213 protein-coding genes and 1 pseudogene (1 of these 214 cut by a window edge) are annotated in these 230,686 nt (G+C 31.5%); 93 read left to right on the top strand and 121 right to left on the bottom strand.

Translation table 11 applies throughout. From position 1 onward, the window contains the following. Positions 1–1,326: a chromosomal replication initiator protein DnaA gene (gene dnaA / locus ACY3JM_RS00005; protein WP_463082742.1), complete on the top strand. Its 1,326-nt coding sequence runs from the start codon at positions 1–3 to the stop codon at positions 1,324–1,326. 1 nt (position 1,327) lies between these two features. Here dnaA and hflC read toward each other — a convergent pair whose 3' ends face one another. The 5 genes from hflC to ACY3JM_RS00030 all read right to left on the bottom strand — a co-directional run bounded on the left by hflC (position 1,328) and on the right by ACY3JM_RS00030 (position 7,563). After that, positions 1,328–2,176 (bottom strand): protease modulator HflC, encoded by an 849-nt coding sequence (hflC, locus tag ACY3JM_RS00010; protein ID WP_463082743.1) that lies wholly within the window; start codon positions 2,174–2,176, stop codon positions 1,328–1,330. Further along, positions 2,173–3,165 carry an FtsH protease activity modulator HflK gene (hflK, locus tag ACY3JM_RS00015; RefSeq protein ID WP_463082744.1) on the bottom strand — a complete coding sequence of 331 codons (993 nt, stop codon included), beginning with the start codon at positions 3,163–3,165 and terminating at the stop codon, positions 2,173–2,175. The genes hflC and hflK overlap by 4 nt, the downstream gene beginning before the upstream one ends. 14 nt (positions 3,166–3,179) lie before the next feature. Continuing rightward, positions 3,180–3,707 (bottom strand): TFIIB-type zinc ribbon-containing protein, encoded by a 528-nt coding sequence (locus ACY3JM_RS00020; protein WP_463082745.1) that lies wholly within the window; start codon positions 3,705–3,707, stop codon positions 3,180–3,182. Between the two features lie 44 nt (positions 3,708–3,751). Beyond that, positions 3,752–5,812, bottom strand: a complete 2,061-nt coding sequence (locus ACY3JM_RS00025) for a PEGA domain-containing protein (RefSeq protein ID WP_463111369.1) — start codon at positions 5,810–5,812, stop codon at positions 3,752–3,754. A gap of 83 nt (positions 5,813–5,895) precedes the next feature. Beyond that, positions 5,896–7,563, bottom strand: a complete 1,668-nt coding sequence (locus ACY3JM_RS00030; protein WP_463082747.1) for a sensor domain-containing diguanylate cyclase — start codon at positions 7,561–7,563, stop codon at positions 5,896–5,898. 144 nt (positions 7,564–7,707) lie between these two features. Here ACY3JM_RS00030 and ACY3JM_RS00035 point away from each other — a divergent pair, with 144 nt between their 5' ends. Both ACY3JM_RS00035 and ACY3JM_RS00040 read left to right on the top strand, forming a co-directional pair. Beyond that, positions 7,708–8,967: an alkaline phosphatase family protein gene (locus ACY3JM_RS00035; RefSeq protein WP_463082748.1), complete on the top strand. Its 1,260-nt coding sequence runs from the start codon at positions 7,708–7,710 to the stop codon at positions 8,965–8,967. Positions 8,968–9,035: 68 nt separating this feature from the next. Continuing rightward, positions 9,036–9,452, top strand: coding sequence for a ferritin-like domain-containing protein (locus ACY3JM_RS00040; protein ID WP_463082749.1), 417 nt, complete (start codon positions 9,036–9,038; stop codon positions 9,450–9,452). Here the strand turns inward: ACY3JM_RS00040 and ACY3JM_RS00045 are convergent. From ACY3JM_RS00045 to recF, 4 genes are read right to left on the bottom strand one after another with little or no spacing between them, the layout of a single operon-like run. Continuing rightward, the gene (locus ACY3JM_RS00045; protein ID WP_463082750.1) at positions 9,441–10,211 is read right to left on the bottom strand and encodes a type 1 glutamine amidotransferase; all 771 of its coding nucleotides are present in this window, start codon (positions 10,209–10,211) and stop codon (positions 9,441–9,443) included. The two genes, ACY3JM_RS00040 and ACY3JM_RS00045, sit on opposite strands and share 12 nt — an antisense overlap. Further along, the gene (locus tag ACY3JM_RS00050) at positions 10,201–11,544 is read right to left on the bottom strand and encodes a MurT ligase domain-containing protein (protein ID WP_463111370.1); all 1,344 of its coding nucleotides are present in this window, start codon (positions 11,542–11,544) and stop codon (positions 10,201–10,203) included. Before ACY3JM_RS00050 ends, ACY3JM_RS00045 begins: the two co-directional genes overlap by 11 nt. Then, a complete protein-coding gene (gene rgy, locus ACY3JM_RS00055) occupies positions 11,525–14,908 on the bottom strand; it encodes a reverse gyrase (protein WP_463111371.1) in 3,384 nt (1,127 codons plus the stop codon). The genes ACY3JM_RS00050 and rgy overlap by 20 nt, the downstream gene beginning before the upstream one ends. After that, positions 14,905–15,930 carry a DNA replication/repair protein RecF gene (gene recF / locus ACY3JM_RS00060; protein WP_463082753.1) on the bottom strand — a complete coding sequence of 342 codons (1,026 nt, stop codon included), beginning with the start codon at positions 15,928–15,930 and terminating at the stop codon, positions 14,905–14,907. Before recF ends, rgy begins: the two co-directional genes overlap by 4 nt. A 172-nt stretch (positions 15,931–16,102) precedes the next feature. Between recF and ACY3JM_RS00065 the strand changes: the two genes are divergently transcribed. Genes ACY3JM_RS00065 through dnaJ form a run of 3 tightly spaced genes read left to right on the top strand, consistent with a single transcriptional unit; the run spans position 16,103 to position 19,588 of the window. Then, positions 16,103–16,603: a nucleotide exchange factor GrpE gene (locus ACY3JM_RS00065; protein ID WP_463111372.1), complete on the top strand. Its 501-nt coding sequence runs from the start codon at positions 16,103–16,105 to the stop codon at positions 16,601–16,603. Then, entirely contained in the window at positions 16,603–18,423 is a 1,821-nt protein-coding gene (gene dnaK, locus ACY3JM_RS00070) for a molecular chaperone DnaK (protein WP_463111373.1), read from the top strand. The genes ACY3JM_RS00065 and dnaK overlap by 1 nt, the downstream gene beginning before the upstream one ends. A 1-nt stretch (position 18,424) precedes the next feature. Next, positions 18,425–19,588 carry a molecular chaperone DnaJ gene (dnaJ, locus tag ACY3JM_RS00075; RefSeq protein WP_463111374.1) on the top strand — a complete coding sequence of 388 codons (1,164 nt, stop codon included), beginning with the start codon at positions 18,425–18,427 and terminating at the stop codon, positions 19,586–19,588. A 46-nt stretch (positions 19,589–19,634) separates the two neighbouring features. Here the strand turns inward: dnaJ and ACY3JM_RS00080 are convergent, their stop codons facing one another. After that, positions 19,635–20,750 (bottom strand): hypothetical protein, encoded by a 1,116-nt coding sequence (locus tag ACY3JM_RS00080; protein ID WP_463111375.1) that lies wholly within the window; start codon positions 20,748–20,750, stop codon positions 19,635–19,637. Between the two features lie 245 nt (positions 20,751–20,995). Here ACY3JM_RS00080 and lexA point away from each other — a divergent pair, with 245 nt between their 5' ends. The 4 genes from lexA (at position 20,996) to ACY3JM_RS00100 (ending at position 24,805) form a co-directional block, all read left to right on the top strand. Continuing rightward, entirely contained in the window at positions 20,996–21,598 is a 603-nt protein-coding gene (gene lexA, locus ACY3JM_RS00085; protein ID WP_463082757.1) for a transcriptional repressor LexA, read from the top strand. Positions 21,599–21,725: 127 nt separating this feature from the next. Then, positions 21,726–23,180, top strand: a complete 1,455-nt coding sequence (locus tag ACY3JM_RS00090) for an FAD-dependent oxidoreductase (protein ID WP_463111376.1) — start codon at positions 21,726–21,728, stop codon at positions 23,178–23,180. Further along, positions 23,164–24,408: an NAD(P)/FAD-dependent oxidoreductase gene (locus ACY3JM_RS00095; RefSeq protein WP_463082759.1), complete on the top strand. Its 1,245-nt coding sequence runs from the start codon at positions 23,164–23,166 to the stop codon at positions 24,406–24,408. The genes ACY3JM_RS00090 and ACY3JM_RS00095 overlap by 17 nt, the downstream gene beginning before the upstream one ends. A gap of 1 nt (position 24,409) precedes the next feature. Then, positions 24,410–24,805 carry a DUF1667 domain-containing protein gene (locus ACY3JM_RS00100; RefSeq protein ID WP_463111377.1) on the top strand — a complete coding sequence of 132 codons (396 nt, stop codon included), beginning with the start codon at positions 24,410–24,412 and terminating at the stop codon, positions 24,803–24,805. On the opposite strand, the gene ACY3JM_RS00105 is transcribed toward ACY3JM_RS00100, so the two are convergent. Further along, positions 24,718–25,941, bottom strand: a complete 1,224-nt coding sequence (locus tag ACY3JM_RS00105; RefSeq protein WP_463111378.1) for a hypothetical protein — start codon at positions 25,939–25,941, stop codon at positions 24,718–24,720. The two genes, ACY3JM_RS00100 and ACY3JM_RS00105, sit on opposite strands and share 88 nt — an antisense overlap. 110 nt (positions 25,942–26,051) lie before the next feature. On the opposite strand from ACY3JM_RS00105, the gene cysK reads away from it, so the two are divergent. After that, a complete protein-coding gene (gene cysK / locus ACY3JM_RS00110) occupies positions 26,052–26,987 on the top strand; it encodes a cysteine synthase A (protein ID WP_463082762.1) in 936 nt (311 codons plus the stop codon). On the opposite strand, the gene ACY3JM_RS00115 is transcribed toward cysK, so the two are convergent. Beyond that, complete coding sequence (locus ACY3JM_RS00115) at positions 26,984–28,651, bottom strand: uridine kinase family protein (protein ID WP_463111379.1); 1,668 nt, start codon at positions 28,649–28,651, stop codon at positions 26,984–26,986. The two genes, cysK and ACY3JM_RS00115, sit on opposite strands and share 4 nt — an antisense overlap. A gap of 101 nt (positions 28,652–28,752) precedes the next feature. Between ACY3JM_RS00115 and ACY3JM_RS00120 the strand changes: the two genes are divergently transcribed. Beyond that, entirely contained in the window at positions 28,753–29,601 is an 849-nt protein-coding gene (locus tag ACY3JM_RS00120; RefSeq protein ID WP_463111380.1) for a DUF6941 family protein, read from the top strand. Between the two features lie 28 nt (positions 29,602–29,629). Here the strand turns inward: ACY3JM_RS00120 and ACY3JM_RS00125 are convergent, their stop codons facing one another. Together ACY3JM_RS00125 and ACY3JM_RS00130 are read right to left on the bottom strand one after the other, a co-directional pair. Further along, positions 29,630–29,899 (bottom strand): co-chaperone GroES, encoded by a 270-nt coding sequence (locus tag ACY3JM_RS00125; protein ID WP_463082765.1) that lies wholly within the window; start codon positions 29,897–29,899, stop codon positions 29,630–29,632. Between the two features lie 22 nt (positions 29,900–29,921). After that, positions 29,922–30,164 carry a glutaredoxin family protein gene (locus tag ACY3JM_RS00130; RefSeq protein WP_463111381.1) on the bottom strand — a complete coding sequence of 81 codons (243 nt, stop codon included), beginning with the start codon at positions 30,162–30,164 and terminating at the stop codon, positions 29,922–29,924. A 146-nt stretch (positions 30,165–30,310) separates the two neighbouring features. On the opposite strand from ACY3JM_RS00130, the gene fba reads away from it, so the two are divergent. Beyond that, the gene (gene fba / locus ACY3JM_RS00135) at positions 30,311–31,240 is read left to right on the top strand and encodes a class II fructose-1,6-bisphosphate aldolase (protein WP_463082767.1); all 930 of its coding nucleotides are present in this window, start codon (positions 30,311–30,313) and stop codon (positions 31,238–31,240) included. 23 nt (positions 31,241–31,263) lie between these two features. On the opposite strand, the gene ACY3JM_RS00140 is transcribed toward fba, so the two are convergent. Then, a complete protein-coding gene (locus ACY3JM_RS00140) occupies positions 31,264–32,058 on the bottom strand; it encodes a sugar phosphate isomerase/epimerase family protein (RefSeq protein WP_463082768.1) in 795 nt (264 codons plus the stop codon). 42 nt (positions 32,059–32,100) lie between these two features. Between ACY3JM_RS00140 and ACY3JM_RS00145 the strand changes: the two genes are divergently transcribed. Next, positions 32,101–32,931, top strand: a complete 831-nt coding sequence (locus tag ACY3JM_RS00145; protein WP_463111382.1) for a hypothetical protein — start codon at positions 32,101–32,103, stop codon at positions 32,929–32,931. Here the strand turns inward: ACY3JM_RS00145 and ACY3JM_RS00150 are convergent. The 6 genes from ACY3JM_RS00150 to ACY3JM_RS00175 all read right to left on the bottom strand — a co-directional run bounded on the left by ACY3JM_RS00150 (position 32,928) and on the right by ACY3JM_RS00175 (position 38,210). Beyond that, positions 32,928–33,515: a cob(I)yrinic acid a,c-diamide adenosyltransferase gene (locus ACY3JM_RS00150; RefSeq protein WP_463111383.1), complete on the bottom strand. Its 588-nt coding sequence runs from the start codon at positions 33,513–33,515 to the stop codon at positions 32,928–32,930. The genes ACY3JM_RS00145 and ACY3JM_RS00150 overlap by 4 nt on opposite strands. Next, positions 33,502–35,079 carry a phosphoglycerate dehydrogenase gene (gene serA / locus ACY3JM_RS00155; RefSeq protein ID WP_463082771.1) on the bottom strand — a complete coding sequence of 526 codons (1,578 nt, stop codon included), beginning with the start codon at positions 35,077–35,079 and terminating at the stop codon, positions 33,502–33,504. The genes ACY3JM_RS00150 and serA overlap by 14 nt, the downstream gene beginning before the upstream one ends. A gap of 11 nt (positions 35,080–35,090) precedes the next feature. Then, complete coding sequence (locus ACY3JM_RS00160; RefSeq protein ID WP_463111384.1) at positions 35,091–36,245, bottom strand: pyridoxal-phosphate-dependent aminotransferase family protein; 1,155 nt, start codon at positions 36,243–36,245, stop codon at positions 35,091–35,093. A 6-nt stretch (positions 36,246–36,251) separates the two neighbouring features. Then, positions 36,252–36,755 (bottom strand): gamma carbonic anhydrase family protein, encoded by a 504-nt coding sequence (locus ACY3JM_RS00165; RefSeq protein WP_463082773.1) that lies wholly within the window; start codon positions 36,753–36,755, stop codon positions 36,252–36,254. A gap of 130 nt (positions 36,756–36,885) precedes the next feature. Continuing rightward, positions 36,886–37,272 carry a bactofilin family protein gene (locus ACY3JM_RS00170; RefSeq protein WP_463082774.1) on the bottom strand — a complete coding sequence of 129 codons (387 nt, stop codon included), beginning with the start codon at positions 37,270–37,272 and terminating at the stop codon, positions 36,886–36,888. 20 nt (positions 37,273–37,292) lie between these two features. Beyond that, positions 37,293–38,210 carry a peptidoglycan DD-metalloendopeptidase family protein gene (locus tag ACY3JM_RS00175; protein WP_463082775.1) on the bottom strand — a complete coding sequence of 306 codons (918 nt, stop codon included), beginning with the start codon at positions 38,208–38,210 and terminating at the stop codon, positions 37,293–37,295. A 185-nt stretch (positions 38,211–38,395) separates the two neighbouring features. Between ACY3JM_RS00175 and ACY3JM_RS00180 the strand changes: the two genes are divergently transcribed. Genes ACY3JM_RS00180 through ACY3JM_RS00190 form a run of 3 tightly spaced genes read left to right on the top strand, consistent with a single transcriptional unit; the run spans position 38,396 to position 39,937 of the window. Further along, positions 38,396–38,929 (top strand): CDP-alcohol phosphatidyltransferase family protein, encoded by a 534-nt coding sequence (locus tag ACY3JM_RS00180; RefSeq protein WP_463082776.1) that lies wholly within the window; start codon positions 38,396–38,398, stop codon positions 38,927–38,929. Continuing rightward, a complete protein-coding gene (locus ACY3JM_RS00185) occupies positions 38,916–39,521 on the top strand; it encodes a DUF6062 family protein (protein WP_463111385.1) in 606 nt (201 codons plus the stop codon). Before ACY3JM_RS00180 ends, ACY3JM_RS00185 begins: the two co-directional genes overlap by 14 nt. Further along, complete coding sequence (locus ACY3JM_RS00190; protein ID WP_463111386.1) at positions 39,518–39,937, top strand: hypothetical protein; 420 nt, start codon at positions 39,518–39,520, stop codon at positions 39,935–39,937. The genes ACY3JM_RS00185 and ACY3JM_RS00190 overlap by 4 nt, the downstream gene beginning before the upstream one ends. On the opposite strand, the gene ACY3JM_RS00195 is transcribed toward ACY3JM_RS00190, so the two are convergent. The 5 genes from ACY3JM_RS00195 to ACY3JM_RS00215 all read right to left on the bottom strand — a co-directional run bounded on the left by ACY3JM_RS00195 (position 39,899) and on the right by ACY3JM_RS00215 (position 44,721). Beyond that, the gene (locus ACY3JM_RS00195; protein ID WP_463111387.1) at positions 39,899–41,938 is read right to left on the bottom strand and encodes a transglutaminase TgpA family protein; all 2,040 of its coding nucleotides are present in this window, start codon (positions 41,936–41,938) and stop codon (positions 39,899–39,901) included. The genes ACY3JM_RS00190 and ACY3JM_RS00195 overlap by 39 nt on opposite strands. 36 nt (positions 41,939–41,974) lie before the next feature. Continuing rightward, entirely contained in the window at positions 41,975–43,009 is a 1,035-nt protein-coding gene (locus ACY3JM_RS00200; RefSeq protein ID WP_463111388.1) for a DUF58 domain-containing protein, read from the bottom strand. Between the two features lie 62 nt (positions 43,010–43,071). Then, on the bottom strand, positions 43,072–44,034 hold the full coding sequence (locus tag ACY3JM_RS00205; protein WP_463082781.1) for an AAA family ATPase: 963 nt from the start codon (positions 44,032–44,034) through the stop codon (positions 43,072–43,074). An 8-nt stretch (positions 44,035–44,042) separates the two neighbouring features. Next, positions 44,043–44,234: a hypothetical protein gene (locus tag ACY3JM_RS00210; RefSeq protein ID WP_463082782.1), complete on the bottom strand. Its 192-nt coding sequence runs from the start codon at positions 44,232–44,234 to the stop codon at positions 44,043–44,045. Positions 44,235–44,262: 28 nt separating this feature from the next. Then, positions 44,263–44,721, bottom strand: coding sequence for a sigma-70 family RNA polymerase sigma factor (locus tag ACY3JM_RS00215; RefSeq protein WP_463082783.1), 459 nt, complete (start codon positions 44,719–44,721; stop codon positions 44,263–44,265). A gap of 165 nt (positions 44,722–44,886) precedes the next feature. Here ACY3JM_RS00215 and dcd point away from each other — a divergent pair, with 165 nt between their 5' ends. From dcd to ACY3JM_RS00240, 5 genes and pseudogenes are all read left to right on the top strand, one after another. Further along, positions 44,887–45,471: a dCTP deaminase gene (gene dcd, locus ACY3JM_RS00220; protein WP_463111389.1), complete on the top strand. Its 585-nt coding sequence runs from the start codon at positions 44,887–44,889 to the stop codon at positions 45,469–45,471. 1 nt (position 45,472) lies between these two features. Then, entirely contained in the window at positions 45,473–46,342 is an 870-nt protein-coding gene (locus ACY3JM_RS00225) for a hypothetical protein (RefSeq protein ID WP_463082785.1), read from the top strand. A gap of 5 nt (positions 46,343–46,347) precedes the next feature. Continuing rightward, positions 46,348–47,730: a glucose-6-phosphate dehydrogenase gene (gene zwf, locus ACY3JM_RS00230; protein ID WP_463111390.1), complete on the top strand. Its 1,383-nt coding sequence runs from the start codon at positions 46,348–46,350 to the stop codon at positions 47,728–47,730. Positions 47,731–47,733: 3 nt separating this feature from the next. After that, a pseudogene (locus ACY3JM_RS00235) lies at positions 47,734–48,766 on the top strand (L-Ala-D/L-Glu epimerase). Between the two features lie 67 nt (positions 48,767–48,833). Beyond that, positions 48,834–50,234 carry a mannose-1-phosphate guanylyltransferase/mannose-6-phosphate isomerase gene (locus ACY3JM_RS00240; protein WP_463082787.1) on the top strand — a complete coding sequence of 467 codons (1,401 nt, stop codon included), beginning with the start codon at positions 48,834–48,836 and terminating at the stop codon, positions 50,232–50,234. A gap of 31 nt (positions 50,235–50,265) precedes the next feature. On the opposite strand, the gene ACY3JM_RS00245 is transcribed toward ACY3JM_RS00240, so the two are convergent. The 3 genes from ACY3JM_RS00245 to ACY3JM_RS00255 form a co-directional block, all read right to left on the bottom strand. Beyond that, positions 50,266–51,915, bottom strand: a complete 1,650-nt coding sequence (locus ACY3JM_RS00245) for a Na/Pi cotransporter family protein (RefSeq protein WP_463082788.1) — start codon at positions 51,913–51,915, stop codon at positions 50,266–50,268. Between the two features lie 117 nt (positions 51,916–52,032). After that, positions 52,033–53,037, bottom strand: coding sequence for an NAD-dependent epimerase/dehydratase family protein (locus tag ACY3JM_RS00250; RefSeq protein ID WP_463111391.1), 1,005 nt, complete (start codon positions 53,035–53,037; stop codon positions 52,033–52,035). Beyond that, the gene (locus tag ACY3JM_RS00255) at positions 53,034–53,618 is read right to left on the bottom strand and encodes a TetR/AcrR family transcriptional regulator (RefSeq protein ID WP_463082790.1); all 585 of its coding nucleotides are present in this window, start codon (positions 53,616–53,618) and stop codon (positions 53,034–53,036) included. Before ACY3JM_RS00255 ends, ACY3JM_RS00250 begins: the two co-directional genes overlap by 4 nt. A 160-nt stretch (positions 53,619–53,778) precedes the next feature. Between ACY3JM_RS00255 and ACY3JM_RS00260 the strand changes: the two genes are divergently transcribed. The 3 genes from ACY3JM_RS00260 to ACY3JM_RS00270 are packed head-to-tail and all read left to right on the top strand — an operon-like array spanning position 53,779 to position 55,820. Next, positions 53,779–54,033 carry an AbrB/MazE/SpoVT family DNA-binding domain-containing protein gene (locus ACY3JM_RS00260; RefSeq protein WP_463082791.1) on the top strand — a complete coding sequence of 85 codons (255 nt, stop codon included), beginning with the start codon at positions 53,779–53,781 and terminating at the stop codon, positions 54,031–54,033. Further along, positions 54,020–55,036 carry an ATP-binding cassette domain-containing protein gene (locus tag ACY3JM_RS00265; RefSeq protein ID WP_463082792.1) on the top strand — a complete coding sequence of 339 codons (1,017 nt, stop codon included), beginning with the start codon at positions 54,020–54,022 and terminating at the stop codon, positions 55,034–55,036. The genes ACY3JM_RS00260 and ACY3JM_RS00265 overlap by 14 nt, the downstream gene beginning before the upstream one ends. Before the next feature lies 1 nt (position 55,037). Beyond that, the gene (locus tag ACY3JM_RS00270; protein ID WP_463082793.1) at positions 55,038–55,820 is read left to right on the top strand and encodes an ABC transporter permease; all 783 of its coding nucleotides are present in this window, start codon (positions 55,038–55,040) and stop codon (positions 55,818–55,820) included. A 46-nt stretch (positions 55,821–55,866) separates the two neighbouring features. Here ACY3JM_RS00270 and ACY3JM_RS00275 read toward each other — a convergent pair whose 3' ends face one another. Genes ACY3JM_RS00275 through ACY3JM_RS00285 form a run of 3 tightly spaced genes read right to left on the bottom strand, consistent with a single transcriptional unit; the run spans position 55,867 to position 58,614 of the window. Beyond that, entirely contained in the window at positions 55,867–56,871 is a 1,005-nt protein-coding gene (locus ACY3JM_RS00275) for a helix-turn-helix transcriptional regulator (RefSeq protein WP_463111392.1), read from the bottom strand. Positions 56,872–56,892: 21 nt separating this feature from the next. Further along, on the bottom strand, positions 56,893–57,351 hold the full coding sequence (locus ACY3JM_RS00280) for a TspO/MBR family protein (protein ID WP_463082795.1): 459 nt from the start codon (positions 57,349–57,351) through the stop codon (positions 56,893–56,895). Between the two features lie 27 nt (positions 57,352–57,378). After that, a complete protein-coding gene (locus ACY3JM_RS00285) occupies positions 57,379–58,614 on the bottom strand; it encodes a competence/damage-inducible protein A (protein ID WP_463111393.1) in 1,236 nt (411 codons plus the stop codon). A 72-nt stretch (positions 58,615–58,686) separates the two neighbouring features. Here ACY3JM_RS00285 and ACY3JM_RS00290 point away from each other — a divergent pair, with 72 nt between their 5' ends. Genes ACY3JM_RS00290 through ACY3JM_RS00300 form a run of 3 tightly spaced genes read left to right on the top strand, consistent with a single transcriptional unit; the run spans position 58,687 to position 62,714 of the window. Further along, positions 58,687–60,075: an HD domain-containing phosphohydrolase gene (locus ACY3JM_RS00290; RefSeq protein WP_463111394.1), complete on the top strand. Its 1,389-nt coding sequence runs from the start codon at positions 58,687–58,689 to the stop codon at positions 60,073–60,075. Beyond that, a complete protein-coding gene (locus tag ACY3JM_RS00295; protein ID WP_463111395.1) occupies positions 60,072–61,244 on the top strand; it encodes a M20 metallopeptidase family protein in 1,173 nt (390 codons plus the stop codon). Before ACY3JM_RS00290 ends, ACY3JM_RS00295 begins: the two co-directional genes overlap by 4 nt. A 42-nt stretch (positions 61,245–61,286) precedes the next feature. Further along, on the top strand, positions 61,287–62,714 hold the full coding sequence (locus ACY3JM_RS00300) for a phosphomannomutase/phosphoglucomutase (protein WP_463082799.1): 1,428 nt from the start codon (positions 61,287–61,289) through the stop codon (positions 62,712–62,714). 28 nt (positions 62,715–62,742) lie between these two features. Here ACY3JM_RS00300 and ACY3JM_RS00305 read toward each other — a convergent pair whose 3' ends face one another. The 3 genes from ACY3JM_RS00305 to ACY3JM_RS00315 are packed head-to-tail and all read right to left on the bottom strand — an operon-like array spanning position 62,743 to position 64,104. Then, the gene (locus ACY3JM_RS00305; protein ID WP_463082800.1) at positions 62,743–63,207 is read right to left on the bottom strand and encodes a hypothetical protein; all 465 of its coding nucleotides are present in this window, start codon (positions 63,205–63,207) and stop codon (positions 62,743–62,745) included. Beyond that, positions 63,204–63,653 (bottom strand): hypothetical protein, encoded by a 450-nt coding sequence (locus tag ACY3JM_RS00310; RefSeq protein ID WP_463111396.1) that lies wholly within the window; start codon positions 63,651–63,653, stop codon positions 63,204–63,206. The genes ACY3JM_RS00305 and ACY3JM_RS00310 overlap by 4 nt, the downstream gene beginning before the upstream one ends. Further along, a complete protein-coding gene (locus tag ACY3JM_RS00315; RefSeq protein ID WP_463111397.1) occupies positions 63,643–64,104 on the bottom strand; it encodes an RNA polymerase sigma factor in 462 nt (153 codons plus the stop codon). The genes ACY3JM_RS00310 and ACY3JM_RS00315 overlap by 11 nt, the downstream gene beginning before the upstream one ends. Positions 64,105–64,206: 102 nt before the next feature. On the opposite strand from ACY3JM_RS00315, the gene ACY3JM_RS00320 reads away from it, so the two are divergent. Continuing rightward, positions 64,207–64,920, top strand: a complete 714-nt coding sequence (locus ACY3JM_RS00320; protein WP_463082803.1) for a glycosyltransferase family 2 protein — start codon at positions 64,207–64,209, stop codon at positions 64,918–64,920. On the opposite strand, the gene ACY3JM_RS00325 is transcribed toward ACY3JM_RS00320, so the two are convergent. After that, positions 64,917–66,140, bottom strand: coding sequence for a glycerol-3-phosphate acyltransferase (locus ACY3JM_RS00325; RefSeq protein ID WP_463111398.1), 1,224 nt, complete (start codon positions 66,138–66,140; stop codon positions 64,917–64,919). The genes ACY3JM_RS00320 and ACY3JM_RS00325 overlap by 4 nt on opposite strands. Positions 66,141–66,210: 70 nt before the next feature. Between ACY3JM_RS00325 and ACY3JM_RS00330 the strand changes: the two genes are divergently transcribed. The 9 genes from ACY3JM_RS00330 (at position 66,211) to ACY3JM_RS00370 (ending at position 78,228) form a co-directional block, all read left to right on the top strand. Beyond that, a complete protein-coding gene (locus ACY3JM_RS00330; protein ID WP_463082805.1) occupies positions 66,211–67,077 on the top strand; it encodes a homocysteine S-methyltransferase family protein in 867 nt (288 codons plus the stop codon). Positions 67,078–67,181: 104 nt separating this feature from the next. After that, positions 67,182–67,580 (top strand): hydrogenase nickel incorporation protein HypA, encoded by a 399-nt coding sequence (gene hypA / locus ACY3JM_RS00335; protein WP_463082806.1) that lies wholly within the window; start codon positions 67,182–67,184, stop codon positions 67,578–67,580. Continuing rightward, positions 67,577–68,308: a P-loop NTPase gene (locus tag ACY3JM_RS00340; protein ID WP_463111399.1), complete on the top strand. Its 732-nt coding sequence runs from the start codon at positions 67,577–67,579 to the stop codon at positions 68,306–68,308. The genes hypA and ACY3JM_RS00340 overlap by 4 nt, the downstream gene beginning before the upstream one ends. A 28-nt stretch (positions 68,309–68,336) precedes the next feature. Next, positions 68,337–70,016 (top strand): 2Fe-2S iron-sulfur cluster-binding protein, encoded by a 1,680-nt coding sequence (locus ACY3JM_RS00345; protein WP_463111400.1) that lies wholly within the window; start codon positions 68,337–68,339, stop codon positions 70,014–70,016. Between the two features lie 15 nt (positions 70,017–70,031). Continuing rightward, positions 70,032–70,574, top strand: coding sequence for an NADH-quinone oxidoreductase subunit B family protein (locus tag ACY3JM_RS00350; RefSeq protein ID WP_463111401.1), 543 nt, complete (start codon positions 70,032–70,034; stop codon positions 70,572–70,574). Positions 70,575–70,587: 13 nt separating this feature from the next. Next, positions 70,588–72,012, top strand: coding sequence for a Ni/Fe hydrogenase subunit alpha (locus ACY3JM_RS00355; RefSeq protein WP_463082810.1), 1,425 nt, complete (start codon positions 70,588–70,590; stop codon positions 72,010–72,012). Beyond that, entirely contained in the window at positions 72,009–72,431 is a 423-nt protein-coding gene (locus ACY3JM_RS00360) for a hydrogenase maturation protease (protein ID WP_463111402.1), read from the top strand. The genes ACY3JM_RS00355 and ACY3JM_RS00360 overlap by 4 nt, the downstream gene beginning before the upstream one ends. Further along, positions 72,431–74,668 (top strand): carbamoyltransferase HypF, encoded by a 2,238-nt coding sequence (hypF, locus tag ACY3JM_RS00365; protein ID WP_463082812.1) that lies wholly within the window; start codon positions 72,431–72,433, stop codon positions 74,666–74,668. The genes ACY3JM_RS00360 and hypF overlap by 1 nt, the downstream gene beginning before the upstream one ends. Positions 74,669–74,895: 227 nt before the next feature. Continuing rightward, on the top strand, positions 74,896–78,228 hold the full coding sequence (locus ACY3JM_RS00370; protein ID WP_463111403.1) for an IPT/TIG domain-containing protein: 3,333 nt from the start codon (positions 74,896–74,898) through the stop codon (positions 78,226–78,228). 94 nt (positions 78,229–78,322) lie between these two features. Here the strand turns inward: ACY3JM_RS00370 and ACY3JM_RS00375 are convergent, their stop codons facing one another. Next, positions 78,323–81,223 carry a beta/gamma crystallin-related protein gene (locus tag ACY3JM_RS00375; RefSeq protein WP_463111404.1) on the bottom strand — a complete coding sequence of 967 codons (2,901 nt, stop codon included), beginning with the start codon at positions 81,221–81,223 and terminating at the stop codon, positions 78,323–78,325. A 505-nt stretch (positions 81,224–81,728) separates the two neighbouring features. Between ACY3JM_RS00375 and ACY3JM_RS00380 the strand changes: the two genes are divergently transcribed. From ACY3JM_RS00380 to ACY3JM_RS00415, 8 genes are all read left to right on the top strand, one after another. Continuing rightward, on the top strand, positions 81,729–82,244 hold the full coding sequence (locus ACY3JM_RS00380; protein WP_463082815.1) for a hypothetical protein: 516 nt from the start codon (positions 81,729–81,731) through the stop codon (positions 82,242–82,244). Positions 82,245–82,350: 106 nt separating this feature from the next. Continuing rightward, positions 82,351–84,744, top strand: a complete 2,394-nt coding sequence (locus ACY3JM_RS00385) for a phosphoadenosine phosphosulfate reductase domain-containing protein (RefSeq protein WP_463082823.1) — start codon at positions 82,351–82,353, stop codon at positions 84,742–84,744. After that, the gene (locus ACY3JM_RS00390; RefSeq protein WP_463111405.1) at positions 84,741–85,532 is read left to right on the top strand and encodes a hypothetical protein; all 792 of its coding nucleotides are present in this window, start codon (positions 84,741–84,743) and stop codon (positions 85,530–85,532) included. Before ACY3JM_RS00385 ends, ACY3JM_RS00390 begins: the two co-directional genes overlap by 4 nt. After that, entirely contained in the window at positions 85,522–89,700 is a 4,179-nt protein-coding gene (locus ACY3JM_RS00395) for a hypothetical protein (RefSeq protein ID WP_463111406.1), read from the top strand. The genes ACY3JM_RS00390 and ACY3JM_RS00395 overlap by 11 nt, the downstream gene beginning before the upstream one ends. Then, positions 89,701–91,650: a BREX-4 system phosphatase PglZ gene (gene pglZ / locus ACY3JM_RS00400; protein ID WP_463111407.1), complete on the top strand. Its 1,950-nt coding sequence runs from the start codon at positions 89,701–89,703 to the stop codon at positions 91,648–91,650. A gap of 89 nt (positions 91,651–91,739) precedes the next feature. Beyond that, positions 91,740–92,039, top strand: coding sequence for a hypothetical protein (locus ACY3JM_RS00405; RefSeq protein WP_463111408.1), 300 nt, complete (start codon positions 91,740–91,742; stop codon positions 92,037–92,039). Then, positions 92,036–93,469 carry a BREX system Lon protease-like protein BrxL gene (gene brxL / locus ACY3JM_RS00410; protein ID WP_463082827.1) on the top strand — a complete coding sequence of 478 codons (1,434 nt, stop codon included), beginning with the start codon at positions 92,036–92,038 and terminating at the stop codon, positions 93,467–93,469. Before ACY3JM_RS00405 ends, brxL begins: the two co-directional genes overlap by 4 nt. A 1-nt stretch (position 93,470) precedes the next feature. Beyond that, positions 93,471–95,021: a sigma-70 family RNA polymerase sigma factor gene (locus tag ACY3JM_RS00415; protein ID WP_463111409.1), complete on the top strand. Its 1,551-nt coding sequence runs from the start codon at positions 93,471–93,473 to the stop codon at positions 95,019–95,021. Positions 95,022–95,060: 39 nt separating this feature from the next. On the opposite strand, the gene ACY3JM_RS00420 is transcribed toward ACY3JM_RS00415, so the two are convergent. Both ACY3JM_RS00420 and ACY3JM_RS00425 read right to left on the bottom strand, forming a co-directional pair. Further along, the gene (locus ACY3JM_RS00420) at positions 95,061–95,714 is read right to left on the bottom strand and encodes a DUF7424 family protein (protein ID WP_463082830.1); all 654 of its coding nucleotides are present in this window, start codon (positions 95,712–95,714) and stop codon (positions 95,061–95,063) included. Positions 95,715–95,750: 36 nt separating this feature from the next. Next, entirely contained in the window at positions 95,751–96,299 is a 549-nt protein-coding gene (locus ACY3JM_RS00425; RefSeq protein WP_463082831.1) for a hypothetical protein, read from the bottom strand. 228 nt (positions 96,300–96,527) lie between these two features. On the opposite strand from ACY3JM_RS00425, the gene ACY3JM_RS00430 reads away from it, so the two are divergent. Together ACY3JM_RS00430 and ACY3JM_RS00435 are read left to right on the top strand one after the other, a co-directional pair. Then, positions 96,528–97,433 (top strand): choice-of-anchor Q domain-containing protein, encoded by a 906-nt coding sequence (locus ACY3JM_RS00430; RefSeq protein ID WP_463111811.1) that lies wholly within the window; start codon positions 96,528–96,530, stop codon positions 97,431–97,433. Between the two features lie 87 nt (positions 97,434–97,520). Further along, on the top strand, positions 97,521–98,924 hold the full coding sequence (locus ACY3JM_RS00435; RefSeq protein ID WP_463111410.1) for a peptidase associated/transthyretin-like domain-containing protein: 1,404 nt from the start codon (positions 97,521–97,523) through the stop codon (positions 98,922–98,924). Here ACY3JM_RS00435 and ACY3JM_RS00440 read toward each other — a convergent pair whose 3' ends face one another. From ACY3JM_RS00440 to ACY3JM_RS00450, 3 genes are all read right to left on the bottom strand, one after another. Then, positions 98,925–99,296 (bottom strand): ribonuclease toxin HepT-like protein, encoded by a 372-nt coding sequence (locus tag ACY3JM_RS00440; RefSeq protein WP_463111411.1) that lies wholly within the window; start codon positions 99,294–99,296, stop codon positions 98,925–98,927. It abuts the gene before it with no gap. A gap of 38 nt (positions 99,297–99,334) precedes the next feature. Next, entirely contained in the window at positions 99,335–99,670 is a 336-nt protein-coding gene (locus ACY3JM_RS00445) for a nucleotidyltransferase family protein (RefSeq protein WP_463111412.1), read from the bottom strand. Between the two features lie 99 nt (positions 99,671–99,769). Beyond that, complete coding sequence (locus ACY3JM_RS00450; RefSeq protein ID WP_463111413.1) at positions 99,770–100,819, bottom strand: fibronectin type III domain-containing protein; 1,050 nt, start codon at positions 100,817–100,819, stop codon at positions 99,770–99,772. 232 nt (positions 100,820–101,051) lie between these two features. Here ACY3JM_RS00450 and ACY3JM_RS00455 point away from each other — a divergent pair, with 232 nt between their 5' ends. Continuing rightward, positions 101,052–102,482 carry an ABC transporter ATP-binding protein gene (locus ACY3JM_RS00455; RefSeq protein ID WP_463111414.1) on the top strand — a complete coding sequence of 477 codons (1,431 nt, stop codon included), beginning with the start codon at positions 101,052–101,054 and terminating at the stop codon, positions 102,480–102,482. Then, positions 102,442–102,816, top strand: a complete 375-nt coding sequence (locus tag ACY3JM_RS00460; protein ID WP_463111415.1) for a hypothetical protein — start codon at positions 102,442–102,444, stop codon at positions 102,814–102,816. Before ACY3JM_RS00455 ends, ACY3JM_RS00460 begins: the two co-directional genes overlap by 41 nt. Positions 102,817–102,818: 2 nt before the next feature. Here the strand turns inward: ACY3JM_RS00460 and ACY3JM_RS00465 are convergent, their stop codons facing one another. Both ACY3JM_RS00465 and ACY3JM_RS00470 read right to left on the bottom strand, forming a co-directional pair. Continuing rightward, positions 102,819–106,073: a hypothetical protein gene (locus ACY3JM_RS00465; protein ID WP_463111416.1), complete on the bottom strand. Its 3,255-nt coding sequence runs from the start codon at positions 106,071–106,073 to the stop codon at positions 102,819–102,821. Between the two features lie 156 nt (positions 106,074–106,229). Then, the gene (locus ACY3JM_RS00470; RefSeq protein WP_463111417.1) at positions 106,230–107,030 is read right to left on the bottom strand and encodes a DUF2207 family protein; all 801 of its coding nucleotides are present in this window, start codon (positions 107,028–107,030) and stop codon (positions 106,230–106,232) included. 139 nt (positions 107,031–107,169) lie between these two features. Between ACY3JM_RS00470 and rbsK the strand changes: the two genes are divergently transcribed. Together rbsK and ACY3JM_RS00480 are read left to right on the top strand one after the other, a co-directional pair. Next, on the top strand, positions 107,170–108,102 hold the full coding sequence (gene rbsK, locus ACY3JM_RS00475; RefSeq protein WP_463111418.1) for a ribokinase: 933 nt from the start codon (positions 107,170–107,172) through the stop codon (positions 108,100–108,102). Positions 108,103–108,120: 18 nt separating this feature from the next. Beyond that, positions 108,121–109,485, top strand: a complete 1,365-nt coding sequence (locus ACY3JM_RS00480; protein WP_463111419.1) for an ADP-ribosylglycohydrolase family protein — start codon at positions 108,121–108,123, stop codon at positions 109,483–109,485. Here the strand turns inward: ACY3JM_RS00480 and ACY3JM_RS00485 are convergent. After that, entirely contained in the window at positions 109,482–111,278 is a 1,797-nt protein-coding gene (locus tag ACY3JM_RS00485) for a GmrSD restriction endonuclease domain-containing protein (protein ID WP_463111420.1), read from the bottom strand. The two genes, ACY3JM_RS00480 and ACY3JM_RS00485, sit on opposite strands and share 4 nt — an antisense overlap. Positions 111,279–111,447: 169 nt before the next feature. Between ACY3JM_RS00485 and ACY3JM_RS00490 the strand changes: the two genes are divergently transcribed. Then, positions 111,448–112,647: a serpin family protein gene (locus tag ACY3JM_RS00490; RefSeq protein WP_463111421.1), complete on the top strand. Its 1,200-nt coding sequence runs from the start codon at positions 111,448–111,450 to the stop codon at positions 112,645–112,647. Positions 112,648–112,687: 40 nt separating this feature from the next. Here ACY3JM_RS00490 and ACY3JM_RS00495 read toward each other — a convergent pair whose 3' ends face one another. The 3 genes from ACY3JM_RS00495 to ACY3JM_RS00505 form a co-directional block, all read right to left on the bottom strand. Continuing rightward, positions 112,688–113,353 (bottom strand): hypothetical protein, encoded by a 666-nt coding sequence (locus ACY3JM_RS00495; RefSeq protein ID WP_463111422.1) that lies wholly within the window; start codon positions 113,351–113,353, stop codon positions 112,688–112,690. A 72-nt stretch (positions 113,354–113,425) separates the two neighbouring features. Further along, positions 113,426–113,548, bottom strand: coding sequence for a hypothetical protein (locus tag ACY3JM_RS00500; RefSeq protein WP_463082845.1), 123 nt, complete (start codon positions 113,546–113,548; stop codon positions 113,426–113,428). A 32-nt stretch (positions 113,549–113,580) separates the two neighbouring features. Then, the gene (locus ACY3JM_RS00505; RefSeq protein WP_463111423.1) at positions 113,581–114,339 is read right to left on the bottom strand and encodes a DeoR/GlpR family DNA-binding transcription regulator; all 759 of its coding nucleotides are present in this window, start codon (positions 114,337–114,339) and stop codon (positions 113,581–113,583) included. A gap of 288 nt (positions 114,340–114,627) precedes the next feature. Here ACY3JM_RS00505 and ACY3JM_RS00510 point away from each other — a divergent pair, with 288 nt between their 5' ends. Genes ACY3JM_RS00510 through ACY3JM_RS00535 form a run of 6 tightly spaced genes read left to right on the top strand, consistent with a single transcriptional unit; the run spans position 114,628 to position 120,137 of the window. Beyond that, positions 114,628–115,353, top strand: coding sequence for an ABC transporter substrate-binding protein (locus tag ACY3JM_RS00510; RefSeq protein WP_463111424.1), 726 nt, complete (start codon positions 114,628–114,630; stop codon positions 115,351–115,353). A 30-nt stretch (positions 115,354–115,383) separates the two neighbouring features. Continuing rightward, positions 115,384–115,803 (top strand): hypothetical protein, encoded by a 420-nt coding sequence (locus ACY3JM_RS00515; RefSeq protein ID WP_463111425.1) that lies wholly within the window; start codon positions 115,384–115,386, stop codon positions 115,801–115,803. A gap of 60 nt (positions 115,804–115,863) precedes the next feature. Continuing rightward, the gene (locus tag ACY3JM_RS00520; protein ID WP_463111426.1) at positions 115,864–116,754 is read left to right on the top strand and encodes a carbohydrate ABC transporter permease; all 891 of its coding nucleotides are present in this window, start codon (positions 115,864–115,866) and stop codon (positions 116,752–116,754) included. Next, positions 116,747–117,553 carry a carbohydrate ABC transporter permease gene (locus ACY3JM_RS00525; protein WP_463111427.1) on the top strand — a complete coding sequence of 269 codons (807 nt, stop codon included), beginning with the start codon at positions 116,747–116,749 and terminating at the stop codon, positions 117,551–117,553. The genes ACY3JM_RS00520 and ACY3JM_RS00525 overlap by 8 nt, the downstream gene beginning before the upstream one ends. A 19-nt stretch (positions 117,554–117,572) precedes the next feature. After that, complete coding sequence (melA, locus tag ACY3JM_RS00530) at positions 117,573–118,901, top strand: alpha-galactosidase (RefSeq protein WP_463111428.1); 1,329 nt, start codon at positions 117,573–117,575, stop codon at positions 118,899–118,901. A gap of 12 nt (positions 118,902–118,913) precedes the next feature. After that, positions 118,914–120,137 (top strand): class II D-tagatose-bisphosphate aldolase non-catalytic subunit, encoded by a 1,224-nt coding sequence (locus ACY3JM_RS00535; RefSeq protein ID WP_463082851.1) that lies wholly within the window; start codon positions 118,914–118,916, stop codon positions 120,135–120,137. Here the strand turns inward: ACY3JM_RS00535 and ACY3JM_RS00540 are convergent. After that, positions 120,128–121,060, bottom strand: a complete 933-nt coding sequence (locus tag ACY3JM_RS00540; RefSeq protein ID WP_463111429.1) for a sugar kinase — start codon at positions 121,058–121,060, stop codon at positions 120,128–120,130. The two genes, ACY3JM_RS00535 and ACY3JM_RS00540, sit on opposite strands and share 10 nt — an antisense overlap. A 113-nt stretch (positions 121,061–121,173) precedes the next feature. Between ACY3JM_RS00540 and ACY3JM_RS00545 the strand changes: the two genes are divergently transcribed. From ACY3JM_RS00545 to ACY3JM_RS00560, 4 genes are read left to right on the top strand one after another with little or no spacing between them, the layout of a single operon-like run. Continuing rightward, on the top strand, positions 121,174–121,389 hold the full coding sequence (locus ACY3JM_RS00545) for a HypC/HybG/HupF family hydrogenase formation chaperone (protein WP_463111430.1): 216 nt from the start codon (positions 121,174–121,176) through the stop codon (positions 121,387–121,389). Continuing rightward, entirely contained in the window at positions 121,379–122,449 is a 1,071-nt protein-coding gene (gene hypD, locus ACY3JM_RS00550; RefSeq protein ID WP_463111431.1) for a hydrogenase formation protein HypD, read from the top strand. Before ACY3JM_RS00545 ends, hypD begins: the two co-directional genes overlap by 11 nt. Further along, positions 122,450–123,448, top strand: a complete 999-nt coding sequence (gene hypE, locus ACY3JM_RS00555; protein ID WP_463082856.1) for a hydrogenase expression/formation protein HypE — start codon at positions 122,450–122,452, stop codon at positions 123,446–123,448. It abuts the gene before it with no gap. Positions 123,449–123,478: 30 nt separating this feature from the next. After that, complete coding sequence (locus tag ACY3JM_RS00560) at positions 123,479–124,615, top strand: DUF362 domain-containing protein (RefSeq protein WP_463082857.1); 1,137 nt, start codon at positions 123,479–123,481, stop codon at positions 124,613–124,615. A 4-nt stretch (positions 124,616–124,619) separates the two neighbouring features. Here the strand turns inward: ACY3JM_RS00560 and ACY3JM_RS00565 are convergent, their stop codons facing one another. The 3 genes from ACY3JM_RS00565 to ACY3JM_RS00575 are packed head-to-tail and all read right to left on the bottom strand — an operon-like array spanning position 124,620 to position 127,782. Beyond that, on the bottom strand, positions 124,620–125,690 hold the full coding sequence (locus ACY3JM_RS00565; protein WP_463082858.1) for an ABC transporter permease: 1,071 nt from the start codon (positions 125,688–125,690) through the stop codon (positions 124,620–124,622). Next, on the bottom strand, positions 125,687–126,853 hold the full coding sequence (locus ACY3JM_RS00570; protein WP_463111432.1) for an ABC transporter permease: 1,167 nt from the start codon (positions 126,851–126,853) through the stop codon (positions 125,687–125,689). The genes ACY3JM_RS00565 and ACY3JM_RS00570 overlap by 4 nt, the downstream gene beginning before the upstream one ends. Next, entirely contained in the window at positions 126,850–127,782 is a 933-nt protein-coding gene (locus ACY3JM_RS00575; RefSeq protein ID WP_463111433.1) for an ABC transporter ATP-binding protein, read from the bottom strand. Before ACY3JM_RS00575 ends, ACY3JM_RS00570 begins: the two co-directional genes overlap by 4 nt. Before the next feature lie 202 nt (positions 127,783–127,984). On the opposite strand from ACY3JM_RS00575, the gene ACY3JM_RS00580 reads away from it, so the two are divergent. From ACY3JM_RS00580 to ACY3JM_RS00590, 3 genes are read left to right on the top strand one after another with little or no spacing between them, the layout of a single operon-like run. Beyond that, complete coding sequence (locus tag ACY3JM_RS00580; RefSeq protein ID WP_463111434.1) at positions 127,985–129,496, top strand: glycoside hydrolase family 43 protein; 1,512 nt, start codon at positions 127,985–127,987, stop codon at positions 129,494–129,496. A gap of 35 nt (positions 129,497–129,531) precedes the next feature. Continuing rightward, positions 129,532–131,037, top strand: a complete 1,506-nt coding sequence (locus tag ACY3JM_RS00585; protein ID WP_463111435.1) for a GH39 family glycosyl hydrolase — start codon at positions 129,532–129,534, stop codon at positions 131,035–131,037. A gap of 44 nt (positions 131,038–131,081) precedes the next feature. Beyond that, positions 131,082–131,879 carry an alpha/beta hydrolase gene (locus tag ACY3JM_RS00590; RefSeq protein ID WP_463082863.1) on the top strand — a complete coding sequence of 266 codons (798 nt, stop codon included), beginning with the start codon at positions 131,082–131,084 and terminating at the stop codon, positions 131,877–131,879. 8 nt (positions 131,880–131,887) lie between these two features. Here the strand turns inward: ACY3JM_RS00590 and ACY3JM_RS00595 are convergent, their stop codons facing one another. From ACY3JM_RS00595 to ACY3JM_RS00635, 9 genes are all read right to left on the bottom strand, one after another. Next, positions 131,888–132,616 (bottom strand): pseudouridine synthase, encoded by a 729-nt coding sequence (locus ACY3JM_RS00595; RefSeq protein ID WP_463111812.1) that lies wholly within the window; start codon positions 132,614–132,616, stop codon positions 131,888–131,890. 52 nt (positions 132,617–132,668) lie between these two features. Further along, positions 132,669–134,330: a glycoside hydrolase family 44 protein gene (locus ACY3JM_RS00600; protein ID WP_463111436.1), complete on the bottom strand. Its 1,662-nt coding sequence runs from the start codon at positions 134,328–134,330 to the stop codon at positions 132,669–132,671. A 19-nt stretch (positions 134,331–134,349) separates the two neighbouring features. Beyond that, positions 134,350–134,790 carry a hypothetical protein gene (locus ACY3JM_RS00605; protein WP_463082866.1) on the bottom strand — a complete coding sequence of 147 codons (441 nt, stop codon included), beginning with the start codon at positions 134,788–134,790 and terminating at the stop codon, positions 134,350–134,352. Between the two features lie 78 nt (positions 134,791–134,868). Continuing rightward, a complete protein-coding gene (locus ACY3JM_RS00610; RefSeq protein WP_463111437.1) occupies positions 134,869–137,085 on the bottom strand; it encodes an ABC transporter permease in 2,217 nt (738 codons plus the stop codon). Next, positions 137,085–137,783 (bottom strand): ABC transporter ATP-binding protein, encoded by a 699-nt coding sequence (locus ACY3JM_RS00615; RefSeq protein WP_463082868.1) that lies wholly within the window; start codon positions 137,781–137,783, stop codon positions 137,085–137,087. Before ACY3JM_RS00615 ends, ACY3JM_RS00610 begins: the two co-directional genes overlap by 1 nt. A gap of 77 nt (positions 137,784–137,860) precedes the next feature. Next, positions 137,861–138,496: a TetR/AcrR family transcriptional regulator gene (locus ACY3JM_RS00620; RefSeq protein ID WP_463082869.1), complete on the bottom strand. Its 636-nt coding sequence runs from the start codon at positions 138,494–138,496 to the stop codon at positions 137,861–137,863. A gap of 44 nt (positions 138,497–138,540) precedes the next feature. Continuing rightward, positions 138,541–139,146 carry a hypothetical protein gene (locus ACY3JM_RS00625; RefSeq protein WP_463111438.1) on the bottom strand — a complete coding sequence of 202 codons (606 nt, stop codon included), beginning with the start codon at positions 139,144–139,146 and terminating at the stop codon, positions 138,541–138,543. A 17-nt stretch (positions 139,147–139,163) separates the two neighbouring features. After that, entirely contained in the window at positions 139,164–141,527 is a 2,364-nt protein-coding gene (locus ACY3JM_RS00630) for a phosphoketolase family protein (protein WP_463082871.1), read from the bottom strand. A gap of 24 nt (positions 141,528–141,551) precedes the next feature. After that, positions 141,552–143,357 (bottom strand): DUF2207 family protein, encoded by a 1,806-nt coding sequence (locus ACY3JM_RS00635; protein ID WP_463111439.1) that lies wholly within the window; start codon positions 143,355–143,357, stop codon positions 141,552–141,554. 161 nt (positions 143,358–143,518) lie between these two features. On the opposite strand from ACY3JM_RS00635, the gene ACY3JM_RS00640 reads away from it, so the two are divergent. From ACY3JM_RS00640 to ACY3JM_RS00650, 3 genes are read left to right on the top strand one after another with little or no spacing between them, the layout of a single operon-like run. Continuing rightward, positions 143,519–144,832: a hypothetical protein gene (locus ACY3JM_RS00640; protein WP_463082873.1), complete on the top strand. Its 1,314-nt coding sequence runs from the start codon at positions 143,519–143,521 to the stop codon at positions 144,830–144,832. Next, complete coding sequence (locus ACY3JM_RS00645; protein ID WP_463111440.1) at positions 144,798–145,961, top strand: C45 family autoproteolytic acyltransferase/hydolase; 1,164 nt, start codon at positions 144,798–144,800, stop codon at positions 145,959–145,961. The genes ACY3JM_RS00640 and ACY3JM_RS00645 overlap by 35 nt, the downstream gene beginning before the upstream one ends. Beyond that, on the top strand, positions 145,958–146,413 hold the full coding sequence (locus ACY3JM_RS00650) for a COG2426 family protein (RefSeq protein ID WP_463082875.1): 456 nt from the start codon (positions 145,958–145,960) through the stop codon (positions 146,411–146,413). Before ACY3JM_RS00645 ends, ACY3JM_RS00650 begins: the two co-directional genes overlap by 4 nt. Position 146,414: 1 nt before the next feature. On the opposite strand, the gene ACY3JM_RS00655 is transcribed toward ACY3JM_RS00650, so the two are convergent. The 13 genes from ACY3JM_RS00655 to ACY3JM_RS00715 form a co-directional block, all read right to left on the bottom strand. Next, complete coding sequence (locus tag ACY3JM_RS00655; RefSeq protein WP_463111441.1) at positions 146,415–147,761, bottom strand: hypothetical protein; 1,347 nt, start codon at positions 147,759–147,761, stop codon at positions 146,415–146,417. Continuing rightward, positions 147,758–149,812, bottom strand: a complete 2,055-nt coding sequence (locus tag ACY3JM_RS00660) for an efflux RND transporter permease subunit (RefSeq protein ID WP_463111442.1) — start codon at positions 149,810–149,812, stop codon at positions 147,758–147,760. The genes ACY3JM_RS00655 and ACY3JM_RS00660 overlap by 4 nt, the downstream gene beginning before the upstream one ends. Continuing rightward, positions 149,809–150,399 carry a TetR/AcrR family transcriptional regulator gene (locus ACY3JM_RS00665; protein WP_463111443.1) on the bottom strand — a complete coding sequence of 197 codons (591 nt, stop codon included), beginning with the start codon at positions 150,397–150,399 and terminating at the stop codon, positions 149,809–149,811. Before ACY3JM_RS00665 ends, ACY3JM_RS00660 begins: the two co-directional genes overlap by 4 nt. Before the next feature lie 91 nt (positions 150,400–150,490). Beyond that, positions 150,491–151,372: an undecaprenyl-diphosphate phosphatase gene (locus ACY3JM_RS00670; RefSeq protein ID WP_463111444.1), complete on the bottom strand. Its 882-nt coding sequence runs from the start codon at positions 151,370–151,372 to the stop codon at positions 150,491–150,493. A gap of 9 nt (positions 151,373–151,381) precedes the next feature. Next, entirely contained in the window at positions 151,382–152,743 is a 1,362-nt protein-coding gene (gene mnmE, locus ACY3JM_RS00675; protein ID WP_463111445.1) for a tRNA uridine-5-carboxymethylaminomethyl(34) synthesis GTPase MnmE, read from the bottom strand. Continuing rightward, positions 152,740–153,357 carry an RNA-binding cell elongation regulator Jag/EloR gene (gene jag, locus ACY3JM_RS00680; RefSeq protein WP_463111446.1) on the bottom strand — a complete coding sequence of 206 codons (618 nt, stop codon included), beginning with the start codon at positions 153,355–153,357 and terminating at the stop codon, positions 152,740–152,742. The genes mnmE and jag overlap by 4 nt, the downstream gene beginning before the upstream one ends. Before the next feature lie 7 nt (positions 153,358–153,364). Further along, complete coding sequence (locus ACY3JM_RS00685; RefSeq protein ID WP_463082882.1) at positions 153,365–153,994, bottom strand: YidC/Oxa1 family membrane protein insertase; 630 nt, start codon at positions 153,992–153,994, stop codon at positions 153,365–153,367. Next, a complete protein-coding gene (gene yidD, locus ACY3JM_RS00690) occupies positions 153,995–154,252 on the bottom strand; it encodes a membrane protein insertion efficiency factor YidD (RefSeq protein ID WP_463082883.1) in 258 nt (85 codons plus the stop codon). It lies immediately after the preceding gene. After that, entirely contained in the window at positions 154,245–154,604 is a 360-nt protein-coding gene (rnpA, locus tag ACY3JM_RS00695) for a ribonuclease P protein component (protein WP_463082884.1), read from the bottom strand. The genes yidD and rnpA overlap by 8 nt, the downstream gene beginning before the upstream one ends. Further along, positions 154,605–154,739 carry a 50S ribosomal protein L34 gene (gene rpmH / locus ACY3JM_RS00700; protein WP_012547104.1) on the bottom strand — a complete coding sequence of 45 codons (135 nt, stop codon included), beginning with the start codon at positions 154,737–154,739 and terminating at the stop codon, positions 154,605–154,607. It lies immediately after the preceding gene. A gap of 79 nt (positions 154,740–154,818) precedes the next feature. Further along, positions 154,819–156,003, bottom strand: a complete 1,185-nt coding sequence (locus tag ACY3JM_RS00705; RefSeq protein ID WP_463082885.1) for a nicotinate phosphoribosyltransferase — start codon at positions 156,001–156,003, stop codon at positions 154,819–154,821. Next, entirely contained in the window at positions 156,000–156,551 is a 552-nt protein-coding gene (locus tag ACY3JM_RS00710) for a cysteine hydrolase family protein (RefSeq protein WP_463111447.1), read from the bottom strand. Before ACY3JM_RS00710 ends, ACY3JM_RS00705 begins: the two co-directional genes overlap by 4 nt. Before the next feature lie 243 nt (positions 156,552–156,794). Next, entirely contained in the window at positions 156,795–157,199 is a 405-nt protein-coding gene (locus ACY3JM_RS00715; protein WP_463111448.1) for a secondary thiamine-phosphate synthase enzyme YjbQ, read from the bottom strand. A gap of 101 nt (positions 157,200–157,300) precedes the next feature. On the opposite strand from ACY3JM_RS00715, the gene ACY3JM_RS00720 reads away from it, so the two are divergent. Continuing rightward, positions 157,301–158,761, top strand: coding sequence for an RtcB family protein (locus tag ACY3JM_RS00720; protein ID WP_463082888.1), 1,461 nt, complete (start codon positions 157,301–157,303; stop codon positions 158,759–158,761). A 47-nt stretch (positions 158,762–158,808) separates the two neighbouring features. Here ACY3JM_RS00720 and ACY3JM_RS00725 read toward each other — a convergent pair whose 3' ends face one another. Both ACY3JM_RS00725 and ACY3JM_RS00730 read right to left on the bottom strand, forming a co-directional pair. Further along, on the bottom strand, positions 158,809–159,684 hold the full coding sequence (locus tag ACY3JM_RS00725) for a PorV/PorQ family protein (protein WP_463111449.1): 876 nt from the start codon (positions 159,682–159,684) through the stop codon (positions 158,809–158,811). A gap of 23 nt (positions 159,685–159,707) precedes the next feature. After that, positions 159,708–162,818: a FlgD immunoglobulin-like domain containing protein gene (locus tag ACY3JM_RS00730; protein ID WP_463111450.1), complete on the bottom strand. Its 3,111-nt coding sequence runs from the start codon at positions 162,816–162,818 to the stop codon at positions 159,708–159,710. A 172-nt stretch (positions 162,819–162,990) separates the two neighbouring features. Here ACY3JM_RS00730 and ACY3JM_RS00735 point away from each other — a divergent pair, with 172 nt between their 5' ends. Beyond that, complete coding sequence (locus ACY3JM_RS00735; RefSeq protein ID WP_463082891.1) at positions 162,991–163,578, top strand: glycerol-3-phosphate responsive antiterminator; 588 nt, start codon at positions 162,991–162,993, stop codon at positions 163,576–163,578. Here ACY3JM_RS00735 and atpC read toward each other — a convergent pair. The 25 genes from atpC to ACY3JM_RS00860 form a co-directional block, all read right to left on the bottom strand. Beyond that, positions 163,559–163,999 (bottom strand): ATP synthase F1 subunit epsilon, encoded by a 441-nt coding sequence (atpC, locus tag ACY3JM_RS00740; RefSeq protein WP_463111451.1) that lies wholly within the window; start codon positions 163,997–163,999, stop codon positions 163,559–163,561. The two genes, ACY3JM_RS00735 and atpC, sit on opposite strands and share 20 nt — an antisense overlap. A gap of 2 nt (positions 164,000–164,001) precedes the next feature. Next, positions 164,002–165,399, bottom strand: a complete 1,398-nt coding sequence (atpD, locus tag ACY3JM_RS00745; RefSeq protein WP_463082893.1) for a F0F1 ATP synthase subunit beta — start codon at positions 165,397–165,399, stop codon at positions 164,002–164,004. Between the two features lies 1 nt (position 165,400). Then, a complete protein-coding gene (gene atpG, locus ACY3JM_RS00750; protein ID WP_463111452.1) occupies positions 165,401–166,273 on the bottom strand; it encodes an ATP synthase F1 subunit gamma in 873 nt (290 codons plus the stop codon). Then, complete coding sequence (locus tag ACY3JM_RS00755) at positions 166,245–167,774, bottom strand: F0F1 ATP synthase subunit alpha (protein ID WP_463111453.1); 1,530 nt, start codon at positions 167,772–167,774, stop codon at positions 166,245–166,247. The genes atpG and ACY3JM_RS00755 overlap by 29 nt, the downstream gene beginning before the upstream one ends. Beyond that, entirely contained in the window at positions 167,771–168,508 is a 738-nt protein-coding gene (gene atpF / locus ACY3JM_RS00760; RefSeq protein WP_463111454.1) for a F0F1 ATP synthase subunit B, read from the bottom strand. Before atpF ends, ACY3JM_RS00755 begins: the two co-directional genes overlap by 4 nt. A gap of 17 nt (positions 168,509–168,525) precedes the next feature. Beyond that, positions 168,526–168,783, bottom strand: a complete 258-nt coding sequence (locus ACY3JM_RS00765) for an ATP synthase subunit c family protein (protein ID WP_463082897.1) — start codon at positions 168,781–168,783, stop codon at positions 168,526–168,528. A gap of 14 nt (positions 168,784–168,797) precedes the next feature. Then, positions 168,798–169,460, bottom strand: a complete 663-nt coding sequence (gene atpB / locus ACY3JM_RS00770) for a F0F1 ATP synthase subunit A (protein ID WP_463082898.1) — start codon at positions 169,458–169,460, stop codon at positions 168,798–168,800. Beyond that, positions 169,444–169,785, bottom strand: a complete 342-nt coding sequence (locus ACY3JM_RS00775) for a hypothetical protein (RefSeq protein ID WP_463111455.1) — start codon at positions 169,783–169,785, stop codon at positions 169,444–169,446. The genes atpB and ACY3JM_RS00775 overlap by 17 nt, the downstream gene beginning before the upstream one ends. Continuing rightward, positions 169,760–169,966: an AtpZ/AtpI family protein gene (locus ACY3JM_RS00780; protein WP_463082900.1), complete on the bottom strand. Its 207-nt coding sequence runs from the start codon at positions 169,964–169,966 to the stop codon at positions 169,760–169,762. The genes ACY3JM_RS00775 and ACY3JM_RS00780 overlap by 26 nt, the downstream gene beginning before the upstream one ends. Positions 169,967–169,976: 10 nt before the next feature. Then, positions 169,977–170,438: a tRNA (cytidine(34)-2'-O)-methyltransferase gene (locus ACY3JM_RS00785; protein WP_463082901.1), complete on the bottom strand. Its 462-nt coding sequence runs from the start codon at positions 170,436–170,438 to the stop codon at positions 169,977–169,979. Continuing rightward, positions 170,438–170,890 carry a GatB/YqeY domain-containing protein gene (locus ACY3JM_RS00790; RefSeq protein WP_463082902.1) on the bottom strand — a complete coding sequence of 151 codons (453 nt, stop codon included), beginning with the start codon at positions 170,888–170,890 and terminating at the stop codon, positions 170,438–170,440. Before ACY3JM_RS00790 ends, ACY3JM_RS00785 begins: the two co-directional genes overlap by 1 nt. A gap of 4 nt (positions 170,891–170,894) precedes the next feature. Next, positions 170,895–171,842, bottom strand: a complete 948-nt coding sequence (locus tag ACY3JM_RS00795) for an acetoin utilization protein AcuC (protein ID WP_463082903.1) — start codon at positions 171,840–171,842, stop codon at positions 170,895–170,897. Then, entirely contained in the window at positions 171,823–172,419 is a 597-nt protein-coding gene (locus ACY3JM_RS00800; RefSeq protein WP_463082904.1) for an IMPACT family protein, read from the bottom strand. Before ACY3JM_RS00800 ends, ACY3JM_RS00795 begins: the two co-directional genes overlap by 20 nt. Next, positions 172,416–173,372, bottom strand: coding sequence for a S1C family serine protease (locus ACY3JM_RS00805; protein WP_463082905.1), 957 nt, complete (start codon positions 173,370–173,372; stop codon positions 172,416–172,418). The genes ACY3JM_RS00800 and ACY3JM_RS00805 overlap by 4 nt, the downstream gene beginning before the upstream one ends. After that, positions 173,359–174,279, bottom strand: coding sequence for an alpha/beta hydrolase (locus tag ACY3JM_RS00810; RefSeq protein ID WP_463111456.1), 921 nt, complete (start codon positions 174,277–174,279; stop codon positions 173,359–173,361). Before ACY3JM_RS00810 ends, ACY3JM_RS00805 begins: the two co-directional genes overlap by 14 nt. Then, complete coding sequence (locus ACY3JM_RS00815) at positions 174,269–175,453, bottom strand: NAD(P)/FAD-dependent oxidoreductase (protein WP_463111457.1); 1,185 nt, start codon at positions 175,451–175,453, stop codon at positions 174,269–174,271. Before ACY3JM_RS00815 ends, ACY3JM_RS00810 begins: the two co-directional genes overlap by 11 nt. A gap of 10 nt (positions 175,454–175,463) precedes the next feature. Then, the gene (rd, locus tag ACY3JM_RS00820) at positions 175,464–175,622 is read right to left on the bottom strand and encodes a rubredoxin (RefSeq protein WP_463082908.1); all 159 of its coding nucleotides are present in this window, start codon (positions 175,620–175,622) and stop codon (positions 175,464–175,466) included. Between the two features lie 68 nt (positions 175,623–175,690). Beyond that, the gene (locus ACY3JM_RS00825) at positions 175,691–177,814 is read right to left on the bottom strand and encodes an LPS-assembly protein LptD (protein ID WP_463111458.1); all 2,124 of its coding nucleotides are present in this window, start codon (positions 177,812–177,814) and stop codon (positions 175,691–175,693) included. Beyond that, the gene (locus ACY3JM_RS00830; RefSeq protein ID WP_463111459.1) at positions 177,793–178,884 is read right to left on the bottom strand and encodes an LptF/LptG family permease; all 1,092 of its coding nucleotides are present in this window, start codon (positions 178,882–178,884) and stop codon (positions 177,793–177,795) included. The genes ACY3JM_RS00825 and ACY3JM_RS00830 overlap by 22 nt, the downstream gene beginning before the upstream one ends. After that, on the bottom strand, positions 178,881–179,528 hold the full coding sequence (gene lptC / locus ACY3JM_RS00835) for an LPS export ABC transporter periplasmic protein LptC (RefSeq protein WP_463111460.1): 648 nt from the start codon (positions 179,526–179,528) through the stop codon (positions 178,881–178,883). The genes ACY3JM_RS00830 and lptC (ACY3JM_RS00835) overlap by 4 nt, the downstream gene beginning before the upstream one ends. A gap of 15 nt (positions 179,529–179,543) precedes the next feature. Beyond that, positions 179,544–180,089 (bottom strand): LPS export ABC transporter periplasmic protein LptC, encoded by a 546-nt coding sequence (lptC, locus tag ACY3JM_RS00840; RefSeq protein WP_463111461.1) that lies wholly within the window; start codon positions 180,087–180,089, stop codon positions 179,544–179,546. Further along, complete coding sequence (gene lnt, locus ACY3JM_RS00845) at positions 180,086–181,528, bottom strand: apolipoprotein N-acyltransferase (protein ID WP_463111462.1); 1,443 nt, start codon at positions 181,526–181,528, stop codon at positions 180,086–180,088. Before lnt ends, lptC (ACY3JM_RS00840) begins: the two co-directional genes overlap by 4 nt. Beyond that, complete coding sequence (locus ACY3JM_RS00850) at positions 181,516–182,112, bottom strand: hypothetical protein (RefSeq protein WP_463111463.1); 597 nt, start codon at positions 182,110–182,112, stop codon at positions 181,516–181,518. The genes lnt and ACY3JM_RS00850 overlap by 13 nt, the downstream gene beginning before the upstream one ends. Positions 182,113–182,117: 5 nt before the next feature. Further along, complete coding sequence (locus ACY3JM_RS00855; RefSeq protein ID WP_463082915.1) at positions 182,118–183,353, bottom strand: sensor histidine kinase; 1,236 nt, start codon at positions 183,351–183,353, stop codon at positions 182,118–182,120. A gap of 2 nt (positions 183,354–183,355) precedes the next feature. Beyond that, on the bottom strand, positions 183,356–184,018 hold the full coding sequence (locus tag ACY3JM_RS00860; protein WP_463111464.1) for a response regulator transcription factor: 663 nt from the start codon (positions 184,016–184,018) through the stop codon (positions 183,356–183,358). Positions 184,019–184,058: 40 nt separating this feature from the next. On the opposite strand from ACY3JM_RS00860, the gene ACY3JM_RS00865 reads away from it, so the two are divergent. Beyond that, a complete protein-coding gene (locus ACY3JM_RS00865; RefSeq protein WP_463082917.1) occupies positions 184,059–184,955 on the top strand; it encodes a glycosyltransferase family 2 protein in 897 nt (298 codons plus the stop codon). Here the strand turns inward: ACY3JM_RS00865 and ACY3JM_RS00870 are convergent. From ACY3JM_RS00870 to ACY3JM_RS00910, 9 genes are all read right to left on the bottom strand, one after another. After that, positions 184,922–185,995 carry a glycosyltransferase family 4 protein gene (locus ACY3JM_RS00870; RefSeq protein WP_463111465.1) on the bottom strand — a complete coding sequence of 358 codons (1,074 nt, stop codon included), beginning with the start codon at positions 185,993–185,995 and terminating at the stop codon, positions 184,922–184,924. The two genes, ACY3JM_RS00865 and ACY3JM_RS00870, sit on opposite strands and share 34 nt — an antisense overlap. Next, positions 185,961–187,091 carry an O-antigen ligase family protein gene (locus ACY3JM_RS00875; RefSeq protein WP_463082919.1) on the bottom strand — a complete coding sequence of 377 codons (1,131 nt, stop codon included), beginning with the start codon at positions 187,089–187,091 and terminating at the stop codon, positions 185,961–185,963. Before ACY3JM_RS00875 ends, ACY3JM_RS00870 begins: the two co-directional genes overlap by 35 nt. A 65-nt stretch (positions 187,092–187,156) precedes the next feature. Continuing rightward, a complete protein-coding gene (locus ACY3JM_RS00880; RefSeq protein WP_463082920.1) occupies positions 187,157–188,515 on the bottom strand; it encodes an alpha-glucosidase/alpha-galactosidase in 1,359 nt (452 codons plus the stop codon). Between the two features lie 26 nt (positions 188,516–188,541). Next, on the bottom strand, positions 188,542–189,522 hold the full coding sequence (locus ACY3JM_RS00885; RefSeq protein ID WP_463082921.1) for an ABC transporter ATP-binding protein: 981 nt from the start codon (positions 189,520–189,522) through the stop codon (positions 188,542–188,544). Beyond that, entirely contained in the window at positions 189,519–190,511 is a 993-nt protein-coding gene (locus tag ACY3JM_RS00890) for an ABC transporter ATP-binding protein (RefSeq protein ID WP_463082922.1), read from the bottom strand. Before ACY3JM_RS00890 ends, ACY3JM_RS00885 begins: the two co-directional genes overlap by 4 nt. Continuing rightward, the gene (locus ACY3JM_RS00895) at positions 190,511–191,389 is read right to left on the bottom strand and encodes an ABC transporter permease (RefSeq protein ID WP_463082923.1); all 879 of its coding nucleotides are present in this window, start codon (positions 191,387–191,389) and stop codon (positions 190,511–190,513) included. The genes ACY3JM_RS00890 and ACY3JM_RS00895 overlap by 1 nt, the downstream gene beginning before the upstream one ends. A 17-nt stretch (positions 191,390–191,406) precedes the next feature. Continuing rightward, complete coding sequence (locus ACY3JM_RS00900) at positions 191,407–192,417, bottom strand: ABC transporter permease (protein ID WP_463082924.1); 1,011 nt, start codon at positions 192,415–192,417, stop codon at positions 191,407–191,409. Between the two features lie 73 nt (positions 192,418–192,490). Then, on the bottom strand, positions 192,491–194,353 hold the full coding sequence (locus ACY3JM_RS00905; protein ID WP_463111466.1) for an ABC transporter substrate-binding protein: 1,863 nt from the start codon (positions 194,351–194,353) through the stop codon (positions 192,491–192,493). A 207-nt stretch (positions 194,354–194,560) separates the two neighbouring features. Then, positions 194,561–195,553: a LacI family DNA-binding transcriptional regulator gene (locus ACY3JM_RS00910; protein ID WP_463111467.1), complete on the bottom strand. Its 993-nt coding sequence runs from the start codon at positions 195,551–195,553 to the stop codon at positions 194,561–194,563. 140 nt (positions 195,554–195,693) lie between these two features. Here ACY3JM_RS00910 and ACY3JM_RS00915 point away from each other — a divergent pair, with 140 nt between their 5' ends. Both ACY3JM_RS00915 and ACY3JM_RS00920 read left to right on the top strand, forming a co-directional pair. Continuing rightward, positions 195,694–196,914, top strand: a complete 1,221-nt coding sequence (locus ACY3JM_RS00915; RefSeq protein WP_463082927.1) for a lipid-A-disaccharide synthase-related protein — start codon at positions 195,694–195,696, stop codon at positions 196,912–196,914. Between the two features lie 12 nt (positions 196,915–196,926). Continuing rightward, positions 196,927–199,953, top strand: coding sequence for a glycosyl hydrolase (locus ACY3JM_RS00920; protein ID WP_463111468.1), 3,027 nt, complete (start codon positions 196,927–196,929; stop codon positions 199,951–199,953). On the opposite strand, the gene ACY3JM_RS00925 is transcribed toward ACY3JM_RS00920, so the two are convergent. Next, a complete protein-coding gene (locus ACY3JM_RS00925; protein WP_463082929.1) occupies positions 199,950–200,699 on the bottom strand; it encodes a DUF4272 domain-containing protein in 750 nt (249 codons plus the stop codon). The genes ACY3JM_RS00920 and ACY3JM_RS00925 overlap by 4 nt on opposite strands. Positions 200,700–200,888: 189 nt before the next feature. On the opposite strand from ACY3JM_RS00925, the gene ACY3JM_RS00930 reads away from it, so the two are divergent. From ACY3JM_RS00930 to hpt, 3 genes are read left to right on the top strand one after another with little or no spacing between them, the layout of a single operon-like run. Then, entirely contained in the window at positions 200,889–201,998 is a 1,110-nt protein-coding gene (locus tag ACY3JM_RS00930; protein ID WP_463082930.1) for an iron-containing alcohol dehydrogenase family protein, read from the top strand. Between the two features lie 2 nt (positions 201,999–202,000). Continuing rightward, on the top strand, positions 202,001–202,930 hold the full coding sequence (locus ACY3JM_RS00935; RefSeq protein WP_463082931.1) for a cytidylate kinase family protein: 930 nt from the start codon (positions 202,001–202,003) through the stop codon (positions 202,928–202,930). A gap of 4 nt (positions 202,931–202,934) precedes the next feature. Next, positions 202,935–203,459, top strand: a complete 525-nt coding sequence (gene hpt / locus ACY3JM_RS00940; protein WP_463082932.1) for a hypoxanthine phosphoribosyltransferase — start codon at positions 202,935–202,937, stop codon at positions 203,457–203,459. Here the strand turns inward: hpt and ACY3JM_RS00945 are convergent, their stop codons facing one another. Further along, on the bottom strand, positions 203,460–203,822 hold the full coding sequence (locus ACY3JM_RS00945; RefSeq protein ID WP_463111469.1) for a PadR family transcriptional regulator: 363 nt from the start codon (positions 203,820–203,822) through the stop codon (positions 203,460–203,462). 161 nt (positions 203,823–203,983) lie between these two features. Here ACY3JM_RS00945 and ACY3JM_RS00950 point away from each other — a divergent pair, with 161 nt between their 5' ends. Genes ACY3JM_RS00950 through ACY3JM_RS00960 form a run of 3 tightly spaced genes read left to right on the top strand, consistent with a single transcriptional unit; the run spans position 203,984 to position 208,756 of the window. Further along, entirely contained in the window at positions 203,984–205,243 is a 1,260-nt protein-coding gene (locus ACY3JM_RS00950) for a M48 family metallopeptidase (RefSeq protein ID WP_463111470.1), read from the top strand. Beyond that, a complete protein-coding gene (locus ACY3JM_RS00955; protein WP_463082935.1) occupies positions 205,218–206,795 on the top strand; it encodes an NAD+ synthase in 1,578 nt (525 codons plus the stop codon). Before ACY3JM_RS00950 ends, ACY3JM_RS00955 begins: the two co-directional genes overlap by 26 nt. Before the next feature lie 41 nt (positions 206,796–206,836). Continuing rightward, a complete protein-coding gene (locus ACY3JM_RS00960) occupies positions 206,837–208,756 on the top strand; it encodes a transketolase (protein ID WP_463111471.1) in 1,920 nt (639 codons plus the stop codon). A 52-nt stretch (positions 208,757–208,808) separates the two neighbouring features. Here ACY3JM_RS00960 and ACY3JM_RS00965 read toward each other — a convergent pair whose 3' ends face one another. Beyond that, positions 208,809–209,735, bottom strand: a complete 927-nt coding sequence (locus ACY3JM_RS00965) for a hypothetical protein (protein ID WP_463082937.1) — start codon at positions 209,733–209,735, stop codon at positions 208,809–208,811. A gap of 114 nt (positions 209,736–209,849) precedes the next feature. Here ACY3JM_RS00965 and ACY3JM_RS00970 point away from each other — a divergent pair, with 114 nt between their 5' ends. Genes ACY3JM_RS00970 through ACY3JM_RS00980 form a run of 3 tightly spaced genes read left to right on the top strand, consistent with a single transcriptional unit; the run spans position 209,850 to position 213,429 of the window. Then, positions 209,850–210,659, top strand: coding sequence for a histidinol-phosphatase (locus ACY3JM_RS00970; RefSeq protein ID WP_463082938.1), 810 nt, complete (start codon positions 209,850–209,852; stop codon positions 210,657–210,659). A 17-nt stretch (positions 210,660–210,676) separates the two neighbouring features. Then, positions 210,677–212,110 (top strand): TldD/PmbA family protein, encoded by a 1,434-nt coding sequence (locus tag ACY3JM_RS00975; protein ID WP_463083654.1) that lies wholly within the window; start codon positions 210,677–210,679, stop codon positions 212,108–212,110. Continuing rightward, positions 212,110–213,429 carry a TldD/PmbA family protein gene (locus tag ACY3JM_RS00980; protein ID WP_463082939.1) on the top strand — a complete coding sequence of 440 codons (1,320 nt, stop codon included), beginning with the start codon at positions 212,110–212,112 and terminating at the stop codon, positions 213,427–213,429. Before ACY3JM_RS00975 ends, ACY3JM_RS00980 begins: the two co-directional genes overlap by 1 nt. Before the next feature lie 51 nt (positions 213,430–213,480). Here ACY3JM_RS00980 and ACY3JM_RS00985 read toward each other — a convergent pair whose 3' ends face one another. From ACY3JM_RS00985 to ACY3JM_RS00995, 3 genes are all read right to left on the bottom strand, one after another. Further along, positions 213,481–213,933: an Hsp20/alpha crystallin family protein gene (locus tag ACY3JM_RS00985; protein ID WP_463082940.1), complete on the bottom strand. Its 453-nt coding sequence runs from the start codon at positions 213,931–213,933 to the stop codon at positions 213,481–213,483. 310 nt (positions 213,934–214,243) lie between these two features. After that, positions 214,244–214,504: a hypothetical protein gene (locus tag ACY3JM_RS00990; RefSeq protein WP_463111472.1), complete on the bottom strand. Its 261-nt coding sequence runs from the start codon at positions 214,502–214,504 to the stop codon at positions 214,244–214,246. 307 nt (positions 214,505–214,811) lie between these two features. Next, entirely contained in the window at positions 214,812–215,192 is a 381-nt protein-coding gene (locus tag ACY3JM_RS00995) for a hypothetical protein (protein ID WP_463111473.1), read from the bottom strand. Positions 215,193–215,425: 233 nt separating this feature from the next. On the opposite strand from ACY3JM_RS00995, the gene ACY3JM_RS01000 reads away from it, so the two are divergent. After that, positions 215,426–216,766, top strand: a complete 1,341-nt coding sequence (locus ACY3JM_RS01000) for a glutamine synthetase family protein (protein ID WP_463082943.1) — start codon at positions 215,426–215,428, stop codon at positions 216,764–216,766. A 41-nt stretch (positions 216,767–216,807) separates the two neighbouring features. Here ACY3JM_RS01000 and ACY3JM_RS01005 read toward each other — a convergent pair whose 3' ends face one another. Then, the gene (locus ACY3JM_RS01005; RefSeq protein ID WP_463082944.1) at positions 216,808–217,569 is read right to left on the bottom strand and encodes a hypothetical protein; all 762 of its coding nucleotides are present in this window, start codon (positions 217,567–217,569) and stop codon (positions 216,808–216,810) included. 1 nt (position 217,570) lies between these two features. Next, the gene (locus ACY3JM_RS01010) at positions 217,571–218,593 is read right to left on the bottom strand and encodes a hypothetical protein (protein WP_463082945.1); all 1,023 of its coding nucleotides are present in this window, start codon (positions 218,591–218,593) and stop codon (positions 217,571–217,573) included. A 91-nt stretch (positions 218,594–218,684) separates the two neighbouring features. On the opposite strand from ACY3JM_RS01010, the gene ACY3JM_RS01015 reads away from it, so the two are divergent. The 7 genes from ACY3JM_RS01015 to ACY3JM_RS01045 all read left to right on the top strand — a co-directional run bounded on the left by ACY3JM_RS01015 (position 218,685) and on the right by ACY3JM_RS01045 (position 226,029). Continuing rightward, on the top strand, positions 218,685–219,215 hold the full coding sequence (locus ACY3JM_RS01015) for a chromate transporter (RefSeq protein ID WP_463082946.1): 531 nt from the start codon (positions 218,685–218,687) through the stop codon (positions 219,213–219,215). Continuing rightward, complete coding sequence (locus tag ACY3JM_RS01020) at positions 219,194–219,724, top strand: chromate transporter (protein ID WP_463082947.1); 531 nt, start codon at positions 219,194–219,196, stop codon at positions 219,722–219,724. The genes ACY3JM_RS01015 and ACY3JM_RS01020 overlap by 22 nt, the downstream gene beginning before the upstream one ends. Before the next feature lie 91 nt (positions 219,725–219,815). Then, complete coding sequence (locus ACY3JM_RS01025) at positions 219,816–221,285, top strand: tagaturonate epimerase family protein (RefSeq protein ID WP_463111474.1); 1,470 nt, start codon at positions 219,816–219,818, stop codon at positions 221,283–221,285. Further along, positions 221,278–222,285 carry a D-isomer specific 2-hydroxyacid dehydrogenase family protein gene (locus tag ACY3JM_RS01030; RefSeq protein WP_463111475.1) on the top strand — a complete coding sequence of 336 codons (1,008 nt, stop codon included), beginning with the start codon at positions 221,278–221,280 and terminating at the stop codon, positions 222,283–222,285. Before ACY3JM_RS01025 ends, ACY3JM_RS01030 begins: the two co-directional genes overlap by 8 nt. Continuing rightward, the gene (locus tag ACY3JM_RS01035; protein ID WP_463082950.1) at positions 222,270–223,772 is read left to right on the top strand and encodes a gluconokinase; all 1,503 of its coding nucleotides are present in this window, start codon (positions 222,270–222,272) and stop codon (positions 223,770–223,772) included. Before ACY3JM_RS01030 ends, ACY3JM_RS01035 begins: the two co-directional genes overlap by 16 nt. 1 nt (position 223,773) lies before the next feature. Then, on the top strand, positions 223,774–225,186 hold the full coding sequence (gene gndA, locus ACY3JM_RS01040; RefSeq protein ID WP_463082951.1) for an NADP-dependent phosphogluconate dehydrogenase: 1,413 nt from the start codon (positions 223,774–223,776) through the stop codon (positions 225,184–225,186). A 12-nt stretch (positions 225,187–225,198) separates the two neighbouring features. After that, a complete protein-coding gene (locus ACY3JM_RS01045; protein ID WP_463082952.1) occupies positions 225,199–226,029 on the top strand; it encodes an SDR family oxidoreductase in 831 nt (276 codons plus the stop codon). Positions 226,030–226,058: 29 nt separating this feature from the next. Here ACY3JM_RS01045 and ACY3JM_RS01050 read toward each other — a convergent pair whose 3' ends face one another. Then, positions 226,059–227,495 (bottom strand): CehA/McbA family metallohydrolase, encoded by a 1,437-nt coding sequence (locus tag ACY3JM_RS01050; protein ID WP_463111476.1) that lies wholly within the window; start codon positions 227,493–227,495, stop codon positions 226,059–226,061. A gap of 88 nt (positions 227,496–227,583) precedes the next feature. Here ACY3JM_RS01050 and ACY3JM_RS01055 point away from each other — a divergent pair, with 88 nt between their 5' ends. Both ACY3JM_RS01055 and ACY3JM_RS01060 read left to right on the top strand, forming a co-directional pair. After that, complete coding sequence (locus ACY3JM_RS01055) at positions 227,584–228,840, top strand: MFS transporter (RefSeq protein ID WP_463111477.1); 1,257 nt, start codon at positions 227,584–227,586, stop codon at positions 228,838–228,840. Beyond that, the gene (locus ACY3JM_RS01060) at positions 228,821–229,789 is read left to right on the top strand and encodes a glycerophosphodiester phosphodiesterase (RefSeq protein WP_463111478.1); all 969 of its coding nucleotides are present in this window, start codon (positions 228,821–228,823) and stop codon (positions 229,787–229,789) included. Before ACY3JM_RS01055 ends, ACY3JM_RS01060 begins: the two co-directional genes overlap by 20 nt. Position 229,790: 1 nt before the next feature. Here ACY3JM_RS01060 and ACY3JM_RS01065 read toward each other — a convergent pair whose 3' ends face one another. Together ACY3JM_RS01065 and ACY3JM_RS01070 are read right to left on the bottom strand one after the other, a co-directional pair. Continuing rightward, positions 229,791–230,426 (bottom strand): N-glycosylase/DNA lyase, encoded by a 636-nt coding sequence (locus tag ACY3JM_RS01065; RefSeq protein WP_463082956.1) that lies wholly within the window; start codon positions 230,424–230,426, stop codon positions 229,791–229,793. Then, on the bottom strand, positions 230,413–230,686 hold the final stretch of the coding sequence (locus ACY3JM_RS01070) for a DNA/RNA nuclease SfsA (RefSeq protein ID WP_463082957.1). Its footprint extends 383 nt past the window's final position; the window shows 274 of its 657 coding nt (coding positions 384–657); its start codon lies beyond the right edge, outside the window — the gene reads right to left on this strand; its stop codon occupies positions 230,413–230,415. Before ACY3JM_RS01070 ends, ACY3JM_RS01065 begins: the two co-directional genes overlap by 14 nt.

Consider the following 230,686-nt stretch of genomic DNA (forward strand, 5'->3'; position numbering starts at 1 on the left):
ATGAAAGATATTAATAATATCTGGGAAGAGGCACTATCATATTTGTCCTTGGAGATAAGTAGACCTGGCTTTGAAACTTGGATTAAAACCTTAAAACCTCTTTATATAGAGGGAGAAAAAGTCATACTCCAAACACCCAACAAATTTTCAAAAGAATGGTTAGAAGAATACTACTTACCTCTTATCGAAGAGGTAATTAGGAAAGTAACCCAGAAAGATCTAAAAGTTGAAATATTAGCTGATGAAAAGGAAGAAACCATCCCAGAAGAAAAGAGAAACGAATATTTTTCTACATCATATAATAACTTAAATCCTAAGTATACTTTTGACACCTTTGTAGTAGGTGATAGCAATCGCTTTGCCCATGCAGCTGCGTTAGCTGTAAGTCAAAATCCAGGTAAAGCTTATAATCCCCTTCTTATCTATGGAGGCGTAGGTTTAGGAAAAACTCACTTAATCCATGCTATTGGTCACTTTATCCAAGAGAAGTTCCCTAAAACTCGAGTAGTTTATGCCTCTATGGAAAAATTTACAGTAGAGTTAATTGATGCCATCAAAGAAGACGGAATGACAAAATTTAGAAGTAGATATAGAAATATAGATGTCTTACTCATTGATGATATCCAATTCTTGGCTGGTAAGGAAAGAACTCAAGAAGAGTTCTTCTATACTTTTAACGCATTATATGAGGCTGGAAAACAAATTGTACTAACCAGCGATAGAGTCCCCAAAGAGATTCCTACTTTAGAGGATAGATTAAGATCAAGATTTGAATGGGGACTTATAGCAGATATTCAACCTCCTGATTTAGAAACCCGTATTGCTATATTGAAAAAGAAAGCAGAAGCCGAAAAAGCTAAGGTACCTGACGAGGTTATAGAATTTATTGCCTCTCAAATACAATCTAACATACGTGAATTGGAAGGAGCTTTAATAAGAACTATAGCCTTTGCCTCTCTAAATAATATGCCTATAAATTTAGAGTTAGCTAAAACTGTACTAAGAGACATTATTCAACCCCAAATAAAGAATATTACTATAGATAATATATTACAAACCGTAGCTGAATATTTTCACATAAGTATAGAACAATTAAAAGGAAAGGGAAGATCTCAAGAGATCGCTATACCAAGACAAATTGCTATGTATTTAGCAAGAACATTAACAGATCTCTCCCTGCCCAAAATTGGAGAAGAACTGGGAGGAAGAGACCATACCACAGTACTACATGCCTATGAAAAAATCCAAGAGCTCTATCAATCAGACCTCTCTATAAAAAAGGCTATACAAGATATTCAAAATAAACTTAGAAATTCCAATTCATAAATCATTTACTTCTTAAATATTTAAAAATCTCAGAATCTGGCGTGATAATAAGTACATTACCGGGAAGAGTCTTTTTATATATCTCAAGACTCTTTAAAAATTGATAAAATTCAGGATTAGAAGATAATGCTGATTGTAAAATTCTACTTGCCTCCGATTCTCCACTACCTTTTAACTCTTGAGCCTTTCTATAAGCTTCAGAAAGTATAACTACTTTTTTCTTTTCAGCCTCCGATTTTATTCTTTGTGCCTCTCTTTGACCTTCTGCTCTATAAAGAGCGGCCTGTCTTTCCCTTTCAGCAATCATGGAATCATATATCTTTCTTAAATTCTCCTCTGGAACAGACACCCTTTTCATTCTAACAGTACTTATCTCTATCCCCAACTCCTTTGCCTTTTCTTGAGATGACTTTGTTACTTCCTCAAATACCTCTTCTCTCTTTATAGAAACAATATCATCAAAATCGTATTGTCCTACTATTCTTCTCATTTCACTGTAGATAATATCATCAAGTCTAGCTTGAGCTCCAATCTCATTTCTTACAGTTTTTAAGAACAATACAGGATCAGCTATCCTAAATAAAGCAAAAGAATCAAGAATCATAGACTTCTTGTCTTTAGTTACCACTAAGGTAGGCTCTGAATCATATTCAAGAATTCTTTTCTCAAAAAATACTATTTGTTGGATAAATGGTTTTCTGAAATATAAACCAGGTTCCCTTATAACTCTTACTGGTTTACCAAATTCTAATATTACAGCTTGCTTAGTTATATCTACAGTAAAAGCAGAAAATAAAAAAATAACAAAAAATATTATCATTATTATAAAAAAAGTAATTCCCCACTTCATTTATTATCACCTTCCTGTCTAATAGTCATGGTTTGGGTGAATAAATCTCCAGGAAGATTAAATATCTTCATTCCACCCTTAGGATCATCTATGACTATAATCTTAACTTGAGGGAGTATCATCTCCATTGCTTCCATAAAAAGTTTTGTCTTTATAAGAGAAGGCGTTTTATTATATCTTTCAAGTAAAGCTTTAAATCTCTGAGCATCTCCTTTAGCTTTTTCTATTTGTTCTGTTCTATAAGCTTCTGCTTCTGCAATAATCTTTGCTGCTTGTCCTTCAGCCTCTGGAACAAGCTTATTATAATAAGCTTGAGCCTCTAATATTAATTTATCCTTCTCAGATTTAGCATTTATTACATCTTGAAAAGCAGGTTGTACTGGATCTGGAGGGATCACATCTTGTAATTGTACATTGAGAATCTTAATTCCAAAATTATTACTGTTAAGGATATTTTGTAATAAAATCTTTACATCATTTTGAATTTCTTCTTTTGAAACAGTCAAAATTTCATCAAAAAGATAACCCCCCACTACTTGTCTCATAGATGCTTGTGCCAAATCCCTCAAAAGTTTTTCTCCTTCTTTCACATAACTAATATATTTAACAGGCTCAGATATTTGATATTGAACTACGAAATCTAAATCCACAATTTTTCCATCTTTAGTTAGCAAAAGAGATTCTTCCTGAACATTTCTATATTGAGGGGGATTTAAAGTTATAGTTCTAAATCCTATCTCTAACCTTCTAATGGCCATTACATCCACTTTTATTGCCTGATCTATAAAGGGTAATTTCCAATGTAAACCAGGATCATGTACCGCTACAATCTTTCCAAATCTTTTGACTATTCCCACCTCTGCGGGTCCCACAAAGTAAAAACTTAATGATAAAGATACCAATATCAAAACAAATAAAATAATCCATACTATACTTTTTAAAGGCACTTTTTTCTTAAAAAAAGGAGGATAATCTTTAAAATTTTCCATATTTTAGACCCCCTTTATTTTCTTATAAAAAATGAAAGGATTCTCAAAATTAAAATCACTATTGAAATAAACTTAGATATTTCCATCTCCATATTTTCAATTTTATTGTTTTCAACATTCTTTGATAATATTTCCTCTATTTTTAAATCTAAATCCTTTGGTAAACTCGTTTCTTTTTGCTTCTTTCTTGTTTCTATACGCTCTTTTTGATATTCTTTATATCTCCTTAAAGATTGTATAGGTACCCACATTCCAAAACAGTTAACACAATAATAAATTAAAACATCCTTAGGAATTATAGGATCTCTCAAAAGTTTTAAAGATGTACCATCATTAGGACATTTAAGAGAATTACAATTTATATTATCCTTAAAATCTATATCTAAAGAATAAACATCATCAGGCTTCATAGATACCAATTCATATTTATCAAACCATATCCCCCCACAATGTTCACATTGATCTATCTCTAAATAAACACCATAGTGGGATGAAACTTTTTTAGGAATAAGAACATTTGAACAACATGGACAATTTTTCATTGAATTTTATTTATGTAGGGAGGACTAATGTCCTCCCCATAATTTTATCTCACCTCTACCACAATTTCTTTTATCCTAACATTAATCCCTGAATTTTCCAATAGCTGAATTGATATTAAATTCTCCTGATTTACATTAAACAAGTCTTTTATATTATACTTTAAGAGAATAAAATCTTTATCCTCAATAGATAATGGTAATGTTACCGTCTTTCCATTAACATAAATCACTAAGAATGGATCAATTTCTTCTTTTTTACTATTCTTTTCATCAAACATGAAATTTATTTTTAAAATCACATCTCTAAAAATAGATAATAGGGGTACTTTAACCTCAAATTTTCCTGTAGGACGAATAGCCAAAACATAATCTTTACCTTCCTTATCCATAAACACATTTTCCGCTTTTACCACAATAAGATTTCCATCATATCCACCTTTAGTAAAATTAATGTAATATCTTTTTACAGTCACTATTGGTGTAAGAGTGAAGAGATAACTGCTTTTTTCACCCCTTCTTACTAATATATCAGTATTCAAGTCCACATAGCCATCAAGGGATAATGTAAGTTTATATCTACCTTCTATAAGGGTTAAATTTAGAGGAGTTGTTCCCTTATATACACCATCAATAAATATCTTTGCCCCTTTAGGATTTGAATCCATATACACTTCTCCTAAATTCATGGGTTTTAATGTAACATTTATCCGTTTAAGATCTCCTGGAGCAAGATAGACTGTCTCATTATATTCTTCATATCCACTTAAAGAAATCTTCACATTATAGGTACCCGAAGAAAGATCAGTGAGGGATAAGGGTGTCTTCCCTTTATATACACCATTAATATAAACATCTGCTGAGGAAGGATTAGAGAATATATTTAATGTGGCGGGTAAAGGAACAAGAGTAAAGTTGTAAGTAGATACCTGACCTGCATATACGTCAACAAAACTCACATAGTCCTTATAACCACTTAGTCTCAGTTGTACCTGATATCTTCCAGGTGATACATTATTGATAACAATTGGCGTCTTTCCTCTATAAACTCCATTAAGATAAAGATCTGCCCCCTGTGGATAGGAATTGATATTTAGTGATCCATAATGAGGTACAAGACTATAAAATACATAGTTTGTTTGATTAGGTAATACTTTGACATTCTCTACTTTTTCTTGATAACCAGGATAGATTACCTTTAATTGATAAGTCTTATTGGCAGGTAAATTATATAATGTCAATGGAGTATACCCTTTAAAGGAACCATCTAAGTAGACACTTGCCCCTTTAGGCTCAGTGTCCACCCTCAAATTTCCATACACAAGTTTAAGATTAAAAGTATAATCTCTATCTCTACCCTCTTGAACTACTATATTTGTTGAATAATCTTCATAACCTTCCTTTTTTAGAGTTATCCTATAGTTCCCAGGATATAGCATTAAGGTAACAGGAGTATTTCCTTGTAATTGACCATCGAGATATACACGAGCTCCCGAAGGATTAGAATAGATATTTATCTTAGATTTAGATTGTACCTCTTGTTGTACATAAAAATATGTGACCTTTTGAGCCCATGTTTTTCCTTCTTCCTTCTTTAGAGACTTTTGAAGAGTTTCTAATGCTTTCTCTATACTTTTTTCTATAACACTTCCAGGAGCCATAGTTTCAAACTTCTTACCAGGAAAAAACTCAATAGGTTTTTTAGTTATAACTCCTACAATATATTCCTTACCAAACGGAGGAGTTACCTTAAATCTATAAGTCGGCTTATCAGGAAAAGTATATGTTCTATCTTTTTTTATAAAATTATCTTTTGAATAAGAATTAGGAAATATCAAAGTAAATTGACCATCTGGTGTTATATCAAAAATATAAAGATAAGCATCATCATTAGCCTTTGCATATATTATTAAATTTTCCCCAACCTTATATATGCTTCCTTCTGGTTTATTTAACCACAAATCAAGACTTAAAGATGTTTCAGGATTTGGTACTATTATAATTTTTTCCCATTCTTTTTCAGGTTGGATTTGTATTTTTTCCTGAGAATAAGAAATACCTATAGAAAGGATTAACAATAAAAGAAAAACAAACACACCTTTCCTCATACACTCTAACCTCCCTTTGAAGTTCTTTTTAGATGAGTATACAATAAGTTAGAAGTCTCTTTAAGTGATATAGCTCACTTTTATCAACCGTTAGTTAATGCTTTTTTCTTCTTTTTATTTTCATACATTAAAATATCCGCTTTATTAAGAAGCTCTTCAATAGATTTTTGTTCATCTGGGCTAAAGATGATACTTCCATAGCTCAAAGAAAGTCTATACATTCTATTTTCCATACTATTCTTCTCCTCAATCTTCTTGTTTAATCTTGTAATTAGTTCATCCTTATCCTCATCCTTTTCTATAATTCCTAGTACTACAAACTCATCTCCACCAACTCTTGCCAAAATATCATTTTCTCTAAATGTGCTTCTTAGAATTTCAGCAGTTTCTTTAAGAACCATATCTCCCACATTATGCCCCAAATTATCATTTATTACCTTCAAATTATCAAGATCAATAAATATGAGTACAAGCTTTTTCTTCAATCTCTTTGTCAAACTTATGGTATGTTCAGCCAATGTAATAAATCCCCTACGATTATATAGGGATGTTAGGGGATCGGTATTAGAGATCTGTTTTAACTCTTCTTCTAAGGCTTTTCTATAAGTAATATCCAAAAATGTATATAATACAGCCGGTTTACCCTTATATGTGGTATTTACAGCACAGACCTCAATGTGAACAGGCTTTCTATCTATGCTTCTTATGCACTTGAATTCATCAATAATATAACCAAGCTTTCTTTCAGTCAATTCCTTATACCTTAATAAGAATCTCTGCCTATTCTCAGAAACCACCGACTTTGCCAAATCATTAATATTGTTAAATTCTAAAGGATAACCCAAAATTTCTATAAGTTGAGGATTGACGTATACAATCTTCTCATCTTGAACAATACAGACCCCAATTAGGGATTGCTCCGAAAGAAGTCTAAACCTATCTTCTAACTCTTTATGAGTTTCCCATAGAAGATTTTCAAAAATCACATCTGCAAGTAAATTTGACCATATCAATAGATAGGATGTAAGTTTATCATCCAATGGATCTATCTTTTTAAACTCTAAAATGAGTATTCCCAAAATAGAATTATTCTTCCTTAAAGGAATTCCAATAGTGGATAACGATTTTAGTGTCATTGTCTTTATTTGGCTTTTTCTCACATCTGGAAAATACATTACTTTATCTTTATTTATTACATGATAATATGCATATCTATCAACATCTTTTTTAAATTCTCCTTCTAAGGATTCAGTAAAATGCCTAAATTTTAAATCTCCATTGTCCAAAAGTATTACACAACCAAATTTTGCTTCAAACATATGGATAATCTTATCAAATATGATTTTCTCATTATCCAAGTTGTTTTTTCTTCCTAATCCCTGAAAAACCTCTACCAAATTATTAAAATTTATTTCATCAATCTTATCCTCTATGGTTGTAACCGTTCCCATTATTTTCCCATCATTAGCCAATGGATAAATAGAAAACTCTTTATAACTCTCATATAAGTCAATTTTCTCACCATTCATAGCTCTCATGTAGTAAAGGGATTTATCCTTAAATTGAGGGACTACATCAAAAAGGTTTTTCCCTATAACCTTCTCATTACTTTTTAGAAAAGTTTGTTCAAAAGCCTTATTATAGAAGATTAATTTTAAATTTTCATCTGTAAAAAATACAGGATAATTTATATGGTTATATATGAATGTAGGTAAGAGATCTTTTAATTTCAGCCATTGCATTATAACCATATTTTTATACCTTCCCCCTCTTTAATCATTCGAATAATTTCTTTTAATTTATCACAAATTTTAAAAAAAATGCAATACCATTCAAATAATCTTCATGATAAAATTTTACTATGTTAAATCAAATCTTTAGAAAGGAGGAGAAAAATGAAAAAAATACTCTACATAGTTTTAGATGGACTGGGAGGCACTCCTGATCCAAAACTAAATGGAAAGACCGAATTAGAAGTAGCCAAAACTCCCAATATGGATGCATTAGCCAAAAAGGCAAAACTTGGGCTTATGGATCCTATTGGGCCTGGCATAGCTCCTGAATCAGATGCAGCAGTACTTAGTATCTTAAGTTATGATGTAGATAAATACTATACTGGAAGAGGTCCATTAGAGGCTCATGGTGCTGATATTGAAGTAAGAGATGGAGATTTGGCATGGAGAGCCAATTTTGCAACAGTAAATGAAGAAACTCTTGAAATATTAGACAGAAGAGCTGGAAGAAATTTATCAACTGAAGAAGCAAAAGCCTTAGCAGAAGAAGTAAATCAAAAGGTTAAATTAGATGGTGCTGATTTTATTTTTAAAGCGACAGTAGGGCACAGAGGAGTTCTGGTTATAAGAAAGAAGGATGGCAAACTTTCAGCTAATGTAGAAAATATAGATCCAGGGTATAAGAGACATGGACCTTATAGCATTGCTATTGCAAATCCATCTAAGGAAGTTCAAAAATGTGTGCCTCTTGATGATTCAGAAGAAGCAAAAGAATCTGCAAGACTTACTAATGAGTTTGTAATGAAAGCTTTTGAGGTATTAAAAAATTCTGAGATAAATAAAAAGAGAAAGGAAGAAGGTAAAAAACCAGCAAATATAATTCTCTTGAGAGATGCTGGTGATTCTCTACCGAAGGTTCCTACACTACAAAGTTTATATGGACTTAACTTTGGAAGTATTGTAGAAATGCCTGTAGAAAGAGGAATAGCTCTTCTTACAGGTATGAAAGAAGTACCCATAGAAGATTCCACTGATTATAAACTTTGGGCAGACAAAGTGTTATATGCATTAGAACATTATGATGGAGTTTATGCTCACCTAAAAGGACCAGATGTACCAGGACACGATGGACTATATGATAAAAAAATCGAAAGTATAGAGAAGATAGATTCTGTTTTCTTTGAAAATTTAATACCTAAATTGGATCTATCTAACGTAGTAATTGCTGTAACTGCTGACCATGCAACTCCTTGCTCCTTAAAATCCCATTCTGAAGATCCTGTACCATTAATGGTCATAACTTCGGGAATTACACCTGATGGCTTAGATTATTTTGGGGAGAGTGCTTGTGCAAAAGGAAGCATTGGAAGAATTAAAGGAACCGAATTAATGCCTCTACTTGTAAAAATTGCAAAGGAATAGGAAGTTGCTTTTAAAAAGAAATAAATTTATAATAAATATAAAAATATTTTAAGAGGGGAGTGAACAACATGGCATCAAAAGAACTGTTAGATCTTTTAAATGACGCTATAGCAAGAGAGCTTCAAGTATCCATTCAATATATTTGGCAGCATGTACAATGGAGAGGTCCTGAACATTTTGCTGTAAAAGATGAACTAAGAAAAATAGCAATTCAAGAAATGAAACATGCAGAAATTATAGCAGAAAGATTATTTTATCTTGGAGGAATTCCTACCACTAAACCATCTCCTATCTTCGTAGGAGAAAATTTGAAAGAGATGTTAGAACAAGATGTTAAAGATGAAGAAAATGCTATAAATCTTTATAAAAAGATTATTGAGAAGGCAAGATCGGAAGGAGATATCACTACAGCAAAGATCTTTGAAGAAATATTAAAAGATGAGGAAGAGCATCACGATACCTTTAGTTCTTTATTAGAGAAATAGCCTCTTGGGGAGGGGGATTTTATATCCCCCCTCCTTCTTTAGTATCCTTTCCATAATCCTATAATGAGCCCAAAACTCTTCTTTATCATTCAATTTAGGAAGATCAATTTCCATATTATACTTTCTTTCTAATGCTCTTTTTATAATATAATCCGCAAGATGAGGATTTTTTGAAAGAAGAGGTCCATGGAGATAAGTACCTATAAGATTTTTATAGATAATACCTTCAGTAAAATCCTTTCCATTATTCCCATATCCTTTAATAACTTTACCTAAGGACTTATAATTGTGATATGTTCTTCCACCATGGTTTTCAAATCCAACAAGAGTCTTTGGATATATAGGAAGATCTACTTCTATAAGTATATTTCCTATAAGTCTTCCTTTTTCAGCCTTTGTATAAAAATTTAATATAGACAATCCATCAATCTTATTCCCATAAGCATTCAAGTAATATTCGCCAAGAAGCTGATATCCTCCACATATAGCAAGAAATACTATGTTCTCCTCAATCAAATCCTTTAGTATATCCCTGAACTTAATTATATGAGAAAATAGAAGCTCTTGTTCCCTATCAGAGCCTCCACCTAAAAAAATAATATCTGCCTTCTCTATATCTTCTTCTCTATCTCTTGTAAAATTTAAAACCTCTACTTTTATCCCTCTCCATCTTGCCCTTCTCTCAAGGACTATAATATTTCCTCTATCCCCATAAAGATTTAAAAGATCAGGATACATGTGAAGAATCTTAAGTTCCATTCCTCAACCTCTTCATTATCAATTTTCTACTTTTAAAGAGAGCAGTATAGGTAGGAAGAATATATGTTTTAGCCTTAAAAGTTAATATTTTAAGAATAGCAGTATTAAGATTATTCTCTAAAATAATCTTATTAAGGGGTATTTCTGCATATTTTAATCTAACCAAAAGATCTTCAGCCCTTGTTCCCGAGCATATTACGGTAGAAATGTTATCATCTTTTATCTTCTCAAAATCTACATCCCATATCCAGGATACATCTCTACCATCTGCCACATTATCATTTAGTATTAAAAGAAGTACTTTTTCATTAGGATCATCTTTAATAGTATCTAATACTTGATTATAACCAGCAGGATTTTTTACAAGTACAAGAATCCTCTCATATCCCTCTAAGTTAAATTTTTCCAGCCTTCCTAATCTAAAAGAAAAGTTGGAAATTATATTTTTTAAAATTTCTTTATCAATACCTAAAACCCTACCAACAGAGTAAGCAGAGATTACATTATACAAATTATAGACACCAGGATATCTAAAGTTTAAAAAAACATCTTCATCCCCATCTTTTATATGAATAAGCCAATAATTTTCTTTATATTCTGCTGATAATATATAGTAATCATAATCGGGATTTTTAAAACCACATTCACAAAAGTATCTACCAAGTTGAGCATAATTAAAAAATTCATACTTAAGTATTTTTCCACACTTCGGACAATATATACTCTCTTTTATTTCTTCTGTATCCTTCTTCCTTACCTTATTTCCTATGCCATAATAAATTTTTCTATTAGGAAGGTCAGAAAACCTGGAAACAAAAGGATCATCAGCATTAAGTATTAATATATGTTCCTTACTATCTTTTATAGCCCCTTTAATTTTTTCAACAGTAGTATCTATCTCCCCATATCTATCCAATTGATCTCTAAAAAAATTAGTAATAACAACATAATGGGGTTTAAGATCTTTATAAACAAAAGGGAATATCCCTTCATCCACTTCAAAAACCCCAAAATCATAATAGGATGGATTTCTAATAAAAGCAGTAGCAATACCAGTTCTTAAATTTGCACCCTCCAGATTTCCTAAAGCCTTATAACCTGATTTTGTAATTATCTGAAAAATAAGATTATTAGTAGTAGTCTTACCATTCGTACCTGTAACAAGAATAATCTTCTTAAACCTATTTTTTATCTTTATTAAAAATTGGGGATCTATTTTCAAAACTACTTTACCAGGAAAGGTTGTTGCATCCAACCCTAAGATTTTCATAAACAAATATACAAGTCTTCCTACAAATAATGCTAAAGAAAATTTAATTTTTTCTAAGTTCATTTCTTAAACTTTCTAATATCTTCTGATAATCTACCTCACCATTTTCTACTTTATCCATTAAACCTTCTAACTCACGTGTAAAATCTTCCTTGACAAACCTAAAACGATCTTCATTAGAAATAAGATAGTTATAAACCTTCTCACCCAGTGGTGTAGGGATCAAATATCCATTCTTCTCTATGACATATCCTCTCTCAAGAAGCCTACTTACAATGGTAGCATAAGTAGATGGTCTACCAAGACCTCTCTTTTTCATTTCTTCCACTAAGGATCCTTGAGTAAAAAGAGGTACCTTAGGTATGGTATAGAAGAATTTGTTATTTATCACGTCTACCTTACCTTCTGGAACTCTCACAACTTTTATAGGAACAATCTTATTAAAACCATCTTGTATTATCTCTTCAAATAATTCCATACTTTGTACCTTATCAAGTACCTTTATTGTGATATCATAGCCTTTAAGTACAATATTTCTCATCTGAGATGCAATAAACCTCTTAAAGATAAGATCATAAATAGCTAAATGATCCTTAGTAAAACCTTCCAGTTCTCCCGAATATATCATAGATTTAATATCTTCCACATCAAGGACTCTTGTAGGCCTTATACATTCATGAGCTCCTCCCTCTCCCCATGTTCTACCTCTAAAATATTCTTCTCCAAATTGTTCAGTTATATATTCTTTAGCTATATTTATTCCTGTATCGGATACCCTAGTAGAATCAGTTCTATGATAGGTGATAAATCCCCTTTCAAAAAGATCCTGTAAAACTTCCATAGTCCGAGAAACTGATAATTTATATCTATCAGAAGCATCTTTCAAGATTACATCCGTTGTATATGGAGGTAAAGGGGCCTTTTCTTCAATCTTTTCTCTCTCCTTTAATACCTCTACCTTAGTTAAAGAATTAAAGAACTTTTGGGCTTCTTCCTTATTTTCAAATTCAAATCTCAATTCCAACCCTTCTTTTCTAATAATTACCAAATATATCTTTTTGTTATGTTCCTTAGCCCTTTCTATTACCCAACCAAGAACTGGAGTCTGTACTCTTCCAGCAGATAAATAATTTCGAGAAAATACCTTTTGAATAAGCTGAGAAAGCTCAAATCCTACCCATCTGTCCGATATTCTCCTCACTACTTGAGCCTTAACCAAATTTTCATTTACATCTCTAAACTCTTTTAAAGAATTTAATATGGCTCTCTTTGTAACTTCATGAAATTCCATTCTCTTAATATCCTTAGCAAAAATAGCACAAAGATTTTTAAGATCCCACGATATTTTTTCTCCTTCGGTATCAGGATCGGTAGCTACAAGAATCTGATCAAATTCCTTACTGGCTTCCCTTAAGGCATTTACAATATTTTCCTTTCCCTCTATTGTTTCATAGACTGGAATAAATTTTCCATTTTCTAACACCCCAAAATATCCCACTTCCTTATTTAAATCGAAAATATGCCCAAAGGATGATGTAATAACCAAGTATTTATCTTCCGTAATAACCTCATAGAGCTCCTGACCATCTATATTTCTAGAAATAGGTTTCCCAAAAAAATTTGCTATAGTCCTTGCTTTATGAGGAGATTCCACAATTACCATTACAGGTTTTAGGAAGTCATCTCTTCTTCCCTCTCTTCTTCTAACTCTTACTCTATCCTCATCTATCTCTTGTAGTATCTTATCTATGTCTACTGTATTTGCATTCTTAAAAACTATATCTGAACTAAACCACCAGCGTGCTTTTCTTATCAGGTTATTAAATACCTTTCTATCGTCCACAAGTATATAACTCAAACCTTTAGATATTCCCCCCACATATAATCTTGAAGTTCTACCTGATGCCTGCAAATATCCCGTAATATCAGCTACCACAAGAGACCACTTTCCATTTTCTTCTCTAATTGATATATCATCAGATGTATTTATCTTATGATATATCTCTCTCGATAGAATAAATCTTTTTATATTGTCTCTTAATTCATCAACTTTATCCTTTGGCGGATTTATCACATTGGAGAACCTATTTAAAGTTTTTAACCACCTATCAACTGTAGCTATGTATTTTTCAAGGTTTTTGTCTCTTGCTATAAGTGGTCTTAAAGAGGATAAAGCTAAAAGTAAATGCCTTACATTGCCTTCCAGATCAAGATTTACTGAAATTTTAGGTACACCATAAAAAATCGCATATCTAATAACTTCAGGAAGATCAAGTCCTCTTGCTAAAGGATTTCTATAAGAGGATATACCAATAAGAACTTGTATCTTCCCTTGTCTGTAATCCTCTAAGACCTCTTCCGTAAGATTATCATAAGATTCACAAGAAATACTATTTTGATTTAAAAGATTCTTTATTCTATCAATATGCTCCCTTCCATAATCCGATGATAAGAATACTAATCCACCCTTTCCAAATCTCTTTACTCTCTCAATAAGAATTTTATCTAAATCCTCTACCTCTTCATAAACATCTTCCACATTTCTCAAGTAAAATACAGGCCTACCCACATCAAAAGATAAAAGCTCTTTAAATAATCTAATTCTTTCAGATCTTGGATTACTAGTAGCAGAAGATACTACCATTACACCTTTTGCTTTTTTGCTTATCTTTCGTATCTCTTCTTGAAGAGTTTTTATATCTTCTTGATTTTCTTCACTATAATTTCTTCTTAGTTTAATATACTTTAAAGTTTTCTCTATATCCTCCTCGGTAAAACCTAAAAGATATAAAGCCTTATCAATATTTTTTGCAGTTTTTAGAAAAGAGTCCACATCATCTACGAATATAAAAGAAAAATCTCGAGGAATTATATCCACATTTTTATAAAGAAACATGGAGGTTGTAATAAGAATTTTAAAATCCCCATTGATAAGCCTTTCCCTTTTTTCTTCCTTTTCCTTCTTAGTTTCATCAAGACCAAAAACCAAAAGGTCCTTTTCTCTCACTTTATCCTTCAATTTTTCATAACTTTGAAGTATTAAAAGTCTTGTAGGAAGAATAATATAAGACTTTTTGTTCTTCTTAGCAAAGTATATAGAAGATGCAAGCCCTAAGGATGTTTTACCTATACCTGTTGGAGCAAGAAGAGCAAAAGACCTACCAAGAAGGAGTTTTCTTGCCCAGAATTTCTGTAATTCCCATGGATAAAAACCGACAAAATTTCTAAATATTTCTTCCCACTTTTCATACTCATCCTTTAGCTTACAATAATCCCTAAGACCTTTAAGAGATATCAAACTACAAAGGGCTTCCCCGACCTTTTTATCAGGCATACAGTTTTCACAGGGAAGCCCTTCAAGAAGCCTTTCTGAAGATATATCTCCCCCACAGTTCGGGCAAAGATTTCTAAATATCGCTTCCATCATTCCTCCTCTAAGGTTAGGCCTATATTATGAGCTCCAAGAAGTGGTGATAAAGTAGCAATAATAACTTGTCCTGAAAGATTAGAAATAAATCTTTCCAATAAATGTGCATCTAAAACATTTACAGGCTCATCAAAAAGGAATACTGGCTCGTAATGCTTTGTCTTTTCTATTAAACTCTTAAAAGCAAGGACAATAGATAGATAGAATAATCTTTTTTGTCCTTCTGAAGCATAATGTTTAGCTTGGTTTCCTTTGTAATACAGAATATAATCATCCTGAGTGTGAGGACCCACAGTAGTAACACCTCTTGCTATATCTTCCTCAATATAATCTGCTATATTTTTACCTTTGAACTCACTCTTATATTCTATCCTAAATATGGGATCAAGATATTGAGATAATTCCTCTATCATCTTTTCCCTCTTCTCCACAATCTTTTCTGCCAATGGTTGCATCTCTTTTGCTAAGTATAACACATAATTTCTATCTATTTCATCCATTTTAAGATTTTCATTTCTCTCTTCTAAAAGTTTTTCATAATTTCTTAGTGTCTCATAATAATCTAAATCAATCAGAGAGAATATATCATCAAAGAAATCTCTCCTTTGAGTTGCATATCCATCAATCATAGAATAGTTTCTGAAGCTAAAAGGTATGGCGATAAAAATCTCTTGAATATCTCTGAACCTTTTAACTTTAAATCCATCAAGATAAGCTATCTTTTCTTTTTTACTTTCATCTTGCCAGTAGGTTATCTTTATTACATGTCTCTCATCTCCACTTAATACTTTACCTTCTACCTCAAAATAATTCTCTCCAATTTTTAAAATTTGAAAATCTCTCGCTCCTCTAAAAGATCTGGGATTCGAAAGATAGGAAATAGCCTCCAATATGGAGGTTTTTCCAGAACCGTTTGGACCATAAATTACGTTTACTCCATCTTTAAAATTTACAGAAAAATCAGAAAAATTTCTAAAATTTTTTAATTTTAATTCTTCAATGACCATTCTCTTCTTCTCCATAATATCCCCCCTTCATATATATTAATTTTTACTATATATATTTTAGCTATTTATATAATTGAAATCAATAGGCTTTATATTCTCTTGACATTATTAATATAAATTATAAACTTATATATGGTTTAGCAGTCACCGTTAAAGAGTGCTAAAATTTAAAATAGAGGTGAAAGACATGGAGGAAAAAGAAATAGAAGTTAAAAAAGATGAGGTAGTCTCAGAGGCCCCCCAAGAGGTAGATTGGGAAATTAAATATGTAAGACTTCAAGCAGAATTTGAAAATTTCCGTCAAAGACTTAGGAGAGAAAAGGAAGAATGGCAAGAAATTGCCAATGCAAGACTTTTAAAAGAAATCGTAGATATAATGGATAATTTTCATTTGGCTTTAGAAAGTATGAAGCATACAAGAAAAAAAGATGCTATTATAGAGGGAGTTCAAATGATATATAAACAATTTGAAAATCTCCTTCAAAAAGAAGGAGTTACAAAAATTGATACTTTAGGAAAACCTTTTGACCCATCTCTTCATGAAGCAGTTGGTATAGAAGAGATTGAGGATGGAGAGGATAATTTAATAGTTAAAGAGATAGCACCTGGATATTTATTTAAAAATAAATTACTGAGACCTGCAAAAGTTATAGTATCAAAAAAAATAGAAAAAGGAGGTAGAGAATAATGGCTAAAATTGTAGGAATTGATTTAGGAACTACAAACTCTCTTATCGCCTATTTAGAAGGTGGTAGACCAGTTATTATTCCAAACGCAGAAGGGAGCAGACTTACCCCATCTGTTGTTGCTTTTACCAAAGATGGACAACTTTTAGTAGGAGAACCTGCAAAGAGACAGGCCATAGTAAATGCAGAAAGAACTATAAAATCAATCAAGAGACACATGGGAACCAATTATAAAGTAAAGATAGATGACAAAGAATATACTCCTCAAGAAATTTCTGCCATGATATTAAGAAAACTCAAAAAAGACGCAGAAGCCTACTTAGGTGAGCCTATAGAAAAGGCAGTAATAACATGTCCCGCTTATTTCTCTGACGCCCAAAGACAAGCCACAAAAGATGCAGGTGCCATTGCAGGATTAGAAGTAGTAAGAATTATAAATGAACCTACAGCAGCAGCTCTTGCCTATGGACTTGACAAAGAAGGACACCAAAAGATTCTTGTTTTCGATCTTGGCGGTGGTACTTTTGATGTATCCATTTTAGAGATTGGTGATGGAGTATTTGAAGTAATCGCAACAGCTGGGAACAATAGATTAGGAGGAGACGATTTTGACGAAAGAATTGTAAATTGGCTTATAGATAACTTCATGGAAGAACATGGAATTAATTTAAGAGAAGATAGAACCGCCCTTCAAAGATTATACGAAGCTGCAGAAAAAGCAAAAATAGAACTTTCTTCAAAATTATCTACAGAGATCAACCTTCCATTCATAGCCATGAAAGGAAATACTCCACTTCATCTTTCCTATACCCTTACAAGGGCAAAATTTGAAGAATTGACATATGATTTAGTAGAAAAAACCCAAGAACCTACAGAAAGGGCATTAAAAGACGCAGGACTCTCACCATCCCAGATTGATAAAATAATCCTTGTAGGTGGTTCTACAAGAATGCCAAGTATCCAAGAATGGATTAAGAAACATTTTGGTAAGGAACCTCAAAGAAATGTAAACCCAGACGAGGCTGTTGCGCTTGGTGCAGCTATACAAGCAGGAGTCATAGGAGGAGAGATAAGAGACATTGTTCTTGTAGATGTAACTCCTCTTTCCCTTGGGATTGAAACTCTTGGTGGCGTATTTACAAAAATTATTGAGAGAAACACTCCTATTCCTGTATCCAAAAGTCAAATCTTTACAACAGCTGCTGATTATCAGACAAGTGTAGAGATTCATGTCCTACAAGGAGAAAGAGCCCTTGCCAAGGATAACATTACTCTTGGAAGATTTATATTAGATGGAATTCCACCTGCCCCTCGTGGTGTACCTCAAATAGAGGTAACCTTTGATATTGATGTAAATGGAATTGTCCATGTATCTGCAAGGGACAAGGCTACAGGAAAAGAACAAAGAATAACCATATCAAATGCTATTAGACTCTCAGAAGCAGAAATTAAAAGAATGACCGAAGAGGCAAAGAAATTTGAAGAAGAAGATAGAAAAAGAAGAGAAGAAATTGAAACCAAAAACCAAGCAGAACACCTTATTTATACTGCAAGAAAGACTATAAAAGATTATGGAGATAAAGTAAGTAAAGACTTGGTCCAAAAAGTAGAAGATAGAATTAGAAATCTAGAAGAATTAATAAAACCAGACAGAATAAATGTGGAACAAGTAAGAAAAGGAATAGAAGAATTAACTCAAGCTCTTGGTGAAATAGGTCAATTCATGTATCAGTCTACAGGAGCAACTGGAAATTTTCAAGGTCAAAATCCCAATGATAATCCAGGAGGAAAAACTATAGATGGAGAATACAAGGTGAACTAATATGCCCACCAAAAAAGATTATTATGAAATCCTGGGTGTGCCACGAAATGCCACCCAGGATGAAATAAAACAAGCTTACAGAAGGCTTGTTAGACAATACCATCCTGATCTAAATAAGGATCCTTCAGCTCAAGAAAAATTTAAAGAAATAAATGAAGCTTATCAAGTGCTCTCTGATCCACAAAAAAGGGCCCAGTATGATCAATTTGGAAGTGTAGGAGATTTTGCAGGATATGGAGATTTCCAACAAGGGTGGAACCCAGGTGATTTTGATTTTGGAAACTTTGGTAGAACTTTTGAAGACATATTCGAAAACTTCTTTGGAGACAGTATATTTGGGGATCTCTTTGGAAGAAGAGAAAGACAAAGAACTTCAAGAAAAGGAGCAGATTTAAGATATGATATTAACATTACATTAGAAGAGGCAGCATTTGGAGGAAAAAAGGAATTTTTTGTAACAAGATTGGAAACTTGCCCTACATGTAAAGGGTCAAGAGCAGAACCAGGCTCACAACCTATAACCTGTGATATGTGTAATGGTACAGGGCAGGTAAGAACTACAAGACGAACACCTTTTGGACAATTTGTTCAAATAACCACATGCCCAAAATGCCATGGGGAAGGAAAAATAATCACAAATCCATGTCATGAATGCCACGGTACAGGAAAAGTAAGAAAAAAGAGAAAGATTGAATTTAAAATACCAGCAGGTGTAGATGAAGGCTACGTAATAAGATTAGCAGGAGAAGGTGAACCAGGAGATAACGGTGGGCCAAATGGAGATCTTTATATCTATATACATATAGAACCTCATAAAATATTCAAGAGAGACAGAGAAGACATATGGATGGATCTTCCCGTAGATTTTATTACAGCTATTTTAGGGGGAGAAATAGAGATTCCTACCTTAGAAGGAAAGGAAAAGATAAAAATAAAACCAGGAACTCAAAGTAATGAGATAATAACTTTAAAAGGCAAAGGAATACCCAATTTAAATAACCCTGGAAAAAGAGGAGATCAAAAAATAAGAGTTTATATCACAGTACCTACCAATCTATCCCAGGAAGAAAAAGAACTCCTTCTTGAGCTTGCAAAAATAAGAGGAATAAAGATAGAAGAAAATAAAAACTTCTTTGAACAAATTAGGGATGCATTTAAGAAGTAAATAAAAAAGCCCCCGAGAGAACTCGGGGGCTTTATGTTTTGAGTGGTTAGAATCCTATCATTAACTTGCTTTCTGCGTAAAGTTTGCCTTTTACATTGAAGCCCCAGAGATCATCTGCTCCTGTTAAATTACCTCTATTGAAACCATTACTGCTATAATCATCCCAATCAAATCCATAACCTACTAAGAGGTCATAAGATACACCACCACCGAGGGATACTGACCATTTACCAAATCCACCAAAGAGTGTATCTGGACCATTCGCTAAGGCTGCCCCAAGGGATAAGGATCCTACTGGTACTGGTAAGGAAGCAGAAACATAACCAAATAGTGTATATGTTTGTGCAGTATCGTATTCAACATATACCTTAGATACATTGGGAACTAAATTATCTCCGCTTACAGAGACTTTTACTTTTTGAGCTTGAACCTTGTAGTTTGCATCAACAGTTACTTTCTCACCAAGAGCTTTAACTGTTGCACCTACAAGTTGCTCTGGAGTATTTGCAGCCTCTCCATAAACAGTTAGGCTTACAGGTGTTGTAACAGGAGTCACAGAACCACCAACTGCCCAACCTGTTACGGTCATTGTTCCAGTTGCTTTATTTATTAACCCATATACTGAAAGTGCTATTGGTGCACTAACAGATACATCTGCCCTTGCTGTTACTGCAGCATTTAATGTGAAGTCGTCTAACATTCCACCAGTAGAAGGTACCCACCAATCATCATCTGGTGATACACCAACTGTAACTTTCACTGGAGCTACATCTGCTACAACACTTATACCAGTACTACCTACTACACTACCTACAAGATTTGTTCCAGAAACACCTAATGTTCCCTTATGGAAGGACACAGATAATGGTGTATTAAACACTTTAGAGAATGTAATTGTTCCAGATACCCAATTATCAGTGAGTGATCCATTTGCTATATCGATTTTCACATTAGCATCTACACTGCCAAGATTTGAGCTTCCAGATAGTGAGTAGTTGATATTTCCAGAAGCCCAAGTTCCCCAAATTACATAGTATTGATTATTATATGGAACTAATCTAGTATGGAAACCTACACCAATCCAATTAGAAGTACTTAAATTAGCTGCAAATGCAGGAACTACAAGAAGAGCTAAAACCATCAACCATACTAATTTCTTCATCTTTCATTGACCCCCTTAGGATTTAAATTTTTTTATATTTTTTATGACTACCTGGTAAGTGTCGTTAACTTACCTTACCAGTTTGCTTCTCAAGAGTGGCAACCTAAAGGTCCCTTCTTCACCTCCTTTCTTGCCACTCAGAAAAGCTTTAACTGATTGTTATTTTACTAAAAATCTTTTTTATGTCAAGTACCTTGAAAAAAACTTATTTTATACAAAAAAGTTATGTTATAATATCATAAATTATGAGAGTTTACAAAACATATTTAAGCAAAAAACAAAAAGAAGTTTTAGAATTTGTAATAAGTTATTGGAAAAAAGAGAAAAGAATGCCTACTGTAAGAGAAGTAGCAAGAGCTCTTGGTTTAAAATCCTCAGGATCTTCCTATTTTCATTTAAAAGCTCTTGTAGATAAAGGCTATCTCGTACAAGATAAAAATGGAAGATTTCATTTAAGAAGTAATGATGGAGAAGAATATTGTATCTTACCCCTTGTAGGTACTATAAGAGCAGGAGTTCCTGTTGATTCTCCCGAAAATACTGAAGAGTATATACCAGTACCAAGGAGATTGGTTAAAAATCCTGATTTAAGCTTCCTATTAAGAGTAAAAGGAGATAGTATGATTGAAGCCCATATAATAGAAGGAGATCTTATTATTGTACAAAGACAACCTATAGCAGAAAAGGGAGACATCGTAGTAGCATTAAAAGATGGAGAATCCACCGTAAAATATCTATCGGAAGAGTATGGAATACCGTGCTTAAGGCCTGCAAATAAAAGATATTCTGTAATCTATCCTCCCTTTACCATTATAGGGAAGGTTATTGGGCTTCTCAGGGTATTTTAAATAATTAATCTTTTATGCTATAATTATAAAAAATTAAATATAAAAAAAGGGCGAGGAGATAAGGAGAACCGCCCCACTTTGTAAGAAGTGTGGGCGGTTTTTGCTTTTTATAAAAGGAGGGTAAAAAATGGAAGATGTAATCATAATTGGGGGAGGAATAATAGGAAGCTTAATTGCAAGAGAACTATCCTTTTATGAGATTTCTGTCCTCCTCTTAGATAAAGAGGAGGATATACCTATGGGCTCAACAAAGGCAAATAGTGCTATTGTTCATGCTGGATATGATCCGCTACCTGGTACTTTAAAGGCTAAAACTAATGTGGAAGGAAACAGATTATACAAAGATCTATGTAATGAATTAAAAGTACCCTTTAAAAGAATAGGAGCCTATGTGCTCGCCTTTAATGATGAGGAACTAAAAATTCTTCTTGAGCTAAAAGAAAGAGGAAAAATTAATGGAGTATCAGAGATACAACTTTTAAAAAGAGAAGAGATTTTAAAAAGAGAACCTAACATAAATAGAGAAGTAAAATATGCCTTATTTTTTCCTACTTCTGGTATAACTAATCCTTTTCTTCTTACCATTCACGCCTTAGAAAATGCTATTGAAAATGGGGTACAAGTAAAACTTGGAGAAGAAGTAATTAGGATAGAAAATAATAATATAGGATATAAAGTAACAACAAATAAATCAAAGTATTATTGTAAATACATAATAAACTGTGCAGGAATATACGCTGATAAAATAATCCATTTATTAGATCCTGATTATCCTTTTGCAATTACCCCAAGAAAGGGAGAATATCTTGTTCTTGATAAAAAGGCTCAAAACTTTGTAAAAAGTACCATCTTCCATGTACCCACTCAAAAAGGGAAAGGAGTCCTTGTAACTCCAACAGTAGACGGTAACATCTTATTAGGCCCTACTGCAGAAAATATAGCGAACAAAGAAGATAAAAGCATTTCCATGGAAGGACTTTCTGAAATAAAGGAGAAAGTAAAAAAATTAACCCCTAATGTGCCCTTTACCCTTGTAATAAATATTTTTTCAGGAATAAGAGCATCAAGTACATACAAAGATTTCTTTGTACAAGAGATTCCAGAATTTAAAAATATTTTACATTTTGCAGGCATAGATTCACCAGGGCTTACCTCTGCTCCATCTCTTGCCAAAATGGCGGTAGAATGGCTCATGGAAAAAGAAAATATAAAAAGAAAGAGAAATATAAAAAATTTTGAAAAAATAGTAGCCTTTAAAGAATTAACTGAGGAAGAAAAGGAAAATCTTATAAAGGAAGATCCAAGATGGGGACATATAATTTGTAGGTGTGAATATGTTAGTGAGATGGAAGTAAGAAATGCAATTAATTCACCTCTTCCCGCTCGTAACTTAGAAGCTATTAAAAAAAGAACAAGGGCAGGTATGGGAAGATGCCAAGGTGCCTTCTGTAGTTATCACATTATGAAAATCCTCTCCGATGAATTAGAGATACCCATGAACATGATTACCTTAAGGGGTGGAAAATCTTTCTTACTTAATGGAGAAAATAAAGTGAGGTGGAAATATGCAAAAAGAAGTTGATATAGCAATAATAGGGGGAGGACCAGCAGGACTTTCAGCCAGTATTTCTTCAGCAGAAAGGGGAAAAAGCATATTAATCTTAGAAAGGAATGAAGAACTGGGAGGGGTTTTAAATCAATGCATACATCCCGGATTTGGCCTCATATATTTCAAAGAAGAACTCACAGGTCCAGAATATGCATATCGCTTTATAAAAGAAATTAAAAAATACCCTAATATAGAAGTGTGGCTCGAAACAATGGTGGTAGATATAACTGAAGAGAAAAAAATTACAGCTATAAATAGAGATGGCATCTGGGAAATTAAAACAAAAGCCATAATTTTTTCCACAGGATGTAGGGAAAGAACGAGAGGAAATTTGCAAATTCCTGGCGCAAGACCAGCAGGTATATATACAGCTGGTACTGCTCAAAGATTAGTAAATATAGAAGGATACCTTCCAGGAGAAAAAATACTTATTTTAGGATCTGGAGATATAGGACTTATTATGGCAAGAAGGTTAAAATGGGAAGGAGCAGAAGTTATAGGTGTGGTTGAAAAACTCCCTTATCCTGGAGGACTCACAAGGAATTTAGTACAGTGCTTAGAAGATTATAATATACCTCTTTATCTAAAACACACAGTAGTCGAGATTTTAGGAAAAGATAGAGTGGAAGGTGTATATATAGCTCCTGTAGATGATAATGGAAATCCTATTATAGAGGATAAAAAATTTATAGAATGTGATACCCTGCTCCTTTCTGCAGGTTTAATTCCAGAAAATGATTTATTAGAAAACATTAATATACCCTTAGATCCAAGGACCCAAGGACCTTATGTAGACCAATATCTCTCTACTTTAAAAGAAGGTATTTTCTCATGTGGAAACTCTTTGCTTGTGAATGACTTAGTAGACTATGTAACTTTACAAGGAATTTTAGCAGGAAAATCTGCAGCAAAATACATAAATAATGAAACAAATATAGAAAAAAGAGTACATATTGAGATTGACGGAAACTTAAGACTTGTAGCACCTCAATATTTAAGTTTTCCTATTTTAGAAGATATCACCTTTTACTTCAGAGTAAAAGAGCCTCAAAAATCAGCCATTTTAACACTAAAAGATAAAGATAAAAGAATAAAAGAATGGAGATTTCCAGTAGTAAAACCAGCAGAAATGATAGTTATAAAAGTAAAACCTGAATTTTTAAGAGATATTGAAAGTCCTAAATTCTACATGGAGGGATAACATGAAAAAAGAAATAACTTGTATAGTATGCCCCTTAGGTTGCAGTTTAGAGTTAGAAATAGGAGAAGATATTATGGTTAAAGGAAATAAATGTGAAAAGGGAAAAAATTACGCTATAGAGGAGTTTAAAAATCCTAAAAGAACTTTAACTACTACAGTAAAAATAAAAAATGGCAAATATAAAGTTGTACCAGTAAAAACCACATTTCCTATTCCTAAAGAATACATTTTCCCTCTACTTGAAAAATTATTGGAAATAGAGATTACTGCACCAGTTCCTATGGGCTATAAAGTATTAGAAAATATATTTCAGTTATCGGTAGATGTAATAACCACTCGCCCTATGGAAACAAAGGAAAATACAAGAAAGATAAAGGAGACAAAAAAGAGTACATAAAAACCCAAATATTTTATTATAGCCCCATTAAAAAGATGCATTAAAGAAGAAAAAGCCATCACTATAGTATTATTTACCGCCAAATATACAGGAAGATCTTCCTTAGGAGATACCCCTGTTATTATAAACCCAGAGGTAAGAATATTAGAGACAAAAGTTAAATTAACAAGAATACTACCCAAAATTGTACCAATTAAATTTCTAAATACAAAAACTACAATAAATCCAACTAAACCAAGAGCCATACCTAAGGATAATACTTTTTTGTATCCTAAATTTTTTGTTAACTCACCCAAAATAAAACTTCCCAAAACGCTGGAAAGAATATACCCAAAATTAAAGACTGTAACTATATTATTTAAAGCCCCAAAATTTTTATCAGCATAAACAATAAAATAGGGTAAAGTGGTAAGAGAAAGTCCTAAAAATAGAAGAGATACTACAACTTTCCTAAAGACAGGGTTAATTTTTAAAATAGAAAAAGCCCTCTTCATAAATTGGGAAAAGGATAAACTATCTTCAAAAATATCTCCCTCTTTTTCCTCCATAAAATAAAAAAACAGGGCATCTAAAAGGAGAATAAAGGTACCGGTAAGAAATATAAGAAAGAAATTATAAGGAAAAGAAATTCTACTTATATAAAAATTTAAAAGAAGGGTCATAAAAATAGCAATCAAATTTCCTAACGCACTACCTCTACCTACTACACGTCCCCTCTCTTCAAAGGGCAGTATTTTATCCAAAATGCTAAAATAAAAGGGTCCATAAGTTCCCACAAATAAGTTAAAGGCTCCGTAAAAAAGTAAGAATAAATAAATAGTAGCTGTTTTTCCAAAATATTTAAGAATAAAAGGAAATAAAAAGACAAAAATTAAGAAGCTAAATCTTTGAATAAGAAGAATTTTAGCAAAAACTTTGTTTTTTATCCTTAACCTCTGAACGTATCTTGCTATAAAAATAGAAGGCAAAAAACTACCAAGAACAGCCAAAAAATTGGCCAAGCTTATATGAAAAGTAGTACCCGAAAGAGCAATAATAAAATAAGGAATCACCGTATTAACATTCAAAAAGATCATCCCATTTATAAAAAAGACTGGATCCCAAAATGCCAAAATATAATTTCTCTTATTTCTCAAAAGTAAACCTCCTAAACTTTTTTAGATAATTATACCAAAGGCTGAAAAAATACTAAATAAGTATGATATAATTACTCTAAGTTAGATAAAAGCTAATATGGAGGGAAAAAATGAAAATAGCAAATAATATATTAGAACTCATAGGAAACACTCCCTTAGTTAAATTAAATAAAATCACACAAGGATGCTTTGCGAATGTATTTGCAAAATTAGAATCTTTTAATCCAGGGGGAAGCATAAAAGATAGAATAGCTTTATCCATGATTGAAAAGGCAGAAAAGGAAAGCTTAATATCCAAGGAAAAAGTAATTATTGAACCCACTTCAGGAAATACAGGAATAGGTCTTGCCATGGTTTGCGCTATAAAGGGTTACAAATTAATACTTGTTATGCCAGAGAGTATGAGTCTTGAAAGAAGAGCTTTATTAAGAGCTTTTGGTGCAGAACTTATTCTTACTCCCAAAGAGAAGGGTATGAAAGGTGCCATTGAAAAAGTAGAAGAAATAGTAAGAGAAAAACCTGAAAAGTACTTTATACCTATGCAATTTGAAAATCCTGCAAATCCAGAGATTCACAGAAAAACCACTGCAGAAGAGATTTGGAGAGATACTGACGGAATGGTAGATATAATAGTTGGTGGAGTAGGTACAGGAGGAACTATAACAGGCATAGGAGAGGCTCTTAAAAGTAGAAAAAATAGTATAAAAATCATTGCAGTGGAGCCATCAAAATCTCCAGTACTATCTGGAGGCAATCCTTCTCCTCATAAAATTCAAGGTATAGGTGCTGGTTTCATACCAAAGGTGCTTAATTTAAATATCATAGATGAAATAATACAAGTTTCAGACGAAGATGCTATAGAAACAGCAAAAAAATTAATTAGAGAAGAAGGAATATTATGTGGTATTTCATCAGGAGCTGCCACTTATGCTGCACTGATAGTTGCAAAAAGAGAAGAGAATAAGGACAAAAATATAGTAGTAATACTACCTGATACTGGAGAAAGATATATTTCTACAGATCTCTTTGAAGAATATAGATTTTAGTATGTAAAAGAACTCCCTCCTATAAACTCTCTCAAAATAGAAGTCATAGGAACCTCTGTAGGAGACAAGGGCAGAAAATGAGAGAGAATATCAAGAAGCCTTTTTGCCTCAGGATATTCTGGATAATATGGAGGAATAGCTTTAAGCATTGGCTCAGCAAAAGTTTTGAGAATTGGAAACTCATAAACCAATGCAGAATTAAACATCACATCAGCCCTTTCCTGGGTTGGAAAAATATATAAATCTTCTGCCTTTCTTACAGAAGGCCATTGTCTTATAGAATCAATCACACCATATCCCCTAAAAATACTATCCCTTACAATTCTTCTTATCAAGCGAGAATCAGTTGTAGGTACCCTATTTTGATTATCTATATTAAGATGGGTCAAAGCACTTACAAAAATATGATACTTCATATGGCCAGGGATAAGATTTGTCATTTCTGGGTTTAAAGCATGAATTCCTTCCATCACTATAATACTTCTCTTATCTAATTTTACTATTTTTCCTGATTTTTCCCTTCTCTTCTTCTGGAAATTATACTTGGGAAGTTCCACTTCTCCCCCATTCATAATTATATTTAAATGCTCATTAAGAAGTTCTATATCTACAGCCTTAGGATTATCAAAATCATAATTTCCATATTCATCCCTTGATATATACTGGGGTGGTAAGAAATAGTCATCCATCTCTATGACGATAGGTCTTATACCATTCACCTTTAACTGAATTTGCAATCTCTTGCTAAAAGTAGTCTTACCTGCGGAAGAAGGTCCTGCTATCAACACCAGTCTTAAATCTGGAAGTTTTGAACAGATTTCATCAGCTATCTGAGCAATCTTTTTTTCATGTAAAGCCTCTGCCACTTTTATTACTTCCGAAACCTCTCCTCTTTCAATTGAATCATTTAAAGAAGAGGCATCTACAAGTCCCAATATCTCAAGCCAATTTTTATATTCATAAAAAGCTTGGAATAACTTAACTATCTCCTTAAATTCACTGAGCTTTTCCATATCCTTATCATCTGGAAGAATCAATATAAAACCAGGTTGATAAAGCTTTAAATCAAAAGTTTTTAAATAAGAAGTAGAAGGTACTAAAGGTAAAAAAGAATATTCATAATGGTCATCTACATGATATATGGGAATCTTTGAAAAAGGAATATATTTAATAAGTCTAACTTTATCCTCTTCGTTCCTTTCCTTAAAAACTGTTAGAGCTTCTTCTTTATCCATATACTTTTTTTGTATAGTTATATCTTTTTCTGACAGCTCTCTCATTTTCTCTTTTATTTTCTCTATATCATCCCATTTGGGTATATAATTTTTGAATCTTCCATAAAGGCTCTTATGGTAAGAATGCTCTACTAAAACCTTTTGATCAGGAAAAACCTTGGACACTGCTAAGTTTAAAAGAAATATAAAACTTCTTTCTAATATTCTCCTACCCAAATTAGATCTACTACCAATAACATCCAGCCTAACATCATCAGTAACCATAAAATTAAGATCTTCTATTTCTCCATTTACCCTCACTCCAATAGGGATCTCCCCTTCGTTTAAAAGCTTAGAAGCTATCTCTTTATTGTTATTCAAAATTTCTATAACTCTTTGAGGATTTTCTATCTCTGCTCTTATTGCCCCTCTAAATTCCACATTTATCATGATAAGAACCTCCCAGATATTTAAGTTCTTATTTAAAAAATTTTTAATTTAGTTTATAATATTTCCAAGAAGATTTAAAGGAAGGAGTTGAAATTTTTCTTATGAAGAAGCTTATTATTTCCCTCCTAATCTCCATTTTTTTTGTTTTTAGTTTATCCTATGCACAAGAAAATCCCAATAGTATAAAACTAATAGGTGTAGCAATAGCTTCAAGTATAGAAGAAGACGAATATGGTCTTACTTTAATTGACGGAATATTTAGTATAATTAATTTTGATAGTCTCCCTCAAACAGATACTTTTTCACTATATTCTCGGTGGATGGGGAATGGAAAATACGACATAGAAATAAATCTATTAAACCCAAGTAAAGAGAAAATATTAGGCACTATCGATGATAGTTTTGATTTGACAAGAGAAAATGAAGTATTTTATTTTTGGGGAAACTTTGAAGATATAGCCTTTGATGAACCAGGAGTTTATTGGATACAAGTGAAAGCAGACGGGAAACTTCTCAAGGAAATACCATTATTCGTTTTAGAAAATGATGAAGATATAGATATTCCAGAAAATTTAACACAAAAACCTATTTTAGCCTTTACTCTTCCTGCTCTTGAGATTTACGAAAATGATTATGGTCTTACATCCTTAAAAGGAATTTACGAATATTACGCCACTGATGAACTACCATTCACAGATTCATTTATTATTGCAAATGGTTGGATGTCTGGTGAAAGTGAATACAACCAACATATAGAAATTTTCTCACCTGACAAAAAATTATTATATAAATCAGAACCTCAAAGCTTTGAAACAAATGCTGGATCTATTATTACTTTATTTGATGAGATATCCAATTTTTCATTTGAGAAAGAGGGAGATTACTTAGTTAAAGTTTTCCTTGACGATGAAGAAGTTAATTCCTTTGTACTAAAAGTGATCAAAGAATAAGGAATAAGGGGAGGGGCAGAAATGCCCCTTATTCTTCTATTTTTGCAAGAATATCTCCTTTACTCAATATAAGATAATCTTCATCATCAACCTTTATTTCTGTTCCGGAGTATTTTGCAAAGATAATTTTATCTCCTTTTTTCACCTTTATAGTTTCGTCATCTCCTACCTCAATCACTTCAGCAATTTGAGGCTTCTCTTTTGCTACATCAGGAAGAATTATACCTGTAGGCGTCTTTTCTTCTTCCTTTATAACCTTAACAAGTACCCTATCCTCTAATGGGATTACTCTTTTCACGTCTTTCACCTCCTTATATTTTTCACTTAAGACCTAATAACCTATCTATTTTAGCTCTATCAAATCCTACAATAATATGTCCATTTATATCTATAACAGGAACCCCCACTTGCCCTGATTTTCTTACCATCTCCTCTGCTGCTTTTTTATCCTTAGAGACATCTACATCATAGAATCTAATACCCCTCTCCCGTAAATATCTTTTAGCTGCATTACACCAAGGACAAGAGGAAGTTGAGTATACTATTACTCTTGGCATATTCATTATTACTTCACCTCCTAATATATACTATATGGGGTATATTATAAAAACATATACCTATTAAGTCAATTTAAAATTTTTTTAAAGTTTTCTTATAAAAGATCATGCTATACTACTTAAAATTCCTAAAATTTTAAGGAGGTATAAAAATGCCTTTAGTAAACCCTAAAGAATTATTCCAAAAATGCTATGGTAAATATGCAATAGGAGCCTTTAACGTAAATAATATGGAAATTTTGCAAGGAGTAATTGAAGCAGCAAAAGAAGAAAGATCACCATTAATTCTTCAAATATCAAAAGGTGCAAGAAATTATGCAAAACTTGTATACCTGATGAAGTTAATTGAAGCAGCAGTACAAGATGCTCCTGATATACCAATAGCAGTGCATTTAGATCATGGTGATAGTGTAGAACTCTGTAAAGAAGTTATTGATGCTGGTTTCACATCTGTAATGATTGATGGATCTCATCTTCCCTTTGAGGAGAATGTGAGAATCACAAAAGAAGTTGTTGATTATGCACACCCAAGAGGAGTAGCAGTAGAAGGAGAACTTGGAAGATTGGTTGGTGTTGAAGAACATGTAGTAGTTTCTGAAAGAGAAGCATCCTATACTGATCCGGATAAAGCAGTAGAATTTGTTGAGAGAACTGGAGTAGATTCCCTTGCTATAGCTATTGGTACAAGCCATGGTGCCTATAAGTTTAAAGGTGAACCTAAATTAGACTTTGACAGATTAAGAGAAATTGCTAAAAGACTTCCAGGATTTCCATTAGTCTTACATGGAGCATCTTCCGTACTCCCTGAATATGTAGAAAAGGCAAATAAATATGGAGCCAAATTAGGGGGAGCAAAAGGTGTACCAGAAGAAATGATAAGAGAAGCTACTAAAATGGGAATTTGTAAGGTAAATATAGATACTGATTTAAGACTTGCTGTTACTGCTACTATTAGAGAAATTTTTTCATTACATCCAGAGGAATTTGACCCAAGAAAATATCTTGGGCCAGCAAGAGACGAAGTCAAAAAATTAGTAAAACATAAATTAAGAAACGTACTTGGCTCAAGCGGACAGATATAATATAAAATAAAAAGGGAGAGAGATTATCTCTCTCCCTTTAAATATTGTATACTTCTTTTTAAATTCTCATGTTTTTCCTTTAAAGAGTTAATTTCTAAAATAATAGACCCCTTAAAATTTCTGATAAAATCTAAATATTCTTCAAACTGAATTTTCCCTTTTCCTAAGGAAAGATGCTCATCTTTTGTTCCATCATTATCATGTATATGAATATGGGTAATATATGGCCTTAATATTTCAAAAGATTTATTAACTCCTTGAGATGAAATATTTGCATGCCCAAAATCAAAGCAAACCTTTAATCTTTCTCTAAATGTATCAATAAATTTTTTAAACTCTTCTACATTTTCAAACAAATCATTATCATCAAAGTATGTATTTTCAAAGGTAATCTCTATACCATATTTATCCGCTTTATCCATTATTATTTCTAAAGATTTTTTCAGCCTTTTCTTTGCGAGATATTTTAGAAGGAAAATTCTTAAAGGGACTTGCCCAGGATGTATCACTGCCCTTTTAACACCTATCTTATATGCATAATCCAAAGCTTTCAAGACACTGTCTATACTACTCTTCCATATAAGGTCATTAAAGGAGCCTAAATTAATATCTATATAAGGAAGATGCATAGTAAGAAAGAAATTTTTATTTTCTGCATATTCTCTTATTCTTTCTGGTTTCTCTAACAGTCTTCCATTAAAAAATAAGACAAGATCTCCAAAAAGCTCTAAAGTATTACCTCCTAAATTTTGAGTAATGTCAATAGCTCTTCTTACTGAATAAGTTTTTAAAGATAAAAAAGAAAATCCTATTTTCATATTAGAAATATTATACTATAATTTATTAGGAGATATAACATTATGAAGAAAATACTTTTACTATTTATAGCTTTATATCTTTCTATATTTAGTTCCTCTTTTGCACAAGAGGATCTTACACTTTTTGATGCTAAATCAGCAGGTTTAGGATTTACTTTTGTAACCCTTAATAGTGAGGGAGAGACATACTTTTTTAGTCCCGCCACTTTATCTCTAAAAAAATTCTCCTATCTTTCCTTTTCTATAGATTCTACAAATAACCAAACTATAAAAATATCATACTTTTATCCATCTACTACTTTTTACGCCTTAAGTGTTGACTTATCCTTTGATCCCAATACCCAACAATATACTTTTAAAAATATAAGAGGAGCTATATCCTTTCCTCTCACCAATTACCTTTATTTTGGAACATCAGCAAATTATGTGGAAGAACAAAAATTGATAAAAGGTAATTTAGGTATACTTTTAAAAGTTGGGAACATAAAAACAGGTGTAGTAGGAGAAGGAATTACCATAGAAAAATTATCTGAAAATGAATATAAAGTAACTACATTCTTAAAATATAGCTTAGGTTTAAATCTTTCTCTATTTAATGATACAACTAACCTTTATTTAGATGTGGTAGATGTGGAAAAATTTTCAAATACAAAAGATTTGAATCTTTTAAGATTTGGTCTTGAACAAAATCTAGGAAATATATTAGTAATAAGATTGGGAAGCTCTGGAAATATTACAAATATACAAAACTATACCTTAGGCATAGGTTTAAATCTAAATCTATTAACTCTTAATTTTAGCACTTTTCTTGATAAGGAAGACTCATCAAATTCAAAATTAAAATACAAGCTCACAGGAACATTAAGATTTTAATAATCAATACCCCATCTTGCTTTAATTCCTTTTTGGTATGGATGTTTTATCTCTTTCATTTCTGTAACTAAATCCGCTTTTTCTTTTATACTTTCAGGCATATACCTTCCAGTTAATATTACTTCAAGATATTCGGGTTTTTTATTTAGAAAATCTATTACTTCCTCTTCCTTTATTAACCCATAATATATGGCAAGACTGATTTCATCTAACACCAATAGATCATACTTGTTGAAATTATTTAACACCTTTTGCCATCCCCCTCTCACCACTTCTAAATCCTTATCTGTAGGCCCATCCTTTCCTATAAAGCATTCCCCACAACCATAACATTCAATAATATTCTCTCTTATGCCCGAAGAATAAATACAATCTCTTCCAAACTGCCAAAAATCTAAATTTTCTACTTTCTGTGCAAAAAGGAACTCTCCAGTAAAACTATTACCCTTTACAAACTGCACAAAAAGTACCTTTAATCCATGTCCTAAAGCCCTTACAGCTTGCCCTAAAGCAGCAGTCGTTTTTCCTTTCCCATCACCCGTATATACCTGTATTAATCCATGTATCCTATTAGATGCAGACATAATATACGTCAATGATATTTTCTAATCTTTTTATTTTATTTAATACTTCTTCGCTTACAGGATTATCAATTACAAGTACCATTACTGCATCTTTACCTATCTCTTTTCTTCCTACTTGCATTGCAGCAATATTGATTTGATTTTCACCTAAAATAGTACCTACTTGACCAATAATACCTGGTTTGTCAATATGAAATGCGATTAAAAGATAAGGGGCAAGAGCAAGATCTAAATAATAGTCTTGTATCTTCAAAAGTCTCTCTTGACCTCTACTTACAGTTCCAGAAAGTTCTATAAACCCCTTCTCCGTTTTCAATCTCAATTTTAATGAAGTTCTGTATGTATCTGTTTCTTCTGTCCTTACTTCCTTAATCTTTAATTTTCTATCTTTTGCCATAGGAAGAGCATTTATTAGATTTACCTCTTCACCTAATATAGGTTCCAAAAATCCCTTAACTACTGCAGACGCAAGAGAAGTCTCTATTTTATTAGCCAATTCTCCACATATTTGTATCTCTAATTCTTCTGGATTGGCATTAACAACTTGAGCCAATAATTTTCCAAGTTTTTCTCCAAGCCTTATAAAGGGTAAAATCTCTGGAGAAACTTGAATTGGTAAGTTAACAGCATGGGTAACAACTTCTCCTTTAAAGAATCTTATTATATCTTCAGCCACAATAAGAGCAACCTTTTCTTGAGCCTCCTGAGTAGAAGCACCTAAATGGGGCGTAAGCACTACATTATCTAAGGTTAGGAGAGGATTATCAGGCTCTATAGGTTCACTCTTGAATACATCTAAGGCTGCACCAGCTATTTTTTTATCCTTCAATACCTCATAAAGAGCTGATTCATCTACAAGTCCACCTCTTGCACAATTAATAAGATAAGCAGTAGGTTTCATGCTTTCCAATTCTTTTTTTCCAATAAGGTTTTTCGTCTCTTGGGTCAATGGTAAATGTAATGAGACATAATCCGCTTCTCTTAGAAGATAATAAAGATCATCGGTAAGCTCAACTTCAAGTTCTTTTGCCTTCTCTAAGGAAATAAAAGGATCATAAGCAATAATTCTCATTCTAAAGGATTTTGCTCTCTTTGCTACCTCAGATCCAATTCTTCCAAGTCCAACCAAACCTAATGTTTTCCCATAAAGTTCATTACCTATAAAACTTTTTCTTTCCCATTTTCCTTGTTTTAAAAGCCAAAATGCGTGAGGAATTTTACGAGAAATAGCTAACATTAATCCAATAGTATGTTCACAAGCAGCTATAGTATTACCTTCAGGTGCATTTATTACAAGAATTCCCTTTCTTGTTGCTTCTTCTACATCAATATTATCAACTCCTACCCCTGCTCTACCAATAACTTTTAAGTTTTTAGCTCTTTCTATAACCTCTTTTGTGACTTTTGTCTCGGATCTAACCACTAAAGCAACATAATCCCCAATTATATTGAGAAGCTCCTCTTTAGGAAGCCCCGGCTTATAATCTACATCAAAATATTCTCTTAATTTATTTAAGCCAGCTTCAGCTAATGGATCAGAAACTAATACTTTATACCTTTCCATTCTTCCCCCTCCTAATTAGTATTTTGGGCAAAAATTTCTTCCGCTACTTGTACTCCTTTACCTTTTATTCCCTTATATCCTACATTTTCTAAGGATATTTCTATTGCAGATAATGCTACTAATATATCTGTAGGTTCCACATAGCCTACATGTCCTATTCTAAATATTTTACCCTTTAGGTTGCCTTGTCCTCCTGCCAAAACAATCCCAAACTTACTTCTTATATATTTTCTCAAATCATCGGGATTTACACCCTCAGGAGGAATTACAGGTGTAACTGCATCAGAAGCCCATCTTTCATCTGCAAGAAGTTTAGTTACACCAATAGCTTTTATAGCTTCTCTTACAGCCTTACCTAATAAACTATGTCTCTTAAAGTTATTTTCAAGACCTCTATTTAAAATATTTTCAAGTGATTTTTTTAAGGCAAAGAAAATAGAAACAGCTGGAGTAAAAGGAGTAGCTCCTTCTTCTAAAAATTTCTTTGCTTGTCTTAAATCAAAATAAAATCTTGGTAAATTTGCCTTCTCGTTAAACTTCCAAGCCAATTCACTTACCGATACCATAGCAAGACCAGGAGGGGTCTCTAAAGCTTTTTGAGAAGCAGTAACCACCACATCTATCTTGAGCTCATCTGTGGGTAAATCTATAGCTCCTAAAGAACTCACTGCATCTACAATTAAAAGTCTTTCAGGATTTTCTTTTACAATAGGTGCGAGCTCTTTTAAATTATTTGTAACTCCAGTGGAAGTTTCATTATGGGTCAAAAATACAGCTTTAACATTAGGATTTTCCTTTAAAGCTTTTTCAAGTACATCTGGTTCTATCCCTTTTCCAGGTTCGGTAACTATAGTTTTAACATTTAATCCATAAGCCTTACATATCTTTGCAAATCTCTCACCAAAAACTCCACAAATTCCTACTAAAACCTCATCTCCCTGAGAAAAGAAATTGGCAACTGCAGCCTCCATACCACCAGTACCAGAAGCTGTTAATATCAGTACATCATTCTCTGTTTTAAATACTTTCTTTAAAAGATCTGTGTTAGTTTTTAAAATGTTGGCAAACTCTGAGCCACGATGATTAATCATTTCTCTTGCCATCTCTAAGAGTACATCTTGTGGTACCGGAGTTGGACCTGGAATCAGTAGAAAGTTTTTAGGCATGAATCCTCACCTCCAATATTTTTTACTTAAATCATAATATAACTCCGCATTCTTCCTAATACTTTTAACTTCCTCCTCTGTGACACTACGTACAACTTTACCAGGTACTCCCAAAACAACAGAATAAGGAGGAATTTCTTTGCCTTGAGGTACTAATGATCCTGCGCCTATAATGGAATTTTCACCTATAATAGCTCCATCAAGAATAATTGCTCCCATACCAACAAGAGTATTATCACCAATTTTACATCCATGTAAAACTGCAGAGTGCCCTACAGTAACATATTTACCTATATATACAGGTTTTTCTTCATCCACATGAATAATAACATTCTCCTGTATATTTGAAAACTCATCAATAAAAATAGAGTCAAGATCACCCCTAATTACAGCAAAATCCCAGATATTAACCCCCTTCTTAAGTGTGACTTTACCAATAACGACAGCCCTATCAGAAATAAAAACCTCATCCCCTATTACGGGATAAAAACCATCAAAAGACTTTAACATAACTTAATACTCCTCAACAAAAAAGGGGAACCTCCTACGAGAATTCCCCTTTTCATCATTGAAAAGTTCTTGGTTTATATTCTAATATAAACTAATTTAAGGTGACAATAGAGTAAAGATTAAAATTTAATTAAGATGATAAATTTATATCAAAAAACTCAGATATTTTATCCTCTTCCAAAATTTCAGTTTTACCAAGCAACACTCCACCCTCTTCTACCGATATTTTCCCTCCCAGTTTCAAGTCCCCCTTAAATTTTCCTGTAGAAAGAATTTCTAAAGAACCTCTACAGATTATATTGCCAACCACTTCACCTATAATTATCACCTTATTAGCCTTTATATTACCATCAACAAATCCTGTCTTTCCTACAATGACTGCTTCCTTAGCCTCTATATCTCCTTTAAATCTACCATCAATTCTTAAAGAAGCTTTAGAAACAAGTTTACCTTCAAACTCTGACTGTCCCCCTATAACTGTATCCATAACTTCAGGCTTTTCTTTTCTTCCTAACATTATCTTCCTCCTTCCCTAAACTAATATAATTTACCAATTTTAATAATATCCACCGAAAGGTATGCGGATGGATTTACCGGATTACCCCCTCTTCTTACCTCATAATGCAAATGAGGTCCTATACTAGTTCCAGTACTTCCAACTCTACCTATAAATTGTCCTTTCTTCACATATTGGCCAACTCTTACAGCATAAGATGAGAGGTGAGCATAGTAAGTAGTAATACCTCTTCCATGGTTTATTTTTATAACTTTTCCATATCCACTTTCCCATCCCACATACGAAACTATCCCATCTGCAGTAGCATATACAGGAGCCCCCCAAAAAGTCACAATATCTATACCCGTATGAAATCTAGTCCTCCTAAATATGGGATGAAATCTCCAACCAAATCCTGAAGATATAAATCCAAAGGTAGGCCAACGGGAAGGTGTTACAGCAAGAAGACTCTTTCGGCGTTGTATCTCGTTTTCTACTCGTGCCAATTCTCTCTGTTTTTCATCAATTAATGTTTTTACTTCTATTATCTTTCTTTGAAAATCATATGTATCAATATCAGGTGCATAATCAATACCTAAGGAAACCACTTTTTTATCCTTGGGAGGAGGAAGACTTCCTTTTATACCAAGAATACTCTTAAGTTTTTTCTCTGTTTCCTCCAGTTCTTTTAATTTCTCTCTTAATATTTCTATCTCTTTAATTTGAGCCTTTTGTTTTTCCGTAACTTCTTCTAATATTTCCAAATGCTTAACTCTACTGAATTTGTTTGATGCAATCCTATATAGAGTTAAAGATGTACTAATTATACCAACAATGGCAAATATGACTAAGAGAATTATACTGAGATGAACCCTTCGTGTTTTTGCAGTAGAAGCATCATGGGGAATTATCATTATAGTAAAAAATTTTCTTTTCCACCACTTACTTTTTTTAGCCATATTTACCTCATATAGTTAAAAATTAAAGTTAACAAAGCAAATATTAAAATTTTGTAAAAAATTATACCAAAGAATACAAGATGTGTCAAGAAATAAGATTTTATCTTATTTACCTCATATTTACTTATGAAACAAAAAGAGTATAATTTATTAAAATAAGGTATCTATTACAGGAGGAACAAAAAATGACTTTGTTAAAGAACCTTGCAAACACGTTAACAATAACCAGATTTTTTATAGGATTTATCATATCGTATTTAGGGGTTTTAAAAAAGAAAGCTGGTTTAAAATATGCTGTAACTTGGCTAATAATTGCCTGGATAACAGATGTTCTTGATGGTTTCTTAGCAAGAAAGTCAAAAGCCCCAAAGGATTGGATTGGAGAACATGATCTCTATGCAGATATGACAGTATCGGCAGGAGTTCTTTTTTACCTTACTTCCTCAGGCTTTATATCCATAACCTTTTCTTTATCCTTTCTTATCATCTCTATAATTCTACTTACTTGGCTTAAGGCAAAAGCAATAGCAGATGGTATCCAAGCGGTACCATACGGATTGATGATTTATACTTCTATTAAAAATGATTTAACTTTAGGAATCTCTATTGTAATATATTTAATTCTACTTATAATTATTACATGGCCTCGGTTTCCAAAAGAAAAGGTACCAGAGTTTATTGAAGGAATAAAGAAAATATTCAAAAATGAAAAAAAATAGTAAAAGCCTCTTACATCTATCTTGGGAAACAGCTTTCTTTTGGGAAGGCTGTCCTTTATGCTTTTTAGTACAAAAATCTTTAAGAAGTTATATAGAAAATATATTATATGAAAGCGTTAATGATCCATCTCTGAGAGGAAAGATAAGAGAAAAAGGTGGATTTTGTGAGGAGCATTCTTTGCAACTAATTACCTTTAATGACCTCTTAGGTATAAGTATCATCTACGAAGATATAATAAAAAATTACACCTTACCAAATCTAAAAAAGAAAATAATAGCTAATAATATCTCTTGTATATTTTGCGAAAAGGAAAAGGAATATGAAAGACTATATATTCTTGCTTTAGAAGATGTACTTAGAAATAAGGATAGTTTTGAATTATGGAAAGAGAATGCCTATGACTTTTGCCAACCTCATAAAGAGATTATTAAAAATATAGCTCCAAATTTATATGCAAAGATAGAACCTTTCTCAAACACAAAAAGAAAAAAATACCCAGAACATATTTATAAAGCTTTCACATGGGATAGAGATTATGCAGAGCTTTTCTTAAAAAAACTTCAAATGATAAGGTATAACAAAGCAAAATGAAAGAATGCCCCATATGTAAAAAAATAAAAGAGGAAAAAGAAAAATTCTATAAATCTTTAAATAAACCCATTTATCTATGTAAAGAACATTTAAAAGAAGCCCTATTATTAAATCCCAGATTGTACCAAGACAAAGAAATTCAAAAAGAGGATATATGCCCAATATGCGAATTAGAAAAAAAGATTATTTCATACTATAATGGTGATTTCTCAGATCTTTGCCTTTACCATCTAAAAATTTTTGAAGATAAAATTCCAGAAAATACCTGGAAGATACTAATAAAAGAATGGGAAGATTATTTAAAACATATACATAATGTCATTGAAAGCTATAGTTATAACCAAACTCCATTAAAAGAAAATTATGTAATGGAAATATTAGATCTTCTTTTGGGAACGGCCAGAAAGATTAGATAATATTTTCTTAGCATAATCTTTCATCTCATTTAAATAATTTCTTTTCTCTTCTTCAGAAAGAGGAGCAAATTTCAAAGCATAATACAGACCAGCAAATTTTATACCATCTTCTCCCAAAGGGCGCATCATCTCATATAAACTTATATTATCCTTTATTAAACCTTTCTTTTTAAGCTTCTTTATAACTCTTCTAAAAATCCTATCCTCTTGAATAAGCCTAATCCTATCCATTAAATATTGGAAAAACCATATAATGAACAGAATAGATAAAGCAAATACAACATATCTATACTCTAAGGTTATCTTATATAAGAGGACAAATAAACCCTCAATTACCTTACCCATAGACGCAAAAAGTACACTTAATAGATTGACAGAGAGGGACTTATCTCTTTCTTCTATTAAGGGAGTGAAAGGTGTAGGATCAATAGGAATCCAACCTACTGGCTCTAAATAAACCTCTACCCAAGCATGTGCATTTTTTACCTTCACCTCAAACATTCCAGTCCAAGGATTCAAATCTCCAGGACCATAACCAGTAATAAATCTTGATGGAATCCCAATAATTCTTGCCATAACAGCAAAAGCGGAAGCAAATTGTTCACAATATCCCTTCTTTGTAACAAAAAGAAAATCATCCACTGCATCCATATCATCTGGAAGGGGAGGTATATCAAGAGAATACTCATATCTTTCTAAATACTTTTTTATTGCCATCAATTTATCCCATGGCTTTTCGTAACTCTTTGTAATTTCAAAGGTTAAATCATATATTCTTCTGGGAAGATTTGGTAACTGAAGATATCTTCTAAACTTATACTTGTCTGGAATTTTAGCATTTAGTAGATCCTTAGCTAACGGATAGATATCCTTATAAAAACTTGTATATATAAGACCCTTCGGTAAATCAAAAGGCGCTCTATATCCCTCTTCACCATCTATAAATATCAGGGGAGACGGGAAATAAAGTCTTTGACTATTATGGGGTAAAAATACTATATTACTTGGTATATCCTTTTCAATAAAATATGTAGCTCTATTTAACATACTTTCAGGGGGAGGATTATTCTTTAAAAGAAATGGCTGAGACATAGTAGTCACATCTTTTATTTCCTCTTCACTCTGATACCATCCAAAGCCATTGTATGTATCAAAAGCAATTCCTCGATGATATACCTCCCAGGAAGTTAGTACTCTAAATACTAATGTGGAGGATAACATTCCTCTTTGTCTTAAATCTACAAAAGGTGCAAACCCATAATATTCTTCTTTATCAAAAGGTAAAGGAGGGATTTTTCTTCCCTCAGGCAATTTATAGAGATTTGTATTTTGCATACTATAAGGTGAAGATAATTCTCCTTGAATATTTGTAATTCGTGTAATTAATTGAGACATTATATCTTGTCTAAAACCTATATGAATATTCTTAGGCAAGATGGGAAAAAGTAGAAAACCTATAAGTAATACGATAAAAAATGAGATTGCTACTCTTGAAAATGATGGTTTGTAATTATTTAATAAAAATAAGGTAATTACAAAACCCAAGAGATAAAATAATATAAAGACTATAAAAAGGCTTTCACGGGCAAAAATTCCTGAAATAACCATCAAAATTAAACTTATAAAGAAGGAAAAAGACAAATCAAGTCTTGTTGGTAAATCGAGGCTATGGAGAGTATTAAGATTTATAAGAAAAACTCCTAATGGTAACCTGGGATCAAAAGGATTTTTAATGAGTTCCACAAAAAACTGCCTTAAAAGATAAAGCATACCAATAGTCATAAATATTTTTAGAATTACATTATTCTTTCTCCTTCGAAGATAACTAAAAATATAACCAAAAGCTGTAAATAAAAGAATACCCCCAATATATACTGCAGAAAGATTTAAGAAATACCAAACCGAAAGGATAGACATAAAAACAAGGTAAAAGATCGCCAGTCTTATTGCAATAGAGTCTTCAATTCTATTATCTCTAACATCTATTCTCTTCCTTTCCATAACCTTAATGATTTTACTTCACTCCAATAAGTTTTTTCAAGCTTGTGTAATAAACAAAAACCTATTTAAAAATTCCTGAGGATCTTCTTTTAATGTATAGATCATAAAATTCTTGCTAAAAATATTCTCTTCATGAAATTCAACCCCTATAAAGTTTTTATGGCTAATTTTCCCATCCCAGAATAAGTAATCCAGTGAGAAAACCAAATCTACCTTATTATGATCATATGAACAATCTTCTTTTGAATTCTCCTTAAGATCCATTTCTGCCAGATAAATCCTTAGATCTTCTATATTTTTTAGATTAATATATTCTTTATCTGTCAAAGCCCTTATGAATAGTTTGGTATTTAAGAAAAAAGATAATAATGCAATAGAATGTACAAATCTTAAAAGCTCATCAAATTCTTTTTCTGCCACTTTATCCTTCTTACCTATTTTATTATCTATTAAAATATAAATTTCTTTTCTCGTTAACTTTTCAAAACTTTTAGAAAGAAGCTTTCCCTTTTTAGCAGAAGCCTTCCAAGCTATTACTTTTAGAGGATCTTGAGGTTGATAATCTCTCAAAGAATGGAATTCTTCTCCTTGTACAGAAGGGATAGAAAAAGAAGTTTTTGTACCCCCTTCACCAATAAGATAGAGATCCTTAGACAATGGATAATATAAAGGATAAACATATGAAATACCATTTACTCCATATTTCTTGTAAAGATATAAAAGTCCTAAGGATCCTGTAAATTTGACTCTCAATTTATTAAAGGATGTAACTCCCCTTTTCTCAAAATTGTACATCAAAGAAATTTCCTTTTTCTCTTTTCTACTTAATCCTCCCACAAAAACCTTATCTTTCCCTAAAAGAATATAAATCTGACTTTTAGGAATATTACCTTTATTCTCGATAAATACGCATATGTTTTCTGAAGTTCCTTCCATTACAAGTTTTGGAGTTTTAATCTCCAACGTCAAAAAAAGAGGTTGTAATATCAATTCTAAAAGATTCCATAGGAAAAGGCTAAAAATGAAAGAAGACATTAGAATTACTGGTACAGAATAAACATTAATACTCACCAATAGAATGATTACATCTAAAAAAAAGAGTAAAAATCCTAATGGTGTGAAATTAATATAAATCACAATACCCTTACCTTTGGTATCTTTACCTTCTTTAAAATATCTTTCACAAGCTCTTCTCTACGAGATCTGGTTGTATTATCTCCTTCCGCTGGCACTATTCTATGCACAAGTACAGGAATAACCATTTTAATTACATCCTCTGGTATCACATATTCCCTTCCATCAAGTAGAGCAAAAGCTTGAGATCCCCTCATCAAAGCAATAGAGGCCCTTGGCCCTGCCCCAAGGGAAAAATTAGAATCTTTCCTTGTAGCATCAGTTATATTTACAATATATTTAAGAATATCCCTATCAATATAAACCTCTTTCACTATATCTTGAGCCTTTAAGAGATCTTCCTTCTTCCATACCGGTTCTATTTTTTCAAGAGGATGGTAAAGTTTTTGATTTTCCAACATTTCCACTTCCTTTTCCAAAGGTAAATATCCTATAGAAAGGGAAATAAAAAATCTATCTAACTGGGATTCGGGCAAAGGATAAGTTCCAAAATGCTCTCTTGGGTTCTGCGTAGCAATAACCATAAAGGGTTTAGGTAAGAAATATAAAACACCGTCAATAGTTACTTTTCCTTCATCCATAGCCTCTAAGAGACCTGCTTGAGTCCTCGGAGATGTTCTATTAATTTCATCAGCCAAAAGTATATTAGTAAAAATAGGTCCTGGCTTAAATTCAAATTCTAAGGTTTTAGGATTAAAAACATTTACTCCTATAATGTCAGAAGGCATAGTATCAGGTGTGAACTGAATCCTCTTAAAATCTAATTCAATACTTTCTGCCAAAGCCTTAGCAAGTACAGTTTTACCAACTCCCGGCACATCTTCCAAAAGTACATTTCCCTTACTAATCAACGCTACAATCATATAATCAATTATTTCATCTTTTCCTATAATAACCCTCTTAACATTCTCTCTTAAAACCTTTATTTTTTCTATTATCTCATTTAAAATAGTACTCTTCATAATAACTATTATCCTCTCCTTAACCTATTAATCATGTGTCTTATAACTGCTATGATACCACCAACAGTCATGACAAAATTAAAAATGTTTAGATAAAATTCAAATGGGAAAAACCATTTAGAGATATAATGAATAAAAACCACTATCTCTAAAATAAGCCCCATAAAGAGGATAACTAATATTCCTCTATAAAATTCCATTCCATAACCTCCTTAAATATTTTCACAATTAAATTTTACACCAAAATCTTAACTTATTTACAGCCCTCTTTTTATAAACCTTTACACTACTCGGAGAAAGCCCTAAAATCTTTGCAGTCTTTCTTATGCTTAATTTATTGAAATAAACTAACATTACTATCTCCTTTTCTCTTTTCGATAAACAAGAAAAATCAATTATCTTTTCCTCTTGTACTTCTTCTTTGTAAACCTCAATTTCCCCTAATTCCTCCACATATTCTTCCTCATATCTTAATCTTGTCCTTATTCTTAAAAGAGCATAATACAGAGACTTTTTTAAGTAAGAAGATAACTCTCCCTTTTGAGGGTCATACCTTTTTAGGAGCTCTAATAATGCTAATTCACCTTCCTGTTTAAAATCCTCAAAATCTATATCCTTTGTAAAAAGAAGCCCTAAATATTTGTAAAGCAATGGTTTATAAGCCAAGAATAATATTTCTACATTCATTTTTCCCTTCCTCCCATAAAATTTTCTATATTATATTTACTATTTGTAAAATTATCAAGTTCTTTTTTATCTAATAGTAAATTTCAAAAATTGAAACTAAACAATAGTTGATCTAATAAAAAGTGATATAATAATTAGTTAAAAGAGAAGAAGGGAGGGCAAATCTTGATATTAAGCGATAGAGATATAAAAAAATATCTAAGAGAAGGAAAACTAAACATACATCCCTTAGATGACCCAGAAAAACAGATTCAACCATCTTCTGTAGATTTAAGATTGGGAAATATCTTCCTCCACTTTAAAGTTGAAGGTAGAGCATATATAGATCCTTCTCAAGATAAACCCCAAGATTTAATGGAAAAAATAGAGGTAGAAAATGGAAAACCCTTTTTCTTAAGACCTGGTGAATTTGTTCTTGGTACTACTATTGAGACAGTTAAACTGCCTGATGATTTAGTGGCAAGGGTAGATGGTAGATCAAGCCTGGGAAGACTTGGAATTATCGTACATGCAACGGCAGGATATGTGGATCCAGGTTTCTGTGGACAAATCACCTTAGAGCTTTCAAATATAAATCGGGTACCTGTTGCACTATATCCAGGCATGAGAATATGCCAAATATCTTTTTATACCCTCACATCACCCTCCGAGACTCCATATTATAAAAAAGAGGGAAGTAAATACCAAAATCAAAAAGGGCCAACTGCCAGTAGGCTTGATATAGATTTTTGCAAAAAGGAGGAAAAATAAAATGGAGTGGAGAAAAGTATCTTTTGGAAAAAGAGAGGTTTGTTATGAAATTACATTAAATAACTTAAAAATGATTGTTACTGCAGATGTAGGACCAAGGATACTCTTTTTTGGTTTTAAGGATGGCGAAAACGTTCTATTTCATGATGTAGAAGAAAAACTATCCATTGGCGAAATGAAACTTTACGGAGGACATCGTTTTTGGATATCCCCAGAATCTAAGGATACCTATAATCCTGATAATAGCCCTTGTAAAGTAGTAGAAGAAGAGGATAAAATAAGCTTCATTTCCTTTGACCCTATCACCCAAATGGAAAAGAAATTAAGCATTTTAGAGAAAAATGGTAATTTTATTGTAAGACATATCCTAACAAACAAAAGTAAAACTCTATATCCTGGAGCCATATGGGCTTTAACCTGTATTCCCCCTAAAAAGGGCATTATCTTTTTCCCATGGGGCACAAGAGGAGATTGGCAGCTTAAAAAGATTATTTATTGGCAAAAATGGGGTGAATCAAGTAGTACAAATATAAAAAGTAGTCAATTTGTACCAGAAGAAGATCTCTTTCTCATTTATCCTTCAGGAGAAGAAGGAAAAGTAGGTACCGCTGGTTACGAGGGTTTCGTTGGAGTTACAACAGATAATTATACTTTTATAAAGAAGTTTAATTATATAGAAGGAGCTCTTTATCCAGATGATAACTGTGCTATAGAAGTTTATACATCATCCAATTTTTGTGAATTGGAGACTTTAAGTCCCATGTATACTCTAATTCCAAATGCTGAGGTCATGCATGATGAAGAATGGATTCTACTTCCTTATAAAGTAGATCCCCAAAATGGGTATGAGGTGAGAAAAATCTTGAGGTGACCTAAATGGAAAAGAAATTTATAATAGTTATCTTTGGCGGATTAGGAGATCTAGCAAGGAATAAAATATATCCTGTACTTTATAGTCTTTATAAGAAGTATAGGCTTATAAATTGCACAAAAATTATAAGTACAGGAAGAAGACCTAATATAAATAAGGAAGAATTTTATAAGATATTAAAGGAATCTATAAAATCAGAAGATAATAATTTTTCAGCCCTTTTCGATTTTGTTAAATTAGATCTAGAAAAACCAGAAGATTATATTAACCTCAAAACCGTCATATCTAATTATAAAGATGATGAATATATCTTTTATCTTGCTACTCCTCCTTTTACCTTTGAAAATATAATTAAAAATTTAGGTGAGTTTCTAAAAGATTATCCAAATAAGAAAAAAATTGTTATTGAAAAACCTTTTGGATACGATCTTGAATCAGCAATAAAACTAAATAAACTTTTAAAGAATTATTTCAAAGAGGATGAGATATATAGAATAGATCATTTTCTCGGTAAGGAAACAGTACAGAACATCTTTGGCTTAAGATTCTCCAACATAATATTTGAAGGTATATGGAACAGAAACTTTATAGATCATATTCAAATCTCCGCCTTAGAAGACATAGGAGTTGAAGGAAGGCTCGGATATTATGATAAAGTAGGAGCTTTAAGAGATATGATACAAAATCATTTAATACAAATTTTATCTCTCATAGCTATGGAACCTCCATGCTGTATAGATGAAAAGGCAATAAGAGATGAAAAAGTAAAAGTTTTAAAAAGTATTAGAGAGATAAAATATGAAGAAGTACCAAACTTTGCAGTAAGAGGCCAATACAAAGGATATCTAATAGATGAAAATCTTAATAAATCAAACACGGAAACATATGCGGTAGTAAAATTTTATATTGAGAATATAAGATGGGATGGCATACCTTTTTATTTAAGAACAGGTAAAAAATTAAAGAAAAAAGAAACCTCTGTAATCATAGTATTTAGAAAAATCCCAGGCTTATTTTCTAAAATTTTAGATTGCATTCCCCAAGAAAATATTATTGGTTTTAAAATAGCACCTGAAAATAAAATAGTTTTAAATTTCCAACTTCGTCCCTTAGGAGGGAGTATACTCTCTTGCCCTATGCCTACATCTATGGAATGGAGCGGACCTAACACTGAAGCATATGAAACCCTATTTTTAGATATCATAGAAGGAGATCAAACTCTCTTTATAAGAGAAGATGAGATAGAAAAATCTTGGGAGATTGTACAACCAATATTGGATTTCTGGAAAAATGATCCCAATATCCCTATGTATGAACCATACACTTACGGACCTAAAGAGGCGGAAGAGTTTATAAGAAAAGATGGCAGGGAATGGAGGTATCTTTAATATTTGGGAATAATAAAATCTATTAAATTTAAGAAAAATAGTTTTGAATATATCAAACCCTTTAGCATATCAGTAGGAACATCTGTCAGTACTCATAATATAGAAGTAATTTTAGAAACAGAAGAAGGATACACGGGATTTGGTGAAGCGTCTCCATCTTTTAGAGTCACTGGAGAAAGGGTAGAGTCATTATTAAGCTTAGAAAAGGCAATAAATGACGCTTTAAAAGGAGAAAATACCAGGAAATATAAAAGAATCTTTGCAAAAACAGACAAATTCTTTTCCCATCCAAGTTTAAAAACAAGCATACAATATGCTGTCCTTGATGCTCTATGCGAAGAACTTGGAATACATGTTTGCGAATTTCTTGGAGGAATGAAAGATATTATTGAAACAGATAAAACTATAGGTATAGCATCCATAGAAGAAAGAATTACAGAAGCAGAAAAAGCCTATAAAGAAGGCTTTAGAATACTAAAGATAAAAAATTGGAAAGAACCTTCATGAAGATTTAGAAGTTATGGAAGAGATATACAAAAGAACAAAAGGTGCTACATATATTTTAGACGCTAATACTTCCTATACCCCTAAGTTAGCCATTCTATATACCCAAAAACTTTTCCAAAAAGGAATTGACATAGCTTTATTAGAACAGCCTGTTCCTATCCACGATAAGGAAGGTTTAAGGTTAGTAAGATTTAATTCTCCCTATCCAATAGGAGCTGATGAAAGTGCAAAAAATAAATACGACGTATTGGATTTAATAAAAAATGAGGCAGTAGATTACATAAATATTAAACTCATGAAATGTGGGATATCTGATGCTTTGAACATAGTTGAAATAGCTCAAGCCTCGCATATAGGCTTAATGCTAGGATGCATGGGAGAATCAAGTCTTGGGATTAATCAAAGTATTCATTTTGCTCTTGGAACAGGAGCCTTTACCTTTCACGACTTAGATAGTGCTTTCATGCTAAAAGAAGATAAATTTAGGGGTAAATATAAAGTAAAGATACCATATTACGGGGTTAATTAACCATATATATTATGTTATAATATATATGCATTTTATCCATCAATAAATCATAAAAGGGGGTGTAACAGTGAAGGCTGTAATACTTGCAGGAGGAAAAGGTACAAGACTTTGGCCACTTTCTCGTGAAAGATTTTCAAAACAATTTATTAAATTAATCTCTGACAAATCATTATTAGAACTAACTTATGAAAGAATTTTAGATCTAGTACAACCTCAGGATATAGTAACTATAACAAACAAAGAATATTTCTATTTTATAAAAAGTATAACAGATAAATTCTCCAGATATATGTCAAAAAATATAATATTGGAGCCTATTGGGAGAAATACTGCTCCAGCTATTGCTTTAGCTTGTAAATATATATTAGAAATACTACATAATGACACAGATGATGAGGTATTTGTCTTTCCCTCTGACCATTTAATAGAGCCAAAGGAAAAATTTATTGAATATATGAAAAGTGGCCTTTCTGCAGTAAGGGATGGATATATAGTAACCTTTGGAATTAAACCTACAAAACCAGAAACAGGCTACGGATATATAAAAGCAGGAGAAAACTTAGGTAAATACACAAAAGTAGAAAGATTTGTTGAAAAACCATCCTTAGAAACAGCAGAAAAATATTTAAAGGAAGGCTCCTATTATTGGAATGCTGGAATTTTTGCTTTTAAAATTTCCACCATCTTAGAAGAATTTAAAAAGCATTCTCCTGAAATTTATTCGAATCTTTCTAAGAGTTATAAAGAAATTATTGAAAACTTTGATTCAATGCCCAATATCTCTATTGATTATGCAATCATGGAAAAAAGTGATAAAGTAGCTTTGATCCCCATGGAAATAATATGGAGTGACTTAGGCTCTTGGGATTCATTCTATGAAGTAAAAGAAAAAGACGAATATGGAAATGTAGTTTTAGGAGATGTTTATACCTTAGACACTAAAAATTCTCTAATATTTAGTAATAAAAGATTAGTAAGCGTTATAGGGATCGAAGATGCAATAATTATTGAAACAGATGACGCCATACTTATTAGCAAAAGGGGTAAAGGACAAGAAGTTAAAAAGCTTCTTGAAAAGCTTGAAGGAGAAAAAAGAAACGAAATTATATTCCATACTGAGGTATATAGACCGTGGGGAATGTACAAAATTCTTGAAAAAAATAAAGGCTATATTATAAGAAAGTTAACTATTAACAAAGGAGCATCCCTAACTTATCATCTTCACAGAAATAGGTCAGAACACTGGATAATTATAAAAGGTACTGCAGAAGTAATAATAGATGATAGAAAATATTTTATATACGAAGGAGAAAGTATATTTGTACCAAAAGAGAGAAAGCACCAACTTATAAACGCAGAAGACACCCCTTTAGAAATAATTGAGATACAAAGTGGAGATATCTTATCCGATGAAGATATTGAAATATTTACCAGAGATGAAGAAGAATTAGAAGAAAAATTAAGGTAGGAACCGTCTGGTTCCTACCTTTTTATTATTTTTATCTCAAAATTACTTTTTCTCTTTTTACTCGATTCACTTCATAAAACTCTTGTGCAATATTTACACAATGATCACTAATCCTTTCTAAATCTATCAATAAATCGCTAAATATTATTCCTGCTATAGGATTACAAATACCCTTTTTAATTCTCTCAATATGGTTTTCTTTTGATTGCCTTACTTTATAGTCAATTCTTTCCTCCCTTAATAAAACCTCATCCAAATAAGATACAGTACTATCCTTTATCATACTGTAAGAATCTCTTATATTTTCATATAACAATTCTCTTAACTCTGATAAATCTTTCCATGCAAATTCTGTAAATTCTACTCTCTCTGAATTTTTCACCTCCACCTTTTCCATTACATTGGTAAGATGATCTGCAATTCTTTCCACATCGTCTACTGCCCTTAAAATTGCATTAAGTTCTTTAGCTTCCCCTTCAGATAAAGAGTCTGTAGAAAGCTGAGTCAGATAGTTTATAAGAGAAGCTTTTAAACCATCCGTGATATCCTCCATAATAAGCACATCCTTATAGTTTTGTGTGGAATTTTTAAAGAGTGCATCCATTGTAAGATTATACATGTCTTCAACTATTTCTGCCATTCTCACGAGTTCGTTTTTAGCTGCTTCTAATGCAGCAGATGGTGTATCTAAAAGTTGTGGCTTAAGAAAAGAAGCTTCTTTTTTATATACTCTCTCTTCTCCTGGTAGGATTTTCCTTATTATTCCTGCATATTGTTTAGTAAAGAAGATCCATATAAAAGCCCAAATCCCATTAAATATGGTATGAGCATTAGCTACTTGTCGTGCTACATCTGAAGAAGTCACAGATACCACTTTTTCAAAGAAATTCAAAAATGGAAAAATTAATAAAACTCCTATTACATTAAAAAAAAGATGAGCAAGGGCAGTTCTTTTTGCAGAAATATTAGTCCCTACAGATGCTAAAAGAGCAGTAACACATGTACCAATATTGGCGCCTAAAATTATAGGTACTGCTGAGGAAAAATCCATAGCTCCTTTTGCTGCAAGAGCTACTACTATACTTGTTGTAACACTACTGCTTTGTATTATTGCTGTTATTCCCGCACCAGTTAAGATACCAAATATAGGATATCTTCCCATGGCTATTATTGCATTGTGAAAAGGACTCCATGATCTTAATGCATGAAGAGATGACTCCATAAGAGAAAGTCCCATAAAAATCATACCAAAACCTAAAATAGCCTCTCCTATATTTCTTACATACTTTCTACGTCCTAAAAATAAAGTCAAGAATCCAATAAAGAGAAAATAAGGAGCTGCTGTAGTAAGTTTAAAGGCTACTAATTGAGCAGTAATAGTAGTACCAATGTTAGCCCCAAAAATTATCCCCAAAGCTCCCTCTAAGGTTAAAAGTCCAGCATTAACAAATGTAACAGTTAAAACAGTAACCGCACTACTACTTTGCACAATAGCGGTAACTAAAGCTCCGATAAAAAGTCCTCTAAAGGGTGAAGAATTAAGTCTTTCAAAAATACTTCTGAGGCGGGGTCCAACAGCTTTTTCAAGGCCTGAGCTCATTTGGAGGATTCCATAAAGGAAGAGGCTAAAACCACCTAAAAGAAGCCCTACTTCTCTGTAAGACAAAGGAAATCCTTCCATAGACATCTTTCTCCTTTATGTAAAAATTATATGACCATTCGTATTATACCATTAATAAATCACCTACCTTGATTTTTAATATATTTTTAATCATCTTTAAAGAAACTTTTATAATTTTTATCCTTTCCAGATAATTCTTAAGCTTATTGGCCTCTTCTTATAATATGGAGATTTTTTAAGTAATAAATATCTTATCGTTGGCCTAAAAAGTTTTATAAAAAACAATCTAAATCCTAGACTTTTCTTTACATCTTCCACATAATCATCTATGGTTCTCCTCTGATAATGTAAAAGTTCCTCACTTTCTTTAGTATCCATCCAATCAGTAGCAAAAGGAACATTAGAAAATGCTTCCTCTGGAAGCATTCCTACTCCTATTCCTTCCAATACTTTTTCTACTATCTCCCTATAATAATATTGGCATCTTGGGCCTCCTCCAATAAGTAACACTTTTCTCCATACATTTTCACTTCTAACACCTTTAGCAATTGCATACCCCACATCTTTTGTATGCACATACTCCATTCTGTTATTAAGAGGTACATCAAACATACCCACATCAAGCTTTAAATTAATAGGAAGAGAAGCTGCAAGTCTATATATACACCACTCTAAATTAGATTTTTTAATCATATTCTCACATTCAACCTTATGCCTTGAATAATGCTCAGGTGGATTTACAGGATCATCGGCTTTTCTTGGAGGATTAAGATGTTGAGTGAAACCATACACGTGTACAGAAGAGGTAAAGATTAACTTCTTGGGATAAGGTAATTCCTCCATTGCAGTGATTATATTTTTGGTACCTAAGACATTAATCTGATAAGCAATATCAGGTACCTTCTCAGATTCCATTCCTGTTGCAGAAAGTTTCGGAATAATAAAAGCAAGATGTACTACCACATCCTGTCCTTCTATACCCCTTTTTACCTCATCTTTATTTCTTATATCTCCCCAATATACCTCAATACTATCTCCATATTTCTTTTTCAAATTTTTAAAGATCCTCTCATTTCTCCTATTTTTTAAATCAAAACACCTTACCTTATCTCCCTGTTTGATCATCTCCTCAATAGCACTTAAACCTATGTTCCCAAAGGCACCAGTTATAAAAACCTTCATAACTTTGATTCCTCCTTTCTTATACTTGAAATTATCAAATTCACACCTTCTCTACTTATCCTTCCCCAATCGGAATCCCTATCAAAAATCTGCTGTAATATAATACCTATTGAATAAGAAATTATAAGTGATGAGAATACTTCTGAATCTATATCTTTAAAGCTTCCTTCCCTTTTCCCCCTCTCTATTAAAAGAGAAAAATACTCTTTATATTTTCTAAAATAGTCTCCAAGCTTATTAAGAATCCTTTCATCGTTAATTCCTTTTCTAAGAAATTCCAAAAAGAGATAAAATTTTTCCTTAGATTCTTTAAATATATCCTCAAAAATAATCGTGGTCCTTAATAACCCATTTATAACTTTGTCCTGCTCTTTAAAATAACTCTCAATTCTTTGTGAAAGATCTGAAAGCCATCTATCAAGAATCTCTAAAAAAAACTCCTCCTTAGTAGAGAAATAATGGAAAAAAGCCCCTTTACTAACTCCTGCCCTTTCACATATAAGAGAAACACTTGTAGCATCATAACCTCTCTGAGAAAACAATTCTTCTCCAGCCATAATGATCCTTTCTCTTGTATCCATTTTTTAATATCCTCCTTCATACCAACCAGTCGGTATTATATTATAACATAAAACACAAAATAGTTTAATACAAATTTAACTTATCTTTCTTGTTTTTCATACTTAATATCGTTATAATGATTAGTATGAAAAATATGATAAATAAAGGAGGTAAAACAGATTGAAAAGAAAAATATTCGGAATAGCTACTCTTAGTGAAAGAGGACAGATTGTAATTCCTCAAGAAGCTCGTGAAGAATTTAATCTAAAGCCTGGTGATAAATTAATCATAATGAGCTTTGGACCAAAAGCAGGACTAATGATAATAAAAGCAGAAGAATTATTGGAAATTTTCTCAGAAATTAGTAAGGATCTTTCAGAAATTGAAAAGTTTATCTCCATATTAAAGGAGGGAAAAAAAGATGAAGGTGATTGAAGTAAAAGACTTAGCAAAAACTTACTATTCTCCCTTTGGAAATATAGAAGCAGTTAAGGGTATATCTTTTGAAGTAGAAGAAGGAGAAATCTTTGGATTCTTAGGACCAAACGGGGCAGGAAAAAGCACTACAATAATGATGCTTACAACTCTACTAAAGCCTACACGTGGTACTGCTAAAATATTGGGATATGATATAGTTCATCAACCAAACCAAGTTAGACAACTAATAGGATATGTATCCCAGGATCTCACAGTAGATGACACCCTTACAGGATGGGAAAACATGTATCTTCAGGGTAGGTTCTATCATCTACCTAAAGAGGTAATAAAAGAGAGAGCTGAAGAGTTATTAAAACTACTTAAAATTTATGATAGGGCCAAGGACAAAGCAGAAACATATTCTGGAGGAATGAGAAAAAAATTAGATATAGCTATGGGACTAATTCATAGACCCAAGATCCTTTTTTTAGACGAACCCACATTAGGTCTTGATGTTCAGACACGACAAGATATATGGGAATATGTACAAAAAATAAGAAAGGAAAACAAAATGACCATATTTCTTACTACCCATTACATGGAAGAGGCTGACTCTTTATGCGATAGAATAGCTATTATTGATAAGGGAGAAATAAAGGCATTAGATACTCCTAAAAATCTAAAAAACTCTATTGGAGGAGATCTCATATTTTTAACCATTGAAGATAATTCAACAGAAAAATTAGAAAGATTTATAAAAAGGATAAAAAGTTTAGACCCTGTCAAAAATGTCAGTTCAAAAGACAGCAAATGCAATATAGTCGCTTCTAATGCAGAGAGCTTAATTCCAGTTATTTTCTCAATTGCTTTTGAGATAGATATTAACATAACATCAATAACCATGAAAAAACCATCCTTAGATGATGTATATTTAGCATATACTGGAAGAGAATTTAGAGATGAAGATGGTTCAAGAGAAGACTCTATGAGAATGAGAAGATTATTAAGGAGGACAAGATAATATGAAGAAATTAATCTACGATACTTATTCTGTAATGTGGAGAGAACTTAAACATTGGCTTGATCAAAAAGTAAGAATCTTAGTAACCATATTCCAACCATTAATTTGGCTTGCCTTAATGGGAAATGTTATGTCTAAATTAACTGATAATCCATTTAGTAGACAAGCTTTTGGAGGTGCAAACTATCTATCCTTTATGACTCCAGGCATTATAGTTATGACCTCTCTTTTTGGGGGAATATTTGGAGGTATTTCCGTGGTATGGGATAGAAGGTGGGGATATCTTCATAAAATGTTAGCATCTCCCATATCAAGGACTGCTATACCACTTGGTAAAATGCTTGCTACCGCCATACAAGGAACCTTTCAATCATTAATAATAATTATCATAGCAACTTTATTTGGAGTAGAATTCTCAACAGGAATTCCAGGAATAATAACCATAATACTTCTTGCTGCATGTTTTAACTTCACAATGGCAGGACTATCTATAGCTATTGCTTCAAGAATTAAAACCATGGAAGTTTTAACTGCAGTTATCAATTTCCTCACTATGCCTCTTATGTTCTCCAGTAGTGCCATGTTTCCAATACAAGTTATGCCAGACTGGCTTGCTACTATAGCCAGATTTAATCCTATAACCTATGTAGTAAACCCATTAAGAACTCTTGTAATTTCAGGATGGGAGATGGGAGATTTAATAAAAGGGTTCTTATATATAACATTTTTAGCATTATCAATGTTATTTATTGCAAGACATGAATTTAATAGAAGTATAGCTTAAATTTAAAAAAGAGGGGAAAGTAAGTTTCCCCTCTTTAAAATCTATTCTATATATTATAAATCTCAATCATTTTCTTAAGTTCCTCTTTTATAGAATCTCTTAAGGATTTAGGTTCTAAAACTTCAGCATGTGCCCCATAACCTATAACCCACCTTTTTATCTCTTCTTCATTAGCTGTAACCTCATATATGATACTTCCATCATTAAGTTCTTCAATTTTTTGTGACTCATGCCATATTCTTTCCCTAATCCATCTTGCTTGATAAGAGTCAAATTTTATTTTTATAGTAGTTGCGTTTCCTTTATATATTCTAAAAGCAGATTTAATATACTCATAAAAATTAAAATCCTTAGGCATCTCAAACTTCTCTTTTAAAATTTTTACACTTTCAATTCTATCTAAAGCAAAATCCCTAATCTCATTTCTTAAATGGCAAAATCCACAAAAATACCATATCCCCTCATAATTGTATATATGATAAGGATCTACTTTTCTTTCTTTTACCTCATCAGAAGAAATAGTATGATATTTTATTAATATTCTATTTTTCTGTGTAATTGCTCTAAAAATCTTCTCAAAAGTATCTTTAATATCAACTTTTGGCTTAATAAAGTTAAAAGGTATAGAAAGAGCCATTCGCAATCTTTCTGAAGATATAACTACCTTATCAGTTAATATGGCTTCTAATTTCTTTTGTAGGCTTTCAAAATCTTTTTCAAGAGGAGTATTTTTAAACTGGTTAATTAAATTGGCTGTAATAATAAGCGTAAAAATTTCACCTTCAGTTAATTTGGGAAAGAAAAATTCAGGTTTCTTTTCAAAATAATATCCATCCTTTTTTCTACTATAAAGAATCTTAAAACCTAAATCTTCTCTTAAAGTACGAATATCTCTCTTTATTGTTCTATCACTTACAGACAATTCTAAGTCTTCTTTTAACCTTCTTTTTATATCTTTCAAGCTTATATTATCACGTTCAGATAAGTATTTTAGAATAAGACTTATTCTTGCAAAAACTTTTCGAGAACTTATTTTTAAAGTCCTTTTCATTAAATTTATCTCTCCTATATATTACCTATTCAAATAATACAAAGAATAATTTAATATGGTTGCAAAAGATAACCACAATAAATATGGAATAAAAAGCAACCCTGCCCAACGATCTATCTTATAGAATTCTATAGTTGTGATTATAGCAAAAACAAGCAATAATAAGATTACAAAAAGGGCTAACAATCTTTTTTCATAAACGAAGAAGATTGGTGACCAGATAAAATTCAAAAACAATTGAATACTGAAAAATATTAATGCTAATCTAACATTTTGTCCAACTTTTAAAACTCTATATAAAGAAACTCCCATCAAGAAATATAAAATTGTCCAAATAGGGCCAAAAAGCCAAGGTGGAGGAGCAAAACTTGGTTTAACCAATTTATCAAATATTTCTTTTGCATTTCTGGAAAAAAATCCAGATATACCACCAACTATTAAAGGTATGGCTATACTCACAACTAATTTAGGAATATCCATAATATTACCCCCCAAAAATATATTATTTTACGAATTTAAAATATGCCTCCTTAAAAAATCTAATGCATTTATAGTAGTATATAATCTAATTCTATTTCTATCACCAGAAAGTTTCAACTCTTTATAATCCTCTGCTCCATTCATGTAGAGCCCCAAATATACAAGTCCTACAGGCTTATTAGAAGTTCCACCCTCAGGCCCAGCAATCCCAGTAGCAGAAAGACCTATATCTGCTCCTGACATCAAAGCCACATTTCTTGCCATCTCTAATGCACACTCTTTACTTACAGCCCCATATTTTCTCAAAGTCTCTTCCGAAACATTTAGTCTCTTAATCTTTGCTTCATTACTATAAGCAATAATTGCTTCCTTAAACACTTTTGAAACTCCAGGCACATTAACAATTCTTGATGATATCATTCCTCCTGTACATGATTCAGCAATAGCAATAGTTCTTCCCTTCTCCATCAATAATTTAACGACTACCTCTTCAAGAGTAATATCTCCTTCTCCGTAAATAAAGTCTCCTAATCTTCTTCTTATCTTTCTCTCCACTTCTTCTATTAATTTCTCTGCTTCTTCTTTACTTTTTGCCTTAGCTGTTATTCTTAAAATAGCCTCTCCTTCTTTTGCATAAGGAGCTATTGTTGGATTGGTTTGATTTTCTATTAAATCCTTTACCCTCTCTTCCATAAAACTTTCCCCTAAACCACAGATTCTTAATACTTTTGACTGAATAGTCTCGGAAGAAAGAGTAAGAAGATATGGTACCACGTATGTTTCAAACATAGGTATCATCTCTCTTGGTGGACCAGGAAGAAGAATTAATATTTTTCCATTAGTCTCCAAAATCAATCCAGGAGCTGTTCCCCAATCATTTGGTATCACTTTGCTCCCTTCAATTATATATGCCTGTTTTATATTTCCTTCTGTAAGAGGTAAACCTCTTTTTTCAAAAAACTCTTTTATTCTATTTAAAGATTCTTCATGTAGGATTAGTTTTTTACCAAAAAATTCAGCAGAAACTTCTTTAGTAAGATCATCCTTAGTAGGTCCAAGCCCTCCTGTGGCAATTACCATGTCACTTCTTGAAAAAGCAATTTCAAGAGCATTTTTTAATCTTTGAGGATTATCACCTACAGTAGTATTGAAATATACCGTTATACCAAGTTCAGCAAGTCGTCTGTTTAAGTATTGTGTATTGGTATTTAAAATATCTCCAAGAAGAAGCTCTGTCCCTACTGATAATACTTCACAAATCATATCTATTTTTCTTTCCTTTTAAAAGTTACTTTTACATGATATTATTATAATAGTTTACAATAATTTTTAATTATGGTTAATAAGGAGAATATGTTGAACTATCTTAATTTACTACTGAAGATTAAAGACGCAACAAAAAGGTCTGAAAATCTTGAAGACTGTATAAATAGAATAAATAATGAACTTAGACCTTATAAGCTAAATATTTATTACCATTTAAGCTCCAAATATCTAAATTCAGAAAATGAATGCTCAAAATTGCTACAAACCGCTGAAAAACCTTTAACATTAATAATCAAGGGAGAAGAGAAGCTTACAAATTTAGACCTTAGCCTATTTGAGATTATCCTCCTTGAAATAAAGGAATTTTTAAAAGACTTAGAAGCGAAAAATAAAGTAGAAAATATAAGAAAAATTTTAGAAAAGATATTAGAAGAAATAGAAAAAGTGGTAAGCTACACATCTGCAAATATTGGAATACTTTATGAAGATAAAATTAAATTTTTAGCTTTTAGAGGATATGAAAAATACAATATAGCAGATTTTATCAAGACCTTAGAACTGACAGAAAAAGAGTTTTACACAATAAAAACAGTTATATCCACCAAAAGTCCCCTACTTATAGAAAATACTGATGAATATCCGAATTGGGTATACATACCAGAAACATCATGGATTAAATCTCATCTGATAATTCCTATCATATATAACAATAATCTTATAGGTATTATAGGTCTTGATAGCGACAAACCCTATTCGTTTACTCAAAATGATATAGAAAAACTATCCTTCATGATACCTATTATCGGTCTTGCAATAGAAAATGCCAAGTTATACGAAATATTAGAAAAAGAATTAGAAGAGAAAACCATAGAAGAAAGAAGAGCAAGATCCTCATTATATCAAGTAATAAAAGTATCTTCCGAGCTTGTAGAACTAAAAGACCCATATACCTCTGGACATCAAAAAAGGGTTGCTAAAATATCTTCAGTTATAGGGAAACTATTGGGTTTCACTCAAGAAAGGATAAGGTTTTTAAATATTTGTGCTTTATTACATGATATAGGAAAACTTTCTATTCCCTCTGAGATTTTAAACAAACCAGGTCCACTAACTCCATTGGAGAAGAGACTCGTAAATACACATACAGAAACAGGCTATAATATCCTGAAAAGAATAAATATTTTACAAGAAGTGGCTCCTGTAGTATATCAACATCATGAAAGAATAAATGGATCAGGATATCCTTTAGGCCTTAAAAATGATGAGATTCTTATAGAAGCAAGAATAATAGGAGTAGCAGATGTGTTAGAAGCTATGACATCTCATAGACCTTATCGTCCTGCCCTACCCTTAGAAATTGCTATAGACGAAATTAAAAATAATAAAGGTATTTTATATGATCCTAATGTGGTTGATGCTTTACTATATGCCATAGACAAAGGGAGGATAAGACTATGAATTTAAAAGAGATGATCAAGGAAATACTTCCAGAGGTAATCGAGCTTAGAAGAAGCTTTCACATGTATCCTGAGTTAGGGTTTCAAGAATATAAAACTTCTGAGAAAATAGTAAGCTATCTTGAAAAAAATGGAATTGAGGTAAGGAAAAATGTAGCTAAAACAGGAGTTTTAGGCATATTAAGAGGGAAGGAAAATGGGAAGACTATCTTGTTCAGAGCTGATATTGATGCTTTACCTTTGGAGGAGTTGAATAATGTACCATATAAATCAAAGCACAAAGGAGTTATGCATGCATGTGGACATGATGGTCATACAGCCATATTATTAGGCACTGTCAAAATTCTTAGTAAACTTAGAGATCAATTAAAAGGAAATGTTAAATTTGCCTTCCAACCCGCTGAAGAGCTTCCTCCAGGTGGAGCGGAACTTATGATTAAAGAAGGAATCCTTGAAAATCCATATGTAGAGAAAGTTTATGCCCTTCACCTATGGAATCTTTTACCGAAAGGTAAAATAGCAATAAGAAAAGGGGTATTCTGTGCTCAAGCGGATGCCTTTACTATAAAGATAAAGGGAAAGGGAGGACATGGATCTGCACCTCATCACACTATTGATCCCGTTATCGTAACAGTAAATATGGTTCAAGCCCTTCAAGCCATCCCCTCAAGAGAGATAGATCCTTTAACTCCTTTTGTACTAAGTGTTTGTAAAATTCAAAGCGGTAATACCTTTAATGTAATTCCAGAGGAAGCAGAAATTCAAGGTACAGTAAGAAGCTTTGATAGAAAAATAGCAGAAAAAGTAAGAGATAGAATTAAAACCATATCTCAAAAAATAGGAGAAGCCTTTGGCTGTAAGGTAGATCTGGAATATCAATTTGGATATCCTCCAGGAAAAAATGATGATCATGAGGCAGAATTTGTTAAAAATATAGCAAAAGAAGTTATAGGTGAAGATAATATAGAGGAAATGACTCCCTCCATGGGAGGAGAAGACTTTTCATACTTTTTAGAAGAAAGGCCTGGAGCCATGTTTTTCCTTGGTTCAAGAAATGAAGAAAAAGGCTTTATTCAACCCCATCACTCAGCCTATTTTGATTTTGATGAAGAAGCCATGGCAATTGGTATAGAAATGTTTGTTAGAATAGCATTACAAAATCTGATATAATTTTTGTGAAAATAAAAAATGTTAAGAGGGAGGAAGTAATAAATGTTTAACTTAGATAAAACTATATTTAGAATGTATGATATAAGGGGAGAAGTACCAAAAAATTTAAATAGAGAAGTAGCCAAAACAATTGGAAAAGCTTACGCAGAATTTATAAAAAAAAGAATAAATAAAGAAGATCTAAAGGTTTCAGTAGGAAGAGATGCAAGATTATCTTCAAAAGAACTTTCAGAAGGACTAATTGAAGGTTTAAGATCTTCAGGGATAAGCGTTATAGATATAGGGCTCTGCCCAACCCCACTTCTTTATTTTTCACTTTTCAAGCTCCCTGTAGATGGCGGTATTATGATTACAGGAAGCCATAATCCACCTCAGTTTAATGGCATGAAAATCTGTGTAGGGAAGGAAACTATTTATGGTCCTCAAATTCAAGAGTTATATGAGATAGCAATTAATCTTAAAGATCAAATACCAAATAAAGAGGGCACTTATGAAACCTTTGACATCATATCTTTATACAAAGAATTTCTCATTAATGAATTTGGAAATTCCGCCATAACAAAACTCCCTAAAGGAAGCATAAAATTAGTTGTAGATTCTGGAAATGGATGTGGAGGATTGGTGGCTCCTGATGTACTTAGAAAACTTGGAATTGAAGTAATTGATTTATTCTCAGAACCTGATGGAAACTTCCCAAATCATCACCCTGATCCTACGGTAATTGAAACTTTAAAGACATTACGAGAAACCATATTAAAAGAAAAGGCTGATTTTGGTATAGCTTATGACGGAGATGCTGATAGGTTGGGAATCGTAGACGAAAAGGCAGAAGTTGTATATGGAGATAGATTAGCCTATATCTTTGCCAAAGGAATATTAAAGGAAAGACCAGGAGGAAAAATCATAGGAGAAGTCAAATGCTCCAAATATCTTTTTGACCTAATAGAAAAATTAGGAGGACTTCCAGTACTATCCCCTGTAGGCCATTCCCTTATTAAGAAAAAGCTAAGAGAAGAAGATGCACTTTTTGCAGGAGAAATGAGTGGACATATATTCTTTAATGACAGATTTTTCGGGTATGATGATGCCATCTACGCAACTTTTAGACTCGTAGAACTATATGCAATAGAAAAGCTTAATAATCCAAATTTTGTTTTCTCTGATTTTCTTAAAGAATTTCCCGAAGTATATGCATCACCAGAGATCAGAGTCCATTGCAGTGAAGAGAAAAAATTTGAGATCATTAAGACCTTCTTTGATAGATTAAAAGAAAAGTATCCTGAAATAGAAAAAGATATACAGAAGGTCATAACAATAGATGGTGTAAGAATTGAATTTTCTGATGGATGGGCATTAGCAAGAGCAAGTAATACAGAACCAGTAATTGTATTAAGATTTGAAGCAAATTCCCCTGAAAAATTAGAATTTTACCATAAGGTTTTTGAAAGTATAATCAAAGAAGCTTGCTAAGGAGAAGGGCTAAGCCCCTTCTCCTCTTCTACAAAGAAATAACTTTTCTTACATAACTTAGAACATTTTCGATTATCTCTTCTTCTGGTGAATCCTCATCCATAATAATTTCAAATATTTTATCCTCTATCTCTTTAAAATCCTTACCAAGAGCATTCGCAATATCCCTGGCACTTAAATTCCAACTATCCCCAAGAAGCATTTTAGCAATATTTAAATCTTTTTCAGAAAATAGTCTATCTAAAGGGAAACGAGATATAGAAAGTACATAAAGGGTAACAATAGTATTATTAAATACAGGATTTTCCAAAGAAGAATAGCTAAATACCTCACCTGTTTTTAGATCTAAAGCTACAATACCGTTCAGAGTAGGAGGATCATAATGTTCAATAGCCCGTCTCACTATATCCTCTATATTCATTCTCCTAACTATATTCCTAATAGATTTTTCTAATTTCTCTAAATCAATCTCTTTTCTATCCAACCTTTTCACCTAAAGGATCTTTTTTTAAATTCTGTATAGAAGATAAATAATATAAGAGTCAATAAAAAAAGATAAAAGTTCATTTGAGAAATAAGAACTAAAAGGCCTTTAAAGATCAAATAAATAAATGAAAAATTAAAGGAAAAAACCTTTAAAAACCTATAAATAACAAAGATAAATAAAAAGAAGAAAATTAGTTCTAAAAATATTAAGAAGATAATTAAAATCTTTCTTTTTATTGCTTCTAATCTTAACCTTTTAAGTATATCAAGAGATACTCTCTCCCATTCCTCTCTTATTCCTGCCTCATAAACTTTTTCACTGATAATTTTTTCTACTTGTAAAAACTTATCAAATTCCTTTTTACACTCTTCACAAGATTGAAGATGTAAAAAGAAATCCCCATCTACATCAGGGTATAAAAACATTTTCTCTCTAAATTCTTCACAATTCATTTTTCTCTCCTTGTAAATAATTATATATCTTTTTTTTAGCCCTATAAATATGACTTTTTATGGTATTAAGAGGAATACTCAGTTTTTTACTTATCTCCTCATAGGAATAGCCTTTATAATAATAAAAAATTAAAATTTCCTTCTCAATTTCATTCAGAGGTCTCCATATATCCTCCCTCTCTATTATACACTCAGGATCTTCTACACTCCCTTCTAATAATTCTTCCTCATAAACCCATCTTCTCTCTTTTTTTAAATAATCAATAGCAAGATTTTTGGCTATCTTAAAAAGATAATTCTTTGCTTTTTCTTCTTCTAAGGATACCTTCATGGCTTTCAGAAAAGTTTCCTGAAGGATATCTTTTGCTATCTCCTCATCCTTCAAAAATCTTCTCAGAAATCTGTAAATTTCTTCACCATAAATCTTAAAATATTTCTCAATATAATCCATTTAATAAAATTATATAACAGATATATAAATTTTCCAAAAATTGCATAAGCTCTCTTTATGTTATAAAATAAATGCTAAATTGCATGAAAGGAGACATATTTCTTGGATGACTATTACTTTTTCTCAATTGTAATACCCGCCCACAATGAAGTAGGATATGTGGAGTACACCATCGAACATCTCAAAGAAATAGATTATCCTCAAGAAAAATTAGAAGTAATCATAGTAGAAAACGGATCTACAGACAGTACCCTTGATGTAATCAGAAAATTTTCTCCTTCATGGTTTAAAATTATATCCATAGAGGAATCAGGTGTTTCTAAAGCCAAAAATATAGGCATTGAAAATCTCTCTGAAAACAGTAATTGGGCGATATTCTTAGATGCGGATACCTATTTTGAAAAAGATTTCTTAAAGGATCTTAACAAATATCTACATGAACATGCTAATGAAAATTTAGGATGTGGTATGGTATCACTCCTACCTTATCCAGATTCAAAAAAAGCAAGATGTTGGTACCATTTTTATAATTTTGCCAATAAGACCACAAAAACAACAAGATCTATACAGATAATAAGAAGGGATCTTTTAAAGGATCTCAGATATGATGAAAGCTTAACCTTTGATGAAGATACCATGATGATAAGACAATGTAGGAAAAGGGCAAAATATTTCTTCTTTAAGACTAATAAGGTCTACTCATCCACAAGAAGATTTGAGAAAAATGGATGGATAAAACAATTATTCCAATGGATGTACTATGCATCCCTGCCCTATAATAAAAAGAAAAAGATCAAATACAAAGTACTTCGTTAAAAAAGCCTATATAATAACTCCATTACTGTTCCTGATATTATAGGCACACTAAAATTATCATCAATAGGGTTTGGAACAGCTTCAACAATGGAAGCTATTATTACTCCTATAAACACTAAATAAAAGGGTAATATATTAAAATACCAAAGAAAGAAAGCACAAGTTATACTAGCACATAGAAAACCGAGAGAACCCTCCAATGTCTTTTTACTACTCTTAAATATCTTTCTTTCACCAAAATTGATTCCAATCCATTTTGCCATCATATCTCCAAGGGATGTGAATCCAAGAGAAGCAAAAGAAATATTTATATCAAAAAGGACAAAACTCAAAAATATTCCAAGAAGAAAGTTTGTTATAGAAGAAACTCTACCCTTCTCTTTCTCCTTAAAAATTCTGAAGTTTTTAAAAAATTCAAACTGGAAAAAGTTCTCTACTTTCCATAATAAAATCCTTAAGAGATCAATTGTAAAGAAAAGAGCAAGAATTATGCCTATCAATATAATTACAAATATTCTGGAAAATATAATAGTAAGAGGTATAAAGAATAAAGCAAAGGGACGTGACATTATCCTCCAAAATGTATGTTTTTCAGTGTAAAATTTAAATCCATCCCTTATTAAGTTTTTAACTGCCTCCATAACAATAATAAAAACTAAAGAAAACATAAACCAAAAGTCTGCATTCAAGCCAATATTAAGCCCTACAAAAGTAACTATAATAGGAAACATGGTCATAGTAAATACATCACCCTTACCCTTTATGGCCATATTAAGCAATAAAGCATAAAGAATAATATATGATAAAAGATAAAAGACCTGCAATACTGAAAAGCTTTGGCAAATTACCTTAAAAAATATAAAAAAGAAAAGACTTAAAGAAGTAGCAAACCCTCTTCCCCCTCTAAAATCCAAATAAAAGGGAAATTTATGCCCCAAAACAGCAGAAAAACCTGCCAAATATGTATAGGGAAGAGAATATTTAAATAGATAATTAACTATAAACATAGGTATAAATCCTTTAAGAACATCATATAAAGCAGTAATAAAGGCTAAGAATCCTCCAACTGTCCTTTTTACATTCAATGTGCCAGGATTACCATCTCCTACTTTCCTAATATCAATCTTTTTAATCCACAGAGGTAAAAAATAACCTGGTAAAAAGGAACCAAAAAGATATCCTATTAAGGACGATATAAGAACCCTAACTAAAGTGGTCATATTTACGCCCCCAAAAATTTTATTTCTTATTACTACCCTTTCTAATTCATTTTATGCTATACTTCCCATTATGAAAAGAATAAATCTTCCAAAAAAATTATTTTTTGATGGAGCTATGGGCACAGAGCTACAGAGAAGAGGTCTTCCTCTAGGATCTCCTCCTGAAATATTAAACCTTCAAAATCCATCCTTAGTTGAAGAAGTACATAGAGATTACATAAAGGCAGGAGCCATGGTTATAGAAACCAATACTTTTGGTGGTAATAGAATAAGGTTAAGAAGAGCAGGACTTGAGGACAAGATTGAGGAAATAAATAGAAAAGGGGTAGAAATAGCCAAAAAAGCATCAGAAGGAAAAGTATTCATTGCAGGATCAATAGGTCCCTTAGGTGAACTTTTGGCACCCTTTGGAGATATAAATGAAGAAGAAGCCGAAGAGGTATTTTCCGAACAGATAAAAATATTAGTAGATACTGGTGTTGATTTCATACTTATAGAGACCATGATTTCTCTACAAGAAGCCTTGATAGCCCTAAAATCTGCGAAAAAATACAACACCTTGGTTGGAGTAACTATGAGTTTTGAATGGATTGGAAATCAAGGAAAAACTCCTTTTGGGGATGAAGTAGAAACATCTATTAAAAAATTACAAGAAGAAGGAGCAGACTTTGTGGGAGCAAATTGTGGAAAAGGTATAGAAGATATGGTTAAGATCGCTAAAATTATACGAGAAACTACAGACCTTCCAGTACTTATTCAACCTAATGCAGGAATTCCTAAATGGGAAAATGGAAAACTTATATATCCCGCTACTCCCAATGATTTTAAAAAATTTGTAGAAGAGATGCTTAACTTAGGTATAGATTTTATAGGGGGTTGTTGTGGTACTACCCCTACACATATAGGTGTATTCAAAGAGTTCTATCCTATATTATAACAATCTTTAATAGCCTATAATTTCATATACCCTTGGAAGTATTTAATTCTTGATATTTATACAAAATTTAGATAAAATCAAAAACAAAAAGGATTTGTTAAAAAATGCACGAGTGGGCTTTAGCAGAAGGTGTTGTAAACACAGCTTTAGAAATAGCTCAGAATAAAAATCTGAGAGAGGTAAAAACTTTATTGTTAAAAGTAGGAGAAATTCAACAAATAGATTTAGAAATTTTTGATTTTGCATTAAAAGAACTTTCTAAAGACACAATTTTAGAGAATGCAGAAATAAAATATGAGAATTTTACAGCTTATCTATTATGCAATTTTTGTGGACATAAATGGGCTTTTTACGAAAGTTTCAACCAACTTAATGAAGAAGAAAAAGAAGCAATTCACTTTGTGCCAGAAACCATCCATGTATATATTAAATGTCCAAAATGTGGAAGCCCTGATTTTGAAATAACAGAAGGAAGAGGAGTATTTATAGAGGATGTATTATGAAACTCATTGATCCCAGATTATCAGTAATTGAAAAAAGGTTAGAAAACGTAAAAAGAATTATACCTGTAGCAAGTGGAAAGGGAGGAGTTGGAAAAAGCATTATATCTACACTTTTGGCCCTTTTGTTAAAGGAAAAAAATTATAAAATAGGACTTTTAGATCTTGATTTATATGGTCCTTCGTTACATATTCTTTTGAACAATCAACATTCCTTTCCCAAAGAGGAATATGGCCTAAAACCGGTAAATATTAACAATATTGATTTCATGTCCATCATTTACTTTACCCAAAACAAACCCCTTATTATGAGAGGGAAAGAATTAACAGACACCCTGATTGAGCTATTCACAATTACAAGATGGAATTCTCTTGACTTCCTTATTATAGATATGCCTCCTGGAATGGGAGAGATACTCTTAGATCTTATAAGATTAATCAATAGATTGGAATTTCTTATAGTAACAAACTCTACGAAAATTGCCATGGAAACAGTAGAAAAGCTTATAATATTTTTAAAAGATCAAAATATACCCATAATTGGGCTCATTGAGAACATGAAAATAGGAGATCAAGATTTTGTAAAAGAAAAATGTAATAGTTTAGGTATAAACTATTTAGGAAAAATTTCCTTCTACCATAAGTTAGAAGATTATTACGGAGATAATAAAGAAATAATAAATTCTCCTATCTCAGAAGAAATCTCTCAAATAGTTAATTTCTTTGTATAAAAATCTTGTATAAGAGAGAGGGTGGACTATGGAGAACATCAAGATTAAAGTAAATGGAAGTGAGGTAGAAGTTTCTCCTGGTAAAACTGTACTCCAAGTCTTAAGTGAACTTGGTATACACGTACCTGTGCTTTGCCATTATGAACCCCTTATGCCTCAAGGTTCATGTAGGCTGTGTGTAGTAGAAGATAGAGGTGTTTTAAAAACTGCTTGTACAACTCCTGTAGAGCCCAACATGGACATAAAAACCGATACACCTAACGTAATCAATTCAAGAAAACTGGTCTTACAGCTCCTATTTACCGAAAGGAACCATTATTGTATGTATTGTGAAGTCACTGGTGAATGTGAACTTCAAGATCTGGGATACGAATTTGGATTAGATCACTTTGAGTTTCCTACTTACGAGAGAAAATTCCCCGTAGACAATTCCCATCCCTTCATAATTATGGATCATAATCGCTGTGTACTATGTAGAAGATGTGTAAGAGCATGTTCTGAAATAGCAGGACATTTTGTACTTGGTGAAATGGAAAGAGGAATTGATACCATGATTATTGCAGATATGGACATACCCCTTGGTAAGTCCTCTTGCGTATCTTGTGGACTTTGCGCCCAAGTATGTCCAACAGGAGCTATCATAGATAAAAGATCTGCCTACTTAGGGAGAGAAGTACAATCGGATGTTATCTATACAAACTGTGACTTATGTCCTGTAGGATGTGGTATAGAGGTTTATAAAAAGAAAGGAGCAAATTTCATAGTAAAAATATATGGAGATTGGAACTCTGATGTATCTCAAGGAGTTCTTTGCAAAGTTGGAAGATATTTATCCCTTTATGATGAAAAGAAAAGATTAACAGGAATAAGAGTAAAAGATGATTTTGGATACAGAAAAATTAGTGAAGATCAACTTATAAAATTAGTAAAAGATAAGATAGATAAAGGAATCGCTTATGTAGATGGTACTTTATTTAATGAAGAATTGGAGCTTATTAAAGAATTATTCAAAGATAAAGTATATGCCCTCAATCCTGAGGAAATTCCCATATCATCTAATATAACCTTAAACGATTTGGATAATAGAAACTTCTACGTTGTTATTGGTGCAGATCTCAATAGAGAATATGGTACCGTAGGATCCATAGTGAAAAGAAATGTTATAGGAAATAAAGCAAAACTTATGGTGATAGATAAGGAATTTAATAGTCTTGCTAAACTTGCTGATTATGTGTTTAACATAAAAGATATGTCCATGGCTTTGGAAATAATTAAGAAACAAGATGACGTAGTAGTTATATATAAGGATATAAATAGCGATGAAATAAAGCTCCTATCCTCATTAACAAATGCCAAATTCCTCTATCTACCAAAAGAGACTAATTCCTTAGGGCTTCAAAAATTAGGAATAAAACATAACAACATTACTGCTGAATATGTATTTGTATTCGGAAAGAATTTAGAAGGCTTAAAGAATCTAAACATAAAGGATTCAACAGTCTTTGTATTTACACCATATGAAAATGATGAAATTCACAAAGCAACTGTATTAGTCGGAATCTCTAACGGTTTTGAAAGAGAAGGAACTTTCTATAATTTAGAAGGAAAGAAGTTAAAGAGAGAAAAAGTACTAAGACCAACATATGACACTGTAGATTTAAAGACTTTCCTTTCACAAATCTTAGGAAGAGCAGAAAAAGTTTCTTAAAAAGAGGTGAAAACAATGGGTAAGATAAAAGTAGCTTCCATATGGTGTGAGGGATGTTCTGGATGCCATATGTCCTTCTTGGATATGGATGAAAGACTTGTAGAACTTATAAATAAAGGCTTGGAGATCGATGCTACTCCTATAACAGATTTAAAGATACCTGATGAAGGAACAGATATAGGAATAATTGAAGGAGCGGTAGCTACAGACCATCATGAAGAAGAAGTAAAAATGATGAGAGAAAAATGTAAATTTATAGTTGCCCTTGGAGATTGTGCTGTATTTGGTGGAATTCCTACCATGAGAAATTATGTTTCTGTAGAAGAACTTCTTGAAAGAGGCTACATTACCACTGAAAGTACAGTACAAGGTAAAATACCTTCTTCTGAAGAGCTAGGGAAACATCTTCCCAAAGTAAAAGCGGTAAATGAAGTTATAAAAGTAGATTTCTACATCCCAGGTTGTCCACCCTCAGCAGATGCTATTTATTATGTATTAAAAGAAATTTTAGAAGGAAGAGTACCTAAATTAGAAGGCGAACTTCTTAAGTATGAATAATGAGGTGAGAACTATGGAAAGAAAAATTACCATAAGCCCAGTTACAAGAATAGAAGGACACGCAAGAGTTACAATCCATTTAAATGAAGATGGAAAAGTGGAAAAAGCCTTTATGCATGTAGACCAATTTAGAGGCTTTGAAAAATTCTCTGAAGGAAGACATTTCTCTGAAATGCCAATTATAACACCAAGAATCTGCGGAATATGCCCCATTAGTCACCATTTAGCATCTGCTAAAGCTACTGATGAAATCATAGGAGTAGATATACCAAAGACCGCTAAACTTCTGAGAGAACTAATCCACATGGGGCAGTTTATTCAATCCCATTCAATGCATTTTTTTGAGCTTGCAGGGCCAGATCTTATACTTGGTTGGGATGCTGATCCCAAAATAAGAAATGTGGTAGGATTAATTCAAGCTAATCCTCAACTTGCTTTAAAAGCAGTAAAGCTTAGAAAATTTGGACAAAGAATTATTGAACTTGTAGCAGGAAGAAGAATACATCCCACATTTGCAATACCTGGAGGAGTAAACTCTGCACTATCTATCGAAGCAAGAGACGAGATATTAAAAGGAATAGATGAGATGATAGAGTATATAAAAGAGGGTATAAAAATAGCAGAGGACTTTATAGAGAAGAATAAAGAAACTTGTGACAAATTTGCCAGCTTCTCCACAGGTTATATGGGACTTGTAAAAGAGGATGGATCATTAGAACTTTATGATGGAAAAATAAGATTCATGGATAAAGATGGAAATATAGTAAAAGAATTTAAGCCTAAGTACTATCTTAAATATATTGGAGAAAAAGTGGAAGATTGGACATACTTAAAATTCCCCTATTACAAACCTTTTGGATATCCTGAGGGAGTATATAGAGTAGGACCTCTTGCAAGACTAAATGTGGCGGAAAAAATAAGCACACCTTTAGCAAATGAAGAATTCAAAAAATTCAAAACTCTTGGAAATGGAAAACCAGTTGAAGGATCCATATATTACCATTATGCAAGATTAATTGAAACCATCTATGCATTAGAAAGAACAAGAGAAATTCTTGAGGATCCAGACGCAATGAGCCAAGATGTATTAAGGCTTGGAGAAGTAGTCAATGAGGAAGGAATTGGAGTAGTAGAAGCTCCTCGTGGTACACTAATTCATCACTATTGGGTAGATGAAAAAGGAACTATTGAAAAAGTAAACTTGATAGTATCAACTGGACATAATAACTGGGCAATGAATAAGGCAGTAGAAGAGGTAGCAAAAGCCTTTATAGATGGGAAAAATTTAAAAGAAGGGATGCTAAATAGAGTTGAGGGAGCCATAAGATGCTATGATCCATGTCTCTCCTGCTCTACCCATGCTATAGGAAAGATGCCCCTTCTAATAGAGCTTTATGATAAAGATGGAAATCTCTTGGATACAATAAAAAGAGATTGAAAAAAGTATTATTAGTAGGTTTTGGAAATCCTTATAGAAGAGATGATGGCTTAGGAATAAAGCTCCTGGACCTTATAGATGATAAGGTAGAAAAACTCAAGGTCCAGGAGCTTACTTTGGATATGGCAGAAATCCTTAAAGATTATGACATAGTCATATTCATTGATGCTTCCATAGAAGGAGATGAAATATCATTTAAAAAAATAACAGAAGAAAAGACTTTTTCCCCTCTTACCCACCACACATCCTGTGAAGAACTACTTTCCTGGACAAAAACTCTTTATAATAAAAATCCTGAATTTTATCTTCTATCCATAAGAGGGTATGATTTTGATTTTGGAGAAGAAATCTCGGAAAAGGCTTTAGAAAACCTAAAAAAAGGATTAGAATTTATAAAAGGATTTCTTGAAAATATATAATGGAAAAAACCTATAAAATAAAAATCTGGGGAATTGTTCAAGGAGTTGGATTTAGACCCTTTGTATACAGGCTTGCTAAAAGCCTAAATCTTAGAGGATGGATCTTAAACTCTACAGGATCTGTTCATATACTAATTCAAGGAGAGGAAGAAAAAATAAAAAAATTTTTAGATGATCTTGTAAAAGAAGCCCCTCCTCTCTCCAAAATAGAAAAAATTGAAAAAGAAGAAATAAATCTCTCAGAAAACATTATAGATTTCTCAATTATTGAAAGCAAAGAAGATACTGGATTTAACTTCATATCTCCAGATATAGCTATATGTGAAGACTGCTTTAAAGAAATGAGAGATCCAAAAGATCGCAGATTTAATTATCCATTTATAAACTGTACTAACTGTGGCCCAAGATATACCATTATTGAAGATTTACCATACGACAGAGATAAAACAACCATGAAAATATTCCAGATGTGTGAAAGATGCGAAGAAGAATATCACGATCCAGAATCAAGAAGATTTCATGCTCAACCTATATCTTGTTATGATTGTGGACCAACTCTCTGGATAGATGGAGAAGAAGCTTCAAACATTTTTGAAAAAATTGGAAAATACTTAGAAGAAGGAAAAATATTAGCTATAAAAGGGCTTGGTGGCTTCCATTTAGCCTGTGATGCCACTAATGAAAGAGCAGTTATAAAATTAAGAGAGAGAAAGAAAAGACCATCTAAACCCTTTGCCCTTATGATGAAAGATATGGATACGATAAAGAAATACTGCTATGTGAATGAGGATGAAGAAAAAATATTACTTTCAAAAGAAAGACCAATAGTCCTTTTAAAAATTAAAGATCCAAGAGATATATCCGAATATGTGGCTCCTAATAACAAATATTTAGGCATAATGCTTCCCTACACGCCTTATCATTATCTCATATTTGATTACTTTCCAAAACCTCTCATAATGACAAGTGGAAATATATCTGATGAGCCTATTATTAAAGATAATGACCATGCAAAGGAAAGACTTAAAAACATAGCGGATGTATTTATCTTTCATAACCGAAATATAGCCCACAGAGTAGATGATAGCGTAGTTTTTGTAGAAAACAAAGAATTAAATATTATAAGAAGAGCAAGAGGATATGCTCCTGACCCAATAAAAATTCCTATAAAGATAAAGCCTACTCTTGCCCTTGGTGGAGAACTGAAAAACACCTTTTCCCTTGGTAAAGAAAATTATGTTTTCATGAGTCCCCATGTTGGAGATTTAAAAGATAAAGATACCCTTCAGGTATATGAAGAAATAATTCAAGAGTTCATCAGACTATTTAGGATAGAGCCTGAAATCTTAGTACATGACTTACATCCCCAATATTTATCCACAGATTTTGCAGAAAAATTTAAAAAATATATGGAGGTAAAAGCCATTCAACATCATAAAGCTCACTTTTTCTCTCTACTTTTAGATAGAGGAATCACTGATAATATTATTTGTTTCTCCTTTGATGGTACTGGATATGGGGAAGATGGAAATATATGGGGTGGAGAAGTATTTATAGGAAATTTGGAAGAAGTAAAAAGAGTAGCTCATTTTAAATATTTTCCAGTGGCTGGAGGAGATTATGCTATAGAAAACCCAAGATTAATTGCACTATCTTATATAACCAAATATTTACCATCTGAAATTGAAAAGATATTCCCCCATATTGATCCATTTGAAAAAGAGATAACAAAAAGATTAATTGAAAAAGATGAAAACATATTTTACACATCCTCCTGTGGTAGAATTTTTGATTTAGTCTCTGCCCTTTTAGGAATAAGGGAAAAAATAGATTATGAAGGTCAAGCTGCCATAGAACTTGAAATGGAAGCTATGGAATCTGACGAAGAAGACTTTTATCCCTTTAAAATGATAAAAGAAAAAGAAACATTTAAGATTGATATATATCCGACCATTGAAAAGATAATTTTAGAAAAAGAAAAGTATGAGAAAAAGGATATCGCTAAAAAATTTCATAACACCATTACCCAAATAATTCTACAAATCTCAGAAATATTAAGAGAAGAATATAAAATCAATAAAATAGGCTTATCAGGAGGTGTATTTCAAAATAGACTTCTTTTAAGAACAACTATACCCTTATTAAGAAATAAAGGTTTTGAAGTATTCACTCATAAAAATGTACCCACCAATGATGGAGGAATCTCCTTAGGACAGATTATTTTAGGAAAAGAATAAAATTTTATACTATTTACTTTTTTCTGTTTTTTAATATAATATAAAGTAAATAGGGTAAATAACAAGACAATTTTAAATGCACATTAGAAAAATCCTAACTCAGAAAATTCAATCCTGAAAATTTTCAGGAAATTCATCAATTTTAGATCTTTGAAAGGGATATAGATTTTCTCCTTTTAAAAGATTCCCTCAAAAAAATTAATTTTTAAGTTATATAAGGGGGGCTTATGAATAACTTAAAAAAATTAAAAACATTTTTTCTTTTTATAACTCTTTTTTTCCTTTTATCTCAGTTAACAATAGGGAAAGAAATCACAAACTCTGAAGATTGTATTCTATTTAAAGATGATTTCGAAAGAAAGGAAATAGGTACCAACTGGATCATTGTGGATGATGCTCCTTCTTCTGATTGGAAAATACAAGATGGAAAACTTGTTCAGAACAGTAACGTGTATAGAGCAGATAGTGAGTATGACTACTTTCAAGGTACCCACATAGTTACCAAAGAAAGTTTTTCAGATTTTATTTTTTCCTTTGATTTAACATCCACCGATGATGATGGAATTGGAGCTGTCTTTAGATATCAAGATAAAAACAATTATTATAGATTCATCATGGTAAAAGACCCCCAAAATAAAGGACCTTTTAGAAGAATTGACAAGATTGTTAATGGCAAACCATTTCAAGTGCTTGCTATTGATAAGAATAACGCCTATGAAGTTGGAAAAAAATATAGGATTACTATTGAAGCAGTAGGAAATCAAATTAAAGTATTCATTGATGACAAAGAAATTTTATCTACTCAAGATGCTACATTCACAACAGGAAAATTAGGTTTTATGACATATGCAAATACTGGATACTTTGATAATGTTTGTGTTTCTATAGTAAATAACAAAACCACATCTTCTGAAAATTTAACAAGTTTTAATTGGACCGGTACGTGGGATACAACCTGGGGAAAGATGTATTTAGTACAAGTAGGGAATATGGTTATAGGATATTATGAGCATGACAACGGAAAAGTTGCTGGTAAAGTAATAGATAATAAATTAATAGGTATTTGGTTAGAAGCTCCCTCATACTCACCCCCAAAAGATGGAGGAGAATTTGAATTAACCCTATCTCCTGATGGCACATCCTTCACCGGCAGATGGAGATATGGAAATTCTGGAGACTGGAATACTGATTGGGAGGGTAAAAAGATTTCTGATATTGTCCCATCTCAAGAATTTAACATCCGATCTGAAAAAGATTCAATCTCAAACATAATTGAAGCAAGTACCAAAGAAAAAACAGTTATTTCTCCTGAACAAGTATCCTTTTATGATAAGGGAGAAAAAGCCATTCAATCAGAAATGAATATTGGTCCTTCTGGTGGTGAGATAGTATTATCAGATGGAACAAAACTTTTAATCCCTCCAAATACAATCAAAGAAGATACAAAAATAAGCATAAAATCAATCACAAATCCAATATTTTACTCAAAGGAGGCAAAAGGGATTGAAATAAGTGGTATCCAAAAACTTTTAGGTGAAATTACTCTTGTTGTAAATGGTCCAAAAGCTTTAACAAATGATGAATTAAACATCTTTGGCTACGACCATATAAATAAAGGGAAACTTGATTTAGAATATGAATATAATCCTTCCACAGGAATTATTTCAATAAAACTATCACCCTCTTTAATATATAGGTCATCTCTGTCAAATATAAAGTTATGTTACAACACATTAGAAAAGATAAGCGCTGATTCTAATACTCTTAGTCTAAAAGATAGACTATTCATATATATAGGATATATTCCTAAATACACCCCAAAACAAAAAGAAAAGATCATAAGAATGCCATACTATGAACAGATTGGAGGATCTTGCGTTTCAACAAGTGCACTAATGTTTCTTAAATTTTCAGGAAAAGATATTGAACTATATGACATTTTAAGAGAGTTAGGAGCAAATGATTCTGATTTTGGCTTAGACGAAGATCAAATTGTATATTCACTGAAAGACTATCTTAGCAAAGAAACAGGTTTTACCGCCTATTCAGTACCTATATTTAAGTTAGATCATTTAAAATGGAGGGTTCTTTCTGAAATAGATAAAGGACATCCCGTTATTTTAAGCTGGGGAGATCATGCTGTAGTATTACTTGGATATACCGAAAATGGAGAAAAAATAATCATGCATGATCCCCAAAATATTTCTCCAGCAAACAATGAAAACGGAACTATGTACACCATCAGAGATTGGAACTTTATAAAAAATAGACATAAATTCCCAACTGAAAAGTATATAATTATAGTTGTAGACGGAAACTTCGCTACAAGCCCGTCTTTATCCTTGGAATTACCTGCAAGAGATGAAAAAGGAGCAATGACTACAGGAGATATATCATTCCTTGTTAGAAATCCCAATAATCAAAAATTAGTACCTTTTTACCAATTACAAATAAAACCATCAGAAAGTAAAGATGGTTATATATGGGTTAAATCAACAGGTGATAAATTAGAAATAATACCTCAAGATGCAGAAGTTTTAAATTTAAAGCTATACATTTATAACGGCTCAAATTACAGCAGAGATATTGAAGTGTATGCCACAATTGATGAAGGAAGATATGGAATTCCAGGAAAGCGTATAACCTACAATAGAGCTAAATTTACCATACCTGAAGCAAAGTTTAATGAGGCAAACTATATAACTTATAATCATCAATTTAAACTTGAAGATATAAGAGATTTAACACTTGGAGATAAAGACGGAAAACAAGAGATATTAATAAGAGTGGGATTATGGGAAGGAGATTTAGTAAGAGACTCCTTCTCTATAAAAGCAGTTATATCGCTTATTCCAAAAGTTCTATCAATAGAACCAAATACAGGATCTCCTGGAGATATAATTACCATAAAAGGTCTTGCTTTTGGAAAAAATCAATCATCAAAAAGTAAAGTTATGATAGGAAATACCACAGCTGAAATTTTAAGTTGGAATGACAAAGAGATAAAAATTAAAGTTCCTGAAAATGTTCAAACAGGTCCTGTAGTGGTATATGTTGGAGAAAAATATACTTATGAATCAAATAAAGATGTAAATTTTAATGCAAAGACAAAAGTTAAAACTCCTCTAAAAAGAAATTTAAATGGTATTCATGGGTTAAGTTTTACATTACCCGAGTGGGTCCATAGAGAGGGCAAATGGTATATAGAAACACCTGCTGTCGTTTACCTTAAATTTTCTGACGGTAGCATAGAAGGGGTAAAAGAAGAAGGATATCATACATCTATAGCTTCCGGATCTTACAATGATGAAAATTTAATGGTTTATTTTGAATGGAGTTTCTTTGATGATGGCAGAGATTATTGGAATACAATAGTAAAAGGCAAATTTGAGGGTAAAATAAGAGATTGGAAATATCAAAATAATGTAATTGGAGTAATAATAGAAGGAGAGATAAATTGTACAGTCAGATGTTTTTATATAGATGTAGAGAATAATAAAACAGTTTACGATGTACAAAAAGACTTTACTATTCCTGCTTGGATTTCAATTCAATTTTAAATAATTTCTATATGATATCCTGATTTAAACTTGCATAATTTATCAGGAGGAAATAAGAAGTATTACTAATATAGAGAAAAAAATAATTTAAAACTTATTTCAAGTTAACAATATTCCATTTATCCTTATCTTTTTTAAGAGTAACATACAATATTTCATACTGAGATACTCCATCTAAGGATCTTGGTCTTACAGCCATTTTCAGAATTTCCCTTTCCTCTTTAAAATCTTCTACTAAGAAACCAATATTGTCTGATACTAAATTAGAAATCTTCTCTCTTAAAATACTCAACATAATCTTTCTTTCTGGATGTATCTTAGGAAAAATATCTATAGGTATACCAAAGTACCTTTTCTTAAGTTTTTCATATATCCATGAATAAATATCTAAACCTTCATATTTATCATCACATACTACATAATCTGAATTAATTATTTCTTTGACCTTCCATCTATCCTTTTCCATATAAAGTAAAGAACAAAAATTTACATAATAGTTTTCTCCTCTCCCCTCCACATATGCGAAGTTTTCCCTTACATTTATGTATGTAATTGTTATACTTATATCAATATCATCAGGAATTTTTATATCTTCCCTTTTGTAATAAAAATCTTGATTCACATATTTTTCTGGGAAATTTTTCAATTCTAACTTTAACAGATCTATTAATAGATTTTTATCTAATATCACCATAGGAAAAACCAAAGGTTTCATTGGCTCTACAATACTTATTTTCTGATCTTCTGCAATTTTAAAAGGAGGAATTACCCTTATAGAGGAAATTCTATCATTCCATCCTATGGTGCTTAAATCAGCAATTGAAGATGTTATTTCTACATTCTTTCCCTCAAAATGAGAATTCTCATAAATAATAACTTTCCAGCCATTTGGTATCTTTATAGATGAGATACGATCATTAAATTTATATATAGAAAGTTCAGAGTAAAAACCACATATAGAATTATTAGGTAGGTTATAAGGCAATTTTAAGAAATATCCTTTGTAATTCTTGTCTTCATAAAATATAGGAAAATCATAAGATGGAATAGAGGCTTTGATAATCTTAACTGAAGATATCTTGTCTCCCATTTTAAAATCATCAGAATGTAGATCCTGAATAGTGCTTTCAACAAAAAGTTTCCTACCTTTATAATTTTTATCTTCATAAATCTCTAACTTCCAAGTATAGAAAGGCATAAAGATTGATGATACTCTATCATTGAAACCAAGTTTAGAAAGATCATCTATATTGTCAAAAATTGGTAAGAAAGCTCCATCACAATTTTTATCCTCAAAAAATACTGGATATAACGGTATTTCTTGGGAAATATCTTCCATCATCCAAATCTTTACATATACTCTTGCCCTTAAATCTCCCTCTCCATCACTTCTAATATAATATCCCTGCATTATATTCCATACTTTCATTCCTGAAATAGCATTGTAACTAAAATCCTTAGGATTAAATTCAAATAGAAACTCTTTACCAGAACCTGGCCTTATATCCATCTCCTCATCCTTATGCTGAGATCCACGGAATCCGCTATCACTCTCATACATTCTTATTTGAATTCTTACAGGTTTTAAATCCCATAAGGGTTTTAATATTCCCCAAACTGTAAAAGGATGACTTTTATCTACATATTCAGCCTCAGTGTAAGGATAATCAACCTCATTATTTACCACAAACATTACCCAGTAGTCACTATCTCCTCCTGGTTCCTCATTGTTTATATTATCCCAACCTTCTCCGGTATCAAGATCCATAGCTTCTGGTATTCTAACACGGAGCCATTTTACATCTTTTTCATAATCTATTGTACAATTTCCTAAAAAACTAAAAGCTTCTCTTATTATAGAGTTATCAAGAGGTGCTAAGTTTTGCACCTCTTCCCAATTAACCTTTACTATTTCTCCAAAATCACTTCTTTTTTTCATTCCTTCTTCCAATTTATCTATGCTATGTACTTTTATAAATCCACCTTTATAAGATGCCTCAAAGAGATCCTTAGCTATTAAAGTACAATTTGAAAACCATTCTATTCCCAAAAAAGGATAATCTGGATTACTTTGAGATGTTAAACCTATTCCTGGAACATTAGGCATATCATCAAAAACAATATCCAAACTTCCCCATATTCTTGGAGCTTTCCATGCTCCACCATAGGTACAGAGCCATCTAATAGTTCCCTCATCAAAATCTGTTAATGTATATAGATGTTTTTTATTACCTTCTTTAAAATCATAAATCAAAATCTCATTCCAAAACTTACTATTATTAAAATCTTCCGTCACCCATTTTTTTATAAGTCTTAACCACTCTAAGGATGCCTTATAGGAAGTTCTATATGCAGAATCAAATAATGGTCTTCCCGCATGATCTTTATTTAATACATCATGATTAGTTTTTCCCCAAAAAGTTGTTAACCTATTAACATTAAAATACATACCACCTCTTTTTTTAACATCCTCTATTGCCTTGATTAAATCATTTGGAGCTCTTTTCAAAACATCAAAATAAGTAGCATCCTTTATTTTAGAGTAACTACTCAAGTTTAGTTCAACCCAATTAGAATGAGCATAAAAATCCTGAACAATATGTAAAGAGATACCAATAATAAGAAGTGCTCCTAACTTATCATTTTTATTAACCTTTTCTTTCATAGCATTATATGTATTGAATATTAATTGTTTCCAATATCTTTCAATAACCTCCTCATTATAAAGATTATCAAAGTGTAAAAAATCTACCAATTTTTTAGAAACCCTACAAAAATCATCATCTATTACACACTCAACTGCCTTTTCCTGAAATATATCTACATATGAATTTCCAACAAGAGCTAAAGAGAAAGCATCTTTATTAAAACCCACTCCCCTCATAACTTCCCTTATCAAATCATAATGATAACCCATAGAGAAACCAAAGGTAATTTCTAATAAAAATATACTTAAAACAATAAAGAAAAAACTAAATCTAATTATCCTTCTCATGTCTAATTACCCCCTTTAAATTGAAGCATTCTTAAACTATTTCATTGAGGGATAATTTTGAATGATTCTGAGTAGCTATAGAAAGTAAAACTTACAGTAATAATTATCCCTTTTTAATTATAATAACACATTCTTATGGTACTTTAAAAAATAATTTTAAAGTAATACAAACATAGTACCTACTAAAGATATGAGTTGCCCAGGATAAAATTACGTATATTTCTTATGCCTGTTTATTTATCTTATAAGTATGTGTTCTAAAAAAAATTATGAATAATAATCGTCTTTCAAAAACATGTAAAACAGCTTATAGATTTTTCATTCTATTCACTATTGATTCATTAGTAATTAATATATTGACTTTTTTAATATATGAGTTACACTATAACTGAGGGGAAAATATAAAAAGTATTAAAATTCATCAATAATACCTCTTATAAACTCTTTTCCCCCAGGCTTTCCTTGTAGACTCCTAATTTAAAATATTAGAACAGGAGGTACAAAAATGAAAAAGTCGATTTTAAGAATCTTTATTTTCCTAATTATCCTTTTAATTCTTGCCTTTGCAAGTACATGGAAAAATAGAAACTATTACGGAGCTAACTTCCCCTATATTGGTGGGCTTTTTTGTCATGACGGTGATTACGTAGAATTCGAGGTAAACGATGAAAATAACGGATTTTATTACATGACCCGCTATAACAAAGAGGTTAATTTAGAACCATATTTTTGGAACAGTGAAGAAAACAAATGGGTAGGCCTTGGAACAACCCTTATCCTTCCTGCAAATGTATATCCAGTAGGAGAAAATTTCAGATACGCCCCATGGAGGTGGGTATCTTTACAACAAGGTTATAAAGGAAAGACAATACAACTTAGACTTGTAGAAAATAGAACAGTAAACAATCATTATTGTCCTTCAAATGATATTATTATAAAATTTAAAGACAATAGTCAAGTAAAGTATTGGAAAGGTGTTGACTCTGAGAGTTGGTGTGATTTAGATCAAGTGGCAAAATAGCCTCTATCTCTCTAAAGCTAAAATATTAAAGAGCCCCATATGGGGGCTCTTTATTTTGAATATATTTACTTAAAATAGTTAAAATAATATAATTTAATATCAGACTATGTATAAAGTAAAGTGGGACAAAGAAAACAATTTAGTATTATTATCAGATTCTACTGATGAAGAAATCACCCCTCCGAGGCCTGTTTTTTTTGAAGAACTTGATCTTTTAGGTTTTGATAAGTATTGGGAATATCCAAAATCAGAAGAACCCCTTTTGTGGAACATTGGAAGAAGATATTACTATAAGGGAAAGTGTGTAGCTGAAGCAAAAGGAGGTAATATTTTTGAAGCCCCCAAAATTAAAATAACTGAGGAAGGGAAAAACCTTGTTTTAAAACCTATTGATATTGACTTATTAATACAGAAAAATATAGATGCCATAAAAACCATAGAAGGTGAAGCTATTGATTTCATAAATAATACATATAAAAACTATAAAGATAAAGTTGATGCCTTTATAGTTGCTTATAGTGGAGGAAAAGATTCACAAGTAGTTTTAGATCTTGTATCTCGTACATTACCCCCAGATGAATATTTCGTTATTTTTACAGATACTACTATGGAAATACCTCCCACATATGAAACTTATGAGGAAACAAAAAAGCTATATCAGAAACTATATCCTAAATTAAAATTTTATACTGCAAGAAATGAAAGACATTCTTACGATCTTTGGAAAGTATTTGGTCCACCAAGCAGATTAATAAGATGGTGTTGTTCCGTATACAAAACTTCTCCCCAAATAAGATTATTAAAATCATTATTTCCTGATAAGACAAATCTAAAAGTATTAGTTTTTGATGGTGTAAGAGCAGATGAGAGTACAAGAAGAGGTAGATATGAAAGAATAGCAGAAGATGTAAAGCATATCAATGTAATAGATTCGAGAATAATATTAAATTGGACAAATCTTGAAGTGTTTATGTATATAATTTACAGAAAGAACTTGATCCATATAAATATTCCCATAAACTATGGGTATAGATATGGTTTGACCCGAATAGGTTGTAGCATATGTCCCTTTGGATCTCCATGGACAGAATATATTATAAACAAATTATTTCCAGAGCAGACTTTAGAATATATATCTGAGATTCGAAAAACAGCATTCTCACTTGGTTTAGAAAATATAAAGGACATTAATAAATATATCTCAAAAGGCCAATGGAAAAAAAGAGGTGGCGGTAAAGGCATAGATAGAGAAAATGGATATATTATATTAACCGAGTTTCCTACTTTAGAAATTATTTTATTCAATAATAACAAAAAGATTAAAGAAAATATAACATGGTTGCAAGTATTAGGGGATACCTCAATATATGTATTAAACAATGGAAATATCTATGAAGGAGTAATAAGATTACAAGATAAAACAATCATTAATTACAAAATATCTTTTACCAATAATGTTCAATGTAAATTCTATACTTTAAATAAAGATAAAATAAGTCTTTTAAAAAAAATTCTGAATAAAATTACATATTGTATTAACTGTGGGGTATGTGAGGTCGAATGCCCTAATAATGCTATCAATGTATTACCCTATATATCAATAGACGAAACTAAATGCAAACATTGTTATTCATGTTTAGATTTTAACTCCTACGGATGTACAGTTGCAAAATCACTCAATCTTCCGAAAGGAGATACAAAAATGAAAAATACAAAAAGCACAGGTATCGATAGATATTCAACATTTGGATTAAGAGAAGGCTGGTTAGTAGCTTTCTTTAACAAAAAATATAATTGGTTTAACGATAACAGTTTAGGACCTAAACAAGTAAATGCTTTCATCATTTGGTTAAAAGAGGCAGAAATATTAGATAACACATTTAGAGGGAAAAAAATATCTAAAATAGGAGAAAGCTTAATCGAATTATTTTATAAGAATACTCAACTTGTATGGGAAATAATATTAATAAATCTTTTTTATAATTCAAAAATTATTAATTGGTATCTATCCGAAATACCATGGAAAACTTCTTATAACAAACATGATCTTTTTAAAAAATTAAAAGAAAATTATCCTAAGCTATCTGATGGAACATTAATGAATCCTCTTAATGCTCTTATTAATCTTTTTGAAAATAACAAATATATTAGTAATGTTTTAAAGATAGGAATAATTAAAAAAGAAGGTTCAAATAAGTTAGTAGAAAAAATAGGCACTGACAATATACACCCAATAGCTATACTTTATTCTATATATAGATACGCTATATCAAAGGATAGATATAGACTTACGGTTTCAGAATTCTATAGAGAAGATAATAAAGATGGAGGTCCATATCTTATCTTTGGAATATCAAGACCAGCATTGGAAAACCTACTAAGGGGATTACAAGAATCTCTAACAGAATTAATAAAAGTAGATATCGTGGCTGATTTAGATAATATATATCTCTCTGAAGATATAAAAGATTACTCTCAGATACTATATTATGTAAAATGAATAATTTTATAAAAATAAATGGTTATAAATACTACACTTTTGGCTTAAGACAAGAGTGGTTATACTCTTTCTTAACAAATGGTGAAAATTTTTTAAAAGAAAATACTTTAGGGCCAAAACAAATAGAAGCATTTATTTATTTACTAAGAGACTGTGAATTAATAGATAAAAATAAAAATCTTACTCCTCTTTTTCACCTTCTAAAATCGATATATTTAAAAGATGGACCATATTCTCAGATTCTTTGGGGTGTAATATGGATAAATTTATGCTTTAATGTTCTAATATTTACTTATTGGAATACTCTCAAAATAGGCATATATTTCAGAAAAGAGATCATTAACAATATTATAATATCTTATGGTAAAAAGAACAGATCAATAATAAATTATTATTGTACTCTCAAAGAAACTCTCTCAAAATCTCCAATAGGTGAAATTTTAGGACAAGGTATACCAATTAAGAAGGGAAAAATTATCCAAGGATTTAATAAAATTGGACTTAAAAGTTTACACCCTTTAGTGATACTGTATAATCTATACAAGTATGCAGAGAGAGAAAATTTATATGAAATAGATCTCTATTCCTTAGAAAATACACTCTATTCACCTCAGAAAATATTTTCCATATCTACAAAAGATTTGCAAAAATCATTGTTAGACAATTCCCAATATTATAATTTATATAGATTATCCTTAGATAGACCAGGCCTCATTATTCTTTATGACTCTTTGAAGGCTATTAATATATTAGAGAAATATGTAGGGGGAGAAAAAAATGAGATATGAAGAAATAATTGGCCTTCATGAATATTTTCAGCCAGTTTATGATATCATTCAAGAACCAAAAAACTACTGGAAACAGTTTATTCCAACAAAATCTTTTTTAGAAATATTAGAGAAATTTCTTAATTCATTAGAAGCAACAAATCCTAAGGATAGAAAATCTATTTGGATTCAAGGAACATATGGAACAGGAAAAAGCCATGCAACAGGTGTAATAAAACATCTTTTATGGGATGATCCTTCTGAAATAGATGATTATCTCAGAAATATTGAAAAAGTACAATTAAGAGAGAGACTTAAAAATTTTAGAAAAGAAAATAGAGTACTCCCTGTTACTCTAAAAGGTATTTCCGGTATATATTCTCCAAAAGAATTTAGCTTAATAATTGAAATAGCGGTTAAAGAATCCTTAAAAAAGTACAACATTTCAGTGATAGCAGAAAGTGAATTTGATAAATATTTAAAATACATAGATGATCCAAAAATCAATTGGCAAGATGTTATAGAGGGAAATCCACATTTAAAAAGCCTTGTTGGCGATATAAATGGTCTTAAAAATAAATTACATCAGAATGATCCTGAAATAATAAAATTAATAGAAGAAGCATTAGGAGATTTAAAAATTGTTCATCCTAATATAGAGGATTGGCTTAGTGAAATACTGAAAAATTTAAGTGATCAAGGTATAAAATATATGACCATATATTGGGATGAATTTACTCCTCTTTTAGAGCTTTCTCAAAGCCCTGCACTGCTTAATATTCTTCAAAATATAGCAGAAAAAAGTTTCAATGAAAATATATTTCTTTTTATAATATCTCACAGACACCCTCAACAAACTCAAATTGAAAAAGAAGATCAAGAAAAAGTATTAGGAAGATTTTTAAGCATAAACTACTTTATGGAAAATATTACCACGTTCCATATAGTTTCGAAAACTATAGACAAAAAGAGAGAGGAAGATTGGAAAAAAATCAGAGATAATATTTATAACACGTATCCTGGATTAAATAAAGTATTAAATAAGCTCGTACCAGACAATACAGAGACCGCAAAAGTATTAAAAGATTTATTTCCTATCCATCCATACACAGCTCAACTTGCGGTAGGAATTTCAAGATACATAGGATCCACAGAAAGAAGCATCTTTAGCTTCTTATATGATGAAGAAAAAGGTTTTATAAATTTCATAAAGAATTACCCAGATAAAAATAATGTATACCTCTTGACAGCAGATAAACTGTGGGATTACTTCATAGATGATTTAAAAAGAAGACAAGATGATAAAATAGGAAATATTTTATCAAAATATTATTCTTATCATGATTCTTTAAAAAATAAAGGTGAAGAATATCTGACCATCTTCAAAGGCATACTAATTCTAAATCTTCTACAATCAATAATTACTTTAACTGACGAATCATCTTTATTCATACCCAAACGAGAAAACATAGAAGACATGTTTTTAGGAACCCACTATAGAGACCACATAGATCAAGTTTTAGATTATATCGACAAAAATATAATTCCTAAAACCCCAGATGGATTATATCGAATATTCCAAACTCCTCTCCCAGAAGAAGAATTAAGTAGGGAAAAAGAATCTGCAAGAAGAGAATTTGAAGATATAACTAAATTAATAAATGATGATACTAAAAACTCTCTGTTAGATACCATTAAAAACAACCTTTTAAGAGAACCGAATCTAAATATATACTGGGCAGGACTTTCTGAAAATGAGATCTTAAGAAAAATAGACAGAGATTATAGAAATTCATATGAAATAAATATTGCTCTTTTCCTCCCAAAAATCAATGAGGAAATATCAATAATCAAAAAAAATATAAGGAAGATAATAAATGGAAATCCAAAAGCTCGAAATATAGTATTTGTAGTATCAAATAGGGAATTTGGAGAGCAAGACTATGAGAGATTATTAGAGTATATCGCAAGGAAAAAAGTAGCTTATAAACACTCTTTTAATGAAGAAGCCCAAAACAACGAAAAATATATAGATAAATTGATCAATATATGGATTGAAAAAGTTGAGAAAGATTTTGTTAACATATTATTTAGGGATAAAGAAGAAAAGATAACTTTCTCATCAATAGCAGATAAAATCAATAAGGATTATTCAAAAGAAATATTTACCTCAGAATTAGAAAATATCGAAGGTTTAACTAAAAATAGAAATCTTTGGACATTTAGAAATTCAATAAAATACGCTAAAACATTTCTTACAGTTGAGAATAGAAAGCAATTAGAAGATGAATTAAAAACCGCTTTAGATAAGCCAATATTAGAAATATTAAAATCTAAAAGTGGTGAGTATATTGTTAACAGCAATTTCGAATTTTACAACAATATAGATCCAGATCACCCAACCTTTAAGATTTTCAAAGAGGTAGAAAACAGAATAAAAGAACATGCTGGTAAAACCTTCAACTTAGGTGAATTATTAGAATTTTTAAAAGAACCTCCATATGGTATTTATCCTAATATAATACATTATGCCTTATTAGGATTCGTTTTAAGACCACATACAAATAAATTATATGAGACAGGAACAGGCAAAAAAGTAAACCCAACAGTTATGGAAGATAAAATCAAAGATATTTTTGAATATTTTACTAAGGGGAAAGAAAAAGAAAAGTTAGAAGTAAGGCTTGGAACTCAAAATGAGTTAGAACTTACTGAAATTTTAAAAGATATTTTTGGATTAAAGGAGGCTGAAAATCTAAATAAAGCGAAGTGGGAAATAAGAAATTGGATTAAAGAAGTAAATCTACCTATTTGGAGTTTAAAATATTTACCACAACAAAACGAAGGTGTAACAATAGCTATTAAAACAATTGAATATTTAAGTAAAAGTATCGATAAAGAATTAAGCGAAGAGAATGTTATAAAATATCTTCAATTATTTAAGAATGTAAAAACTGATTTAAAACTAATTTTGAAGAAAGAAAAAGTAAAAGAAGGATTTAAGAATTGGTTATTAACTCAGCAAAAAGAGGTAAAAATTAATGAAGAAGAAATAGAAGAAGTAATAGATTACCTATATAAGCACATGCAAGAGGAAGTTGCGTTATGGGATGAAAAAAATGTACTTTTAAAATTGAAGGACTGGGCGAAAGAGAAAGACAAAGAGAGATATAAAATTGAATTTATAAACAATTTATGTAATATATTTAATCTGCAGAAAAGAGATAATATTCAAGAGCTAAGGGAAGATATCAAGAATTATATAAATAACAATTTAAGATATCCCTTGTGGAGCATAAAGTATGTTTTAAAACTTGATGAAATAAACCACATAATCAATTTCTTGGAAGAGTTTATAAGAAGTAATAAAGATCCATCTCAAGAAGATATAATAAACTTCTCTAATTTACTTCCTACATGTGAAAAAATCTTGTATTTAAATCTTAATCCAGAAACAGCGGAAAAAGGCATCCAGGAATTACTAAAAACAAATAGTAAAAAATTATTAGATAATAATGAAATTAATGACTTTTTAGATTTTACAAGGGAAAATCTAAAAAAGGATATTTACTTATGGGAAGAAAAAGATTTAAAAAATTCTCTTACTTTGTATGAATTTCTAAAACTAATAGCAGAGCTCTTTAATATAGATAAAAATTACATAAAGATACCAGATGATCTAAAAATAAAAATAAAAAATCAAGTTACGAATAAGATATATCCCTTCTGGGCCGTTGGATTAATAGATGATAATGAAGTTAAGAAAACAACCGAGGAACTATCATATTATATAACATCAGATAAAAACTATTCATTAACCGACATAGAAAGTTTATATCAAATGCTTGAAAATAATAAAGAAAAAATTAAATCCATTTGGGAATCCACTCAGATAGAAAAATTATATAAAGAATGGTTGAGAGAGATTTTAAAAACCACGGAAGATGTATCTAAAATAGTAAGTGAGATTAAAGCCAAAATACGAAACGAAGATTACTACTGGAAAAAGACTGTCGTAGAAAATCTAATTCTGAAAGAAAAAGAAAATCTCATAAGAATATTGAACAAAGAGAAAAAGGAAAAAATAGCACAAAAGATAAAAAATACTAATAGAGACTTAAGAGAAATATTAGTAAAACTCATAGATAAATATCCCCAAATTATTTCTGATCTGGAGGAACTTCTTTAAATGGACAATATAAATGACTTGTTAAGAACAATTGAGAAAGATAGGAAAACATCGAGTATAACTTATAATAGATTTCCTGTAAGGTTTATATTGTTAAATAATTACTGGGATCTAAAAAATCTTATAAATGCGCTACGATCTATTTTAGATATAGATTTCTTACATTTAACAGATTTTGATATATTTAAATATTATAACGATGCATGGATCACCATATATGATATAATAAATTTAATAAATAATCTTAATCCCCAAAAAGATTATCTTCTCTTATCGATATCAGAATATTGCAGGTTTCTCTCTGATGATAGCTTTTACTCTCTTTTAAGTAGTATTATGAGTATAGAAAACACTCAAAATAACCTTGAAAGAAGAATATATATACCATTAATAGGAATAAAAAATAAATTTGAAAAGATCTTTTTTGATAAATATCCAAGAAGAAGAGAGATAATACCTTTTTGGATATTAGAAGGGAAAAGAGAAAAATACAATTTATATTTCATTAACTTTTTAGATAAAGCAGAAACTCAAGACACACTTATTATCGAAAATTCAAAAGACTTTCTAAATATATGGGAAAAGAATTTAAATAACTATCTTAATATTGTATGTCTTTCTAAAACATTAAATTTATACTCTGACCATGTAATAAGTGATGATATATTTGATGTTTACAAAATTAAAAATTATAAAGAATACTTAAACCATCTATTTTACATTAATATCCCCATAGAATACAAAGAAGAAGAGAAAGACAATTGGGAAATATTATGTAAAACACTACAAAATAAAAAATTCACAAACTTTTATGAATTAACAGAAGATCTTCTAAATGTTAAAAAGATCAATATAACAGACCTATTAAAGCTTTGGGTTAAAAATGATAAGTTCCATTTATGGCTTCTAAAGAATTATATAATAAACAAGGAAGAATACAAAGAAACTTATGCATCAAGAGTTCTTAAATCCATAGAAAGCTACGAAATAAAAGAAATTTTAAGTAAATATTACACCCTCATCTTTGAAGATTCAAAACCTAAAAATGATATTTTAGAAGAAAGAAGTAATACCCTCAAAAATCTATTAAAAGAAGATATAAATAATATAGAGCCTATAATCTTAGAAATTGATAAAATTCTCAAAGAAAAAAGTAATATTTTACCTCCAGACAAGTTTAAAATCTATTTAACTGGAACCACATATTTCGAAAAATCATGGATTATGCAAAATTACGATAAAGTAGAAAACTTAAAAGAACTATATCCTGAACTTTACTATTACTTAGAAAAAGATGTTAAAATTGTGAATTTAAAACCAGACCAAAATTGGATTTTAGATTACTTTAAAGAATACCATATCTCGAGATTAAAAAATAAGCCTACAGAAAGACTATTAGAAATTCTTAATGAAAAAAATAGAAATGAAGATACTTTTTACGAATGGTATCATTCCTTTCCTAAAGTTAATAATTACAAAATAAAAGATGAATATGAAAAATTATGGATTGATGCTTTATCCTTAGAATTTCTACCTTTAATAGCAGGAATATTAGAAGAAAAAGGATACAAAATAGAAGCTCATATAGTAGTATCTAATCTCCCTACAATAACAGAGATAAATAAATTTGAAGTAATTGAAAGAATAGATACTCTAGATAAATTTATCCACGAAAAAAAAGATCCAAATATATATCCAGGACTGATTAAAGAGATGGAAATAATAAAGAATATAATAAAAAACAAACTTCTAACTGGAAGTGATAATTTTGTTATATTATCAGATCATGGATTTACTGCCTTTTCCAATAAAGTTTTACAAAATCAGAAACTTCCAGAACTTAAGGTAAAAGAAAATGAGCCAAGGTATGCTGTATTAGAGAAAGATATAGCTCTTAAAGCGAAAGAAGATATAATGTTTATGACCATGATGATAAAAAATATGTTATAGCATTAAAATACACCTCTTTTTCCTATCCTCAATCTCTTGAAACACATGGAGGTGCAACTCCAGAAGAAGTGTTAGTACCTATTATTTATGTGACAAAATCAAAAGTAAAGGAAAAAATACCATCTTATAAAATTGATATACCAGATAAAGAAGTTAGTATTAGAAATCCTCTTCTAATTTTCTACATCACTCCGTTTATAGAAGATGTCGTAGTTAAATACAAAGGTGAAAAGTTTGAACCCATATATTCAGAAGAAAAAAAGTGTTATACAATTAATTTAAGTAAACTCAAACCTGGTACCTATGAATTAACTTTTCATATAAGAGGTTATGAGGAAAAACATAAAATTATAATAAAAGGAGGCATACAAGAAAAAGAGTTATTATGAACAAACTCAGTAATTTAGATGAAAAAATTAAAAAAGTTTTTCCTGATGTATCCCTCTTAAAAATTAAAGAGAATTATAGCGTTTTTAATGGTAAAAATCTTCCATCTTTTATTAAAGATTGGCTTATTAGAAAGTTTTCTGATGATGAAGGAAAGGTATATAAAGAAGAAATAATAGACTTCATTGATAAACATATTCCCCAAAAAGAATCAGCCAAAAAACTTAAAGGTACTCTCATGTATAATAAAGAATCTATAGATATATTAACAAGAGTATCAATAGAACCTGACATTAAAAAAGGAATTTTCAAATTCTCCATTCCTGACCTTGAAATAAAAGATTACGAAGGAAAAGTTATGGAACATGTCATTGAAAAACATCCAGAATTGAAAGGTGGAGAAATTTGGGGAGTTTTTACTCTTAGATATATAGCAGATACGAAAGAAAACTTTATCGCCATAATAGGATATAAGCCTTTTAAACCTTATGACATAGACTTAGAATACTTTAAGGAAGGAAGAAAAGAATTTGCTCTTGAAGAATGGGTAGATTTATTAATAAGATCTATGGAATATAATCCTATTGGATTTGCTAGTTTTGAACAAAAGTTACAATTTATATCAAGACTCCTTGTCTTTGTAGAGCCAAGATTAAATATGATCGAACTTGCCCCAAAAGGAACAGGAAAATCATATATTTTTAATAATCTTAGTAAGTATGGATGGTGTGTAAGTGGAGGAAAGGTAACAAGAGCAAAAATGTTTTACGATATGGGAAAAAATATTCCTGGATTCATAACAAGATATGATTTTGTAGCTTTTGATGAAGCACAAACCATAGAATTCTCAAACGATGAAGAAATGAGAGCTGCATTAAAAAGTTACTTAGAATTGGGCAAATTTACTATTGGAAACTACCACGGAGAATCAACAGCTGGATTTATACTTCTTGGTAATATTCAACTAGATAGCAATTTAAATCCTATAAATCCCATTTATTTTAAAGATTTACCAGAATCTTTTCATGAATCAGCCTTATTTGATAGGTTTCACGGTTTTATAGAGGGCTGGAGACTTCCAAGAATTAGAGAGGACTTAAAAATAAGTGGATATGCATTAAATGTTGAGTATTTCACAGAAATATTGCATAGTCTAAGAGATCGCTCAGAATACTCTTCTATTGTAGACGATATGTTAGAAATACCTCCTAAAGCTGATACAAGAGATACTACCGCCATAAAGAAATTAGCCACAGGTTATCTGAAATTATTATTTCCTCATGTAAAAGATCCAAGTGACATTGATAAAGATGACTTTGAAATTTTTTGCTTAAAACCTGCTCTTGAAAAAAGAGGCATAATAAGAAAACAACTACACTTGATGGATCCTGAATATAAAGAGGAACTACCTGATATAAAGGTGAAGAAGTAAAATGATGGACTCAGATTTTTGGGAACTCGAAAATCTGTTAAGTGAAATAGATGAATTTCTAAACAAATATGAAGAAAATAAAGAAGAAATTCAAGAAATTATATTGTCTTTCATAGAAAGAATAGAAAAAACCAATAAAGAGCTTATGAATATTTCAAAAAAATTAGAATCTACTGCTTTAAAGCTAAAAAATCTTGTTAATAACTCCCAATCACCTTCTAAATATGAAGAAAAAGGTAATAGAATTAAAGGTGAAATAACTCCCAAAGCTTTTTTTAGGCTCCATATACTTCTCACATTATATGAATTAGGAGGTAAAGCCCCCGCCTTAGAGGTCCATAAAAAATTAGAAAAAAAATTAAATGATCTATTAACCCAAAAGGATAAAGAACTATTACCCTCAGGAACTGTAAGATGGATTAAAAATGTAGATTGGTGTAGACTGATATTAGTACATGAAGGCTTGATGAAAAGAGATTCTCCTCGTGGTATATGGGAACTTTCTGAGAAAGGATATAAATATATAAAAAAATATTTGAAGAAATCAATGGACGAGAATGATTTATACTTAGAAAGCCTATTAGATGAGATTAATAACTTTTTAAAAAGCAAAGAGCAAGAAGAAGCACAAACAAAACCCCAACAAGTTTTCCCTAAGAAAAGTAAATTTAAACTTAAAGAACACAAAGATGATCTTGAGGAGATTCATTTTAAAGACCCCTCAAAATATGAATTACTCTCTCCTATTCAAGAAAAAGAATTATTTAAAAGAGTTGAACAAGGAGATAAAGAAGCAAAAGAAAAGTTAATACTGTCCAATCTCAAATTAGTATATTCTATTGCAAAAAGATATAAAGGAAGAGGTTTAGAATTCTCAGACTTAATACAAGAAGGATGCATAGGTCTCATAAACGCTGTTGAAAAATTTGATTGGAGAAAAGGTTATAAATTCTCTACTTACGCAACGTGGTGGATAAAACAAGCAATTACAAGGGCTATTGCAGAAAAGGGTGGAACAATTTATGTTCCTATCCATCTTCAAGAAAAGATAAATTATATTAAAAGATGTAGAAAAATACTTATGGAAAAGTTAAATAGAGAACCAACTATCCACGAATTATCAACATACTCAGGATATAGTAGAGATTCATTAAAGTCTCTCATGGATTGTAATTTTACAACTATTCCATACGATGTTCAAATAGAGAATCTTTCAGAGGAGGAATTTGAGAGTATCTATCCCTTAATAGACCAAAACGAAGATTTTACATTAACTATAGATGACATTTTACCTAATAACGACCAAAATTATGACCTCTTCTCCCAAATGGAAATAACATTTATAAAAAAGATTATAGATGAGTTATTAAATACTCTATCAGAAAGAGAAAGAGAAATTATATACCTAAGATTTGGCTTTAAAGATGGAACTCCCAAAACCCTCGAAGAAATAGGTAAAATATTTGGAATAACAAGAGAAAGGGTAAGACAGATAGAGGCAAAAATTATAAAGAAATTTAAGCATCCTTCAAAAAGAAAATATCTAAAATAGGGTAGCAAGTTTAAACTACTTGCTACCCTATAATCTTTTTTACCAAACTATCTTTACAAAGGCTGTTTTCCCTTCTTGAGCCACATAATCCCTTAAAACATTAGAAAATCTTATCATCATTTTATCTCTGTTTTTCATTGTTAACTTCTTCAAAAATGGATATGGCTTTAAATTTACATATACTCCTTGCAATTCTATACTCACGTCTCTCTTCAGATCATTTATAAGCATTACTTCAATAGACAAATCATTTATTTCAATTGATTGATAGAATTTATTAAAAATACTACTGTTTAGCCCTTCAAAAAGAGAATTGTTGAAGTTAACATATAGATTATCATCCTTAAAAGAAAATGATATTACCCTATCCTCTACTTCTTCACCTTTTGTAAGGGGAATTTCAATATCTGCCACATAAAAGCTTTGAAGATTATTCTCTTCATACCTTACATTTTCTACATTATCAAAATACTCTTCTAATACACTGGTAATTTCATCCTTATTTTCCTTGAAAGTATCCTTAGAGACAATTTCAAGTCTCAACAATGAATTAACCCAAATCATATCAGTTTTACTATCATTAACAAAATCATATAGGTCACTAAGATAAATATCTGAAGAGATGTCCAACTTACAGCCTGATAATGTGATAAAAAGACATATAATCAAAGAAACCATTATTAGCTTTTTCAATAAACCCACCCCCTAATTAATTTTTTTATTATACTCCTACATCACTTCTATACTAAATATAAAACTATATGTAATTGTTTTTGCTGAATCCTTTATATATACAGGAATCTTTATTCCTACATTATAAATTCCCCTCTTAAATTCAGAATATATTTCTCCTTCTATAGAATAATAATAACTGCCCAAATAGCTATCATATTCATATTCCAAAAGGTCATAAGGAATCATATATGCTTTAACTTTCCCATAAGGAAGAATATTACTTACATAAAAAGGATTGTAACATGTATAGTAATAAACATCATCTGGGTTAAAACACGCTAAGTAAGTAGATTTTCCTGATGAGTAAGTAAAGGTTGCGTTACGCCAATTAATTTGCAATTCACTGCTTATCTTATTCTCCAATTCATAATATATCTTGTTTTCGTAAAATACAAAGCTTATTTTTATCAAATCATCCTCAAAATAAAGATTTTCAGACTCCACCGGATAAAGCATCTTTACCTTTGCATGGGGCAACAAACTACATCCTGACAAAATAGCTAAAAGTAAGAATAATATAAATATTATTAAATATTTCTTCATTTTACATCACCTCCTGTAATTAATAATAACCAGTCAAAGGGTCAAAACCTGACCTTATAGAAAAATGTAAAAAAGAATTTAATTATGGAAAATGAAAGATTAATTTCTGTTTTTTAAAAGTCAAATTTTTATTTTTTATGTTAAAATGAACTTAATAAATTTTGGGTTTTACAAAGCATCTATGGATATAAATGGTCCAGTAAATAATATTATATAGATGAATTTGGAATAAATATCTCAGATGTTAATGGAATTCAGATTTTAAACTCTCAGATAAGCTATTGTGGATTTGGATGTATTGGAGGACCTGAAGGTCAGGAGGGTGGTTGGCAAAATGTTCTAATAAATAGATGCATTCTTTCTTATAGTGGCCATTATTATCAAGGAAAAAGGGGACCAGGTCCTTATGATAGACCAGACGGATTTGGTATTGAAACCTCTAATGGACCTATAGAAATAGCAAATACCTTAGTTGAGCATAATAGAGGCGACGGTATTGACTCTAAAGCTGAAAATACTTATATACATCACTGTATTGTAGCTAATAATTCATGTGATGGTATAAAATTGTGGGGCGATAATAGTAAAATAGAAAATACTCTCATATATGGAAGAGGAGATGGAAAAAGAGAAATTACCCCATGGTCAGCTATTGTAATATCTACTGAAAAAAGCAATTCTTCATTTTTAATAATTAATGTTACTGTTGATGACGAAATTGGTAATAACTATCTTATGTATGTTCAATATGACTACCCTGACATACCAATTATTCTAACAATGAAAAACAATATATTAAGCGCAAGGGGTCCAAATTCCCCAATTTTCTTAGGAAATTCTGTTAAATTTAAAATAGAAAACAATCTATTTTATATGCCAAAACATCCTGAAAGAGTTATTGAGCATTTAAATAAAACATATGGGGCAAAAGAGGTTAATAACATAGGAAAAGGCAATTTATACGGTGATCCATTATTTATTAAAACTGCATTTGGAAATTTAGGTGACTATCACCTAAAAGATGGAAGTCCTGCAATTGATAATGGCACATTAGATGGTGCTCCTACTACTGATTTAGATAATAAACCTCGTCCTATTGGTAAGGGCGTTGATATGGGTGCCTATGAAAAATGATTAATAATTTTTTGAATTTTTTACTTTTTCTTGTTTTTGAAATTTTTTTATTATAAAATAATATATATTTAAATTTTAGGAGGAAAAATGTCCAAAAAATATTTTGTATTTCCATTATTAATAATTCTTTTGCTGACCTTTTCTTTTAGCCAAACTAATCTTTCATATGCAAAATTAGAAGGAAACATATATCATAAAGATGATGGAAAACCAATTGAAGGAGCAATAATAAGAATATTAGGAACAGATTGCATAGGTATTAGCGATGAGGATGGTAGATATGTAATAAAAAATATTCCGATAGTTGGAGAACAAGAAACTTTTACAATAGATGTTTATGAACCCAATTTGAAATCTATAGTCCTGAGAAGACCAGTAATTCTTAAAGCTGGAACAAATCAAATAGATTTTAGTATTTCTTTATCAGAGTTATTTAAAAAATACTTTGGAAATTTTGATCAAGAATTCCCCTTTTCTATAAAGCTAACTAATGATTCATGTTATTTAATATCTGGAAAACTAACTCCCATAAATTCAAATAAAAGCTATTTATATTTATTGAAGGTAGATAAGTATGGCAGAAAAGTTTGGGGAAGAACATATTCTATTGGTGAAGATCTGCTTAATGCATATGTAGATATAAATGACAATGAATATATAGTAACTGCAACAGCAATAAACAAAGATAAAGGCCATGATATATATCTTTTAAAATTAGATAGTAATGGAAAAATTATATGGGAAAAGAATTATGGAAGATCTGATTGGGATGAAATGATAAAGAACTTTATTATAACCAAGGAGAGAGAAATTGTAGCTGTAGGACTTGTAAGGATAAGAAACAAAGAATCAATAAAGAGTGATAATTACATAGTTAAATTTAACAAAAATGGTGAAAAAATATGGGATAAAGTCTATGGAGATAAAGGTGAGGATTATTTTGAAAAAGTCATTCAAGCATCAAATGGAGACTACATAATTGTTGGGTCAACTACACCAGCAGATAAACCATCTTATGCTACCTATTATAGAATAGATAGAAACAGCAATTTAATATGGAACAAAGAAATTAAAAGTGAGGGACCTGTTTATGGAAAGGCTCTAATTGCAGGTCCACAAGGTTATGTAATAGTTGGCAATGAGTATAAAAATTTACAACAAGGAATTTTCTTAGTATACATTAACGATAAGGGAGATGTATTAATTAGGAAAAATTATTCCAAAAAGGGAAGAGATACTTATGTTACTTCTATAGCAAAAAATTCTAAAAACTATATATTGGCAGGATATGTAAATGAAAACAAAATTAATAATTCCTACATCCTTAAGTTAGATTTAAATTGGAATTTTGTTGGAGAAATTGTGGAAAGAAAAGATTTTAATAATTTTATAACTGATGTTATAAGTGAGAAAGATATTTACTTTATATTTTTAGGATATTTAATACAAGACCAAAATATGGACATTTATCTATATAAGATTTCTTTATAATTATAAAATACTTTTAAGCCAAGATTTAAAATTATACAAGTCTCTTTTTATAAGATCCCAGTTCCTGAGGAGATTATCTTTTAAAAGATTAATCTTCTCAGGGACAATCTCGTAAGTATATGCATGTCTAAATATATGTCTAAAAACTCTAAGCTTATCAAGAACAGCATAGCTTTCTTTTGATAAAATTTTGGGTCTAATTCCATAAATCTCAACAGTCATTCTCTTTAGAAGTTCTTTATGATAATATTCAAAGTTTTCTATTTCATTTTCAAAGGTTTTGGCTATCTCTCTAAATAAATCCTCAAAAGCATTATAAAGGTTATGTAGATTGTATGCCAAGTAAATAGTCTTTTGTTTTCTTTCCAGCACTGTTTAGTATCCTAAAAGTAAACTAATTTTCTCCTTTTTCATTTTATTCTCAATCCATGCTTATAGATTTCTTCTTTAAATTTACAATATTCAAGTTCCACAAGATCAATTTTTCTTCCTATAATATCCTCTAAATCGGAAAAAATCCTAAAATAATTCTCGTTTAATCCTTCAACAGCTATATCCACATCAGATGAATCGTAAAAATAATCCTCCATAAGTATGGAGCCAAATAGATAAACTTTTTTTACTTCTTTATCTCCGAAATAATCTCTGAGTTTTGGAATAATCTCCTTTAATAGCTTTTTCCTCTTTAGCTCTCTTTCTTCTTTTTCTCTTAGAATTTTTTCTTTCCAAATAGATATGTCAAACATGATTTAGTATAATAAATTTAACTGCTCTATGGATTATATATTAAAGTTGAATATGAGGGGGAGATAAACATATCTCCCCCATTTTAAATTTACTAACTATTAAAATTCGAGAGCCACATCATAAATTTCTAATTCATCATAGGTTCCCATTAAAGAACGCGCTCCATAGGGCCAATAATTTTGAAATGGATTATGTCCTATAAAGAATAGCTGTTCATTATTTAAGGCAGTATTATAGTTTGCCTCTGCAATGAGCTCATCATCAAGATAGAGTTTTATTTTTTCTTGAGTTTGACTCCATGTAAAGGCAATTTTATAAAATTTATCTGGAGAAAGAGTATAAATAGGATCTGTGTATGCATATGACCAGCCATAACCACTCCATGTACCTGACCAAAAATTATTGTGATTTTCCCCGTCACACCAAGCAGCAATAAAAAATGCACCAGAAAATGCATCTAACCAACCTACAGTATCAATCAAAAAACCACCCTTGTGACTTTCTAAATTTTGATAAAACTCATACATATTGCTGTCTGGTTTAAAGTAAAACATTATGGTTCCTTCTGTTGGGTTAATATAGGAAGTACTGTAACATATATAACTATTTAGAGCATCAAGATGTACTCCATCACCAACCACCCCTTGTGTAAAGGTAATACCCCTTACTGATGATATAGTCTCTTGATAGTAAGGACTTGTATATTGAGATTCATTATTTGTTTTATTATTTTCAAAACTATCCTTAAAGACAGGAATTATTGTCCCTTCACTTACTGTTGTGAAGCTCCATATAGGTCCAGATTTTACTCCACCTTTACCATCTTTTGCCACTATCTTCCAATAGTAAGTAGTGTTATAATTGAGATTTTCCACAGTATAAGTTGTAGAAGTATAGTTTTCTTCTCTAAGTTGTGGGGTTTCTGTATCTCCAAAGTATATGTCATATTTTAAACTATCTCCATCTGGATCACTACATGTCCAAGAAAGAGTAACTGTAATTGGAACATTAGTTGCATTATCTTGTGGATTTGGATTTGAAGGAGCAAGAGGTGGCTGATTTGAAACTGCAGGTTTAGTCACACAACCACCTGCTATAAAAAGGAGTATAAAAATAATCCCAAAAAGCTTTAATATAGAGGTTTTCATTAGGATCTCCTCCCTTTCAAATAAATTAGAGATTAAAAAGTTATAGTTTTAAGGGGCCCAACTATAAATTTTTAATCTCTAATTATATTTTATCTTTAATACATTAATTAGCAAAGTGATATAGATCACACTTTTTTGAGATAATTTTTAAAGTTAATTATTAAAAATTATAAAATTAATATTGACAAAATCTAAAATTTATTTTTAAAATTATTAATAATAAAGGCCAAAATTGGAGGAAATTTTTATAAAAAGAAAACAATTTAAAAATAAAACTTTACATATAGTAAAGAAAAATATAACACTTCTTATTATTACTTTAGTTCTTTCTATTATTGTTTCCTTCACAAACATATATCTCATTAGCCTTGAAAAGAATATTGTAAACGCTATTTTGCTGAAAAATAAAGACCTTTTTATAGAGATATTTACAATGATTTTGTCAATAATGTTAGCGAAAATATTTTTAGAGTACTTTAAAGCATATCTTTTAGGAAAATTCTCTGAAAATGTATTAAGAGATATAAGAAATGATATAGGTAAGAAGTTAATAAATATGAATATTAGTTATATAGAGAAAAATACTACTGGTGATTATATATCAAGACTTTCAAATGACCTCTCCCTTATTCAAGGCTTTTTAAGTAACTCCTTAAACGACCTCTTATATCATCCTATTACTTTTATTCTCGGTATTATTCTTGCTATATCTATAAATTGGAAATTGACTTTATTTTGTTTTGCCATAATTCCTATATCTATAATCCTTGCCTTAATTATAAGTAAACCAGTAGAGAAATATACAAAAAGACAACAAGAAGCTCTTAGCGATGTAAACTCTGTTGCTCAAGATTCGATTTCTGGCATAACCTTGGTAAAAGTTTTTAATTTAGAAAAGGAACTTTTTAATAAATACGAAAAGGAATTGATAAAGTCTTTTAAATCAGGACTTAATTCAGCCGGATTTGAAGTCCTTTCTGAACCAATTAAAATAATGATACAGATTATACCTTTTGTACTTATGTTCTTTTATGGAGGAAATTTAGTCCTTAAAGGAGAATTAACCCTTGGAGGAATTATTGCCTTTATAGAGCTTATTAATGTATTTTTAGCTCCTATGAATGTGCTTCCTAATGTAATAAATTCCTATAGGAAGGCAAAATCTTCTTCAGAAAGAATAGAGGAATTATTAAATCAAGAAGATGAAAAAGGGAGAGATGTAAAAGAAGAAAAAGTAAGTAATTACGATATAGAATTTGAAAATATATATTTTTCATATGATGAAAAAGAAATATTAAAAGGTATAAGTTTTAAAGTAAAAAGAGGAGAAAAGGTGGCTATTGTAGGAGAAAGTGGTAGTGGCAAATCAACCATTATTAAACTTATACTTGGTCTATACAAACCTCAAAAAGGGAAAATAAAAATTTTTGGGGTAGATATAAAGGATTGGGATCTATCAGCTTTAAGAGAAAAAATTTCTGTTGCTAATCAAGATATATACCTATTTCCTGAAAGTATTAAGGAAAATATTAGATATGGTAATTATAATGCAAAGGATGAAGATATCATTTCTGCTACCAAAAATAGTCTTGCCTATGACTTTATTATAGAGAATATAGGTTTTGAGAGAGATTGGAGAAAGAGGAATTTTAATATCGGGTAGAGAAAGGCAAAGAATTGCCATTGCAAGAGCTCTACTTAAAAAGGATGCAAGACTTTTTATTCTTGATGAAGCCACATTAGCCTTAGACACAGAAACAGAACACACCTTACAAAATATATTGAAAGAGGAGTTAAAAGATAAAACTGTTTTAATCATTGCTCACCGATTTTCATCCATAAAAATAGCAGAAAGAATAATAGTCCTTGATGATGGGAAAATTATAGAAGAAGGTACCCATGAAGAACTCATATCTCTTAATGGTAAATATAAGGAACTTTGGGAAAAAGGATTTAAAGAAAGTAATGACCAAGATATGTTAGATATGCAAAGTTAATTTTAAATTATGCACTCTATCTTTTCATATTCTCCATCTCTTAAATAAAGAGAGTATGGATACTCAAGTACTTCTTTACTTATCTCTTCTTTTTCTCCATTTCTTTTATACAATATATATTTCTTTACTTTTATATCCTTACCCAACAAGTCTTTTCTTTCTTGATTTATAAAATATATGAGAGTATTAAAGAATTTTATTACAAAAGTATTTTTGGGTACAAATATCTTTTCCTCGTTTCCATTTCCAAAATATGTTACCTCTTCATCATCTGTTGTAAATAAAAAGCTAGGAATTGAGGGTTCTGGTTTAAAACAAAGTCTATTATTTTCATCAAGATAAAAGGGATTTCCTCCTAATGTCATAAGAATAAGCATGTTATAAAATTCCGCTGTACTTCCAGAAAGTCTCGCTGAAAAACCAGCACCATGCAAATTTTCATCAGGATTTGCACTACTCACAATAAAAGAGACATTTTCAAATATGCTCCTTTTATATACTTCAGGGCTCATAAATGGTACAAGACACTTTTTCATATCCTCATAGTAGGTATCAAATTCTTTTGATCTTAAAATCTCTAAAAGATATTTGTACTCAAGATGGAGAAATACACTCTCATTTTCAAGCCATCCAGGTAGAAAGGCCTTTATTCTTCCAATTTCCAATGGGGCATCTTTCAATGATTCATTCACTTTATACATCTTCAATTTCTTATCATAGAGATCACTTTCTTTTATTCTCTTAATTATTTCCTTCTTTTTATTAGGGTCTTTCTCTACTTTTAGATAATGCACCTGACCTTCAAGAAAGAGAGGTAACTCATTTCTTTCAAATCTTTTAGGCTTTATTACCTTCTTCCCCTCTTTTTCTAATATTTCATAATCTATTAGATCATAATAGAAATATGTATGGTACAATCCTTTATCTTTAATAAATGCTTTCTCAATTCCTATATCTATTTTCTCTAAAAAAACTTTTATCCTGTCAACAACATCAGATAGCTTTACTGTTATCTCATCTCCACTTATCCCCAATCTTGTTCTTTCTCTATAAAACTCTCTTAATTTTGAGCTTTCATCCCAGAAATTAAAATTAGAAATTTCCCCTATTAGATTTTTCTTTGTAATTTCAAAAAGACCATTAATCAAATCCATGACTTCAATTGGAATTTTTATCTCTCTATCTGATAGACGATATTTATCTATCCATCTTATTAATAAAAGAATTAACCTTTTAAGTTCAAAAGTCTCATTTACAGAAGATCCAAAAAGTCCAGGAAGCCCATTTAAAGCATCATTCCAACCTGGTTTTCCAGCCTCCATCTCTATTCCCACATTATCAGGATCAAGAGTTGAATATTTTACTACTGCAAGGGTGATCAACTTAGAGATCAAGTTAGTATAATATATATCCCCTTTACCATATTTTGTCCTTACTTTATTGGGTTCTATCTTCCTGGATTTTATGAGTTTTTCTTTTTCTTCATCCCTTTTTAGTGATCTATACTGTCTTACACCTTTATCTGTTAAAACATACCTTTCCTCTCTTGGTAAAACAATTTCTGAATTATCATAATAGGTAAAGATATTTAAATCCAAAAGTAGATTAGCCATTTTATCTGGAAAAACAGACTCATAACTTTCTATAAGATCTAAATTGTAGAACCAATGATCAACCCAATATCCTTCTCCATGTTCTGCATCTTCAATCTTTTTAGAATTTGTAAGAAGAAATGATATAAACTCTATTAAATCCCCCTTTTTCAATCTATATTTGTATTTTTCAAGAATCCTTATAACATCATAAGGAATAAAAGGCCTTTTTAAGATCTCATAAAGCTCCTTTTCTATATCTTCATCTAACCAGTCTTTTAATTGATCTAATTTTTCCTCAGATAACAAGTATTTAATTCCTTTAATCACAAGAGGATTATATCCATCCAGTTGAATAAGATTTACAAAATACCATATATTAAAATAGTCTACACTTGGATTGAAATATATATCATTTCTTCTATTTTGATTTATATCTCTATAATTGGCATTACCTTGAGAAAAATAATTAGCTTCAAGTCTAAAAAAGTTATAATCTCTCTCCAAATCTCCATGTTTTCTTGAGAAAAGATAAATTATATCTTTCTTACCCCCATAATCCAAAGTAACAGGAAGACCACCCCTTAATATATTGTCAAGAAAATTCTGTTTAGCATAAGAATTAAATTCTTTTGAAGAACTATAAACAAAGGAATTATCAATAATACTTCTTATAAGTATCTCATTCTCTTCTGCTTTTCTTTCAATAAACTCTTTTTTAGAATATCCATTAATAATGGAATTCAATCTCTCTACAGAGTCAGATCTTCCTATAATAGAGATAATACTCTTTTCCTCATAAGGCGAAAGAGAAATTTGAGAATAAGAAAAAGCTGAGGGGGTCCTATCACCATAAAACAAGGTATTAATCTTAAAATCTTCCTTTGCAAAATTAAATGGATATGAAAAATCATCAGCTGGATAGAATATTAAAGACGGCTCTACAATTATAGGAAGAAGTTTATTATCTTCTACAAAGGAAAAGTAAAAATGCCCATTTTTTATAATCTCAACTTCAGTTACATCTTGAAAGGTTGTATATAACCTATAAAAAGGAGCATTATTTTCTCCATTATCAACCCGATACCATGCTTCTATTGTTCTGGACATATTTTTCATAACCTCATTTGTAAGTCCATAAGGTAAAAACTGTGGTATTCCATCAATAATTTCTAAATCAATATCTTTATTTTTAAGATTCTTAATAAATAATACCCTTATTAAAGCTCCTATAGGCTCATTGGGAAGAGTAAAATAATTTACATTACATGCAATATTAAGAGTATTATTTACCTCATATATGGTAAGATCATATGGTGTAATACTCATATGATTTTCTTTTTCAAATTTTTGATTTTCAAAGGATTCTCTAAAAGGCTCATAAATAACTCCATTTATCTTTATAAAAGTTCTAAATCCATATATAGGGGTCAATCTATAAGCTTTATTAGCAGGATGAAACTCAAGGATAGCACCATCTTTACTTTCAAATCCAAAACTTGCAATACACTGTGCTCTATTCACATAAAAACACCACATAGGAATACCCATAATTCCAGAAATACCAGGAAGGAAACTGGAAAAAGGATATGCATAGTTATAATTGTATATATTAAAGGTTAAATCTTTATCTTTATCCACTTCGTATTTAACTTTGCTATTCATAATACCCTCCTAACTTTCAATTTGTTTCATCCTAAAACTTATTATATATAACATTTATTTAATAAGCAATAAAAATTCCTTTGTAATAGGATCAAACATTCAAGTAATACAAATTTTCATCTCTTGATTTAAAACTTGCTCTTCTCAATCTTTTATTTATATTCTAAATACTTTATTAAGTTCCCCAATAAAAATATTCAAAGACTTAAATAATTTATTGACTTTTTCTTGAGGCGTAATGAACCATTTTGAAAAAATATCCTTAAGTAGATTATCTTCTCCCAAATTTTTCAGTATCTTTTTATGAAATCCAAAAAGGATACTATATATAATTAGATCTTTAATTTTATTTATACCATCACTATTTTTAATCAAATCATCAAGATTATCCTTTATATATCTTTTATAAGCCCTCCATCTAAATGCCATTAATTTACCTTCATAAGTATAGGTTGAACATTTAGAAATAAAAATTGATCCAAAAATTAGATTATGAGCTGAAATTATTATTAAGCCTAAATCAAAGATTAATAATGATATAAATAAAACCAAAACCCATAAGTAAATATTTAATAGAAAATATTTTTTAGGTTTTACATTAATCCATCTTAACTTCTTATAAAGATTTTCTCCTATTGCTCTATTAAAAGCTTTTTTAAAATTTTTTAGATTTAATTTAGAGATATCGGATAAATTAAACTCATTTCCTATTCTTCTTAATAAAAAAAGTAATATTTTTTGTTCTTCACTTAAATTATCATCTATTTCTTTATCTATCATAATAATTTTGTAATTTCTATTTTCTTCCTTAACAATAATACATTCATTAAAAGCAAGATCTATAAATGTAGCAGAATACGCCCTTTCCGAAACTTTTACATGTTTTTTCAAAAGTAGCTCAACCCATGCTGGAGGTAATTTAAGAGGAAGTACTTCTTTTACCTTTTGCAAATACATCAGAATTCAAAATAAAAAATAAAATTATTAAAAGGATAATAATTTTCTTAATTATCTCAGAATATTCTTTTTTATAGAAAACTATAAAATATCACTTATAATAAACATTAAATAGATTATAAACAATGGAGGATCTTTTATGGAAAAGAGAATAACAGTTATAGGAAGCTATAATACCGATCTTGTTACAAAAGCCCCTCATCTTCCAAAACCAGGAGAAACAATATTAGGAGGTCCTTTTATAATGGGACCTGGAGGAAAAGGATCAAACCAAGCAGTATGTTCTGCAAGGTTAGGTGCAGAAGTATACTTTATAGGATGCATAGGTAATGATAACTTTGGGAAAATAGCAAAAGATTTCTTATTAAAAGAGAATGTAAAAGTAGATTATCTAAAGGTAACCGATAAAACTCATACAGGGATAGCTTTAATAATAGTAGATGATAAAACAGGAGAAAATATGATTGTGGTAGCTCCTGGGGCAAACATGGAGGTTAATATTGAGCAGATAAATGCAGTGAAAGATATAATTTTAAGTTCCGATGTAGTCCTACTACAATTAGAAATCCCTATAGAAACAATATCCTATGTATTGAACTTGGTTTCAAATGAAAGGAACCCATTATCTATATTAAATCCAGCCCCAGCAAGAAAATTAGATGATAAAATATTGGGTAAAGCTGATATTGTAACTCCTAATAGAAATGAATTAGAGATTATAACAGGGATTAAGATAGAAACCTTAGAAGATGTAGAAAAAGCATCAATAAAAATGCTTTCTTATGGGACAAAGGGAGTAGTTGTAACTCTCGGAAAAGATGGGGCTTTTGTAGTAACTGAAAACAAAAGAAAACATATACCATCATTTAAAGTAGAAGCCGTGGATACAACAGGAGCTGGTGATGCTTTTAATGGGGGCCTTGCAGTAGCCCTTTCAGAAGGGAAAGACTTAATCTCTGCAGTAACTTTTGCCAGTGCAGTAGCTGCCTTAAGTGTTACAAAAATGGGAGCTGCCTCTTCCATGCCTTACAGAGAAGAGGTAGAAAGATTTTTGAAAGAATATTCCAATTAATTTGGGGGAATTTGAAATATGCAAAAACATTATTTAAGTTATTATGAAAGATTAAAAGTGGAGGAATTGCAAAGTAAAGATGAAGGAAAAGATTTATCTACATTGAAGGAGGAAATAGAAAATATATCTAAAATGAAAGATTGGGAAAAAAGAGAAGAGATAGCCAAAAAGTTATTAGATAAGATTCAGGCTATACCCATAAGAAAGGATTATAAATATAATGAACCATCAAAATTGGAAGAAATATTTAGAGAGTCTGATGAGGAAAAGGAAAATTATAGAGTAAAAATAACTCTTGATGAGAAACTTTTAGACAAGATCTATGGGGCTTATTTAGGGAGAATGGCAGGATGCCTCTTAGGAAAACCTATAGAAGGTTGGCCTCGTAATAAAATATGGAATTTTTTGAAAGATACTAATAATTTCCCCATAAAAAAGTATCTTTCTTCGGATGTTGATAAAGAGATAAAAGAAAAATATGGAATTGAGGATGTAAAGTGGCGAGGATGGATTAATAAAATTGACCATATGATTGAAGATGATGATATAAACTATACTATTCTTGGACTCTACATTTTTAAGAATTACGGAGAAAACTTCACTCCTGAAGATGTAGCTGAATCATGGCTTTTTAATCTTCCCATATTTCACACTTATACCGCAGAGAGAGTTGCTTATCAAAACCTTGTAAATTTAATTATGCCTCCTAAATCAGGAGAATTTAGAAACCCTTATAGAGAATGGATTGGCGCTCAAATAAGGGCTGATTTTTGGGGATATATAAATCCAGGAAACCCCAAAAGATCAGCAGAATTTGCATTTAGAGACGCATGTGTGTCTCACGTAAAAAACGGAATCTATGGAGAGATGTTTATAGCATCCTCTCTTTCTTGGGCTTTTGTATCGGATAACATAGAAGAAATAATAAAAGTAGGACTTTCTGTAGTCCCTAAAAATAGTAGATTCTATGAAGCTATTAAAAACATCATAGAATTTAAAAAAGAAGGTAAAACTTTTGATTGGGTAAGAGAATATATTTATGAAACCTACGAGAAGAATAGGAAAAATGAAGAATATTGGCATAATTGGTGCCATGTTTTATCAAACGCTCAAGTTGTGGTTGCATCCCTTTTGTATAGCGACCTTTCCTTTGAAAAAGGAATAAAAAATGCTGTCTCTTGTGGACTTGATACTGATTGTAATGGGGCAACGGTAGGTTCCATCTTAGGAGCAATATATGGAGCAAAAAATCTTCCAGAATACTGGATAAAACCCTTAAATGACACAGTAGAGTCAGGAGTATCTGGTTATAATATTTGCAAAATTTCTGATTTAGCCAAGGAAACACTGGATATAGTTAAAAAGATACAAAATTCAACTTAGAGCATTTCAAAATATTTTCTAATTTTCTGTGCCATCAACTTCCTTCTCTCTTGTAGAAAATTTAAGTAATCTATATCATTATTTTCAAGAATGGTTATAGGTATACAATGCATCTTAAAATTTTCTACAAGATCATCAAGATTATTTATACCTCCGTATTTCAAATTCTTAGTATTACATTGACTTATAAGCTCCTTAATATACTCTTTCGGGGGTTTATTACCTATAGCCAAATTTATCTCTGACTGTGCCATAACGTAATTAGCTATTTGGTTATAATCCTTCCGATCACTAAACCCACTCTTTTTTAGATAATCTTTCGGAAATATATGATGTACATCTCCCTTTATAGAAATAAGATCTTCTACAGTAATATCCTTTGACAAGAAACCTTTATCTTTCATCTTTACTTGAGCTGCAAGAAAAACCTGAAAATAAGGATAATCGCTTGAAGTAATCATACTCTCTGGTAACGTAACACTCCAAAAAGAATCTGAAAGTTCTGCCTTAAAAATATTATTTATAAATTCCTCAGGATTACTTTCCTCTAATCTCTTAATATCTTCATCAAACTGAGAATCAGGCGATCCTGAATACCTTGATGTTAGTACAGACATGACAAACCACTTTCTTACATAAGATTCTATTTTAGCAGGATGTATCCCTTTCTCCTTTAATGTAAGAAACAAAGCATAGGAAAAATTCAACGGGTTATATGCTCTTATCATAGAACTATCTATGAAACCTGCAGACCTAATAATCATGATAAATTTTTTAAAATTGGCTTCATTTATATAATCAAATAATCCTTCTCTAAATTTGTTTATAGTATCCTCTATTATTTCTTCTTTATATTCCTTGGTTTTAAAATCTCTTCCAGATAATAAAGCAACTAAATCTTGTAATTTACCCCTTTTGAATTTATAAGTAAATATAGTCCTCAACAAATCCACATATGATGGATCATATAAATCTTCTTTACTCTCTTTAAGCCATGCCATCTTTTTAAAATAATCTGTATTAGCAAACTCTTTATCGTTTTCTAAAATTTCATGATAAAATTCAGGTTTGTCAGCTAAATAACAAAAATAATCTATAGCCTTACGAATGATATCTCCCCCATATTTATCATTGACAGCAAATTTCGACATGGCAAAATCAGACTGATTAAGTTGGGTACCTTTTGAATTCATTCTAATAAATATCTCTGTAACTTCCTCTAAATCTAAATCTGAGTTTAATTCAATAACTCCTACAGGTACATTAACTATACTTCTTAGAGCATCGAGAGACAAAAATATATCATCTTTAATCACATCAGGATTAGATAAAACATAATCTTCTACTAACTTTAAAAAATTAAAATCTTGGGAAAAAACTTTTGAAATATCTGAAATCCATTCCTTGTTCTTTTCTATAGCTGAATTTGTCACCTCGAATACTTTCTTCTTAGGATTAAAGGCTATCCTAATTTTTTTCCTCCTATAATCTTTATCTACTACCTCTTTACCTAAAACTGCGGACATTAGAGCTGTAACCCTTTGCTGTCCATCTATTAATATCTTTTTACCTTTTGACGATGTTCCGTCCTTTGCTTTCACATTAGGATTTTGCCATATAATGATATATCCCACAGGATAACCTTTATATAATGAATCTATAAAATCTCTAACTTGAGTAGATTCCCACACAAAAGGTCGTTGTATCTCAGGAACTGCTACTTCACCAGATTGAATCCAAGAAAGTAATGTTGATATAGGGTATTGATTAACTGAGAATTTTTGAATAATCATTTCTTATATCCTCCGTCTGATCCTAAAATATAATAACATATATAGGATATCATAATAAAAAGAAGACTATCAATCCATTAATTTTCCAAATATTACTCAATTTGTTATTTATTAAAAATTGTGTCATACTATTTATGGGACAAAATTATCCCCAATTAGGAGGTATATTATGAAAAGGAGATTTATAGTCTTTTCCATTCTTTTCCTCTTAATACTTTCCTTTTCCCTGTCCATGGATAATAATACAGCAATAATATCTGCAAGCAATAATGCCTTTGGTATAGATCTGTATAAAAAAATAATTACTGAAGAAAAAGGAAATATCTTTATATCACCCTATAGCATATCATCTGCTTTAGCAATGACTTATGCAGGAGCAAGAGGAAATACAGAAAAACAAATGGCAAAAGTATTATACTTTAATATTCCACAAGAAGATCTTCACAAAGCTTTTTCATCCTTAAATTCATACTTTAATAGACCCAACAAAAGTTATCAGTTGGCTATTGCAAATTCCCTTTGGGGACAGACTAATTATCCTTTTCAGAAGGAATTTATAAGTCTGTTAAACAAATATTATTCAGCAGGATTTAATGAAGTTGATTTTATAAATGAAGAAAATAGAGAAAAAGCAAGATTAACCATTAATAAATGGGTAGAGGATAAGACAAATAATAAAATTAAAAATTTAATACATCCAGAAGATATCTCTGCTCTAACACGGCTAATACTTGTTAATGCTATTTATTTTAAGGGAAAATGGCAAAATCAATTTGACCCTCAAGAGACAAGAGATATGCCCTTTAATTTAGAAAACCAAAAGAAAATTAGTGTACCTATGATGCATCAAGAGGGAAGATTTAATTATACAGAAGATGATGAAGTACAAGTTTTAGAATTACCATATTCAGAAAATGAAGTATCCATGATTATATTCTTACCTAAGGAAGGTATAAGTCTTTCTGATTTTGAAAAAGAAATTTCTGTAGAAAGAATTAATAAATTGTTATCAAATTTAACTCAAGAAAAGGTTGATGTATATATCCCCAAATTCAAAATGGAAAAAAGATACATATTAAATAAACCTCTTATTGATTTAGGCATGAAAGATGCTTTCGATATGAGTCTTGCTGACTTTTCAGGAATGACGGGAAGTAAAGATTTATATATAAGCAAGGTAATACATCAATCCTTTATTGAAGTAAATGAGGAAGGTACAGAAGCTGCAGCAGCAACAGCAGTGATAATGTCAGGTAAAGCTATAGCCCCAATGATTATTGAATTTAAAGCAGATAGACCATTCCTATTTATCATTCGTGATATTAAAACAAATACTATACTCTTTATGGGAAGATTTGTAGAACCTTAAATAAATAGGGTCAAGCCTCAAGGCTTGACCCTATTAAAATTTATATTTCTAAATTTTCAATTTTAACCCATTCAAGAATAATATCTTTATATTCATCCTTTATTCTATACACATAATCTTTTTCTGATTTATCCCAATAGCCTTCTATAAAATCCTCTTTACCCAATAGTTTTCTTTTTAGCTTCAACCCTCCACGTGCCCCCGCAATCTCTTTTCCTAATAATTTTTTTCCAATACCTAAAAATGCTTTTTCCTTAGCAATTTCATTCATTAAAACAAGTAAATACTTTTTTTGTATAGGATATCTTTCAACTTGAGCCAAAGCAGCTATTAATACTTTTTGATAGTGAGTACATCCTCTCAAAAATTCTAAAAGTTCATCTTTTGTCCATGGTTTTTCTGATTTTTTCTCTTCATTTTCATCCTCTATACTCTGTTCAGATATAGCTTCTGCTATTTCTCTTATCAATTTAATTATATTTCCAATATTTACACTCTCAATCGGGAATATAAGACTTTGAATTTTTTCTATAGCCTTTGATTCACCTACTACAGGAGTCAATTCTATTTTTAAATTAACTAAATCAATAAGGTCAGTATATAATATTACTCGTATTTTGTCTTTATACTTACTTCCAACTATTTGTTCAATCAAAGGTTGAATATCACCTTTACCAATAACATATAACCCAAAAAACCCTTTCATTATCGTACTTTTTCTCAAGTTGAACAATATATTCTCCAAGTTGAGAAACACTTCCGATAGGCCATGTATTTTTTACCACGTTGTTTCCAAAGGCCATTTATCTTTCTCAATAAACTCTCTAAATTTTTTCGTCTGTTCACTTCCATCCTTCAATTCATTACCTATTAAATTTAACATATCCTTTATCTCAAGCATAAACCCTCACTCCCGTTCATAATTATCTAAAATTATACAATAAACTTTAAATGCCAATCTGGAATATTTTTAAACTCATCAGGTATTATATCTGTCACAATATAATCTACCTTTTCAAGCGTACATACACGGAAGGGTGCAGATGTACCAAATTTACTACTATCTGCCAATAAAACCACCTTGTCTGCCTTTAATATTATAGTTTTTGCAACCTCTGCTTCCTCCATATCAAAAAAGGTAATACCACTTTTTATATCAACACCATTTGCTCCTAAAAAGTAAAAATCAATCTTACCTATCTCTTGGAAAAACTTTATAACATACCCACCTATACATTCAAAAGATTTTTCCTTTGTAGTACCTCCAGAATGAATAAGTTTAAAAGATTTCCTCAAATTAATAACAGCCCAAGCTGAAGTTATAGAATTAGTTAAAATAGTAAGATCAGTTATAGGGCTTTCATCTAATGCTTGTACCATATAATATATGGTTGTTCCTCCACTCAAGGCAATTATTGCTCCATCTTTTAATAAGGATAAGGCCTTTTTACCTATTTCTTTTTTAGCCTCTTTATTTTCTTCCAATTTAACAAAAAAAGAATTTTCAGAAGTAATTCCTGTAAGGGTAGCTCCTCCTCTTACTCTCTTTATCAATCCTTGACCTTCTAAAAATCTTAAATCTCTTCTTACAGTTATCTCAGAGATACCAAGTTCCTTAGCTATTTCAGGAACAGTGATATATCCTCTTTCTCTAATAAGTTTAATTATTTTATTAAATCTATATTCTTTCATATTAATAAAACCCCATTCTATAAGTATTTTGATATTTGTTCTTTATTATATTTGATCCAAAAATGATTGTAAAGAGACAAAAAAACTCTTCTTTTTATAAATTTCTTATCTATAACATTCAAAAAACATTGTTTATTTAGACTAAAATTGATATAATAATGAACAAAAAATAAAAGGAGGTGTTTCAATTGAAAAAAAATAGTGGTTCTCCTTATTACTTTCCTTTCTTTACTCTTGATCACTACTTCTTTTGGTCAAAAAACAATCACAATTAGATATGGAGTATGGATGAGTGAACAAATAGATGGCATTAAAACACAAATTTCTGCTTTTGAAAAAAAATATCCTAATATCAAAGTAAAACTTGAACATGTACCATGGGAAGAATATTGGACTAAGTTACAAACCATGATAGCAGGTGGAGATTGCTGGGATATATTCACTATGGATAATGGATTCTATCTAAAAGATTATGTGGCTAAGAAAACCATAGTAGATATTACATCGTTCATAGAAAAAGACAAAATTGATCTTAGTGTCTATCCTTCTGGAATTCTTAAGCTTCATAACATAAACGGAAGATATTATTCTCTTCCAAGAGACTATGATACTATCGCTATGTATTTTAATAAAAAGGCTTTCGACGAACTTAAACTAAAGTATCCAGATACTAATTGGACTTGGGAAGACGTAAAGAAGGCTGCAGAAAAATTAACGAAGAAAGATGCAAAAGGATCTGTAGTAAGATATGGTATAACAGCTGACGGCGGAGCATTAGCTGTTTCTCAAGGATTTCTATTCCCATTGATTCTATCTCTTGGTGGATCATTAGTAGACAAAGAAGGAAAAGTAGTTTTAGATACCCCTCCAGCTGTAGAAGCACTTTCTTTTACAAAAGAATTAACTGAAAATGGTTTTGCACCTAAACCTGGCGTTACTTCTGAAGATTTGTTTATAGCCGGAAGAAGTGCTATGAATTTTGGTGGATCATGGATGCTTGGATATTATGCTTAAAATATTAAAGCCTCTAATTTTGGAGTAGTTATGCTTCCAAAATCCAAATTAGGAAAGAGGGCTACCATATCAGATTCCTTAGGTAATGTAATTTGGAGTAAAACTAAAAATTTAGATGCTGCTTGGACTTTTGTAAAATGGATGGCTGGAAAAGGAGCAGCTAAAATACTTGGCAAGACTGGGACTGTAATTCCAGCCTATAAAGATGCAGATAAACTCTGGGTACAAGGATTTAAGAAATTCGGAAAGGAAAAGGATGCTCGGGTATTTATTGATTCTGTAAAATTCACTAATCCATGGCCTCAGACAGAAGGAGCAAGTGAATGGTTTGACAGATGGGAAACCTATTATATTGTTGAAATTATATCTGGAAGATTGCCAGTTGAAGATGGCCTAAGGCAAGCTGTACAAGAAATAAACGATATCATTATTAAGGCTAAAGAGGAATAAAAATATTATAAGAGGGGAAAGATTTTGTCTTTCCCCTCTTTATCTTAGGAGGAACTTTTCATGAGAGAGCCTGGAGGTATAAAGAGAAGTATACAAGGATTATATTTTTTTCTTTTCATTCTTCTTTCTCTTATATTTGCGTTATTAGCCTATTATATTCCTTTTGGAATATCCTTTAAACTTGCCCTTTCCAAATACGATGCCATTTCACCTCCAGAATTTGTTGGTCTTAAGAATTTCAAAAAAATATTACAAGACAAGATATTTTGGATTTCATTGAAAAATTCATTCTTATATACTTTATATGTAGTACCTGCTTCTTTAGTATTAAGTTTCCTTATTGCAGTTGGCCTTAATCAAAATTCAAAATTTATAAGAACATTAAGAGTATTTTATTTTGTACCTACAGTTACCTCATCTGTAGCTATAAACTTTGTATGGTTATGGTTCTTCAATCCTGAATATGGCCTATTAAATACAGTACTTGGCCTTTTGAGTTTAAAAAAAATTTATTGGTTAACAGATCCTAGAATAGCCCTATTTTCTTTAGCCTTAGTGGGTATATGGGGTAGCCTAAGCTATAACATAATTTTATTTTTAGCAGGGCTTCAAAACATACCCATTACATATTACGAGGCTGCAGAACTCGATGGGGCTACTAAGAAAGATATTCTATTAAATATAACTATACCTCTTATGACTCCTATTATATTTTTTATACTCATCATGCAGATCATAAGTACAGTACAAATGTTTGAAAGCGTATTTATTATGACTCGCGGTGGTCCTGGTTACTCCACATATACTATAGTATATTATATTTACAGAAATGGCTTTAACTGGTTCCGAATGGGATACGGCACAGCCCTCTCTTGGATTCTTTATTTCATCTTACTTATCTTAACAATTATTCAATTCAGATTTCAAAGGAGATGGGTATATTATGAGTAAAAAATTCATTTCTATAATTCTATTGATTGGAGCTATTCTCATGTTTCTTCCATACTGGTTCATGCTAATAGTATCCTTCGAAACCATAGAGGAAGCATCTTCTGTTCCACCTCGACTCTTTCCCCTGAATCCTATTACTAATAACTATAAAGAAATATTTATTAAATTAGATTTTGCTAGATATTTTTTAAATTCTCTTTTTGTTACCTTAACTTTAGTATTTTCCCAAATATTTCTTTGTTCTTTAGCAGGCTATGCTTTTGCAAGGCTTTATTTCCCGTATAAAAATGCCATTTTCCTAATATTTCTTTCAGTAATTATGCTACCCGGAATTGTACTCCTTATACCCAGATATATTATTCTAAAAAATTTAGGATTAATTAACACTTTAACAGGAGTCATTCTTCTAGAAATATTTAGTGAATTTGGCATATTTCTTTATAGACAGCACTTTCTTTCTCTACCCATTGAAATGGAAGAGGCAGCAATTGTAGATGGGGCAAGTATATGGAAAATATTATGGCATATTGTGATGCCTTTATCAAAACCTATTACTTTATCCTTTGGACTTTTAGTCTTCATATATGCATGGAATTTATTCCTATGGCCCCTTATAGTTATTACATCCCCTGAGAAGAGAACCCTCCCTATAGCAATAGCCTTATTACAAGGGCAATATTTCAGTAATTGGGGAGTTATAATGGCAGGAGGTATTATTGCATCACTTCCACCAATTATATTATTTCTATTCACCCAAAAGAGTTTCATAGAAGGAATAGCCTTTAGTGGTCTTAAGTAGATTAAGGAGGTGCTAAAGAATGAAAATATGTTTTATTGGTGCAGGTAGTGTAGTATTCACAAGAAATCTTCTAAAAGACTTAAGTTTATTTCCAGAATTTAAAGATTTAGAAATCGTCTTAATGGATATAGATCCAGAGAGATTAGAAGTAGCTAAAAAAATAGCAGAAGAGATAAAAGAAACTAAAAAACTAAAATGGTCTATAAAAGGTTATTTAGAAATGAAAGAGGCCATAAAAGGCTCAAGTTATGTCATAAATACAGTACAAATAGGAGGAAAAGAAGCTACATATGTAGATTTTGATATATCTGAGAAATATGGTTTAAGACAAACCATAGGAGATACTCATGGTATTGGCGGAATAATGAGATTTCTAAGAACAGCACCATTCTTTAAAGAATTAGTAAGAAATATTGAAGAATATGCTCCTAACTCATTACTTATTAATTTTACAAATCCTATGTCCATGAATCAGTGGTTCATAAATGAAATATCAAATATTAAAAATATAGGTCTTTGCCATTCCATACCATACACTATTGAGCAATTAGCAAGCTACATAGATGTGCCCGTAGAAGAAATAAATTACAAGGTAGCAGGAATAAACCATATGGCATGGGTCTTAGTTTTTGAAAGAAAAGGTGAAAATTTATATCCCTACCTATTTAAAGCAATGGAGAAAAAGGAAATTTGTAAAAAAGACTCAGTAAGATTTGAAATATTAAGAAGATTTCATTATTTTGTAACTGAATCCTCAGAGCATAATGCAGAATATTTCCCATACTTCTTAAGGGACAATGATTTGATTGAAAAACTCAATATCCCTATAAGAGAATACATAAGAAGAGTGGAAGAGAATGAAAAAGTCTTTGAGGCTTTTAAGAATTATTATTTGAGAAATATAAAAGAAGAATATAATTTAATAAAAAGATTTTATGGTGATGACAATACAGATACCTCTAAAGAATACGCAGTTCAGATTATTCATGCATATGAAACCAATGAGTCTAAACAAGTATATGGTATCGTAAGAAATAAAGGAATTATAGAAAACTATCCATATGATTGTATGGTAGAAGTACCATGCTATGTAGACAGAAATGGAATTTCCCCTCTCTATATTGGTAAAATTCCAGACCAACTTGCTTCATTAAATATTATGCAAATAAATGTACAAAGATTAGCAGTAAGAGGAGCAATAGAAAGTAATAAAGATTATATTTACTATGCTGCCCTTTTGGATCCAGTAGCTTCTTCTCTCCTATCCCCTGAAAAAATCCATAAATTGGTAGATGAACTACTTGAAGCCCATAAAAAATATTTAGGAGATATGTTTGAAAGAAAATAGGAGGAATTCAATATGTGGCTTAATAAGGATTATTTAAGGAAAAAAGGAGTATATTCCATATGTACATCGAACTCTTTTGTGATAGAGACATCCTTAGAATATGCTGAAGAAAATGATGATTATATACTGATTGAAGTTACACCCCATCAAGTAAATCAATATGGAGGATACTCAGGAATGACTCCTGAAGATTTTAAAAACTTTGTTCATAGACTGCTGAAAGAAAAGAACATAAAAGAAGAAAGAGTTATCTTAGGTGGAGACCATTTAGGACCTCTACCTTGGCAAGAAGAAAAAGCCTCTTCAGCAATGAAAAAAGCAAAAGATCTTGTAAAATTATTTGTTGAAAGTGGATATAAAAAAATACATTTAGATTGTAGTATGCCCTTAGGAGATGATCCTCCCATATTAAATATGGAAACTATTGCAGAAAGAGAAAAAGAACTTTTAGAAGTAGCAGAAAATGCGGCAGAAAGGCTTAATATTAAACCAGTTTATGTGGTAGGGACAGATGTACCTGTAGCAGGTGGAGGTGAGAAAGAAGGAATAACCTCAATAGATGAATTTAAAAAATCTCTCTCTGCCTTTAAAAAATCCTTTCAGAATTTTCCCCATATATGGGATAGAATTATAGGGTTTGTAGTAATGTTGGGCATAGGTTTTGATAATGATAAGGTTTTCGATTATGATAGAAAAAAAGTTATAAATCTTTTAAATAAAGTTAGGGAAGAAGATTTATTTATTGAAGCCCATTCTACTGATTATCAAACTAAAATACATTTAAAAAAGATGGTAGAAGATGGTATAAGAATTTTAAAAGTAGGCCCTGCTCTTACTGCGTCCTTCAGAAGAACCCTTTTTATTTTAAACTTAATCGAAAACGAACTGATACCAAAAGAAAAAAGATCAAATCTTAAAGAAATTGTTCTACATGTGATGAAGAAGAATGATAAATATTGGTCTAAATATTATAAAGAAGAAAATACTGATAAGGATATTTTATATAGCCTATTGGACAGGATAAGATATTATTGGGAATTTCCTGAAATTAAAAGATCTCTTCAAATTTTATTGAAAAACCTCTCTGAAAATATAGATATGAGATTTATATATCAATATTTTTATGACGAATATTACCTCATAAGAGAGGGAAAAATTAAAAATAAAGTAACAGATATAATAAAGCACGAAATTAAAAAAACCTTAGAAGATTATCACTATGCAATTCATATATAATTTTTTAAAGTTTCTCCATCTACCACTCCCTCCATAGGTCCCTTCTTTGTTACACTCAAAGCTCCAATAATATTTGCAAGTCTTAATGCCTTATTAATATTATATCCTTGCAATATACTTGCTATAAATCCTGCATCAAAACAATCACCAGCTCCCGTAGGATCAACCTCATCTACTGGATATGGATCTACCCTATAATGTTCCTCTCCATAATAAGCTTCTGCTCCCCTTTTTCCTTTCTTTATTACAATGATTTTTATCCCAAATTCTCTCAGCTTATCCAAAGCTTCTTCCATACTTTGAGATTCAGTTATAGTCAAAATCTCTATCTCTCCTGACAAAACTATATCTGATTTAGAAAGAATATACTTGAGAGTTTTTAAATATTCTGGGGATAAACCCAATTCAACCCTAATATTGGGATCAAAAGATACCATTTTCTCAAATGAATAAGCCAAATCAACAGCCTTCATTATAGCATCTTTCATATTTTTACTTATTGCCAAAGAACATCCCATAATATGTAAACATTTTACATTTTTTATCAAATCCTCTGTAATATCTTCTGAAAAAACCTTACTTGCTGCTGAATGAGGAAGATGAAAAATAAATTTTCTTTCCCCATTTGAAAAATAAGTAACAAAAGCAATACCAGTTATATATTCTCCAGTTCTTTTTATCAGATCAGTTTGAATCCCGTCCCTCTTTAACCTTTGATAAACCATTTCTCCAAAATCATCTTCCCCAACACATCCTATTATTCCCCCTCGGAGCCCTAATTTTACAATCTGATCAATAAAAATTGCAGGAGCACCACTCGGGTAAGGACCTAATAACTCTCCAGGATGCAAAAAATCCTGATCCAAATTTTTGGCCATCATCTCTACAAGTATTTCACCTACAGTTAAAACATCAAGTTCCATACAATATACCCCCTATCTTATTTTTGTTTAATTATATCTCAGATCATACCCATTATAAGGTATAAAATATGGTATAATCTTAAAATACAAAGAAATAATTTAGGAGGAAACATATGTGCCTTGGAGTACCATTAAAAGTGGTGGAAGTTAGAGAAGATAACACTGCTCTTGTGGACATGGGAGGTCCTACTCTTGAGATAAGTACTATCTTTACCCCTGAGGTAAAAGTGGGAGATTACGTTTTAGTACATGCAGGCTTTTCTATTAGTATTCTAAGCGAAGAAGAGGCTGGCGATATATTCTCTACCTTAGAAGAGATTGAAAAGTAAAGTGGATATTAAGGAAGTAGTAGAAAGAATAAAAAAGATATCAAAAAAAAAGATAAATATAATGGAATTTTGCGGTACTCATACTCATGAAATCTTTCGTTACGGAATTAGACAACTTTTACCTGAAAATATTCATCTTTTATCAGGACCTGGCTGTCCTGTATGTGTAACATCAGAGGATGATATTGATTACATAATAGATCTTGCACAAAATTATGATTTAGGCATTATAACCTTTGGAGATCTGATAAATGTACCAGGAAATAATGGTAGTTTAAATTACCTAAGAGCAAAAGGTAAAGAAGTAATTGTTGTGTACTCCCCTTTAGAATCTATAAATATAGCAAAACAAAATCCAAACAAAAAATATCTACTTATAGGGATAGGTTTTGAAACAACAGTTCCTAACTTAGCCTTCACTTTAATTAAAGCTAAGGAGGAAAATATCAAAAATCTGTATTTTCTCTCATTACATAAACTAACACCTCCTGCTATGAAAGCAATTTTAGACATGGGAGAAATAAAAATTGATGGGATTATCGGTCCTGGACATGTGTCTACAATAATAGGGAGAAAGGGTTGGGAAGAATTATTTAATACATATAAAATTCCTTTTGTAATAATGGGATTTAAACCTGAAGAAATATTATATGGAATATATCACTTATTAAAAATTATAGAAGAAGAAAGGCCAGCTCTTATCAATGCATATGAAAAAAGCGTAAAAGAAGAAGGAAATAAAACTGCATTAGAATATATGTACAAGGTATTCAAAAAAGGAAGTGCCAATTGGAGAGGTTTAGGAACCATAGAAGATAGTGGTCTTATTTTAAATGAATCATTCGAAGAATTTGATATCCGAAAAATATATCCTCAAAAACCAAATAGTTTAAAGTCAAAAAACAATTATTGCCGATGCGGAGAAGTGTTAAGAGGAGTTATAAAGCCTACAGATTGTCCTCTTTTTGGAAAATCTTGTACACCTGAAAGCCCAAAGGGACCTTGTATGGTATCCTCAGAAGGCACATGTTCAGCCTATTACATTTATGGAGGAGAATAAATGGAAGATATTATTCTTCTTTCTCATGGAAATGGAGGAGAAGCAACAAGAAAACTTATTGAAGAAGAGATATTGAAATACCTTGGAAATGAAATCTTAGAAGAGCTATTAGATTCTGCTCTTATAGATATAAAAGGGAAAATTGCCTTTACGACAGATTCCTTTGTAGTATCTCCTATCTTCTTCAAGGGTGGAGATATTGGAAAACTATCCATATACGGTACCATAAATGACCTCTCAGTAATGGGAGCAAAACCTCTTTATATAAGTGTAGGATTTATCTTAGAAGAAGGCCTATCTTTAAATGAGTTTAGAAAAATATTAGAATCTATGCGATCTGCTATAGATGAATGTAATGTTAAAGTGGTGACTGGAGATACAAAGGTGGTAGAAAAAGGTAAGGGAGATAAAATTTACATAAACACTACAGGAATTGGCATAATAGAAGATGGGATAAGTTGGCATGGTAGAAAAATAGAGGAAGGTGACATTGTAATTATAAATGGAGAGATTGGAGAACATGGACTATCAATAATGTTGGAAAGATTGGGAATAAAAACCGAAGAAATAGAATCAGACCTTGCTCCACTTCATAACATAACTCTTCCTCTTTTAAAAATCAGTAGTGGGATAAAATTTATGAGAGATCCAACAAGAGGAGGAGTTGCTGGTGTACTAAATGAAATTGCTCAAAAATATAATGTGGAAATTGAGATAGATGAAGAAAAAATTCCCGTAAAACCATGGGTTAAAAATGCCAGTGAAATTCTTGGAATAGATCCTCTATACTCTGCCAATGAAGGAAAAGTTGTTATCATTGCAGATAAAAAGGAGGAGAAAAAAATTATAGAATTTTTAAGAAATCACCCTTTAGGTCAAAAAGCACAAATAATAGGAGAAGTAAGGGGAAAAGGAAAAAGAGTTTACTTAAAAACTAAAATGGGAACAAAGAGGATATTAGATCCTCTAAAAAAGGATCTTTTACCAAGAATTTGTTAAAATCTAAGAATTAGGAAGGAGAATAATTTTATGAATACAAAAGTTGTAGTATATGAAACCGATTATAATAAAGATGAGTTAAAAGAAAAAATTTTAAAAGCTTTTGATCATTTTAAGCTACCAGATCTTAAAGGAAAAAAGACTTTTATTAAGCCTAATCTTCTTATGGCAGCACCTCCAGAAAAAGCTATTACAACTCACCCAATTTTAATAGAATCTTTAATAGAAGTACTTAAAGAAAAAGGAGTAAAGGACGTATATATTGGGGACACCCCTGGAACCACAGCTACAAACATGGATCATCTATATAGAATAACAGGTTTAAAAGAGGTAGCAGAAAGACAAGGAGCAAATCTTGTTAATTTATATACCTATGGAGTTATAAGTATTAAGAGTGACATTGCAGGAGAAATACCAATAACAAAATTTATAAAAGAAGTGGATTACATAATAAATGTACCCAAATTAAAAACCCATACCTTTATGCTAATGACGTGTGCTATAAAAAACACATTTGGTCTTGTACCCGGCATGAATAAATCAAAAATGCATGCTATTGCAATAAATCCAGAAAGCTTTGCCAAAATTTTAGTAGATATATTTAAAGAAGTAAACCCCTTAATAAATATCGTTGATGGAATTATAGGTATGGAAGGAGAAGGACCATCTGCTGGTAATCCAAGAAGATTTGGGAAATTAATAATAGGTGATGACGCAGTTGCGGTAGATGTAATATCAAGTATAATCCTTGGATATAGTCCCCAGGAAATATTCACAAACTTGATAGCCTATAAGAAGGGTCTTGGTGAGATAGATATAGAGAAAATTGAGATTATCGGTGAAGAAAAAGATAAACTTTACAATCATAATGTAGCAAAGGTTAAAAACTTCTACTCCATAACAAAAAATTTACCATCTTTTATGGGTAATATAGCTTCTTTTTTATTTAACAAACTAATACGACAATATCCTGTTATTGATGATACCAAATGTATAAAATGCAGAATATGCGAGAATGGTTGTCCTAAGAAAGCTATATCTTTAATAAATAATAAAATGGTTATAGATTACAGTAAATGCATCTCTTGTTTTTGTTGTCATGAACTTTGCCCTCAAAAAGCAATTAGACTTGAAAAAAGTTTATTAGCAAAGAACATATTTAGATAAAAAATTAATCTTCTTCCAAAGACAAAATTTTTCTTCCAAAAATGGAGATAAGAAAGACAAAAATCAAAACCATTATAGTAGATAAAGTATATATAAAACTTAAATCTCCTTCTTCAACACCTACAGATATTCTTAAAGCTTTACCTACATAATAAAGGGGCAAAAAACGAGCTAAAATCTTCAGATAATTAGGTAGAAAATCAAGAGGAAAATACACACCTGAAAAGAAAAGCATTATATTTACAAGTAAGTTCCCTACATTATTTGCAGTTTGTGGCTCTTTAAATAAAGCAGAAAGTATAATACCTAATACCATCATACCAAGAATTGAAGAGAATAAAGACAATAAAAAGAGACCCCAATTGATTGAAAAGTTAAGATTAAAAATGATTTGGGCTACCAAAAGAACAAGTATACATGATAAAATACTTAAAATAACGTTAGCAAAGACCATACCTGATACAAATGATAAAGGACTTATTGGAGTTACTGCAAATCTTTTTAATACCTTCCTTTTCCTATAATATCCAAAAAGAGCAATCATAGTAAATATAGATCCTGAAATAGAAAAACTTAAAACACCAGGAATGCTATATCCTAAGCTTGTTACACGAACCTTTCCAGGATCAATAAATTCTTCTTCAACTTTAACAATTCCCCTTCCCTTGCCTATCTCATGGAGTGCATAAACATTAGCAAGATTTTCTCCAAGAGTCCTTAAGAATGGTTTCTGCTGAAAACTTGAAAAGTTAATTAATAAATTAAATTCATTTCTGTCAAATATTACTCCCCCATCTATATACCCTCCTAATACCTGATTCCTTAATTCTTCCTCATTATCTACTAATACAACTTTCATATCTCCTAACTCTTTTAATACTTGAACAAGATCACTATTATCTTTAATAATTCCTAAAGAAATACCATATTCGTTAGTACCTGTAGCACTTTCACCAAAAACAAAGCCAAATATTATGACAAAGATAAGAGGAAGTATAATGGTAAAGAGAAAGGTAAAGGTATCTCTATAAAAACTTTTTATTCTATAAAATGCAATATTAATAAATACTCTCATGTTAATTCCATATTTCTATATTTTTTAATAGATATCAGCAAAAAGATTAAAAAGTAAACTAAAGGAATCAAAATAGTTAAATATATAGGATATGGTGAAGGCATAATACCAAGCGTATCCCTTATACCCGCTGCCAAATACGTGATAGGATTAATAATAACAATCCACTTTACAAACCACGGCACATCATTCACAGGAAAGTAAATTCCACCAAGAAATTGTAATGGAAAATTAAGAATCTGCCCTATCACATTAGCTGAATTGGTGTTTTTAGCTACCGCTGATATAAAAAATCCAAAGGTAGAAATGGTAAACATGGTAAGAAATACATAAAAAATAAAATAGAAAGAGAAAGGATTAACAGAACTTTTATAAATCACCTTTCCCACAAAGGAGAGAACCAAAATCTGAAGAATAAAAAAATAAAAGCGAGAGAGAAAATAAGATAGGAAAAAATTAAGAGGTGAAATAGGGGTTAACTGAAATCTTTTTAATATTTTACCTTCCCTATACCAGGAAAGTTCTTGCCCAATTCCAAACATTCCTGTAAAAAATATAGCAATTATAACAATTCCTGGAAATATGAAATCAACATATGAAAATCCCTTTTTGCTACCTAATATTTTGCTTTTCACCTTATATTCATTGACATTTGTCATCCTTTTTACAAATTCTAAATTCATTCTATCTATAATACTTCTTACAACCATACTTGCAGCTTGAGAAGAAAGACTATGCCTCAAGGTATAAACTTTAATTGGTACTGGATTTACATCAGCTCCAAACATTCTCATAGTGATATTAGAAAGTACAAGAGAATCAAATCCTTCGGGAATTTCTACTATAAGTTTTGTCTTACCCTTTTTCAAATCTTCAAGTAGTTTTTCTCCAATACTAATATTTTTAAAAATTTTTAAATTAAATATCTTTTCTTCTCCTTTACTTAGATCTTCAAATACATTGTAAATAATATTTGAAAAATCTCCTGATTCATTTTTTACCAAATAAATATCAAAATTAACCCTCTTTACTTCATATAAAGATGAAAAAATAGTTATAAGAATCATCATTAAGATTGCTGGAAATGCGATACACCAAAAAATATAAGCTTTTTCCCTTATAGCAGATTTAAAAAAATAGGTTGAATTTTTAATAATCATCATTCTTCTCTAAGCTGTCTTCCTGTTAATGTTAAAAATACATCCTCTAAATTTGGCTGTCTTATAGTCTCATTTCTAACCTTTATACCTTTTCCTTTAGCTATCTTTAAAAGGTTCTCGATAGCCTCTAAAACATTGTTTGTCTTAATCACAAGACGCTTATTCTTAGAATTAAATACATAATTCAATCCCATATTATTTAAATCTTCTAAAAAGCTATGATTTTCTTCTATATCTACTTCAATCACACTTTCCCCTCCTATACTTCTTATTAGATCTTCTGGAGTACCCTCTGCTATTATTTTTCCATGATCCATAATACATACCCAATCAGCTAAAAATTCTGCTTCTTCCATATAATGTGTTGTAAGAACTATAGTTTTACCTTTCTTCTTTAGATCCAAAAGAAGATCCCATACACTTCTTCTTGCTTGAGGATCAAGGCCAGTTGTTGGTTCATCCAAAAATAAAAGAAGAGGATCATTAATAATAGCAAGTCCTATAGCAAGTCTTTGTCTTTGACCACCCGAAAGTTTCTCCACATAACTTTTCTCTTTTTCTTTTAAATTAACAAAGTCAAGTACATCATCTACCTTTAGTCCGCGCTTATAAAAACTTCTAAACATAGAAAGAGTTTCCCTTACAGTAAGATGAGAAATAAGATTAGTCTCCTGTAAAGAAACACCTATTAACTCTTTCTCTTCTCTCCCAATTCTATCAACTTGTCTTCCAAATATAGTAATCTTGCCACTATCTGGGGTTCTTAAACCTTCAATTATTTCAAGTGTTGTTGTCTTTCCCGCACCATTAGGCCCCAAAAGAGTAAAAATAGACCCTTGTTTTATCTTAAAGCTTACACCATCTACCGCTTTAACATTACCATAATATTTTCTTAGATCTTCGACTTCTACAAGAAATTTATGGCTATTCATAAAATATATAGTAGGATAAACTCAAAAGAAAGTCAATTAAAGTTATACATAAAAAGGGAAATTGATATGATGGTTAAAATGTTAAAAAACAATATATTGACTTATGTCTACCAATTATATTAAAATTTCTACTAAATATTTATAAAAAGGGATGGTTAAAATGTTCGTCACTAAAGGTAATATAAAAAGGTTTTTTAGTACTATGTATACAATCGTTTTTATTATTATCTTCCTTTTATTATTAATTCCATTAAAGGCAGAAACAAGCGCTACGCTTAGTGCGGATATTATAGTTATACCTAAAAAACCTATTGGTAAAAAACCGACTAATGGGAATCCATTAATATCCCACAAATTTGGTGCAGATCCAGCTGTTCTTGTATATAACGATAGAGTGTACATATATCTTACTAATGACATTTTAGAATATGATATTAATGGTAATGTAAAAGAAAACTCATATAGTAAAATTAACAAGATAAGCGTTATATCATCAGAAGATCTTGCCAATTGGACTGATCATGGTGAAATTGAGGTAGCCGGATCTAATGGCATTGCTAAATGGGCAATGAATTCTTGGGCTCCTGCAGTAGTATGTAAAAAAATAAATGGTAAAGATAAATTTTTCCTTTATTTTTCAAACAATGCCAGTGGTATTGGTGTCTTGACATCAGAATCACCAATTGGTCCTTGGACAGATCCTCTTGGAAAGGCTCTTATTTCTTGGTATACTCCCGGAGTAGTGGGAGTTGTATGGTTATTTGATCCTGCTGTACTTGTAGATGATGATGGAAAAGCATATATTTATTTTGGTGGGGGAGTTCCAAAAGGAAAAGAAGAAATGCCTAACACAGCAAGAGTTATGCAGCTTGGCAATGACATGATAAGCGTTATAGGAGAGGCAAAAGTAATACCAGCTCCCTTTATGTTTGAAGCCTCAGGAATTAATAAAATAAATGGTCTATATTACTACTCCTATTGTACAAATTTTTACGCTGGACCAAAACCTGCAGGAAGCCCTCCCACAGGAGCTATAGTATACATGACAAGTAAAAACCCTATGGGACCCTGGGAATACCAAGGAGTAATATTGAAAAATCCAGGATACTTCTTTATTGTTGGTGGTAATAATCATCATCAACTTTTTGAATTTAAAGGTAAATGGTATATCGCATATCATGCTCAGACTCTTGCGTTAGACATGGGAGTTGCAAAAGGTTATAGATCACCTCATATAAATGAAGTAAAAATTGAAAACGGAAAGATTAAAGAAGTTATAGCAGATTACAAGGGAGTATCTCAAATAAAACCCTTTGATCCTTATAAAACTGTTGAAGCAGAAACGTTCGCATGGTGTGCAGGAATCTCTACAAAGAAAGAAAATGCAAGCAACAATATGTGTTTAACAGATATAGATAATGGGGATTGGATCGCCCTATCAAAAGTTGATTTTGGAAATATACCACCGAAGAAATTTGAAGCCGTGGTTTCCAATATCAATGGGAAAAGTTATATAGAAATTAGATTAGATTCTATAGATAGTAAACCAATTTCTGTTATAGAGATTACCCCACAGAACAATGATTCATCAAAATGGATTAAAGTGGAAGCAGATATCAACAACATAACAGGTACTCACGACTTATATTTTGTTTTTAAAGGTGAAAAAGCAGTTAATTTATTTGATATGGATACATGGAGATTTGTAAAGTAAAAAGAAAATTTATAAATATTGGAGGTTAATAAATAATGACTCATATCAAAATTGAAAAAGACAAACAAATAGGAACTTTTCCTGACAATTGGAAATTTTGTGTTGGTAGTGGTCGAATAGGTCTTGCTCTTCAAAAAGAATATATTGATGCTCTAACTTATGTACAACAGCATATTGGATTTAAATATTTAAGAGCCCACGGACTCCTTCATGATGATGTAGGAATATACCGTGAAGACATAGTTGGAAATACCGTTCAACCTTTTTACAACTTTACATATATTGATAGAATTTACGATACATTTTTAGAACTTGGTATACGTCCTTTTGTAGAAATAGGCTTCATGCCATCAAAACTTGCTTCTGGTACACAAACTATATTCTATTGGAGAGGAAATGTTACTCCTCCCAGTGATTATAATAAATGGGAAAAACTCATTAAAGCAGTAGTTAAACATTTTATTGAAAGATATGGAGAAAAAGAGGTAGAACAGTGGCCCTTTGAAATATGGAACGAACCCAATTTAAGTGGATTCTGGAAAGATGCCAATCAAGCTGAGTATTTTAAATTATACGAGGTCACAGTAAAAGCTATAAAAGAGGTAGATGAAAACATAAAAGTTGGTGGACCCGCTATTTGTGGAGGAGGAGAACATTGGATAGATGACTTTCTAAATTTTTGTTATAAAAATAACGTACCTGTAGACTTTGTAACCAGACATTCATACACAGCAAAAACACCTGAATATACGCCACACTTTGCTTATCATGATGTAAATCCTATTGATTACATGATAAGGGAATTTAGAGAGGTAAGAAATCAAGTAAAAAATTCACCTTTCCCTAATTTACCCATCCACATAACCGAATACAATAGCTCTTATAATCCTTTATGCCCTATACATGACACTCCCTTTAATGCTGCATACCTTGCAAGGGTTTTAAGTGAGGGCGGGGATTATGTAGATTCCTTCTCTTACTGGACATTTAGTGATGTCTTTGAAGAGGCAGATGTGCCAAGATCAATTTTTCATGGTGGCTTTGGGTTAGTGGCATTTAATAACATCCCGAAACCTGTATTCCATATGTTTACATTTTTCAATGCAATGGGCAAAAAGATATTGTATAGAGATGAACATATTTTAGTAACTCAAAGAGAAGATGGATCTATTGCTATTGTTGCATGGAATGAGGTTATGAGCAAAGATGCAGAACAAGAAAGAGAATATAAGCTCGAAATACCAGTAGAATTCGAAGATGTATTTATAAAGCAAAAATTAATAGATGAGAATCATGGTAATCCATGGAAGACATGGATCGATATGGGTAGACCAAGATTTCCATCAAAGGAGCAAATAAAAACCTTGAAAGAAGTAGCTCAACCCTACATTACCACATGGCGAATGAAAGCAAACAATGAATACATAACATTCAATATAAAACTTGGTAAAAACGCAGTAGCATTGTATGAATTGTCAAAAATTAAAGATGAAACACCTACATACATAGGACTTGATGATAGCAAGATTCCGGGATACTAATATCCTTATATATTAATGTATAAATTCGAAGGAGGAGTCTTATAATGGCCATCATGGAAATTAATTTTTATTCAAAGATGCTTAAAAGAAGTACAACACTAATGGCTGTATTACCTGTAGATAGATTTGATAGAAGCTTTTCCAAAAACACAGATATTGATTCAATGAAGACAATATATCTCTTGCATGGATATGCAGGAAATCATATGGATTGGTTATATGGAGCCCAAATAGTAGAATTATCTTTACGTTACAATGTAGCAATATTTATGCCATCTGGGGAGAATAGTTTTTATTTAGATGATGAGGATAGAGAAGCTTATTACAGTAGATTTATAGGCGAAGAACTAATCGAATTTACAAGAAATATATTTCCTATACCGGAAAAAAGAGAAAAAACTTTTATTGGAGGATTATCCATGGGAGGATATGGAGCATTGAGAAATGGCCTTGTTTACAATAATGTTTTTGGAGGAATAATTGCTCTATCCTCAGCCCTTATAATTAACAAGATATCAGGCATCACTCCCGATTATAATAATGGCATTGCAAGTTATAAATACTATAGACACGTATTTGGAGATTTAAATTCCTTAATTGGTAGTGATAAAGATATAACAGCTCTTGCTAAAAGGTTAAAAGAAAAAGGAGAAAGTATTCCCAAAATATATATGGCATGCGGAAAAGACGATTTTCTTATTCAAGAAAACAGAGATCTATATAACTCATTAAAACAAGAAGGAATAGATGTAACCTATGTGGAAGATGATGGTACCCATGACTGGCAATTCTGGAATAAATACATATTCAAGGCTTTAGAATGGATTAATAATAATTTTTAAAAATTAATTTACATTTTTACAGACCTTTTTATCATATCTATCTCTTCTTTTGTTAGCTCTCTGTATTCACCAGGGGCAAGATCTTCGTCAAGTCTCAAAGGTCCTATTCTTACCCTTTTTAAATATAAAACTTCATGTTTTAACTCAGACATTATATTTTTTATTATGTGATATTTCCCTTCTGTTATAGTAATAACTATTTCTGACTCTTCTGGGGAGGTTTTTAAAACTTCCACTTTGAAAGGTTTTGTTTTATACTTCTCCTTTTTTAAATATATTCCTTCCTTTTCATATCTTGAAAAATCAATATCTGATACATCACCATCAACAATTACAAAGTATTCTTTTTCTATATTCCACTTAGGATGGGTAATTCTATGAGCCAGTTGTCCATCTGAAGTTATTATAAGAAGTCCTTCTGTATCAATATCAAGCCTTCCTATAGGAAATAGTTTATCAATCATTGGTTCAGAAAAAAATAAATCCATGACTGTTGGGTATTTTTCATCATAAGTTGCAGTAATGTATCCCTTTGGTTTATTAAGCATAAAATAAAAATTTTCTTTATACTCTATTTCTTCACCATCAATATTCACTATATCCTTATTGGGATCAATATGATATGAAGGGTCGTCTATAACCTCTTCATTTACCTTAACAACTCCTGATTTTATAAGTTTTTGTACTTCCTTTCTACTTCCAAAACCTTGATTTACAAGAAATCTATCAAGTCTCATCATCTTTTCTCCTCAAAGGGGAAGAAAGAATAAACTTTCTTCCCCTAAATTTTTAAAATACAAGATGATAAACGGTTAATTGAGGCACTTTTAATTCAAAATAGTTATTCTCAATATTACTAATAGTATCTATTTTCTTAATTTCAGGAGACCTATAATCAAATCCATAAATGGTGCAAGATGTATAAGTATAGTCCCCGTGAATCTTTATCTTAGCAATTCCTTCCTCATCCCACGTTCTATTTATCAAAATAATATGCAACTTATTTTGATCATCTTTGTGTATAGAGGCATATACAGGCATCTTCTCCACATCTGATGAGTCTGCTTTTACACATATATCCCCATACTTTGAGCCTTTACCATCATAGTTTAGATAGATGTTATAGGCTGAAGCAGCATAGGAACCACTCTCTGCCCATCTTGTAGCAAGATAAACCCCATATTTTCCAAAAATGCCAAGTACATCTACGAGAGCAATTCCCCCTGATATATGATCTTTTCCACCATAATCAAATTCTGTAATAGCAAGCTTTGTTCCTGGGAAATAAGTATCTATATCCTCCTTTATTCTTGGAATGAGAGGCAAAAATTCTGGAAACCATTGATTAATCCAGCTATTCTCACCAGAAGTTATCTGCCCTTTCACAGAAGTTTTATAGGTTGGATCCCAGAGAGTTCTTGGAGCTTGCATCCTTGCTATACATATATCTTTATCTTCTGCCCCTTCCCCATCGAAACATATTCTAACTCCAGAAGAAGATCTTGCCTCGGGATACCAATGAATAGACAAAACATCAAGAAGTCTCTTTCCAAACTGCTCAGAAGCCTCTCTCATTTTCTGCAGATAATAGCTTATAAACCACTTATGATTACCTTTTACGTTATTCCAATCTGGCGCATCTTGTAAACTATAAAATCCCATAAAGCCATAAGATTCATAACCAAAAACCAGAGCCTTTGGATCCATTTCTTTTATTACCTTTGCAAGCTCAATTGATTTTGTAATAAGCTCATTACATGTTACTTTTTGGGGATGAATCCTTGGATGAGTGCTATTCCAAAGATCTGGTTCATTGTCCAAAAGATATCCTTTTATACCTGTTTGGGAATCTGAATTTCCATATTTTGTTATAAGAAAATTTAGAAGCTCATCTATATAAACAAAATTATCATTAGTATCAGGATTTAAAGAAAGATTAGATCCCTTTCTAAATTTCACCTCAGCCCACCTTGAAGATGGTGCTGTCTCCTCTTCTGATACAGAACCATTAGCATCTTTTGCTACATATCCTGCCATCTGAAGAGTAATAAGGCTTATTGCTCCCATCTCTAAGGACTTATCATGAAACTTAGTAAGTACTATGGCAGGCTTATTATAGTCACTTTGAGGAATCCCCATATGCCATGGTAAGTAATAATCACTACTATGATACCAGTCTGACCCTGCATTAGAAGCATTATTCTCCCAATTATACCCTGTTAGCCTATTCCCTCCTATCCTTCTTGCTGTAGTTTTGACCCCTTCTATATCCTGATTTACCCCATATATGTAAGGACTTATTTCAGTCCTATCCTGATAAGGATCTATTGTAATATTACACTCAAAATTTCCTGTTGGCATAACAGTACCGTCATTGGTAGATGATTGTTTTGTACAACCTGCAATAAAAAGAAGAATAACAACAAGAAGTATTATTTTTAAATATTCCATAGTTTATCCTTCTCCTTAGCTAGAAATAATATCTAAATCCTATTGCTCCATCTACATCTAAATTAGTAGCAGGCACAAGATTAAGGGTTGGGACTATCTCAAAAAAGAAATCCAAGGTTGTTCCTTTTGGCATAAAAACTATTCCTAAGGGAACTCTCACCCCAAAATTTGTATTATCCTTTGCAAGTATTCTTAATCCTATACCATAATAAAAAGGCATAGAGCCCGATGTGGGTTTAAATATTCCAAAATTATGGGTTACATAATCGGCTGAGATATGCAATATATTGGCATCTATACTCCAAGCAATGCCAAAATCAAAAGCATTTACCTTATCTTGCCAAAGTCTCAAAGAGATTCCTGTTGGCTCACCAGCAATTATACCTACCCCAAAATTTCCTGCATAAGTCACTGAAAACAAGAAAATTAGAGTTGAAACAAATAAGATTAATCTTCTCACTATAACACCTCCCAAATTACATGAGACATATATTTAGTGCTATTTATTATATCATACAGAAATGAAGTCCTCTAAATATTATTCTGTCTGTTCCTTTATTACAATTGCTGGTGAAATCTTTCCTATTCTTCTTCTACTTAAATATTTAGATAGTATAAAAGCGCCAAAAAGAATAATAAAAGTTAGCCATATATCCTTAAATCCTGCATACATCTTCAATGAGAAGTCAAGATCCCTTAAAGCAACATTAACAATATACTTGATGAATGAACTATATAAAGGAATACCTATTAAAAATCCAAAAAGAAAAGAAATATTATTAAATCCTAAAAACATGGTACTTAATTCTCCATCTCTAAAACCAAGTATCTTAAATATACTTAATGTCTTTCTATTCTCAGTAATAATAAGAGAAGAAAGTATATAGATAATAATAAAGGCCATAAAGAAAGACACAATGTACATCATTTGCAATATCTGGTTCACACTTTCAGTAGAATCCTCAAAGGCTTTCATCAAATCTGATTTGCTCATGGATACAATTAATTCTTCCTCAGGGATATTTAATTTATCAATGGAATATAACCCAATAAAAGCTCCATCTTCTAATCCAAAGGTTTTATTAAATTCTTCAAGATTCATATAACCAGTATTTCCTACAAAAAGATCTACTATTTTTGAAATCTTAAGAGAATATCTCTTCCCATCAATTGTATTTATTACCTTTAACATGTCACCTTCTTTTAAATTTAGCTTATCAGCAAGGGCTTGTGATATAACAAACCCTTCTAAATCTACCCTATTTCTTTTGTTATCTCTTAACACAATTAGTTGGGATTTCTTCTCTATTCCGTAAATTGTAATCCTCGTTTTTGTCCCTTCCTTATAAAAGGATAACATATTGAATCTTTCAGAATTAGGATATCTATGATCTTTCTGATAGAAATTAAAAACATACATATAGTTATATCTGAAAGTATTTTGAAATGTATCATAAACAAGGTTTGAAAGAGCTGATCCAGCAGTAATACCATACATTAATATCAAAGCAGAAAAAGCAACACCCAAAATAATTACAATCTCTCTCGAAGGATGAAGAAGAGCATGCTTTATCATTATTCTAAGCTTAAAAGATAATTTATCTAAAAAACCTATACGAAACTTTACTTTAAATGCCTTTTCTGCTTCTCCTTTTATTATCTCAACTACTTTTTTCCTTAATAGATCTCTTATAGCAAAGAATCCAGAAAACCCCATAAAAACTATTGGCAAAAATATACCCACAAAAAGATCTTTTACAGGAAATATCTTTTCCACAATTGGTACACTAATGAAAGATACATATAAATTTATAAAACTATCAGAATATATATAGCCTAAAATTCCACCTGGAATAGCACCAAAAAGCCAAATATAAAAAGGAAACATAATATATATCCTTGTAATCTCACCCTTGGTATATCCAAGAGCATAAAGAGTTCCTATCTCCCTATGCATAGAATTAATTATTCTTCTCAAAACAATAAAAAGAAGTAAAGAGGAGATTAAAAGAATAGTAAACGCCATAACATATGAAAGAGGTTTTCCACTTTCTACTTTTTTTTCAGTAACAATAATTCTCCAATTCTCGTCTTTTTCTTGAAAAGAAATCAAATTATATTTTGAATTTATATCTGCCTTGAAAGAATCTATATCATTGACCTTACCTCTTACCATGTAATATCTATAAGCTACACTGGAAATAAATTTTTTCATATCTTCCATATTCATTATTCCAACACCAAAATGAGACGGGTCTGGTAAAATATCAGTTTCATTTTTTGTAATATAGATATAATCAGGGAGAGCCACATATCCAGAAATCTTAAAGGGTATTCCATTTATATTTATAGTATCTCCAATCTTCAAATTGTTATTTTGAGAAAAATTGGGATCAATAGCTACTTCTCCTAAACTTGGTATTTTACCTTCCAATATTAATGGATTATTTACCTTCTCAGTAATATTGAAAAATCTAATGGTTTTATCATCATAATTATAATCAAAATTAAATTTTTCCTCTATCTCCACATTATACTTTTTCTCAATCTCTTCTATATCAATAGGGAAAAAGGTAATAAAATGAAAATTTTCCTGTTTGTATTTCTCAACAAAATTTTTGTAATTGATGTCCACATTTGTCATAGTTACGCTAAAAATATTGTAGACAAAAGAGGCAAGAAAAACTAAAAGAATTATTCCTATAAAATGGGATTTATCTCTCCACATTATCCTTAATGGTATTTTATTGAGCATTACCAAACCACCTCCTCAGCAGAGAGAGGAGTGGCATTATCAACAAATTCAGTAAGTTCTCCACTTCTTAATTTAATAATTTTGTGAGACATTTGAGATATAGCAGTATTATGTGTAGCTATAATGATGGTAGTTCCATACTTTCTATTAATATCTTCCAAAAGCCTCAAAACTTTCTTTGCATTTTCAAAATCAAGAGCTCCAGTTGGCTCATCACACAAAATAATTGCTGGATTTTTTACTACTGCCCTTGCTATAGCAACCCTTTGTTGTTCTCCCCCTGATATTTCAAAAGGGTACTTATCTCTATGTTCCCACATTCCTACCACTTCTAAGACTTCTTTGGGATCCAATCCATCTTCAGAAAGATACTTAGTAGAGAGTACATTCTCATAAACAGTAAGAGAATTTACAAGATTATAGAATTGAAAAACAAAACCCAGTTTTCTTCTTCTATAATTTGTTAAAGCTTTATCGTCATATCCTGTTATCTCTTCCCCATCCACTATTACTTTTCCTTCGTCAGGTCTGTCTATTCCTCCAATTATGTTTAAAAAGGTAGTTTTTCCAGATCCCGAAGGACCAAGTATTACACAAAACTTACCTCTTTCTAATGACATATTAATGTTCTTAAGAGCATTTACTTTAAACTTTCCCACTTGATAGACCTTAGAAACATTTTCTACTTGAATAAACATAAAAACCTCCCCTAAAAATATCCTTACATCCTTTCAATACAATTATGACTAATCAGTCATAATTTGTCAAGATAATTTCATTTTTTCTCTATCCCCTCTTTTAAAAGTTTAAGGTAATCATTTTCTGTTTTTTTAACATAGTCCTTTGGAAGATCATATACATTTAATCCCTGCAATTTAGCCATCTCAATAAAAAATCTTTTTAACCCCCATGATGAAGACTCAATAAAAATTAAAATTAATTCAGGAGAAATATCCTCTCTAATCAATCCAACTTTTTGATTTTTTACAATCAATTCGTAAAGAAAAGATTTAGTTTTAGTTTTTAAAAATTCTTGTATTTCTTCTTTGTAGGGTGAATCATCATAAAAAGCAGTTTTTTCAAGAAGCATGTATTCATAAGGATGTTCTTTAATAAACTTCCATGTATCTTCAAAAGATTTTTCCACATATTCAAAAAGACTAATCTTTTCAAAATCATATCTGCCTGCAACTTCTAATATCTTTTTTGCTGACTCTTCTATAACATAAAAATACATATCTTTTTTATTCTCAAAATATAGATACATACTTCCTTTTGCCACTTTACATTCTCTTGATACATCTTCAATATCTACCTTACTATAAGGCCTTGTGGCAAAATATTTTATAAGCGTGTCTGTTATTTTCTTTCTTTTTTCTTCAGGCAAATTAAAAAAGGTCTTCCTTGGCACTACCTTTTCTCCCTATTTTTAAAACTACCCAAAATATCAAATTTTTACTTTACAGGAAGATAATTTATCTGTGATCCTACTACAATTTTCCCCTTTTCAATCATTAATACTGGTATAGTCTCTATCTTAATCATTTTAATACTGCCATCAGGCATACTTACTGATACCATTGATTCAAAAGGTTTTGGCCCTGGAAAGGAGAAGGCAATTTGATATATCTTAGTTATATCGACTTCTCCTACTTTAACTTTCTTCCCAAGAATACTAAAAGCTACTTCAAAAGCTACTTTTTCTACTTTAATATAAATCCTATTCTCATTCAATAAATACTTTACCGAAACTTCTCCGTAGGCAGGTGTAGTATAGCTCACAGAAGGAAACTTTATAGATACAGAAACATCAGCTTCAAATCTTGCCTTGTTGTCATCTAAAATTATTCTCGGATTTTTAACAATCCAGGTATACTCACTTTTAATCCCAGAAACATTAAAGCTCTCAGTTCTTTTTATCTCTCCAATTGCAGACAAAAATTTATTTAGAGTTTCTTGAGATATAACTATACTTGCATCAGCTTCATTTTGAGAAAAGGAGAAAACAGATATCAAGGTAAGTATAAATATAGATAGTAAAATTATTTTTAAACTTTTCATTTTTATTCCAACCTCCTCTATTCTTCCTTATCAACCCCATGATTGTATGCATATTCAAGGGCTTCTATCTGCATATTCTTCAATAAATCTTTGTAATAACCTCCTTTATTCTGCAAATCTTCTACCCTTTCAATAACATCCATGGCTATGCTATAACGATCTATCTGGTTCAATATAGCAAGTTGAAGGGGTGTGGTTATACCTCCTCTTCCTTTTAAGAAAGGTGCAAGATATCCAGCATCTATTCCTATTTTTCTATTTTCCCTATATCCTCTCACATGAATATTTCTATGATTATTTCTCCTATAGGTTAACCTATGTATAAGCCATGGATAACCATGGAAGTTAAATATTATAGGTTTGTCTTTTGTAAAGTAAGAATCAAACTCTTTATCTGTCAGTCCATCTGGATGCTCTGTATTAGGTGTAAGAGTAAAAAGGTTTACCACATTTACAAATCTTATCTTTAGATAAGGGAAAAACTCTTTTAAAAGCTTAACAGCATAGATAGCCTCTTTAGTTGGGATATCACCACAACTTGCAATAACAACATCAGGATCTTCTTCTGGATGATTACTTGCAAAATCCCATATTCCAATACCTTTCATAGCATGTTTAAAGGCATCATCCATAGAAAGATATTGAGGATGTTTTTGTTTATCTATGACTATAATATTTATTCTATTAGTGGTTTGGAAACAATGCCATACGGTACAAAGTAATGTGTTGGCATCTGGGGGGAAGTATACTCTTACCACATTAGGCCACTTATCCACAATAGATGTTATAAATCCTGGATCCTGGTGAGTAAAACCATTATGATCTTGTCTCCATACTACAGAGGTTAATAATAGATTCAATGAAGAGATAGGAGCTCTCCAAGGTACATCAGAAGAGATATCAAGCCATTTTCCAAATTGATTTACCATGGACGAGATTATGGGGGCAAATCCCTCATATGTATTTAAAAATCCATGTCTTCCAGTAAGAAGATACCCTTCAAGCCATCCCTCCAAGGTATGTTCTGAAAGCATTTCCATAGTTCTTCCAAATGGTGTAAGATATCCTTCATCCTCATCTTCAGAAAGAATCTTCCCCATAAAAACCTTTCCATATTCAAATACTGCATCTAATCTGTTTGATTTTGTTTCATCAGGTCCAAAGACCCTAAAATTATCTGGATTCAATCTTATAACTTCCCTTAAAAACACACCTAAAGGACGTGTATTTTCTGCCTTATCCTCAAAGGGTTTATCCACCCCCACTGCATAATCCTTAAGATTGGGAAGTTTTAATTCTTTTCTCAATAATCCACCATTAGCATATGGGTTAGCACTCATTCTTCTCTCTCCAGATGGGGCTATCTCCCTTAAATCTTCCCTAAGCTTACCATCAGGAGTAAATAATTTTTCAGGTTCATAACTTCTCAGCCAAGCCTCCAAAACCTTCAAACTTTCAGGATTTTCCTTTGCATCAGAAAAAGGCACTTGATGAGCTCTCCAATATCCCTCAATATAGTGTTTTCCAACCTTCCTTGGAGCAGTCCAACCCTTTGGAGTCTTTAAAATAATCATAGGCCAGTAAGGTCTAAATGGCTTATTCTGAGATCTGGAAGTATCCCATATATTCAGGATTTTTTCTATACAAGAATCCATAGTCTTTGCCATCTTCTCATGTACTTCAAGAGAATCTTCCCCTTCCACAAGATATGGTTCATATCCATAGCCTTTAAAAAGATTTAAAAGCTCTTCATTATCTATTCTCGCCAAAATAGTAGGATTATTTATCTTATATCCATTAAGAAGTAATACTGGGAGTACTGCTCCATCCTTAACAGGGTTTAAAAATTTATTTGAATGCCAACTGGTGGCAAGAGGACCAGTTTCTGCCTCACCATCACCTACCACAGTAATGGCTATAAGATCTTTATGATCAAAAACAGCACCATAAGCGTGAGACAAACTATAACCAAGCTCTCCACCCTCTTGTATAGATCCAGGAAGTTCTGGAGTACAATGGCTACCAAGACCTCCCGGAAATGAAAAGGCTTTAAAAAGATTTTTCATACCCTCTTCATCTTGACTAAACTGAGAATAAAGTTCACTTATAGTTCCTTCTAAATATGCTGGTGCAATAACACCTGGTGCTCCATGTCCAGGACCTGCAATAAATATACAATTAAGATCATATTTTTTTATTACCCTATTACCATGAACATATACAAAGGAAAGTCCAGGACTTGCCCCCCAATGTCCAAGAAGCCTCTCCTTTATATGCTCAGGTTTTAATGGTTCCTTTAAAAGAGGATTATCAAGAAGATAAATCATCCCAGCTGAAATATAACAGCAAGCTCTCCAATACTCGTTTAACTTTTCAATCATAATATCAACTCCTTTCTTAAATTTTTAATCAGCCCCTCCACCACCGCCCCCACCTCCTCCACCTCCTCCAGAAGAAGAGGAGGAAGATGTAGAGGAAGCTACACTACTTGAAAAGGCATTGCTAAAACTCTCAAGAGAAGAACTAAAACTTTGAATAGAATCTGATAAGCCCGTTATACTCCCTGCATAAGCGGGAGCATACCATGTTATCTGATCTACAGGGATACTTAACATCTGCATTGCCTTTAAAACTTCCTTAGCAACTCCTAACACAGTACCATAGACCAAATACTTCTCCCAAAGAACTAAAGAAGAGGGTGGTCGCTCTGAGATAAGAGAAAAATCTTTCAAATACCTCTTAAAAGCCTTCCATCTTAAAGCAAGTAATTTCCCTTCAGGAGAATATCTTTGTGCTGAATGCATAAAAATAATAGAAATAACAATGTTTATACCTATAATTAACATTAGCATAAGTATACTCCAAGAGTGTAGTATAGAGGTCAAAATTCCCAAAAAAACCTCTACCACAATCCACAAAATCATTAAGTATAATAATTTTCTTTTTCCTTCATCAATTATCCATTTCTTCTCTTGAAAGACTACTTTTTCTACTTCCTTATCAAAATCTTTCTTGAAACTACTTAAATTTTTTTTCTTTAAATCAGAAACATAGAATTCTTTACCAAACTCTTTAAATTTATTAAGAAGAAGTTTTAATTCTCCAGAAAGATCTTTCTCTACTTCTTTATCCATTATGATGATCTTATAATCTTTATGCTTTATACCTAAAAACCCCTCTTTAATCTCTTCTTTAAACTTGAGATATCCTCTTCTTGCCAGCTCAAGAGTTGAAGCCACAATAGAATCAGGCGAAAGGTTAGATGCTTGATTTAAAAGAGCATCTACCCATGCTGGTGGTATATCTGAAGGTGGCTCTTGCTCATACTCTCTATCATATTGTACCTTAGGCTCCCTTCCATATTTAAAATATATACGAAGAGGTAAAACAAAACCAAGAAGTAAGAATATTACTGACAATATACCAAAGATAATCGTTAAAATAGCTTGTATAAGCTGTTTTCTTTCTTCTTCCTTTTGCCACCTTTCCTCTTCTTTTAAGATTAAATCTTTACCATTTTTAGATATTGACTCAACCTTAAACGGATCTAAATTGGTCAAATAACCTCTTGGAAATACTACTCTTACCTCTACCCATTGATGAGGTGGTATACTTCCAGCATATGCAATTATTCCTTTGTAATCTCTTTTTATTCCTATCTTTCCCTCTATCTTAGGATGGAGCCAATAATTTATATCATTTTTGGATTTTATTTCAGAGGGTAAATTAACTTCTACCCACAAAGCTGGAAGTCCTATATCCCAATCTCCTCCCCATACTTTCCAATAGAATTCAGCCACGTCATTATATACTTTTAGGGCATTGATTAACTTATAGCTTATTACAAAAGTCTTTTCCGTATAATTTGCTCTATAAAACCAACTAATTTTATACTCTTTACTATTCTCAACCACATCAAAAGTAGCTGGAATCCTCTCTGATGTTTCAGGATGATAGGCATAATTCTTTAGAGATCCCCCAACTATCTCACCTACGGATACATCCTCCAAAGTATATTTTCCTCTTGGTATAGTAATCCATGCCCTTGAGAAAGATCCTGAAAAATCATAGGTTAATTGATTTTTAACATCTATCTCTCCACTTGGCAAAATATTGTAATATACTCTTGCTTCTCTTATTCTATATTCCTTTCCATAAGATATGGTAAATAATAAAAGAAGGATTAATAAGAATTTAAAAATCTTATTCATGTCTCCTCCTAAAATTATGTAAAGTTTAACATAATTATAGCATTTTAAAAGGTAAACTTTTGAAGAAAAGAAACTTGATTTCATAAATTTTTATCGATAATTGTAACAAAGATAAAATGTTATAATATGGAATAGTTACGATATTTAGAAAGGAGAATAAAATGAAAAAATTATTGATTACTATTTTAATCCTTACTCTTTTTATTTCCATAAGTTTTTCTGAGATATCAGTTAAAAAGGTATTAAAACTTGAATCCAATATAAATGGAAATAAGTTAGGAGAAGCTGTTAAATTTTATGAAAAGATAGTAACTACTAAAAGCTTTAGTATCAATGTAAAAAAAGAAAATAAAGTTCAATATAAGGTCTGGCAGAAAACTTTTGGTGGGGAAAATGATGATTATGGGTATTCTGTAAAGCAGACAAAAGATGAAGGGTACATCATTGCAGGACATACATGGTCTTTTGGGAATGGGGGGTCTGATTTGTATGTAATGAAGCTTGACAAAAATGGATATACAATTTGGGAAAAAGCTTATGGGGGAAAATCTTGGGATAAAGGAAACTCAATTTATGAAACAACAGATAATGGGTTTATTGCTGTTGGTGGAACAAAATCCGTTGGATCAGGCAATGTTGATTTTTACATAATAAAACTTGATAAAAATGGAAATAAAATTTGGGAAAAAGCTTATGGAGGAAGTAAGAATGAGGAAGCATATTCTGTTCAGCAAACAAAAGATGGAGGATATATTGTTGCAGGTTTAACATATTCCATTGGCTCAGGAGGAAAGGACGTTTACATTATAAAACTTGATAGAAATGGTAATAAAGTTTGGGATAAAACATATGGAGGAAATGGTTGGGATGAAGCCTTTTCAATCCAACAGACAATAGATGGAGGTTATATTGTTGCAGGATTTTCAGATTCATTTGGGGCAGGTAATGGTGATTTTTATATCATAAAGCTAAATAAAAATGGAAGTAAGGAATGGGAAAAAACTTTTGGTGGAAAAAATTATGATGAAGCATATTCTATCCAGCAGACCAAAGATAAAGGATATATTGTTGTAGGCTGGACAGAATCCTTTAGTAAGGGGGGGAGTGATGTTTACATAATAAAGCTTAACGAAAATGGAGACAAAGTTTGGGAAAAAACTTTTGGTGGAAAAAATAATGATTGGGGATTATCAATACAGCAAACAAATGATAGTGGTTATATTGTTGCAGGGGTTACTGAATCTTTTGGGTTTGGTGGAAAGGATGTTTACATTATAAAACTTAATAAAAATGGGAATAAAGCCTGGGAAAAAACTTATGGAGGAATAGATCGTGATGAGGCACTTTCTATCTGGCAAACATGTGATGGGGGATATATTATAGCAGGATTTACATTGTCTTTTGGATCAGGAGGATATGATGTTTATGTGATAAAAATAAATGAAGAAGGTAACACAGGACCATATCCACAGTAATATGTTTATCCAAAAAAATTTTGAAACCATGTATTTTTCCCAAAAAGACAACATAAGAGTGGTAGAGCTTAAAGGTAATCCCTATGAGATAGGCTATCAGCATGGAATAGCTCTTAAAGACGAGATTCAATATTTTAATGATAACTTTGAGAATTTAATATGTCTTTTTCAAGGCAAGATAAAAGGGAAATTATTTTATAGATTAATGCTTAAAACTGCAAAAGATTTTGAGAAAAAGATACTTAATTTTTACCCTGAATCCAAGGAATTTTTTGAAGAAATGAAGGGAATTTCTGATGCCAGCCATGTACCCTATGAAAAAATTCTTCTTTTCAATCTTACCGATGAAATATCTACTTACTATATTGGTAAAAGCATGAGAAAAAGCTGTTCATCCTTTGTTTTTAGAAATAAAGATGGAAGTTTAATTATAGGAAGAAATCTCGATTATGGGGTATTCATAGATGAACTTCCATTATGCACTACTATTTTTAAATATTACCCAGAAAAAGGAAATTCCTTTATAGCTATTTCTTGGCCTGCCCTTGTTGGGTCTTATACTGGTATATCAGACAATTTATTCGTTTCAATAAATGTATCCCAAAGTAAAAGAAAAGAGATGGGAGCTCCAGAATTTCTCCTAACCCGCAAAATAATTCAATATTCTAATAACTTAGATGATCCTTTAATAAATGCTCCATATACTTTTCAAGGATTAAATGTACTTGTCTCAGATAAAAATAATGCAGTTATTCTTGAAATAAGTCCAAAGATGAAATACATAAGGGATTTAAGGGATAAAGGCTTCCTAATAGCTACAAATCACTATCAACATCCTGAAATGATATCAGAACAAGCACAAAGACTTGTTGAAGAAATGCCTATCCCTCTTAAAGATGGGTCTTATGTTCACCAGATAGATACAAGGGAAAGGGAGAAAATAATAAGAGAAAAAATAGAAAAAGTTAATAATATAGATGTGGAATACGCCAAAGAAATTCTTAAAAGTGTAAGTACGAGGTTAACATTACAAAGTATTATTTATTTACCAAGAGAAAGAAAATTATTTATAGCCCAAAACATTAAATCTCCGGTAACTTATGGAACATGGGAGGAATTTAATATATGAACCTAAAATTAATAATAAAAGTTTTTCTTCTTTCAATAACACCCATTGGAGAATGCAGAGTTTCCATACCATATGGAATATATAATGGGCTTTCTCCTTGGGAAACTTTTTTAATAAGCTTTTTAGGAAATACATTAATGGGTATAGCGATATATTTTACTATTGATTTTATAAGTAGGGCTCTCCTTAGTAGAGAGCCCTTAAAAAGTTATTATGAAAGATTTTTAAAAAGAAAATTGAGAAAGCTAAAAATATATCCATCTGGCCTTGTTTTTTCATTGGTAATTTTTATAGGAATTCCTCTTCCTGGAACAGGAGCTTTTACTGGTGCCATATTAGCCAGAGTCTTAGGCCTAAATTTTAAAGAAGCCTTTTTTACCATAACCTTAGGTGTTATATTTGCAAGTTGCATTGTATCAATGCTTACCCTATTTAGTAATATAATTTTTTAAATCATTCTATTTCATTAAGTCTAAAGTAGAACCTAACTACTGATTTTGCATTTGGAATTTGACCCGCAAATATATAGTTTTCCAATCTCTTCTTCCAAGAATTTATTTTTTCTTCTCCTTTTTCCAAAAGAGAAAGGTTATCTCCAATTTTCTTCTTCATAGTTTTCAAATTTTTCTCCACTTCAACAAGTCCTAAAAGCTTTTTCCCCTCAATTTCTCCCCCATAAAGCATTATATTTAACATATTCTCAATATTCTGAATACCTTGCAAAGAAGTCCCAATTATGTCCATAGCCTTTTTACTTTGAAAAGCAAGATCCCCAATAAAATCTCCAATGTTTTTTATATCATCTGAGAAACTATTAGTCTCTATCTCTTTCTTAACCTCTTCCGCCATCATCAATGCCTTTTTCCAATCTTCATCATTACTACTTTCTGCTTTCCCCTTTATAAATCCATATAAATTATTAAAGCTTTTGGGATACTCTTTTAAATTTTTTGATATTAAATAGGCTTTATTTTGATTAGCCATAAGGGTAAAGGGCAAAGTAAGGTATTCTTGTGGAATAATTGGAGTATTTTTCTCTATACCTTCAAGGATTCCTTTAAGAATTTTTTGATGAGCTTGATTAAGTAAAAGAAAGCCTTCAATTCCCTCATTAATAGATTTAAGTTGCTCTTTCATTGATAAATCAACTGGAGGAAGGGATGGAAGTGCAGTGAAGGTAATAGCAGGTACCTTCAATTTTTTACCTCTCAAAGAAAGCCTTAATTTTGCATCAGGAATAGGATATGTAAAACTTGTAAGCCTAACTGTTTTCCCCAATACCATTATCATAAAATCATTGGGATTCCTAAGTACAAAATCATCGGCAGAAAACTCAGTAGACATTACTACTCTTAAAGGAATATCTTCATTAGGTTTCATATAAATCTCTATATCTAAATCTCCTGATTTCCCTAAAAAATCCCTTGGTTGTACTAATTTTCCATTATATTTATAAGTAATCTTAAAATCTAAAGGAACCTTTTTATTAACTTCTCCTGTTAAATATATATTCTTATTGTCAGAAGATTCTCCATAAATCACTATGTTACCCTTTTCTACCTTCATTTTTAGATCGTTAGTGTGCAACTTTACATTTTTAATATATTTTCCATCTTTTATGATATTAAAATTTCCCTTTCCTTCTATACTAATCCAATTTACAAGATCTACCCTTTTAGCTTTACCTTCAGCTCCAAGAAGGACATAAATGGTTTCATCATTTTTAATCTCTAAAGAATGTCCCAAAGAAATACTAAAAATTATACCCATCAATATTAATATGATAATTCCTCTTTTCACCTTCTCTCCTCCTTCCTTATAAAACCTAATTTATCAAGAAAAGAATCCAAAGTTACAAGGATAGGGACCACTAATAAGGTTACAAATAATACACTAATAATAGCTCCTCTGCTGACAAGCATAGCTAAATTCTTTGCCATAAAAATATCAGAAAAAATACCTAAAGGAAAGGAGATTAAAAACATGGTACCTGCACTAATTATGATACTATTTATACCTTCAAAGGCAAAATGGGCAGAGGTAATTCTATCAAACCCTTTTCTCTTTGCTTCCAAATATCTAGAGGTTAAAAGCACAGCATAATCTATAGTTGCTCCAAGTTGGATAGCCCCTATAAAAAGATTAGAAGAGAAAAAGATAAAACCATATGTTAGGTAATCTATAAGAAGATTAATCGTTATGGCAATCTCTATAACAAGAACAAGAAGGATGGGAATAGGTAAGGAAAGAAAAGAGAAAGCTACAACCATAAAAATAGCTATTGTAGATATAACGTTTATCTTATTTAAGTCATTAGTGGTTACATCTTTAAGATCATAATTTAAAACAGGAATTCCTGTAAAAGTAACATTATATCTTTTTTCTATTTTTTCTCTCATTCTTTCTATAAAATCATAAGATTCTGGGGAACCATAGGAAAAATTTGCATCTAAAGATAGATAAGAAACTCCATCCTTAAAGAAACTTTTCTTCACACTTTCTGGCACCATATAATCTGGCAGTAATAGATCTACCATTTCATAGTACCCCATGATACCTGTCACGTAAGGTTCTTTCTTTAATACTTTTATAATTTCTTGCCAATTATCTGGTGATTCTTTACCTATAACAAAAATGGTAGACTTTTTTTCAAATATGTCTTCTAACTTTCTTTGTCCTATCATGGAAGGTATATTTTCTGGAAGTCCTCTTAAAAGCTTATAATCTACAGGAAACTTAGGAATAATAAAAAGGGAAAAAGCACCAATAAGAAATATAACAAATATTACAGGCCTCCATCTTATTACAAAATTGAATAACTTTTCTCCAGGTATTCTTAAGACCCACCTCTTAGAACTTGACCATCTATGATGAAATTCATATAGGAGTACAGGAAGAATAGTAAGAGAAGAAATAAAAGATACCAATACACCTCTTGTCAAAATAAATCCAAGATCTTTACCGAGCCCAAATCTCATATAAGTCATAGCAAGAAAACCAGCCATAGTAGTAGCTGAACTTGCCACAATACTTGTAGCTGTAGTTCTAACTGCTTCCCATCCTGCTTCTCCCTTACTTTTTGTTTTTGATTCTTCCTCATATCTATGGTACAAAAATATGGCATAATCCATAGTAACACCAAGTTGTAAAATTCCCACAATCATCCGAGATATAAAACTTATCTCTTGCCCTAAAAGAGTAGAGATGGCAGTATTTATAAGAATAGAAAGAAAGATGGTATAGTAGATAAGAACGGGTACATACATTGAGGGTACAAGGAAAAATAAGAATATTATGACCAATATACTACCAATAAGAAGATAACGAATGGTTTCTCTTTGAGTTAAATTGCTTAAATCTTGAGCAATAACCGCATTACCTGTAAAATAGCTTCCCTTTGGAAGAATCAAATTTATCTCTTTTATTGCTGATTTTGTTAAAGGACTCTGGGAGGATTCTATAAACTCAACTTTCAAAAATGTATATCCCTCTTTTATAAACTTATCTTTTATATTTTGATCCCAAAAATAATCAGGCAAAAAAATATCTTGAAAATCTGAAATCCATGAAACCTTTGATACTCCTTTTATTTGAGACACCTTTTTCTTTAAAGAATCCACATCATAGGGATTATTAAAACGAAGTAATATAAATGCTTCTTCACCCAGTTTAAAGGTACTACGCAGTTCATTTAAAGCATTAACTGAAGGAAGGTTCTTTGGAAGTAGAGAATAAATGTCATAGTTTACCTTAATATTTAAACTAAGATAAAAGGACAAAATAAGTAATACCAATGATAAAATGGCTATAATCTTGGAATGTCTAAAACAAAAAAGATAAATCCTTTTCATAACTCTCCCTCCTCATAAATTCCCAGAATTCTTTTAGTAATCAGAAGGATGAAATCCATAATTCCTTTAACATAACTACTTTCAATCTCAAGATTTTCATGCAAAAGACCATAAACCCCATAAAGTATAAATACTGCACATCTTTTGGAATCAAGCTGAGGATCTTTTTTTATTTTCTCAATAAGTTGAGAAAATGGCTCTATTAATTTATCCAATATTTCAAACGATATTTTAACCCTTAATGGAAAATATTGAGGACTATAATAGATCTTAGAAAAGGATCTTAAATCCTCAAAAGCCTTTATCACTGAGCTTACAATCTTATTGTATTTATCCACTAAAGAGATTCTTTCATCTTTAAGTATTTCTATAAGTCCCTTTATATAATTCTCCACATAATACTTTATTGCTTCCTCAAAAATCTCTTCTTTTGAAGAAAAGTAATAATAAAACATACCAGGAGAACCCTTAACTTCTCTCAATATATCCCTTATGGATGTTTTTTCATAGCCCTTTTTGAGAAAAAGACAAAGGGCAGTTTCAATAAGTTCTTTCTTTCTTATTTCAGGATCTTTGCTTATTCTCATATTTATTCCCCACTATTGAACGAACGTCGTTCTGTTTATTATAAAAAAGATAAATTCTTTATGTCAATAAAATTATGGACATAAATAAATATTAAATGGCCTTTTTTTTAGGTCTATAAAAATTTCCCAATAGGTATATTACATCAGCTGTAAAAACTAAAATAGAAAGTATATGTAAACTAAAAAAGGCTAATAGCAGAGAAAAAGCAAGAATAAATCTATAATATGAAAATACCTTTAAAGATGATTTTTTCACATAATTTAAAAGAATATGAATACTGAAGATTCCTACAACAAAGGATACTAAAGCTCCGTATAAGATATATGTAAACTCCCCTGTTTGGTTACCTTTAAAAAGGTCTATAAACTTAAAGAATACTGCCCCACCTATTAAAGGAAGGGACATATAAAAAGAGAATTTTGTAGCTTCATCTCTTCTTAATCCTACATACATTCCACCTGATATAGATGAACCAGACCTTGAAACTCCAGGAAAGAGGGCAAATACTTGCCAAACTCCAATAATTATAGCCTTTTTTATATCTAAATCTTTAAGTTCCAAGGGCTTACTTTTATATCTTTCCAATAGGAGAAAGATAATACCAAAGACTACTACTCCCACCAAAATAATCCATATTGCAAAAGGATAAGTTTGAGGCTCTGAAATTTTCTCCACAAAAGGATCTAATAAAATCCCAAAAATACCAGCTGGAATAGTGGCAAGAATTATAAGTCCAAGAATTTTCCTTTTTTCTCCCCCTTTAAATATGGCAATTAAAAACTCTATCCAATCTTTTATAAAATATAAAAATACAGCAAGAAAAGTACCAAGATGTAATCCCACATTAAAAGTTAGCCCAAAATCGGGTACCTTAAATAAATAAGGAATTAAAATCAAATGAGCGGTACTACTTATGGGTAAAAATTCTGTTATTCCTTGGACAATACCTAAAATTATTACCCAAAATTCCATAAAAACCTCCTATTTACCAACACAGAAGTTTTCAAATATCTTATCCACAATATCTAAGGATACTTCCTCACCTAACATATTCCCTAATGATCTTTCAATATCATAAAGAAAAGACCCAAGTATATCAATAGCATTAAAATTTTTCAAGGTTTTTATTGACTCATCTATTAAGTTATTTATTTTTTTTAGCTCCTCTTTGTGATATATATTTAGAAACAATCCATCTATAGATTCTTCTGCAATTATATATTCTTTAAGCTTCTCTTCTAATCTATCAATACCTATATTATTTTTAGCAGACACGTATACCCTTTCTATATTCTCAGGGAAAAAGGATAGATCAATTTTCAAAGGTAAGTCTATTTTATTGATAACTAACAAAACTTTCTTATTTTCATAACTCATTATCCCTTGAAAAAGATTCTTTTCTTCCTCAGTAATTTCAAGACTTCCATCAAGTACAAAAAGAATAATATTTGATTTTTCAAGGATCTTTTTAGTTTTTTCCATTCCCAATTTATCCAATATATCACGGGGAATAGAAAGACCCGCAGTATCATAAATTTTTATAAGATAACCAGATAAATAAATCTCTCCTTCGATATAATCCCTTGTAGTACCTGGTATTGGTGTTACTATTGCCCTATCTTCCCTCATTAAAGAATTAAAAAGGCTTGACTTTCCCACATTTGGCTTTCCTACTAATATAACTTTATAGCCTTCTTTAATTAAATCACCTTTCTCCCCCTTTAATAAAAGTTCCTCTACCTCTTTTTTAATCTCTTCCAATATTCTTATCCACTCTGATTTCTCCTTCTCTTCCACATCCTCAGGAAAATCTATGGAGGCTTCCAATTGTACTCTTAAAAATTCTACTCTATCTTTTAATTCTCTTATCCTTTTGGAAGTGTCACCTTCCAATTTTGATAGAGCTATCCTCAATGACGTTTTACTTTCTGCCCTTATAATTTCATTTATGCTTTCTGCTTGGAGAAGATCAATCTTTCCATTTAAAAAGGCTCTTTTGGTAAATTCACCTTTTTCTGCTATTCGAGCACCTTCATTAATGATAATCTTTAAAACTTCTTCAAGAATAATAGGACTCCCATGGGTAAATATCTCTACCATATCCTCGCCTGTATAGGAATTTGGACCTTTGTAAACAGCTAAAAGTACCTCATCAATGAACTCATCATTATAGTAGATTCTTCCATAATGCAAAGTATGAGAAGGTACTTTTTCAAGATCCTTCTCTCTGATAGGTAAAAAAATTTTCTTGGCAATTCCTATAGCCTGTGGTCCACTTATTCGGATTATCCCAATAGCACTATAACCAAGAGGGGTAGCTATAGCTGTAATTGTATCTTTCATTTTTCCTTAGGTGCTATAACCACATACCTATATGGATCTTCTCCTTCACTATATGTAATTACATCAGGATCATTTTGCAAAGTTAAGTGAATTATTCTTCTTTCTTTTGGAGTCATAGGTTTTAGTTTGTACTCTTTCTTTTCTTTTTTTACCTTAGCAGCTATCTTCTTTGCCAACTCTTCTAAATACTTTTCTCTCCTTTCTCTATAATGATCAATATCCAAGGTAATAATATCGGTTATCTGCATTTTAGAGGCATAAAGACGGATTATATACTCTAAGGATGAAAGTGTTCTTCCTGCAGGACCAATTAATTCTCCTAAATTATCCCCTTCAATACTTATTTTTATATTCCCATCTTCCTTTAATATCTTTATTTTGGCTTTAACATTTAACATTTTTAAGATTTCTTTTATAAAATTCCTTAATATATCTTCAGGAATTTCCTTTATCCAAGCATATATGCGAAAAGGCCTTGCTCCTATCCCTAAAATTCCTTCTCTTCCATACTCAATAATTTTATAATCTATCTTATCAAGAGGAACTTCCAAAATCTCTTTAGCCTTGAGAAGAGCATCTTCTAAGGTCTTGCCCTCTATCTCAATCTCCTTCATATCAGTATTAGCCCTCCTTATGGAGCCTAAATACTATATACTGTTGCAGTAACTGGAATAAACTAGATACAAGCCAATAAAGCATCACACCAGCAGGTACTTTATAAAGCAGAAACATTCCAGTAAAAAGTAAGGTTGTAAAGATATTCATAATTTGCTGCTGTCTCTTTTGCTCTGGTGTTGAAGACAAAGAAGACAATATCCCAGAAAAATAAGTTACAATAGCCATGATAATCAAAAGAAGATAGTCTGGCTTAGTGAGATCTGACATCCATAAAAAACTGGGAGTTACAGTATACTTATAATTCAATAAAAGCTGGTACAAAGCAATAAGAATTGGAAATTGGATAAGAAGAGGTAAACACCCCATCATCGGGTTAATTCTATACTGCTGATAAAGTATCATAATCTGCTTATTCATTTCTTGAGGATCATCTTTAAATTTCTCCTGAATCTTTTTTATCTCAGGCTGTATTTTTTGCTGAAGATATATACTTCTTAATTGGGCATGAGTTAATGGATATAAAATAATCCTTACAAGAATCACTAAAAATATTATAGCAACCCCATAATTCCCAGTCCAACTATAAAAAAGCTCCAAAAGATATCCTAAACCATTTGCTAAAGCATTTATCATTTATTTATTCCTCCTTTGCAATTTCAATTCTAATAATTCTTCTTTTGTAGGTACAGGATCATAACCACCCGGATTAAAAGGATGACACCTCAAAATTCTCTTTATAGCAAGAATACTCCCCTCAAAAACCCCAAACCTTTCTATGGCTTCTAAGGCGTAGGAAGAACATGTGGGATAAAAACGACAGGAAGAAGGTAAAATAGGAGATATAAATCTTTTATATATTTTTATAACTAAAACTAACAATTTCTTAAGCATCCCTTAAAATACCAGCTTTTATCCATATATTTAATAGCATATCCTTCATTTTATGATAATTAATATTTTCTATATTTTCTCCTGGCTTAACTATTACAAGAATCTCTGCATCATCACTTAAGTAAGGTCTATGAAGTCTATATACTTCTCTTATAAGTCTCTTTATTCTATTCCTAACAACTGCAGGCCCTACTTTTTTACTTACACTTATCCCTATTCTTCTTTTTTCTCCTCTTCTTATATAAACAACAAAATTCTTAGAAAGGGAATAAGGTCTTCCCTCTCTTAAAATACGTAAAAAATCTTCTTGTCTTTTTAACCTTTCTTCTTTTGGAAATGAATAAAGTCTCAATTATACTGTTAATCTCTTTCTTCCCTTCGCTCTTCTTCTTTTTATAACTCTTCTACCACCGGGAGTTCTCATACGGGCAAGAAAACCATGGACTCTTTTTCTATGATGTTTTTTAGGCTGATAAGTCCTCTTCATTCCTTACCCTCTCCTTTTCTTTAAAAATTTCTGTATTTCTAGGGATACAAAGTAATACTAACAAAAAAGGCTTTTATCGTCAAGGTAAAAACTCGGGAATGTATTTCTTTCCTCCTTTTATAATCTTAAATTCCTCGGGTAAAGAATTGATATTATTTAATATTCTCTTTCTAATATTATCTGTCTCTTCAAAGTCTCTTATGATCTTACCTTGAGATATAAGAGGCTTTAAAAGAGGCTTTTTACCAGGAAGTAATTCTGAAGTATGAAGTCTTACAGTATCGTTAAAATTTTCACTTCTCTGAACCTGTTTTGCACCTGGCATATTACCCACTTTAGCAATTGGGTTCCCATCTACTTCTACGATTTTTAATGCAAAATCTATAACTGGAGCATTAGCTACCCTTGTTCCAATTCCAAAGGCATCTACCAAGTCTCTGTATTTTTCTACTTCATACTCATCAAGACCCCCACTCAAAAATATCTGAATATTATTATAACCTCTTCTTGCAAATTCCCATCTAATATCTTTTATAAGATAAGAAAAATCTTTACTATCTATTCTTATACCTTGAAGCCTATCTTTCAAAGCTTCCAAAGCATTTAATGCACCTATAGTAGGAGAACCATAGGTATCTACAAGGGCAATTCTTGGTATTTTAGGATCTACATATTGATCAAAAGCTGAAAAAGCTTCTTTTTCGTCTCCTATAATCAAAATTAATGCATGAGGCATAGTGCCAACAGGAGTTTTATAAATATACTTTGCCCCTAACACATTAGATACTCCATCAAATCCAGACACATATGTGGCATACTCTACTACTGGAGCTAAAAATGGATGTTGTCTTCTAGTCCCAAAACTATATATCTTTTTATTTCCTGCTGCAATTCTTACACGAGCTGATTTTGTTGCAATACCTGACATAAAACAGATAAACCCTAATATAGCAGTTTCATATCGAGCAAAATCTCTATATTTTCCCCTTATTTGGAGCACAGGCTCATAAGGGAAGAATATCTCTCCCTCTTCCATGGAATAAACATCTACTGGAAGGCCTTCTAAAAGCTTCGCTACTTCATATATTCCAAGAACTATTCCAAAGTGATAATTTTCATCAGGAAAACTTTTTGTAAAAAGTTCCATTACTACCTGAGGATTTTTGCTTAAACCATCTAATACCTCTTCAGTCCTTAAAAAATAGGCATCAGTACATAAACCATTCTTTATTTCTTCTGGTCTTGCAATCAAAAATTCTTTCAATTTATCTCCTCCCATTTTTCTATAAATTCTTGAGTTGTATATATCTTTGCATTATGAATATCTTTCATATATTTTAAAGCTCTTTCATGCTCTTCGGGGACAAAAGATGCTGTGGCATCTGAAATAACAATCACCTCAAATCCTCTAAAAAAGGCATCAGCAGAATTGTGAAGTACACATATATGGGTGCTTGTACCTGTAAGTATCACTGTATCCACATTATGTTTCTTTAAAACATCTTCAAGATCTGTTTTATAAAAACCGCTATAAACTTTCTTATTTATTACATAATCTTGAGGAGAAGGGGCAAGTTCAGGTATTATCTCAGAACCTTTATCTCCTTCCATAGCATGTTTTCCCCATAAGGAAAGCTCTTTATCCTCCTCAGAATGAGAATCTCTTAAATAGATAACAGGTATATTTTTCTCATGAGCTTTTTCAATAAGAAGCTTAATATTAGGAACTATCTCTTGAGCATATGGATTACCAAACTTTCCTGTAACAAAATCTACTACCATATCCACTATAATTAAAGCAGGACGCATCATACTCCCCCTTTCTATTCTCTTTGATTTCTATTATAACAATAACAATAAAAAATATAAATAAAGAAGGAAGGCCTCTATAGACCTTCCTTCAAGAATGATCTAAAAATTAGAAAATTAAAATCCTATTTCTTCCCCTTCATGAAATACCAAATAAGAAGAATAATCACAATAACTATCAACACCCACCAATACCACGCCATCTTATTTTTCCCCCCTTTCTATAAGTACTAACTATAAATAAGTTTATTCCTTTTCTTCCCATATGTCAACCCACACTTTTCTATACCTTGGTCCATCAAACTCCGCAAGAAAGACTCCTTGCCAAGTTCCAAGATTAAGCTTACCATCCCTTACAAATAGAAAGGTATTTGTCCCTACAATAGTACTCTTAATATGAGCAGGAGAATTTCCTTCAGCATGAGCATAGGGAATGTTAGAGGGAACTATCTTATCATAAGTAGATATAATATCTCTCACCACACTAGGATCATAATTTTCATTTATTAATATTCCTGCTGTAGTATGAGGGACAAAAATGAAACAAATTCCATTTTTTACATTACTTTTCTTTATAGCTTCTTCAATCTTATCTGTTATATCTACAAGAGCCACCTTTTGAGGAGTAGATACGGAGATTTCGTAAAACATAAGCCTGCTTTCCTCCCTTCTTTTTATTTTTCCTATTTTTTCATTATAATAAATATTAGGAAGATTTAGAAATACAAAAGTTTTAGGGGGTGTAATAAAAAATGGGAAATGAATGGAAAGGAAAACTTATTAAGATAGATGATTATAGATATATGATACCTGAGGATCATAAGCCTTTTATGAAGGTACCGGGGATTATATTTGCTGATGAAAAATTAATGGAAGATATCGTTAAAGACCAATCTCCAGAACAAGTAGCCAACGTTGCATCTCTACCTGGCATACTAAAATACTCTTTAGCTATGCCAGATATCCATTGGGGATATGGATTTCCTATAGGTGGAGTAGCAGCTATGAAGAAAAAGGGAGGGGTTATTTCTCCAGGAGGTGTAGGATACGATATAAATTGCGGTGTAAGATTGATAAGAACTAATTTATCAAAAGAAGATGTTTTACCAAAGATAAGAGAGTTGGTAGATGAGCTTTTTGATAAGATACCAGCTGGTGTAGGCTCAGAAGGAGATCTGAGGGTAAAAGGTAAAGAACTTGATGAGGTACTTGAAAAAGGTGCTCAATGGGCTGTAAAACAGGGTTATGGATGGAAAGAAGATTTAGAACATATAGAAGAAAGAGGAAGACTAACATATGCAGATCCAGATAAGGTATCCAAAAAAGCAAAGGAAAGAGGAGAGTATCAATTAGGTACTTTGGGCTCAGGAAACCACTTCTTGGAAATTCAGGTAGTTAGCAGAGTTTTCGAGCCAGAAATAGCTGACAAGTTAGGAATCTTTCCAGATCAGATAGTAATTATGGTACATACAGGATCTCGTGGTCTTGGACACCAGGTAGCAGAAGATTATATCAGAGTAATGTCTAATGCCATGAGAAAATATGGCATTGAAGTACCTGATAAACAACTTGCTTGTGCTCCCTTTGATTCTCCTGAGGGTCAAGATTATTTCTCAGCCATGTCTTGTGCAGCCAACTTTGCTTGGGCAAATAGACAAATGATAACCCACTGGGTGAGAGAGGTATTTGAAAAAGTATTTAGGGAGGGGGCTGAATCCTTAGGAATGAGGCTTATTTATGATGTGGCCCACAATATTGCCAAATTAGAGGAACACGATATTGATGGAAAAATAGAAGAGGTAATAGTACATAGAAAAGGAGCTACAAGAGCCTTTCCAGCAGGACATCCAGACCTTCCAGAAGATTACAAGGATATAGGTCAGCCAGTGATAATACCCGGAGATATGGGAAGATCTTCTTTTCTTCTTATAGGTCTTCCTAAGGCAATGGAACTCTCCTTTGGATCTACTTGCCACGGAGCAGGAAGAACCCAAAGCAGAAGTAAGCTTTTAAAAAGTGGCTTAAGAGCTTCGGATATTGAAAGGGAGCTACTTGAAAGAGGGATTATAGTAAAAGCAGCATCTAAGGCTTCTATAGTAGAAGAGGCTTCAGAAGCTTACAAAAATGTAGTAGATGTGGTAAATGTAGTACATAACGCAGAAATTTCAAAAAGAGTTGCTCAGATGAAACCATTAGCTGTAATTAAAGGATAGAAAAAAGGGGAAGGACGTAAGCGCCCTTCCCCTTTAAAATAGTTCCCTCAAAAACTCATAGAAAGCCCTACTCTATGGTAAAATCCATCCAAGTTTAAAGAGTATAAAAGAGCATAATCAATTACTATATTATCCTTTTTAAAACCAAGACCAAAAGTAGGAGAATCCACATTCCATCCTAATCTCACATATACGACTTTCCTAAACAAATATTCCCCACCAATCTGGAAACTTAAAGATGGAATACTAACATTTCCAGATACTGCTAAGTTTTCTGATTGATATGAAAGTCCAACCTTGATGTTTGGTGTTATTGGTTCATCATAAGATTCTGTTCCATCAGACCATGACACATTATTATAAAGATTATAAACTACAGCTCCAATTTTAACTTGAGGAGTAAGTTTAAATATTACTCCTAAATCTATACCAAAGCCTTCTGAATTATAAGGAGATGGTAAAACTGCCCACATTCTTTTTATATTCATTCCTACAGAAAGATTAGAAAACAAAACTTTACCTATAGAATAGGCTAACACATTCTCAGAATAGGGTACTCCTAATTCTTCATCAGGAGAAATTCTACTATAATATAATGCACTTGCCCACATTCCCTTATCAGGTACAGCAAAGGATATAATAGTACCTGTTATGTTAGGTCCGCTAAAACCAAGACTTTCCGGAGTTAAACCTAAATAATTATAGGAGATAAAAAATTGAGAATTATAAAGTCTTGCTATTGATGCTGGATTATATGTAATCCCATTAATATCTCCTTCTATTGCTATAAAAGCACCTCCCATACCCATAGCCCTTGGACTCCATGAAAGATAAGGTCCTTCAGAAAAACCCCCATAGGTTTGAGCATAAGATCCAGAGGATAAAATTGTTATAGCTAAAATAAGAAACACTATTTTTCGCATTTTAACTCTCCTCCTAAAAATTATCACTTAACTACAACAAATCCCTTAAATTTATATTTAATCGCCCCATTTGACTCTTTAATTGTAATCTTTACGAGATAATAACCATTAGGCACTAATCTACCTAAATTGTCCTTACCATCCCATGTTACAGTATCTTGAGCTTGCACACTAGTAAAAGTTCTACTATATATGGTCTTTACCAATGTACCGTTCATACTGTATATATCTATTTTAACCTCTGATATATTTCCAAAAGAAGCCTGTACTTGGAAATCTATTCTAAGTAACCCTTTCTTAGGAGAAAAGATAGATGGCGTTACAATAACATCTCCAGAAGCAGTTGAAGAAGCTTCTAAATTTAAGGTAAAAGTATAGGTATCATCTACAGAGTTACCAGTATTATCTGTAGCCCTTAAGATTACAGTATAAATGCCTTTAGTCCATGTATAAGAAGTAGTATTTACAGTAAGAGTAGCTGTACGAGAATCTGAGGAAATCTGATATGTATATGTCCCAACTTCCATTCCATTAGGATCTCTAAGCTTTATGTATGTCTTATAAATGTTAGTATCAATTCCAGTAGTATTATCTTTTACTACCACTGATACTTGAGAGGGCGGTAATACGAGTATAGCATTCTTTGTAGGATAGGTACTTTCTATATAAGGTTTACTCATGTCTAATGTAAAGGAAGTATAGGTGATAGTATAATTTCCTGCCATATCATATAGAGTTATAGCCATATTATAAACTCCGTCTTGAGCCAAAATATCAGATGATATAGGTACTACAAGTAGGTTCTTATCAGATAAAGTAGGATCAAAAGCTAAAGGAAAATTACCTATGGGTGTAACTAAGTTTATTCCAGACTTTGTAATATCAATTCCTGTACCTGTATCTATATATTTTACTTCTATTTTTTCAACTTTTGATACATTGCCAGTTGGCAAGACTGAAATTATAACGGGACGGCTCAAATCTATTGTAATTTTTGAGGTATTAAAGAAAGTATTCCCAAGAAGATCGGTAAGTCTTATAGTTAGATAATAATCTCCTTCTGTAAGATTATAGCCTGAAGGGATATTTAATATTAGAGTTGCATTATTAGGAGTAGTAGAGGTATAGGTATAAGTTCCAGCTATTTCAGGCCCTGCTATGATAGTACCAGATGCTGAGGAAATTTTTACAAAGGTTTTTACAGGAGATAAATCTATTCCGACACCAGCATCCCCAACTGATACTTGAATTTGAGTAAATGTATAGTTTAGGGTAGTAGAATTTAAAGAAGAATTTATAACATAAGGTGGGGTCGTATCTAATAAGAAGGTGGATGTGGTAAATGTAGAATTTCCAGCTTTATCTATTAAATAGATGCCCATATTATATATTCCATCAATCATATTTATAGATGAAGGTATATCAGCTACAGCTAATATAGATGTGGTTTTATCTTTATTAAATAATATTTTTTGAGAATTTCCATTTGGAGTAAAGAGTTCAATATAAGAGCCTACAGGAGAATAAGGATAATTATCCCAAAGATTTAAACCAGATCCTTCATCCTTATAGTTAACTCTTATCTCCGATGTCCCAATTATAGCCCCTTTAGGCTCTACATCTATAAATTGGGGGGAAGAATTATCTATAATAAAACTTGAAGTTACCAAGCTTCCTTTATTTCCCTTTTTATCTATTGGTTCTACTTCTATAGTATAATATCCAGTTGTAAGAGCACTAGTAAATGTCCAATAAATTGTATCATGACCATTATGAGATTGAATTCCCCCTACATATCTTCCAATATTATCTCTTACCCTTATAGCAGATTTTTCTAAATCTGGACCAATACCTCCTCCATCATCTAAAATAGCAAAAACACTGGATATATTACTCACTAAAGACCCCGAAGATGGATATATTGAGAGGACTTTAGGAGGAGTTATATCTTCTGGTACAACTATAACTTCTCCTAAAGTGATATTTGTTATTAAAGGTTTTAGGGGAACATTAATAACAGTATTACTGGTAGAATCTATGATAGTATATATTGGCTCTAAAATAACTTTATAATTTCCTGGAGGATTTCCCACAATCTTATAATACCAAGTAGTTAGATCTTCCGGTTTCTCTTTAACAAGCTCTAAATCCTTTTCACCATACCAATAAAATGTTGCAGGACTTGTTACATTCTCAAAAGCCATAGTTCTTACCACGTTGTTATTACCATCAACAACAGATATTTTCACATTTGTCAAAGATGCTGTATAAGGCTTTATGTCAAAGCTTAGAGCTATACTACCTATGGTTATACCTTCCTGATCAAGATAAAAAGATGGATCCCTGTTAAATTCATTCCCATAGGTGTCTGTAAAAGGTTTGGTATACGTAGCCTTATAAAATGGTTTATTCGGATCTAACATAGAACAAAAAGGATTAGGTGTTCCTATAAGATTAGAAACTTCCACATCAGGAATATCTAAGATCAATTTACTAGATGCTGTATTAACATTTCCTGCATAATCAGCAGCAGTTATTGTATAAATAATTATTCCTTCCTTAGCCAAGGAACCACCAAAATAGCCATCCCATTCCAAATTATATGTACCAGGGACCGGACAAATTCTTCCATTCCAATCAAGTAATGTATAAGTTGCATTATTACTATCCATGAGAGTAACTGTAACTGTAGCATATTCACTTATATAAAATGATATATTGACCATGTCTCTAAAACCATCCCCATCAGGAGAAAATGGATTAGGAGACGCAGAGAGATTCTCAATAGATGGTTTTGTCCTGTCAGCTTTAACAGAAACAATAGGAGAAGTATATGTTGTCCCTGATACTTTAGTTGCTACAACATAACTATATAAAACGCCATCTGTGGTATTTGTATCAGTGTATACATTAGAAGTTACAGTAAAGTATGTATAAGATGGATATGGATTTCCATCACCTTCAATTCTATAAATTGTATAACTTGTAGCTCCAGAAACAGCATTCCATCTTAATTCGATACTTCCCCCAGGTAGGGGTTTTGGATAACCGGATTGCCAAGTAATAGTTTGAGCTAAAGTATAATCAATAATTAAAAATAAAAAAATTGTTAAAAATAAAACTTTTCTATACATAAATCCCTCCCCTAATTATTCTCAATCTTAAGAATTTGTTGATATTATATCACAAAAATCCTTATTAACCCCATTAAACTTCTTTAATCCTTTACACTTCCTTGCTTTTTCTGATATAATAAAAACAAGAGATTATAAGTTTTTTAAAAAATCTTTGTAAGAGGGGAGAGAAATGGAAAATAAAAAAATCAGTGTGAAAGAATTCCTGGACGTTATTAAGGGAAGTCCTATTATTGCCGCTGTTAGAGAAGAGGAAAGACTTCCTCAAGCTCTTCAAAGTAAATCAAAGGTCTTATTTTTGTTAAAAACAAATGTCCTAACTTTACCCAATATTGTACAAGAGATAAAAGCTCATAATAAATTAGTATTTATCCATTTAGATTTATTAGAGGGTTTGGCACAAGACAAATATGCTTTAAGATATTTGGGAGATGTGGTAGGAATAGATGGGGTTATTACCACAAGATCCAATTTAATACAGCAAGCAAAAGCAGAAGATTTGATAGCCATACAAAGATTCTTTGTACTTGATTCTTCCGCCTTAGCCACCGGTGTAAAGATCATGCAAACAGCAGAACCTGATCTTGTAGAAATCCTTCCTGGAATCATCTTTATTCATTTAGGAGAAGAGCTAAAAAGTCAGATTCCATACCCATTAATTGCAGGAGGATTAATAAGAACTCCAGAAGAAGCAAAGGAAATTCTTGCAGCAGGAGCAACAGCTATATCTACAACTTCTTTCACTTTGTGGAATCTTTAGTCTCTAAGAATAATTGGAGAGCTCTTTTCTTATAAGAGTTTAAAAGAAGAGCATATTTAATCTCGTCGCGGGTTTCTTTATCTGGGGTTTCTTTTAGTTTCTCTCTTAGCTCTTTTTCTTCCTTTTCTAAAGTATGAAAATCAATTTTCTCTATTATCTCTGCGTTATCGGTAATAACATATGCCTTATCTCTAATAAACTCCATAAATCCTTTACCTACTACAAAATAAGAAGATCCTTTATCAGTTTTTGAAATAAGAATTCCAGGGATAATTCTTGCCAATGTATTTACATGTCTTGGTAAGATTCCAATCATGCCATCCTCTACCGGTACAATAATGGAATTTACATATCCCCTATATATTACTTTTACTGGTGTTACAATCTCTAAATATACTTCCTTCTTAACATCTTCTTTCATGGCTAATACATGAGAGCACCATGCTCTTCAGCTTTTTTCTTGGCATCTTCTAAAGTACCAACCATATAGAAAGCATCTTCAGGGAGATCATCCACTTCTCCCTCAACAATAGCCTTAAAACCTTCAATAGTCTTCACTCTTGGTACATAGACCCCCGGTATATTTGTATAATGGGCTGCAACAAAAAGAGGCTGAGATAAGAAAAGTTGTACTTTTCTTGCTCTATTTACTATAATTCTATCCTCTTCAGAAAGTTCTTCCACTCCCAATATGGAAATAATATCTTTAAGACTTTCATAATGTTGTAATATCTCTACTACTTTTTTTGCCACCTCTGCATGCTCATATCCTACAAACTTTGGCTCTAATATTTGAGAAGAAGAAGCAAGAGGATCCACCGCAGGATAAATACCCATTTCTGCAATACTTCTTGAAAGGACAAGGGTAGAATCAAGATGAGAAAAGATAGTAGCAGGAGCTGGATCACTTAAATCATCTGCAGGAACATAAACTGCTTGGACAGCTGTAATAGAACCAGTATCTGTAGATAAAATTCTTTCTTCCACTTCACCAAGCTCTGTAACAAGAGTAGGTTGATAACCTACAGCAGAAGGAATTCTCCCTAACATTGAAGAAACTTCAGACCCAGCTTGAACATAACGGAAAATATTGTCCATAAGAAGTAGCACATCTTTACCTAAATAATCCCTAAAATATTCAGCAATAGTTAGAGCAGTGAGAGGTACTCTCATTCTAACTCCAGGGGGTTCATTCATCTGCCCAAAAACAAGAGCTGCCTTAGACAAAACCCCTGATTCCTTCATCTCTAACCACAATTCATTCCCTTCACGAGATCTTTCTCCTATACCTGCAAAAACTGATATCCCACCATGAGCTACCGCTACGTTATGTATTAATTCCATAATTAAAACTGTCTTTCCAACCCCAGCACCCCCAAAAAGTCCTATTTTACCACCTTTGGGGAAGGGTGTAAGTAAATCTATCGCCTTTATCCCTGTTTCAAGGATAGCATAGGAGGGTTGTACTCTTCTAAACTCAGAGGCTGACTTTATTATAGAGGATAATTCTCCTTCAATCTTATCTCCCCCATCTATTGGCTCACCAAAAACATTAACTACTCTTCCTAAAACATCTTCTCCTACTGGTACTCTTATGGGATGAAAGGTCCTTTTCACCATAAGACCTCTACTTATACCTTCTGTAGAACCTAAAGCCACTGTTCTCACTTTTCCTTCCCCTAAAAGAATTCTTGTTTCAAGAATAAGCTTTTCCTTCTTGACTGGGTTCTCTACTTCTAGAGCTTCATATATGCTGGGTAGATCATATTGGAAATAAACATCAACAACAGGACCATTTACAGCCACAACTTTTCCTTCCAAATCATTTCACCTCTTTTTCTAAAGTTTCCATACTGGAAGTTATATCTAAAAGCTCTCTGGTAATTTGCGTTTGTCTGACTTGGTTTAGCTGAAATAACAATCTTGAGTATACCTTTTGTGCATTCTCATGTGCTCTTTTCATGGCAAATCTTCTAAAAGCTTGTTCACTGGCTGCTGAATCAAGAATTATCTGGTGAATTTGAGTCTCTATTATGTCATTAAGAAGAGGATCTAATATGGAAGATAAGGAAGGCAAAAATATAAAAAATTCTTCTTTTTTATTTTCCAAATTTATAGGAATCATAGGAAGAATTCTATGTACTTTAACCTCTTGTCTCACAATATTTATAAAATCAAAATGAATAACATAAAGCTCATCTATCTCTTTTTCAAGAAAATCATTAATAAGTTCTCTTGCAAGAACCCGAGCATGGGAGAAGGATGTATCCTCTAAAAATTTTAAGTAGGTTTTCTTAATATTTAGCTTTTTCTGAGAAAGATACCTTTTAGCATAAGACCCAATTACATAAAAGTTTAAGTTTTGAAGCTTTCTATTATTTAAAAATTTTTCCAATGCATCTATAATTTGTAAATTATAACTTCCACAAAATCCAAGATCAGATGTAACAACTAAGATTCCTGTTTTGAATATAGGTCTTTCTTTTATAAAAGGATGATTCAAATACTCATCAGGAATTCTAACAACCATCTCTTCTAATATCCTATAAAGCTCTTCTGTGTAAGGCTTCAATCTTAAAGCTTTATCCTGTAGAGCCCTAATCTTTACCATACTTAGGGTTTCCATAGAATGGATAATATGAGTTATATTTTGTATGGTCTTTACTTTACGCCTGAGTTGTTGTAAGGTTGGCATATTCTTTTTGAAATTCCTGAAATGTAGTATGAAGTTGATAAATTATTTGATCTGATAATTCTAATTGCTGTCTTAGTAAAACCAATAGAGACGAAGCCTTAAGTTTTAGATAAGCAATATATTTAACTACCACATCCTTAACTTTTTCTACAGGATAAGAGTCCAGAAATCCACCATTAGCAAGATAAAAGGTTATAATTTGTTCTTCTATTGGCTGTACCTCATGAGCACCTTGTTTAAGAATTTCCTCAATTCTTTTGCCTCTTTCTATCTTTTTCTGAGTAGCCATATCAAGTTCTGTACCAAATTCAAGGAACATTGCATATTCCCTATATTGAGCAAGATCAAGTCTTAATCTTCCAGCAACTTGTCTCATTCCTCTTGGTTGAGCAGAACCACCTACCCTTGATACCGAAAGTCCCACATTTATGGCAGGACGAATACCTGAATTAAATAAAGATGTATCAAGATAGATTTGTCCATCAGTTATAGATATGAGATTTGTAGGAATATAAGTTGCAATTTCTCCTGCTAAGGTTTCTGCAATTGGTAAAGCAGTAAGAGCTCCTCCACCTAATCTTTTATTTAATTTGGCAGCTCTCTCTAAAAGATGAGCATGAAGATAGAAAATATCCCCAGGATAAGCCTCTCTTCCAGGTGTTCTTCTCAATAGTAATGCTATTTCTCTGTAAGTATTAGCATGTTTTGTAAGATCATCATAAACTACAAGTACCTTTTCCCCTTGATGCATAAAATACTCACCCATAGCACATCCTGCCATAGGAGCAATATATCTTAATGCGGGTGCTTCATCAGGAAAGGTTGCTATTACTATAGTATGGGAAAGAGCATCATATTCTCTCAGAGTTTGCACAAGCCTTGCAATATTTGTCCTTTTTTGAGCAATAGCTACATAAATACAGATGGTGCCATAATTCTTTTGATTTATAATAGTATCAATAGCAATTGTAGTTTTTCCAGTCTGTCTATCCCCTAATATTAGCTCTCTTTGCCCATGTCCAATAGGAATTAAAGCATCTATCGTTCTTATACCTGTATACAAAGGCTCTTTTACAGGCTCTCTATCAAAAATACTTGGCGCTTCCCTATCCACAGGCATATATCTCTCAGGGAAAATAGGCCCACCATCATCTAATGGATCTCCAAGAGGATCTATTACTCTTCCCAAATATCCCCTACCAACTGGCACTTGTAATATTTTACCAGTGGAGTATACTATATCTCCTTCTTTTACATATTCGTCTTTTCCAAAAAGAACTATTCCAACTGTATCTTCTTTCAAACTAAGTACAAGACCCTCAACCCCAGATTCAAAGACTACCATCTCTCCTACAAAAGCTGAGTTCAAAAGCGTAGCCTGTACTACTCCGTCTCCCACACTTTTTACATAACCAATATTAGATATTCTTGGAGAAAAATCATATTCTTTTAATTTTTCTTCAATTCTTTCTATAGGAAAGCGTAATATTTCCTCCCTCATATATTCTCAACCTCTTTTAGGAATTCATAAATTTGTGAAAGATGATACTCTAAGGAATTATCAATAAGAAATTCTCCTATCAATAATTTAAAACCAAGACCCATATTAGGATCTACCTCAAAAGAAAGTTTATAACCTCCTGGAAGAATTGACCTCAATTTTTCTTCAATCTGAGCTTTCAATGAGGGTTTGATATTATCCGAAGAAATAAATTTAACTTCCTCCAAATTATTTGGTTTTACCTGAGAAATTACTAAATTCATACCATTAACAAATTTAATAATAAGGAGCTCTTCCGTACCTTCGGGTAAGAATCTTCTGAAGAATTCCTTTATAATAATCTTGGATAGATCCAAAATCTCTTTTTTAGCTATCTCCAAGGCTCTTTTTCTTTCTGCCATCGATATTTCATGAGCTCTTATAATAATTCTCTCTGCTTCTTCTTCTGCCTTCTGGAGTATATCCCTCTTCATCTTCTCAGCAGTATCCACTGCTTCTTGGATAATTTTAGATGCCTCCTCTCTTGCACGAGAAAGCTGTTCTTCTCTTTGTTTTTTCAATTCTTCTGCCTCTTTTAATTTAGTCTCTGCCTCTAAAATTGCACTTTCTATCTTTTTTTTTCTTTCATCCATTATCCTAATGATAGAACCTAAAAGATATCTTTTAACTAACCAGGCAAGAGCAAGCAGGTTTACAATAGTAGATATTATAGTGAGAAGACTAAATGAAAACATATTTTTCCCTTCTTAATTTATGAGATTTTTCCCAAAAGAGGATTTGCAAAAAGAAGTATAAGAGCTACACTTAATGTAAATATCATAATAGTCTCAATAAAGGCAAGGGCAAAAAGAAGCATACGGTTAATTTGATCAGCAGCCTCTGGTTGTCGAGCCACACTTTCAAAAGCACTTGCAGCTGCATTTCCCTGAGCCTTTGTAGCATTCATACCTACTAATGCAACAGAAAAACCTGCTGTAACAATAGAAACAATAATTACCCATACGATCATATTCTTTACCTCCTTTACTCTTCTAAAGCTGCTGCAAGATATGCAGCGCTAAGGCTTGTAAATATAAAAGCTTGAATAAATCCCATAAACATATTCAAGGCCATAATAGGTACAGGAACAATCAAAGGTGCAAGAATAGTAATTATTCCAAGAACAATATGTTCACCAGAGATATTTCCAAAAAGTCGCAGTGCAAGAGATACAGGACGGGTTATCTGCTCAAGGATATTTATAGGAAGAAATAGGATAGAAGGTGAGATAAAACTCTTAAAATATTCTATTCCCTTCTCTTTAAAGGCTACATATTGAATATACAAAATAGTACCTATAGCAAGACCTGCTGTTACATTAATGTCGGATGTAGGAGAAGTAAAACCCGGTATAAAGCCAGACCAATTTGATATAAGGATGAATAAAAAAAGAGTCCCAAAAAAAGCAAGGTGTCTATCTGCTACATCCTCAGGTAAAAAACCAGTAATGTATCTTTTGAACATTTCAACAAGAGTTTCAACAATATTTTCCTTAGTGGTAAGCTCTTCTCTGGGTTTATAACTAAACCAAAATAAAAGAACAAGAACTATTAGAGATATAATCTGTAGGGATATGAAAGTGTCAGTAATAGGTATACCAAAGATTTCTCCTATAATTCGAGGTCCTATTTCAGGCCCTTTTTCCATCCTTATTCCTCCATGTTATTATCATCATATATCCTTGCCCTATTAAATAGCCAATTAAAAATAATATAATTCCTACAAAGCCAGCTCTCAAACTTAATAAAAAAGCTAAAATCAAAACTCCATATCTTTTTATTATACTTCTATTATATCCTCCTATTCCATACCTTTTTAAATCATAAGCTAACCAACAAAAAGTTATTATACTACCACATAATCCAAAAATCAAAGATGATATGGGAGGATATAAAAAGAAGAAAACAAGTCCTATCAGTACTCCTATAAAGGCAATCTTCAAATATTTACCGTAGAAATCTAAAGATATCACGGAAACCTACCCATATTCCAAGAACTGTAAATCCTAAAAGAAAAACAGGTGATGTACCAAAAACTTTATCTAAATAATATCCTATAAAGATACTAACCAACAAAGAACCAAGAAGCCCTGTTCCAAGGGCAAAAGTAAAATTAAATATCTCCCAAATGTTCTTAGGTTTCTTTTTATTCATTTTTTTAAAATCAAAATTTTTTTATCTGTCTCAACGCCTCATAAACCACTATAGCTACTGAATTTGATAAATTTAAAGATCTAACTGGACCAAACATGGGTATAGTTATTGAATTCTCCCAATACTTATTGACAATATCCTCTGGTATTCCTTCATCTTCAGATCCAAATATCAGATAATCTCCTTCTCTATACTCTACCTCAGTATAAAATTTATAGGCAGGAAATTCAACTAAGAAAAACCTTCCCCTTTTATTCTTCTCATAAAAATCTTCCCAACTCTTGTAAGTTTCGTAATCAAGATAACTCCAGTAATCAAGACCTGCTCTTTTTAAATATTTATCTGTCAAGGAAAAACCAAGCTTACCAACTAAATGAAGCTTGGAATTAGTTGCCACACATAACCTGCCAATATTACCAGTATTATAAGGAATCTGTGGTTCTATAAGTACTACATGGAGATTATGCTTCATTAACCTTTGAGAAGCTCCTCTACTATCTTTCTTATCCTTTCTCCTTCAGCCAATCCTTTTAATCCAGAAATTGCTTCTTTCATAACCTTTCCCATATCTTTGATATTAGTAGCTCCAACTTTCTCTATTATTTCCTTAATCTTTATCCTTAATTCCTCATCTGATAGCTCTGCTGGTACATATTCCTCTAAAATCTTTAATTCCCTCTCTTCTTTTTCAGCAAGGTCAAGCCTCCCACCTTGATTATACATTTCAATAGCTTCTCTTCTTTTTTTAAGCTCCTTCTTAATTACCTCTAACACTTCTCCATCATCTAATTCTTTACCCTTTTCTCTTAACTCAATTTCTCTATACTTGATTGCAGATCTTAAAGTGCTTAAAACTTCTGCCCTAAAATTATCTTTGTTTTTTAGAGCAGTCATATAATCTTTTGTGATCTTTTCATAGAGCATTGTTTTAATCCTCCTTCTCCAGTATTTCTATAATTTTAATCCAACCTCTTTTTGTATTTTCAGGATTGTAACCCCCACCGCCAAGTATCAATAGTTTTCCATTACACACCATATTTGAAAGATCTATTATTTCTTTTACAAATTTCCCATAACCTTCCACACTGTAATTTAAATGGGTAATTGGATCACCTGAAAGTCCATCTACTCCAGCTTGTAGAATTATAAAATCAACCTTAATTTCCCAAGCAAAATTTTTAATCTCTTCTAAAGCAAGTAAAAGCTCATCATCAGAAGCTCCAGGAAGCAAAGGAATATTCAACTTAGTACCAAAAGCATTTCCTTTTCCTCTCTCATCCCTTTTCCCTGTACCTGGATAGAGAAATCTACCATCCTCATGAACATCTGCAATGTATAGATGAGGATCATCCACGTATTCGTAAAAAACCCCATCCCCATGATGGGCATCAACATCTATATAGAGAATATCTTGAATGTTATACTTTTTTCTCAAATACTCAATACCCACTCCAATATCATTGAATATACAAAAACCCGCAGCAGTATTCCTTCTTGCATGATGCAAACCTGCCATAGGTACAAAAACTCTTTTATATTTTCCCTCCATTATGAGATCTATCCCTTTTAAGGAAGAACCTACTACATAAGAGGCCGCCTCATAACAATCTAAAAAGGCAGGTGTATCTCCATAATCCAAATAACCCTCTCCTGTCTTTGATTTTTCAATCACAAAATCTACATATTCTTTTGTTTGAAAAAGCAGTAAATCATCATAGGAACTTATTTGAGGAGTTTCTCTTTTTATCAAAGTATCTCTTCTTTCTAATTCTTCCTTAAAAGATTCCAATCTTCTTCTATTCATAGGATGAGGTTCTGGAAAGGAATAGAGTAAAGATTCTTCTCCCCAGATAAAACTACTCTCCGTATTCTTCAATTTCTACCCCCCTTTTAGAAATATATTCTCTAAATTCCTCCTTTAAAGATATAGGTACCTTTACTTCCAAAACCACATCTTCACCAAAATTCTCATCTATCTCGCAGGAAAAATTTTTAATAAGTTCCCTCTTTATATTAGGGAAATCTTTATATGTAACCTTAATTCTATAGTTGACAGTAACTATCTTTTTTACAATTTTAGCCTTTTCTATGGTTTTCTCCATTGTAAAATGGTAAGCATCAATAAGTCCTCTAACACCTAATTTAATCCCACCAAAATATCTCACCACAATACCTATTATATTATATAAATCTTTCTCTCTTAAAGCATTCAATATAGGAATTCCTGCTGTTCCAGTAGGTTCTCCACCATCAGAAAAGTACTCTTCCCCAGTTACCTTTCTATAAGCATAACAATAATGGGTAGCATTTTTGTAGTTTTCTTTCACACCTTTTAATATATCAGAGGGATTTGTTTCCAATGGTTTTATTATGCCTATGAAAAGAGATCTTTGAATTTTCACTTCAAAGGTTTCTTCATTTTCAACTGTTAGATATTTTTCTACAGGACTCATTCGCTTCCAAGTATTATCTCTAACTCCCTTATCTTTTCATTTCTTATAACCTTGAATATAACCTTACTGTTTGGTGGTGTATGACTCAAAAATCTATGTAAATCATCAATATTATTTATTAATTCATTATCAGCCATAATTATTATATCACCACTTAGTAAGTTTCCCTTTTGAGCAGGGCTTGATGGAGCTACTCTTATAATATATACTCCACCTTCTTGCTTCAAATTTAACATATCCCTCAATTTTCTTGGGATTACTACACTTTGACCTATAATACCAAGATAACTTCTTCTTACCCTACCCTCCTTTATAAGAAGACCAGCTACCCATTTTGCTGTATTGATAGGAATAGCAAAACATATTCCTTGAGCACCCTGTATTATCGCTGTATTCACTCCTATAACTTTTCCATATATATCCACTAATGGTCCTCCAGAACTTCCAGGATTAAGGGCTGCATCTGTTTGGATAATATTTTCCATAAGATGCCCACTATAACTTCTTAATGATCTCCCTAAAGCACTTATTACCCCACTGGTAACACTATGCCCAAATCCTAAGGGATTTCCTATGGCAAGAACAATCTGTCCTACCTTTAAAGCATCAGAATCTCCCAATTCCAAATAAGGAAGATCCTTTTCGGGGATCTTAAGCACTGAAAGATCTGTTTGAGGATCTTCTCCCACAAGCTCTGCATTATATGATCTTCTATCTGAAAGAGTTATCTGAATTTTTGTAGCTTGGCGAGTAACATGACTATTAGTAAGGATATATCCATCAGAAGTAAAGATAAAACCAGAGGCAAAGCCTTTAATCTCTTGAGGACCAAAAAAGAATGGAATAAAAGTACTTTGACTTAGATCAATATTAACAACAGCAGGACTAACCTTTTCCACTACCCTTACCAAAGCATTAGAGTATGCTTCTAAAAATTTTTCATAGTCTTCCATCTTTTGAACCCCCTAAAATCCAATGATAAATCTTCCCTATACTTTTCTCTAAAACATCAAAATGATCTGTCTCTTGAAGTATTACAAAGGTAATGTTATTCCTTTTATATTTTTCTGCTATTTTAAATAATTCATCCCTATTATAAAATTTATCTCTATCTCCCACCACTACAAGAGTAGGAACATACAGACTATCCCATATCTTCTTAACAGAATCTGGAAAGGCAGATTTAAAAAAGGTTAAAGAGTAATTATTAACTAAAAGTTTATCCTCCACTCCCTCAGGAAGATCCCATGAAATAATCCTAAAATGAGGGAATAAAAAAGATAAGAATTGAAATATTTTGGTAGTATTCTTTATTTTCAAAATATTATTACTATTAGTAGAGATCTTTTCTACTGGTAATCCACCAGATATTAGAATCAAACCTGCAGGATTTAAATTATACTCCATAAAGTATTTTAGGGTCAAAGCTGCTCCCATACTATGGCCACCTAGGTAAACTGGTAAACCAGGATTTTCCATCCTTACAATCTCGTAAAATCTATACATATCTTCCGAAAGAGACTTAAAATCAGGGGAATCTCCTCTTCTTCCTTCTGACCTTCCATGTCCTCTTATATCAGGAAGATAAACCTTTATCCCTAAATCAGCCAAGGCTTTTGCAAAAGGGAGGTAATACTTACCATAAACAGAAATACCATGAATAAATATCAAAGTTGCCTTTGAATTATCCGTTTTTACTATTCTATATGCAATAGAAGTGCCATCATAGGATTTAAAATATAATACATCATTATCCATATTTTTTATTCTTTTAGCAAATTCTTGAAAATCTAAAGACAAACCACAACAAAGGAAAACTAATAAAAGGAATAATAAAATACAAAGTAATTTATTCCTCATACAGTAACTTTTCCTTATCCTCAACGATCTCTTGATTCTTTATTAGAGTCACAACTTTGTTAACATATTTCCTTTTATCACCAAGAAGAATAGCTCCAACAAGCTTATCATCCTTAAATATTAGCTTTCTATAAAAACCTTCTTTATTCTTATTAACCTTTATTTCATAAACTTCTCCTTCTGGATTAATCTCTCCAATAGAAGTAAGATCTATTCCTGTAACTTTCAAGGAATTAAGAGGAATAGTACCTTTATATTCTACTTTTCTTCCCATCATATTTTCTACAGCTACCCTGGCTTGCTCCAAACATGCTGGAATAATGCCATAAATTCTTCCTTGATGCTCTACACAGTCACCCACAGCAAAAATTCCTTCCGCACTTGTTTCCATATAGTCATTTACAACTATTCCTTTATTTACTCCTATTCCCGAATTTTTTGCAAATTCCACATTGGGTATAATACCAGCAGAAATTATAAGTAGATCGCCGTTTATTATTTTGCCATCTTCTAATTCAATCCCTACAAATTTTCCATTATTTTCTAATACTTTCTTGGCCTTTACTCCAAGATAAAAGCTAAAACCAAATTTAGATTGAATAATACTTTGAAGTACTTTACTACCCTCATCATCAAGCTGTCTGGGTAAAAGTCTTGGGAAAAATTCTAATCCAATAATTTTTAGACCTCTTTGATATAAAGCCCTTCCTGTCTCTAGCCCTAAAAGGCCACAACCTAAAAGTATTGCTGTTTCTTTTCCCTTTATATAGGAAAGAATATTTAAGGCATCATCTAATGTTCTAAGGGTAAAAACACCTTCTACATTTATGTTTTCAAGAGGAGGTATTTGAGGTCTTGCTCCAGAAGCAATAAGCAGTTTATCATAATTGTATTTTCCCTTATTCGTTTCAACTTCTTTTTTAGAAATATCTATCCTTAATACTCTTTCTCCCAATATTACATTAATCTTTTTACTTTTGTACCAGTCGTCAGTATAAAAGAAAATTTCCTCTTTTTTAATATTTCCTGCTAAAAATTCTATAAGTTGTGGCCTTGCATAATAGGGATATTTTTCTTCAGAAATAATAATTACTTCGGATTCTTTATCCTTTTCTCTTATTAATTCTGCTGAAGTTATTCCTGAAACCCCGTTACCAATAATAAAATATTTCATATACTATAACCTATACTGGTTTGAACATACTTTTATCCGCACCACACACAGGACATACCCAATCATCTGGAATCTCTTCAAAAGGTGTTCCTGGTGGAATATTCCCATGAGGGTCTCCTTCCTCTGGATCATAAATGTACCCACATACTATACATCTATATTTTGTCATAAACTTAACCCCCTTATTAAAATTTATTTTCAGTTTTAAATTATATCAAAAAACTACAAGTATTTCTATTAAAAACTTGGTAACAAGGTAAATCCCTCAGGTCTACCCATAAGTTCCAATCCTTTTGATGGAAACGCCTTGAGATATATGCTAAATTGGAAACTTTGGGTAGCAAAATAATATGTAGCTTTCATATTAAAACAGTGAAGATCCTTCTCTAAGGAGAGAGAATAAAAGGTATTCCCTAAGGTAGGTATATAATAACCTAAAAGACTAAGTTTACCAGAATAATGCCAATCTCCTGTTATATTAATTCCTACCTTATAATCCACCCTTTTAATTAGGTTAGCATTTAAATCATATAGACTACCGAAAGAAAAATAAAAATTTGGATTCTGAAAAATACCTTGGATAAAAAGAGGCGTGAATGTTTGTGTATTCCAAAGATAAGACGTCTTAGCAGAAAAGGTTGCCGTTTTTTCCAGTTTTAGTATTCCTGAAATAGATAAAGATGTAGGTGTATTATTGATAAAATTATAGCCTTGCTGTAAGGATATATTTATATTGGGGTTTCCAATAGTAGCTTGGAAACCTATATTGTTGATATTAGTTAAATAATCGAAATAGAAAGGAGTATTCCCAGAATCTCCAGTTATAATATCTTTTCCTAACCATTGGAAATTATAATTTAGAGATCCTGATATTAAAGATGAAAGTCTATAGCTATAACTTATATTTCCAAATAAAAGATAACGTGCATCTTGAGTACCATAGAATTCCTGCTTAAATCCAAGATTTGAAGAGATATTTCCAGTAGAAAATAATAACTTGGGAGATAAAGTTAAAGAAAATCCCATTTTCCATGTATTGATAGTAAAAGGAATACCTGGCTCAACATAATTTCCAAAAAGTAATTCCAGCCTTGATGGAATACTTGCAAGTGATAATTTTCTACTATAATAAAATTCTGGCACCTTCTTTAATAATAAATCTGCAGTATTAGTCCATCTTTCATTGGCATATATATAAAATCTTTGAACAGTATCATCGTAATCAAGATTAATATTTCCCTGCAAATCCTCTTGTCTACTTCCTAAAGTATAAGAAAGCTTGCTATATCTTATATTGGACTGTAGTTTTAGATTTTTATTGAAATCAAGAGTTGTATTAATATTTACCCCTTTATTATCAAAGTTGGGATTATTATTCCAAGTCCCAAGTATATTAGTTCTTAATATTCCAGAGGTATAGGTTAAATTAACTGAGTTTTGCAAGGAATAATTACCAGAATAAGGATAAGAAAAATATATGGAATTAAAATTTAAGGAAAGAGAAGAAAGAACATATTTACCAGTAATACTAAGTCTTAATTCATCGGTATTAAGATTGTAATTATAAAGGTAGTGAGCATCTATATTTCCAGAAAGATTTGGAAAACTATACTTTTGAGATAGAGAGAATTTAAACCCTTGATTTTGAGATATAAGAAAAGTAAGAACACCAGGAACCCCCCAAAGATTATATGTAAAAGGATAAGTAAGATATAGTCCAAGAGTAGAATCATAACCAATCTGAGGAAATGGAGAAGGCTCCTTTGTGAGAGGAATTACATAATAGGGAACATAAAAAATTGGCAGATAAAAAGCAGGATATGGAAATCTCAAAAAGAAAATCACATTAATAAAAACTATTCTATCATTAGGATAATATTCAATTTGAGATGAAGAAAGGAAATAATGAGGATTTTCATAAGAACAAGTAGTAAAAGCACCTTTCTTAAGGGATATATCTCCCTTCTTCCATATTAAATCTTCTCCTTTTATATACATCTTTTCTTGAGAGTCAAGTACCTTATATTTTAATTTCACATTTTTTATAGTAGCTTTCTCTTCCTTATAAAAGTACTCTATATCTTCTGCCCAAAACTCTCCTTCTTTATCTCTAAAATAAACATTACCTTCCGCCTTAAATAAGGCTTCTCTTATACTTCCTTCTAATCTGTCTGCCTTTATTAATATATCTTTTCCTGAAAACTCCACATTACCTTCCGCCTTAAAAAATTGGGTTTCCCAATTAAAAGATATTTTTTCTGCCTTTATTTTCCAAGGAGTCTCGGCAAAAGCTATATGTAGGATAAAATATAGTATTATAGTAATAAAAACTAATCTTTTCACCATTTTCTTATCTTCCATATAAATACTCCCAAACTGATACTTCCTAAGGTAATATTAGGTAACCATGCAGAGATAAAAGGAGAAAAAATGGCATGCTCTCCTAAGGATCGAGCGATAATGTTGAAACCATAATAAAAGAAGGCAATAATAATACTAAAGGCAGTTCCCCAAAGTCTTCCTCCTCTTCCTGTAATAAGGATTACACTAAATCCAAGGAGAGCAAATATAGGCAATGCAACACTTTGGGCAATCCTTAGATAATCCTCTACAAGATAGGATCTAGCAGATATTCCCGATTTTCTATAAACTTCAATTCTTTTCTTAAGTTCATTAGTAGGCATCTCTTGAGGAGTTCTATCTCTATAAAAGATTAGCATAAAATCTTGAGGAAGATTTATCTTAAACTCCTCAAAATTTCCCTCCCATGCTACAAAGGAATCCTCTCCTAAATAATGTACTATGCCATTTTTCAATATAAGTGAATCTCTATTCCAAATAGCCTCCTTTGCAGTGTAAATAACAGGAAATTTATTGGAATTTGAGGTATCATATACAAGTACATCTTCCATTTTATTACTCTTTTCTATTATTTTTTTAACGTAATAATACCTTCCCTCTTCATCATGAAAAAAAACATTTTCACCCTTTACAGGAGCAGGATTTAAAAAAAAGTATTTTTGAATCAATTGATTAGCACGAAAATTAGATTCTGGAATAAGAGAATAAGTAAAAAACCAAAGAATTATGGAAAGCAATAGGGAAAACAAAAGGGGTACAATTGTCAGAGAAAAAAAATAAATTCCACTACATCTCATAGCAAATATTTCGCCATCTCTCATAAGCCTTCCAAAGGAAAAAATTATAGCGAAAAGAAGAGACACAGGAATCACAAATACTAACAATGATGGAATCTTATAGTAAAGAAGTTTCAATACAACCTCTAAACTGATCCTTCTTAAAATAATAAAATCAGAAAACTCATAAAGTATTTGGATTAGCATTACTAATATAAATCCAAATATTCCCAAGAAGAAGGGACCTAATAATTCACTTAATACATACTTGTGATAAGTTTTTATTCTTATCATTCTTTTACATAAAAGGTAGTATCTATATTGCCTTCTGCCTCAACCCTCTTATCCTTTACATATACTACAAGCTTTTTACAATTTATTTCATTCTTATCACTATCCAACATCTTTACATTATCTAAAAAGGTATAAACCTCTTTATCAGTATCAAAGTCTGCACTACTTGCAGTTACTATAAGATCTTCCCTCTCTATTCTTACGCTTCCAGTTAAACTTCCTGTTTTATTCTTTAAAGAGTAAACTACTCCCTGAGAAAAAAGTTTTGTAATTTCTATTTTCTCTCCACTTTTTCTCTGCAAAACCACATTTACATTTTTCTTTAACTCCAAGATCTCCTTTTTAAGATCTACCTTTAAATCCTCCCCGAAAATTGATAAATCTTTTTGAGTAATACTTACTTTTCCTGGAGCTTCCACAATACTGGTATCTTGATTATAAAATATCATTGTGCTTGTAATCTTTGTCTCATCCTCTTGACCAGGTTTATATATAACAGTAACATTTCCCTCTGCTCGAGTCACCTTTTTCCCAAAATCATAAGATATTTTTTGGGCAGAAATCTTAATAGGAGTTTTAGTTTGTGAAAAACCGATTCCTATAATTAGCACAAAGATTAAAAAAATTCCAATTATCTTATTCATGTTTTTCCTCCCCTCTTAATATAATACTTCTATCACCACATTACCTTCAAAATCAGCTTTTCCTTCCTTAGAATCAAATCTAAAAATATCTGCCTCGGCCTTAAACTCTCCTCTCTTCTCAAATCTTACCCTTCCCTTTGTACTAACAAATTCCCCTGTATCAAAATACCATACCCCTTCTCTTGCCTCACCCACATAACCATCCTCAGTTTCAAAATATAATCTATCTGGTATTTTCATTATCTTTTTATCCCTATCTACCTCTGCCTTTTCTGTTTTTATATACAAAGACAATTTATTATCTCTATATACTTTACCATCTATATTCCCCTCAAAGAGAAATTTTCTATAATTTAAATCAATACTTAAATTATCAGCTGAGATCTCCCAACTCAGATTTCCCTCATCTCTACCCTTCAAATGTACCTTTTTGGCATAAATACCAGGCTTCTCATAATTAGAAGATACTTCTTCTTTTTGTGGAGGAAAAAGATAGTAACTTCCTCCCCAAGCAATAAGAACCACCAATATCAATATACTAAGAAAAATTGTCCGTCTCATTCTTTAATCAATTTTATCAAAAGAAATATTAAAAATCCCAAAAACATGGGCATATCCCCCCAAAAAGTATAAAAAGAAAAGCTCCCTTTTGGAACTTCTCCATAAATAGCAACTTTTTCCCCTTCTTTTGTTTCTTTTATAATCCTACCATAAGGATCAGCGAAAAATGTAATCCCCGTATTTGCTACCTGAACTATAGGTCTCCTATTTTCTACTCCTCTAAGAAGAGATTGATTCTTATGCTGATAGACTGCTGGTGTCCCTTGAAACCAGCCATCATTAGTTATAACCACAATTATATCACTATGTCTTTGAGAAAGTATTTTTGATGGATCTGAGAATAAAGATTCAAAACATATAAGTACACCTATTTTCTTCCCATCAATAGATAAAGGATAAAAACCAGGACCACTACTATAATTTCCAATAAGTCCTCTAAAATACTCTGGAATTACATAATTGAAAGGAAAGGGAACTTCCTCAACAAAAGGTACAAGTTGTACCTTCCTATGCACTTTATATCTTCCATCCCTTGTGATGAGATATGCAGAATTATAAATATTTCTTCCATTCATCTCCAAGGATCCTAAAAGAAGATTAGTATTTTTAAACTCTGCAAGCTCTCCCAACTCCTTGAGATATATGGGAGAATGATTTAAAAAGCAAAAAAGTACACTCTCTGCCCATACCACTAAATCCAAATTATCAGGAAGATTTAATGTTAGTTCTTTATGAACCTGGAATTGGTCATAAATATTGGTATAAAAATATTTGGAAAAGCTATCATAACTTCCTTGTACCGCTCCCACCTTCATAAATGAATTGTAATCCCCTCTACCTATAAAAATTCCTACAATAAATAGAGAAATAAAAACAAAAATAAAAGAAATCTTTCTTTTAAAATCCGATTCCCTAAATCTTGCTATTACAGTATTAACTAAAACAACTAAAAAAACTAAACCCAATTCGCCAAATATACTTGCCCATTGAAGAAGAGGATAAATATGAACCAAAGGCTCCCCAAATGACCCCCAATTAAAGGCAAGAGGTCCATGGCATCTTATCCATTGTATAAATACCATAAAAAAGGCTGGAAAAAATATAGAATTCTCTTTTCTTTTTACCCCCCAAAGAAAAACTCCATAATATAGAGAAAGATAAATAATAAGAAGAAGATACACAAATATGGAGAGACCTATACTTGTAAAATGAGATACCAAGCGTGGTATCCAATAAAAGTTAACACTATTATAGCCAATTCCATATAAAAAACCCAAGATAAAAGCTTTCCTTTGAGTAATTTCCGGAAGAAGGGAAAAAAGAGGTATAAGGGTAAAAAAGATAAGAAAAGAAAAATTAAAAGGAGGAAAAGCAAGAATATAAAAGAGTATAGATATAAAAAGATATATAAAAATTTTGAACTTGTTTACTCTAACCATACTTTAATGTAACTCACCGCCTGATTCAAAGAATATTTTTCATAAAATACCTTTCCACTGATAGGATTGGTTAAATCTATATATATATCTTCCTGATATATATCTTCCTGTGGAACACTCCATAGAAGATCAGCTAAACCTTGTATGTATGATGGGCTTCCTAATATTTTGTATAAATATATCTTCATATAAAGCTTACTTAGAGATCCCCCAAAAACAATCAATGGAATTTGAAAAATCAAAGTAGTTTTATCCTCTGAAATCTCACCTTTAAGTTGAGCATGTATCAAAGAAAATAGTTGAAGAGTTGACAGATCTCCATTTTTGCCCCACTTAAAGTTCAATATATCCCTATCTCCATCACACCATATGAAGTATTGCCATGTACTTAGATCATTACTTACATATCCATCTTTATTAAATGGAATCACAAGGGAATAGTAATTACCACCATCGTATAAACTTAAAGGATTATAAAACTCTAATTGAATTTTTAAAAGTCCTTTCGGTCTTATAGTAACAGTACGTGCACATCCTGATAAAAGAAATAAAATAATAAGTAGAAAAATAAAAATTCTTTTCATAAATGCTACTTTCTCCTCTTTAAGAAGAATGTACTTCCCTCTCCTTCTCTACTTTCCACTTCTATCTCAAGACCTGCCACATCTGAAAGCTTTTTAGCAAGAGAAAGACCAAGCCCATACCCCCTACTACTTCTTGACTTATCCAATTTATAAAATCTTTCAAAAATCTTAGAAATCTCTTCCTCAGGTATACCTTTTCCATAATCTCTTACGAAAAATTTACCATCATTATAACCTATATCAATTAACTTTTTATCAAGAGAATTTTTTATTCCATTCTCAATAAAAATTCCCAGGATAATTTCAAGAACTTTCTTTGGAAAAATCACTTCTTCATTTTTATTTAGAATTATATGAAATTCATATTCTGAATAAATCTTTGAATATTTCTCCTTTATCTCTTCCAAAAACTCCTTTACCCAAAATTTATTGAAAATTATATCTTCTGAGACCCTTGCTGTTTCAAGAAGAGTATCTACCATATTTACCATATATTGAGTTGTTTCCTCCAATATGTTTAATGACTCCTCAAGAACTTTTTTATCCTCTTTTCCCCACCTTTTTAACATTTTTATATACCCCAAAATAGAAGTAAGAGGAGTCTTCAATTCATGAGAAACATCCGAAGAAAATTCTTCCTCCCGTTTATAAACCTTTTCTATCCTATCAAGCATCATATTCAATGTATTCACAAGCTCCCAAAGTTCATCCTTTGTCCTGGGAAACTCTATCCTATCTTGTCTTCTTATATCCACCTTTTTTGCCTCTTTTATTATTCTTCTTATTGGAGATAAAAATCTATTGGACATAAAATAACCAATAGCCATGGAAGGAATTATGGAAAGTAAAGCAAAAAGTATGGAATTTCTTTTTAACCTATCAAGGGCATATATGGTAGATGTAATATCCTTACCAATAAGATATTCATCTCTTTTAACTATGAGTACATAATATCCATCATTAGTATTATATATACCTTCTTCTTTCACTTCACCCAAACTAAAGGGATCTTGAATAACCACTCCATTTTGGGCAATATAGTAGGAAGAAATTCTTCCCATTCCCCTTCCCATCATAAATCCTCTTCCATAGGAAAAGCCAAAAAAACTCTTATACAGATCCTTTTTATGCTCATCCATAATGGTATTTTTAGAATTCTCGTAAAAAATCAAAGAAAAAAGAGAAATAAAAGTTACTATAACAAAAGTATAAGTTAGAGTGATCTTCCAAGCTATTTTCATAATTAATCTTCCCTAAAAGAATATCCAATTCCTCTTATGGTTTTTATATATTTACCTTTATCCCCCAATTTCTTTCTCAGATAATTTATGTATACCTCTACTAAATTTTTTCTCTCATCATCATAATCTCCCCATACATATGACAAAATCTTATCCTTAGAAAGAACCATCCCTGCATTTCTCATTAAAAAATAAAGAAGAGAGAATTCAGTTTTAGATAACACTATCTCTTTTCCATCAACTAAAGCTCTATACTCTGATGGGAAGATTGAAATACCATATTTTTCAATTACTTCTTCCTTCTTTTCCTTTCTTCTTGAGACAGCCTGAATTCTTGCTAAAAGCTCTTCTATACTAAAAGGTTTTACTACATAATCATCCGCCCCAAAATTAAAAGCTTCTACTTTATCCTTAACTTCGTGAAGAGCAGTAAGCATTATAATACCCATATCAGGATATTTATACCTCAATCTTTTTGCCACTTCTTTTCCAGATATTCCAGGTAGCATTATATCAAGAATTACCAAATCTGGCTTAAATTCTTCTGCTTCTATAAGGGCATCATAACCATCATAGACTACCTTTACCTCATATCCTTCATGGGTAAGCTCAAGATTTAACAGATTTGCTATTTTCTTATCATCTTCCACCACAAGAATACGCATAGTTTAAGTATATCACAAAAATCTGATATAATTTAAAATCATGGATATAAGTGTGATTATGCCAACATATAATAGAAAAAATCTATTGGAGATCATTCTTCCTCAAATTCTTAATCAAGATTTTGAAGGGGAATATGAGGTTATTATCTCTGATGATGGGTCTTCTGATAATACTAGTGAGCTGATTAATAACTTTCAAAAAATGTACCCTAACTTGAAATATATAAAGAGTAAGGAAAGAAAAGGACCAGCCCATGCAAGAAATATGGCACTTAATATCTCTCAAGGTAAGCTTATAGTATTTATAGATAGTGATATATACGTTAAGAAGGATTTTCTTAAAAATCACTATGATATCCAAAAAGAAAATAATTTTAATGTAATAGTACAAGGACCTGTGATAAACACATATAACTGGAAAGAACCATGGACAGAAAAATTCAAATTAAGGGATATTTCATCCGCCTTTTTCGCTACGGGAAATGTAAGTGTTTCAAAAGAGCTTCTATCCGTTACAGGATTTTTTGACGTAAATTTTTCCTTTTATGGTTGGGAAGATTTAGAATTAGGAATAAGACTTAAGAAACTGGGAGTAAAACTGGTAAAATCAGAAAAAGTTATTGTTTGGCATCTTAGTATTCCTCCTGATCTTACTAATTTACCATATCTACTAAATAAAGAGAGAGAAAGGGCAAGATCAGCTATTTATTTTTATAAAAAACATCCTACTTTAGAAGTTAAAATGATGATACAAATGGGAAGAATTTATAAAATAGGAAACTTTATTCAAAGATTCTTTGGATTAATAAATGAAAAGAATATAGAAAAGTGGTTTAATTTTGCAGAAAAGAAAGGATATCATACATTATCCCAGATTTTCCTTTCAGGAGTACTAAATAAGGCCTATTTAGATGAATTGGACAAAATTTCCTCATAAACTGCTCTTGTTCTTTTAGCCATTTTTGCAGAAGTAAATTCATTTATAAATTTTTCATATCCTTTTTGAGCTAACTCATTCCTCATATTTTCCTTCTCAATAAGAGTTACAATTGCATTAGAAAGAGCATTAATATTCTTAGGAGGTACCAAGATTCCATCGATACCATCACTTATAATCTCTGGTATCCCACCTACACTCGTTGCAATAACAGGTACTTTGACTGAAAAAGCCTCTAATATGACTAATCCAAAAGCCTCAAAAAGTGAAGGCAAAACAAATATTTGAAAATTCTTTATGTAATCTCTTGCCCCAGGCATCTTTCCTAAAAAGTATACTTTATCTCTAATATTTAACTTTTTAACTAAATTCTCTAATGATTTTCTCTCTTCCCCATCTCCTATTATTACTAACTTCACATTATTATATCTTTTCGCTACCTCATAGAAAGCATAAACTAAGTATTTAATACCTTTTGTCTTTGTTAATCGGGCAGTAGTTCCTATAATAAACCCATCCACCTTAATAGGTAAATTTTTCCCTTCAGTACTTTCTGCAATTCCATTGTGAATAACTACAACCTTATCCTTTGAAAGACCTTTTTTAATAAGATTTTCTTTATCATAATTAGATACACATATGACCCTATCAGCCAACCTACTAAAAAAGGCAGAAAGAGAATAATTTAGATAAAAAAATGTGGGTGGATAACCATGACAAGTAAATACAACAGGAATATCCGGAAATAACTTTTTAGCAATAAATATCAATTCATGTGCTCCATGTATATGAATCAAATGAGGCTTAAAATCATTAATTATTTTTCTAACCCTATCCTTATATTCTCTAATATTTAAAAAACCAAGATATGGAATTTCACTATAAGGTATATTGTTGCTATTTAATATGGTTATTCCTCCCCCTTGAGGAGCTGTTACTAAAAATTCATACTCATCCTTTAAAGCCTTAATAAGCTCTATTACATGGTTTTCTGTACCTGCAAGATTAAAGTATGGAAGAAGAAAAAGTACCCTTCTCATATAAACTTCTTAAAATAGCTCCAAAGAAGAAAAATATAATTCCAAGATGTAGTGACCACATAGTACCATCAAAAAACTGATGTCCCATATATGCTGTATACCCACTCAGAACAGCCAAAGAAAGGTAATCTTTATCTCTCAAATAAGCTTTTATTCCCCAGTAAAAAAATTGAAAAATGACTAAAGAAAAAGAAAGAAAACCCAATATACCAGTTTCAGCAAGAAGATTCAGGGGAAGATTATGAGCAAAAGACATATTTTCTTTTATAGCTTGAGGTAATCTATAATAAGGATACATCTTGCTAAAAGCAGAAAAGCCTACCCCAAAAATAGGATGATCTAAAAACATTTTCCAAGCAGATATCCATATATAAATTCTTTGTATTTTTGAACTTGAATATGGATCAACTCTTGTCAAGAAAAAGGAAAATAAATTGTCCTTTACTAAAATAGATTTTATAAGAAAAAATACTAAAATTAACAGTGCTATTATGCTCATATATAAGACCTTTCTTTTAACCTTTTTATCCCCTAAAATAAATATCAAGATCTCAGCTAAAATCAATCCCAAAATTGCTCCTTGTGACATACTAAGGATGAGTCCTACAATAAGTATAATTAAAGATATAAAATGCCACAATTTACCATTATCTGTTAAAATTTTCAATTGTACTAAGGGAATAGTAGTAGCTAAAACAGTACCTAAAGCATTTTTACCTAAAATAGGAGTTTCTGCATAATATCCCTTATTATGAAGAAATATATTTATTCCAGAAAAAGCAAGTAGAGTAGCACCAAAAATAAAGTAGTCTAATACTCTATCAATTAATGAGGGGGAGAGATTTTCCTTTATAAAGAATAAGTAAAATAAAACCAAAAATAGCAGTACTAAAAAATTTAATAATGAAAATTTCCTAAAAGTAGAAAATAAAGAAGATAGAAAAAAAGAGATGATAAAAAAAATTAAAATTGGATCTATGTTTTTAAAACTAAGCTCTCTGATTCTTAAAACACGAGAGAAAAAATATATGATAAATCCAATTGTCCCTCCACCTACTCCTAAAAAAAATCCCAATATATATAATATTTCTTCCATTCTCATGAAATAAATTATAACACAATTTTAGAAAATAGGGGGGATTTTTGTCCCCCCTTCATTTTTTATTTATAATGTTTATTCATCTCTTCATTCCAAGGTTGTGAGAGAAGAGTTTCAACAAGATTCTTCCCTTGTTCAAAACTTTGAGTTCTTGGGTCATCCATAACCATAAGAAGAAGACTCTTCCTATCTCCCTCACGAAAAGCTTGAAGTATTCTTTCCATTCTTAACCATCTTGGTATTAATACATAAAGCATCAAACGGGATGGAATTTTCTCAATCTTTTCTCTTTCAATTCCATTCTTATCTACATATACTGGTATCTCTACAATTACATCATCAGGGATTCCAGGAATAGCACCATTGTTTGGTACATTAATAACCAATCTTCTTCTGTTATTGTTTACTATAGCATCTACAAAAGGTATTATAGATTCCATACTTTCTTCCATCGGTAATTCTTTTACTACTGACACATTAGGATCTCTTGCCAATCTCTCCATTTGCTGCAATCTAAGCTTTAATCCATAAAGATACATGGTCCATCCTATCTCGGAATCTGGACCTCCTGCAGGATACCATTTTTTCTTCTCATTCAAGCTTGTATGGAACCACCAAGGTGAAACACTTCTTGGAGTATCTCCGATAGGGAATAAACCATAAAGTCTATACATCTCTACACTTGCAGGAGAAAATTGAGTATATTCCCAAGGAGATATCATATAATCATAAGAATTCCAAATCTTTGGAGCTTCTTCCTCTATCCATTTATCTATTAAGGGATAGGCATCTTGCCCTTTATACTTAAATTTCGTCAAAAAGATGCAATGATTAAACCCTGCTACTTGCTCTTCTATATCCTTAGGATCCAACCCCAAAGCTCTTACCAAATGGAAAAGCTCTAAATATCCATGACAGAAACCAACCACCTTAAGGCCAGATTCTCTTAAAGCTAAATTTGTACTTTCAAATACAGGATTAGAAACCTGCATATACCATGCATTAGGAGCCAACTTTTCTACATCCTTCACCAAATCTCTTACAAACCTTAGTTGTTCATAGGCAGCGAATCCCCCATAGTAATCACTTACTTTATCATCCACTCCCCTGTAATAACCTAAACTTTCAGCAATTTCTCTTTCCTTCTCCATATTATGATATCCACCTATTTTTACTGTATTTATTACAAAATCAGCTCCATCTAATGCTTTTTTTCTATCTGTGGTCTTTTCAAGTTTTAAATCAGTACCGGCCTCTTTTCTATACTTATCAGCTAAAGAATAAACAAGATCAAGCCTATCCTCATTAATATCCATAAAGGTTACTGTGCTTCCAGAAAGATCTTTGTAGTAATTAAGATCTTGAATAAGCTTCATAGAAAAGGCTACACTACCAGCACCAATAATAGCTATTTTTACCATAAAACTACCTCCTTAATTTAAATTTTTTAAGAAATATATTTATGACACATTACCCAACGATCATCTATAAGAATCTTTTTAGGCTCTTCTCTAAAACATATATCTCTTGCCTCATCACAACGATCTGAAAATTTACAACCAAGTTTAGAAAATTCTTTAACCTCTTGGACAGAAAGTTTTATATTACCTTCCCAACGTTTATCTATGTCCGGCTCTGGCACAGAGTCAATTAAGAGCTTGGTATAAGGATGTAGAGGTTTAAGCATAACCTTCTCTACAGGTCCTATTTCCACAATATTTCCTCTATACATAATGGCAATCCAATCACTAATATAATAGGCAGTAGTCAAATCATGGGTTATATATAATACCGAAACACCATATTTTTCCTTAAGTTCTTTGAACAGATTAACTATGGACATCCTTAAAGAAGCATCAACCATAGAAACTGGCTCATCCGCCACAAGCAAAGACGGAGTTGTTATAAGCGCTCTCGCAATAGAAACTCTTTGAAGCTGTCCTCCAGAAAGTTCATGAGGATATCTTTTTTCTATCTCTTTTAGATTCAAGCCTACTGCTTGTAAACTCATATCAACAATATCCATCGCTTCTTGCCTATTCTTAGCAAGACCAAAATTGATAGCTGTATTAAAAAGATAAGAATCTACTCTTTTTAAAGGATTAAAAGCTTCAAAAGGATTTTGAAATATGGGCTGTACTTCTTTCATAAATTTAAGTTTATTTTTTCTAGAACTTAAATCAGTTACTCTTTCCCCCTTATAATATATTTCTCCGGATGTTGGTTCAATTAAACCTAATATCATACGAGCTAAGGTGGTTTTTCCAGATCCTGTCTCCCCAGCAATAGTCAGTATTTCAGGCTTATTTAAAGGTAAATAAAAACTTTCTTTATTCACTGCTACTAATTTTACCCCTAAAAATCTTCCCCCAATTACAAATATCTTGGTTAAATCTTTAACGTATAACAAAAAATCTTGTTCCATCATGTTTTCTCAACCTCCTTGCTGTGAAGAAAACAGGCCACTTTATGTCCTTTCTCTATCTCTACTAAGTCTGGCACCATCTCTTTACATTCCCTCATTGCATAAGGGCAACGAGGATGAAATCTACAGCCAGATGGAGGATTTAAAAGAGACGGAGGAGCTCCTGGGACACTCTTTTTCAAGGTTTTATCGCCTATCCTAGGAAGGGATTCAATAAGATATTTAGTGTATGGATGTAGAGGATTCTTAAAAATATCTTTTGCGCTACCTATTTCCACCAACTTTCCTGCATACATAATAATTATTCTATCAGCCATATTAGCATGAACTCCCATATCATGAGTTACCATAATTATTGTATCTTTAAACTCCGACTGAATCCTTTTTAAAAGTTGGATTACTCCTCTTTGCACTACCACATCTAAGGCTGTAGTTGCTTCATCAGCTATAATCACCTTAGGTTTAAGTATAGTACTTAAAGCTATAGTAACTCTCTGTCGCATACCTCCTGAGAGTTGATGAGGAAATGAATTCAGAACTTCAAAAGGAAGACCCAAACTCTTTAAATGTTCTCCCACCATATCCCTAATTACATTATTATTTGTGATGTTAAGATGTAACTTTATTACATCTTCAAAAGTCTTTATGATTTTTCGTGTTGGATTTAGTACACTCATTGAACCTTGAGGCACATAGGAAAAGACCTTCCATTTTAATTCTTTTAAAACATTAATATCCTTTAATATATCTACTTCTCTACCACCATATTTATAATATATCCCACCTCCCATCACGCTTAAGGGAGGTTTAATAAGCCCAATAAGGGTTTTCAATAGAGTACTCTTACCACATCCAGACTCTCCAGCTATTCCCAAAATCTCATTCTCCATAACTTGAAAAGACACATTATCAACTGCCCTAACTTTTCTCTCAATACCATATAAGGAAGTAATATAATAAGCCTTTAAATTTTCCACTTTTAAAGCATACATTAGGCTTCTTGGCCTCCTTCTTTCATCCTCATTCTTTGAATTCTTGTTCGTGGATCAAGATAATTACTAATACTCACCGATAGAGTATAAAGAGCTATGAAAAGAAGTATAGCTAAAATTACAGGGGTAAAAATCCACCACCATATTCCTCTTAGAAGAGCTTGATATTGTAATGCCCAGTAAATAGTCGTCCCTATAGTAGGAGTTTCCAAACTTGAAAGTCCAAAAATAGCGAGGGTAGTTTCCATTCCAATTGCCCATAAAATTGTGTTTATAAAGTTAGCCATTACCCATGGTATAACAAAAGGAAGATGCTCTGTCATAATAATCTGAAAAGTACTCATTCCTGAGAAATTTGCTGTATATGTAAATTCTCTTTCTCTAAGACCTAATACAATAGCTCTTACCTGTCTTCCTCCCCAGGGCCAGGAGAATAAAGAAAGTATAAAGGCAATTAGAATAAGACTGATATGCTGTTTTATTATTGAGGATATAAGAATAAGAATAGGTAGACTGGGAATAACAATAAAACTATCATTTACAGACATTAGAAATCTATCAAGACTTCCACCTCTGTAACCAGAAAGAAGCCCCACAAAGGTACCAATTACAATTGATATTACTGCAGTAAGAGACCCAAGGATTACAGAATTTCTTATAGCATGTGTTAAATTCCAGAATATATCTTGTCCCATAGAATTTGTACCCAATAGATAACGAAAAGAGGGAGGCTGATTTTTAGGAACCACATTCCATAATTTTGGATCATAAGGAGAAACAAAAGAAAGTAAAGCTAAAAAAATTAACAAACATATAACTGTAAAACCAAAGGCAAACTTTTTATCACTCCTATATAAATCTCTTATCACCAATAACATAACTATATCTTTCCTCCTTATCTATAACGTACACGAGGATCAAAGAGAGGATATAATAAGTCAATTACAAGAGCTGCTGTGGCTATTCCTATAATAGAAAGTACAGCTATTCCCATAATTAAATTAAAATCACCGTTATTAATTGCCATATAAAGAAGTTGTCCTAATCCAGGATATGAGAAAACTGTCTCTGTAATCAAAGATCCACTAAAAATACCACCTATTTGTAAGGCTAAATTCGTTATCTGAGGAAGCAAACCATTCCTCATAACATATTGAAACAGTATCTTCCTTGATGGAATCCCCATTACTTCAGCATATGTTACAAAATCTTCAGCTACAATAGTGGATGTTAAAGATCTCATACTTAGGAACCACCAACCAATACCTATTAGGATAAGAGATAATGCTGGTAGAGTAGCATGCTTAATTACGTTAAATATAAATTCTAAAGATAAAGATGGTGTAAGACCTATGCTGTATCCTCCTACCATTGGAAAAATAGGAAAAATATAGGCAAAAAGAATTAAAAGTACCAAAGCCATTATATAATAGGGAATTGGATAAATTGACATGGCAATTATAGACATAAATTTTGACCATTTTTTATCAGCATAATATCCAGCTATTCCACCAAGAATATTACCTATTACCCATGAAAGGATAGCAACAACAACTAAAAGACCTGCAGTCCAAGGTAAAGAATTTGCAATTATAGAAATTACAGGTGTTGGAAATATTGATAAGGAAGGCCCAAAATCTCCCTTAAATAACCTTTTCCAAAAACCTAAATATTGTTCCCATATACTCCCCTTCAATCCATATAACTCCATCATAGTATCCTTCAATTTCTCTATTGCAGAAGGATCAAGATATTGAGCACCGTAAGATGTCATTCTATTAAGAACTGTTACTACAGGATCTAAAGGGGTAAATCTTGGAACTAAAAAAACCACAGTCACACCTATAAATATAACAATAAAATATTGAATCAATCTGGGAATTATATATCTTTTTAATAAATTCATTTTATAATTTTCTCCCTCCCTAAAACAGGGTTTCCCCCTCGTTTAGAGGGGGAAACCCCAAAATATATTCTTATTACTTTCTGCCAGTTGGCTTTATATGTGGTAAGATAAACTTAAATTGACCCCACCACCATACAGGTGCCATATAAGAATTGTCCGATGTTGGGAAGTTAGTCCAATAGTAATGATCCTGTGAATTAAATTTCAAATTGATTATAAAGACTGGTGCTGGCATTTCTTCTACATAAAGCTTCAATATATCACTTACTATAGCCTTTGCCTTTTGAGATTCTGGCTGTAATTTTACTAACTCATCAAGGAGTTTATCTAACTTAGCACTCTTCCACCTAATCTGGTTCCCTGAAGTAGCCACCTGCCCTGTTGGTTTATAGAATCTGGAATGATAACCTTGTACAAAGGTGTAGAAATCAGTTGCTGGTACTTCCCAGTAAGAACCAACCTCAAAGTCTCCAAGATTCCACTTATTCCAGAATGGTCCTGCCTCTACCGTCTCTACATTTACATCTATACCAAACTTTCTCCACTGATCAGCTACTGCAAAAGCAAGTCTTGTAGCATGTATTTCAAAATTAGCAGGAGCGGTAATAGTTATCTTCCAAGGAGTTCCATCTGGTAAGTACCATTTTCCTCCAACTTTCTTAAATCCATTCTTTACTAAGAGTTTTTCTGCCACATCTGGAGCATATTTCCACCAACCTATACCAAAGATTTCTCTTGGATTACCTGTTACTACATAACCTCTCTTCTTTGCATAATCTACAATTCTATCTGGCACTGTTGGATCCCAGGGTTTAAATCCATCTTCTAAAGTAAAATTCTTCAACCAATTTTCCATAGGTAAGTAGTACTCTTTTAATAGAGATTCTGTTGCACATATCCATAAAGGATTGACCCTTGCAATTCCATCAAATCCAGATGTTACTACATCAACTATATCTGTAGCTAATGTTAAAGCCCATCTTACATCTTTATTATTGAATGGTGGCTTTTCTAAATTCATAGCCATTATTCTTGCCCTTACATCATCCATCCAAGCCCATGGAAAATCTTTATACCATACCCTTGAATAGGGGTTGCTTTTTCTTAGAATCTCCCAAGATTCAGGAGTTAAGTCAAATATTAAATCTAATTGATGTTGAGCTTGTGCCATTACCTTCTTTTCATCAGGACCATAGTAAATAAAAAGTACATATTTGGGCTGAGGCATACCATATATCTGGCCTACACTTGTCCTTCTCCAATCAACTCTTCTTTCAAATAACCACCAATATCCTTGAGGATCATATTGCTTCAAAACATAGGGTCCTAAAGAAACAGGTGGGTTAAATTCAAACTTTAAAGGATCTGCTACTTTTTCAAACACATGTTTAGGCATAATATAACAGGTAGCATAGACAATAGAGGTAAAGAGATAATGAAAAGCCGGTACTGACTCTTTTAGTTCAAACACTACAGTGTAGTTATCTTTCTTATAGACCTTAGATACATATCTATTTAAAGCATCACTATAAGACATTCCAGGATGTTTCATAAGATAATCTACAGTAAATACAACGTCATCAGCAGTGAAAGGCTTTCCATCACTCCAATATATTCCTTTTCTCAACTTAACTGTCATTTTTCTAAAATTATTTTCATATACTGGTTCAGATTGAGCTAAAGCATTGATTACTTTACCTGTTTGTGAATCTAAGTACCAAAGACCATCAAATAACATCTGTTGAGCCCCATTACCTACTGATACTCCTGGTTTCCAGAAATTAAAATCTTTTGGATTAGCTAATCTTCCATGTAGTGCATCCACTATAAGTGTTTCATGACGAGGAACCTTAGGAAGTACTTGAGAAAATGTAACAGTTTGACCTACTAGGGAAAGCATCAGAATGAATAATATTATAATTGAAAACTTTTTCATTTAATCTTATCCCCCTTTCCAAATATTTTTTAAAAACAGAACCCTCAGAACCATAGCTTTAAACCCTAATTACCCTTTCATCACCTCCCTAATTTAATTAATTTTTATTTGTGTAAGCGCTTTTACAGAATGATAAATATCATAAAATAAAAAATAAGTCAAGGGGTATATAAAAAATTAGAATTAAAAATATCTTCAATTTAAATTTTAAGACGTCAATCTAATAATAAGCTCTAAAGGAAGCTCTAAATGGGTAAAAGAAGTTTCAATTCCCAATAATAAATCAAGGAGTATTTTTGCTCCTACTTCTCCCATTTCAGTCATTGGTTGTTTTACTGTGGAAAGACCTAAATATCTGGCATCTGATATGTCGTCAAAACCAATTATAGCTACATCTTCAGGTACCTTTATTCCTTCCTCTAAAAGTGCTCTCATCAACCCTATGGCTTGAGTATCTGACGCACAGAAAACAGCATCAAAGGGAATTCCTCGACTAATTAAAGTCTTACCTGCTCTATATCCTTTCTCCAAGGAAAAACCAGTTTGAATATGGAGTAGAGGATTAAAAGGAATCCCAGCCTCCTTTAATGCTTCTAATAAGCCTTCATATCTCCTATAACTTGCCATAAACCCTAAAGGATCATTTATCACACCACTAACAAAGGCTATATTTCTTCTACCTGTAGCAATAAGATATCTTACAGCCATATAAGCTCCCTTTTTATTATCAACATATACACTGGAAAACTCAGGATGAAAACTATCAATAAGTACTACAGGCTTTTGAGCATTTTTTAAGATCTTAGCCTCATCCTTTTTAATATCAAAGGAAACTACAATTAGACCATCACATCTATTAAAAAGCTCAGGAGAAAAAATTTTCTCTCTATCTTCTATCCTCTCAATATTATATAGATGAATAGAATAATCGGTTTTAGATATCACATTATTTATACCCCTTAAAACCTCTACAAAGAAATCCCTTGTGAAAAAAGGAACTACAATAGAAATAACATTGGTTTTTAAAGACTTTTTTGCCAAACTTCTTGCCACCACATTAGGAGAATATCCTAATTTTTTTATTGCCTCTAATACCTTCTTTTTTGTCTCTTCATTTACTCTTGGAGAATTATTAAGTACTCTTGATACTGTTGCTATACTAACTCCAGCCTCTTTTGCCACATCTTTTATTGTTACCATTAATACACTCCCCTTTCTATTCATTGCCTTTTCTATTTATATCTAAATATTTATTTTACCAAATATTATATATTTGTAAACGTTTTCTTAGATAAAAATAAAATTGACATATTGTTTTTCATAGACTTAAAATCTAAAACATGAGAGTTTTATTTATTAGTAATGGCTATGGAGAAGATTACGTAGCAGTCAATATTATAAAAGAGTTAAGAGAAATAGATAGTTCAATAGAAATAGAAGCCCTGCCAATTGTAGGGGAAGGATTTTTATATAAAAAAAATCAAATACCTCTTTTAGGACCTCATAAAAAATTACCATCAGGTGGATTTATAACTAATCTAAGAATTTTATATAAAGATTTAAAAGAAGGATTATTGAATCTTCATCGGAAACAGTGGGGAGAAATTAAAAAGTGGTCTAAAAAAAATGGATATATAATAGCAGTAGGCGATATTATACCCCTCTTTTTAGCAAGATTATCCCACCAAAAATTTTTCTTCGTAAGCATTCAAAAATCAGTATATTACACATTAAAAGATGATAAAAAGGTAAATATACAAAAACTTTCCAAGAATAAAGCAATGGAAATTGCTATAAGAACTTACCTGTTGGAATATTTTCTTATGAAATCAGAAAATCTTTTAAAAGTTTTTCCACGTGATCTTCTCTCTCACTTAATTCTGGAAAAAACAGGAATAAACTCCGAATACTTAGGAAATCCTATGATGGATGGCTTAGAACCTGAAAACAAAATACCCATTAACAATTTTTACAATTACATAAAAATTCTGATTCTACCAGGATCTAAAATACCAGAAGCTTATTATAATTTTCAGCTCCTTACTGAGGGTATATTACATCTTTTGAGATCAAGATTAGAGGAAAAATTTCTTTTTCTTACTGCTATATCTCCTAATATTCCCATAAAGGAATTAGAAAACATTTTGTTTTCCAAAAATTTTAAAAAGTATATAGAAACAAAAGATTATATACTTTTCAAAAATAACAGTCATGCACTAATTCTTACCCATGCCTTCTCTGATTGTATTCATCATGCACAGATAGGACTTTGCATGGCAGGAACAGCAACAGAACAGTTTGTAGGTCTTGGTAAACCAGCCATTGCCATATTTGGTAAAGGGCCTCAATTTACTAAAAAGTTTGCTCTTTTACAGAAGAGACTCTTAGGTGATTCTCTTTTTTTAGCCAAAAATGCAGAAGAAATTCCTAAAATATTCTCCATGATACACAATAACAATGAACTTTTAGAGAAGATATCCATAAATGGAAGGAAAAGAATGGGGGAAAAAGGAGCTTCCAAAAGGATAGCAGAAAAGATTTATCAAATTATTAAAGTTTAAAGGGGGAGGAAAATGGAAGAGATAAAAAAGAATTTTAAAAATCCTGAAAAAATATATAGGGCGATACCTTTTTGGTCATGGAATGATAAGCTTAATGCTCAAGAACTAACAAACCAAATAAAAGATTTTAAAGAAAAAGGTATTGGTGGGTTCTTCATGCACTCAAGGGTAGGTTTAGAGACTGAATATATGGGAGAAGAATGGTTAGATTTAGTAGAAGAAGTGGTAAAAAATTCCAGGGTAATAGATATAGATCCATGGCTTTATGATGAAGATAGATGGCCTTCTGGCTTTGCAGGAGGTAAGGTCGCAGAAAAAATTGGAGACGAAGGAAGGGCTAAAATTCTTACTTTAAAAATATTGAAAGATGCAAAAGAACTTAATGGAAAAGAATTGACTATTTACAAAGGGAAAATAGAAAGTGAAAAAATAAATAGTATAGAAAGAGTAAATAATATCGAGAATTTAAGACTTTATAAAGATGAAAACATTTTAGCATTATATAGGATCGTTGCTGGAAAATCTGATTGGTATAATGGTGATGCACCACCAGATAATCTAAATCCTAAAAGTGTGAAAACATTTATACAAGTTACCCATGAGATATATTACGAAAGACTAAAGGAAGATTTTGGAAAACAAGTTAAGGGTATATTTACCGATGAACCCAATATATCTCCTTTTCTCTGGGGAGGAAATTTAGAATATTATGCATTACCTTGGACTGATATATTTCCTGAATATTTTAAAGAAAAAAGAGGATATGACTTTTTTGATATAGCTCCCTTTGTATTCTTTTCAGGAGAAAAGTCCATAAAGGCAAGATATGACTATTGGAGAACCATTTCAGAGCTTTTCTTAGAAAGTTACACTAAAAATATCTATAATTGGTGTAAAGAGCATAATATATTATTTACTGGGCATTATTTAGAAGAAGATAACTTCCCTCATGTAATATTATGTAGTGGATCTATAATGCCTCATTACGAATACATGGATATTCCAGGAATAGATATATTAACCGAGGTAAGATATGAATACCTTACAGCAAAACAAGCAACCAGCGTGGCAAATCAATTAGGAAAAAGTAGAGTTATTTCCGAAACTTATGGATGTACTGGATGGGAATTTACCTTTGAAGGACAAAAACATGTGGCAGACTGGCAATATGCCCTTGGAGTAAATATGAGATGCCAACATCTTTTTTTGTATTCTCTTAGAGGTTGTAGAAAAAGAGACTATCCACCCTCTTTCAATCACAACCCTTCTTGGAAGTATCATCCTCTCATAGAAGATTATTTTGCAAGACTTTCCTATATTCTAACCTTAGGTAAACCTGTAAGGGATATTCTTCTTATCCACCCTATTGAAAGTAGTTGGTGTGAATTTAATGGAAGAGATAAATCTGTACCCCAAGAAAGAGGAGAAGAATTTAAAGAGATTATAAATGCCCTTTTAGGAATTCATTATGATTTTGATTTGGGAGATGAAAAGATTATTGAAAAATATGGGAAAATAGATAAGGAAAGAAAAGAGTTTATAGTAGGAGAAGCCAAATATATATTAGTAATAGTGCCACCAGTAATTACCCTAAGAAAAAGTACCCTTTCCTTACTTTTAGAATTTCTAAATAATGATGGGAAAGTAATTATTATGGAGCCATTACCAGAATATGTGGAAGGAGAAAAAGGGAAAGAAGAATTGAAAAAACTTTTTGATCATCCAAATGTAATAAGAGTAAAGGGAAGAAAAGAACTTGCAGAAAATATTAAAAATATAATTCCAAGAAGAATATCCATAAGAGATGTGGTAGGACAAGAAGTAGAACAGTTTCTATATATGGAGAGAAATTATGATGGTAAAAAGATTTTCTTTATAGTAAATAATGATAGGGAAAGATCCTATAATGTGGATCTATACTTAGAGGGAAAAGGAAGAATAGAAGAATGGGATCTTCTTACAGGAGAGATAAAAGATGTATTTTCAATAGAAACTGAAGGATATCAACATATTCGTACTACTTTTGCTCCCTCAGAATCCAAATTATACATACTATATAAAGGAGAATACAAGAAAATAGAAAGGCCAAAGAAAATAAAAAGGACCATCTTTTTAGAACCTACCTTTGAGGTTAAAAGATTAGACCCTAATGTACTCACTATAGATACTGCTCAATTTAAATTAGATGGAGAATGGTCTGAAGAGACACCTATCTGGATTATTCAGAGAAAAATTAGAGATACCCTTGGAATGATTAACATCGATCTGAATAGTGGAATTCAAAGATGGAAATGGGTTAATATACCTCATCCTAAGGATAATACTAAGATTGAATTAAAAATGAGATTTAATATAAAAGATCTGCCAGAAAAAGACTTATATCTTTTAACAGAAAATATAAAGGAAATGATCAGCTTAAAGCTAAATAATAAAGAGATACCTATAATAGATGAAGGATGGTTTATAGATAGATCTTTAAGAAAGATTCCATTAAAGGAATTTAAGATAGGAGAAAATATTATAGAGATACTCTTGAACTATAGAAATTCAACAGAGCTTGAAGATTTCTATATTATAGGTGATTTTGCTGTAAATATAGATAGAGAAATAATTAAAGAAAATAATAGAATTACATTAGGAGATTGGGTTTTTCAAGGATATCCCCACTATGCAGGAAGCCTTATATACAAACAGATATTCCCTTTCCATAAAGATCCTAACGAAAAATATCTACTAACTATTGAGGATTTTTCTGCAGGAGTTATTAAAGTAAATCTAAATGGAGAAACAGTAGGATTTATCCCATGGAGATTTTACAAATTAGATATCACTGATTACTTACAAGACAGTAATAATTTATTAGAATTAGAAGTAGTAGGTAGCCTAAGGAATATGCTTGGTCCTCTTCATAATAGAGCAAAGAAAATCCACTTTGTAAGTGCTCTCTCTTTTAGACCAGAGGGTGAGGAATATACAAAGTCATACGTATTCCATTCTTATGGATTATTTTCACCAGTAAAAATAGAGGTGATAGGTTAATATTCCTTTCTTTCGTCCCAACTTTTATAGCTACCACATAGCCAATTAAGAGTTAAAAACCTCTCAAGAATAATTCCTGAGAGGAAGAGATAATCTTCACCAGTAATACGATAAAAGGGCTTTCCTTGTACTGGAAAATCATCTTCTATAGTATAAGAGATAGCACCAGAAGAAAGAGCTTTTTCTACCAATAACTTTACAGCATCTTTATATGATTTTCCTTCTTCTAATTTATAATTTTCCTTTTCCATTCTCCCAAGCTTCCACCTAAAATACCATATCTCAGCTATATCTCTTTCCTTAATTAGCTCTTTAAATGGTCTTAATTTAACTTTTCCTAAAAATTCATCTCTACTTTTTAATACTGGAATCACATCTATCACATCACTTAATCTAAAACCTATATCATAAGGGGGAAGTTTATCAATAAGAGATAAAGCCCAGAAAAGTACACCTAAGGATTCCAGATAGGTAAAGGAAAGTAAGGTTTCATTCTCATCCCATTTTCCTATATCTTTTCCAAGAAGTATTCTTTCTTGTTCTGTAAAAAAATTTTTTAAATTTTCCTCTTCAATCCATTTATATACTTCTTGGAAAAAATTACTTTCAATATTGAAAATTTCTTTATCAGGGGAAGAAAGATAAATTGCCTCTGCCTGTGACCTCAGAAACAAAACAGAAAGACAAAGAGCTCTATTTATAACCTCTCTTTCAGTAGGTGGATTTAAGTAAATCTCTTCTTCCACTTTTTACACCTTATAAGTCACAAAAAATATAAAGGCATAAAAAAAGGTAACAAAAGTTAAAATTAAGCTAAGTAATAATATAATTTCTCCAAACTTCTCTTTTATTTTCCTCATTTCTATCCTCTCCTTTACATTTCATTAGAGTATATTATAATAAATAAAGGTTGCAAATTAAAAGAGGAGGGAAAGGTGATTCATTCTCTAGATTTACCTCAAAGAATAATTTATGGGATTGGTTCAATAGAATTTCTTGGCACAGAGCTTAAAAAAATTGGAGAAAAATTCCTACTTCTTACCGGAGAGCACTCTCTTAAAAAAAGTGGAGTCTTAGATAAGATTTTAGAAGATATTAAAAAGCATAAGTTAAACGTAATCCTTATTACAGGAATTCCCCCAGAACCATCTTTAGAAATTGTACATCAACTCTGCGATAATATTGTAGGTAACAACTTTGATGGAATTATTGGAATTGGTGGTGGTAGTGTAATGGACATGGCTAAAATCATCGCTTTCAGAATAAAAACAAAAGCTAATCTTTTAGAATATAAGGGCAAGGAAATAGAAGAAGCACTTCCTATTATATCAGTACCTACCACAGCTGGAACAGGTAGTGAAGCTACAAGATTCGCAGTAATTACCGATAAAGAGAAAAAGGATAAATTTATTCTCATGGGAAAAGCTTTAATTCCTACTCTTTCTATAATAGATCCTGAACTTACCTTTACCATGTCTCCTCTCGTAACTGCCTCTACAGGAATAGATGCCTTTTCTCATGCCCTTGAATCTTATCTTTCCAGAAACTCTTCTTGCATGGTAGAATGCTATTCAAGATCAGCTTTGGTGGATATATATAATTTTTTACCGAAATCAGTTCTTGAAAATTCCACATATGCCAAGGAAAGAATGGCTTATGCTGCCTTTTGGGCCGGTATTGCCATAAACAATACAAAAACCACTTTAGTACATGCTATGTCAAGACCCCTGGGAGGAATCTATAATATACCCCATGGAATAGCAAATGGAATTTTACTTCCTCCTTATTTAAGATTTAATGCCCCTTTTATTCATGATGAAAAATTAAAGTTTCTAAAGAACCTTTTTAATGGAGATCCTGCTGAAAAAATGGAAGACTTTCTTAAAACTCTCAATCTACCAACCAGAATTAATCAAGTTACCTCTCAACCTCTTGATTTAGACCTTCTTGTAAAGAGGACATTAGAAGCAAAATTTAATGTAGAAAACAATCTTAGGCCTGTTAGGGAGGAAGATATATATTATCTTTTCCAAGAAGTAATGTAGAAATGGTAAAAATAAGGCTCATAACCATATCAAGAGATTTCGGTACAGATATAGATGAAATCATAAATAAAATATCAAAGAAATTTAATGGGGAAATTTTAGACCGTAGAAGAATTCATGAAGAATTAGCCCTTGAAGGTTTTAATATACAAGAATTTGAGAATAAAGAGAAAGAACTGGAAAAAGGAATTAGAGATCCTAATTTCATAGAAACTTACAAAGAACAGGTAAGAATGATTGTTAAAAAGTATATGGAAAAGGATTATATCATTTTTTTATTAGGAAGAGGAGGCCAATTTCTCTTTAAAGACGAAAATTATTCCTTTCATATTAACGTTATCGCACCCTTAGGCTATAGAATAAAATTCTTAACTAATAAATTTCTCCTTTCTGAGGAAAAAGCCTTGGAACTAATAAAAGAAAAAGACTTTTCAAGAGAGATTTTCTATAAAACGTTATTTTTAAACAGTTGGAAAGACCCATCTTTATACCATTTAACTATTGACAGATCTTTTTTTACTGCAGAGGAGATAGAATCTATCATTGAAAAGGTAATAGAAAGGCAAGAATCAAAAATATATACTCCAGAACAACTATCTCTTCCCCAAAAGCCTAAATTTGCTAACAAAACCGAAGAAGAATTTGCAAAGATATTAACCTTTTATCAAATAAGGTGGGAATACGAACCAAGAACATTTCCATTGGAATGGGATAATGATGGGAATGTAATAGAATCCTTTACCCCAGATTTTTATTTACCCGATTTTGATCTATATATTGAACTCACATTACAGAGACCAAGGGTTATGGGGGAAAAACTAAAAAAAATAAAAAAACTAAAAAATTTATATCCAGATATAAAAATAAAATTATTTTATGGTAAAGAATATGAAAAACTTTTATCAAAATATGGAATTAAAGGAATAAGATAGAAATATGGAAAAAATAGGAAAAATACTTTTTACAAAAGAAGATATTGAGAAAAGGATAAAAGAATTAGGAGAAGAAATAAGCATAGATTATAAAGACAAAGACCTTATACTCGCTTGTGTCTTAAAAGGAGCAGTATATTTTACCGTTGATCTTACAAGAAATATTAAAATTCCATTTATTTTAGACTTTATCTCCATATTAAGCTATGGCTCATCTAAGAATAATCAAGGAATTGTCAGAATTACTAAGGACTTAGATATAAATATAATGGGTAAAGATGTAATAATAATAGAGGATATTGTAGATACTGGATTAACTTTATCTTATTTAATAAGAAATCTTCAAACAAGAAACCCAAATTCTATAAAAGTATGCACGCTCCTTGATTGCCCAGGAAGAAGAATAATAGATATAGAGGTAGATTATAAGGGTTTTGAAATACCCAATTACTACGTTATAGGATATGGGCTTGATTATAAAGAAAAATATAGAAATCTACCATATATAGCCATATTAGAAGAATTTTAATTAAAGCCTTGAGGCAAGCGCTAAAAACTTATCTATATAATTCTTCATACCTTCCACATGCTTAATAATCTCTTCCCTAAGCTTCTCTCCCTCATCCGTTAGACGATATACCTTCTTAGCAGGGCCCGTTTCTTCCATGCTCCATCTACCAATAATAATACCTTCTTCTTCCAACTCCCTTAAAATTCTATAACCTCTTCCCATACCACCTATACCTGGTGTAATAATACCTGGGAAAGCCTCGGTAAGACTTGAGATGAGTTCATATCCGTGGAGCTCTCTATCTGATAAAGAAATTATTATCCAAGCTCTCAACCAGAAGGTAGGAGAAAGACCTGTAGATCTTACATTGCATCTTTTCATACTCCAGCCCTCCATATATTCTATATCTAATTTTAATATATATACCATTTAAATATTTGTCAAGTAAGGAATACCCAGCAAAAACGAAGAACAATATATTAATATTTATACTTTCATTATATAATTTTAAAAGATTTTTTTAATTGGAGGTGAGATCAAACATGTTTTTAGCAGTCTTTCTTTTAGTTTTATTTTTAAAAGAGATAATAAGCTTTTATTTAGACATAAGAAATCTAAAATATGCCCTTTCTCATAAAGAAGTCCCTGAAATATTTAAGGATATTATTACAGATGAAGACTTTAAAAAATCACAAATTTATTTGAAAGATAGGGTTATATTCAATTTATGGTCTAAAACCTTTGATTTTATCTTTAACCTAATATTTATTTTCCTTCTTTATCCATATATTGAAAAAGTTGCTTCATCTATAACCTCTTCCTTTATTCTCCAAGGCCTTTTATTTTTTGGAATATTCGGTCTCATAAATCTTATTATTTCTATACCCTTTGATTTATATTACATCTTTGTAATAGAAAACAAGTACGGATTTAATACTATGACCCCTAAGATTTTTCTTCTTGATCTTATCAAATCAATTATCCTTTCTATAATTCTTGGCACACCTATACTCTCTTTACTTCTTTACATTATTAAATCTGATCCCAATTTTTGGTGGAAATTTGCCTTAGTAATAATAATATTTGAAATTATAATGGTATATATCTACCCCATATTAATTGCACCTATTTTCAATAAATTTACCCCCTTAGAAAATGAGGATTTGAGAAAAAAGATTATAGAGCTGTTAGAAAGAGTAGGCTTCAATGTAAAACAAGTATTTGTGATGGATGCTTCAAAAAGAACAAGAAAACAAAATGCCTATTTTACAGGTATTGGAAAATCCAAAAGAGTAGTACTTTATGATACATTACTCTCATATCCTCAAGAGGAAATTGTTGCTATTTTTGCCCATGAATTGGGTCATTATAAAAAGAGGCATATTACTATTCTAATGCTTTCTTCAATAATATTTTATGTTTTCTATATCTATCTAACTTTTATTGTCTTTAAATCTGCCCCCCTAAGTAAATACTTTGGAGTACAAAAGGAGTTTACTCTCCTTACTTATGCCTTTATCTTTGCTTCATCTTTCTTTTACTTTTTAAATCCATTAATAAATTTCTTGTCAAGAAAAATGGAATACTCAGCTGACAGATTCTCTGCAGAACTTATTGGAACTCCCTATCCTTTAATAAGTGCCTTGATAAGATTAGTGAAAGAAAATCTTTCAAATCTTTATCCTGATCCACTATATAGGACTTGGTATTACTCCCATCCTACACCTTCAGAAAGAATCTACCATTTATTAACCTTAGAAAAGGAGGTAAAAAAAGATGAAAATAACAATAGCCCAAATTAACCCCACGATAGGAGATGTTGAGGGAAATTTTAATAAAATAGAATTAGCCATAGAGAAGGGGATCAAAGATAATTCTGATTTAATTATATTTCCAGAAATGTCCATATTAGGATTTCCCCCCTTTGACTTACTAAAAAGGAAAAATATAAAAGAAAAATTAGAATATAGTATAGAGAAAATCCTAAGAAAAAATTATCCAATAGGTATTTTAATAGGATCTCCTTATTATACTTCTCATGGCATTTATAATAGTGCCTACTTATTTTATAAAAATACTTTAAAAAGAGTTGATAAATTCCTTTTCACAAAAGATCCACTACTCAAAAATCTTTATTTTCAATGTGGTAATTCAGAATTTATAGAGTTTAATAATCATAAAATAGGCATCTTTATAGGGGACGATCTTTTACAGTGTGATGACACAACGCCTTTACAAGAATATCTCTATCAAGTTGATCTAATTATTATAATTTCCTCTTCTTTTTATTATTTAGGAAAAAGAAAGGAAAAAATTGAAAAGGCAAGAAATATAGCAAAAAACTTCAACAAAAAAATTATATATGTAAATCAAGTAGGGGGAAATGGGGAATTAATCTTTGAAGGTGGTAGCTTTATAATTTCAGAAAAAGGAGATTTGATTTTTGAAGGCAAAAATTTTGAAGAAGATATAACAACCATAAATTTGGAAAATCTATCAGTAACTTCTTATAAAGAAGAAGACATTTCTTTTATATACAATGGTTTAATTTTAGGAGTAAGAGATTACTTTAGAAAATCTGGTTTTGAAAAAGCTGTAATTGGACTTTCAGGTGGGATAGACTCTGCAGTTGTAGCTTGTATTGCCAAGGAAGCCCTAAGTGAGGAAAAAGTATTAGGAGTAAGTATGCCTTCTGTATATACCTCAAAAGAAAGTATCGAAGATGCTAAGGAACTTTCAAAAAATCTAAATATTAATTTTAGGCTTTTATCAATAAAAGATATATTTTACTCATACCTAAAAGAATTAAATCCCTCTCCATCTCCTGTTATGGATGTGGCAGAAGAAAACCTACAATCCCGTATAAGAGGAAATCTACTAATGTTTATATCAAATAGAGAAAATTACATTGTACTTGCAACAGGAAATAGATCCGAAGCTCTTACAGGTTATTGTACCCTTTATGGAGATACAGCAGGAAGTCTGGAGGTTATTGGTGATATCTATAAAACTACAGTATATAAATTGGCAGAATACATAAATAGGGAAAGAGAAATTATACCCAAAAATATTATTACAAAAGCACCATCTGCAGAATTACGTCCAAATCAAAAGGATGAGGATTCTCTTCCACCCTATCCTTTATTAGATCCTATTCTTTCCGCATATGTGGATGAGAACAAATCAGAAGAAGAAATTATAAATTTAGGATTTCCTAAAAATATAGTAAGAAATGTTATAGAAAAAGTTGAAAAAAGTGAATATAAAAGAAGACAAATCCCACCTGTATTGAGAATTAGATCCAAAAATCCTTTAAGAGAAAGGGTCTTACCCTTAGTTTATAAAATAATATGATATAATTCTTTAGATTAACTAAAAAGGAGGTGCTAATTTTAATGAGAAGAAATCGTTTTACCGAACCCCAAATGGATGAGAAAGATCTACAATACCTAAAACAATTAGCCCACAAATGTAGAGGCGACATACTAAAAATGACCACATTAGCTGGATCTGGTCATCCCGGAGGTTCCATGTCATCAATTGAAATGTATTTAACCCTTTATTATTTTGCAAATGTAGATCCTCAAAATCCAAAGAATCCTGACAGAGATAGAATTATTATCAGTCACGGTCATACCTCTCCAGGAGTATATTCAGCCTTAGGTAATCTTGGTTTTTTCAATATAGATGAGGCTATTGCGTATTTTAGGCTCGCTGGAAGTATATTTGAGGGACATGTGGAAAGATATGTACCAGGAGTAGAATGGAGCACAGGTAATTTAGGACAAGGACTTTCTGCTGGTTGTGGAATGGCACTTTCTGCAAAACTTCTTAAAAAAGATTTCCATGTATTTGTAGTAATGGGAGACGGAGAACAACAAAAGGGACAAATATCCGAGGCCAGAAGATTTGCTAAAAAATATAATCTATCAAATTTAACAGTCTTAATTGATTATAACAAGCTACAGCTTTCAGGACCATTATCTGAAATCATGCCTCAAAATATAAAAGAAAACTACCTCTCTGATGGATGGGAAGTAATAGAGGTAGATGGACACGATCTACAAGCGTTATATAAAGCTATAAGACAAGCTGTATATGACGAAAAACCAACTGCCATATTAGCCCATACAGTTATGGGTAAAGGTGTTTCCTTTATGGAGAATAAATTTGAATTTCATGGAAGAGCTTTAAAACCAGATGAATACAAGAAAGCCATTGAAGAACTCGGAATTGAAGATGATCTTGAAAAATATAAAGCTATGAGAGAAAACTTCAAACCAAAAGATAAACACATTGTTGAGCCATATTCTATTAATATTGATACTGGTACACCTATCACCTATGATAAGGATGCAAAGATTGATAACAGAGGAGCCTTTGGAAAAGCATTGGCAGATCTTGCCAAATTAAACATTGGTAAAGAAGGAAAGACACCTATTGCGGTAGTTGATTGCGATCTTATGGAATCGGTAAGAACCCATGAATTTGGAAAAATCGCCTCAGAAAACTTCTTTGAGACAGGTATACAAGAACATAATGCAGCTACTCTCTCAGGAGCTCTTTCATCTCAAGGAGTTATAACCTTCTTTGCAGACTTTGGAGTCTTTGGAGTTGATGAGACTTATAATCAGCATCGCTTAAACGATATTAATTATACAAATTTGAAAGTTATAGTAACCCATTGTGGACTCGATGTAGGAGAAGATGGAAAAACCCATCAATGTATAGATTATATTGGTACATTTAGAAATCTCTTTGGCTTTAAAATTATAATTCCAGCAGATGGTAATCAAACAGATAGGATAATAAGATACGTAGCAAGAGAATTTGGAAACTTCTTAGTAGTTATGGGAAGATCTGTAACACCTATAATTACTGATGAGAAAGGAAATCCTCTATATGGTGGGAACTATGAATTCATATATGGAAAGATGGAAAAAGTAAGAGATGGAGATAAAGCGGCAATCATAGCTTGTGGCCCTATGGTTTTTAGAGCAGTACAAGCATGGGAAAAATTAAAGGAAAAAGGAGTCAAAGTTAAAGTATTTAATTTCACATCTCCAAAGGAGATAGATTGGAAAGCCTTAGAAGAAGCAGCTAAAACGGGATTTGTAATCACCTATGAGGATCACAATGTAAATACTGGAATTGGAAGTATCATTGCAGAAGCTCTCTTAGAAGGAGGCTTCAAGATAAAATTTAGAAAATTTGGAGTAAAAGAATATGGACTATCTGGAAAACCAGATGCTCTTTACAAGATGCAAGGATTAGATGTAGATTCTGTGGTTGAAACCATACTAAAAGAAATATAAGAAAATATAAAAAATAGGGGGGTAAATCTTCCCCCCTTATTTTATCTTTAGATTAATCTCTTCTAAATATATTTTCTTCTGTTGGGGGCCAAAGTACATTTTCTTCTTGTAATAAATTAAAAGTGTAAAGCTCTAAGTTCTCTGCAACTCTTTCTTCTCTTTCTCTTATTGCCCTTAGAAGTCTTGCATAAACCCTTTCTATCTCTTTTGCAAGGAAATAAAGCTCCTCGTTAGATTCTATTTTACAATTCCAGGTCTTTCTATCAAATTTAATACTTAATGGCCCCTGATAACTCTCCAATGGAATAAGCATAAGTTCTGCAGTATTTTGTCCCCATTTTTCTGCCAAAGTTCTTGCTATAGCAGAGAGTAATTTTTCTGAAAACTCTATAATCTTCTTTCTGGCTTCCTCTTCCCAAAGCTCTAAATAATCTTTAACTTCAATAGTATCAAGAGAATAGACGCTTATAAATCCATAAGGAGGTAAAATTACAGGAGGTGGATTTGTAGGCTTCCCTTTTTTAAATATCCAAAACTTGATTTCTTCTGCACTTCGGTATAAAACCACACCACTAAATTCCCTATTTTGTAGAGCAGAGAAAAACTTTGCAGGAATTATAGTATTAGCATCCAGATCTATATATAGAGGATTTCCCACATATACAGCAGAAAGAACAAGTATAAGAACTTTATCAGTAGGGTAATAGGTAATTTTACCAAATCCCTGCTGAATCTGCCTCATAATAAAATCTACTGCCTCTATTCCCTCCATAGCTCTATTGTTTTGTACCTTTGCAAAAAATGCCTTCCCTTCATAAACAAAAATTGCTCCTTTGTACTCCTCATCAGTGTAGAGAATTACTCCTGTTGAGTTTTCCTTTCTCAACTTTTTAATAAATCTCTCCGCATTTAATAGAGCAGCAGGTAGGTTCTCAAACTCAGGCTTCACTTTTTCTAAAAGATACATAAACTCTTTCATAGTCTTCCCCCACCTAAATTAAAAAAATCCCTAATGAAAGTTTAACATATATTGTTATAAAATAAAAGATGTTATGTAAAAAAATAAAAAAGATTGGAGGTAATAGATTAAAAAATGATGATCGACTACCACATGCATCTTGAAAGAGGACCTTTTGATGAAAATTGGTGGTTAAAATTTTGGGAAGAAGAGAAAAAGAAAAATATACAAGAAATAGGTATAACAGAACATGGCCATAGATTTAAAGAATTTAGACCTATTTATGATCACATTCCTATTACTGCCCCATGGTGTGATAGTAACTTAGAAGAATATCGAGAATTTACCACTTTTTTAAAAGAGAAATACAAGATCAAGGTAGGAGTTGAGATGGATTACTTCCCTGAAAAAGAAAAAGAGATAAAAGAACTTCTTGAAGAATATAATTTTTTTGATTATGTGTTAGGATCGGTACATTTTATTGATCACGGTTTTGGATTTGATATAGATCCCAGCGATCCAAGATGGACTGAAAAGGATATAGAAGAAATTTTTGAGGATTATTTTGATAAAGTAGAAAAGATGATAAAAAGTAATCTTTATGACGTAATTGCCCATTTAGACCTTGTAAAACTTTGGGGTGGAAGAATTCCTAAGAATATCTCATCCATATATGAAAGGATTTCAAAAGTAATTATAAGTTCTCAAATGTCATTAGAACTAAATACTGCTGGCTGGAGAAAACCAGTCAAAGAATTGTATCCATCCCCTGAATTTTTAAAAATTATATCTTCATATAATATACCTCTAACCTTCGGAGCTGATGCCCATACCCCAGAAGATGCAGGAAGAGATATAGAAAAAGCTTACCAGATTGCAAAAGATTTAGGTTTTAAAAAAATATCTATCTTTGAGAAAAGAAAAAAAATTTTAATAGATCTATGATGAAAGGAGTGAGAAATTTGATTGAAACCGGGAAAGAAATATTAAATTACCTTTCTCGTCTTGGCGTAGATTACGCAGATGTAAGAATTGTAAAAAGACTCAAAGAGGAGATTGAAGTTAAAAATGGAATTTTAGAAACAGCAGTAAAAAACGAAACCTACGGATATGGAATCAGAGTACTCTATAATGGAGCATGGGGGTTTGCATCTTCCTTTGACTTCTCCCAATACAAGAAAGTAGCAGAAAAAGCCCTAATAATAGCCAAAGCAAGTGCCAAAACCAATAAAAAAAGGGTAGCTTTAGCCCCTGCAGAAATCATAAAGGCTAAATGGAGCAATAGCTACCAAATAGATCCATTTTTAGTACCTTTTGAAAAAAAATTGGATCTACTTTTTACAGCTGATAAAACTATGAGAGAAGTTAAAGGCATCACCCTTACAGAATCTTCTCTATCATTTTTTAGAGAAGATAAGGTTTTCTTAAGTAGCGAAGGAACAGAAATAGAGCAGAGTATATTAGAAAGTGGTGGTGGAATTACTGCCTATGCAATCGAAGGAAGCGACATACAAAGGAGATCTTATCCTAATTCTTTTGGAGGTGATTTTAGAAAAGGGGGATGGGAATTTATTGAAGATTTAGACCTGGTTGGACATGCAGAAAAAATAGCAAAAGAAGCAGTTAGCCTCCTTTCCGCAGAACCATTACCCGAAATGGTAACTACTCTTATTTTAGATGGAACCCAATTAGCTTTACAGGTACATGAATCTTGTGGACACCCAACAGAACTTGATAGAGTATTAGGGATGGAAGCAAGTTTTGCAGGAACAAGCTTTTTAACCTTAGAAAAAAGAGGCAACTTCCAATATGGATCAGAGATTGTAAATATTGTAGCCGATGCTACTCATCCTTATGGTCTGGGAAGTTTTGGATATGATGATGAAGGAATACCTGCCCAAAGAAGTTATTTAGTGAAAGATGGTATTTTTGTAGGATACTTAACTTCAAGAGAAACAGCAACCATATTAGGAGAAAAATCAAACGGTACTATGAGAGCGGATGGATGGAATAGAATTCCTATTATAAGAATGACAAATATTAATCTTCTTCCCGGAAATATACCTTTTGAGGACTTAATAGCCTCCACAGAAGAAGGAGTTTACATGGCAGTAAATAAAAATTGGTCAATAGATGATAAAAGATTAAATTTCCATTTTGGGTGCGAGATAGCTTATGAAATAAAAGATGGAAAGATAGGTAAGATTTATAAAAATCCATATTATACAGGTATTACCTATGAATTTTGGAGAAGTTGTGATGCTATAGCTGATGAAAAATCTTGGAGAGTCTGGGGAGTACCAAATTGTGGAAAGGGAGAACCTATACAAGTAGCCAGAGTTGGACATGGTGTATCTCCTGCGAGATTTCGTAAAGTAAAGGTAGGTGGTAAATAATGTGGGGAGAAGATAGAGCATTAAGTTTTCTTAAAGATTTAATTAAAAAGCTACCCTATGAAAGAAAAGAAGTATGTTTACATATAAATTCCCAAGAATTAACAAGATATGCCAATAATATTATCCATCAAAATGTAGCTGAAGAAAATTTAAACCTATATATAAGAGTAGGTGAGGGAAATAAGAAGGTTGCTATATCTACCAGTAATTTAGAAGGAAAAAGTTTAGAAAATCTTATCAAAGATTTGGATACTTTACTAAAAAGTCAACCTGATACAGAAGAATTATATCTGCCAGATCCAGAACCTATCCCAAGTTACGAGAAAAAGACTTTTGATCCCTCACCAGAAAAAAGAGCAGACATTGTTAAAAAACTTATAGACAAAGCTGAAAAACATAATTTAAATACTTTTGGAGCAATATCAGAAGAAATAGGAGAAATAGCAGTAGTAAACTCAAAAGGTTTAGAATCATATGGTACTTACGCCTATTCTCATGGTAAGGTTATGTATATGGGGGATGGATCTGGATACCAAGAAGAAATAGGGAAAGATGTAGATAGTATAGACTATGAATCCCTATCGGAAAGAGCCCTTCAAAAATGTATAGATAGCAAAAATCCTCAAGAAATAGATCCAGGAATTTATACTGTGATCCTTGAGCCTTTAGCAGTAGGGGAACTTTTAGAACAAATAGCCTATTTTGGTTTTTCAGCTAAAGCAGTACAAGAAAAAAGATCTTTTATATCCTTATATCAAGGACAAAAAATATTTAAAGATAATATAACTATCTATGATAATGGCTACGATCCTAACGGAATAATATTTCCTATAGATTTTGAAGGAGTGCCTAAAAAACACGTAGATCTTATTAAAAATGGTATAGTAATGGGACCTGTATACGACACTACAACCGCAGTAAAAGAAGGAAAGAACTCTACAGGACATGCCCTTCCTCCACCATCTACCTATCCATTACCTTTTAATCTTTTCTTTGTTGCAGGAGAAAAACCATTAAGCAAAATTATATCTGAAACTGAAAAAGGAATACTCGTTACAAGATTTCATTATGTCAATGCCTTCTTAGATCCTATTAGAGTTTTGGCAACTGGGATGACAAGAGATGGTACATTTCTCATAGAGAATGGAAAAATTACAAAACCCCTTAAAAATTTAAGATTTACCCAAAGTTTTATTGAAGTCCTTAGTAATGTAGAAGAGATCTCAAAAGAAACCTATTTAGTACCCAATATAGGTTTTGCAAGAGTACCTGCAATTAAGGTTTTAGCATTTAATTTTACTGGAAAAACAGAATTTTAAAAAAATATAGGGGAGAGATTTTTCTCTCTCCCCTCACTAATGCCTTATTAATTACTTTTCTTCTTTAATCTTAATTTTTATTCCTTCAATCTTTTCAGGTTTAGCCTTTGGTAATGTTAAGGTAAGTACTCCATTCTTATATACAGCCTCACTCTTATCAGGTAGTACAGGCTTTGGTAGATCTATTCTTCTATAGATCCTTCCAAGCCTTCTTTCTTTTCTATAAAAGTTCTCCTTCTTTACTTCTTCCTCTTCTTTAGTTTCTCCCTGGATAACTACACTATCTTCTGTTACGCTAATATCTACATCCTCTGGTTTGAAGCCAGGGAGTTCAACTTTTAATACTATATTTTCGTTGGTCTCATACATATCTATAGCAGGGGTAAAGCTCCCTCTTCTTTCCTCAACAATTCCTGGTTCTCCAAAAAATTCGGAGAACAATCTATCCATTTCTCTTTGAAGATGTCTTATTTCCTCAAAGGGATCCCAATATCTTCTTAACATAATTCCACCTCCTCATTAGATTTTGATATATATTAACTTTTTCTATATATATTATATATCCATAAAAATTTTTGTCAAGGGGTCTGAAGAATGTAGGGTAAATAGAAGATATGGAAAGGAGAGTTGGTGTTCTAGAAAATCCTATTACTTATGGCTATGAATACGATAGTTTCGTAATATCCCAATTAAAAGAGGAATATGTATAGAGAATAAATCGTCAACAAGCACATGTCCAAAATATGCCATTAATATAGATAAGATTATTCTCTTCTCGAAGTTAAAATCCCTTCTTATTCCCTTATAAATTTGTTCAAGGGGTTACTGCATGTCTTAGAATTTCTAAAATTCCCTTTTTAATATTAGTATCATCTTTTAAAGCATACTTAGGAAAATAATATACAAAACATCCAAGCCCTACAGCAAACCATAAATTATCCCTAACCATTCTTATTATCCCTTTATATATGTATAGTCTTTCATAAATAGAACTTTCGCTCCCTTTTGAAAAGACATGCAAAAACATATACTTAAGATTTGGAATAAAAAGGTTAAATCTTATAAAAATTATCAAAAGAATAACCCAAAATATATACCAGTATTTCTTAAGAAAATAAAAAACTCTTTGAAAAAAACAAAAATAAAAAACCAAATATAAGCCCTAAAAAGGCTCCTCTCGTTTGGGTAATAAAAAGTCCTAAGAAACAAAACAATAAATAAACAAGATTTTTCAATTTAAAACCATCTTTTATTAAAATTCCCAATCCAGCCATAATGCCAAATTCAAGAATAAGGAAAGCCCTTGTTCACCTACACCTAAAACTAGTCCCCTACTAAAATTCCCATCTACAACCCCAAAATTATCAATGTGGATAGAAATTTTAAATGCATAAGATAAAGTTAAGATTAAACCCAAAAAAACTGCCCTTAAAAATAGAATCTATAACTTTTTGGGGATATAATATTCTATATTTACCTAACGTATAAAACCAAAGAAATACAATAGGTATAAAGGAGACCAATAAGGCTTCTAATTTTCTCCCCGAGATTAAAGAGCTAACAAATCCTGATAGAATAAATCCTAAAATAAGAACCTTATCCAATTTATCAGAAAAGATATTTCTCAATGCTTCTTTGACCTTTAAACCTATGGATAAATAGATAGCATATGGTAATTGAAAAATATAACTGAAGGTAGATAAGATCAACACCCAAATCTCAAGATTAACATTATTTAGTTTATTACTAAATTTTTTCTCCATAACATATCTTTATACATCAACCTATTAATTTTTTCAAGAATTTTAATTAAAAGGCATTTCTTTACTATATAACATACTAAAGATCAAACATTGACATACTTTTGATAATAATTACAAAAATTTTAAAATTCTATTAACTATTAGAAAGGGTGGTATGTGATATTATTTCATATATAAATTTATAAATTATGTATGAAGGAATTCTGATAAACAAATCTTAAAGGAGGGAAAAAATGAAAAACAGCTTTCCTAAAACTAAAGAAGAAGTTTTAAAGTATATCAAAGACAATGACATTTATTTTGTGGAGATTTGGTTTGCAGATGTATTGGGATATCTTAAAAGTTTCACTATAACAGCCCACGAACTTGAGAAAGCCTTTGAAGAAGGATTGGGATTTGATGGCTCATCTGTTAGAGGATATACGAGAATTGATGAAAGTGATATGATTGCTTTTCCAGAACCAGAAACTTTTACCATTCTTCCCTGGAGACAAAAAGAGATAAAAGTAGCAAGAATGTTTGCCACAATAGTAGAACCAAATGGAAAACTCTTTGACGGAGATCCAAGAAATGTACTTAAAAAGATGCTAAAGAAAGCAAAAGATATGGGATTTACTTACTATGTTGGTCCTGAATTAGAATTTTTCTATTTCAAATCTCCAAACCCACCCCTTGAGGTATTAGATTGGGGAGGTTATTTTGATTTAATACCAAGGGATGAAGCTATAGACTTAAGAAATCAAACCGTTAAAATACTTGAAGAAATGGGTATTACAGTTGAATATAATCATCATGAAGTAGCTCCCTCTCAACATGAAATTGATTTTAGATATTCCGATGCTCTCACAATGGCAGATACAGTTATGACCGCAAGATTAGCAATAAAGGAAGTAGCCTATCTAAATGGAGTATACGCAACATTTATGCCCAAACCTCTTTTTGGACAAAATGGCTCAGGTATGCATGTTCACATGAGCTTATTTAAAGATGGAAAAAATGCCTTTTTTGAGCATAACGATCCATACCATTTATCCCCAATTGCCAAACATTTTATTGCTGGTCTTTTAAAACATGCAAAAGAAATTACATTAATCACCAACCAATGGGTGAATTCTTATAAAAGGTTAGTACCTGGTTATGAAGCACCAGTTTATATATCTTGGGCTATGAGAAATAGGTCTGATCTTATTAGAGTACCCATGTATAAACCTGGAAAGGAAGAAGCTACAAGAATTGAATATAGAGCTCCTGATCCAGCTTGTAATCCTTATCTCGCCTTTGCTGTAATGTTAGCCGCAGGACTTGAAGGAATAGAAAAGAAATATCCTCTTCCAGATCCTGTAGAAGAGAATGTTTATCATATGACAGAAGAGGAAAGAAGAAAAAGAGGAATAGAGAGTCTTCCTGGAAGCTTGATTGAAGCCATAGAAATAACTGAAAAAAGTGAGCTAGTAAGAAAAACATTGGGGGATCATGTATTTACAAACTTTATAGAGAATAAGAAGATTGAATGGGATAATTACAGAAGACAAGTGACTACCTACGAGTTAGAAACCTATCTACCAATACTATAAAAAAGGAGGGAGAATTCTCCCTCCTTTTAATATGCGTATAATCATGCTTCATGAAGCACTCCTTCCTTTACTATAGAGTAGGCTATAACCATATACCCTCCTAAATAGATTATCCTATTTATTTTAAAAAGTTCATAGGAACTAAGTATATATGAAAATATCAAATTAGCAACCGAAAGAAGAGCAATACTTAAAGTTAAAAGGTAATAATTTTTAGCGATCTCTCCACCCCAGAAATTAGTAGTAATAGTTAGAAAGAGAATCATAAAAACAACAAGTAGCATATAGTCTCCTATTAAAAACAATATATTAATAATTTTATCTTCGAGAAGCATGGTGCTATTAAGTAGAGTAGGTAATATACCTACCTGCAAAATCAAGATAAAGAGGAGAATCGCATTAATTACAAGAAGAAAATTCTCGTTAAAGCTCAATCTTACCCTTAAAGAACTGCTTAGGAATATAATAAAAAGTAAAAGGGCAACAAAATTTAGTATAAATGACAAAAGCTTTAACATTTGAGCATTTTCAAATTTAAAAATTATATCGAGAAAATCACTTAAAAGATAGATAAAAAAACCTAAAAGGATAAAAAGCCAACCAAACCACAATTTCTGTTTCCTATCAATCTTAAAGAAGAATAATAAAGCCACAACAAAAGCTAAAAATTCCACAAAAAGATAAACCATATTATAAATATTTTCAGGAATATTAATGTTAAATAAGGGAATAGTTGAAAAGAGAATAACAAGAAGAAGCCCTATAAAGAACAAAATCTCTACCAGTCTCACTTTGTCTTTCATATCACCCTCCTACCCTCTCAAGATTTTCAGGATTCAAATATGAAAATACTTGAGACATCTCTGGACTACTTTTTATACTTTCATAAAACTCTCTATAAACATCTATGTATTTTTGATCTGACATTTTCTTTCCCCAAAGTTTTGAAACCTCTGAATTTATTTTTTTTATCAATATTACAAAATTGCTAACTAATTCATACCAGCTCACATTGAGGTTATTACTTAGTAAGAATTCACCATTGTTTATATTTAAAATATCTTTCCACAATCCCTCATTTTCATTATATATCTTCTCTATAATTTTCCTTATCTTTTCAGGATAAATTCCAATTCCCGTATAGGCTCTGACCAAATAATTTAGAAAAGAAGTAAGAATTTCAGCTATAAATTCTGTATTTCTCTCAATCTCACCAAATCTTAAAGAGGGAAGTTTTAAATTTTTAAAATCTTTTAGAGAAACAATGTGAAGCATCAAAAATCCTGATTTACTATTTAAATAATTTATGAGATTTATCTTATCCTCATCTTGACGCATCTTACCATCTTTCTCTGAATAATATCCTAAATATCTCCCATCATAAAAGAGAAAGTGAAGTTTTTCAGTATTAAAATCTAAAAAGATATGCCCTATCTGCTCCCTTTCCATAAGTTTTTCTATCATACCCATAGAATCAAATATCTTAGCATCACCACTTAAAACAGGATTAATAAATAATCTAATAAGTAAACTTTTTATAATTTCATCTTCAAGAACATATAAAGATATTGAGGAAACCCTCATCATAGCATCAGTAACAAAAGTCTCAATAGCTTCATCATCTTGAACCAAAATTGTACTATCAGTATAGGTAAATGCCTTTCGAGGATCACCATCTGTAATAAGTATTTGAGTAGTAATATCTCCAACTTTTCCCTCTAATACCCCATTAAAATTTTCCATATGAATCCACGCTACAAGTTCTTTTACATTAATTAGTGCTGAAGGCGTATCCTCGTATATAGGCTTTCCTTTTGGAAATTTCATTTTTATGCCCCCCTAAATTAAGAATTTTAGTGTTTATTTAATCTTTAATTTATTTTACCACAGAATAAGATGTGTAATATAATATTTAATCATGAAACTCACAGATCTTTTTTTTATATTCTTAAAAATTGGATGGTTGACCTTAGGCGGTGGATATGTAATGATCCCCCTATTCTTAGAGGAGATTGTTAAGAGAAGAAATTATATGGATGAAGAAGAATTTATAAAAACCCTTACCCTAGCTCAACTTTTTCCAGGTCCTATAGCCTTTAATCTTGCTGTTTCTGTAGGATATAAATTAGGAAAAATAAAAGGAGCTATCATATCTGCGTTAGCTGTAGTTATACCATCCTTTGTATCTATTCTTGTCATAGCTATCTTCTTTTTAAATTTTCAAAAATTAAAAATAGTACAAGGATTCTTTTATGGTTTAAGACCTGCCATTGCCTCTGCTATGGTTCTTGCAGTATTTGAAATTTTCAAAAAAAGAAAGTGGAATACTCTACGCTTTCTTTCTTTTCTTTTTCTATCATTAATTTTGATTGTATTTAAAATCAATCCTATTTATATAATCATTCCATCTCTTATAGTAATAATCTTATGGGTATACTTCAAGAATTAGCAAAAGTCTTTTTTAAAATAGGTCTTTTTGGTTTTGGGGGTGGATATGCTATCATTGCCCTAATAAGGCATTTAGTTGTAGAAGAGACAAAATGGCTTACTAACCTTCAATTCATAGATGTGGTTGCTATATCTCAAGTAACGCCAGGTCCTCTTGCCCTAAATGCAGCAACTTTTATAGGTTATAAAATGGGGGGAATATTGGGTAGCTTAGTGGCAACTTTTAGCTCTGTGTTAGCACCCTTTATCTTAGTGTATCTGGCATCTTATTTTGTCCATAATATTGGAAAAGAAAAAGTAGATCTGTATCTTTCTCTCCTCTCACCTCTCACTTTTGCCCTTATTATGTCTGGGACTTACAGTATATTAAAAGACTCTATATCTGATCCTTTTAGCATACTTCTATTTTTTATCTCATTATTTTTAGGGTATAAGGCAAAATGGAGTTTAACAAGAATCTTGCTTGTTTCTGGAATTATAGGTGAAATCTTATATTTATTCTTTAAATAGATTTATTGTATAGTACGTAAAAATATGGTAGAATTTAATCAAAATATAGCTTATTTTTTAATAATTATGAAAAAATTGGAGGGCATATAAGATGACAACCAACCTTTTAGAAGATTTTTTAAAATCTCTTTCAATCAGTGTATATCCTTCCTCTTTAAGAAGAATTAATGAAAGTTTTTATATTTTTGTAGCAAAAACAAACAAGGAAAAAAGGGTTGGTTTTTTGACAGATTCTAATTCTTTCTACCTACAAGATCCTTATTTTCCTGAGAATAAAAAGATAGAAGAACTTAACCTTTATGTAAATCTATATCCATTGAATTTTGACAATTACAAAAAAATTAATAATTTTATAAAAATATCTCCTTCCATATGTAAAAGAAAAACTTCCTTTGGTACTGGAGATAGATTAGGATTAGTAACCTCAGCTCAAATTTCTGCCCTAAAAGAATATAATCTTTTCCCTATAGTTGCCCAACAATCCCCGAGAGAACTTATCAAAACCCATAGAGATTTTAAAGATGTACTGCTTAAAAGTGTATTAGGAATTTTGGAAGCAAATTATCAAGGAGAATATGGGGCAGACGCAGATCACATAAAAGATGAAAAATATCTTTTAGAAGCAATAGATGCTGGATACACTATGTATACCTTAGATATAAGTGATCTGATACAAAAAATATCCTCCCTTTCTCAAAAAGAATTAAAAGAAAAATTTGAAAAGATATCAGGTACCTCAAAAAAGATAATTGAAAAATATGCTGGCAGAAAAGTAAAGATCTCTGAAGACCAATACTTCGAACTTTCTTATGATGAACTTTGCAAATCTGCTATTATTTACGAAAATGCTATGCCCTTTATAGAAATGGTTTATGATATCCTAAGAAGTAAACTAACTGAATTTGATATAGAGATTTCCATTGATGAAGGAGAAAGGGATACCACTCCAGAAGATCATGTATTTGTGGTTGAATACCTACATCAAAAGGGAATTGACTTTAAGAGTCTTGCTCCTAAATTTCCAGGTGAATTTCAAAAAGGAATTGATTATCAAGGCAATATAAAAGAGTTTGAAGAATCTCTTATAAAACATTATACATTAGCTAAAAACTTGGAAGGATATAGATTAAGTCTACATTCAGGAAGCGATAAATTCAGTATTTATAAGATCTTTTATAAAATTACTCAGGAAAATTTCCATATCAAGACATCAGGTACCAGTTGGCTTGAGGCAGTTAAAGTAATAGCCAAATTTGAGCCAGATTTATTCTTAGAGCTATATAACATTGCTCTTGAAAGTTTAGAAGAAAGCAAAAAAGCTTATAAAGTAAATATTAAGAAGGAAGATTTTCCAAAGGAAATAAAAGAAGATCTATTAGCTTTTCTTTCCAAAAAAGAAGTAAGACAACTTTTCCATATATCATATGGAACTCTCTTGGAGGAGAAGAGGGAAGAGATATATTCCATATTAGATAAATATGAGGAAGATCATTATAAATTTGTATATGAAAATATAAAAAGACATCTTCAGGAACTTTTTGAGGAGGGAAAAAATGTATAAAATAGCCATCGTTAATTCAAGTAGTTTTGGTAAATATTTTCCTGAACATATAGAAAGACTCAAAAAGATAGGTAACATAGAAAGATTCACCCTTCCTGGCGATATGCATGGTAAGGAATTGGCAGAAAAACTTATGGGATTTAATATTATTATAGCAAGTGTGACCCCATTTTATGATAGAGAATTCTTTGAATATAAAGATGAAACCCTACTTATAACGCGCCATGGTATAGGTTATAACAACATTGATATAAAAACTGCTACAGAGAAGGGAGTAATCGTAACTAAAGTACCAGGAGTAGTAGAAAGAGAAGCTGTAGCAGAAACAGCTATTGCCTTATTAATGGCGGTAATGAGGAAAATAAGAGAAGCATCTCTAAAAGCAAGAGAAGGTAAATGGGAAGAAAGGGCCAACTTTATAGGTTGGGAAATTAAAGATAAGACTGTAGGAATTATAGGATATGGAAATATTGGAAGTAGGGTAGGAGAAATCCTTAAAAATGGTTTTAATGCAAAAGTAATAGCTTATGACCCCAATATCCCAGATGAGAAATTAAAACAAATGTGGGTAGAGCCAGTATCCCTTGAAGAATTATTAAGTAGATCAGATATTATCTCTCTTAATGCCTCTTTAAATGAAAAAAGTAGGTATATGATATCAGAGAAAGAATTTAATATGATGAAAAATGGAGTAATTATAGTAAATACAGCAAGAGGAGAATTAATGGATGAAGAAGCATTGATTAAAGCTATAAAATCAGGAAAAGTTGCAGGAGTAGGCTTGGATGTAATGAAGGATGAACCACCAGATCCTCAAAATCCTCTCTTACATATGGATAATGTGGTAGTAACACCCCATATTGCTGCATATACTTATGAGTGCTTAAAAGGCATGGGAGACAAAGTAGTTTTAGATGTAGAAAAAATAGTCAATAAAGAAATCCCTGATGAAATCATAAATAAAGATGTATTGGAGAAATTGCCATGGAGAAAGATTTAGTTTTAGCAGTAGATTTAGGAACTACAAATATAAAAAGTGGAATTATTGATAAGGAAGGTAGAATTTTAGCCCTTATACAAAAAGAATTACCTTTAGAAAAGGATGCTTTAGGAAAAGCAGAGCATAATCCAGAGACCATATTTAATATATTTGTAGAAGTAGTGAGAGAAATAGTAAAAGGTTTTGAAGAAAGAATTAGTATCTTAATAACCTCTTCCTATATGTTTGGTCTTCTACCACTTAATAAAAACAAAAAGCCTCTCACAGGAATAATAACTCTCCTTGATACCCGATCCAGAGAAATTTTTGATGAACTTTTAAGAGAGGTAGATTTTAAGGAGATATATAAAAGGACTGGTTGTCCCCCTCTTCTTTATTATCCCTTTGTAAGAATATATTGGTTAAAAAAGAAACATAGGGAAATTTTTGATTCTGCTAAATATTATTTAGGTTCTAAATCATTTCTCATATATAAACTCTTAGGAGAAGCCTATACAGAACCAAGTATAGATTCCTCAACTCAGCTTCTAAATATTCATACCCTAAACTGGGATCCTTATGTCTTAGATTTTTTAGGTATAAAAGAGGAAAACCTTCCCACTGTAGTTCCAGGAGATAAAATATTAGGTAAACTCCCCAAAGAGACCTTAGATCTTCTTGGTCTAAAAGGAGATGTACTTTTAGGAGTAGGACTTTATGATGGTGGTGCTGTAGGTACAGGGATAGGCGCATTAGCAGGAGATGGAATAGGAATAATAAATATTGGTACTACCGCCATGTTTAGAGTACCATATCCTAAGGCTATCTTTGATAACCCAGAAAAAATGAGAATACAAGTACCTTATTTCTTTGATAATAAGTGGTTTCCAGGTGGAGGAATAAACAATGCAGGAATTATTCTAAAATGGTTTAGAGACAATATGTTTAATATGAGTTATGAGGAGCAAACTAATATGACAAAAGATGTTGATTCTGATGACCTCTTCTTCCTTCCTTATCTTACAGGAGAAAGAAATCCAGACATAGGAAGCATAGCCTCAGGTGTTTTATTTGGACTTCGTCCCCATCACAATAAAGCCCATGTAATAAAGGCAGGTATGGAAGGAGTATCCTATATTATAAGGATGCTATATGAAACCTTAAAAGAATTAGGAATAGAGATAAAAGAAGTAAGGGCTGGTGGGGGTGGAGCAAGATCAGATACCTGGATGCAAACTCTTTCAAATATAATGGGTATGGATGTAGCTGTAGCAGATACCGATGAACCTGCTCTTTTAGGTTCAGCTATCTTAGGTTTCAAAATAATAGGAGAATATCCTTCATATAGATCAGCTACTGAAAAAATGGTAAGAATCAAAAAGATTTATAAACCAGAGGAAGAAAAGGTTGAATATTATAAGAAAAGATTTGACTTTTTTGTATATCTTACCAAAAATTTAAAAGAAGCTTTTTCAATCCATACTCAATTAAAAAAGGGAGGTTCTTAAAATGAAAAGTTTTGTGGGGCTTATAGGGCTTGCTGTAATGGGACAAAACCTTGCTTTAAACATAGCAAGAAAAGGATATACTGTGGCTGTTTATAACAGAACACTTGATAAAACAGAGGAATTTATAAAAAACAGAGTAAAAGATGAAAAAATTTCTCCATATTATGACATAAAAAGTTTTGTAGAAGGAATAGAAAAACCAAGGAAAATAATTCTTATGGTAAAGGCAGGAAAACCAGTAGACGATGTTATAAATGAACTTCTTCCTTATTTAGAACCAGGAGATCTTATTATAGATGGAGGTAACTCTCATTATAAAGATACTTCAAGAAGACTCCAAGAATTAAGAGGAAAAAATATTCTATTTTTAGGTATGGGGGTTTCAGGGGGAGAGTATGGAGCTTTATATGGTCCCTCTTTAATGCCTGGTGGGACAAAAGAAGCCTATAGTTTAGTAGAGGAAATGCTTCTCAAAATAGCAGCAAAAACTGAAGATGGTCCATGCTGTACATATGTAGGACATGATTCAGCAGGTCATTTTGTAAAAATGGTCCATAATGGAATTGAATATGCAATTATGCAGATCATTTCTGAAGTTTACGATATTATGAGAAAAGGATTAAAGATGACATCAGAAGAAATAGGTGTCCTTTTTGAGGAATGGAATAAAGGAGAACTTAACTCATTTCTTATGGAAATCTCCTATAAGATTATGAGATACAAAGATCCAGAAACAGGAAGACCTTTGGTTGAGCTTATACTGGACAAAGCTGAGCAAAAAGGTACTGGAAAATGGACAGCTCAAACTGCTTTAGATTTAGGTATACCAACCCCCACCTTAAATCTTGCTGTAGAAGGAAGAATCATCTCTCATTTTAAAGAAGTTAGAGTAAAACTATCTCAAATAGCCTATAAAGAGATGGAGAATATAGATTTAAATAAAACAGAGGTTATAAAAGATTTAGAAAAAACCTTACTTCTTGGAGTATTTATATCCTTCTCTCAAGGTCTTTGGCTAATTGACGAAGCCTCAAAAACCTTTGGGTACGAAATAGATCTATCTGAGGTGCTTAGAATATGGAAGGGTGGCTGTATAATTAGAGCAAAGATCTTAAATTTCTTAAGGGAAATAATAAAAGAAAATCCTGCTAATGCTAATCTATTACTATCTCCTTTGGCCATAGATTTTATAAAAGATAAAATTTCCTCAGTAAAAAGAATATCTCAAATTGGAAGATCTCTATCTATTCCTCTTCTTGCCATAAATTCTACTCTTGACTACTATTATGCTTTATCTTCTGAGAATCTTCCTGCCAACCTTATTCAAGCTCAAAGAGATTTCTTTGGAGCCCATACCTATGAACGAACAGATAAAGAAGGCATTTTCCATACTGAATGGGAAAAATTAGAATAGGAGGTGAATAAAATGGGTTATGTGGAAGAGCTTTTCAATATAAAAGATAAAGTAGCCTTTTTCACAGGTGGGGGAGGTATATTAGCCTCTGCCATATCTGAGGGTTTAGGAAAAGCAGGAGCTAAAATTATACTTACAGATATCAATGAACAAGCTCTTATGAATCAGGTAGAGAAATTAAGAAGTATGGGGATTACTGCAGAAGGATACATAATGAATGCCTTAGATAAAAAGAATGTGGAGGAAGTAGCCCAAAAAGTAAAAAGCACCTTTGGAAGAGTAGATATTCTTCTTAATGCTGCAGGAGGAAATATACCAGAAGCAGTTACATCTGATAAGGTAACTTTTTGGGATCTTCCAGTAGAATCAATACAAAAAGTTGTAAACATAAACCTATTTGCAGGAGCTATAATTCCAAGTCAAGTCTTTGGTAAGATGATGTTAGAAAATCCAGATGGTGGAGTAATTATAAACTTTGCTTCCATGTCCTCTTTTAGACCTCTTACAAGGGTAGTAGGATATTCAGCTGCAAAAGCAGCAGTTGCAAACTTTACTCAGTGGCTTGCAGTATATGTAGCAAAAGAATTTTCTCCTAAGATCAGAGTCAATGCTATTGCCCCAGGTTTCCTTATCACAAATCAAAACAGATATTTACTTCTAAATGAAGATGGATCTTTAACTCCCCGTGGAAAAGCAGTAATAGATCATACACCAATGGGAAGATTTGGAGAGCCTGAAGAACTAATTGGCACAATTATTTGGCTTGCTTCTCCAGCCAGTTCCTTTGTAACAGGTGCAATAATCCCAATTGATGGTGGATTTAATGCTTTTTCAGGCGTATAAAAAAGAGAGGAGCAAAGGCGCTCCTCTCTTTACATTAAATATATAGGGTTTGTAAAGGCAAGAAGTTTATTTCCCTGCCAAAATTCTAAATACACGTAACCTTTATCTTCAAATCTTATTTGAAAAGCTCCTTTCTTTGTTTTAGGTATTTTAATAAATTCTTCTCCGTTGTATATAATCTTTACATCAGCTTCCTCTTCACAAGAGTATTTCAAAAAAATATCATCATCTATTCTTAAAGTCTCACCTATATTTTTATCATTCATATAGAATTCTACTTTAGGTCCAGAAGTAACATATACTTTACCTTCCCTTACACTCCTTATAATATTTTCAAGGGTAAGACTATCTACATAAACATAATTTACAGGGGTATCATCTCTTATATCTTCTATTTTATGCATATCAGAACTTCCAATAGCCGTAACTTTACATCCCTCTTTTAAAATCCTTCTCCATTCTTTTATTCCCTCAGTAATTTCAAATTTTCTAAGACCAAAGGTACCTGTCCATACCTCCATGGCATCCACGTAATCATAATCTATAGATATTTCACATCTACAACCAGGACATATGGGATAAGATAGAGTAAAAGGATGGGCAATACAGAAGATTCCCTCTTGATAATGTACCTTCTCAGCTAATCTTCTTATCCCCACATCAGGATTTACAAGATCCCAAGAGATATAATCACAGATTCCAAGACCTAAAAAATGTCCCCAAAAAGTAGTAAACTCTATACCTCCAAATATAGGGTATCCTTCATCCTCTATAGTGTGATATCCTGAAATTTTATTATGATCAGTTAAAAAAATAAAATCCAATCCTCTTTTAATGCTAAATTTAACAAGCTCTTCTATAGAAAGGGCACCATCACTATGGTTAGAATGAAGATGAAAATCCCCTTTTACCCAACCTTCTTTACTTTCCCATTCACGCAAAACAGAAGTATAAGGAAGAATAGGATCAGCTATTTTTGTATTATTCTCCCTATTCAAAAAGACCACTACATTTAATATACATCTTTTTAAAATCTGCTTTACTTCTAATATTAATTTCCACTCTCCTGGGGGAATCTCACCTGTAACACAACCAAGAGTACTTTCCTCTACTCCTATCTTAATCGGAATACCTTTCGTAAATCTATTATCACCTGTACCTCTAAATTTCCCCTCTGAATCAATAATCCTCAAATTAACTATGTTCTTTAAAGGAGAAAACTCTCTCCATATTTTCTCTAAAATCTGATTATTCTTTACATCTAATGGTTCAAATCCTTGTGATACATACTTCTTAAGAGCATCAATAATGGGCCTTTTAGATTCCTCATAGGATATACTTTCTGGTTCTAAAATTCCTTTTATTACAATCTCTTTTATTCCATCAGGGATTTCTATGTCTATAGGGATAAGCTTCTTAGAGTCTTCAGGATAAAGCTCTATATTAAAATGAAATTCATTACTCATATCCTCATATATCCCCCTTTATGAATGGTATTATACCTTAAATATTTTTATGTTAAAATACTTTATATTGAGAGATGGGAGGTAACTAATGAGTAATAAAGAGGTGAGTTATTTTAAAATTTTTCTTCTTGGTTTTGGATTCCTATCCATTTCTCTCCTATGGGCTATTTATAACTCTGACATTCCCATCATACTTCAGAAAACCTATAAGCTTTCAAGCTTTGTTGTAGGATGGATAATGAATCTTGATAATATCCTTGCTATCTTACTTATACCATTAATAGGGGCATTATCCGATAGAACCGTTACTAAAATTGGTAAAAGGATGCCATATATTATAAGCTCTCTTCCATTAGGAGCTATATTATTTGCCCTAATTCCTTGGATTCCTCTTGTATGGGGAATAAATACTGCTTCCTTGCTTCTGACCATTCTTGTAATTTTCTTAATGAATATTGCACAAGGAATAGGAAGAGGTCCTGTAATATCTTTAATGCCTGATCTGGTACCTCCTGAGGAAAGATCTCCTGCCAATGGGATTATAAATTTTATGGGGGGATTAGGAGCTCTTATCGCTTATTTTTTTGTTGGAAGAATATCCGCTGAAAATCGCCCCTTAGGCTTCCTTATCGTTGGAATTATACAGATTATAGCTGTTTTAATCTTACTTATCTTTGTAAAAGAGCATAAAGATTCCATAGTTTTAAAATCTTCAGAAAAGGTCTCCTGGAATGAATCCTTTAAAAACCTTCTAAATATAAGGGATAAAAATCTTATATTTTTACTAATAGCTATTTTATTCTGGTTCATAAGTTTTAATGCAATAGAAACCTTCTATTCTGTGTATATGGCATTAGAATCTGGTCTTGACCCATCTGTAGGAGAAACCCTTGCCAAAACAAATTTGGGAATTTTATCCTTATCCTTTATGATATTTTCTATTCCATCAGGTTTCATTGGCAAAAAGATTGGTAGAAAAAAGGCTATTCTTTTGGGGATATTGGGCATGATTGTAACCTTAATGGGACTTATTATTTTGAAAAACATAAATATAATAAGATATCTCTTTATAATTGGAGGAATATCTTGGGCATTAATAAATATAAACTCTCTACCTATGGTTTTAGATTTTGCTTCTTTACAATTTCAAGGTACCTATACCGGTTTTTATTATTTTTCTTCCCAACTTGCCAGTATTATTTCTCCCCCATTAGCTGGCTTTTTAGCCGATATATTTAAAACGCGATTTATCATATTTCCTTTTTCTGCCTTTTTTGCCATACTTGCCCTAATCTCGATTTTAGAAGTAAAGGAGAAAAAAGCAGATGTTAATTTTAGGACATAGGGGCTGTGCATATTATCCAGAAAATACTATGAGGGCTTTTGAGGAAGCATTAAAAATAGCAGACGGTATAGAACTTGATGTACAAAAAACAGAAGATGGAATTCTTGTAATCTCTCATGACGAAAATCTTAAAAGACTTACAGGAATAGATCTAAACATAAGAAGAACAAGCTTTGAAAATATAAAAAGGATAAATATTCAAGGGGAAAAGATACCAACCCTATCAGAGGTCTTAGATCTTGTTAAAAGTAAAAATAAATTTGTAGATATAGAAGTAAAAAACCCTGAGGATTTTATAGATACATACAAAATGGTTAAGAATTTTTCCTTAGAAAATTATGTGATATCTTCTTTTTGGCACAAGGGACTTTATGCTTTAAAGCTTCAAGAAAGTGCAAAAATAGGACTTCTTTATGTCCATGAACCAAGACCTGAAGAATTAGAAAAGTATTTCCAAATTGCAGATTTTTTAAAACCAAATTATAACTATGTAACAGATGATTACAGGAATTACTTTAAGGTTACCATACCTTGGACTGTAAATGATGAAGAAAAAGCAAAATATTTTAAAAAACGAGACACCTTCGCTATCATAACAGATTTTCCTAACAGAATTTTAGAAGGTATTAAAGGAGGGAAAGAAATGGTATTTAACAGTCCATATTTATCCTATTTTCTTCAAATGATTGATAAGGATACTGTTAAAAAAGGAAACAAATTAATAAGTTTTGAAGCAGTTAACTATATTATTCCCCTACATATAGAGGAACTAAGTATAGAAGGTGGAAATATAAAGATAAATAAAGAAATACCTTTTGTATGGAATATAGGAGAAAGGGTCAATTTTGAGATAGAAGCAATAGAAGAAAATCCAAAGATAAAGATTCGGGTAAGAGAAGTAGGCGAAGTAATATTTACCTTGAAAGATATAAGAAATTTCTTAGTATAGATTATTTATCTACTCTCCCTTTTAATAGATACCATATATAGAGATCCAACTCTCCTGAGACTTTATTGAGTAAAAAGGAGAGCTCTTTAAATTCCATTTCTATTTCTTCGTACCTTTTTTCTGTCCAAGCTTTTGGAATCTCCCTGATTATTCCTTCATTAAAAAGAAATCTCAAAATGTGTTTGTCAAGAATTGCCACATCCAATTTGCCAATATTTCTTAAAAAATGGCTTGCTTCCTTCCAACCTATCCCTTTTGCCTCTTTTACCAAAATCCTTCTTGCTTCTTTCTCAGGTAGATTAAAAAGATCTCTTAAGCTTCCAATAAGCTTACGATTTTCCACAATATACCGAGCTCTCATTAAAGGATACCTATGACCTACTTCTTTTAACTTCTCTGCTAACTCATTTTCTGAAAGTCTTGCAAAGTTTAATTTTCCTATATAATTTTGGGCCTTTATACCTCCTTGAGCAGACCAATTGGCAGTAAGTACACAAAAGGAAAGCTCTGAAAAAAGATCAAGCTCAGTTCCATATTTTCCTAAATTTTCAAATTCCTTTATTCTTTTCTCAACAAGAGGATAAGCCTCTTCTTCTATACTTTTTATCTTTTCTACTGCTGATCTATACTTCCACATCTATAAATTCCTTAAATCCTATCTCCTTAAGATCTATTTTACAAGTAAAGGCGAAAAATATTCCTCCTCTTTCCTTTAAAAGTCTCGCTGATAGAAAGAAATCCATATCAAGATCTTTATTTGGTTTTACTAACTTAGCATCTTCCCTTTGTACCACAAACACTACCCATTTTTCAAAAATCCAATCTGCCATATATTCTAAATGTCTTGTCCCCCTTAAAGTTGGTGCATCTGGAAAAAATCCTATATGATTTTTTACT

The sequence above is a fragment of the Dictyoglomus sp. SSW genome (assembly GCF_055181335.1).

Excerpts from the sequence above, each read along its gene's own strand:
- ACY3JM_RS00300 (WP_463082799.1), top strand. The coding sequence starts at position 61,287 with ATGTTTAACTTAGATAAAACTATATTTAGAATGTATGATATAAGGGGA.
- ACY3JM_RS00560 (WP_463082857.1), top strand. The coding sequence starts at position 123,479 with ATGAATACAAAAGTTGTAGTATATGAAACCGATTATAATAAAGATGAG.
- ACY3JM_RS00150 (WP_463111383.1), bottom strand. The coding sequence starts at position 33,515 with ATGTCTGCATCTAATAGGATACATGGATTAATACAGGTATATACGGGT.
- ACY3JM_RS00100 (WP_463111377.1), top strand. The coding sequence starts at position 24,410 with ATGAAAAAAGAAATAACTTGTATAGTATGCCCCTTAGGTTGCAGTTTA.
- ACY3JM_RS00435 (WP_463111410.1), top strand. The coding sequence starts at position 97,521 with ATGTCCAAAAAATATTTTGTATTTCCATTATTAATAATTCTTTTGCTG.
- ACY3JM_RS01065 (WP_463082956.1), bottom strand. The coding sequence starts at position 230,426 with ATGTGGAAGTATAGATCAGCAGTAGAAAAGATAAAAAGTATAGAAGAA.
- ACY3JM_RS00800 (WP_463082904.1), bottom strand. The coding sequence starts at position 172,419 with ATGAGTCCTGTAGAAAAATATCTAACAGTTGAAAATGAAGAAACCTTT.
- ACY3JM_RS00180 (WP_463082776.1), top strand. The coding sequence starts at position 38,396 with ATGACTTTGTTAAAGAACCTTGCAAACACGTTAACAATAACCAGATTT.
- ACY3JM_RS00495 (WP_463111422.1), bottom strand. The coding sequence starts at position 113,353 with ATGAAAGGGTTTTTTGGGTTATATGTTATTGGTAAAGGTGATATTCAA.
- ACY3JM_RS00025 (WP_463111369.1), bottom strand. The coding sequence starts at position 5,812 with ATGAGGAAAGGTGTGTTTGTTTTTCTTTTATTGTTAATCCTTTCTATA.
- dnaK (WP_463111373.1), top strand. The coding sequence starts at position 16,603 with ATGGCTAAAATTGTAGGAATTGATTTAGGAACTACAAACTCTCTTATC.
- rgy (WP_463111371.1), bottom strand. The coding sequence starts at position 14,908 with ATGATGGAAGCGATATTTAGAAATCTTTGCCCGAACTGTGGGGGAGAT.
- ACY3JM_RS00585 (WP_463111435.1), top strand. The coding sequence starts at position 129,532 with ATGACTCATATCAAAATTGAAAAAGACAAACAAATAGGAACTTTTCCT.
- ACY3JM_RS01025 (WP_463111474.1), top strand. The coding sequence starts at position 219,816 with ATGACAACCAACCTTTTAGAAGATTTTTTAAAATCTCTTTCAATCAGT.
- ACY3JM_RS00590 (WP_463082863.1), top strand. The coding sequence starts at position 131,082 with ATGGCCATCATGGAAATTAATTTTTATTCAAAGATGCTTAAAAGAAGT.
- ACY3JM_RS00160 (WP_463111384.1), bottom strand. The coding sequence starts at position 36,245 with ATGCCTAAAAACTTTCTACTGATTCCAGGTCCAACTCCGGTACCACAA.
- ACY3JM_RS00190 (WP_463111386.1), top strand. The coding sequence starts at position 39,518 with ATGAAAGAATGCCCCATATGTAAAAAAATAAAAGAGGAAAAAGAAAAA.
- ACY3JM_RS00290 (WP_463111394.1), top strand. The coding sequence starts at position 58,687 with ATGGTTAATAAGGAGAATATGTTGAACTATCTTAATTTACTACTGAAG.
- gndA (WP_463082951.1), top strand. The coding sequence starts at position 223,774 with ATGAAAAGTTTTGTGGGGCTTATAGGGCTTGCTGTAATGGGACAAAAC.
- atpG (WP_463111452.1), bottom strand. The coding sequence starts at position 166,273 with ATGCCAACCTTACAACAACTCAGGCGTAAAGTAAAGACCATACAAAAT.
- ACY3JM_RS00995 (WP_463111473.1), bottom strand. The coding sequence starts at position 215,192 with ATGGAGAAAAAATTTAGTAATAAACTAAATAATGTTAATCTTGAGATT.
- ACY3JM_RS00880 (WP_463082920.1), bottom strand. The coding sequence starts at position 188,515 with ATGGTAAAAATAGCTATTATTGGTGCTGGTAGTGTAGCCTTTTCTATG.
- ACY3JM_RS00350 (WP_463111401.1), top strand. The coding sequence starts at position 70,032 with ATGGGTAAGATAAAAGTAGCTTCCATATGGTGTGAGGGATGTTCTGGA.
- mnmE (WP_463111445.1), bottom strand. The coding sequence starts at position 152,743 with ATGAAAGATACAATTACAGCTATAGCTACCCCTCTTGGTTATAGTGCT.
- ACY3JM_RS01035 (WP_463082950.1), top strand. The coding sequence starts at position 222,270 with ATGGAGAAAGATTTAGTTTTAGCAGTAGATTTAGGAACTACAAATATA.
- cysK (WP_463082762.1), top strand. The coding sequence starts at position 26,052 with ATGAAAATAGCAAATAATATATTAGAACTCATAGGAAACACTCCCTTA.
- atpB (WP_463082898.1), bottom strand. The coding sequence starts at position 169,460 with ATGGAAAAAGGGCCTGAAATAGGACCTCGAATTATAGGAGAAATCTTT.
- atpC (WP_463111451.1), bottom strand. The coding sequence starts at position 163,999 with ATGAAAGAAGATGTTAAGAAGGAAGTATATTTAGAGATTGTAACACCA.
- ACY3JM_RS00945 (WP_463111469.1), bottom strand. The coding sequence starts at position 203,822 with ATGAAAAGATGCAATGTAAGATCTACAGGTCTTTCTCCTACCTTCTGG.
- ACY3JM_RS00095 (WP_463082759.1), top strand. The coding sequence starts at position 23,164 with ATGCAAAAAGAAGTTGATATAGCAATAATAGGGGGAGGACCAGCAGGA.
- ACY3JM_RS00345 (WP_463111400.1), top strand. The coding sequence starts at position 68,337 with ATGGAGAACATCAAGATTAAAGTAAATGGAAGTGAGGTAGAAGTTTCT.
- brxL (WP_463082827.1), top strand. The coding sequence starts at position 92,036 with ATGAACAAACTCAGTAATTTAGATGAAAAAATTAAAAAAGTTTTTCCT.
- rbsK (WP_463111418.1), top strand. The coding sequence starts at position 107,170 with ATGGAAAAGAGAATAACAGTTATAGGAAGCTATAATACCGATCTTGTT.
- ACY3JM_RS00445 (WP_463111412.1), bottom strand. The coding sequence starts at position 99,670 with ATGTTTGACATATCTATTTGGAAAGAAAAAATTCTAAGAGAAAAAGAA.
- ACY3JM_RS00970 (WP_463082938.1), top strand. The coding sequence starts at position 209,850 with ATGATGATCGACTACCACATGCATCTTGAAAGAGGACCTTTTGATGAA.
- ACY3JM_RS00780 (WP_463082900.1), bottom strand. The coding sequence starts at position 169,966 with ATGAATAAAAAGAAACCTAAGAACATTTGGGAGATATTTAATTTTACT.
- ACY3JM_RS00370 (WP_463111403.1), top strand. The coding sequence starts at position 74,896 with ATGAATAACTTAAAAAAATTAAAAACATTTTTTCTTTTTATAACTCTT.
- ACY3JM_RS00815 (WP_463111457.1), bottom strand. The coding sequence starts at position 175,453 with ATGAAATATTTTATTATTGGTAACGGGGTTTCAGGAATAACTTCAGCA.
- ACY3JM_RS00805 (WP_463082905.1), bottom strand. The coding sequence starts at position 173,372 with ATGGAAGACTATGAAAAATTTTTAGAAGCATACTCTAATGCTTTGGTA.
- ACY3JM_RS00205 (WP_463082781.1), bottom strand. The coding sequence starts at position 44,034 with ATGAAGAGTACTATTTTAAATGAGATAATAGAAAAAATAAAGGTTTTA.
- ACY3JM_RS00895 (WP_463082923.1), bottom strand. The coding sequence starts at position 191,389 with ATGTTATTGGTGATAAGAGATTTATATAGGAGTGATAAAAAGTTTGCC.
- ACY3JM_RS00565 (WP_463082858.1), bottom strand. The coding sequence starts at position 125,690 with ATGAGAGTATTTATTAATATTGCATTTTATAGAATAAAAAGTTTTTAT.
- ACY3JM_RS00415 (WP_463111409.1), top strand. The coding sequence starts at position 93,471 with ATGATGGACTCAGATTTTTGGGAACTCGAAAATCTGTTAAGTGAAATA.
- rd (WP_463082908.1), bottom strand. The coding sequence starts at position 175,622 with ATGACAAAATATAGATGTATAGTATGTGGGTACATTTATGATCCAGAG.
- dnaJ (WP_463111374.1), top strand. The coding sequence starts at position 18,425 with ATGCCCACCAAAAAAGATTATTATGAAATCCTGGGTGTGCCACGAAAT.
- ACY3JM_RS00980 (WP_463082939.1), top strand. The coding sequence starts at position 212,110 with ATGTGGGGAGAAGATAGAGCATTAAGTTTTCTTAAAGATTTAATTAAA.
- ACY3JM_RS00635 (WP_463111439.1), bottom strand. The coding sequence starts at position 143,357 with ATGAATAAGATTTTTAAATTCTTATTAATCCTTCTTTTATTATTTACC.
- ACY3JM_RS00645 (WP_463111440.1), top strand. The coding sequence starts at position 144,798 with ATGAAGAAGGTAACACAGGACCATATCCACAGTAATATGTTTATCCAA.
- ACY3JM_RS00765 (WP_463082897.1), bottom strand. The coding sequence starts at position 168,783 with ATGATCGTATGGGTAATTATTGTTTCTATTGTTACAGCAGGTTTTTCT.
- ACY3JM_RS00855 (WP_463082915.1), bottom strand. The coding sequence starts at position 183,353 with ATGAAAATAGCTTGGAAGATCACTCTAACTTATACTTTTGTTATAGTA.
- ACY3JM_RS00485 (WP_463111420.1), bottom strand. The coding sequence starts at position 111,278 with ATGATTATTCAAAAATTCTCAGTTAATCAATACCCTATATCAACATTA.
- ACY3JM_RS00490 (WP_463111421.1), top strand. The coding sequence starts at position 111,448 with ATGAAAAGGAGATTTATAGTCTTTTCCATTCTTTTCCTCTTAATACTT.
- ACY3JM_RS00545 (WP_463111430.1), top strand. The coding sequence starts at position 121,174 with ATGTGCCTTGGAGTACCATTAAAAGTGGTGGAAGTTAGAGAAGATAAC.
- ACY3JM_RS00875 (WP_463082919.1), bottom strand. The coding sequence starts at position 187,091 with ATGGAAGAAATATTATATATATTGGGATTTTTTTTAGGAGTAGGTGGA.
- ACY3JM_RS00515 (WP_463111425.1), top strand. The coding sequence starts at position 115,384 with ATGCTTCCAAAATCCAAATTAGGAAAGAGGGCTACCATATCAGATTCC.
- ACY3JM_RS00225 (WP_463082785.1), top strand. The coding sequence starts at position 45,473 with ATGGAGTGGAGAAAAGTATCTTTTGGAAAAAGAGAGGTTTGTTATGAA.
- ACY3JM_RS00185 (WP_463111385.1), top strand. The coding sequence starts at position 38,916 with ATGAAAAAAAATAGTAAAAGCCTCTTACATCTATCTTGGGAAACAGCT.
- ACY3JM_RS00985 (WP_463082940.1), bottom strand. The coding sequence starts at position 213,933 with ATGTTAAGAAGATATTGGGATCCCTTTGAGGAAATAAGACATCTTCAA.
- ACY3JM_RS00755 (WP_463111453.1), bottom strand. The coding sequence starts at position 167,774 with ATGAGGGAGGAAATATTACGCTTTCCTATAGAAAGAATTGAAGAAAAA.
- ACY3JM_RS00375 (WP_463111404.1), bottom strand. The coding sequence starts at position 81,223 with ATGAGAAGGATAATTAGATTTAGTTTTTTCTTTATTGTTTTAAGTATA.
- ACY3JM_RS00950 (WP_463111470.1), top strand. The coding sequence starts at position 203,984 with ATGTTTTTAGCAGTCTTTCTTTTAGTTTTATTTTTAAAAGAGATAATA.
- ACY3JM_RS00860 (WP_463111464.1), bottom strand. The coding sequence starts at position 184,018 with ATGCGTATTCTTGTGGTGGAAGATGATAAGAAAATAGCAAATCTGTTA.
- ACY3JM_RS00090 (WP_463111376.1), top strand. The coding sequence starts at position 21,726 with ATGGAAGATGTAATCATAATTGGGGGAGGAATAATAGGAAGCTTAATT.
- hypA (WP_463082806.1), top strand. The coding sequence starts at position 67,182 with ATGCACGAGTGGGCTTTAGCAGAAGGTGTTGTAAACACAGCTTTAGAA.
- ACY3JM_RS00735 (WP_463082891.1), top strand. The coding sequence starts at position 162,991 with ATGGAAAATAAAAAAATCAGTGTGAAAGAATTCCTGGACGTTATTAAG.
- jag (WP_463111446.1), bottom strand. The coding sequence starts at position 153,357 with ATGAAGGAGATTGAGATAGAGGGCAAGACCTTAGAAGATGCTCTTCTC.
- lnt (WP_463111462.1), bottom strand. The coding sequence starts at position 181,528 with ATGGTTAGAGTAAACAAGTTCAAAATTTTTATATATCTTTTTATATCT.
- hflC (WP_463082743.1), bottom strand. The coding sequence starts at position 2,176 with ATGAAGTGGGGAATTACTTTTTTTATAATAATGATAATATTTTTTGTT.
- ACY3JM_RS00245 (WP_463082788.1), bottom strand. The coding sequence starts at position 51,915 with ATGGAAGGATTTCCTTTGTCTTACAGAGAAGTAGGGCTTCTTTTAGGT.
- ACY3JM_RS00910 (WP_463111467.1), bottom strand. The coding sequence starts at position 195,553 with ATGGTAACAATAAAAGATGTGGCAAAAGAGGCTGGAGTTAGTATAGCA.
- ACY3JM_RS01045 (WP_463082952.1), top strand. The coding sequence starts at position 225,199 with ATGGGTTATGTGGAAGAGCTTTTCAATATAAAAGATAAAGTAGCCTTT.
- ACY3JM_RS00960 (WP_463111471.1), top strand. The coding sequence starts at position 206,837 with ATGAGAAGAAATCGTTTTACCGAACCCCAAATGGATGAGAAAGATCTA.
- ACY3JM_RS00525 (WP_463111427.1), top strand. The coding sequence starts at position 116,747 with ATGAGTAAAAAATTCATTTCTATAATTCTATTGATTGGAGCTATTCTC.
- ACY3JM_RS00520 (WP_463111426.1), top strand. The coding sequence starts at position 115,864 with ATGAGAGAGCCTGGAGGTATAAAGAGAAGTATACAAGGATTATATTTT.
- ACY3JM_RS00500 (WP_463082845.1), bottom strand. The coding sequence starts at position 113,548 with ATGCTTGAGATAAAGGATATGTTAAATTTAATAGGTAATGAATTGAAG.
- ACY3JM_RS00920 (WP_463111468.1), top strand. The coding sequence starts at position 196,927 with ATGGAAGAGATAAAAAAGAATTTTAAAAATCCTGAAAAAATATATAGG.
- ACY3JM_RS01030 (WP_463111475.1), top strand. The coding sequence starts at position 221,278 with ATGTATAAAATAGCCATCGTTAATTCAAGTAGTTTTGGTAAATATTTT.
- ACY3JM_RS00035 (WP_463082748.1), top strand. The coding sequence starts at position 7,708 with ATGAAAAAAATACTCTACATAGTTTTAGATGGACTGGGAGGCACTCCT.
- ACY3JM_RS00810 (WP_463111456.1), bottom strand. The coding sequence starts at position 174,279 with ATGAGGAATAAATTACTTTGTATTTTATTATTCCTTTTATTAGTTTTC.
- ACY3JM_RS01010 (WP_463082945.1), bottom strand. The coding sequence starts at position 218,593 with ATGAAATTTCCAAAAGGAAAGCCTATATACGAGGATACGCCTTCAGCA.
- ACY3JM_RS00630 (WP_463082871.1), bottom strand. The coding sequence starts at position 141,527 with ATGATTGAAAAGTTAAACGAGTATTGGAGAGCTTGCTGTTATATTTCA.
- ACY3JM_RS00715 (WP_463111448.1), bottom strand. The coding sequence starts at position 157,199 with ATGTTTTACGAAATCTCCGTATCTACTCCTCAAAAGGTGGCTCTTGTA.
- pglZ (WP_463111407.1), top strand. The coding sequence starts at position 89,701 with ATGGACAATATAAATGACTTGTTAAGAACAATTGAGAAAGATAGGAAA.
- ACY3JM_RS00250 (WP_463111391.1), bottom strand. The coding sequence starts at position 53,037 with ATGAAGGTTTTTATAACTGGTGCCTTTGGGAACATAGGTTTAAGTGCT.
- serA (WP_463082771.1), bottom strand. The coding sequence starts at position 35,079 with ATGGAAAGGTATAAAGTATTAGTTTCTGATCCATTAGCTGAAGCTGGC.
- ACY3JM_RS00720 (WP_463082888.1), top strand. The coding sequence starts at position 157,301 with ATGGGAAATGAATGGAAAGGAAAACTTATTAAGATAGATGATTATAGA.
- ACY3JM_RS00660 (WP_463111442.1), bottom strand. The coding sequence starts at position 149,812 with ATGAAAAGGATTTATCTTTTTTGTTTTAGACATTCCAAGATTATAGCC.
- ACY3JM_RS00790 (WP_463082902.1), bottom strand. The coding sequence starts at position 170,890 with ATGCTCTATGAAAAGATCACAAAAGATTATATGACTGCTCTAAAAAAC.
- fba (WP_463082767.1), top strand. The coding sequence starts at position 30,311 with ATGCCTTTAGTAAACCCTAAAGAATTATTCCAAAAATGCTATGGTAAA.
- ACY3JM_RS00850 (WP_463111463.1), bottom strand. The coding sequence starts at position 182,112 with ATGAAAAGAATTTTTATTTTTCTACTTATTATTTTATTTCTTTTATCA.
- ACY3JM_RS00080 (WP_463111375.1), bottom strand. The coding sequence starts at position 20,750 with ATGAAGAAATTAGTATGGTTGATGGTTTTAGCTCTTCTTGTAGTTCCT.
- ACY3JM_RS00595 (WP_463111812.1), bottom strand. The coding sequence starts at position 132,616 with ATGAGACTTGATAGATTTCTTGTAAATCAAGGTTTTGGAAGTAGAAAG.
- ACY3JM_RS00470 (WP_463111417.1), bottom strand. The coding sequence starts at position 107,030 with ATGTATTTGCAAAAGGTAAAAGAAGTACTTCCTCTTAAATTACCTCCA.
- ACY3JM_RS00065 (WP_463111372.1), top strand. The coding sequence starts at position 16,103 with ATGGAGGAAAAAGAAATAGAAGTTAAAAAAGATGAGGTAGTCTCAGAG.
- ACY3JM_RS00885 (WP_463082921.1), bottom strand. The coding sequence starts at position 189,522 with ATGATGGAACAAGATTTTTTGTTATACGTTAAAGATTTAACCAAGATA.
- ACY3JM_RS00725 (WP_463111449.1), bottom strand. The coding sequence starts at position 159,684 with ATGCGAAAAATAGTGTTTCTTATTTTAGCTATAACAATTTTATCCTCT.
- ACY3JM_RS00285 (WP_463111393.1), bottom strand. The coding sequence starts at position 58,614 with ATGATTTGTGAAGTATTATCAGTAGGGACAGAGCTTCTTCTTGGAGAT.
- melA (WP_463111428.1), top strand. The coding sequence starts at position 117,573 with ATGAAAATATGTTTTATTGGTGCAGGTAGTGTAGTATTCACAAGAAAT.
- ACY3JM_RS00210 (WP_463082782.1), bottom strand. The coding sequence starts at position 44,234 with ATGGAATTTTATAGAGGAATATTAGTTATCCTCTTTATGGGGCTTATT.
- ACY3JM_RS00425 (WP_463082831.1), bottom strand. The coding sequence starts at position 96,299 with ATGAAGAAATATTTAATAATATTTATATTATTCTTACTTTTAGCTATT.
- ACY3JM_RS00480 (WP_463111419.1), top strand. The coding sequence starts at position 108,121 with ATGCAAAAACATTATTTAAGTTATTATGAAAGATTAAAAGTGGAGGAA.
- ACY3JM_RS00730 (WP_463111450.1), bottom strand. The coding sequence starts at position 162,818 with ATGTATAGAAAAGTTTTATTTTTAACAATTTTTTTATTTTTAATTATT.
- ACY3JM_RS00570 (WP_463111432.1), bottom strand. The coding sequence starts at position 126,853 with ATGATGATTATTAAAAATTCAACCTATTTTTTTAAATCTGCTATAAGG.
- ACY3JM_RS00255 (WP_463082790.1), bottom strand. The coding sequence starts at position 53,618 with ATGGATACAAGAGAAAGGATCATTATGGCTGGAGAAGAATTGTTTTCT.
- ACY3JM_RS00890 (WP_463082922.1), bottom strand. The coding sequence starts at position 190,511 with ATGTATGCTTTAAAAGTGGAAAATTTAAAGGCTTATTATATTACTTCC.
- ACY3JM_RS00380 (WP_463082815.1), top strand. The coding sequence starts at position 81,729 with ATGAAAAAGTCGATTTTAAGAATCTTTATTTTCCTAATTATCCTTTTA.
- ACY3JM_RS00575 (WP_463111433.1), bottom strand. The coding sequence starts at position 127,782 with ATGAATAGCCATAAATTTCTTGTAGAAGTCGAAGATCTAAGAAAATAT.
- atpF (WP_463111454.1), bottom strand. The coding sequence starts at position 168,508 with ATGTTTTCATTTAGTCTTCTCACTATAATATCTACTATTGTAAACCTG.
- ACY3JM_RS00900 (WP_463082924.1), bottom strand. The coding sequence starts at position 192,417 with ATGAATTTATTAAAAAGATATATAATTCCCAGATTGATTCAATATTTT.
- lexA (WP_463082757.1), top strand. The coding sequence starts at position 20,996 with ATGAGAGTTTACAAAACATATTTAAGCAAAAAACAAAAAGAAGTTTTA.
- yidD (WP_463082883.1), bottom strand. The coding sequence starts at position 154,252 with ATGCTTAAGAAATTGTTAGTTTTAGTTATAAAAATATATAAAAGATTT.
- ACY3JM_RS00045 (WP_463082750.1), bottom strand. The coding sequence starts at position 10,211 with ATGGAACTTAAGATTCTTCACATGTATCCTGATCTTTTAAATCTTTAT.
- ACY3JM_RS00615 (WP_463082868.1), bottom strand. The coding sequence starts at position 137,783 with ATGTTTATTCAAGTAGAAAATGTTTCTAAGGTCTATCAAGTGGGAAAG.
- ACY3JM_RS00215 (WP_463082783.1), bottom strand. The coding sequence starts at position 44,721 with ATGAATGTAGAAATATTATTCTTGGCTTATAAACCATTGCTTTACAAA.
- ACY3JM_RS01005 (WP_463082944.1), bottom strand. The coding sequence starts at position 217,569 with ATGAAAGACAAAGTGAGACTGGTAGAGATTTTGTTCTTTATAGGGCTT.
- ACY3JM_RS00165 (WP_463082773.1), bottom strand. The coding sequence starts at position 36,755 with ATGTTAAAGTCTTTTGATGGTTTTTATCCCGTAATAGGGGATGAGGTT.
- ACY3JM_RS00540 (WP_463111429.1), bottom strand. The coding sequence starts at position 121,060 with ATGGAACTTGATGTTTTAACTGTAGGTGAAATACTTGTAGAGATGATG.
- ACY3JM_RS00665 (WP_463111443.1), bottom strand. The coding sequence starts at position 150,399 with ATGAGAATAAGCAAAGATCCTGAAATAAGAAAGAAAGAACTTATTGAA.
- ACY3JM_RS00785 (WP_463082901.1), bottom strand. The coding sequence starts at position 170,438 with ATGAAGCATAATCTCCATGTAGTACTTATAGAACCACAGATTCCTTAT.
- hypE (WP_463082856.1), top strand. The coding sequence starts at position 122,450 with ATGGAAGATATTATTCTTCTTTCTCATGGAAATGGAGGAGAAGCAACA.
- ACY3JM_RS00120 (WP_463111380.1), top strand. The coding sequence starts at position 28,753 with ATGAAGAAGCTTATTATTTCCCTCCTAATCTCCATTTTTTTTGTTTTT.
- ACY3JM_RS00280 (WP_463082795.1), bottom strand. The coding sequence starts at position 57,351 with ATGGATATTCCTAAATTAGTTGTGAGTATAGCCATACCTTTAATAGTT.
- ACY3JM_RS00130 (WP_463111381.1), bottom strand. The coding sequence starts at position 30,164 with ATGAATATGCCAAGAGTAATAGTATACTCAACTTCCTCTTGTCCTTGG.
- ACY3JM_RS00050 (WP_463111370.1), bottom strand. The coding sequence starts at position 11,544 with ATGAACTTAGAAAAAATTAAATTTTCTTTAGCATTATTTGTAGGAAGA.
- ACY3JM_RS00195 (WP_463111387.1), bottom strand. The coding sequence starts at position 41,938 with ATGGAAAGGAAGAGAATAGATGTTAGAGATAATAGAATTGAAGACTCT.
- lptC (WP_463111460.1), bottom strand. The coding sequence starts at position 179,528 with ATGAATAAGATAATTGGAATTTTTTTAATCTTTGTGCTAATTATAGGA.
- ACY3JM_RS00355 (WP_463082810.1), top strand. The coding sequence starts at position 70,588 with ATGGAAAGAAAAATTACCATAAGCCCAGTTACAAGAATAGAAGGACAC.
- hypF (WP_463082812.1), top strand. The coding sequence starts at position 72,431 with ATGGAAAAAACCTATAAAATAAAAATCTGGGGAATTGTTCAAGGAGTT.
- ACY3JM_RS00465 (WP_463111416.1), bottom strand. The coding sequence starts at position 106,073 with ATGAATAGCAAAGTTAAATACGAAGTGGATAAAGATAAAGATTTAACC.
- ACY3JM_RS00275 (WP_463111392.1), bottom strand. The coding sequence starts at position 56,871 with ATGAAAAGGACTTTAAAAATAAGTTCTCGAAAAGTTTTTGCAAGAATA.
- ACY3JM_RS00865 (WP_463082917.1), top strand. The coding sequence starts at position 184,059 with ATGGATATAAGTGTGATTATGCCAACATATAATAGAAAAAATCTATTG.
- ACY3JM_RS00870 (WP_463111465.1), bottom strand. The coding sequence starts at position 185,995 with ATGAGAAGGGTACTTTTTCTTCTTCCATACTTTAATCTTGCAGGTACA.
- rpmH (WP_012547104.1), bottom strand. The coding sequence starts at position 154,739 with ATGAAGAGGACTTATCAGCCTAAAAAACATCATAGAAAAAGAGTCCAT.
- ACY3JM_RS00685 (WP_463082882.1), bottom strand. The coding sequence starts at position 153,994 with ATGATAAATGCTTTAGCAAATGGTTTAGGATATCTTTTGGAGCTTTTT.
- ACY3JM_RS00610 (WP_463111437.1), bottom strand. The coding sequence starts at position 137,085 with ATGCTCAATAAAATACCATTAAGGATAATGTGGAGAGATAAATCCCAT.
- ACY3JM_RS00650 (WP_463082875.1), top strand. The coding sequence starts at position 145,958 with ATGAACCTAAAATTAATAATAAAAGTTTTTCTTCTTTCAATAACACCC.
- ACY3JM_RS00670 (WP_463111444.1), bottom strand. The coding sequence starts at position 151,372 with ATGGAATTTTGGGTAATAATTTTAGGTATTGTCCAAGGAATAACAGAA.
- ACY3JM_RS00640 (WP_463082873.1), top strand. The coding sequence starts at position 143,519 with ATGAAAAAATTATTGATTACTATTTTAATCCTTACTCTTTTTATTTCC.
- ACY3JM_RS00450 (WP_463111413.1), bottom strand. The coding sequence starts at position 100,819 with ATGAAAACCTCTATATTAAAGCTTTTTGGGATTATTTTTATACTCCTT.
- ACY3JM_RS00265 (WP_463082792.1), top strand. The coding sequence starts at position 54,020 with ATGAAGGTGATTGAAGTAAAAGACTTAGCAAAAACTTACTATTCTCCC.
- dnaA (WP_463082742.1), top strand. The coding sequence starts at position 1 with ATGAAAGATATTAATAATATCTGGGAAGAGGCACTATCATATTTGTCC.
- ACY3JM_RS00325 (WP_463111398.1), bottom strand. The coding sequence starts at position 66,140 with ATGACCACTTTAGTTAGGGTTCTTATATCGTCCTTAATAGGATATCTT.
- zwf (WP_463111390.1), top strand. The coding sequence starts at position 46,348 with ATGGAAAAGAAATTTATAATAGTTATCTTTGGCGGATTAGGAGATCTA.
- ACY3JM_RS00140 (WP_463082768.1), bottom strand. The coding sequence starts at position 32,058 with ATGAAAATAGGATTTTCTTTTTTATCTTTAAAAACTTATTCAGTAAGA.
- ACY3JM_RS00170 (WP_463082774.1), bottom strand. The coding sequence starts at position 37,272 with ATGTTAGGAAGAAAAGAAAAGCCTGAAGTTATGGATACAGTTATAGGG.
- ACY3JM_RS00385 (WP_463082823.1), top strand. The coding sequence starts at position 82,351 with ATGTATAAAGTAAAGTGGGACAAAGAAAACAATTTAGTATTATTATCA.
- hpt (WP_463082932.1), top strand. The coding sequence starts at position 202,935 with ATGGAAAAAATAGGAAAAATACTTTTTACAAAAGAAGATATTGAGAAA.
- ACY3JM_RS00040 (WP_463082749.1), top strand. The coding sequence starts at position 9,036 with ATGGCATCAAAAGAACTGTTAGATCTTTTAAATGACGCTATAGCAAGA.
- ACY3JM_RS00580 (WP_463111434.1), top strand. The coding sequence starts at position 127,985 with ATGTATACAATCGTTTTTATTATTATCTTCCTTTTATTATTAATTCCA.
- ACY3JM_RS00390 (WP_463111405.1), top strand. The coding sequence starts at position 84,741 with ATGAATAATTTTATAAAAATAAATGGTTATAAATACTACACTTTTGGC.
- hflK (WP_463082744.1), bottom strand. The coding sequence starts at position 3,165 with ATGGAAAATTTTAAAGATTATCCTCCTTTTTTTAAGAAAAAAGTGCCT.
- ACY3JM_RS00315 (WP_463111397.1), bottom strand. The coding sequence starts at position 64,104 with ATGGATTATATTGAGAAATATTTTAAGATTTATGGTGAAGAAATTTAC.
- ACY3JM_RS00825 (WP_463111458.1), bottom strand. The coding sequence starts at position 177,814 with ATGGAAGATAAGAAAATGGTGAAAAGATTAGTTTTTATTACTATAATA.
- ACY3JM_RS00965 (WP_463082937.1), bottom strand. The coding sequence starts at position 209,735 with ATGAAAGAGTTTATGTATCTTTTAGAAAAAGTGAAGCCTGAGTTTGAG.
- ACY3JM_RS00505 (WP_463111423.1), bottom strand. The coding sequence starts at position 114,339 with ATGAAAGAATATAGATTTAATAAAATAATTAAACTTATTAGAGAAAGA.
- ACY3JM_RS00030 (WP_463082747.1), bottom strand. The coding sequence starts at position 7,563 with ATGGTTATAATGCAATGGCTGAAATTAAAAGATCTCTTACCTACATTC.
- ACY3JM_RS00115 (WP_463111379.1), bottom strand. The coding sequence starts at position 28,651 with ATGATAAATGTGGAATTTAGAGGGGCAATAAGAGCAGAGATAGAAAAT.
- ACY3JM_RS00395 (WP_463111406.1), top strand. The coding sequence starts at position 85,522 with ATGAGATATGAAGAAATAATTGGCCTTCATGAATATTTTCAGCCAGTT.
- ACY3JM_RS00295 (WP_463111395.1), top strand. The coding sequence starts at position 60,072 with ATGAATTTAAAAGAGATGATCAAGGAAATACTTCCAGAGGTAATCGAG.
- ACY3JM_RS00310 (WP_463111396.1), bottom strand. The coding sequence starts at position 63,653 with ATGAATTGTGAAGAATTTAGAGAGAAAATGTTTTTATACCCTGATGTA.
- ACY3JM_RS01015 (WP_463082946.1), top strand. The coding sequence starts at position 218,685 with ATGAAACTCACAGATCTTTTTTTTATATTCTTAAAAATTGGATGGTTG.
- recF (WP_463082753.1), bottom strand. The coding sequence starts at position 15,930 with ATGGAGAAGAAGAGAATGGTCATTGAAGAATTAAAATTAAAAAATTTT.
- ACY3JM_RS00915 (WP_463082927.1), top strand. The coding sequence starts at position 195,694 with ATGAGAGTTTTATTTATTAGTAATGGCTATGGAGAAGATTACGTAGCA.
- ACY3JM_RS01055 (WP_463111477.1), top strand. The coding sequence starts at position 227,584 with ATGAGTAATAAAGAGGTGAGTTATTTTAAAATTTTTCTTCTTGGTTTT.
- ACY3JM_RS00145 (WP_463111382.1), top strand. The coding sequence starts at position 32,101 with ATGAAGAAAATACTTTTACTATTTATAGCTTTATATCTTTCTATATTT.
- ACY3JM_RS00330 (WP_463082805.1), top strand. The coding sequence starts at position 66,211 with ATGAAAAGAATAAATCTTCCAAAAAAATTATTTTTTGATGGAGCTATG.
- lptC (WP_463111461.1), bottom strand. The coding sequence starts at position 180,089 with ATGAGACGGACAATTTTTCTTAGTATATTGATATTGGTGGTTCTTATT.
- ACY3JM_RS01000 (WP_463082943.1), top strand. The coding sequence starts at position 215,426 with ATGAAAAACAGCTTTCCTAAAACTAAAGAAGAAGTTTTAAAGTATATC.
- ACY3JM_RS00955 (WP_463082935.1), top strand. The coding sequence starts at position 205,218 with ATGAAAATAACAATAGCCCAAATTAACCCCACGATAGGAGATGTTGAG.
- ACY3JM_RS00510 (WP_463111424.1), top strand. The coding sequence starts at position 114,628 with ATGAGTGAACAAATAGATGGCATTAAAACACAAATTTCTGCTTTTGAA.
- ACY3JM_RS00905 (WP_463111466.1), bottom strand. The coding sequence starts at position 194,353 with ATGAAAAAGTTTTCAATTATAATATTATTCATTCTGATGCTTTCCCTA.
- ACY3JM_RS00270 (WP_463082793.1), top strand. The coding sequence starts at position 55,038 with ATGAAGAAATTAATCTACGATACTTATTCTGTAATGTGGAGAGAACTT.
- ACY3JM_RS01020 (WP_463082947.1), top strand. The coding sequence starts at position 219,194 with ATGGGTATACTTCAAGAATTAGCAAAAGTCTTTTTTAAAATAGGTCTT.
- ACY3JM_RS00600 (WP_463111436.1), bottom strand. The coding sequence starts at position 134,330 with ATGGAATATTTAAAAATAATACTTCTTGTTGTTATTCTTCTTTTTATT.
- ACY3JM_RS00935 (WP_463082931.1), top strand. The coding sequence starts at position 202,001 with ATGGTAAAAATAAGGCTCATAACCATATCAAGAGATTTCGGTACAGAT.
- ACY3JM_RS00175 (WP_463082775.1), bottom strand. The coding sequence starts at position 38,210 with ATGGCTAAAAAAAGTAAGTGGTGGAAAAGAAAATTTTTTACTATAATG.
- ACY3JM_RS00625 (WP_463111438.1), bottom strand. The coding sequence starts at position 139,146 with ATGAAAAGTTTAAAAATAATTTTACTATCTATATTTATACTTACCTTG.
- ACY3JM_RS00020 (WP_463082745.1), bottom strand. The coding sequence starts at position 3,707 with ATGAAAAATTGTCCATGTTGTTCAAATGTTCTTATTCCTAAAAAAGTT.
- ACY3JM_RS00535 (WP_463082851.1), top strand. The coding sequence starts at position 118,914 with ATGTGGCTTAATAAGGATTATTTAAGGAAAAAAGGAGTATATTCCATA.
- ACY3JM_RS01050 (WP_463111476.1), bottom strand. The coding sequence starts at position 227,495 with ATGAGTAATGAATTTCATTTTAATATAGAGCTTTATCCTGAAGACTCT.
- ACY3JM_RS00340 (WP_463111399.1), top strand. The coding sequence starts at position 67,577 with ATGAAACTCATTGATCCCAGATTATCAGTAATTGAAAAAAGGTTAGAA.
- ACY3JM_RS01060 (WP_463111478.1), top strand. The coding sequence starts at position 228,821 with ATGTTAATTTTAGGACATAGGGGCTGTGCATATTATCCAGAAAATACT.
- ACY3JM_RS00830 (WP_463111459.1), bottom strand. The coding sequence starts at position 178,884 with ATGATAAGAATAAAAACTTATCACAAGTATGTATTAAGTGAATTATTA.
- ACY3JM_RS00710 (WP_463111447.1), bottom strand. The coding sequence starts at position 156,551 with ATGATGCGTCCTGCTTTAATTATAGTGGATATGGTAGTAGATTTTGTT.